General features: G+C 47.2%; 219 protein-coding genes and 7 tRNA genes (2 of these 226 only partly in view). 130 read left to right on the plus strand and 96 right to left on the minus strand.

The genetic code is table 11. The annotated features are described in order from the left end of the window. Together ppnN and queF are read right to left on the minus strand one after the other, a co-directional pair. Window positions 1–324 carry the start of a nucleotide 5'-monophosphate nucleosidase PpnN gene (ppnN, locus tag BM334_RS04490; RefSeq protein ID WP_055438076.1) on the minus strand. It extends 1,032 nt beyond the left edge of the window, so only the first 324 of its 1,356 coding nucleotides appear in the window; the start codon lies at window positions 322–324; the stop codon falls past the left edge of the window. Window positions 325–343: 19 nt separating this feature from the next. Continuing rightward, window positions 344–1,174 carry an NADPH-dependent 7-cyano-7-deazaguanine reductase QueF gene (gene queF / locus BM334_RS04495; protein ID WP_055438075.1) on the minus strand — a complete coding sequence of 277 codons (831 nt, stop codon included), beginning with the start codon at window positions 1,172–1,174 and terminating at the stop codon, window positions 344–346. Between the two features lie 94 nt (window positions 1,175–1,268). On the opposite strand from queF, the gene syd reads away from it, so the two are divergent. Genes syd through BM334_RS04510 form a run of 3 tightly spaced genes read left to right on the plus strand, consistent with a single transcriptional unit; the run spans window position 1,269 to window position 2,852 of the window. Then, the gene (gene syd, locus BM334_RS04500; protein WP_157981857.1) at window positions 1,269–1,817 is read left to right on the plus strand and encodes a SecY-interacting protein; all 549 of its coding nucleotides are present in this window, start codon (window positions 1,269–1,271) and stop codon (window positions 1,815–1,817) included. A 53-nt stretch (window positions 1,818–1,870) separates the two neighbouring features. Beyond that, window positions 1,871–2,533, plus strand: coding sequence for a GNAT family N-acetyltransferase (locus tag BM334_RS04505; protein ID WP_092838422.1), 663 nt, complete (start codon window positions 1,871–1,873; stop codon window positions 2,531–2,533). After that, complete coding sequence (locus tag BM334_RS04510) at window positions 2,523–2,852, plus strand: Mpo1-like protein (protein ID WP_092838425.1); 330 nt, start codon at window positions 2,523–2,525, stop codon at window positions 2,850–2,852. Before BM334_RS04505 ends, BM334_RS04510 begins: the two co-directional genes overlap by 11 nt. Window positions 2,853–2,868: 16 nt before the next feature. On the opposite strand, the gene BM334_RS04515 is transcribed toward BM334_RS04510, so the two are convergent. Both BM334_RS04515 and BM334_RS04520 read right to left on the minus strand, forming a co-directional pair. Next, the gene (locus BM334_RS04515; RefSeq protein WP_126801823.1) at window positions 2,869–3,207 is read right to left on the minus strand and encodes a DUF3301 domain-containing protein; all 339 of its coding nucleotides are present in this window, start codon (window positions 3,205–3,207) and stop codon (window positions 2,869–2,871) included. Further along, a complete protein-coding gene (locus BM334_RS04520; RefSeq protein ID WP_092838431.1) occupies window positions 3,177–4,196 on the minus strand; it encodes a DUF3549 family protein in 1,020 nt (339 codons plus the stop codon). The genes BM334_RS04515 and BM334_RS04520 overlap by 31 nt, the downstream gene beginning before the upstream one ends. 72 nt (window positions 4,197–4,268) lie before the next feature. Here BM334_RS04520 and BM334_RS04525 point away from each other — a divergent pair, with 72 nt between their 5' ends. Both BM334_RS04525 and truC read left to right on the plus strand, forming a co-directional pair. Continuing rightward, complete coding sequence (locus BM334_RS04525; RefSeq protein ID WP_055438069.1) at window positions 4,269–4,613, plus strand: YqcC family protein; 345 nt, start codon at window positions 4,269–4,271, stop codon at window positions 4,611–4,613. Then, window positions 4,606–5,325, plus strand: a complete 720-nt coding sequence (truC, locus tag BM334_RS04530) for a tRNA pseudouridine(65) synthase TruC (RefSeq protein ID WP_092838434.1) — start codon at window positions 4,606–4,608, stop codon at window positions 5,323–5,325. Before BM334_RS04525 ends, truC begins: the two co-directional genes overlap by 8 nt. Before the next feature lies 1 nt (window position 5,326). Here truC and dapD read toward each other — a convergent pair whose 3' ends face one another. Genes dapD through map form a run of 3 tightly spaced genes read right to left on the minus strand, consistent with a single transcriptional unit; the run spans window position 5,327 to window position 9,589 of the window. Further along, a complete protein-coding gene (dapD, locus tag BM334_RS04535; protein ID WP_055438067.1) occupies window positions 5,327–6,151 on the minus strand; it encodes a 2,3,4,5-tetrahydropyridine-2,6-dicarboxylate N-succinyltransferase in 825 nt (274 codons plus the stop codon). Window positions 6,152–6,186: 35 nt separating this feature from the next. After that, window positions 6,187–8,796, minus strand: a complete 2,610-nt coding sequence (gene glnD, locus BM334_RS04540) for a [protein-PII] uridylyltransferase (RefSeq protein ID WP_092838437.1) — start codon at window positions 8,794–8,796, stop codon at window positions 6,187–6,189. A 4-nt stretch (window positions 8,797–8,800) separates the two neighbouring features. Continuing rightward, on the minus strand, window positions 8,801–9,589 hold the full coding sequence (gene map / locus BM334_RS04545) for a type I methionyl aminopeptidase (protein WP_092838440.1): 789 nt from the start codon (window positions 9,587–9,589) through the stop codon (window positions 8,801–8,803). A 294-nt stretch (window positions 9,590–9,883) separates the two neighbouring features. On the opposite strand from map, the gene rpsB reads away from it, so the two are divergent. From rpsB to BM334_RS04630, 17 genes are all read left to right on the plus strand, one after another. Continuing rightward, a complete protein-coding gene (gene rpsB / locus BM334_RS04550; protein ID WP_092838443.1) occupies window positions 9,884–10,615 on the plus strand; it encodes a 30S ribosomal protein S2 in 732 nt (243 codons plus the stop codon). A gap of 25 nt (window positions 10,616–10,640) precedes the next feature. Next, on the plus strand, window positions 10,641–11,519 hold the full coding sequence (gene tsf / locus BM334_RS04555; protein WP_092838446.1) for a translation elongation factor Ts: 879 nt from the start codon (window positions 10,641–10,643) through the stop codon (window positions 11,517–11,519). A 117-nt stretch (window positions 11,520–11,636) separates the two neighbouring features. Continuing rightward, window positions 11,637–12,380, plus strand: coding sequence for a UMP kinase (gene pyrH / locus BM334_RS04560; RefSeq protein WP_092838450.1), 744 nt, complete (start codon window positions 11,637–11,639; stop codon window positions 12,378–12,380). Window positions 12,381–12,428: 48 nt separating this feature from the next. After that, a complete protein-coding gene (gene frr, locus BM334_RS04565; RefSeq protein WP_417664168.1) occupies window positions 12,429–12,950 on the plus strand; it encodes a ribosome recycling factor in 522 nt (173 codons plus the stop codon). A 74-nt stretch (window positions 12,951–13,024) separates the two neighbouring features. Next, the gene (uppS, locus tag BM334_RS04570) at window positions 13,025–13,804 is read left to right on the plus strand and encodes a polyprenyl diphosphate synthase (RefSeq protein ID WP_092838456.1); all 780 of its coding nucleotides are present in this window, start codon (window positions 13,025–13,027) and stop codon (window positions 13,802–13,804) included. 1 nt (window position 13,805) lies between these two features. Continuing rightward, window positions 13,806–14,669, plus strand: a complete 864-nt coding sequence (locus BM334_RS04575; protein WP_092838459.1) for a phosphatidate cytidylyltransferase — start codon at window positions 13,806–13,808, stop codon at window positions 14,667–14,669. Between the two features lies 1 nt (window position 14,670). Next, window positions 14,671–15,867, plus strand: coding sequence for a 1-deoxy-D-xylulose-5-phosphate reductoisomerase (ispC, locus tag BM334_RS04580; RefSeq protein WP_092838462.1), 1,197 nt, complete (start codon window positions 14,671–14,673; stop codon window positions 15,865–15,867). Continuing rightward, window positions 15,867–17,222, plus strand: a complete 1,356-nt coding sequence (rseP, locus tag BM334_RS04585) for a sigma E protease regulator RseP (RefSeq protein ID WP_092838465.1) — start codon at window positions 15,867–15,869, stop codon at window positions 17,220–17,222. The genes ispC and rseP overlap by 1 nt, the downstream gene beginning before the upstream one ends. A 36-nt stretch (window positions 17,223–17,258) precedes the next feature. Continuing rightward, window positions 17,259–19,778 (plus strand): outer membrane protein assembly factor BamA, encoded by a 2,520-nt coding sequence (gene bamA / locus BM334_RS04590; protein WP_092838468.1) that lies wholly within the window; start codon window positions 17,259–17,261, stop codon window positions 19,776–19,778. A 32-nt stretch (window positions 19,779–19,810) separates the two neighbouring features. After that, the gene (locus tag BM334_RS04595; RefSeq protein ID WP_241970918.1) at window positions 19,811–20,317 is read left to right on the plus strand and encodes an OmpH/Skp family outer membrane protein; all 507 of its coding nucleotides are present in this window, start codon (window positions 19,811–19,813) and stop codon (window positions 20,315–20,317) included. A gap of 4 nt (window positions 20,318–20,321) precedes the next feature. Next, window positions 20,322–21,347, plus strand: coding sequence for a UDP-3-O-(3-hydroxymyristoyl)glucosamine N-acyltransferase (gene lpxD / locus BM334_RS04600; RefSeq protein ID WP_092838475.1), 1,026 nt, complete (start codon window positions 20,322–20,324; stop codon window positions 21,345–21,347). Between the two features lie 17 nt (window positions 21,348–21,364). After that, window positions 21,365–21,817, plus strand: coding sequence for a 3-hydroxyacyl-ACP dehydratase FabZ (fabZ, locus tag BM334_RS04605; RefSeq protein ID WP_092838478.1), 453 nt, complete (start codon window positions 21,365–21,367; stop codon window positions 21,815–21,817). Then, a complete protein-coding gene (gene lpxA / locus BM334_RS04610; protein ID WP_092838481.1) occupies window positions 21,818–22,585 on the plus strand; it encodes an acyl-ACP--UDP-N-acetylglucosamine O-acyltransferase in 768 nt (255 codons plus the stop codon). It abuts the gene before it with no gap. Window positions 22,586–22,598: 13 nt separating this feature from the next. Next, a complete protein-coding gene (lpxB, locus tag BM334_RS04615) occupies window positions 22,599–23,741 on the plus strand; it encodes a lipid-A-disaccharide synthase (protein ID WP_092838484.1) in 1,143 nt (380 codons plus the stop codon). A gap of 104 nt (window positions 23,742–23,845) precedes the next feature. Further along, complete coding sequence (locus BM334_RS04620; protein WP_092838487.1) at window positions 23,846–24,802, plus strand: glutathione S-transferase family protein; 957 nt, start codon at window positions 23,846–23,848, stop codon at window positions 24,800–24,802. Further along, complete coding sequence (locus BM334_RS04625) at window positions 24,799–25,626, plus strand: pirin family protein (RefSeq protein WP_092838490.1); 828 nt, start codon at window positions 24,799–24,801, stop codon at window positions 25,624–25,626. Before BM334_RS04620 ends, BM334_RS04625 begins: the two co-directional genes overlap by 4 nt. 22 nt (window positions 25,627–25,648) lie before the next feature. Beyond that, on the plus strand, window positions 25,649–26,620 hold the full coding sequence (locus tag BM334_RS04630; RefSeq protein ID WP_241970901.1) for an NAD(P)H-quinone oxidoreductase: 972 nt from the start codon (window positions 25,649–25,651) through the stop codon (window positions 26,618–26,620). An 18-nt stretch (window positions 26,621–26,638) separates the two neighbouring features. Here the strand turns inward: BM334_RS04630 and BM334_RS04635 are convergent. Next, window positions 26,639–26,723: transfer RNA gene (locus tag BM334_RS04635), tRNA-Tyr, on the minus strand. 85 nt (window positions 26,724–26,808) lie between these two features. Here BM334_RS04635 and xerD point away from each other — a divergent pair. The 5 genes from xerD to lysS all read left to right on the plus strand — a co-directional run bounded on the left by xerD (window position 26,809) and on the right by lysS (window position 32,869). Beyond that, window positions 26,809–27,717 carry a site-specific tyrosine recombinase XerD gene (xerD, locus tag BM334_RS04640; RefSeq protein ID WP_092838493.1) on the plus strand — a complete coding sequence of 303 codons (909 nt, stop codon included), beginning with the start codon at window positions 26,809–26,811 and terminating at the stop codon, window positions 27,715–27,717. 37 nt (window positions 27,718–27,754) lie between these two features. Then, on the plus strand, window positions 27,755–28,498 hold the full coding sequence (dsbC, locus tag BM334_RS04645) for a bifunctional protein-disulfide isomerase/oxidoreductase DsbC (protein ID WP_092838497.1): 744 nt from the start codon (window positions 27,755–27,757) through the stop codon (window positions 28,496–28,498). Further along, window positions 28,495–30,204, plus strand: a complete 1,710-nt coding sequence (recJ, locus tag BM334_RS04650) for a single-stranded-DNA-specific exonuclease RecJ (RefSeq protein ID WP_092838500.1) — start codon at window positions 28,495–28,497, stop codon at window positions 30,202–30,204. The genes dsbC and recJ overlap by 4 nt, the downstream gene beginning before the upstream one ends. Before the next feature lie 47 nt (window positions 30,205–30,251). After that, window positions 30,252–31,350 (plus strand): peptide chain release factor 2 gene (gene prfB / locus BM334_RS04655; RefSeq protein WP_126801824.1). Its coding sequence is split into 2 segments (ribosomal slippage): window positions 30,252–30,326 and window positions 30,328–31,350, totalling 1,098 coding nucleotides; the frame shifts between segments, so codons are not numbered across the junction. A gap of 10 nt (window positions 31,351–31,360) precedes the next feature. Continuing rightward, window positions 31,361–32,869, plus strand: coding sequence for a lysine--tRNA ligase (gene lysS / locus BM334_RS04660; RefSeq protein ID WP_092838506.1), 1,509 nt, complete (start codon window positions 31,361–31,363; stop codon window positions 32,867–32,869). 124 nt (window positions 32,870–32,993) lie between these two features. Here lysS and BM334_RS04665 read toward each other — a convergent pair whose 3' ends face one another. The 3 genes from BM334_RS04665 to ygfZ all read right to left on the minus strand — a co-directional run bounded on the left by BM334_RS04665 (window position 32,994) and on the right by ygfZ (window position 35,707). Next, window positions 32,994–34,142 carry a trans-sulfuration enzyme family protein gene (locus BM334_RS04665; RefSeq protein WP_092838509.1) on the minus strand — a complete coding sequence of 383 codons (1,149 nt, stop codon included), beginning with the start codon at window positions 34,140–34,142 and terminating at the stop codon, window positions 32,994–32,996. 135 nt (window positions 34,143–34,277) lie between these two features. Continuing rightward, the gene (locus BM334_RS04670; RefSeq protein ID WP_092838512.1) at window positions 34,278–34,766 is read right to left on the minus strand and encodes an FKBP-type peptidyl-prolyl cis-trans isomerase; all 489 of its coding nucleotides are present in this window, start codon (window positions 34,764–34,766) and stop codon (window positions 34,278–34,280) included. Continuing rightward, entirely contained in the window at window positions 34,763–35,707 is a 945-nt protein-coding gene (gene ygfZ, locus BM334_RS04675) for a tRNA-modifying protein YgfZ (protein WP_241970902.1), read from the minus strand. The genes BM334_RS04670 and ygfZ overlap by 4 nt, the downstream gene beginning before the upstream one ends. A 77-nt stretch (window positions 35,708–35,784) precedes the next feature. On the opposite strand from ygfZ, the gene BM334_RS04680 reads away from it, so the two are divergent. Both BM334_RS04680 and BM334_RS04685 read left to right on the plus strand, forming a co-directional pair. Next, window positions 35,785–36,057 (plus strand): FAD assembly factor SdhE, encoded by a 273-nt coding sequence (locus BM334_RS04680; RefSeq protein ID WP_055438044.1) that lies wholly within the window; start codon window positions 35,785–35,787, stop codon window positions 36,055–36,057. Between the two features lies 1 nt (window position 36,058). Further along, a complete protein-coding gene (locus tag BM334_RS04685; RefSeq protein WP_092838515.1) occupies window positions 36,059–36,343 on the plus strand; it encodes a hypothetical protein in 285 nt (94 codons plus the stop codon). On the opposite strand, the gene nadB is transcribed toward BM334_RS04685, so the two are convergent. Then, on the minus strand, window positions 36,302–37,906 hold the full coding sequence (gene nadB / locus BM334_RS04690) for an L-aspartate oxidase (RefSeq protein ID WP_092838518.1): 1,605 nt from the start codon (window positions 37,904–37,906) through the stop codon (window positions 36,302–36,304). The two genes, BM334_RS04685 and nadB, sit on opposite strands and share 42 nt — an antisense overlap. Before the next feature lie 140 nt (window positions 37,907–38,046). Between nadB and rpoE the strand changes: the two genes are divergently transcribed. The 16 genes from rpoE to BM334_RS04770 all read left to right on the plus strand — a co-directional run bounded on the left by rpoE (window position 38,047) and on the right by BM334_RS04770 (window position 54,768). Then, window positions 38,047–38,625: an RNA polymerase sigma factor RpoE gene (gene rpoE / locus BM334_RS04695; protein WP_055438041.1), complete on the plus strand. Its 579-nt coding sequence runs from the start codon at window positions 38,047–38,049 to the stop codon at window positions 38,623–38,625. 20 nt (window positions 38,626–38,645) lie between these two features. After that, the gene (locus BM334_RS04700) at window positions 38,646–39,308 is read left to right on the plus strand and encodes a sigma-E factor negative regulatory protein (RefSeq protein WP_092838521.1); all 663 of its coding nucleotides are present in this window, start codon (window positions 38,646–38,648) and stop codon (window positions 39,306–39,308) included. After that, on the plus strand, window positions 39,301–40,299 hold the full coding sequence (locus BM334_RS04705; RefSeq protein WP_092838524.1) for a MucB/RseB C-terminal domain-containing protein: 999 nt from the start codon (window positions 39,301–39,303) through the stop codon (window positions 40,297–40,299). Before BM334_RS04700 ends, BM334_RS04705 begins: the two co-directional genes overlap by 8 nt. Next, entirely contained in the window at window positions 40,296–40,730 is a 435-nt protein-coding gene (locus tag BM334_RS04710; RefSeq protein WP_092838527.1) for a SoxR reducing system RseC family protein, read from the plus strand. Before BM334_RS04705 ends, BM334_RS04710 begins: the two co-directional genes overlap by 4 nt. A gap of 88 nt (window positions 40,731–40,818) precedes the next feature. Beyond that, window positions 40,819–42,630: a translation elongation factor 4 gene (gene lepA / locus BM334_RS04715; RefSeq protein ID WP_092838530.1), complete on the plus strand. Its 1,812-nt coding sequence runs from the start codon at window positions 40,819–40,821 to the stop codon at window positions 42,628–42,630. 30 nt (window positions 42,631–42,660) lie between these two features. Further along, window positions 42,661–43,584 (plus strand): signal peptidase I, encoded by a 924-nt coding sequence (gene lepB / locus BM334_RS04720; RefSeq protein WP_092838533.1) that lies wholly within the window; start codon window positions 42,661–42,663, stop codon window positions 43,582–43,584. Window positions 43,585–43,587: 3 nt separating this feature from the next. Next, on the plus strand, window positions 43,588–44,286 hold the full coding sequence (gene rnc / locus BM334_RS04725; RefSeq protein WP_092838537.1) for a ribonuclease III: 699 nt from the start codon (window positions 43,588–43,590) through the stop codon (window positions 44,284–44,286). Then, window positions 44,283–45,203 (plus strand): GTPase Era, encoded by a 921-nt coding sequence (era, locus tag BM334_RS04730; RefSeq protein ID WP_092838540.1) that lies wholly within the window; start codon window positions 44,283–44,285, stop codon window positions 45,201–45,203. Before rnc ends, era begins: the two co-directional genes overlap by 4 nt. Before the next feature lie 3 nt (window positions 45,204–45,206). Next, the gene (recO, locus tag BM334_RS04735) at window positions 45,207–45,947 is read left to right on the plus strand and encodes a DNA repair protein RecO (protein WP_092838543.1); all 741 of its coding nucleotides are present in this window, start codon (window positions 45,207–45,209) and stop codon (window positions 45,945–45,947) included. A gap of 14 nt (window positions 45,948–45,961) precedes the next feature. Beyond that, window positions 45,962–46,714 (plus strand): pyridoxine 5'-phosphate synthase, encoded by a 753-nt coding sequence (gene pdxJ / locus BM334_RS04740; protein ID WP_092839310.1) that lies wholly within the window; start codon window positions 45,962–45,964, stop codon window positions 46,712–46,714. Window positions 46,715–46,717: 3 nt separating this feature from the next. Continuing rightward, entirely contained in the window at window positions 46,718–48,028 is a 1,311-nt protein-coding gene (locus tag BM334_RS04745) for a methyltransferase domain-containing protein (RefSeq protein WP_092838546.1), read from the plus strand. A gap of 4 nt (window positions 48,029–48,032) precedes the next feature. Next, the gene (gene relA, locus BM334_RS04750) at window positions 48,033–50,228 is read left to right on the plus strand and encodes a GTP diphosphokinase (protein WP_092838549.1); all 2,196 of its coding nucleotides are present in this window, start codon (window positions 48,033–48,035) and stop codon (window positions 50,226–50,228) included. Next, window positions 50,225–51,025 carry a nucleoside triphosphate pyrophosphohydrolase gene (gene mazG, locus BM334_RS04755; protein ID WP_092838553.1) on the plus strand — a complete coding sequence of 267 codons (801 nt, stop codon included), beginning with the start codon at window positions 50,225–50,227 and terminating at the stop codon, window positions 51,023–51,025. Before relA ends, mazG begins: the two co-directional genes overlap by 4 nt. A 111-nt stretch (window positions 51,026–51,136) precedes the next feature. Beyond that, window positions 51,137–52,774 (plus strand): CTP synthase, encoded by a 1,638-nt coding sequence (pyrG, locus tag BM334_RS04760; RefSeq protein ID WP_092838556.1) that lies wholly within the window; start codon window positions 51,137–51,139, stop codon window positions 52,772–52,774. 34 nt (window positions 52,775–52,808) lie between these two features. Further along, complete coding sequence (eno, locus tag BM334_RS04765; protein ID WP_092838559.1) at window positions 52,809–54,101, plus strand: phosphopyruvate hydratase; 1,293 nt, start codon at window positions 52,809–52,811, stop codon at window positions 54,099–54,101. 25 nt (window positions 54,102–54,126) lie between these two features. Then, window positions 54,127–54,768, plus strand: coding sequence for a hypothetical protein (locus BM334_RS04770; protein ID WP_092838563.1), 642 nt, complete (start codon window positions 54,127–54,129; stop codon window positions 54,766–54,768). 2 nt (window positions 54,769–54,770) lie between these two features. Here BM334_RS04770 and BM334_RS04775 read toward each other — a convergent pair whose 3' ends face one another. Beyond that, entirely contained in the window at window positions 54,771–55,490 is a 720-nt protein-coding gene (locus BM334_RS04775) for a sulfite exporter TauE/SafE family protein (protein ID WP_092838566.1), read from the minus strand. Between the two features lie 116 nt (window positions 55,491–55,606). On the opposite strand from BM334_RS04775, the gene ftsB reads away from it, so the two are divergent. From ftsB to rpoS, 9 genes are read left to right on the plus strand one after another with little or no spacing between them, the layout of a single operon-like run. Further along, window positions 55,607–55,897: a cell division protein FtsB gene (ftsB, locus tag BM334_RS04780; protein WP_092838569.1), complete on the plus strand. Its 291-nt coding sequence runs from the start codon at window positions 55,607–55,609 to the stop codon at window positions 55,895–55,897. Between the two features lie 5 nt (window positions 55,898–55,902). Next, window positions 55,903–56,598, plus strand: coding sequence for a 2-C-methyl-D-erythritol 4-phosphate cytidylyltransferase (gene ispD / locus BM334_RS04785; protein ID WP_092838573.1), 696 nt, complete (start codon window positions 55,903–55,905; stop codon window positions 56,596–56,598). Next, on the plus strand, window positions 56,598–57,074 hold the full coding sequence (gene ispF / locus BM334_RS04790; RefSeq protein WP_092838576.1) for a 2-C-methyl-D-erythritol 2,4-cyclodiphosphate synthase: 477 nt from the start codon (window positions 56,598–56,600) through the stop codon (window positions 57,072–57,074). Before ispD ends, ispF begins: the two co-directional genes overlap by 1 nt. Beyond that, window positions 57,067–58,101, plus strand: coding sequence for a tRNA pseudouridine(13) synthase TruD (gene truD, locus BM334_RS04795; protein ID WP_177215001.1), 1,035 nt, complete (start codon window positions 57,067–57,069; stop codon window positions 58,099–58,101). Before ispF ends, truD begins: the two co-directional genes overlap by 8 nt. A gap of 34 nt (window positions 58,102–58,135) precedes the next feature. Beyond that, window positions 58,136–58,891, plus strand: coding sequence for a 5'/3'-nucleotidase SurE (surE, locus tag BM334_RS04800; protein ID WP_092838582.1), 756 nt, complete (start codon window positions 58,136–58,138; stop codon window positions 58,889–58,891). Next, window positions 58,888–59,523, plus strand: a complete 636-nt coding sequence (locus BM334_RS04805) for a protein-L-isoaspartate(D-aspartate) O-methyltransferase (protein WP_092838585.1) — start codon at window positions 58,888–58,890, stop codon at window positions 59,521–59,523. Before surE ends, BM334_RS04805 begins: the two co-directional genes overlap by 4 nt. After that, the gene (locus BM334_RS04810; RefSeq protein WP_092838589.1) at window positions 59,520–60,098 is read left to right on the plus strand and encodes a YqaA family protein; all 579 of its coding nucleotides are present in this window, start codon (window positions 59,520–59,522) and stop codon (window positions 60,096–60,098) included. The genes BM334_RS04805 and BM334_RS04810 overlap by 4 nt, the downstream gene beginning before the upstream one ends. Next, complete coding sequence (locus tag BM334_RS04815) at window positions 60,082–60,930, plus strand: peptidoglycan DD-metalloendopeptidase family protein (protein ID WP_092838592.1); 849 nt, start codon at window positions 60,082–60,084, stop codon at window positions 60,928–60,930. Before BM334_RS04810 ends, BM334_RS04815 begins: the two co-directional genes overlap by 17 nt. Further along, window positions 60,927–61,895: an RNA polymerase sigma factor RpoS gene (gene rpoS / locus BM334_RS04820; RefSeq protein WP_092838595.1), complete on the plus strand. Its 969-nt coding sequence runs from the start codon at window positions 60,927–60,929 to the stop codon at window positions 61,893–61,895. The genes BM334_RS04815 and rpoS overlap by 4 nt, the downstream gene beginning before the upstream one ends. A gap of 6 nt (window positions 61,896–61,901) precedes the next feature. On the opposite strand, the gene mutS is transcribed toward rpoS, so the two are convergent. Continuing rightward, window positions 61,902–64,472: a DNA mismatch repair protein MutS gene (mutS, locus tag BM334_RS04825; protein WP_092838598.1), complete on the minus strand. Its 2,571-nt coding sequence runs from the start codon at window positions 64,470–64,472 to the stop codon at window positions 61,902–61,904. A 52-nt stretch (window positions 64,473–64,524) separates the two neighbouring features. Here mutS and BM334_RS04830 point away from each other — a divergent pair, with 52 nt between their 5' ends. From BM334_RS04830 to BM334_RS04840, 3 genes are read left to right on the plus strand one after another with little or no spacing between them, the layout of a single operon-like run. Next, complete coding sequence (locus BM334_RS04830) at window positions 64,525–65,007, plus strand: CinA family protein (RefSeq protein ID WP_092838601.1); 483 nt, start codon at window positions 64,525–64,527, stop codon at window positions 65,005–65,007. Between the two features lie 60 nt (window positions 65,008–65,067). Further along, window positions 65,068–66,135 carry a recombinase RecA gene (gene recA / locus BM334_RS04835; protein ID WP_092838604.1) on the plus strand — a complete coding sequence of 356 codons (1,068 nt, stop codon included), beginning with the start codon at window positions 65,068–65,070 and terminating at the stop codon, window positions 66,133–66,135. Between the two features lie 21 nt (window positions 66,136–66,156). Then, window positions 66,157–67,176, plus strand: coding sequence for a patatin-like phospholipase family protein (locus BM334_RS04840; protein ID WP_092838607.1), 1,020 nt, complete (start codon window positions 66,157–66,159; stop codon window positions 67,174–67,176). Window positions 67,177–67,347: 171 nt separating this feature from the next. On the opposite strand, the gene putP is transcribed toward BM334_RS04840, so the two are convergent. Genes putP through pspF form a run of 7 tightly spaced genes read right to left on the minus strand, consistent with a single transcriptional unit; the run spans window position 67,348 to window position 75,283 of the window. Beyond that, entirely contained in the window at window positions 67,348–68,862 is a 1,515-nt protein-coding gene (gene putP / locus BM334_RS04845) for a sodium/proline symporter PutP (RefSeq protein WP_092838611.1), read from the minus strand. A 4-nt stretch (window positions 68,863–68,866) separates the two neighbouring features. Further along, on the minus strand, window positions 68,867–69,667 hold the full coding sequence (locus tag BM334_RS04850; RefSeq protein WP_092838614.1) for an ATP-binding cassette domain-containing protein: 801 nt from the start codon (window positions 69,665–69,667) through the stop codon (window positions 68,867–68,869). Further along, complete coding sequence (locus tag BM334_RS04855) at window positions 69,660–70,658, minus strand: oligopeptide/dipeptide ABC transporter ATP-binding protein (RefSeq protein WP_092838617.1); 999 nt, start codon at window positions 70,656–70,658, stop codon at window positions 69,660–69,662. Before BM334_RS04855 ends, BM334_RS04850 begins: the two co-directional genes overlap by 8 nt. Beyond that, window positions 70,655–71,551, minus strand: a complete 897-nt coding sequence (locus tag BM334_RS04860) for an ABC transporter permease subunit (protein ID WP_092838620.1) — start codon at window positions 71,549–71,551, stop codon at window positions 70,655–70,657. Before BM334_RS04860 ends, BM334_RS04855 begins: the two co-directional genes overlap by 4 nt. Further along, the gene (locus BM334_RS04865; RefSeq protein WP_092838623.1) at window positions 71,541–72,569 is read right to left on the minus strand and encodes an ABC transporter permease; all 1,029 of its coding nucleotides are present in this window, start codon (window positions 72,567–72,569) and stop codon (window positions 71,541–71,543) included. Before BM334_RS04865 ends, BM334_RS04860 begins: the two co-directional genes overlap by 11 nt. Then, window positions 72,556–74,178: an ABC transporter substrate-binding protein gene (locus BM334_RS04870; RefSeq protein ID WP_092838625.1), complete on the minus strand. Its 1,623-nt coding sequence runs from the start codon at window positions 74,176–74,178 to the stop codon at window positions 72,556–72,558. Before BM334_RS04870 ends, BM334_RS04865 begins: the two co-directional genes overlap by 14 nt. Window positions 74,179–74,185: 7 nt before the next feature. Beyond that, window positions 74,186–75,283, minus strand: coding sequence for a phage shock protein operon transcriptional activator (gene pspF, locus BM334_RS04875; protein WP_092838628.1), 1,098 nt, complete (start codon window positions 75,281–75,283; stop codon window positions 74,186–74,188). Window positions 75,284–75,497: 214 nt separating this feature from the next. Between pspF and pspA the strand changes: the two genes are divergently transcribed. From pspA to BM334_RS04935, 12 genes are all read left to right on the plus strand, one after another. After that, a complete protein-coding gene (gene pspA / locus BM334_RS04880; RefSeq protein ID WP_092838631.1) occupies window positions 75,498–76,175 on the plus strand; it encodes a phage shock protein PspA in 678 nt (225 codons plus the stop codon). An 84-nt stretch (window positions 76,176–76,259) separates the two neighbouring features. After that, window positions 76,260–76,496 carry an envelope stress response membrane protein PspB gene (gene pspB / locus BM334_RS04885; protein WP_055438004.1) on the plus strand — a complete coding sequence of 79 codons (237 nt, stop codon included), beginning with the start codon at window positions 76,260–76,262 and terminating at the stop codon, window positions 76,494–76,496. Next, complete coding sequence (gene pspC / locus BM334_RS04890) at window positions 76,493–76,888, plus strand: envelope stress response membrane protein PspC (protein ID WP_092838634.1); 396 nt, start codon at window positions 76,493–76,495, stop codon at window positions 76,886–76,888. The genes pspB and pspC overlap by 4 nt, the downstream gene beginning before the upstream one ends. 200 nt (window positions 76,889–77,088) lie before the next feature. Then, window positions 77,089–78,330, plus strand: a complete 1,242-nt coding sequence (gene megL / locus BM334_RS04895; protein ID WP_092838637.1) for a methionine gamma-lyase — start codon at window positions 77,089–77,091, stop codon at window positions 78,328–78,330. After that, the gene (gene phhA, locus BM334_RS04900) at window positions 78,323–79,126 is read left to right on the plus strand and encodes a phenylalanine 4-monooxygenase (RefSeq protein ID WP_092838640.1); all 804 of its coding nucleotides are present in this window, start codon (window positions 78,323–78,325) and stop codon (window positions 79,124–79,126) included. Before megL ends, phhA begins: the two co-directional genes overlap by 8 nt. Before the next feature lie 42 nt (window positions 79,127–79,168). Then, window positions 79,169–79,510 carry a 4a-hydroxytetrahydrobiopterin dehydratase gene (locus BM334_RS04905; RefSeq protein ID WP_092838643.1) on the plus strand — a complete coding sequence of 114 codons (342 nt, stop codon included), beginning with the start codon at window positions 79,169–79,171 and terminating at the stop codon, window positions 79,508–79,510. A 114-nt stretch (window positions 79,511–79,624) separates the two neighbouring features. Further along, a complete protein-coding gene (gene tyrR, locus BM334_RS04910; RefSeq protein WP_092838646.1) occupies window positions 79,625–81,172 on the plus strand; it encodes a transcriptional regulator TyrR in 1,548 nt (515 codons plus the stop codon). 311 nt (window positions 81,173–81,483) lie between these two features. Continuing rightward, complete coding sequence (gene hppD / locus BM334_RS04915; protein WP_092838649.1) at window positions 81,484–82,548, plus strand: 4-hydroxyphenylpyruvate dioxygenase; 1,065 nt, start codon at window positions 81,484–81,486, stop codon at window positions 82,546–82,548. Further along, window positions 82,541–83,686: a homogentisate 1,2-dioxygenase gene (locus BM334_RS04920; protein ID WP_092838652.1), complete on the plus strand. Its 1,146-nt coding sequence runs from the start codon at window positions 82,541–82,543 to the stop codon at window positions 83,684–83,686. Before hppD ends, BM334_RS04920 begins: the two co-directional genes overlap by 8 nt. Window positions 83,687–83,691: 5 nt before the next feature. Next, window positions 83,692–84,717, plus strand: coding sequence for a fumarylacetoacetate hydrolase family protein (locus BM334_RS04925; RefSeq protein WP_092838655.1), 1,026 nt, complete (start codon window positions 83,692–83,694; stop codon window positions 84,715–84,717). Between the two features lie 13 nt (window positions 84,718–84,730). Further along, the gene (gene maiA, locus BM334_RS04930) at window positions 84,731–85,372 is read left to right on the plus strand and encodes a maleylacetoacetate isomerase (RefSeq protein WP_092838658.1); all 642 of its coding nucleotides are present in this window, start codon (window positions 84,731–84,733) and stop codon (window positions 85,370–85,372) included. Window positions 85,373–85,477: 105 nt separating this feature from the next. Continuing rightward, window positions 85,478–87,952, plus strand: a complete 2,475-nt coding sequence (locus BM334_RS04935; RefSeq protein WP_092838661.1) for a S9 family peptidase — start codon at window positions 85,478–85,480, stop codon at window positions 87,950–87,952. 167 nt (window positions 87,953–88,119) lie between these two features. On the opposite strand, the gene rne is transcribed toward BM334_RS04935, so the two are convergent. After that, on the minus strand, window positions 88,120–91,038 hold the full coding sequence (rne, locus tag BM334_RS04940) for a ribonuclease E (protein WP_092838664.1): 2,919 nt from the start codon (window positions 91,036–91,038) through the stop codon (window positions 88,120–88,122). Window positions 91,039–91,575: 537 nt separating this feature from the next. On the opposite strand from rne, the gene rluC reads away from it, so the two are divergent. The 16 genes from rluC (at window position 91,576) to BM334_RS05020 (ending at window position 103,191) form a co-directional block, all read left to right on the plus strand. Continuing rightward, window positions 91,576–92,541, plus strand: coding sequence for a 23S rRNA pseudouridine(955/2504/2580) synthase RluC (gene rluC / locus BM334_RS04945; protein WP_092838667.1), 966 nt, complete (start codon window positions 91,576–91,578; stop codon window positions 92,539–92,541). Continuing rightward, window positions 92,538–93,179: an HAD-IA family hydrolase gene (locus BM334_RS04950; protein ID WP_092838670.1), complete on the plus strand. Its 642-nt coding sequence runs from the start codon at window positions 92,538–92,540 to the stop codon at window positions 93,177–93,179. Before rluC ends, BM334_RS04950 begins: the two co-directional genes overlap by 4 nt. Before the next feature lie 35 nt (window positions 93,180–93,214). Next, window positions 93,215–93,808, plus strand: coding sequence for a Maf family protein (locus tag BM334_RS04955; RefSeq protein ID WP_092838673.1), 594 nt, complete (start codon window positions 93,215–93,217; stop codon window positions 93,806–93,808). Window positions 93,809–93,851: 43 nt separating this feature from the next. Then, window positions 93,852–94,376 (plus strand): 23S rRNA accumulation protein YceD, encoded by a 525-nt coding sequence (gene yceD, locus BM334_RS04960; RefSeq protein ID WP_092838676.1) that lies wholly within the window; start codon window positions 93,852–93,854, stop codon window positions 94,374–94,376. A gap of 19 nt (window positions 94,377–94,395) precedes the next feature. After that, window positions 94,396–94,566 (plus strand): 50S ribosomal protein L32, encoded by a 171-nt coding sequence (gene rpmF / locus BM334_RS04965; protein WP_034729259.1) that lies wholly within the window; start codon window positions 94,396–94,398, stop codon window positions 94,564–94,566. A gap of 21 nt (window positions 94,567–94,587) precedes the next feature. Next, on the plus strand, window positions 94,588–95,613 hold the full coding sequence (gene plsX, locus BM334_RS04970) for a phosphate acyltransferase PlsX (RefSeq protein WP_092838679.1): 1,026 nt from the start codon (window positions 94,588–94,590) through the stop codon (window positions 95,611–95,613). 8 nt (window positions 95,614–95,621) lie between these two features. Beyond that, window positions 95,622–96,581: a beta-ketoacyl-ACP synthase III gene (locus BM334_RS04975; protein WP_092838683.1), complete on the plus strand. Its 960-nt coding sequence runs from the start codon at window positions 95,622–95,624 to the stop codon at window positions 96,579–96,581. A gap of 14 nt (window positions 96,582–96,595) precedes the next feature. Next, complete coding sequence (gene fabD / locus BM334_RS04980) at window positions 96,596–97,513, plus strand: ACP S-malonyltransferase (RefSeq protein ID WP_092838687.1); 918 nt, start codon at window positions 96,596–96,598, stop codon at window positions 97,511–97,513. Between the two features lies 1 nt (window position 97,514). Next, window positions 97,515–98,261: a 3-oxoacyl-ACP reductase FabG gene (gene fabG / locus BM334_RS04985; protein ID WP_092838690.1), complete on the plus strand. Its 747-nt coding sequence runs from the start codon at window positions 97,515–97,517 to the stop codon at window positions 98,259–98,261. Window positions 98,262–98,379: 118 nt separating this feature from the next. Beyond that, complete coding sequence (gene acpP, locus BM334_RS04990; protein WP_055437985.1) at window positions 98,380–98,619, plus strand: acyl carrier protein; 240 nt, start codon at window positions 98,380–98,382, stop codon at window positions 98,617–98,619. A gap of 45 nt (window positions 98,620–98,664) precedes the next feature. Next, a complete protein-coding gene (pabC, locus tag BM334_RS04995; protein WP_092838693.1) occupies window positions 98,665–99,471 on the plus strand; it encodes an aminodeoxychorismate lyase in 807 nt (268 codons plus the stop codon). After that, window positions 99,426–100,445 carry an endolytic transglycosylase MltG gene (gene mltG / locus BM334_RS05000; protein ID WP_157981858.1) on the plus strand — a complete coding sequence of 340 codons (1,020 nt, stop codon included), beginning with the start codon at window positions 99,426–99,428 and terminating at the stop codon, window positions 100,443–100,445. Before pabC ends, mltG begins: the two co-directional genes overlap by 46 nt. Next, the gene (tmk, locus tag BM334_RS05005; RefSeq protein ID WP_092838699.1) at window positions 100,445–101,083 is read left to right on the plus strand and encodes a dTMP kinase; all 639 of its coding nucleotides are present in this window, start codon (window positions 100,445–100,447) and stop codon (window positions 101,081–101,083) included. The genes mltG and tmk overlap by 1 nt, the downstream gene beginning before the upstream one ends. Continuing rightward, on the plus strand, window positions 101,080–102,045 hold the full coding sequence (locus tag BM334_RS05010; RefSeq protein WP_092838702.1) for a DNA polymerase III delta subunit-related protein: 966 nt from the start codon (window positions 101,080–101,082) through the stop codon (window positions 102,043–102,045). Before tmk ends, BM334_RS05010 begins: the two co-directional genes overlap by 4 nt. Further along, the gene (locus tag BM334_RS05015) at window positions 102,027–102,389 is read left to right on the plus strand and encodes a PilZ domain-containing protein (protein WP_055437980.1); all 363 of its coding nucleotides are present in this window, start codon (window positions 102,027–102,029) and stop codon (window positions 102,387–102,389) included. The genes BM334_RS05010 and BM334_RS05015 overlap by 19 nt, the downstream gene beginning before the upstream one ends. Window positions 102,390–102,411: 22 nt before the next feature. Next, window positions 102,412–103,191 (plus strand): TatD family hydrolase, encoded by a 780-nt coding sequence (locus tag BM334_RS05020; protein WP_092838705.1) that lies wholly within the window; start codon window positions 102,412–102,414, stop codon window positions 103,189–103,191. 175 nt (window positions 103,192–103,366) lie between these two features. Here the strand turns inward: BM334_RS05020 and ansA are convergent, their stop codons facing one another. Then, window positions 103,367–104,377 (minus strand): asparaginase, encoded by a 1,011-nt coding sequence (ansA, locus tag BM334_RS05025; protein ID WP_092838708.1) that lies wholly within the window; start codon window positions 104,375–104,377, stop codon window positions 103,367–103,369. Between the two features lie 3 nt (window positions 104,378–104,380). Further along, entirely contained in the window at window positions 104,381–106,234 is a 1,854-nt protein-coding gene (sppA, locus tag BM334_RS05030; RefSeq protein WP_177215003.1) for a signal peptide peptidase SppA, read from the minus strand. A 163-nt stretch (window positions 106,235–106,397) separates the two neighbouring features. Here sppA and BM334_RS05035 point away from each other — a divergent pair, with 163 nt between their 5' ends. Further along, window positions 106,398–106,946, plus strand: coding sequence for a nitroreductase family protein (locus BM334_RS05035; RefSeq protein ID WP_092838711.1), 549 nt, complete (start codon window positions 106,398–106,400; stop codon window positions 106,944–106,946). A 58-nt stretch (window positions 106,947–107,004) separates the two neighbouring features. Here BM334_RS05035 and asnS read toward each other — a convergent pair whose 3' ends face one another. Beyond that, the gene (gene asnS / locus BM334_RS05040; protein ID WP_092838714.1) at window positions 107,005–108,405 is read right to left on the minus strand and encodes an asparagine--tRNA ligase; all 1,401 of its coding nucleotides are present in this window, start codon (window positions 108,403–108,405) and stop codon (window positions 107,005–107,007) included. A gap of 84 nt (window positions 108,406–108,489) precedes the next feature. Beyond that, window positions 108,490–109,773, minus strand: a complete 1,284-nt coding sequence (bioA, locus tag BM334_RS05045) for an adenosylmethionine--8-amino-7-oxononanoate transaminase (RefSeq protein ID WP_198677338.1) — start codon at window positions 109,771–109,773, stop codon at window positions 108,490–108,492. Between the two features lie 136 nt (window positions 109,774–109,909). Here bioA and bioB point away from each other — a divergent pair, with 136 nt between their 5' ends. From bioB to bioD, 4 genes are read left to right on the plus strand one after another with little or no spacing between them, the layout of a single operon-like run. Continuing rightward, complete coding sequence (bioB, locus tag BM334_RS05050) at window positions 109,910–110,959, plus strand: biotin synthase BioB (protein WP_092838717.1); 1,050 nt, start codon at window positions 109,910–109,912, stop codon at window positions 110,957–110,959. Window positions 110,960–110,980: 21 nt separating this feature from the next. After that, window positions 110,981–112,150, plus strand: a complete 1,170-nt coding sequence (locus BM334_RS05055; RefSeq protein ID WP_092838720.1) for an aminotransferase class I/II-fold pyridoxal phosphate-dependent enzyme — start codon at window positions 110,981–110,983, stop codon at window positions 112,148–112,150. 6 nt (window positions 112,151–112,156) lie between these two features. Continuing rightward, a complete protein-coding gene (locus tag BM334_RS05060) occupies window positions 112,157–112,948 on the plus strand; it encodes a methyltransferase domain-containing protein (protein WP_092838723.1) in 792 nt (263 codons plus the stop codon). Between the two features lie 33 nt (window positions 112,949–112,981). Then, window positions 112,982–113,689: a dethiobiotin synthase gene (gene bioD / locus BM334_RS05065; protein ID WP_092838726.1), complete on the plus strand. Its 708-nt coding sequence runs from the start codon at window positions 112,982–112,984 to the stop codon at window positions 113,687–113,689. Here bioD and pepE read toward each other — a convergent pair. Next, entirely contained in the window at window positions 113,686–114,423 is a 738-nt protein-coding gene (gene pepE, locus BM334_RS05070; protein WP_092838729.1) for a dipeptidase PepE, read from the minus strand. The two genes, bioD and pepE, sit on opposite strands and share 4 nt — an antisense overlap. Before the next feature lie 141 nt (window positions 114,424–114,564). Here pepE and htpX point away from each other — a divergent pair, with 141 nt between their 5' ends. From htpX to BM334_RS05085, 3 genes are read left to right on the plus strand one after another with little or no spacing between them, the layout of a single operon-like run. After that, complete coding sequence (gene htpX / locus BM334_RS05075; RefSeq protein WP_092838732.1) at window positions 114,565–115,437, plus strand: protease HtpX; 873 nt, start codon at window positions 114,565–114,567, stop codon at window positions 115,435–115,437. A 15-nt stretch (window positions 115,438–115,452) separates the two neighbouring features. Beyond that, window positions 115,453–116,811: a class II 3-deoxy-7-phosphoheptulonate synthase gene (locus BM334_RS05080; protein WP_092838736.1), complete on the plus strand. Its 1,359-nt coding sequence runs from the start codon at window positions 115,453–115,455 to the stop codon at window positions 116,809–116,811. A gap of 36 nt (window positions 116,812–116,847) precedes the next feature. Next, window positions 116,848–117,678, plus strand: coding sequence for a DUF1338 domain-containing protein (locus BM334_RS05085; RefSeq protein WP_092838738.1), 831 nt, complete (start codon window positions 116,848–116,850; stop codon window positions 117,676–117,678). Here the strand turns inward: BM334_RS05085 and ppsR are convergent. Next, window positions 117,675–118,502, minus strand: a complete 828-nt coding sequence (ppsR, locus tag BM334_RS05090; protein ID WP_055437967.1) for a posphoenolpyruvate synthetase regulatory kinase/phosphorylase PpsR — start codon at window positions 118,500–118,502, stop codon at window positions 117,675–117,677. The two genes, BM334_RS05085 and ppsR, sit on opposite strands and share 4 nt — an antisense overlap. 132 nt (window positions 118,503–118,634) lie before the next feature. Here ppsR and ppsA point away from each other — a divergent pair, with 132 nt between their 5' ends. Both ppsA and ydiJ read left to right on the plus strand, forming a co-directional pair. After that, a complete protein-coding gene (gene ppsA / locus BM334_RS05095; RefSeq protein WP_256209383.1) occupies window positions 118,635–121,016 on the plus strand; it encodes a phosphoenolpyruvate synthase in 2,382 nt (793 codons plus the stop codon). Window positions 121,017–121,034: 18 nt separating this feature from the next. Then, window positions 121,035–124,097: a D-2-hydroxyglutarate dehydrogenase YdiJ gene (gene ydiJ, locus BM334_RS05100; protein WP_092838741.1), complete on the plus strand. Its 3,063-nt coding sequence runs from the start codon at window positions 121,035–121,037 to the stop codon at window positions 124,095–124,097. Here ydiJ and BM334_RS05105 read toward each other — a convergent pair. Next, window positions 124,094–125,137 (minus strand): Glu/Leu/Phe/Val dehydrogenase dimerization domain-containing protein, encoded by a 1,044-nt coding sequence (locus tag BM334_RS05105; RefSeq protein WP_092838744.1) that lies wholly within the window; start codon window positions 125,135–125,137, stop codon window positions 124,094–124,096. The two genes, ydiJ and BM334_RS05105, sit on opposite strands and share 4 nt — an antisense overlap. A gap of 234 nt (window positions 125,138–125,371) precedes the next feature. Between BM334_RS05105 and BM334_RS05110 the strand changes: the two genes are divergently transcribed. Next, a complete protein-coding gene (locus BM334_RS05110) occupies window positions 125,372–125,791 on the plus strand; it encodes a DUF4826 family protein (RefSeq protein ID WP_055437964.1) in 420 nt (139 codons plus the stop codon). Here BM334_RS05110 and BM334_RS05115 read toward each other — a convergent pair. The 5 genes from BM334_RS05115 to BM334_RS05135 form a co-directional block, all read right to left on the minus strand. Beyond that, complete coding sequence (locus BM334_RS05115) at window positions 125,788–126,933, minus strand: cupin domain-containing protein (protein WP_092838747.1); 1,146 nt, start codon at window positions 126,931–126,933, stop codon at window positions 125,788–125,790. The two genes, BM334_RS05110 and BM334_RS05115, sit on opposite strands and share 4 nt — an antisense overlap. Beyond that, window positions 126,930–128,303: an adenylosuccinate lyase gene (gene purB, locus BM334_RS05120; protein WP_092839322.1), complete on the minus strand. Its 1,374-nt coding sequence runs from the start codon at window positions 128,301–128,303 to the stop codon at window positions 126,930–126,932. Before purB ends, BM334_RS05115 begins: the two co-directional genes overlap by 4 nt. Continuing rightward, complete coding sequence (gene hflD, locus BM334_RS05125) at window positions 128,303–128,962, minus strand: high frequency lysogenization protein HflD (protein WP_092838750.1); 660 nt, start codon at window positions 128,960–128,962, stop codon at window positions 128,303–128,305. The genes purB and hflD overlap by 1 nt, the downstream gene beginning before the upstream one ends. Beyond that, the gene (gene mnmA / locus BM334_RS05130) at window positions 128,959–130,089 is read right to left on the minus strand and encodes a tRNA 2-thiouridine(34) synthase MnmA (RefSeq protein ID WP_092838753.1); all 1,131 of its coding nucleotides are present in this window, start codon (window positions 130,087–130,089) and stop codon (window positions 128,959–128,961) included. Before mnmA ends, hflD begins: the two co-directional genes overlap by 4 nt. Before the next feature lie 76 nt (window positions 130,090–130,165). After that, entirely contained in the window at window positions 130,166–130,783 is a 618-nt protein-coding gene (locus BM334_RS05135) for a pseudouridine synthase (protein ID WP_241970903.1), read from the minus strand. A gap of 137 nt (window positions 130,784–130,920) precedes the next feature. Here BM334_RS05135 and BM334_RS05140 point away from each other — a divergent pair, with 137 nt between their 5' ends. Next, window positions 130,921–131,712, plus strand: coding sequence for a DUF2189 domain-containing protein (locus BM334_RS05140; RefSeq protein WP_126801826.1), 792 nt, complete (start codon window positions 130,921–130,923; stop codon window positions 131,710–131,712). 12 nt (window positions 131,713–131,724) lie between these two features. Then, window positions 131,725–132,558: a glucosaminidase domain-containing protein gene (locus BM334_RS05145; RefSeq protein WP_092838762.1), complete on the plus strand. Its 834-nt coding sequence runs from the start codon at window positions 131,725–131,727 to the stop codon at window positions 132,556–132,558. Here the strand turns inward: BM334_RS05145 and ttcA are convergent. The 10 genes from ttcA to ccoN form a co-directional block, all read right to left on the minus strand. After that, the gene (ttcA, locus tag BM334_RS05150) at window positions 132,533–133,492 is read right to left on the minus strand and encodes a tRNA 2-thiocytidine(32) synthetase TtcA (protein ID WP_092838764.1); all 960 of its coding nucleotides are present in this window, start codon (window positions 133,490–133,492) and stop codon (window positions 132,533–132,535) included. The genes BM334_RS05145 and ttcA overlap by 26 nt on opposite strands. A 45-nt stretch (window positions 133,493–133,537) precedes the next feature. Beyond that, a complete protein-coding gene (uspE, locus tag BM334_RS05155) occupies window positions 133,538–134,467 on the minus strand; it encodes a universal stress protein UspE (RefSeq protein ID WP_092838767.1) in 930 nt (309 codons plus the stop codon). 73 nt (window positions 134,468–134,540) lie between these two features. Beyond that, window positions 134,541–135,200, minus strand: coding sequence for a sulfite exporter TauE/SafE family protein (locus BM334_RS05160; protein ID WP_092838772.1), 660 nt, complete (start codon window positions 135,198–135,200; stop codon window positions 134,541–134,543). Then, window positions 135,190–135,378: a cbb3-type cytochrome oxidase assembly protein CcoS gene (gene ccoS / locus BM334_RS05165; RefSeq protein ID WP_092838775.1), complete on the minus strand. Its 189-nt coding sequence runs from the start codon at window positions 135,376–135,378 to the stop codon at window positions 135,190–135,192. The genes BM334_RS05160 and ccoS overlap by 11 nt, the downstream gene beginning before the upstream one ends. Continuing rightward, entirely contained in the window at window positions 135,378–137,804 is a 2,427-nt protein-coding gene (locus tag BM334_RS05170) for a heavy metal translocating P-type ATPase (protein ID WP_092838778.1), read from the minus strand. Before BM334_RS05170 ends, ccoS begins: the two co-directional genes overlap by 1 nt. A gap of 3 nt (window positions 137,805–137,807) precedes the next feature. Then, on the minus strand, window positions 137,808–138,305 hold the full coding sequence (locus BM334_RS05175; protein ID WP_092838781.1) for a FixH family protein: 498 nt from the start codon (window positions 138,303–138,305) through the stop codon (window positions 137,808–137,810). Between the two features lie 72 nt (window positions 138,306–138,377). Next, window positions 138,378–139,325, minus strand: coding sequence for a cytochrome-c oxidase, cbb3-type subunit III (gene ccoP, locus BM334_RS05180; RefSeq protein ID WP_092838784.1), 948 nt, complete (start codon window positions 139,323–139,325; stop codon window positions 138,378–138,380). After that, window positions 139,318–139,506: a cbb3-type cytochrome oxidase subunit 3 gene (locus BM334_RS05185; protein WP_092838788.1), complete on the minus strand. Its 189-nt coding sequence runs from the start codon at window positions 139,504–139,506 to the stop codon at window positions 139,318–139,320. Before BM334_RS05185 ends, ccoP begins: the two co-directional genes overlap by 8 nt. A gap of 1 nt (window position 139,507) precedes the next feature. Continuing rightward, window positions 139,508–140,128, minus strand: coding sequence for a cytochrome-c oxidase, cbb3-type subunit II (gene ccoO, locus BM334_RS05190; RefSeq protein ID WP_055437949.1), 621 nt, complete (start codon window positions 140,126–140,128; stop codon window positions 139,508–139,510). A gap of 12 nt (window positions 140,129–140,140) precedes the next feature. Continuing rightward, the gene (gene ccoN / locus BM334_RS05195; protein ID WP_092838791.1) at window positions 140,141–141,610 is read right to left on the minus strand and encodes a cytochrome-c oxidase, cbb3-type subunit I; all 1,470 of its coding nucleotides are present in this window, start codon (window positions 141,608–141,610) and stop codon (window positions 140,141–140,143) included. Between the two features lie 45 nt (window positions 141,611–141,655). Here ccoN and BM334_RS05200 point away from each other — a divergent pair, with 45 nt between their 5' ends. The 10 genes from BM334_RS05200 to fabA all read left to right on the plus strand — a co-directional run bounded on the left by BM334_RS05200 (window position 141,656) and on the right by fabA (window position 153,374). Further along, entirely contained in the window at window positions 141,656–142,243 is a 588-nt protein-coding gene (locus BM334_RS05200; RefSeq protein WP_092838794.1) for a hypothetical protein, read from the plus strand. 74 nt (window positions 142,244–142,317) lie between these two features. Continuing rightward, window positions 142,318–142,776 (plus strand): NfeD family protein, encoded by a 459-nt coding sequence (locus BM334_RS05205; RefSeq protein ID WP_092838797.1) that lies wholly within the window; start codon window positions 142,318–142,320, stop codon window positions 142,774–142,776. A gap of 18 nt (window positions 142,777–142,794) precedes the next feature. Then, window positions 142,795–143,724, plus strand: coding sequence for an SPFH domain-containing protein (locus BM334_RS05210; RefSeq protein WP_092838799.1), 930 nt, complete (start codon window positions 142,795–142,797; stop codon window positions 143,722–143,724). A gap of 121 nt (window positions 143,725–143,845) precedes the next feature. Beyond that, a complete protein-coding gene (locus BM334_RS05215) occupies window positions 143,846–144,892 on the plus strand; it encodes an efflux RND transporter periplasmic adaptor subunit (protein ID WP_092838802.1) in 1,047 nt (348 codons plus the stop codon). Beyond that, window positions 144,889–147,978: an efflux RND transporter permease subunit gene (locus BM334_RS05220; RefSeq protein ID WP_092838805.1), complete on the plus strand. Its 3,090-nt coding sequence runs from the start codon at window positions 144,889–144,891 to the stop codon at window positions 147,976–147,978. The genes BM334_RS05215 and BM334_RS05220 overlap by 4 nt, the downstream gene beginning before the upstream one ends. Continuing rightward, window positions 147,978–148,451: an SRPBCC family protein gene (locus BM334_RS05225; protein ID WP_092838808.1), complete on the plus strand. Its 474-nt coding sequence runs from the start codon at window positions 147,978–147,980 to the stop codon at window positions 148,449–148,451. Before BM334_RS05220 ends, BM334_RS05225 begins: the two co-directional genes overlap by 1 nt. A 163-nt stretch (window positions 148,452–148,614) precedes the next feature. Next, window positions 148,615–149,637 carry a CFI-box-CTERM domain-containing protein gene (locus BM334_RS05230; protein WP_092838811.1) on the plus strand — a complete coding sequence of 341 codons (1,023 nt, stop codon included), beginning with the start codon at window positions 148,615–148,617 and terminating at the stop codon, window positions 149,635–149,637. 272 nt (window positions 149,638–149,909) lie between these two features. Then, window positions 149,910–150,797, plus strand: a complete 888-nt coding sequence (locus tag BM334_RS05235) for a TraB/GumN family protein (RefSeq protein WP_092838814.1) — start codon at window positions 149,910–149,912, stop codon at window positions 150,795–150,797. 43 nt (window positions 150,798–150,840) lie between these two features. Continuing rightward, the gene (locus tag BM334_RS05240; protein ID WP_092838817.1) at window positions 150,841–152,754 is read left to right on the plus strand and encodes an AAA family ATPase; all 1,914 of its coding nucleotides are present in this window, start codon (window positions 150,841–150,843) and stop codon (window positions 152,752–152,754) included. Between the two features lie 107 nt (window positions 152,755–152,861). Beyond that, window positions 152,862–153,374 carry a 3-hydroxyacyl-[acyl-carrier-protein] dehydratase FabA gene (gene fabA / locus BM334_RS05245; RefSeq protein WP_092838820.1) on the plus strand — a complete coding sequence of 171 codons (513 nt, stop codon included), beginning with the start codon at window positions 152,862–152,864 and terminating at the stop codon, window positions 153,372–153,374. A 95-nt stretch (window positions 153,375–153,469) separates the two neighbouring features. Here fabA and rmf read toward each other — a convergent pair whose 3' ends face one another. The 5 genes from rmf to rlmKL all read right to left on the minus strand — a co-directional run bounded on the left by rmf (window position 153,470) and on the right by rlmKL (window position 159,859). Further along, window positions 153,470–153,646 (minus strand): ribosome modulation factor, encoded by a 177-nt coding sequence (rmf, locus tag BM334_RS05250; RefSeq protein WP_055437937.1) that lies wholly within the window; start codon window positions 153,644–153,646, stop codon window positions 153,470–153,472. Between the two features lie 194 nt (window positions 153,647–153,840). Continuing rightward, window positions 153,841–155,571 (minus strand): DUF3466 family protein, encoded by a 1,731-nt coding sequence (locus BM334_RS05255; RefSeq protein WP_092838823.1) that lies wholly within the window; start codon window positions 155,569–155,571, stop codon window positions 153,841–153,843. Between the two features lie 7 nt (window positions 155,572–155,578). After that, window positions 155,579–157,486, minus strand: a complete 1,908-nt coding sequence (gene uup, locus BM334_RS05260; protein WP_092838826.1) for an ATP-binding cassette ATPase Uup — start codon at window positions 157,484–157,486, stop codon at window positions 155,579–155,581. Next, window positions 157,483–157,719 (minus strand): glutaredoxin family protein, encoded by a 237-nt coding sequence (locus BM334_RS05265; protein WP_092838829.1) that lies wholly within the window; start codon window positions 157,717–157,719, stop codon window positions 157,483–157,485. The genes uup and BM334_RS05265 overlap by 4 nt, the downstream gene beginning before the upstream one ends. Next, the gene (gene rlmKL / locus BM334_RS05270) at window positions 157,712–159,859 is read right to left on the minus strand and encodes a bifunctional 23S rRNA (guanine(2069)-N(7))-methyltransferase RlmK/23S rRNA (guanine(2445)-N(2))-methyltransferase RlmL (RefSeq protein ID WP_241970904.1); all 2,148 of its coding nucleotides are present in this window, start codon (window positions 159,857–159,859) and stop codon (window positions 157,712–157,714) included. Before rlmKL ends, BM334_RS05265 begins: the two co-directional genes overlap by 8 nt. 174 nt (window positions 159,860–160,033) lie before the next feature. On the opposite strand from rlmKL, the gene BM334_RS05275 reads away from it, so the two are divergent. Continuing rightward, window positions 160,034–160,110: transfer RNA gene (locus BM334_RS05275), tRNA-Met, on the plus strand. A 7-nt stretch (window positions 160,111–160,117) separates the two neighbouring features. Here the strand turns inward: BM334_RS05275 and BM334_RS05280 are convergent. From BM334_RS05280 to BM334_RS05350, 15 genes are all read right to left on the minus strand, one after another. Then, window positions 160,118–161,827, minus strand: coding sequence for a 5'-nucleotidase C-terminal domain-containing protein (locus BM334_RS05280; RefSeq protein ID WP_177215005.1), 1,710 nt, complete (start codon window positions 161,825–161,827; stop codon window positions 160,118–160,120). Between the two features lie 63 nt (window positions 161,828–161,890). Beyond that, entirely contained in the window at window positions 161,891–162,439 is a 549-nt protein-coding gene (locus tag BM334_RS05285) for a cell division protein ZapC domain-containing protein (protein ID WP_157981859.1), read from the minus strand. 55 nt (window positions 162,440–162,494) lie between these two features. Next, a complete protein-coding gene (pyrD, locus tag BM334_RS05290; protein ID WP_092838838.1) occupies window positions 162,495–163,502 on the minus strand; it encodes a quinone-dependent dihydroorotate dehydrogenase in 1,008 nt (335 codons plus the stop codon). Between the two features lie 3 nt (window positions 163,503–163,505). Continuing rightward, window positions 163,506–168,350 (minus strand): NAD-glutamate dehydrogenase, encoded by a 4,845-nt coding sequence (locus BM334_RS05295; protein ID WP_092838841.1) that lies wholly within the window; start codon window positions 168,348–168,350, stop codon window positions 163,506–163,508. Between the two features lie 194 nt (window positions 168,351–168,544). Beyond that, complete coding sequence (gene pepN / locus BM334_RS05300) at window positions 168,545–171,196, minus strand: aminopeptidase N (RefSeq protein WP_092838844.1); 2,652 nt, start codon at window positions 171,194–171,196, stop codon at window positions 168,545–168,547. A gap of 13 nt (window positions 171,197–171,209) precedes the next feature. After that, entirely contained in the window at window positions 171,210–172,670 is a 1,461-nt protein-coding gene (nhaC, locus tag BM334_RS05305) for a Na+/H+ antiporter NhaC (RefSeq protein WP_092838847.1), read from the minus strand. Between the two features lie 98 nt (window positions 172,671–172,768). Further along, window positions 172,769–174,826: a carboxy terminal-processing peptidase gene (gene prc / locus BM334_RS05310; RefSeq protein WP_092838850.1), complete on the minus strand. Its 2,058-nt coding sequence runs from the start codon at window positions 174,824–174,826 to the stop codon at window positions 172,769–172,771. A gap of 12 nt (window positions 174,827–174,838) precedes the next feature. Beyond that, entirely contained in the window at window positions 174,839–175,516 is a 678-nt protein-coding gene (gene proQ, locus BM334_RS05315) for an RNA chaperone ProQ (protein WP_092838853.1), read from the minus strand. Further along, window positions 175,506–175,799 (minus strand): hypothetical protein, encoded by a 294-nt coding sequence (locus BM334_RS05320; protein WP_092838856.1) that lies wholly within the window; start codon window positions 175,797–175,799, stop codon window positions 175,506–175,508. The genes proQ and BM334_RS05320 overlap by 11 nt, the downstream gene beginning before the upstream one ends. A gap of 14 nt (window positions 175,800–175,813) precedes the next feature. Further along, window positions 175,814–176,278 (minus strand): free L-methionine (R)-S-oxide reductase MsrC, encoded by a 465-nt coding sequence (gene msrC, locus BM334_RS05325; RefSeq protein ID WP_092838859.1) that lies wholly within the window; start codon window positions 176,276–176,278, stop codon window positions 175,814–175,816. Window positions 176,279–176,284: 6 nt separating this feature from the next. Beyond that, window positions 176,285–176,581, minus strand: a complete 297-nt coding sequence (locus BM334_RS05330) for a YeaC family protein (RefSeq protein WP_092838862.1) — start codon at window positions 176,579–176,581, stop codon at window positions 176,285–176,287. Continuing rightward, a complete protein-coding gene (locus BM334_RS05335; protein ID WP_092838865.1) occupies window positions 176,582–176,911 on the minus strand; it encodes a hypothetical protein in 330 nt (109 codons plus the stop codon). A 124-nt stretch (window positions 176,912–177,035) separates the two neighbouring features. After that, window positions 177,036–178,721 carry an alanine/glycine:cation symporter family protein gene (locus BM334_RS05340; protein ID WP_092838869.1) on the minus strand — a complete coding sequence of 562 codons (1,686 nt, stop codon included), beginning with the start codon at window positions 178,719–178,721 and terminating at the stop codon, window positions 177,036–177,038. A 59-nt stretch (window positions 178,722–178,780) separates the two neighbouring features. Further along, window positions 178,781–179,911: a M14 family metallopeptidase gene (locus BM334_RS05345; protein ID WP_092838872.1), complete on the minus strand. Its 1,131-nt coding sequence runs from the start codon at window positions 179,909–179,911 to the stop codon at window positions 178,781–178,783. 77 nt (window positions 179,912–179,988) lie between these two features. Then, complete coding sequence (locus BM334_RS05350; RefSeq protein WP_055437920.1) at window positions 179,989–181,434, minus strand: glyceraldehyde-3-phosphate dehydrogenase; 1,446 nt, start codon at window positions 181,432–181,434, stop codon at window positions 179,989–179,991. A 145-nt stretch (window positions 181,435–181,579) separates the two neighbouring features. Between BM334_RS05350 and pyk the strand changes: the two genes are divergently transcribed. Next, on the plus strand, window positions 181,580–183,016 hold the full coding sequence (pyk, locus tag BM334_RS05355; protein ID WP_092838875.1) for a pyruvate kinase: 1,437 nt from the start codon (window positions 181,580–181,582) through the stop codon (window positions 183,014–183,016). Between the two features lie 37 nt (window positions 183,017–183,053). On the opposite strand, the gene BM334_RS05360 is transcribed toward pyk, so the two are convergent. The 3 genes from BM334_RS05360 to BM334_RS05370 are packed head-to-tail and all read right to left on the minus strand — an operon-like array spanning window position 183,054 to window position 185,877. Then, a complete protein-coding gene (locus tag BM334_RS05360) occupies window positions 183,054–183,923 on the minus strand; it encodes a DUF6279 family lipoprotein (RefSeq protein ID WP_126801827.1) in 870 nt (289 codons plus the stop codon). A gap of 24 nt (window positions 183,924–183,947) precedes the next feature. Further along, entirely contained in the window at window positions 183,948–184,775 is an 828-nt protein-coding gene (locus tag BM334_RS05365; RefSeq protein WP_092838881.1) for a LytR/AlgR family response regulator transcription factor, read from the minus strand. Between the two features lie 4 nt (window positions 184,776–184,779). After that, a complete protein-coding gene (locus tag BM334_RS05370; RefSeq protein ID WP_092838884.1) occupies window positions 184,780–185,877 on the minus strand; it encodes a sensor histidine kinase in 1,098 nt (365 codons plus the stop codon). A gap of 162 nt (window positions 185,878–186,039) precedes the next feature. Here BM334_RS05370 and BM334_RS05375 point away from each other — a divergent pair, with 162 nt between their 5' ends. Then, a complete protein-coding gene (locus tag BM334_RS05375; RefSeq protein WP_092838887.1) occupies window positions 186,040–187,821 on the plus strand; it encodes a M61 family metallopeptidase in 1,782 nt (593 codons plus the stop codon). Here the strand turns inward: BM334_RS05375 and BM334_RS05380 are convergent. The 3 genes from BM334_RS05380 to BM334_RS05390 all read right to left on the minus strand — a co-directional run bounded on the left by BM334_RS05380 (window position 187,766) and on the right by BM334_RS05390 (window position 190,272). After that, window positions 187,766–188,602: a M23 family metallopeptidase gene (locus BM334_RS05380; protein WP_417664173.1), complete on the minus strand. Its 837-nt coding sequence runs from the start codon at window positions 188,600–188,602 to the stop codon at window positions 187,766–187,768. The genes BM334_RS05375 and BM334_RS05380 overlap by 56 nt on opposite strands. Before the next feature lie 37 nt (window positions 188,603–188,639). Beyond that, window positions 188,640–189,533, minus strand: coding sequence for a 6-carboxytetrahydropterin synthase (locus tag BM334_RS05385; protein WP_092838891.1), 894 nt, complete (start codon window positions 189,531–189,533; stop codon window positions 188,640–188,642). Window positions 189,534–189,597: 64 nt separating this feature from the next. After that, window positions 189,598–190,272 (minus strand): LysE family translocator, encoded by a 675-nt coding sequence (locus tag BM334_RS05390; RefSeq protein WP_092838894.1) that lies wholly within the window; start codon window positions 190,270–190,272, stop codon window positions 189,598–189,600. A gap of 64 nt (window positions 190,273–190,336) precedes the next feature. On the opposite strand from BM334_RS05390, the gene BM334_RS05395 reads away from it, so the two are divergent. After that, window positions 190,337–191,254 carry a LysR family transcriptional regulator gene (locus BM334_RS05395; protein WP_177215008.1) on the plus strand — a complete coding sequence of 306 codons (918 nt, stop codon included), beginning with the start codon at window positions 190,337–190,339 and terminating at the stop codon, window positions 191,252–191,254. On the opposite strand, the gene BM334_RS05400 is transcribed toward BM334_RS05395, so the two are convergent. From BM334_RS05400 to BM334_RS05440, 9 genes are all read right to left on the minus strand, one after another. Next, window positions 191,217–192,716: an FMN-binding glutamate synthase family protein gene (locus tag BM334_RS05400; RefSeq protein WP_092838900.1), complete on the minus strand. Its 1,500-nt coding sequence runs from the start codon at window positions 192,714–192,716 to the stop codon at window positions 191,217–191,219. The two genes, BM334_RS05395 and BM334_RS05400, sit on opposite strands and share 38 nt — an antisense overlap. 185 nt (window positions 192,717–192,901) lie before the next feature. Beyond that, a tRNA-Leu gene (locus BM334_RS05405) sits at window positions 192,902–192,988 on the minus strand. Between the two features lie 40 nt (window positions 192,989–193,028). After that, a tRNA-Cys gene (locus BM334_RS05410) sits at window positions 193,029–193,102 on the minus strand. Between the two features lie 8 nt (window positions 193,103–193,110). Beyond that, window positions 193,111–193,185, minus strand: a tRNA-Gly gene (locus tag BM334_RS05415). A 79-nt stretch (window positions 193,186–193,264) separates the two neighbouring features. Continuing rightward, window positions 193,265–193,813 carry a CDP-diacylglycerol--glycerol-3-phosphate 3-phosphatidyltransferase gene (gene pgsA, locus BM334_RS05420; RefSeq protein WP_092838903.1) on the minus strand — a complete coding sequence of 183 codons (549 nt, stop codon included), beginning with the start codon at window positions 193,811–193,813 and terminating at the stop codon, window positions 193,265–193,267. Window positions 193,814–193,828: 15 nt separating this feature from the next. Beyond that, window positions 193,829–195,694, minus strand: coding sequence for an excinuclease ABC subunit UvrC (gene uvrC, locus BM334_RS05425; protein WP_055437908.1), 1,866 nt, complete (start codon window positions 195,692–195,694; stop codon window positions 193,829–193,831). Next, the gene (locus BM334_RS05430; RefSeq protein ID WP_092838906.1) at window positions 195,687–196,346 is read right to left on the minus strand and encodes a LuxR C-terminal-related transcriptional regulator; all 660 of its coding nucleotides are present in this window, start codon (window positions 196,344–196,346) and stop codon (window positions 195,687–195,689) included. The genes uvrC and BM334_RS05430 overlap by 8 nt, the downstream gene beginning before the upstream one ends. Before the next feature lie 141 nt (window positions 196,347–196,487). Beyond that, entirely contained in the window at window positions 196,488–197,279 is a 792-nt protein-coding gene (locus BM334_RS05435) for an acyl-CoA thioesterase (protein WP_092838909.1), read from the minus strand. Between the two features lie 313 nt (window positions 197,280–197,592). Then, window positions 197,593–197,684 (minus strand) — tRNA-Ser (locus BM334_RS05440). Window positions 197,685–197,905: 221 nt separating this feature from the next. Here BM334_RS05440 and BM334_RS05445 point away from each other — a divergent pair. The 5 genes from BM334_RS05445 to BM334_RS05465 are packed head-to-tail and all read left to right on the plus strand — an operon-like array spanning window position 197,906 to window position 199,982. Then, a complete protein-coding gene (locus BM334_RS05445; RefSeq protein ID WP_092838912.1) occupies window positions 197,906–198,583 on the plus strand; it encodes a Bax inhibitor-1/YccA family protein in 678 nt (225 codons plus the stop codon). A gap of 25 nt (window positions 198,584–198,608) precedes the next feature. Next, window positions 198,609–198,965, plus strand: a complete 357-nt coding sequence (locus tag BM334_RS05450; protein ID WP_157981860.1) for a DsrE family protein — start codon at window positions 198,609–198,611, stop codon at window positions 198,963–198,965. Continuing rightward, a complete protein-coding gene (locus tag BM334_RS05455; protein ID WP_092838918.1) occupies window positions 198,962–199,309 on the plus strand; it encodes a DsrE family protein in 348 nt (115 codons plus the stop codon). The genes BM334_RS05450 and BM334_RS05455 overlap by 4 nt, the downstream gene beginning before the upstream one ends. 9 nt (window positions 199,310–199,318) lie before the next feature. Then, on the plus strand, window positions 199,319–199,660 hold the full coding sequence (locus tag BM334_RS05460) for a hypothetical protein (RefSeq protein WP_092838921.1): 342 nt from the start codon (window positions 199,319–199,321) through the stop codon (window positions 199,658–199,660). Next, entirely contained in the window at window positions 199,653–199,982 is a 330-nt protein-coding gene (locus tag BM334_RS05465) for a TusE/DsrC/DsvC family sulfur relay protein (protein WP_092838924.1), read from the plus strand. Before BM334_RS05460 ends, BM334_RS05465 begins: the two co-directional genes overlap by 8 nt. An 11-nt stretch (window positions 199,983–199,993) precedes the next feature. Here BM334_RS05465 and serS read toward each other — a convergent pair whose 3' ends face one another. From serS to lrp, 6 genes are all read right to left on the minus strand, one after another. Next, window positions 199,994–201,286 (minus strand): serine--tRNA ligase, encoded by a 1,293-nt coding sequence (gene serS, locus BM334_RS05470; RefSeq protein WP_092838927.1) that lies wholly within the window; start codon window positions 201,284–201,286, stop codon window positions 199,994–199,996. 19 nt (window positions 201,287–201,305) lie between these two features. Then, window positions 201,306–201,671 carry a fluoride efflux transporter CrcB gene (gene crcB, locus BM334_RS05475; protein ID WP_092838929.1) on the minus strand — a complete coding sequence of 122 codons (366 nt, stop codon included), beginning with the start codon at window positions 201,669–201,671 and terminating at the stop codon, window positions 201,306–201,308. Beyond that, complete coding sequence (locus BM334_RS05480; protein WP_092838932.1) at window positions 201,664–203,004, minus strand: replication-associated recombination protein A; 1,341 nt, start codon at window positions 203,002–203,004, stop codon at window positions 201,664–201,666. The genes crcB and BM334_RS05480 overlap by 8 nt, the downstream gene beginning before the upstream one ends. Further along, window positions 202,991–203,629: an outer membrane lipoprotein periplasmic chaperone LolA gene (lolA, locus tag BM334_RS05485; RefSeq protein WP_092838935.1), complete on the minus strand. Its 639-nt coding sequence runs from the start codon at window positions 203,627–203,629 to the stop codon at window positions 202,991–202,993. The genes BM334_RS05480 and lolA overlap by 14 nt, the downstream gene beginning before the upstream one ends. A gap of 25 nt (window positions 203,630–203,654) precedes the next feature. Further along, on the minus strand, window positions 203,655–206,084 hold the full coding sequence (locus tag BM334_RS05490; RefSeq protein ID WP_092838938.1) for a DNA translocase FtsK: 2,430 nt from the start codon (window positions 206,082–206,084) through the stop codon (window positions 203,655–203,657). Between the two features lie 126 nt (window positions 206,085–206,210). Further along, entirely contained in the window at window positions 206,211–206,702 is a 492-nt protein-coding gene (lrp, locus tag BM334_RS05495) for a leucine-responsive transcriptional regulator Lrp (protein ID WP_055437895.1), read from the minus strand. 169 nt (window positions 206,703–206,871) lie between these two features. Here lrp and ald point away from each other — a divergent pair, with 169 nt between their 5' ends. The 4 genes from ald (at window position 206,872) to infA (ending at window position 210,160) form a co-directional block, all read left to right on the plus strand. Then, on the plus strand, window positions 206,872–207,999 hold the full coding sequence (gene ald, locus BM334_RS05500) for an alanine dehydrogenase (RefSeq protein WP_092838941.1): 1,128 nt from the start codon (window positions 206,872–206,874) through the stop codon (window positions 207,997–207,999). A 161-nt stretch (window positions 208,000–208,160) separates the two neighbouring features. After that, on the plus strand, window positions 208,161–209,120 hold the full coding sequence (trxB, locus tag BM334_RS05505; RefSeq protein ID WP_092838944.1) for a thioredoxin-disulfide reductase: 960 nt from the start codon (window positions 208,161–208,163) through the stop codon (window positions 209,118–209,120). 32 nt (window positions 209,121–209,152) lie between these two features. Continuing rightward, window positions 209,153–209,884 carry a leucyl/phenylalanyl-tRNA--protein transferase gene (gene aat, locus BM334_RS05510; protein WP_092838947.1) on the plus strand — a complete coding sequence of 244 codons (732 nt, stop codon included), beginning with the start codon at window positions 209,153–209,155 and terminating at the stop codon, window positions 209,882–209,884. Window positions 209,885–209,941: 57 nt separating this feature from the next. Further along, window positions 209,942–210,160 carry a translation initiation factor IF-1 gene (gene infA, locus BM334_RS05515; RefSeq protein ID WP_008489926.1) on the plus strand — a complete coding sequence of 73 codons (219 nt, stop codon included), beginning with the start codon at window positions 209,942–209,944 and terminating at the stop codon, window positions 210,158–210,160. A 26-nt stretch (window positions 210,161–210,186) separates the two neighbouring features. On the opposite strand, the gene clpA is transcribed toward infA, so the two are convergent. Both clpA and clpS read right to left on the minus strand, forming a co-directional pair. After that, window positions 210,187–212,460: an ATP-dependent Clp protease ATP-binding subunit ClpA gene (clpA, locus tag BM334_RS05520; protein WP_092838950.1), complete on the minus strand. Its 2,274-nt coding sequence runs from the start codon at window positions 212,458–212,460 to the stop codon at window positions 210,187–210,189. A 42-nt stretch (window positions 212,461–212,502) separates the two neighbouring features. Further along, on the minus strand, window positions 212,503–212,811 hold the full coding sequence (gene clpS, locus BM334_RS05525; protein WP_055438494.1) for an ATP-dependent Clp protease adapter ClpS: 309 nt from the start codon (window positions 212,809–212,811) through the stop codon (window positions 212,503–212,505). Between the two features lie 248 nt (window positions 212,812–213,059). Here clpS and cspD point away from each other — a divergent pair, with 248 nt between their 5' ends. After that, on the plus strand, window positions 213,060–213,272 hold the full coding sequence (cspD, locus tag BM334_RS05530; protein ID WP_055437890.1) for a cold shock domain-containing protein CspD: 213 nt from the start codon (window positions 213,060–213,062) through the stop codon (window positions 213,270–213,272). Between the two features lie 62 nt (window positions 213,273–213,334). On the opposite strand, the gene yejK is transcribed toward cspD, so the two are convergent. Further along, window positions 213,335–214,378, minus strand: a complete 1,044-nt coding sequence (yejK, locus tag BM334_RS05535; protein WP_092838953.1) for a nucleoid-associated protein YejK — start codon at window positions 214,376–214,378, stop codon at window positions 213,335–213,337. Between the two features lie 71 nt (window positions 214,379–214,449). Here yejK and BM334_RS05540 point away from each other — a divergent pair, with 71 nt between their 5' ends. From BM334_RS05540 to BM334_RS05550, 3 genes are all read left to right on the plus strand, one after another. Then, window positions 214,450–214,671: a DUF1414 domain-containing protein gene (locus BM334_RS05540; RefSeq protein WP_055437888.1), complete on the plus strand. Its 222-nt coding sequence runs from the start codon at window positions 214,450–214,452 to the stop codon at window positions 214,669–214,671. A gap of 15 nt (window positions 214,672–214,686) precedes the next feature. Beyond that, window positions 214,687–216,318, plus strand: a complete 1,632-nt coding sequence (locus BM334_RS05545) for a DUF3413 domain-containing protein (RefSeq protein ID WP_092838956.1) — start codon at window positions 214,687–214,689, stop codon at window positions 216,316–216,318. Between the two features lie 62 nt (window positions 216,319–216,380). After that, window positions 216,381–216,457: transfer RNA gene (locus BM334_RS05550), tRNA-Pro, on the plus strand. A gap of 15 nt (window positions 216,458–216,472) precedes the next feature. Here the strand turns inward: BM334_RS05550 and BM334_RS05555 are convergent. From BM334_RS05555 to BM334_RS05575, 5 genes are all read right to left on the minus strand, one after another. After that, complete coding sequence (locus BM334_RS05555; protein WP_092838959.1) at window positions 216,473–218,389, minus strand: sensor domain-containing diguanylate cyclase; 1,917 nt, start codon at window positions 218,387–218,389, stop codon at window positions 216,473–216,475. A gap of 103 nt (window positions 218,390–218,492) precedes the next feature. Further along, complete coding sequence (locus tag BM334_RS05560; RefSeq protein ID WP_092838963.1) at window positions 218,493–219,890, minus strand: GTPase/DUF3482 domain-containing protein; 1,398 nt, start codon at window positions 219,888–219,890, stop codon at window positions 218,493–218,495. Next, window positions 219,881–221,155: a DUF2868 domain-containing protein gene (locus BM334_RS05565; RefSeq protein WP_157981862.1), complete on the minus strand. Its 1,275-nt coding sequence runs from the start codon at window positions 221,153–221,155 to the stop codon at window positions 219,881–219,883. Before BM334_RS05565 ends, BM334_RS05560 begins: the two co-directional genes overlap by 10 nt. Window positions 221,156–221,288: 133 nt before the next feature. Next, on the minus strand, window positions 221,289–221,525 hold the full coding sequence (locus tag BM334_RS05570) for a hypothetical protein (protein WP_055437883.1): 237 nt from the start codon (window positions 221,523–221,525) through the stop codon (window positions 221,289–221,291). Between the two features lie 186 nt (window positions 221,526–221,711). Then, window positions 221,712–223,538, minus strand: coding sequence for an ABC transporter ATP-binding protein (locus BM334_RS05575; RefSeq protein WP_092838970.1), 1,827 nt, complete (start codon window positions 223,536–223,538; stop codon window positions 221,712–221,714). Between the two features lie 129 nt (window positions 223,539–223,667). On the opposite strand from BM334_RS05575, the gene BM334_RS05580 reads away from it, so the two are divergent. Genes BM334_RS05580 through BM334_RS05590 form a run of 3 tightly spaced genes read left to right on the plus strand, consistent with a single transcriptional unit; the run spans window position 223,668 to window position 226,634 of the window. Further along, a complete protein-coding gene (locus tag BM334_RS05580) occupies window positions 223,668–225,347 on the plus strand; it encodes a carbon starvation CstA family protein (RefSeq protein WP_092838973.1) in 1,680 nt (559 codons plus the stop codon). A 2-nt stretch (window positions 225,348–225,349) separates the two neighbouring features. Further along, entirely contained in the window at window positions 225,350–225,622 is a 273-nt protein-coding gene (locus tag BM334_RS05585) for a cory-CC-star protein (protein ID WP_055437880.1), read from the plus strand. A gap of 16 nt (window positions 225,623–225,638) precedes the next feature. Continuing rightward, window positions 225,639–226,634, plus strand: a complete 996-nt coding sequence (locus tag BM334_RS05590) for an ArsA family ATPase (RefSeq protein WP_092838976.1) — start codon at window positions 225,639–225,641, stop codon at window positions 226,632–226,634. Between the two features lie 19 nt (window positions 226,635–226,653). Here BM334_RS05590 and BM334_RS05595 read toward each other — a convergent pair whose 3' ends face one another. Both BM334_RS05595 and BM334_RS05600 read right to left on the minus strand, forming a co-directional pair. Next, window positions 226,654–227,244, minus strand: coding sequence for a YqaA family protein (locus BM334_RS05595; protein ID WP_241970905.1), 591 nt, complete (start codon window positions 227,242–227,244; stop codon window positions 226,654–226,656). A 23-nt stretch (window positions 227,245–227,267) separates the two neighbouring features. Beyond that, complete coding sequence (locus BM334_RS05600; RefSeq protein WP_241970920.1) at window positions 227,268–228,596, minus strand: M28 family metallopeptidase; 1,329 nt, start codon at window positions 228,594–228,596, stop codon at window positions 227,268–227,270. 125 nt (window positions 228,597–228,721) lie between these two features. Between BM334_RS05600 and BM334_RS05605 the strand changes: the two genes are divergently transcribed. Continuing rightward, a complete protein-coding gene (locus BM334_RS05605; RefSeq protein ID WP_092838984.1) occupies window positions 228,722–229,744 on the plus strand; it encodes a zinc-binding alcohol dehydrogenase family protein in 1,023 nt (340 codons plus the stop codon). Between the two features lie 34 nt (window positions 229,745–229,778). On the opposite strand, the gene BM334_RS05610 is transcribed toward BM334_RS05605, so the two are convergent. Then, a complete protein-coding gene (locus BM334_RS05610; RefSeq protein ID WP_092838987.1) occupies window positions 229,779–230,222 on the minus strand; it encodes a hypothetical protein in 444 nt (147 codons plus the stop codon). Window positions 230,223–230,359: 137 nt separating this feature from the next. Here BM334_RS05610 and BM334_RS05615 point away from each other — a divergent pair, with 137 nt between their 5' ends. Beyond that, on the plus strand, window positions 230,360–230,686 hold the beginning of the coding sequence (locus BM334_RS05615) for an efflux RND transporter periplasmic adaptor subunit (protein ID WP_092838990.1). It continues 822 nt past the right edge of the window; the window shows 327 of its 1,149 coding nt (coding positions 1–327); the start codon lies at window positions 230,360–230,362; its stop codon lies beyond the right edge, outside the window.

The raw sequence follows: 230,686 nt of genomic DNA on the forward strand, positions 1-230,686 counted from the left end.
GCCCGTGAACAGAATGTCACGTAGCACAGCTTCTACGAGCTCTTGCATACCGGCAATAAGCTTGCCGTCAACAAAGGCTTCTGCTGGCGGGTTTACCAGTTCTAATTGAACACCGCGTTCACATTTAATGACGTTCACGTCAAAATCTTTATATTTATCGAAAATCTCTTCACTGCTGTCGGTGTTACTACCGGCGTTTAATACCGCTAAACAACAATTACGGAATAATTTATAAAGTTGCTCGTCGCTGCTTTGTTGTAAGCGATTAATTTCTAGTTGCGACAGTAAGCTCATGCTGCCGCGAGGTGATATTTTAAAACGCATTTAGTTTCCTTATTTTTTGTTATTGGCGACTTAACCGAACAGATTCGGGTGTGGGCTCGAAGTCGGAACGAAATGGATTGATATCCAAGCCCCCGCGGCGCGTATAGCGCGCGTACACCGTTAATTGTTCAGGTTGAAGACGCTCTTTAATATCCATATAAAGCCGTTCTACGCACTGTTCATGGAACTCGTTATGGTGCCTAAATGACACGATATAACGCAGAAGAGCTGCATGGTCAACGGCTGGGCCTCGATAGCGAATAAGTACCGAACCCCAGTCTGGTTGATTGGTGATTAAACAGTTCGATTTTAATAAATGACTGTGGAGTGTTTCTTCCACAATATCATGGCTGCTTAGTTTCAGTAATTCAGGACTGTACTCGTAGCTTGTTATTTCAATAGGCTGGTCGTCAATGCAGTGACCTGGCAAGTCGCCAAACGCTTTACGTTGGGCTTGTTGCACGGTACTTAGTTGTACCCCAACAGGGGCACCGGCGCATTGGCTTAAATCGATACTAAGCTGTTCAGACACAGCATGCCATGACGGCCAACGGCTATCATTGAAGCTATTGAGGTATAGTTTAAACGACTTTGATTCAATTAAGTTTGTTGAGGTTGCAGGCACCCGAAACTCGGCAACGGCCACTTGCGGTAGCCCATTACTATTTAGCCAAGATAATTCATAGCCATGCCAAATATCGTCACCATGAAATGGCAACGGTTGGCCTTCGGCTAAACCAATTGGGGTACGATTTAACTGGCGCGGTACGCCTTGCAATAAACTGGCGTCGTACTGTGTTGGATACGCTGTGGGTTGTCCCAAGTTCAAATGGGCTAACGACTCATTCATCAAATTCAATTACCTGTTACACTACTGTTTTTTATGCAGTCGGCCATTGTAGCGCCGCTGCGCGATAGTTGCTAGTTAATTTAGGATGCTAAATATGTCAGTAGAAAGCGCACTTGACCAACTTATTGAACGTTACCAGCAGGCTTATCAGCAAGCGGGTGTGACACTTGTCACCGAAGCACACGACGAGTGGCAAGCCCCGATATACGGCGAACGCGTTGATGACGACATGGTTGAGTGGCTACCTGTGCGTCAGTCTAGCGCATTGCAGTTTACTGATTTAGCGAACGCTTTAGAGCAGCCTTTTCACACTAGCCTTGAAGCTTTGTACGGGCGTTGGTTCGCGGCAGATCTCAATGTTAGCTTTGCTAATCATCCTTTAGTTTTGTTACAGCTTCATGGACCTGAAGATGGTGAGCGTTTACAGGCGAATTTGGCAGGGCACGTATTGATGAAACGGCGTTTACGTCAACCCATCACATTGTTTATTGGGTTAGCGGAAGAGTCTGATGACTTGTTGATTACCTTGAACAATGAAACGGGCCAAGTAGGCCTAGAGTTTGTGGGGCGCGAGCAACATGAAATATTGGCCGAAACATTAGAAGAGTTTTTGCAACAATTGCAGCCTCGTGTGGTGGAATAATTGATTCAGATCAAGTAATTTGGTTGGGTAAATATTCAACAATAGGTGGGACAATGACAACAATAAACCCAGCGCAGTTACAAGAAGGCCAGCTGACTTACTTGGTGGCAGAAGATTTAAAAATGGCAGCATCATTGCTGTTTCAAGCGTACCAAGATGACGCCTTACTGAAAGATATTTTTCAGGCTGACAAAGCAGACTACGAGCAGCGTTTGCGTGCTGCAATTCGAGAAGAGTTGGCAGCATTTTGGGAAGCCAAGCAACCTATGTTGGGCGTGTTCGACGGTGAATCGCTGATTGGCGTAGTTTGTCTAACCCAACCCGGGAAAAGTTTTGGGCCTGGCAAATACTGGCACTGGCGCCTAAAAATGCTGCTAACGGCTGGGTATGTGAGCACCATGCAACTGCTTGAAAAAGAACGCTTAATTCAAGAGGCAGTGCACGGTGATGACTACCATATGTTGGCTTTTATTGCGGTAAGCCCGCGCTATCAGCAACAAGGGTGGGGTGACTTATTGGTTCGTGCAGCGCATGCGGCGTTAGATGAAGAGCCACAGTCTCGTGGAATTGCAGTGTATGTAACCCAACCCGAGCATTTGAAGTTATTTGAACAGCACGGGTACCAACATGTTCAAACATTAAAAGTAGGCCAAGTTAGCGGTGAGCTATTATTCCAGCCACGCCAGCAATTGGTTGAGGTGAGCCATGCAGTTTAAGTCGTTTCGTGAGTTTTACCCTTATTATTTAGCTGAGCACGCCGATGCGCGTTGTCGTGCCATGCACTACGTGGGCAGTACGTTGGTGTTGCTGGTTTTGGCATATGCCATTTTCACTCAGCAGTGGCTGTGGCTTATTGCCATACCCTTTATCGGCTACGGTTTTGCTTGGTTGGGGCATTTTGGCTTTGAAAAAAATAAGCCGGCTACCTTTAAGTATCCGGCGTATTCACTGTTAGGTGACTGGGTTATGTACGGTGAGTTTTTATTGTCGCTGGTCGGTGTTAAACCGAAACGACCACCGAGCGCGCCACAGTAGGTTACGCTTTTTAATGTTATTCTTGCGGTAATCGATACGGCGGCGTGGTGATGTCAACCAGCCGCATGTTTAATAGCGTTGCGCACCCAGTGTAACGGCTTTCTCCGTCACTACTAAAGTCAAACTCATATCGGCTCAACCAGCCGATATGGCGTTTAATTTTGGCAATTTTTCCGCTTTTCCATGCCATGTCGATAAATTGCAATTGTTGCTGCTGACAATAGCGCTCAACGTAATTGCGTGCTTGTTCGGCCTGGCGGCGGCCTTGCCAAAACAGCATAAATGCGAAGCCAATGCCAATGAGTAGTAACGCGTCGGCGAGTATCATGCAGTTTTGCCCATAAATTGTTGCCACGCTTGATACAACGCCACGGGTAAGTCATTACGCTGTACCAAACCAAGTGCATGAATACGGGTGTCGGGAACCCGCAAAATATCGCGTACCACACCGGCAAAAAGTGCTGGGTTGTCTAGTTCTGCAACGCGCAGCAAATACGGCAACATTAACTGCCCCTGCAATGCCGGCCATAAGCGAGCCGTTATGATCACTAACTCGTCCATGTTGGCGCTTGGTAACAATACACGTAGCTGTTCTTCAACGGCGGGGTCTGAGGCAAAGCCAGCCAGTGCTCGCAATGCATTTACGCGAGTAGCTGCATGCTCACTGGTTAATGCACTAAGCAGCGGTTGCATGAGTTCGCTTGGTGGTGTGGTATGTTCGAGCGCTTCCGCCAACGCATTCTGTAGGCTTTCGGGGTAGCTGGTGAAGTGCTGCGCAATTGCTTGTGTTGTTTTTGGGTTGGCGGCTAAACGCACGGCAACATCGTGAATGCCTTGGATGCCGAGTTGCTGCCAGCCATCGTTGGTTGGCGAATGCAGTTCCTGTTGTGCTGCGGCGAAATAACGTGAAGGTGCTTTCTGCCACTGTTGAGTCAGCTGTGCATGCAATGCCGCTCGCTTGGCCTCTGAAGGGGTAAACAAATATGCCGATTGTTGCAGTTGCTGTTCTTGCTCTGCATTCAATGCGCCGGTAATTTGCTGGCCTAATAATGCAATCACGTGCGTCATAAAGTCTTGCTGGGCGGCCTGGTTTAGCAAACCACGCTCGTCTAATGGTATTTTTAAAAACCACAAAAAGGGTTCAGGTTGTTCAGCCTTCAACTGCGGCCAAAACACCACGGCAAACCAGGCGTGATCTTGCAGTGGGTAGGGGTAGGGGCGTTGTTGCGCGCAAATTGCCTTAAACGTATCGGCCTGAATGGCTTGTACACGGCGGCCTAAATCGTAAATAACGTAGTCACTATGGCTTTCGCTGAGCAGCTCAGCTAGGTTTGTTATGGTCATGAAACTTGCATCATTGTCATTTTTGCTTAAAGATGTCGCCCATTATAACTAAAATAAGTCGTGGAGGTAGTCATGGACCAACGACAACGAGCTGCTCGTTTACTTGAACGAATAGAAGCCGAACTAAATTGTTTGGGCTTATGGCAAAGTCATTATCCGTCATCGCAGGCTTTAGCTAGCACCGAGCCATTTGCGATGGATACTCTTGATTTTCATCAATGGTTGCAATTTATTATGTTGCCGCGCATGTGGGCGATGCTTGATGGTGAGCATCCGTTACCGCAAAACATTGCGGTTAGCCCTATGGCAACGCATGTGTATCGCGAAGAACTTGAGCATCATGAAGGCTTAATCGCTTCGCTACGTGAGTTTGATATTTTACTCAGTGGGGCCGACCCCTTGGCTGACGATGTCTGATTTGCCCGACGCGCTTTCGGTTTTATACCATGATGATGTGTTAGTGGCGGTGGATAAGCCTAGTGGCTTATTGGTTCATCGTAGCTGGATAGCGCGCGAGGCGACCGAGTTCGCCCTGCAGCGAGTGCGCGACCAAATTGGTCAGCGCGTGTATCCTGTGCATCGTCTTGATCGACCTACTTCAGGCATTTTACTCTTTGCTAAAGACCCAGACACCGCGCGCCTGATGACCGAGCAATTTGCCGAGCGCCAGGTGCTCAAGATTTATCATGCGGTGGTGCGTGGTTATTTAACCGATGGGGTAGTTGATTACCCACTAAAAGAAGAGCTGGATAAAATAGCTGACAAGCTAGCCGATCAAAACAAAGAAGCGCAGTCAGCGGTCACCGAGTACCGTTGCCTACAGCAAATTGAATTACCTTTCGCGGTCAGCAAAAAGCACGCAACGTCGCGTTATTCGTTAATGGAATTAACCCCCAAAACTGGGCGCAAACATCAGTTGCGCCGGCATATGTCGCACTTGCGCCACCCAATAATTGGTGACAGTAACCATGGTGATGGCCGCCACAACCGGTTTTTCAGAGAGCATTTTGGTCTTCAACGACTCATGTTGGCGGCTACTACTTTAGCGTTTGAACACCCGCACACAAAAAAGGCAGTTCGTATTGAACTGCCTATTCCCAATGAGTTATTAAAGCCGTTTGCCGAATAGTTTATTCGGCTGCGCGTAAAAGCTCATTAATACCGACTTTGGCGCGTGTTTTGGCGTCAACTTTTTTCACAATAATTGCAGCATATAAGCTGTGTGAACCGTCTTTAGCTGGCAGGGAGCCTGGTACCACCACGGCGCCTGCCGGTACGCGGCCATAATGAATCTCACCGGTTTCACGGTCATAAATTCGTGTACTTTGGCCAATGTAAACGCCCATCGAAATAACCGCGCCTTCTTCCACAATTACGCCTTCGACAATTTCTGAGCGGGCCCCAATAAAGCAGTTATCTTCAATAATGGTCGGTGCGGCTTGCAACGGTTCAAGTACACCGCCAATACCAACACCACCTGACAAATGCACGTTTTTACCAATTTGCGCACATGAGCCAACGGTTGCCCAGGTATCAACCATGGTGCCTTCGCCCACATAGGCGCCGATATTCACGTAAGACGGCATTAACACCACGTTGCGACCAATAAATGCGCCTTTGCGCACCATGGCTGGCGGTACGACGCGCATGCCTTCAGCACGGAAGCGGGCGTCGTCATAACCAATGAATTTGCTATCGACCTTGTCAAAAAAACGGGTTTCGCCGCCGTTCATCACGTGGTTGTCTTGCGTGCGAAACGACAGTAATACTGCTTTTTTAAGCCACTCGTTAACCACCCATTGGCCGTCAATTTTTTCGGCGACGCGATATTCGCCTTGGTCAATTTTTTGAATCACTTCGGTTAAGTCGCGTTGTAATTCAGCCGGTACACGGCTTGGAGAAATGTCCGCGCGCTGTTCAAATGCGGCTTCAATGCGTGCTTGTATACTGCTCATAGCGGTTCCTATTTTCTTGATGATTTGTCACCGTATTAGCGGTTTAACGCGGCAACGATTTGTTTCTTTAACTGTTGCTTTTGTTCATCGCTAAGTGCCTCGTTACGGCGAGTGGTAACAATGAATAAATCTTCGGCTTGCTCGCCAACCGTGGTGATTTTAGCGGTTAGTATATTTAAGTCCAGTTGTTGTAGCACTTTTGCTACCCGAGCAACTAAGCCAGGGCGATCTAACGCGGTTAACTCAAATGCGGTTCGCCGAGGGTTACGTTCACTGACAAACTCCACCTTGGTGGTTACGGTAAAGTTACGTAATTGCCGTGGTAGACGACGGTGAGCACTCGGCGCTGGCTGACGTTGCCGTAATACATCGTGCAACTGCTGTTTTAGCGACTCTATTCGACGCACATCGGTTAATGGCTCGCCATCGTCTTGTAACACAACGAAGGTATCCATCACGTAGCCGTCACGCGTAGCAAGAATTTGTGCATCGTGAATACTCAAGGCTTGGCTGTCGAGCACAGCAGCCACTGCAGCAAATAGGTTTTCATGTTCCAAGTGGTACACAAATAGCTCGGTTGTGCCTTGGTTTGACTCGTCACCAACTAGTATGAGAGGCAACTGTTCATCGTCTTGCAGGGGCAAAATATATTGTGAGTGCCAAGCTATTTGCTCTGGCTGGTGCCGCAAAAAATAATCGGCGGTAAAGCGGCTCCATAATTCGTTTATGGATTGTGCGCTAAAACCCAAGCTCAATAGTAACCCCATGGCATGGGCTTGATGCTGGTGCACTCGCTGACGCATTTCATTAGCCGCAGAAGTTTTGCTGGTGGCTAAAAATTGGGTGGTTGCTTGGTATAGGTTTTCTAGTAAAGAGGCTTTCCAATTATTCCACAAGCTGCTGTTTGTGGCACGAATATCGGCCACAGTTAAGCAATATAAATAATCAAGCCGCCGCTGGGTTTTCACTGTGGCGGCAAAATCACGTACAACCTCGGGGTCGTGAATATCGCGTTTTTGTGCGGTTACAGACATGATTAAGTGGTGACGAACCAACCAAGCAATCAGTTCGCCATCGGCGTCTGGTAGTTCATGTTGGCGCGCGAAATTTAAAGCGTCAACTTCGCCAAGCTCGGAGTGGTCACCGCCGCGGCCTTTAGCAATATCATGAAAAATACCCGCTAAAAATAGAAGTTCGGGCTTGTCCATACGTTTGACAATGGCCGCACATAATGGAAATTCTTGCTCAGCGTCTTCATTTTGGTAGCGGTATAAGTTGCGTACTAACCGGAATGTGTGTTCATCGACAGTGTAAGCATGGAATAAGTCAAACTGCATTTGCCCGACAATTTGTTGCCACTGGGGCAAGTAATTCGCCAGCAACTGGTGTTTATGCATAAGCCGAAAAGCCGCGCCACAGCCTTGTGGGTGCCTTAATAGCTGCATGAAAAGTTGGCGACATTCAGGATCTGAGTTGAGAGGCTGGCGTAGTTGTCGCCGCGCTTCACGTAGTAAACGAATGGTGTGTGCTTGCAAATGTTTAATGTGCGGGTTTTGAGCCACCAACAACATGCAATGAAGCAGGTTTTGTCGGTTTTCAAACACGCTGTCGTGGCGAGCTGCAATTAAACTGCCAATGGCTTCGAAGTGCTCATTGAGGGGGCGCGGTTTAGGTTCGGTGCTACGGCCTAAAATGGTTTGCTCAAAAAATTGTAGCAACATGTCGTTTAGTTCAGTCACCCCGACGACGGCATTAAAATAGTCTTTCATCATGGCTTCAACCGCACGTTTTCCGGGCTGGCCATAACCTAACCGAGCCGCGACGCCCGGTTGATAGTCAAACAATAAGCGATCTTCTTTTTTGTTTGCTTCTAAGTGCAGTGCAAAGCGAATACGGCCCAGCAATTGCTGGTATTCGCGCAGCTCAAGCAGCTCTTCGGCACTGATATAGCCATGTTGCACGAGGCTTTCGTCACTTTGTGTATGAAAATGGCGTTTAGCTATCCAACCAATGGTTTGAATGTCGCGCAGCCCACCTGGGTTGCTTTTCACGTTCGGTTCAAGGTTATACGAGGTACCGTGATAACGTTGATGCCGCTGTTGTTGTTCTTCGTATTTTGCTTGGTAGAAAGCGCGACTTGTCCATGGAAACTCGCGTTGCATTTGCCATAAAAAACGCTCGGCAAGGACATTGTCGCCGCATATGTAGCGTTGCTCCAACAGGCTCGTGGCAACTGTCACGTCAGTTGCTGCCTGCTCCAAACATTGACTTGGGGTGCGTACACTGTGGCCAACGTCTAGGCGTAAGTCCCAAAGCATTTGCACAAACTGACTAATTATTTGTTCTTGTTCAGCCGAGAGTGGCTGCTGATGTAAAAATAGCAAGTCAATGTCAGATTGCGGATGCAAGGTGCCGCGACCATAGCCTCCCACAGCAATAAGGCTTATCGCCGAATCAGGTAGTTCAGACTGCACCCAAAGCTGTGTTAACAACTGATCAATAAATTTGCTGCGGTGGGCCAGAAGATAATCGATATCAGCGGCGATAAAGGCTTCGGCGGACCATGCTTGATAAGCTTCAAGGCATTCGCGCCCCGTGGCTAATGTGACCGTGATTGGCCAGTTAGGTGGAGCGCTATGAGACATGGGCTTAGTTGGTGTGGCGAATAATACGCGGCAGGTCTTCGTCGCTGCGTAAAGTTAAGACTTCAACACCATCTTCGGTCACCAGCAAGGTGTGCTCCCACTGCGCGCTTAAACTACGGTCTTTGGTTAACACCGTCCAACCGTCGCGCATGAGTTTTGTATGGCGTTTGCCGGCATTGACCATAGGTTCAATGGTAAAACACATGCCCGGTTTTAATAAGTCGCCTGTACCCGCGGTACCGTAGTGCAAAATTTGTGGCTCTTCATGAAACACTGCACCAATGCCGTGACCGCAATATTCACGCACAATAGAATACCCATGTTGTTCGGCATGCTTTTGAATAACGGCTGCGAAATCGCCCGTTCGCATACCCGGCTTAACCATTTTTATGGCCATGTACAGTGACTCTTGGGTAACCCGAATAAGGCGTTCTGCTAAAATACTTGGCTTACCAACGACAAACATTTTTGATGTATCGCCATGATAACCATTTAGCTTTACGGTCACATCAAGGTTCAGAATGTCGCCTTCTTTGAGTGGCTTTTCGTTCGGTATGCCGTGACACACCACATGATTTAACGAGGTACAAACCGATTTTGGAAACCCGTGGTAATTCAGTGGCGCAGGAATAGCACCGTGATCGACGATATAATCGTGACAAATTTGATTAATTTCGTCGGTGGTGACACCGGCTTTAATATATGGGCCAATCATTTCTAAAACGTCGGCTGCCAACTTACCTGCAGCACGCATTTTTTCGATTTCTTCAGGCGTTTTTATGGTAATGCTCATGAGGTGTTAATAATCCCTACGCAGTTTCGGTGCTTCAATGTGAAGCCAAGCCGTAAAATATTGCGCTAGTTTACCAATAAAGAGGGTGGTCGTGAAGCGCTGAAAAACTTGATTTATAGGCTTTGTTTATGGTATAAAGCGCCCGCAATTTTTAATTGCAAAAACTAACTTAAACACACACATACATCGACACATAGGTCGGGGTGCCCAAAATCTAGCGGCTAACATGGTTGCAGAGTATGGGTCGAACTATGGGATGTATGGAGGCATAACCCCTTAAAAAGGAAAAAGATCATGGCAAACGTGTCAATGCGTGACATGCTGAAAGCTGGTGTACATTTTGGTCACCAAACCCGTTTCTGGAACCCAAAAATGAAGCCGTTCATTTTTGGCGCGCGTAACAAGATTCATATCATCAACCTTGAGAAAACTGTGCCGATGTTCAACGACGCGTTGAACTTCTTGCAACACGTTGCTGCAAACAAAGGTAAAATTTTGTTTGTTGGTACTAAGCGTGCGGCATCTCAGCCAGTTCAAGAAGCTGCAGTGAGCTGTAACCAGTTCTTTGTTAACCATCGTTGGTTAGGTGGTATGTTGACTAACTGGAAAACAGTTCGTCAGTCAATCAAGCGCTTAAAAGAACTTGAAACCATGAGCCAAGACGGTACTTTCGAAAAGCTGACCAAGAAAGAAGCGTTGGTTAACACCCGCGAAATGGAAAAGCTTGAGAAGAGCCTTGGCGGTATTAAAGATATGGCTGGCTTGCCAGACGTATTGTTTGTAATTGATGCTGATCACGAGCACATTGCAATTAAAGAAGCGAATAACTTGGGTATTCCAGTTATCTCGGTTGTTGATACCAACTCAAACCCTGATGGCGTTGATTACGTAATTCCTGGTAACGACGATGCGATTCGTGCGGTACAGTTGTACCTGAACGCTGCAGCTGCTGCTATTAACGACGCGCGTGGCGCCGTTGTTGAAGGCAAAGCTGACGATTTCGTTGAAGCTGAAGAAACTGAATAAAGTCATCTGATTAGAGGACAAATACATGGCTATTACAGCAGCTCTGGTTAAAGAACTGCGCGAGCGCACTGGCGCTGGCATGATGGATTGCAAAAAAGCATTGGAAGAGACCGGCGGCGATATCGACGCGGCGATCGAAAACATGCGTAAAAGTGGTCAAGCGAAAGCAGCTAAGAAAGCTGGTCGCGTAGCTGCTGAAGGTGTAATCCTGACTAAAACCGAAGGTAACGTAGGTACTTTGGTTGAATTGAACTGTGAAACTGACTTCGTTGCACGTGACGAAAGCTTCTTAGCTTTCGGTGACAAAGTAATCAACGCTGCATTTAACAGCAAGCACTCTGATGTTGAAGCGCTTAAAGCGACTAACATTGGTGACGGCACTGTTGAAGAAGTTCGTGAAGCTTTGGTTGCGAAAATCGGTGAGAACATGAACGTTCGCCGCGTTATCACTCTTGAAGGTGGTGACTTGGTAGAAGCTTATGTTCACGGCGGTCGTATTGGCGTGTTGGTTGCTATTACTGGCGGTGACGCTGACTTAGCAAAAGACATCGCAATGCACGTAGCTGCAAGTGCTCCACAGTTTGTGAAGCCAGAAGACGTCTCTGCAGAAGTTGTTGAAAAAGAACGCGCAATTCAACTTGATATCGCAATGCAAAGTGGCAAGCCACAAGACATCGCAGAAAAAATGGTTGAAGGCCGTATGCGTAAATTCACTGGCGAGATCAGCTTAACTGGTCAAGCGTTTGTGAAAGATCCGTCAATAACTGTTGCTGACTTGCTGAAGCAAAAAGGCGCTGACGTTCTTACTTTTGTTCGCTTTGAAGTGGGCGAAGGTATTGAGAAGAAGTCAGAAGACTTTGCTGCTGAAGTTCAAGCACAAATGGCTGCAGCGAAAAAGGCTTAATGCCAATGACGCTAGCCACGACGAGCTACAGTCGATAATAGAAACCGCATCTTGCTCGGCAGGATGCGGTTTTTTTTAGGGTAAAACCCAATAAAAACCTGAACATGGAGCGAACTGATGACACCAACCAAACCTGCATACCGTCGCGTGCTACTGAAATTAAGTGGCGAAGCGTTAATGGGCGATGAGCCTTTTGGCATTGATGCAAAAGTTCTGGACCGAATGGCTCAGGAAATTAAAGAACTTGTTGAACTAGGCGTTCAAGTAGGCCTGGTTATTGGTGGCGGTAATTTGTTCCGCGGTGAAGGCTTAGCGAAAGCGGGTATGAACCGTGTTGTTGGTGACCACATGGGTATGCTAGCAACGGTAATGAACGGCTTGGCCATGCGCGACGCATTGCACCGTGCATTTGTGAACGCACGCTTGATGTCAGCCATTGAACTAAACGGTGTGTGTGACAGTTATAACTGGGCCGACGCAATTAGCTTGTTAAAGTCAGGGCGAGTCGTCATTTTTTCTGCGGGCACCGGCAATCCGTTCTTTACCACAGACTCAGCCGCGTGCTTACGCGGTATTGAAATTGAAGCCGATTTAGTTCTCAAAGGCACCAAAGTTGATGGCGTTTATTCAGCCGACCCAGTGAAAGATCCAAATGCGCAACTTTACAGTCAAATCAGTTATACTGAGGTACTGCAAAAGCAGTTAAAAGTAATGGATTTAGCCGCGTTTACCTTAGCGCGCGACCATAATCTACCGATTCGGGTATTTAACATGAATAAACCTGGCGCCTTGCGCGCGGTGATTATGGGTGAAGAAGAAGGTACACTCATTGCAAATGAAAGCGTGATTGAGCAAGCATAAAGGAAATAAAACGTGATTAACGAGATTAAACAAGACGCTAAACAGCGTATGGAAAAGAGCGTAGAAGCGCTGCGTTCACAAATTTCTAAGGTGCGCACCGGGCGTGCTCACCCAAGTATTCTAGATGGCGTTATGGTGCCATATTATGGGGCTGATACGCCGCTGAAGCAGTTGGCCAATATTACGGTTGAAGATTCACGCACGTTAGCTTTGACGGTTTTTGACAAATCATCAGCTGGTGCGGTTGAAAAAGCCATTATGACTTCTGACCTGGGGCTAAACCCAGCTTCAGCTGGCACGGTGATTCGCGTGCCGTTACCGCCGTTAACCGAAGAGCGTCGCCGCGACTTGGTAAAAGTTGTGCGCAATGAAGCAGAGCAAGGGCGTGTAGCGGTGCGTAATATTCGTCGTGATGCGAACAGTGACTTAAAAGAGTTATTAAAAGAGAAAGAGATCACAGAAGACGAAGAACGCAAAGGTACGGAAGAAATTCAAAAGCTTACAGATACTTACATTGCGAAAATTGACGAGCTTCTGGCAGAAAAAGAAAAAGATTTGATGGAAGTTTAAGCAGTTGCTCTGAAACCACGTTGGTGGATAGCGCCGTGTCAGGTATACTCGCACGGCGTTTTTTCTTGTATGGCATGACTATGACAGCAGCGGAAGTCTCAACAATTAAAATGCCGCGACATGTGGCAATTATCATGGATGGTAATGGGCGCTGGGCCAAATTGCGCGGCAAACGTCGAACCTTCGGGCACAAAGCCGGAGCTGAGGCGGTGCGCGCGGCGGTGCAGTTTGCGCGTAAAAAAGGCATTGAGTCACTCACGTTATTTGCGTTTAGTAGCGAAAACTGGAAGCGCCCAGAGCAAGAAGTTTCAGTATTAATGGAGCTTTTTATGACGGTGCTCAAGCGCGAAGTGAAGAAGCTACATAAGCACAACGTGCGGTTACGAATTGTTGGTGACAAGTCTGCGTTTAGCGCTCGGCTGCAAAAGCAGATGCTCGAGGCTGAAACTTTAACGGCGGAAAATACTGCGTTAAATTTAAATATAGCGGCAAATTACGGTGGGCGTTGGGATATCGTTCAAGCAACGCAAAAGCTGGCAACCGAAGTAAAAGCAGGGCGGTTAGAGCCAACTGCAATTACTGAGACCATGTTAGCTGAACAACTTGAACTAGCTGACCAACCCATTCCTGATTTGTTAATAAGAACAGGTGGCGAACACCGAATTAGTAATTTTCTGTTATGGCAACTGGCCTATGCAGAGTTCTATTTTAGTAAGGTACTATGGCCAGACTTTGATGACCGTGAATTTGCCGCGGCCATTGCTGATTTTAGCTGTCGCGAACGCCGTTTTGGGTTAACCAGCGAACAGTTACAACAAGCCATTTTAGATACCGATGTGACAACCGGGGAATAATTTGCTGAAACAACGTTTAATCACTGCGCTTATTTTAATTCCGCTAGCCCTTTATGCGGTTTTTGCTTTGCCGTTGTTTTGGTTTGCAGCCGCAGTGCTGCTGCTAATGACAGCTGGCGCATGGGAATGGGCACCACTGATGAACGTAACGCGTCGTAGTGGTCGCATTGCCTATACGGTATTTATTGCGGCGGTTTTAGCGTTGCTTATGTGGGTGGTGCCATTACACAAAGTTTGGCAGGATGGCGAATTAGCCCCTGTTATTCATTGGCTTATTGTTGCTGGCTGCGTTTGGTGGTTAGTCGCTATTGTGCTGGTTATTAATTACCCTCGTAGCCGTCGAGTTTGGTCGCGTACGCGCTCTATTGTTGGCGTGTTTGGTATCTTAACGCTAGTGCCTGCCTGGGCCGGATTAATTGCTGTGCGCTCGTTAAACTATGCCGAGCAGCCCTTATTTGGCGGCTTTGCGGTGCTCTTTGTGTTGCTACTAGTATGGGCCGCCGACGTTGGCGCCTATTTTGCTGGAGTTAAATACGGCCGCAATAAATTAATGCCGGCGGTTAGCCCAGGTAAAACTATGGAAGGCCTGTGTGGCGGTATTACCCTAGCTTTTGTGGTGATGATGGTACTAGCGCACTGGTTAAAAATTCCTGCAGAGCAGTTTTCTGGCTATTACATCACCGGTTTAGTCACTGTTATTGCCTCGGTGTTTGGCGATTTAAATGAAAGTATGTTTAAGCGATGTGCAGGGGTTAAAGACAGTGGTTCATTGCTCCCAGGGCATGGTGGCATACTTGATCGTATCGACAGTTTAACCGCAGCGCTGCCTATTTTTACCCTGTCTTATTTGTGGTTTTTAGCCTGATATGAAGCAACGCATTACCTTACTCGGCGCAACCGGCTCTATTGGCCAGAATACCCTAGCAGTAATGGCTAACCAGCCTGAACGGTTTGAGCTGTTTGCAGCAACTGCGAATGGTAATGTCGATGCGATGGCGATTATATGCGAGCAACACCAGCCACAGTATGCGGTCATGGCTGATGAAAGCGCTGCCGCAGCGCTGCGTGAGCGAATTTCTTCACTATCAACAAAAACAGAAGTGCTGAGTGGGCCCCAAGCACTAGCTGAAGTGGCAAGGGCTGCCGAAGTTGACACGGTGATGGCTGCCATTGTTGGGGCCGCGGGCTTGCTACCGACCATGGCTGCTGTGCAAGCTGGCAAGCGTGTGTTACTTGCCAACAAAGAAGCCTTAGTTATGTCTGGCCAGTTGTTTATGGACGCGGTTGCCCATTATAGTGCCGAGTTACTCCCCATCGACAGTGAACATAACGCCATTTATCAATGTTTGCCGGCCGAAGTGCAGCAGCCGCTTGGCCATGCTGACTTAGCGAGCGCAGGTATTCACCAAATCTTACTCACTGGTTCGGGCGGGCCATTTCGCCAGCTACCTATTGCTGAGCTGGCTTTACAGACTCCGGCAGCAGCTTGTAATCATCCGAATTGGTCCATGGGCCAGAAAATTTCCGTTGACTCAGCAACGATGCTCAATAAGGGCTTAGAGTATATTGAGGCACGCTGGTTATTTAATTGCCGACGTGAACAGCTGCAAGTTGTGGTGCATCCGCAGAGCGTTATTCACTCGATGGTTAGTTACATTGACGGCTCTGTACTCGCGCAATTGGGCCAGCCTGATATGCGCACGCCAATTGCCTACGGTTTAGGTTACCCTGAGCGTATTCACAGTGGCGTGCAGCCGCTCGACTTTATGCAAATAGCCGAGTTAACCTTTATGCCTGCCGAGCCACAGCGATACCCGTGTTTGCAGTTGGCTATTGATGCGTGTTGGGAAGGGCAGTGGGCCACCACCACATTAAACGCAGCCAACGAAATTGCTGTGGCAGCTTTCTTAGCAGAACGTATTCCGTTCACCGCTATTGCTCAGGTTTGTGATAGGGTGTTACAACAAATAACTGCTGGGCACTTGGATGGCATAGAGGCATTGATAAGCCTTGATCAGCAAGCGCGCCAGCTGGCGCAGCAACACGTAGAGCGAATGCAGTAATGGGTAGTATTATTTGGTCATTAGGGGCCTTTGTGGTCACACTCGGTATTTTAGTGACCTTTCATGAATTTGGTCACTTTTGGGTGGCGCGCCGCTGTGGCGTCAAAGTTCTGACATTCTCCGTGGGTTTTGGTAAACCGATTTGGCAGCGCCAAGGTCGCGATGGCACCGTGTATCAAGTGGGTGTTATTCCGCTAGGTGGTTATGTTCGAATGTTGGATGAGCGCGTTGATAGCGTCAGTGAAAACGAACGTCAGGTTACATTCAATTCAAAAACGGTTTGGCAACGAGCAGCGATTATCGCCGCCGGGCCTATTGCTAATTTTGTCTTGGCCATTGCGGTATTATGGTTGATGTTTGTTATTGGCGTGCCTTCGGTAAAACCAATTGTCGGCACTGTTCAAGAAAATTCAATTGCAGCGCAAGCGGGTATTCAAACGCCCGCAGAAATTATCGCCATAGACGGTGTTGAAACAGCTGATTGGCAGCAGGTGAACTTGCGCTTTGCGGCAGCCCTTGGCAATGATTTGGTTGAAGTGAAAACCATTGATGATGGTAATCGAGAACGCACTTATCAACTGCAGATTGGCGCATGGCGTTTACAAGATAATAAGCAACCAACTTATGCTGCGTTAGGGTTGCAACCTTTTCGACCTGAAGTGTCATTAGTGTTAAGTTATATCGCACCGGACTCACCGGCTGCGGCAGCAAATTTGCAGGTTGGCGATAAAATAATTGCGTTTGATGGAACTCCTGTAGTTGATTGGCCTCAAACGAGAGACTTGATTATGCAAGCCGCTGGCCAAGAAGTAAGGGTAACGCTTGAGCGCAACGGGCAAACAGTTACTCAACAGGTGCAATTAGGAAGCCGTGAGGCAAACGGTCAGCGTTACGGGTTTCTTGGGGTTGAGCCAACCGTTGCAGCTTACCCAGAACAGTACCGGTTTACCCAGCAATACGGTATTGTCGATGGATTACTTCAAGGCGCAGAACGCACTTGGGAGCTGATGGCGCTCAGTGTAAACATGCTTGGCAAGTTATTGGTTGGCACCGTGTCTGTCAGTAATTTGAGTGGGCCGGTTGCAATTGCCGAAGGGGCAGGCGCGACGGCCAGTTACGGTTTAGTTTATTTTTTAGGGTTTCTGGCTCTTATTAGTGTCAACTTAGGGATAATTAATCTGGTACCCTTGCCGGTTTTAGACGGTGGTCACCTTGCCTTTTTAGCCATTGAAGGTGTGCGAGGTAAACCGGTATCAGAGCGTGTCCAAGAAGTTTGTTACCGCATTGGCGGGATACTAATTTTTGCATTAATGGCAATTGCAATCAGTAACGATATTTTGCGATTGTCGCAATGAAACAACATGTACAACATAACAATTAAGTAGCACAGAATGACGTTGAAACAGCTGTTTTTAAGCGCCCTAGTAGCGGCGGCTTCGCTTCCTATGCAAAGTTTTGCTGGGGGCGCCGATGAAGAATCACAAGTATTACAAGAATCATTCGTGGTTGAAGATGTACGTGTACGCGGCTTACAACGCGTAGCACTGGGTGCCGCACTTACTTACATTCCTATTCGGGTAGGTGATGAAGTGGATGCAAGCACAATTCGAAACAGTATTCGCAGCCTGCATTCATCAGCAAACTTTGAAAATATCGTGGTAAAACGCGATGGTGGAACACTCATTTTTGAAGTTACTGAGCGTCCGACAATTACTGGTATCGACTTTGAAGGTAATAAAGATATAGAGACGGCCCAGCTTGAGGACAGCTTGAAAGACAGTGGCATTGTGGTAGGTGAGCAACTTGACCGCACAGTTATTTCAGGCATTGAAACGGCATTAAAAGACTTTTTTCATGGGGTTGGCAAATACAACGCCAAGGTTAACGTCAACGTTATTGAGTTGCCGCGTAATCGCGTTCGCTTGAAGTTAGTTTTTCAAGAGGGTGAGTCAGCTGAAATACAGCAAATTAATGTGGTTGGCAACGCCAGTTTCAGCGATGAAGAATTGACTCTCGATTTTGAATTAAAAGATAAACTTCCGTGGTGGAACTTTATTGGTGAGCGACGTTATCAAAAGCAACAGTTAAGTGGTGATTTAGAAAAGCTAGAGAGCTTTTATCGCAATCGCGGCTACTTGAATATGCAAATTGAGTCAATTCAAGTGAGTATGACTCCTGATCGTAAAGGCGTGTACATTACAATTAATGTGAACGAAGGTGAAATTTACAACATTCGTAATGTGAACGTTATTGGTGATTTAAAAGGTCGCGAAGAGCTCATTAATAAAATAGTTAATATTGAGCCGGGCACCCGTTATAACGCCGCTGAAATGACCTTTTTAGAAGAAACAATTGCAATGACCTATGGTCGTTTCGGGTACGCTTATCCAGAGGTTCGTGCAATTCCTGATATTGAAGAAGACAGTAACGAAGTCGATATCACGTTTTCTATTAACCCAGGTAAACGTATCTATGTAAACCGCATTAATTTTGTCGGTAATACCACTACCGCAGATGAGGTTCTACGACGTGAAATGCGCCAATTAGAAGGCGCGCCTTTGAATGAAGATCAAATTGAGCAAAGTAAAGTTCGACTTGAACGTTTGGGCTTTTTTGAAACGGTTGAAACCGAAACCAAACCAGCCGATGGCTATGACGACCGTGTCGATGTCGATATTTCGGTAAAAGAACAGCCTTCAGGTAGCTTCAACTTTACTATTGGTTATGGTGATTACTCAGGCTTCCAACTTGGCGCTGGTATTTCACAAGAAAACTTTTTAGGGACAGGTAACCGCGCTGCGATTAACATCAACACTAACCGTTTTAGTCGAAGTGCCGCTGTTTCGTACACCGACCGCTATTTCACCAAAGATGGTGTGAATTTATCGGGTCAAATGTACATGAGCGAATTTGAAGCCGGTAACCTTGATAACTTTATTCGCTATAACAAAAAGCAATATGGTGTGGGTGGTTCGTTAAGTTTCCCTGTCAATGAGGTGACTAGCCTTAACTTGGGTATGACTTATCGTAATGAAGAAATCAACGATGTAGAAGGCTATGATCAGGTTACTCGGTTTTATCGTCCATACGTTAACCAGCAAGATCCCAATTCAGGTGTCGCATTTGATATTTTTGAATTGTCGACGGGTATTAGTCGCGTCACCTTAAACCGTGGGGTTTACCCAACGGCAGGTACGCAAAACTCGTTGCAACTTGAGGCTTCTACACCAAATAGCGATATCAATTATTTCCGTGTGAATTATCAATTCCGTCAATATGTACCTATAACTGATAATCATGACTGGGTATTTATGACGCGTTTCAAATTTGGCTACGGAAACGGTTATGGTCAAGATGAGAACAACAACGATTACTTGTTCCCGTTCTATGAAAACTTCCGCATAGGTGGGCAGGATAATTTACGTGGTTTCGAAGCTAATACCGTGGGGCCGAGAGCCGTCTACCGTTATCCGACAGTAGTTCCGGGCCCTGGTGGTTATTTCGGTGTGCCTACCGAGTTCCCAGCTGGTGCTGGCTCCGATATGCTGTCAGTAAGTCAATACTCGGTGGGTGGTAACGCCATGTTTGTTGCTGGTGTAGAGCTTATTGTGCCAACACCGTTTATTTCTGAAGAAAATAGAAACACAATACGTACCAGTGTTTACGTTGATGTCGGGAACGTTTGGGACACAGAGTTCAATTATGACGAATATAGCCGGTTGCAATTAACGCCACAGTCGTATGCACTGGATGATTACAGCGATCCATCACGTTATCGCGTTTCTGCGGGCATTTCGGTACAGTGGTTATCGCCGATGGGGCCATTGACAGTATCATTGGGCCGACCACTGAAAACAGAAGAGGGCGATCGTACGCAAACGTTCTCATTTAATATTGGAACAACATTCTAAAATAATAGTTCGAGGAGTTAATCGTGAATAAAATGGTAAAAACTAGTATTGCTGCAGCGCTGTTATCAACAGCTTTATTTGCTAACGCAGCTGAAGCACAACAAAAAATCGGTTACGTAAATATGCAGCAAGTTCTCATTAACTTGCCGCAGGCGCGTAATCTTGAACAACAAGTTCAAGAAGAATTTAAAGGTCGCATTTCAGAAATCGAAGAAATTGAAGGCAAAATGCAAGCCTTGCAAGAGAAAGCCGAACGTGACTCTAAAATTATGTCGCAACGCGAAATGCAAGACATGAGCCGCGAACTTGAGTTACTTGATGCAACACGCCAAGTGAAAACCAAAGGCTTACGCGAAGATATGCAACGCCGCGGTAACGAGTTGCGTGATCAATTAATGGCGGGTGTTATGCGTAATGCTCAAGCATTAGCGAGTGAGCAACAGTATGACGTTGTGCTGAGTTCAAATTCGTTAGTTTATGCAAACGAGAACTTCGATTTGACCGACGACGTTTTGAAAAAAATGACAGGTGGAAACTAAGTTAATGCAAACACTGACATTGCAGCAGCTTGCTGAAGCAATAGGGGCAGAGGTGCACGGCGATGCTTCTTTGCCTATCAAAGGTGTCGCAACGCTTGCCTCGGCTCAGCCGGGGCATATTGCGTTTTTAGCCAATGCAAAATATCGCAGTCAATTAGACACAACTCAGGCAAGTGCGGTTATTTGCGCGCCGGATGTTGAGTTACCGTCAGATATTACTGGTTTACGCATGCGTAACCCGTACGCGGGTTTTGCCAAAGCTGCGCAATTACTGGATACCACTCCTTCAGCAGCGGCTGCAGGTGTGCATCCGTCAGCACAGGTGCATACCTCAGTAAAAGTTGGGCAAAATGTTGCGATCGGCGCCAACAGTGTGATTGCTGAAGGTGTCGAGCTTGGCGATAATGTCACCATTGGAGTTGGCTGTTATGTTGGGCCGCAAACGAAAATCGGTGCACATACACAGTTGTGGCAGCATGTGGTTATTTATCACAACTGCGTTATTGGTGAGCATTGCTTAATTCATGCCGGTACTGTAATTGGCGCAGATGGCTTTGGCTGGGCGAATGAAGGCGGTAAGTGGATAAAAATTCCACAGCTGGGGCGCGTGGTTATTGGCGACCGTGTTGATATTGGTGCGAGCACTACAATTGACCGCGGCGCTCTTGATGATACGGTTATTAGCAATGGTGTAATCATTGATAATCAGTGTCAAATTGCGCATAACGCATTTATTGACGAAGACACGGCCATTGCTGGATGCACGGTTTTAGCAGGGAGTAGCCGAATTGGTAAACGTTGCTTAATTGGCGGCGCAAGTGCCATTAACGGCCACATTTCTATTTGCGACGACGTGCAAATAAGTGGTTTTTCTATGGTTATTAAAGAAATTACCGAGCCGGGCGCATATGCGTCAGGTATTCCGGCTGCACCACAACGTGAATGGCGTCGTAATGGCGCACGTTATCGTCAATTAGATGACCTGTTTCAGCGCGTGAAGAAAATTGAAAAACAACTTGAACAAGAATAACTAACGAGGATGACGCTTTGTCTGATAACGGCGCATTTGATATTAAAGAAATACTGAGTTTATTGCCGCATCGATATCCCTTTTTGCTGGTCGATAAGGTTGTGGCTTGTGATCACAAGACAAGTATTCACGCAGTAAAAAACGTATCGGTCAACGAACCTATTTTTACCGGCCACTTTCCAGAAAATCCAATTTTCCCTGGTGTGCTCATTCTAGAAGCGTTAGCACAGGCGGCAGGGCTACTCGGGTTTAAGATCACGTCGAGCAAGCCGGGCTCAAATGACCTATACTTGTTTGCGGGCATTGACAATGCACGTTTCAAACGCCAAGTGTTGCCGGGTGACACGCTTAATTTGCATGTCACCTTTGAGAAAGAGCGCCGTGGAATTTGGGTGTTTAAGGGAACCGCGGTCGTTGACGGTGAACTGGCGTGTAGCTGCGATATTATTTGCGCAAGAAGGGAAGTGTAAGTGATTCATCCAACCGCGATTATTGATTCATCAGCACGTATTGGCAAAAACGTTGAAATTGGTCCTTACACTATTGTTGGAGCCGATGTTGAAGTTGGTGACAACTGCGTTATTGGGCCGCATGTAGTATTGCGTGGGCCGACGGTGTTAGGCAAAAACAACCGAATTTTCCAATTCGCGTCGGTTGGTGAAGATTGCCAAGACAAAAAATACAATGGTGAACCAACGCGTTTGGTTATTGGCGACAATAATATTATTCGTGAATGTGTAACCATTCATCGTGGCACCGTGCAAGACCAAGGTTTAACCCAAATTGGTAGCGATAACCTGCTGATGGCATATGTGCATGTTGCGCACGACTGCATGGTTGGTGACAACGTTATTTTAGCCAATAACACCACGTTGGCAGGCCATGTGCATGTTGGCGACTGGGCGATTTTGGGTGGTTTTACTGGGGTGCATCAGTTTTGCCATATTGGCGCGCATGCCTTTACTGCAGTAAATTCTGTGGTGGTGCAGGATATACCACCCTACATTATGGCGCAGGGCCATAATGCCGCACCGCGAACCATTAATGCTGAAGGTTTGAAACGTCGTGGTTTTCAGCCGAATCAAATTCTCAATATTAAACGCGCGTTTAAGCTGCTCTATCGCCAAGGTTTAACCGTTGAAGAAGCGGTACAAAAAATGCGCGAGCTTGATGCCGATACTGAATTAACCCCCTTGATTCAGTTTGTGTTGAGCAGCCAGCGCGGCATTATTCGATAACCTTCTGAATATCATGTCAAAATATGCGCCTTTAATTGCCGTTATCGCCGGGGAACACTCCGGCGATTTACTTGGTTCTGGCATGCTTCGTGAATTGCGGCAGCGGTACCCCAACGCCGAATTTATTGGTGTGGGTGGGCCGTTAATGCAAGCGGAAGGGCTTACCAGCTTGGTACCAATGGACGACTTGGCGGTGATGGGTATTGCTGAAGTACTCGGTAGCTTGTTTAAGCTACTTCGGCACAGAAGGTTTTTGGTCAATACCTTTTTGGAACGCCGGCCTGATATTTTTATAGGTATTGATGCACCAGATTTTAATCTACCTATTGCAAAAAAGGTTAAAGCAGCCGGCATAACTACCGTTCATTATGTGAGCCCCTCGGTATGGGCGTGGCGCCAGGGCCGTATACACGGCATTAAGCAATCGGTTGATCATGTTTTTTGTTTATTGCCTTTTGAAAAAGCCTTTTATGATCAACATAACCTACCAGCAACTTTTGTGGGGCACCCTTTAGCCGATAGCATTCCAGCAGTGTGGGATAAGCGACAGGCTCGCGCAGAGGTTGATCTTGATGCCGACGCAACTTGGGTGGGCATTTTACCCGGTAGCCGTAAGGGCGAAATTGCGCGCATGGCGCCGTTATTTTTACAGGTGGCGCAGCAATTACTGCAGCGTCAGCCTCATCTTCGTTTTGTCACCCCCATGATAAGCTCGGCAAGAGCGGCACAGTTTCGTGCCTTACAGCAGCAATTTGCACCGCAGTTACCATTGACCATTATTGATGGCGCGTCACGTACCACCATGGCGGCCTGTGACGCACTATTGCTCACCTCGGGTACGGTCACCTTAGAAGCCATGTTAATTAAACGCCCCATGGTTGTGGCCTATAAGTTTAATTGGTTGAGTTATCAGCTGATTAAACGCTTATTCAAAGCGGCGTTTTTCAGCCTTCCGAATCTACTTGCTGGCAAGCGTTTAGTTCCTGAGTTTGCTCAGCACGAAGCGACGGTTGAAAACTTAACAGAAGCATTAGCAACGCAGTTAACACCTGCAGCACAAGAAACCCTGGCAACTTTCGCTGATTTGCACCAACAATTACGGCGTAACGCCGATGTGTTGAGTGCAGATGTGGTGCAACAACTGATCAATCGCTAACACCGCTATATATTCGATAAAATCGAACGCAAAGCCATTTATTTTCAATAATCAATCGAAAGATTAGAGTCTATACTGTCGTTATATGCTTATTAGGAGGCGACATGGGCTTATTAGTAGATGGACAATGGCAAGATAAATGGTATGACACGGACAGCACAGGCGGTAAGTTTGAACGCAGTGCTGCACAGTTTCGTAACTGGTTAGAAGCTGACCCTTCGGCTAGGTTTCCAGCTGAAAGCGGCCGCTATCATTTGTACGTGAGTTATGCGTGTCCGTGGGCTCATCGAACGTTGATTTTCCGAAAGTTAAAAGGGCTTGAGAAACACATTAGCGTTTCAGTGGTGCACCCGTTGATGCTTGAGAATGGTTGGGAGTTTGCGGCGTCACCGCTAAACGACGACTTATATCAATTAGACTTCTTGTACCAACTGTATTTAAAAGCAGACCCAAATTACAGTGGTCGAGTGACTGTGCCTGTATTGTGGGATAAAAAGCGTCAAACTATTGTCAGCAACGAGTCAGCGGACATTATTCGGATGTTTAATTCGGCGTTTAATGACATCACCGGCAACAGGCTCGATTTTTATCCTGAAGCGTTACAAGCGGATATTGATCGCATTAATGCCGATGTATATGACCAGGTTAATAATGGCGTATACAAATGCGGCTTTGCGACCAAACAAGCCGCTTATGAAGAAGCTTATCAGGCCCTTTTTGCGCAGCTTGATACATTAGAGGCCTTATTAGGGCAACAAAAGTTCTTAGTCGGAGACACCGTCACCGAGGCCGATTGGCGTTTGTTTACGACGTTGGTTCGCTTTGATGCGGTTTATTTTGGCCACTTTAAAACCAATAAAAAGCGTATTGTTGATTACCCAAATTTGTGGGCGTATGTGCGCGCGCTGTATCAAGTTGAGGGGATAGCTGAAACCACCGTCATGGATCATATTCAACAACATTACTATGGTAGTCACAAAACGATTAACCCAACTGGCATTGTGCCGGTAGGGCCAGACATTGATTTTATGGCACCACATCATCGCGGAGAAGTGTTATGAGTGTTATTTTAAGCCGCCATCGCGGCATGCCGGCACAAGACGGGGCGGGCGTGAAACTGACCCGAATTGTGAATCAACCAAGCTTGCGTTATCAAGATCCATTTTTGATGTTGGATGAGTTTCGCTCGGACAACCCGAACGATTACATTGCAGGGTTTCCTCCGCACCCGCATCGTGGTTTTGTCACCCTGACTTATATGCTGGCAGGGCGTATGGAACACAAAGACTCAAATGGCAATACCGGTGTGGTGGAAGCTGGCGGCGCGCAGTGGATGAAAGCCGCACGCGGTATTATTCATGCCGAAATGCCAAAACAAGAAGATGGATTAATGTGGGGCTTTCAATTATGGATAAACCTACCGGCGAAACGCAAATTAGAAGCTGCCGACTGGGCCGATCATCCGCAAGGAAAATTACCAGTTATTCAATTTGAACAAGCTGAAATACGCTTAGTGGCTGGTGAGTTATCCGGCCAGAAGGGCCCGATTGAGCAAGCCGAGCAAAAGTTTTTCATGGCTGATTTGCGGCTGCAACCCACAGCAACATTGGAGCTAGCTTCACAACAGCAAGAAACGCGTTTAGCCTATGTTTATCAAGGCGAGGTGAGTATTAATGGCCAGTTGGTACCACGCGGTGAACTGGTGCGCCTTAATGCGCTGGACGATCTCACATTCGTTAGCAGTAGCAGCGAGTCGGGTGTTATTGTTTTAGCAGGAAACCCAATTGGTGAACCGATTGCGCAATATGGCCCCTTTGTGATGAATACCCAAGCGGAAATAGAACAAGCCATACGCGATTATCAAGCCGGCAAATTAGCCAGTTAACTAACGTTGAAGGAATACTATAATGACCACCCACATGCGAACCATTGTTGCCAGTTCTGACGCTCAGCCGCAGTGGGAGCACCGTGAACAGCCGCAGCCTGGCCCTGATGAGGTGCTCATAAAAGTAGCCTACAGTGGCATGAATCGCGCTGATTTAATGCAACTAGCAGGGCACTATCCGCCACCGCCGGGGGCTTCGGATATTTTGGGCCTAGAGGTTAGCGGTACTGTGGTCGCGCTTGGCAGTACAGAGCATCAACTGCAATTAGGTGACAAGGTTTGCGCACTGTTAGATTCCGGCGGTTATGCTGAGTATGTCGCGGTGCCGGTGAATCAAGTGTTGCCGATACCCCAAGGCGTTGATTTATCGGCTGCTGCGGGTATTTGTGAGGTGTTTGCTACCGCTTGGTACAATATTTACGATATTGCGGCAACGCAACCCGGTGAACGCATACTCATACACGCGGCGGCGAGTGGTGTTGGTCAGGCCGTATTGCAGTTGGCGAAGCAGCGGGGCAACCCCACTTTCGCCACTGCCGGAAGTGACGATAAATTAGCTTTAGCCATGGCGTTAGGCGCGGAACAAACGTGGAACCGCCAACAGGGCTCTTTTGTTGAAGCCGTGACCAGTTGGGGCGGCGCAGATGTCATTTTAGATCCTGTGGCAGGAGAGTACATTGCGTGGAACCAGCAAGTTTTGAGGCAAGACGGCCGATTGGTAGTGATTGGGCTAATGGGCGGTCGTGCAGCAGAATTAGACGCAGGGCGATTGTTAATCAAGCGCCAGCGTATAATCGGCAGTACCTTACGTAGTCAGCCAAATACTATCAAGGCACGAATTATGGCTGATTTGTATACCCATGTATGGCCGCTATTTGAACAACAAAAGATAACCCCAAACATTGACGATGTGCTGCCAGTGACAGACGTTGCAGAGGCTTTTGAGCGACTGCGCAATAATGCCAATGCGGGCAAGTTAGTATTGGTGTGGTAACGGGGGCGTAAGAAAAAGTGGTGGAGGGGGCAGGATTCGAACCTGCGAAGGCTGAGCCGTCAGATTTACAGTCTGATCCCTTTGACCGCTCGGGAACCCCTCCACACGAGGCGGGCATAATAGCAGATTGAGAGTCGCTGTAAACCGGTTTATGATGTCTGTCGTTATGTCACTGAAACAAAGTTGTTATGAGCCAAAGTATACCCGCGCACGTTGATGAAGAAATCACTCGGTTTATTGAGCGCCTTTGGCTTAAACAAGGCGTTAGTAAACATACCAGTTCTGCCTATCAAACCGATTTACGAAGTTTTCAGAAGTTTCTTACCGCAGAGCAAAAAACGACTCTATTAAATGTCGAGCCACATGATCTTGAGCGCTATCTATTGTGGCGTCGTCAACAAGGTTTGTCACCGCGGAGTACTTCGCGGGCATTAAGTGCGCTTAAAAAGTTTTATCAATATGCCATGGCAGAGCGCTTGATCACTCATGATCCAACAGCGCGGCTAGCACGACCGAAGCAACCGCAGGCAATTCCACATAGCTTGTCTGAAGCTGAAGTTGAAGCGCTATTGAATGCCCCGCAACTTGATGACCCTGTACAATTGCGCGATAGAGCGATGCTTGAAGTTCTCTACGCGACTGGGTTGCGAGTGACAGAGTTAGTGAGTTTAACGGTTGACCAAATTCATTTGCAGCAAGAGCTGGTGCGCGTTATTGGTAAGGGCAATAAAGAACGACTGGTGCCACTTGGCGAGGAAGCGTTAGACTGGCTGCAAAAATACTTTGCTGAGGCGCGCGAAACCCTCTATGCCAAACCCGGCAATTGGGTATTTGTTACGCGCCGTGGTGGGCCGCTAACGCGACAGGCATTTTGGCACCGAATTCGTTATTATGCGCAACAAGCTGATATTCGTTCACATTTGTCGCCACATACCTTGCGCCACGCTTTTGCAACACATTTGCTGAACCATGGCGCAGATTTAAGGGTGTTGCAGATGCTTTTAGGGCATAGTGACTTGTCAACCACACAAATTTATACGCACGTGGCTCGTGAACGCTTGCAACAATTACATGCAACGCATCACCCGCGCGCTTAATAACGTAATTTTACATGATTTATAAAAGGGTAACTGCATGAAGTACTTGGGAGTTTTAGCTTTAAGTTTGGTCGTAGCTAGTTGTAGCCCGAATAACCCAAACGACACCGAACAATCCGTTCAGGCCGCTGCGGTGACAGGCGATTTTAATACAAGCCATATGGCCAACATGGGCTTCAAGGTTGAATCGGCCACCCCATCAGAAATTGCTGGTTTGTACCAAGTTCTTACTGATCAAGGGCTTGTTTATGCAAGTGCTGATGGCCAGTTTATTGTCAGTGGTAGAATTTTTGATATTACTGGGGAAGCGCCAGTTAATGTTAGTGACGAAATTTTAAATGCCATGCGTATTAGTGACTTGGCTAATTATGCGGATACCGTAATTGAATTCAAAGCAGACAATGAACAACATGTGATTCATGTGTTTACCGACTCAACCTGTGGTTACTGCCGCCAGTTGCATGAGCGCATGGATGGTTACTTAGACAAAGGCATTACCGTACGTTATCTCGCTTGGCCACGTTCGGGCATGCAAGGGCGTGCGGCCATGGAGCTGCAGTCGGTTTGGTGCGCTGAAGACCCAAAAGCGGCTTTAACAGCCGTTAAAAATGATCAAGCGCTGCCGCCGGCAAACTGCGAGAACCCAGTTGCGGAACATTTGGCGCTTGGTCATAAGTTTGGTGTACGCGGCACACCAGCTATCGTGCTGGAGTCGGGGCGCATGTTGCCTGGCTATTTACCACCAGAACCATTGTTAGCTAAAATTGAAAATGACCAATGAGTTTGTTAACGATTAAACGCCGCCCGCAAGCGCAATTAGGTGAGTGGGCAGCGCAATTGCCACCGGTTATTGCCCAAGTACTTGCTAGTCGGGGTATTGTTGATGCACAGCAACTTGACCTCGGATTGCGCCATTTGCCGCATTTTAACCAACTTAAAGGCGCCATTGAGGCTGCAGAGCGGCTTGCTCAAGCTATTCAAGCGGACCATGCCATTTGTATTTGTGGTGATTTTGACGCCGACGGGGCTACCTCAACGGCGTTAATGATGTCGGTGTTGCAAGCCATGGGTGCCAAGCGAATAAGCTATATTGTCCCGAACCGGTTTGCTGATGGTTACGGCTTGTCACCGGCGGTGGTGGCGCAGGCGCAGCAACAGGGTGCTGAATTAATTGTCACGGTGGATAGCGGTATTTCATGTCATGCTGGGGTTCAGGCTGCAAAAGCAGCGGGTATTGATGTGATTGTTACTGATCACCATTTACCGCCTAATGAATTGCCACCAGCAAATATCATTGTGAACCCAAACCTTGCGGATTGTCCGTTTCCTAGCCCAAATATTGCTGGGGTGGGCGTCGCTTTTTATGTATTGCTGGCACTACGACATGTGCTGCGCGAGCAAGGTCAGGAAGTACCTAATTTAGCCCAGTGGTTAGATTTAGTGGCCTTAGGCACCGTGGCTGATGTGGTGAAACTTGATGGGGTAAACCGCATTTTAGTGCAGCAAGGGTTGCAACGTATTCGGGCGGGGCATTGTCGACCGGGTATTGCAGCGCTGTTGCAGGTAGCCAACCGCGACCCACAACAGTTACAAGCCGCCGATTTAGGTTTTGCCCTTGGCCCGCGTATTAATGCGGCGGGGCGCTTAGATGACATGGCTGCAGGTATTGAATGTTTGCTTGCCAATAACTTAACCACGGCCCAGCAACTTGCCGCACAACTTGATCAGCTGAATCAGGCGCGCCGTAGCATTGAAACCGAAATGCGTGAAGAAGCTGAAGCTTATGTGGCGCAGTTAAACACCACCGAGCATTTACCGGCGGCCATGGTGTTGTATCAACCTGGTTGGCACCAAGGTGTTGTGGGCATTGTCGCTGGGCGGGTCAAAGACCAATACCATCGGCCTGTTATTGCCTTTGCCGATAGTGATGACGGCCTATTAAAAGGCTCCGCACGTTCTATCCCAGGCTTGCATATTCGCGACGTACTTGAGCGTGTGCACAGCCAACATCCGCAGCTTATTGAACGTTTTGGTGGGCATGCCATGGCGGCTGGTTTAAGCCTAGCGGCTGACAATTTAGAGGCATTTCGCGAGGCTTTTGTAACACAAGTTGACGAATGGGTTGATGAAAGTACCTTAACCCAAACCATTTGGTCAGACGGCGAGCTTGACGGTAGCTGCTTGCAGGAGCCTTTTGTACGCCAGTTAGAAGCCTATGGGCCTTGGGGGCAGGGCTTTCCTGAGCCACTGTTTGACGGCGAATTTCGTATTGTTCAGCAACGTCTTGTGGGTGAGCGCCATTTAAAGCTGGTGCTAGAAAGCGCCGATCGCACGGTGGTTGACGCGATTGCCTTTAATGTGGATTTGACGGTTTGGCCTGACGCGTCGGTGAGAACGATTCATGCGGCCTATAAAGTACAATTAAATCATTTTCGTGGACGCACTTCTGTGCAGCTACAACTAGAGCATTTTAATGCTTTGCGGTAGAATACCCGCCCTTTACTTACAATCACTGTTATTGAGATTCCAAAACTATGTTCGAAACTAACGCCACTTATGTTGCGATAAAAGAAATGCGCAAGCGCAGCGAATTGCTTCGGGGGTATCTTTGACTACGCTCAGAAAGTAGAGCGTCTAGAAGAAGTGACGCGCGAGTTAGAAGACCCAACGGTGTGGAATGATCAAGAGCGTGCACAAGCGCTAGGTAAAGAGCGCGCAAGTTTAGAACAAGTGGTTGAAACATTAAATAATTTGGCGCAAGGGCTGGAAGACGTTGAAGGTCTTGTTGAGCTGGCTGTTGAAGCCGATGACGAAGAAACCTTTAACGATGCTGTAAGCGAGCTAGACGGCTTAGAGCAGCAATTGGCAACTTTAGAGTTTCGTCGAATGTTTTCGGGTGAACAAGACGCTTCAGACTGCTATTTGGATATTCAGGCCGGCTCTGGTGGTACTGAAGCCCAAGACTGGGCCAATATGCTCTTACGTATGTATTTGCGCTGGGCCGAATCACACGACTTTAAAGCCGAGATTACCGAGCTTTCTGAAGGTGAAGTGGCAGGTATTAAATCGGTGACTGTGCGCATTCAAGGTGAGTATGCCTACGGTTGGTTGCGCACTGAAACAGGAGTACACCGCTTAGTACGCAAATCGCCGTTTGACTCGGGTAATCGTCGCCATACGTCGTTCGCGTCGGTGTTTGTCTATCCGGAAATTGACGACTCTATCGAAATTGAAATTAACCCAGCTGATTTACGTGTAGACACCTATCGAGCGTCAGGTGCTGGTGGTCAGCACGTTAACCGAACCGACTCGGCGATTCGTATTACGCACGAACCAACGGGCGTGGTTGTGCAGTGTCAAAGTGACCGTTCACAGCATAAAAACCGCGACGCGGCGATGAAGCAATTACGCGCTAAATTGTATGAGTTAGAATTGCAGAAACAATTGGCTGAAAAGCAAGCGCTTGAAGACACCAAGTCGGACATTGGTTGGGGTAGCCAAATTCGCTCGTATGTATTAGACGATGCGCGTATTAAAGATTTACGCACCGGCGTTGAAAACCGCAATACCCAAGCGGTGCTAGACGGTGCACTCGACCCATTTATTGAAGCAAGTTTGAAATCAGGTTTATAAGGAAACGTACATGAACGATAAAACGCAAGCCCCTGAGTTGGACGTAAACGAACAAATCGCCCAGCGCAAGGCTAAGCTTGCTGCGTTGCGCGAGCGAGGCGTAGCATTCCCGAATGATTTTCGTCGTGACAGCTTAGCGGCTGAGTTACACGCGCAGTATGACGGCTTTGAAAAAGAAGAGCTGGCGGCGAAAGGTGTGCGGGTTGCTGTTGCAGGTCGTATGATGACGCGTCGGATCATGGGTAAAGCGAGCTTTGCCACCATTCAAGATATGTCAGGGCAAATACAGCTCTACGTTGCGCGTGATAACTTGCCTGAAGGTTATTACAACGAAGAGTTCAAAAAATGGGACCTAGGTGACATTGTTGGTGCAACCGGTACCTTGTTTATCACCGGCACTGGCGAATTGAGTGTGCAAGTTGACGATGTACGTTTGTTAACCAAAGCACTGCGCCCATTACCTGACAAGTTTCATGGTTTGTCTGACCAAGAAATGCGCTATCGTCAGCGTTATCTTGATCTGATTACCAACGAAGAGTCGCGTAACACCTTTATTGTGCGTTCAAAAGTGGTTGATTACATTCGTCGCTACTTCATCGCCAAGCAGTTCTTAGAAGTTGAAACGCCAATGATGCAAACCATTCCAGGCGGTGCCACAGCACGCCCGTTTATGACGCATCACAACGCGTTAGACATGCAGTTATATCTACGCATAGCGCCAGAATTGTACTTAAAACGCCTAGTTGTTGGTGGTTTTGAGAAAGTATTTGAAATTAACCGTAATTTCCGTAACGAAGGGCTGTCAACACGGCATAACCCTGAGTTTACCATGCTTGAGTTTTACTGGGCTTACGCTGATTACAATGACCTGATGGACCTCACCGAAGACATGCTTCGCGGCATGACTACAGAAATTTTGGGTTCAGCGCAGTTTGAAAGTGAAGGCGTACAGTACGACTTCAGCAAGCCATTTGCGCGCATGACGGTTAAAGAAGCTATTTTAGAGCATTTGCCAACGGCAACCGACGACCAGTTAAATAGCCTTGAGCGCGCCACTGAGTTGGCGGAGTCTTTGGGGATTAAAGTGAAGTCGAATTGGGGCTTAGGCAAAGTTCAAATTGAAATATTTGAAGAAGTGGCTGAACATAAGCTTATTCAACCCACGTTTATTACTGCGTACCCAGCTGAAGTATCACCACTGGCGCGGCGTAACGACAATGACCCGTTTATTACCGACCGCTTTGAGTTCTTTGTGGGTGGCCGTGAATTAGCCAACGGGTTCTCGGAGCTAAACGACGCCGAAGACCAAGCCGAGCGCTTCCGTGAGCAGGTCCAGCAAAAAGAAGCTGGCGATGACGAAGCGATGTTCTTTGATGACGACTATGTCACTGCGCTTGAGCATGGTTTGCCGCCAACCGCAGGCGAAGGTATTGGGATTGATCGGTTGGTGATGTTGTTGACGGATTCGCCTTCAATTCGTGATGTGTTGTTATTCCCACACATGCGTCCGAAGAAATAAAAGGCGTTATTCGTTATTCGTCCGTTCGCTTCGCTCACTGTTGGTCCGCGCTTCGCGCTGTTCGACGAATAGTGAGGCCTCGCCGAACGGACGAACAGCGAAGCGCACGAAAAACGAAAAACGGTCATTTCGGTAGGGCTTGAAGAATATCGGCAAGCAATTCGTCTTTGTCTTCAATGCCAGCCGACAAGCGCAGTAAATCTGGCGGGCAGGGCGTTCCGGCACCTTCAACGCTGGCGCGATGTTCAATGAGGCTTTCCACGCCGCCGAGTGATGTCGCCCGTTTCCATAGCTTGGTATTGGCAGCCAAGTGCACTGCTGCTTGTTCGCCGCCTTGTACACGAATCGAAAGCATGCCACCGTAGCCGCCATGCATTTGCTTGCTGGCCACATCATGGCCGCTAAAACTTGGTAAACCAGGGTAGAGCACTTCGATTATTTGCGGGTGTTGTTCAAGTTGTTGGGCTAAAAACATGGCGTTAGTGCAGCTTTCGCGTACGCGTAAATGCATGGTCCGCATGCCGCGTAATAGCTGTGTGGCATCATGTGGGCTTGGCACGGCGCCGCCTTGAGCACGTACGGCCCGAATGCGTTGCCAATAATCGTTGTCGTGCTTGGTAATGAGTGCGCCGGCAATCACGTCCGAGTGCCCGTTTAAGTATTTGGTGGCAGAGTGCATAACAATATCGGCACCAATCGTTAACGGTTGCGTGAGTAACGGGCTGGCACAGGTAGAATCGACCGCTACAAATGCACCGGCGCCTTTCGCTAACGCACTAATTTCGGCAATGTCGCTAATGGTCCACATTGGGTTGCCGGGCGTTTCTAGCCAGACAAGCTTGGTTTTTCCCGGCTGTAATGCCTTGCTTACTTCGCTTAACTGGGTCATGTCGATAAATTCAATGACTAGCCCCCAATCGGTAGCAAAGTTCAGCAGCCAGTTGCGCAGCGCCCAATACATAACTTTTGGCGCTAACACGTGGTCGCCAGGGCGTAACCCTTGAAAAACTGCTGTGGCGGCCGCCATGCCCGAACCAAATAAAAGTGCCTGGTGGCCTTGTTCGAGTTGGCATAAAAGCTCTTCGACCGGCTTGTAGGTTGGGTTATCGGCCCTTGAATAGACATTACCGGTTGGGTAGCTGTTGTCTTTACCGCGAATATAGGTGGTTGCGACATGTATTGGGAGCACCACACCTTGGCTTTCTTGATCGATTTTTCCGAGGGCTTGGGCGAGGGCGGTTGCCGGTGTGTAAGGATAGGTTTTGCTGCTCATGCTAGGCTCTAAATTAGTAACAATTGCATTAGTATACGCTTATTTTCAGGTAAGAAAATGGCCATAAAAAAACGCACCCAAAGGTGCGCTTTTTCAGTATTCGTCGTTATCTTCGTCGTAAGATAACTCGAGCGATTAACCGTGGTTGTGGTTACCGTCAGCGTGCACATGGCCGTGGTCCAATTCACTTGGATCAGCGTCACGTACTTCAACAACTTCTACGTCAAAGTTCAGAGCGGTACCGGCTAGTGGGTGGTTACCGTCAACAGTGACTTCGTCGTCGTTCACATCAACGATCATCACAGATTGCTCACCTGCGTCAGTGCTGGCGCGGAACTGCATGCCAACAGCAACTTCGTTATCACCGAACAAGCTGCGTGGTACGGTTTGAATTAAACCTTCATGACGCTCGCCGTACGCGTCAGCTGGTTGAATTTCAGCTTCAAATTTGTCGCCAGTGGCTTTACCGTCAAGTGCATTTTCAAGACCTTTGATCAACATGCCGCGACCAAAGATAAACTGCAGCGGCTGACCTTCTTTTGATTGATCCAGAACTTGGCCTTCAGCAGTTTTCACGGTGTAGTGAATTCCTACAACTTTGTCCTGGCTAATAGTTTGACTCATGATTCATCCAATTTATAAGGCAGTGGGTAAATTTCCAAAAGACTCGCGTCATCATCTTTCACACGAAGTTTTGTGTCTGCTTCAATATCGTTCGGCAGCACCACTAACATGCTCAGTTGATTGTCAGCACGGCTCACTGCGTTAATTACCGTGCCGGCTCGTCGCCAGTTTTCGCCAAGCTGTTGTTCAACGGTAGCGCCCGCTACAACAGGTTTACCTTGGCCCACTAAACGAAACATAGCCCGCTTCTGCTTGCCCAGATATTTCATCCGAGCGATGGTCTCTTGGCCGATATAACACCCCTTGGTAAAACTAATGCCATTTAACGCCTGAACGTTCAGCATTTGGGGTACATACTCTAATAGTGTACCTGAAAGTAGGGTGGGTCGACCACGCTCAATTTCAAGTGCATGCCAGAGTGTTTGTTCTGAGTTGGTTGGAAAGCTATCGCGCTCGGTAACCAACAAGTATTGATCGGGGTGAACGCCCAAGGTTAACACGACGCCGTCTGCAAGCGCTGTAACAGCCTGCTGTGGCTCCGTGGTTAAAGGTTGTTCACACCATTGCGCCATACGTTCTGGCGCTGCTGTGCCAAACACCCCATACAAATGGTATTTGTCACTGGCGTCGATGATGTCGGTTTTGCTAAATACCCCGAACTTCTGCAGCTGCGCCAAACTTGCGGCAATGGCGTCTTTATGTGACAGCAAAAGCACACTGTCACCGCAGCGACTGACAAATAATGTACTCATGGCTTTACCTTTGTTGTCGCAGTGTGCTGCGAACAACCAGTGGTTAGCGCCGAGTTGTTTCATGTCACAGGTAAGCTGCCCCTGCAAAAATTCATCGGTTTGTGGGCCGGTTAGCTCAATAACACCGTAATCTGTTAAGGAAACGGTTACGTATTCTGGCTGAGCTTTGGTAAACTCTGTATCTAGCACAATGAACCTCGCTTTTTCACCGATACTCACCTAGATGGGGATGAAAAAGCATTATACAAGCCGTTTTAAGGACTCGCATGGAAAAGTTGCAACAAAATGCCGAATTGCTGACCAATAAAAACCGTCTGCGCTGGGCTTGCCGCCGCGGCATGCTTGAGCTTGATGTTTTATTCATGCCATTTGTAGAAGAAGCTTATGACGACCTAAATGCGCAGCAACAAGAAGCATTTCGGCGTTTATTAACCTGTGATGACCCGGATTTGTTTGCTTGGTTTATGGGCCACCAAAAGTGCCAAGACCCAGAGCTAGCCGGCATGGTTGACTACATTTTAAGCCGCGTGAAGGTTTAATATGTTGCTGCACATTAGTGTGCAGCCTTGGCGCTGGTTACGAGGCCCGGCCTCGGTGTGGGGCATTAATTGCCGCACCGGCGAATGGTTAGAATTAACCGCCGCAGAACCATACCCCTGGCAGCAACAACCGTTAAGTTGGGTCACTGCGTGGGGGGCTTTAGTTATTTTGTACGCGCCTCAGCAACCACGGCGGTGGGTGTGGTTGCCGAAAAGCTGGCTTGGGGATGTAAATTATCGTCGGTTAGCCCGATTTTTGTTGCGTTGGCGTCAAAATGCTCGGTAACGCTTCGGGTAATAACTCTGGGTAATCTAAATTATAATGCAACCCCCGGCTTTCGTGACGGGTCATGGCGCTGCGAACAATAAGCTCAGCCACTTGCACGAGGTTACGTAGCTCAAGCAAGTTATTGCTAACTTTGAAGTTACTGTAATACTCGTGAATTTCTTGCTGCAGCAGCTCGATGCGGCGCAATGCTCGTTGTAACCGCTTATCTGTACGCACAATTCCGACGTAGTCCCACATAAATAAGCGCAGCTCATGCCAGTTGTGCTGAATAATAACCTCTTCATCTGAGTTGCTGACTTGGCTTTCATCCCAGGCTGGAAGCTCTGTAGGCGCCGGACAGCTCGCCACTTTGGCGATGATATCTTGCGCCGCTGAACGGGCAAAAACTAAGCATTCAAGCAGTGAGTTACTTGCCATGCGATTGGCGCCATGCAAACCGGTGTAGGCAACTTCACCAATGGCGTACAAATTGGTGACGTCAGTGCGCGCGTGCAAATCAGTTTTCACACCGCCGCAGGTATAGTGCGCTGCAGGTACAACCGGCATGGGTTGTTGACTGATATCAATGCCTAAGCTGAGGCATTTTTCATAAATATTCGGAAAGTGTTCTTGAATGAACGACTTTGGCTTATGCGAAATATCCAAATACATGCAGTCAGCGCCAAGTCGCTTCATTTCGAAGTCAATGGCTCGTGCCACCACGTCGCGTGGCGCTAATTCTGCGCTAGGGTGAAAGTCTGGCATAAAACGCGAGCCATCAGGGCGGCGCAAAACTGCACCTTCACCACGTAATGCTTCGGTTAACAAAAATGACTGAGCATTGGGGTGAAACAAACAAGTCGGGTGAAACTGATTGAATTCCATATTGGCAACCCGGCAGCCCGCGCGCCAAGCCATTGCAATGCCATCGCCGCTAGCAACGTCGGGGTTACTGGTGTACTGGTAGACTTTGCTAGCGCCGCCGGTACATAGCGCAACAAATTTTGCCGCCACAGTTTCGACACGTTGTGTTACGCGGTTGAGTATATAGGCGCCAAAACATTGCGGTGAGTCACCGCCTAGATGTTTATGGGTAATTAAATCGATAGCGTTCACACGCTCAACAATAGTGATGTTCGGATGCAGCCGTGCTTGTTCAACCAAGGTTGTTTGCACCGCACGGCCGGTTGCATCTGCCGCATGCAGAATGCGGCGATGGCTGTGCCCACCTTCTTGATTGAGGTGAAATTGGCCGTCATCGACACGGTCAAACCCAACGCCTATATCAATAAGCCACTGTAAGCTTTCTTTGGCATGACGTGTGGTAAACTCCACGGCTTGTTGCTCACACAGCCCAGCCCCTGCGATCAAGGTGTCTTCAATGTGGCTTTCAATGCTATCATTCTCGTCGAAAACGGCAGCGATACCGCCTTGTGCGTAATAAGTTGAGCCTTCTGTGAGAGGGCCTTTAGAGAGTACAATGACGTTAGCATGGTCAGCCAACTGCAAAGCTAAGGTTAAACCGGCAGCGCCGCTACCGATAATAAGTACATCACATTGATAATGAGCCATTTGTTCCATACATTATGTGGAAGTCATACAACGATTTTACTGATTTGAATTTTTTTTGCGAACTTTTTACTACAACGTCGGTCATACTTTGCAGTTGCACAGCGGGCCTGAAATCTGACGTAGCTAGGGGTTGAGGAGAATAGGCTCGGATGAGCGAACAAGAAACAGATAAAGCCCTGGTAGAACGAGTTCAACAGGGAGACCAGCGCGCCTTTGATTTGTTGGTAAAAAAGTATCAACACAAGGTCATGAGTTTGATCTCGCGTTATGTCAAACAACAGGCTGATGTGCCTGACGTGGCGCAAGAAACCTTTGTGAAAGCCTATCGTGCGTTGGCAAATTTTAGAGGCGATAGTGCCTTTTATACGTGGCTCTATAGAATAGCCGTGAACACAGCAAAGAATTATTTAGTTGCACAAGGCCGCAAGCCACCAGCTAATGATGTTGATGCTGAAGAAGCGGAGTATTATGAGGGCAGTGGGGCACTGAAAGACAGTGCTTCGCCGGAAAGTTTATTGTTAACCGATGAAATTCGTAACGTCGTTATGAAAACCATCGAGGCATTACCGGAAGATTTACGACGTGCTATTACGCTGCGTGAAATTGACGGATTAGGCTATGAAGAAATAGCCATAGAAATGGATTGTCCTATTGGTACTGTACGATCGCGAATTTTCCGCGCTCGTGAAGCTATAGACCAGCAGTTACGACCGTTATTAGAGCGCTAAACTGAGATTGAGGATGCGATATGTCTGATCGTTTTAAAGAACAAGCTTCGGCGTTGTTAGACAACCACTTTAGGGATTCTGACGTCGATGCGGAAGGTCCATTTAATGCTGACTTATCAGCATTGTTGGATGATCAACATGCCCGAGCAGCTTGGTCTCGTTATGCGTTAGTGGGACATATCTTGCGCGGTGATGCACAGACTAATCAGCAGCTAGATATTAGCGTTGCGGTTAGTGCGCAAATACAGCAACAGGCGCCGCTAACTAGCGCTACCTCAAACACCAATGTAGTGCAGCCTAGTGCATCACAAGGCGGCGCCCAAGCGCGTGCAGCGTCTCGTTGGTTGAAACCAGCTGGTAGTGTTGCCATTGCAGCTAGTGTTGCGTTAGTAGCGGTGTTGTCAATTCAGCAGCCAGTATTAGACGACACCCAGCCAGCAGTTGAAGCTCAGGTCACTCCAGCTATAGTGACAAACCCATTCGGTGGTCGTAATCCAGTGAGTTATAACACGGTTATTGATCAGCAAGCTCCGACTGAGGCTGAATTGGCTCAGCAGCGTCAGCTACTGCAGACTTATATGATTGATCATCAACGGCAAATTCAGTTGTCGATGCAGGCGAACGAGCAAGTAACGGACCCCAATGTAGAAACAGTAAAAGAGCCACCCAAGCAGAATGACTAAATATGTAGCCGCGATTGCCTTGTGGTTTGCTGCAGTTGCGTCTTTTGCTGTACCGGCGCAAACCGATGAGCGTGCTGAAATTGCCGCGAATTTGGGCCAGCAATGGTTTAATCGCATGGCCGATGCACTGCGCCACCTAGATTTCGAAGCCACGTTAGTACAAGCCCAAGGCCAACGAGTGCAGCCTTTGGTATGGTTTCACGGTAGCTATGATCATGATACCGACCTTGAATTACTTATTTATTTGAATGGCGCCGATATGCGTGTTTTGCGTATAGGCGAGCAGAGTTACTATTATTCTGCTGGGGGAGCGCATGCTTACACCTTGCAGTCGAATGTAACCTTTGGACTGATTCCTCCTGCGTTTTACAACAGTTTTTCAAACATTTCACAGCACTACCAAGTGATAGCTAGCGGCGGAATGCGGGTAACCGGCCGTAACGCACAATATTTGCGCTTAATTAGCCGCGACAATCATCGTTACCACTATGACTTATGGGTTGATCGTGAAACCGGCATGTTACTGAAGATGCAAATGATGACACCTCAAGGTGAAGTGCTGGAGCAGCTGCAATTAACTTCGTTTTCGGTGACTAACGAGTTACCCGAACCTCTCATTGACTTAGGCCAATTTCAACAACCGCCGCGTATGTACGGCAACGACGACTCGACGCCGGTAAAGTTTGCGTTGCAACCGGACTGGTTACCCGATGGTTTCAAGCAGCGCATTGCTAGCCACCGAGAAGTTCACGATACGCGGTTGCCGACAGATTATTATTTGTTTAGTGATGGCCTAACCGAAATTTCGGTTTACATTACTGAATCGCAGTTACAAAACTTACCCTCGTTAGCTTTGCAAGGGCCAGACTCTATGGTGAATTTGCGGGTGAACGGCTTCGCTGTGACGGTAGTTGGCAAGGTGCCAGCTGAAACGTTGCACATGATAGCTGAGCGTACAGCTTTAAAATCGACAATGGAAAGTGAAGAATGATTCGTGAGCTCGCTGAAATCGTGGCAGTTTATGACGATAGTCTTCAGGTTTCGACCGAACTAAAAACAGGTTGTGGTAGCTGTGCACAGCAATCAACTTGTGGTGCGGGGATTATCTCAAAAGCATTTTCTGATCGGCGCGCCGAGTTTTTAGTTCGAAAACCCGAAGGTCAATTCCAAGTAGGCCAAATGATAGAACTGTTGTTGCCAGAACAGGCGCTGACGCAATTATCCCTGATGCTGTATGGACTTCCGTTGCTGGCCCTAATGCTAACCGCGGTTGGCTTGGGTGAACTGGCTGGAGTTAGTGAGGGCTGGGTGATTATTAGTGCCTTTGCTAGCTTTGGTTTGAGCTTCTATGGGTTGAAACGTTGGTTACATCACCGTGATGTACAGGTTAGTCAATTGTTGAGTGTGCAACAAATCGACTAATTTTGCCCGAAATTCTTTGTTCCTTTCCCCATAAATCAGTATGATCAGCGGTTAATTCTCTATTCCATTTGTTTTTGCGGGGGCATTAATGCCAGAAAAGGCGTTTAAGCAAACAAATATTCGCAATTTTTCAGTAATTGCGCACATCGATCACGGTAAATCGACCTTATCCGATCGTCTTATTCAACATTGCGGCGGCTTAACTGATCGCGAAATGGCTGAGCAAGTGCTCGATTCCATGGACCTTGAACGTGAGCGCGGTATTACCATTAAAGCGCAGAGCGTAACATTGCATTACACCGCGAAAGACGGTGAAACTTATCAGTTAAACTTCATTGATACGCCGGGCCATGTGGACTTCTCCTATGAAGTATCGCGCAGCTTAGCCGGTTGTGAAGGGGCGTTATTGGTTGTTGATGCGGCTCAGGGCGTTGAAGCGCAAACCTTGGCCAACTGCTATACAGCCATTGAAATGGACCTAGAAGTGGTGCCGGTGTTAAATAAAATCGACTTGCCACAGGCCGACCCAATGCGCGTTGCTGAAGAAATTGAAGACATTGTTGGTATTGAAGCCATTGATGCGGTTCAGTGTTCAGCTAAAACCGGTATTGGTATTGATGAAGTACTTGAGCGCATTGTCCGGCAAATTCCACCACCACAAGGTGATCCTGAAGCGCCATTGCAAGCACTGATTATTGACTCTTGGTTTGATAATTATCAAGGCGTTGTGAGCTTGGTACGCGTAAAAAATGGCATTTTGCGCGCTGGCGACAAAATGAAAGTGATGTCGACGGGTCAAACTTACCAAATTGATAAAGTGGGCTTTTTCTCGCCAAAACCCACGGAAACCGGCATTTTACGTTGCGGCGAAGTAGGTTTCGTGATTGCAGGTATTAAAGAGATTCTCGGTGCACCAGTAGGCGATACCTTAACCTTGGCGAAGCAGGCCGCGCCGGCAGCCTTACCGGGCTTTAAACGCGTGAAGCCTCAAGTTTACGCGGGTATGTTCCCCATTTCGTCAGACGATTATGAGAACTTTCGTGATGCGCTAGCAAAGTTATCGCTCAATGACGCGTCGTTATTTTATGAGCCTGAAAACTCTGCTGCCTTGGGCTTTGGTTTCCGTGTTGGCTTTTTGGGCATGCTGCATATGGAAATCATTCAAGAACGGCTTGAGCGCGAATATGACATAGACCTGATTACCACAGCGCCAACGGTGGTGTACAAGGTGGTAACCAAAGACGGCAAAGAGCACAAAGTCGATAATCCAGCGAATTTGCCGGCGGTAAACGATATTGAAACTATTTATGAGCCTATTGTGGAAGCCAACATATTGGTGCCGCAGGAATATTTAGGCAACGTGATCACGCTGTGTGTGGACAAGCGTGGTGTGCAAACCAAAATGGCTTATCACGGTAATCAGGTGGCGGTGACCTACGAGTTACCAATGGCTGAGGTGGTGATGGACTTCTTCGACCGCTTGAAGTCAACCAGTCGTGGCTATGCGAGCTTGGATTATAACTTTAAGCGTTTCCAAGAGGCAGACATGGTGCGGGTTGACGTGTTGATCAATGGCGACAAGGTAGACGCATTGGCATTGATTACTCACCGCGATAACGCACAAGGCCGAGGCCGTGATTTAGTGGACAAAATGCGCGAGTTAATTCCGCGTCAGATGTTCGATATCGCCATTCAGGCCACTATTGGTACCCACGTTATTGCCCGTTCAACGGTGAAACAATTACGTAAAAACGTAACCGCAAAATGTTACGGTGGTGACGTAAGCCGCAAGAAAAAACTATTGCAGAAACAAAAAGAAGGTAAGAAGCGCATGAAGCAATTAGGGAACGTTGAAGTTCCTCAAGAAGCGTTTCTTGCGGTACTTAAAGTTGGTAAATAAAGAATACGTGCGCAAGGGAATAGACCGATAATGGCAAATTTTTATTCAATACTGTTAACGCTAGTGACGCTGGCGGCGGGTTTGATTTGGTTGTATGACGCAAAATTCAAAAAGCCGCTTCGCAAAGCTAAAATTGCTGACGAAGAGCAGCGTTTGCAGCAACAACTTGATGATGAGGCGCGTGAGCGACTTGCTCCTCAGGGGCGAATAGCTGAATTTGCGCAGTCGGTTTTCCCAATTCTATTTATCATTTTGATTGTGCGCTCGTTCTTTTATGAACCGTTTCGCATTCCGTCGGCATCAATGATGCCGACCATGTTGGCGGGCGACTTTATCTTGGTGCAGAAGTACAGTTATAGCGTGCGTGATCCGCTATTTCGACACGAGTTGGTGCGGACAGGTACACCTGAACGTGGTGATATCGCGGTATTTAAATACCCTTTGCAGCCAAATGTCGACTACATTAAGCGTATTATTGGCACCCCGGGTGATCGCATCATCTACCGTAACAAAACCTTGTACCTAGAGCCTGCTTGCGTTGCAAGTAGCGCAGAATGTCCAAAAATGCAGGTTATCGCGCGCGAGGTGAAGCAGCAAGATGAAGTTTACTTTAGCCGTTCAACGCCGTTAGTTCGCTATACTGAGCAAATTGGCGACGTGACCCATGATATTTTAGTAGACCCAACCGTAGCTCCGCGCACCGCTTATTTTTACCAACAGCCAGGCACCGCACCTGACGAATGGATAGTGCCAGAAGGGCAGTATTTTTTCATGGGCGATAACCGCGATAATTCCGAAGACAGTCGTTATTGGGGGTTTGTACCGCATGACAATTTGGTTGGGCGAGCGACCTTTATTTGGATGAGTTTCGAAATGGATCGTGATGCCAATAGTTTGTTGCCACAATGGGTACCAACCGGCATACGTTGGCACCGTTTGGGCAGCGTGGAGTAAATTGTGAGCTTACCCAAACCGCCAGCGCAAAAACTGGAAAAAGCTTTTGGTTATACGTTTAGTAACCGAGATTTGTTGCAACAGGCTTTAACGCATCGCAGCGCAGCAGCACTGCATAACGAGCGCTTGGAGTTTCTCGGCGACTCGGTGCTCGGTATTATTATTAGTGAAGCCCTGTTTGAGAAATTCCCAAATATTGACGAAGGCGATTTAAGCCGTATGCGTGCTACTTTGGTGTGCGGCAAAAGCTTGGCAAAGCTAGCGCAGAAATTTGAGCTTGGAAAATTTTTAGTGTTAGGGCCAGGTGAAATGAAAAGTGGCGGCCATCGCCGCGAGTCCATTCTGGCTGATGCGGTAGAAGCATTGCTCGGCGCAATGTACTTAGAAAGTGATTTAGTAACCTGTCGTCAGGTAGTTTTAGCTTGGTATGCGAAGCAACTGGATAGTATTAAGCCAGGGGCAAGCCACAAAGACCCTAAAACGCGGCTGCAAGAATATTTACAGGGTCGCCAATGTGCACTTCCAGTGTACGAAGTGGTGGCCACGCAAGGCCAAGCACACAATCAACAATTTACGGTAAGTTGCCAAGTAGAAGGTATTGCAGAACCTATTCGCGGTACCGGTACCAGTCGACGCAAAGCCGAACAAAAAGCGGCAACCGATGCACTGGCGCAGCTTCTCGAACAGGATAAAACCTCATGACCGATTTCAATATCGATGAAAATATAAGTTCAGCGTCAGCCTTTGTGGCGATAGTTGGGCGACCAAATGTGGGTAAATCAACCTTGTTGAACCGCATTTTGGGGCAAAAAATTAGTATTACCTCAAGTAAACCGCAAACCACCCGACACCGTATTCTTGGCATTGAAACCGAAGGCGACCGCCAAATTGTCTACGTTGATACGCCGGGCCTACATAAAGACGAAAAGCGGGCTATTAACCGCTTGATGAATAGAGCGGCGTCAAGTTCACTGAGCGGTGTTGAAGTGATTTTGTTTGTGGTTGAAGCCGGCAAGTGGTCAAGCGATGACGATATGGTATTGGCTAAGCTGAAGAAAATGAGCAGCCCAGTGATTCTGGTGGTGAACAAAATTGATCAGTTTAAAGATAAAACCGAATTGTTACCGTATTTACAAAAATTATCAGAAAAACATACGTTTGCTGAGATAATTCCATTGTCTGCAGAAACTGGGGCTCAAGTTGAAGCCTTGCGTACCTTAGTGCATAGCCACGCGAAACCAGGTGTGCACCATTTTCCAGAAGACTATGTGACGGATCGTTCGCTGCGTTTTATGACCGCAGAAATTATTCGTGAAAAGCTCATGCGTTTTACCGGTGACGAGCTACCTTACAGCACCACAGTGGAAATTGAGCAGTTTAAGACGGCAGAGTCGGGTACAACCCATATTCACGCACTTATTTTGGTTGAGCGAGACGGGCAAAAGCGCATGGTTATTGGTGCTGGTGGCAGCAAACTAAAAACCATTGGCACTGAAGCGCGACGAGACATTGAGCCGCTCGTAGGCGGCAAAGTGCATTTGCAACTCTGGGTGAAAGTGAAGTCGGGCTGGGCTGACGATGAACGCGCATTGCGCAGCTTAGGTTACGGCGAGGATTAAGCCATGGAACCGGCGTTTGTACTGCATCGCTGGCCCTACCAAGATAGCAGCTTGCTGGTGGAATTACTGAGCGCACAGCAAGGGCGTTTTCGGGTTATTGCCAAAGGGGCCAAACGCCCGAAAAGTAAGTGGCGTAGTATTTTGCAGCCATTTACGCCGCTCTTGGTGCAGGCCAAAGGGCGCGGCGAATTACTAACGTTGAGCGCCGCTGAAGCTAGCGATCAAGCTATGAACCTGCAAGGCCACGCGTTATATAGTGGTTTTTACGTAAATGAGCTGATACAACGCCTTACCACCCCCCATCAAGCCATAGACGAACTGTTTCATGACTACCATGAAACGCTGAACATGTTGGCGCAAACCAGCCACGTTGAGCCGGTGCTTCGGCGTTTTGAGTGGCAACTGTTGTGTCATTTAGGGCATGGGTTTGATTGGCATGCAGATGACCAGCAACAACCTTTTTTAGCGCAACAGACGTATCAGTTTAGGCCAGAACGGGGGTTCTTTATCGCAACCCCCAATGCGTTAGAAAATAGGGCGGCTGAAACACCGTTAAACCCGTATTCGGCTGCTGAATTTTTAATGACAGGCGCTGACATTACGCGCATTGCAGCGTTTGAGCAGCTTGATCAGCGCCTGCTAAACTTACTTAAACGTATTATGCGATCTGCGCTGCAGCCTTATTTAGGTGATAAACCGCTGCGTAGTCGCCAACTCTTTACCCAATTTAAGGACAAATCATGACGCATTCTGCAGATATTGGCCCCATTTTATTAGGTGTAAACATTGATCATGTGGCAACCGTGCGCAATGCCCGTGGGGTGAGCTATCCAGACCCAGTGACAGCGGCTGCAATTGCTGAACAAGCTGGTGCAGACGGCATTACTGTGCATTTGCGTGAAGACCGTCGTCACATTGTTGACCGCGACGTTGAAATTTTGGCGCAAACATTGCAAACCCGAATGAATTTAGAAATGGCGGTTACCGACGAGATGCTGGCCATTGCTAGCCGCATTAAACCGGCCTATTGCTGTTTGGTACCAGAAAAGCGCGAAGAGCTAACCACTGAAGGTGGTCTTGATGTTGCTGGGCAGCAAGACAAAATTAAAGCAGCGGTAAGCCAGTTAGCCGAACATGATATAGCGACCAGTTTGTTTATTGATGCCGATAAGCGCCAAATTGACGCCGCAGTTGCCTGTGGTGCACCAATTATTGAGCTGCACACCGGGCATTATGCTGAGCAAACCAATGAACAACAGCAACAGCTGGCCTTGGCGCAGTTACGCGATGCGGCTGAATATGCTCAAGCTGCCGGCTTACAAGTTAACGCCGGGCATGGTTTGCATTACTTTAATACCGCCGCTATTGCTGCCATTCCACAGTTGGTTGAATTGAATATTGGCCACGCAATTATTGCCCGTGCTGTATTAGTCGGCCTTGAGCAAGCCGTTCGCGACATGAAAGCCATTATGCAGCAAGCGCGCTTACAAGTGCAGCAGCAAGGTCGCTAAGCCATGGCGCAAATTTACAAACCACGGCCGCACCAGGCTAAAAATAAGCCTTTATTGGCGCAAACTGTGGTTGGGCTTGATCATCAAGGGCGTGGCATTATACGTACTCCGAAAGGGGTGCGGTTTGTGGCCAATACGTTACCCGGTGAAACCGTTGACGTGGTCGTCGATGGCAAGTACACAGCGACTCTGCTCAAAGTTACAAAACCAAGTGCGCAACGCCTAAAACCACCGTGTGACTATTATGACAGCTGTGGCGGTTGTGACTTTCAGCATGTTGACCTCGCGGCACAGGTGGCTCACAAGCAACAAACCGTGCAAGAAATGCTAAGTAAGTTTGCCGGTATAGAAGCGCAGGCTTGGTTAGCACCGTTACAGGCCGACGCTTGGCATTATCGCCGCCGCGCCCGTTTAGCGGTTCACTATGATAGGAAGCGTCAGCAGCTTACCCTCGGTTTTCGGGCGGCGCAAAGCAAGCGAATTGTAGCTATCGATAGCTGTTTAACACTGGCGCAGCCTTTAAATAAACTTTTAAAGCCATTACGAGATGCACTCGCAAAATTGGCATTGGCCAAGCATTTAGGCCATGTTGAACTGATTGAGTTTGCCCAACAGCCGGCAGTATTACTGCGTGTAGCAACCCGCTTAGAAGATACAGATAAAAGCCAGTTAGAGGCTTTTGCACAGGCGCATAACGTTGCCGTATGGTTGGCATATGAGCATACAGTGGAGCCATTGATGGCAACTCAGGCGTTGCCGCAATATGGCACTGTTGGTGCTTTGCTAAGCTGCCAACCGACAGACTTTATTCAAAGCCATCGGCAGCTTAGTCAAACCATGGTTGCCCAAGCACTCGCGTGGCTAGACATTCAAGCCGACGAAAGGGTGCTTGAGTTGTTTGCTGGCAGCGGTCATTTCACGATTCCACTGGCCCAGGCCGGTGCCAAGGTCACAGCCATTGAGGGGGTTACCTCCATGGTTGAGCAGTTGCAGCAAAACGCAACGGTCAATGGCGTTGAGGTTGACGCGTTTTGTGCCAATTTAGAGCAGCCATGGCCGCAACAAAGTTGGGGCGCTACTAATTACAGCAAAGCCTTGTTAGACCCCGCGCGAGCCGGCGCTGCTAACGCGGTTCAAGAAATCGTGAAACGTGATATTCAACGAGTTGTTTATGTTTCGTGTGCACCGGACACCCTTGCTCGTGACGCAGCAACCCATAAAGCACATGGATATGTATTAAAACGGGCTCAAGTTATTGACATGTTTCCGCAGACCCATCACATTGAGGTAATCACACTTTTCGAACGGGAGTAATACAGTGGTTTGGGTGCGAAGTACGCATGTTGATAAACCGCATCAACAAGGCGATTGGCTAGCGGAATTAAGCTCAGAAAAGCGACGCGAGCAATTGCGTGAGCATGCCCAACGCCTAAAAGCGTTATGTGACAATGCCCATAAACCACAGCTATTGGTTAAAGGCGAAGAAATGGTCGAAATTCTTATCGGCCTAAACCTTGACCAAGAGTCGTTGGTTGCTGCTTTATATAGTCCAGCTTACGAGGCTGCACTTCTCGATAGTGAACAAGCATTAGCCTGGGGCGGGAAAAGCCTACCGATTTTATTAGAAGCTGTGCAAAATATGCAGACCATTAGCGCGCTGCAGCACTTTCAACACGGCAAACCAAGCTTAGTCCAAATTGACAATGTACGGCGCATGTTGCTGGCCATGGTGACTGATGTGCGTGCCGTATTAGTGAAGCTTGCTGAGCGCATTTGTTTTTTACGTGAGGTAAAAACCCTCGACGAAGAAACACGGGTTTTAGCTGCCAAAGAATGTAATGAAATTTACGCTCCACTAGCGAACCGTCTTGGTATTGGTCAGCTTAAGTGGGAATTGGAAGATCTTGCCTTTCGCTATTTACACCCAACCACCTATAAAGCTATTGCCAGCCAACTGCACGAGCGTCGTATTGACCGCGAAAATTATATTCAGAATTTTGTCAGTGGCCTGCAACAAGCGCTATATGCAGAAGGGGTGAAAGCGACCGTTTATGGGCGCCCCAAGCATATTTACTCAATTTGGCGCAAAATGCAGAAGAAGCATTTAAGCTTTGAACAATTATTTGATATTCGCGCGGTGCGCATTATTACGGAGTCACTCAAAGACTGTTACGGCGCTTTAGGTGTGGTGCACAGCTTATGGCGACATATTGCGTCGGAGTTTGATGACTACATTGCCACGCCCAAAGCCAACGGCTATCAGTCAATACATACGGTTGTGTTGGGTCCCGAAGAAAAGCATGTGGAAATACAAATTCGCACCCAAGCCATGCATAACGATGCCGAGCTGGGTGTGGCCGCGCATTGGATGTACAAAGAGGGCAGTGCGACTGGCAAGGGCTCAGGGTTTGAAGAAAAAATTGCGTGGTTGCGTAAGCTTCTGGCCTGGCATGATGATATGGCCGGCAATGATGGTTTGGTTGAGGAAATTCGCTCACAGGTATTTGAAGACCGCGTGTATGTGTTTACCCCTAAAGGCGAAGTAATCGACCTGCCGAGCGGCGCCACCCCGTTAGACTTTGCTTATTACATTCATTCACAGGTTGGGCATCGTTGTGTGGGCGCTAAAGTGGATGGTCATATTGTGCCATTTACCTACACGCTTAAAAACGGTGAGCGGGTTGAAATTTTAACTCAAAAGAACGTGCAGCCGCGTCGTGACTGGTTGAATCCGGCCAATGGCTATCTGCAAACGTCGCGAGCGCGAAGTAAAGTGGTCGCCTATTTTAAGAAACTTGATCGCGAGAAAAACGCCAAAGCTGGGCGTGAGTTATTAGAAGCCGAGCTGAGTAAAATTAATGTGCCATTAAGTCAGACTGAGACGGTACTTGAGCGTTTTAATATGGTGCATTTAGATGATTTGTTGGCGGCAATAGGGGCGGGTGACGTCCGCTTGCATCAGGTTGTTAATCAGCTGAAGCCCACCGAAGACAATGCCGCTGAACGAATTGAGCGGTTAACTGCCAAAGCGCCCAAAGCAAACAAAAGTCGCAGTGGTAAACAAAGCGACGTGACTGTCGAGGGAATTGGTAACTTACTGGTGCAGTTCGCCAAGTGTTGCCAACCCGTGCCCGGTGATGCAATTCTTGGGTTTGTCACTCAAGGCCGCGGCGTATCTGTACATCGGCGCGACTGCGAACAGTTAGTACACTTATTAGAGCAGCACCCAGAACGTGCTTTGGCGGTGAGCTGGAGCCAACAAAAACGCGGTAACTATCGCGTGAATTTACGCATAGACGCCGATGATCGTCATGGTTTGTTGCACGACATAACCAGTGTACTGGCGAACGAAAAAGTCAATGTGGCGCAGCTTGATTCACATTCGGATGCAGCCACGCGGCAAGCGCGACTAGCGGTGGGTATTGTGGTTGCTGACACGGAAAATTTACAACGTTTGTTGAATCGTCTTGGACAAGTGAAAGGCGTTCACAAAGTCGAGAGAGTAACGCAATGAGCACTAGCAATTTCAGTGGTACCCACGCCTTACTTAAGGTTATGGAGCGTTTGCGTGATCCCAACGGCGGTTGCCCGTGGGACCTGAAGCAAACCATGGCCAGCTTAATTCCATATACCATTGAAGAAGCCTATGAAGTGGCGGCGGCGATTACCGAAGGTAAGCCTGATGAGATTAAGGATGAGTTAGGCGATTTGCTCTTTCAGGTGGTGTTTTACGGACAGTTGGCGGCCGAACAGCAACAGTTTACCTTTGATCAGATTGCGCAACATACAGCCGACAAGCTTATTCGGCGCCACCCGCATGTGTTTGGTAGCAGCACGACGCAAACCGATGAAGAGATAAAAGCCCAGTGGGAGCAGATAAAAGCCGAGGAAAGAGCGGAGAAAGATGCTTCTGATAGTGTTTTTCACGGCATCCCGAATAGCCTGCCGAGTATTTTAATGGCGCAAAAGTTACAAAAACGCGCCGCCAACGTTGGCTTTGATTGGCCAAATATAGCCCCAGTAATCGCAAAGATTCATGAAGAAATCGCAGAGGTTGAAGAAGAACTGGCGAAATCGGAACGTGACCAAGCAGCCTTAGAAGCCGAAATTGGCGATGTACTGTTTGCGGTGGTGAACTTAGCGCGCCATGCGCAGGTAAACCCTGAACATGCATTGCGCCGCACTAATGTGAAGTTTAAACAACGTTTTCAAGCCATCGAAAAACGCCTTGCAGAAAACGACCAGCAACCAGAGCAATTATCACTAGATGAGTTAGAGGCCCATTGGCAAGCCGTAAAAGTTGAGGATTAACGAAAATCATACGGCTTTATGTGATTTTAAATTGTCGGATTGCAGTGCTTCGGGTATACTGTTTTCCCGTCTTGAAGCAAATCCCTTTTAACCTGACGACTTAGGTTTCGCATGACAACTAATTATATTTTCGTCACCGGCGGTGTTGTATCTTCGCTGGGCAAAGGCATTGCTGCAGCTTCTTTGGCGGCAATTCTTGAAGCTCGTGGCCTTAAGGTTACGATTCTTAAACTCGACCCTTACATTAACGTCGACCCCGGCACCATGAGCCCCATTCAGCACGGTGAAGTATTCGTGACTGAAGACGGCGCTGAAACCGACCTTGATTTAGGTCATTACGAGCGTTTTATTCGCACCCGGATGACCAAAAAGAACAACTTTACTGCCGGCCGTGTGTACGAAGATATTATTCGTCGCGAGCGCCGTGGTGAATTTCTTGGCGCAACCATTCAGGTTATTCCGCACATTACCAACGAAATTAAACGCCGTATTGTTGACGGCGGTGAAGGCTACGATATTGCCATTATCGAAATTGGCGGTACCGTGGGCGATATTGAGTCGCAGCCATTCCTAGAAGCTATTCGTCAGTTGGGCACCGAAGTCGGGCGCGATCGTACCTTGTTCATGCACCTCACCTTGGTGCCATTCTTAGGTGCGGCAGGCGAAGTAAAAACCAAGCCAACGCAGCATTCAGTGAAAGAGCTGCGTTCAATTGGTATTCAGCCGGATATTTTGGTGTGCCGCTCTGACCGCGCACTACCGGCCAATGAACGGTCGAAAATTGCGTTATTTACCAACGTCGAAGAAAAAGCCGTTATTGGCTTGAAAGACGTTGATAGCATTTACAAAATTCCAGCTATTTTGAAGTCACAAGGCCTTGATGAAATTGTGGTACATCGCTTCCGTATGGACTGCCCAGAAGCCGACTTGTCAGAATGGGAACAAGTGTTGTATCAAGAATCAAACCCAAGCGGCGAAGTGACCATTGGATTTGTCGGTAAATACATTGAATTACCAGACGCATACAAGTCAGTTAACGAATCACTAGCGCATGCTGGCTTAAAAAATCGCTTAACCGTGAACATTCGCTATATTGATGCACAAGACGTTGAAACCAAAGGCGTTGCTAAGTTGGCCGATGTGGACGCAATTATTGTGCCTGGTGGCTTCGGTGAGCGTGGTATTCAAGGTAAAATCATGGCCGCCCAATATGCCCGCGAAAACAATATCCCATACTTGGGAATATGCTTAGGCATGCAAATTGCGTTGATTGAATATGCCCGTAACGTGGCTGGCTTAGCCGGTGCCAATAGTACCGAGTTTAACGACAAAGCTGAGCACCCTGTGGTGGGTTTGATCACTGAGTGGATGGACGCGAAAGGCCAAAAAGAAATGCGTGACCAAAGTTCTGACCTTGGCGGTACCATGCGTTTAGGCGCACAGCCATGTAACTTGGTTAAAGGCACCAAAGCGCGTGCGCTATATGGCAAAGATGTGATTCAAGAACGTCATCGTCACCGTTACGAAGTGAATGGTCATTATGTTGAGCAGCTTGAGCAAGCCGGCTTGAAAATCTCAGGTTGGTCACATGACAATCGCTTAGTCGAAATTATTGAAATTCCGAATCATCCTTGGTTTGTTGCGGCGCAATTCCACCCGGAGTTCACCTCAACCCCGCGTGATGGTCATCCGTTATTCCGTGGCTTTATTGAAGCCGCAGGTGTTTATCAGAAGCAGCGTCGCGCCTAAGCGCCGCGTGTATTAACAGGAGTATTTTAGTCTCATGGCAGCAATTAAGAACATTGTAGCTCGTGAAATCATGGACTCACGTGGCAACCCAACTGTTGAAGCCGATGTGTTTTTGGATAATGGCCATTGGGGCCGTGCGGCGGCACCGAGTGGCGCATCAACCGGTTCACGCGAAGCCCTTGAATTGCGTGACGGTGATAAATCACGTTATTTAGGCAAAGGCGTTGAGAAAGCGGTGGCGAATATTCACGACAGCATTGCACCGGCATTAACAGGTGTGGACGCAACTGATCAAGCTCGCGTTGACCAAGTGATGCTAGAGCTTGATGGCACTGAAAACAAAGAAAAGCTTGGTGCGAACGCTATCTTAGCGGTGTCACTAGCCGTCGCCAAGGCAGCGGCAAGCAGCAAAGGCATGCCGTTATACGCACACATTTCCGAATTAAATGGCACCGCCGGCCAGTTCAGTATGCCATTACCTATGATGAACATTCTTAACGGCGGTGAGCATGCAGATAATAATGTTGATATTCAAGAGTTTATGATTCAGCCTGTTGGCGCGCCGAACTTCCGTGAAGCGTTACGTATGGGCGCAGAAGTATTTCACGCCCTGAAAAAAGTATTGCAAGCCCGCGGCCTTAGTACTGCCGTTGGCGACGAGGGCGGTTTTGCGCCGAACTTGGCGAGTAACGAAGAAGCCTTGGCGGTTATTGTGGAAGCGGTAGAAAAAGCCGGTTACCGCATGGGTGACGACATTACCTTAGCGCTTGACTGTGCCGCTTCTGAGTTTTATCGTGACGGTAAATACAACTTAAGCGGCGAAGGCAAATCATTTGACGCCGCAGGTTTCGCTGAGTACCTCGATGGCTTGTGCCAACGCTACCCAATTATCTCTATTGAAGACGGTTTAGATGAAAGCGATTGGGATGGCTGGAAAGTTCTAACCGACCGTTTAGGTGACCGCGTTCAGTTGGTCGGTGACGACTTGTTTGTCACCAATACCAAAATTTTGAAACGTGGTATTGAGCAGGGGATCGGCAACTCAATTTTGATCAAGTTTAACCAAATCGGTAGCTTGTCAGAAACCCTAGCGGCTATTCGCATGGCTCGCGAAGCTGGCTTTACCGCGGTTATTTCGCACCGCTCTGGTGAAACCGAAGACGCCACCATTGCCGACTTGGCGGTGGGTACCGCAGCGGGCCAAATTAAAACGGGTTCTCTGTGTCGTTCAGACCGTGTTGCTAAGTATAACCAGTTATTGCGTATTGAAGCCGAATTAAACGGCGAAGCGCCATATCGTGGTCGTGCTGAAGTAAATGCGAAGTAAACACCGCGCGAACTAGGTCGCCACCATGACACAGCAAGGCGATATTTTTCAGCAGCTCACGTCTACCACTAGTGTAGGCGTGAGCTCTGCTGCATTTGCGGAGCTGTGTACCGCGCTTTATGAGCGTGAGTTAAATTTGCTGGCACACCAACCCCAAGTGTCGACAGGCCTTTTGCAGCGTCGGTTACAAAGTTTGCCGTACCATGTCAAAAATGCCGCACGCGGTATGCTTGAAAGCGATGCGCCCTACACACTGGATATTCAAAATGCCAGTTGGCAGGCGCCGCAAAAACGTCAATTAACGGTGAGTGCAACACAAGGCGCAAAATTACAGAAATGGTTGTTACGGCAAGCTCGGCTGGGCGACACCGTCGCGATTTTTGATTGCCGAGGGCCTATTCAGTTAGCGCGTTTAGATTCGATTGATCGCATTGATAAAGAAAACCAGCGCGTACATTGCAACATGCACGGTTGGTTCGACTTTACCGGTCGCTGCCAAGACACCGGTATTGATTCATCGCAACAAGCGCAACTTGCGCTACTTAAACCCGATGCGAGTAATTTGGCCCCCGCTTTTTGTGGTCATCAGTGGAACCATAAGGGCAAGGTTGATCCGCGAACCTTAACCTTGCGCGAAGTGTTGTTAGCAACAACAGTCGATTTTTGAGCCTATAAGGCCCCCCAAAAGGCAATAATACTCGCCGCCATAACTAATAACAGACTGATTTTACGAAACAAACGCTCAGATAAATAGCCACTGACATTGTGTCCTACCCATGCACCAGCAATAGCCCCAATCAACAAGCTAATTAAGGTTGCCACAAAGTCAATTTGATATAGCCCTTGAGCGCTGAATGACACAATATTGGTTAGTGCCAATACCCAAAAGAATACCGTTAATGTGGCACGAAAGGCCAAACGGTCAAGGTTATTCCCGGTAAGAAATAACACCACTGGCGGGCCGCCCAAAGTAAGCGCTCCGTTGCTAAAGCCGGCGAGTAACCCTGTGAGTGATTGCAAGCGTTGACCACTTTGGTGGCGCCATTGCAGCCCAAACCAAAACAGTATCGCCACCATAAAAATCATCACGGCCATGGCCATTTGCAACCAGTCTAGGCGCATATAAGCCAGTAAATAATTGCCGAGCAGGGTGCCGATAATGCCGCTCAGCAATAGCGCTCGCCATTGTTGTAGCCGAACATGATGACGCAAGGCCCAAGCTAGGTAGGTTGCCATGACAAAATTAACCACCGATAAGGTTGGCGTAATAACGGTTAGCGGCAATAACAGGGTTAACAGTGGCACCGCAATAAGGCCCGAACCAAAACCGGTAATGCCTTGCAAACAGGCACCGAGAAACATAATGGCAATAATTATTAGGTATTCCATAACCGCTCGTGTTATTTGTCGTTGGGCTTTGTGGCAAAGGTCGATATACTAGCAGAATCGTCGCGCCAATTTATAATAATCAACGACGGTCTCTGAGAAAAGCTACGGGAATGCCTATGCGACTTCTAAAAGTACTGTTTATTGTTGCTTTAGTTGCACTGCAGTATCGGCTTTGGTTTGGTAAAAATAGCTTACCGGACTATTGGGCACTGCAGTCAGATGTGCAACGTCAGGCCGAAACAAATCAGCGCCTTGAACAACGAAACCAAGTTTTAAAAGCTGATATTACCGATTTGCGCGACGGCCAAGTTGCCCTTGAAGAGCGGGCACGTAATGAGCTTGGGCTGATAAAAGAAGACGAAACGTTTTTTCGGCTGGTTCCCATTAAACAATCAACAAATGAATAAACTCCATGGATAAGCATCCCTCATTGGCTGCCGTCATCCCTGCTGCGGGCGTTGGTAGCCGAATGAAGTTAGCCACACCGAAACAATATCTGACTATTGCGGGGCAAACCGTACTGCAACATAGCGTTGCCGCACTAGCGCAAGACCCCCGAATTCAACGAATTTTTATTGCCATTGCTACCACAGACACCTACGCGCAACAACTTCAGTTTACTGTAGATGTACCCATTACCTGGGTTGTGGGTGGTGCGACGCGCGCCGCCTCGGTAGCGGCCGGTGTGCAGGCGGCTAAGCAACAGGGCTACGCCTTCATTGCGGTACATGATGCTGCGCGCCCTTGTTTGCAAGCCGATGAACTAGCCGCAGTGATCAGCGCCGGCATGCAGCATAGCGATGGTGCGCTGCTAGCCATTCCGGTGGCTGACACCTTAAAACGAGCTGACGGGAAGGTTGTACGTGAAACCATAGCGCGCAAGCACTTATGGCGGGCACAAACGCCGCAGGTGTTTGCCAGCGATAAACTATTGCAAGCCCTTACCAAAGTTGGGGTTGAGAATGGCGACATTACTGACGAAGCCTCAGCCATTGAATTGCAAGGTGGCCAACCACAGCTGGTAGAGGGGCGCGCCACCAACATTAAAATTACCCAACCAGGCGACGAAGCCTTGGCAACAATGTATTTAAACAACAGGAATTTATAATGCGAATTGGTCATGGTTACGATGTCCATAAGTTTGGTGGCGATGGGCCACTGACACTTGGCGGCATTCAAGTGTCTTATGCAGAAGGTTTAATTGCTCACTCTGACGGCGATGTGATTTTGCATGCTGTTGCTGATGCTTTGTTAGGCGCAGTAGCCCTAGGTGACATTGGCCAGCACTTTCCGGACACCGACGATACTTATGCCGGGGCCGATAGCGGCAAACTACTGCAGCACGTGTACAGTTTAGTGCTTAACAAAGGCTTTGTTTTGGGCAACCTTGACGTGACCGTGGTTGCGCAAGCCCCCAAACTAGCTGAGTACATTCCGGCTATGCGCCAACGCATTGCACAGTTGCTTAATGCGAATGACGACCTGGTTAACGTCAAAGCAACCACCACCGAAAAGCTCGGGTTTGTCGGGCGCAAAGAGGGCATTGGTTGCCATGCTGTGGTACTGGTGGTGCCGCGTGACTGAAGCTTATTTGCACGGCAAACCAAGTTGCCAAGGCGTATTTAAAGCCAGCCCTGAAGACTTTCAAGTCACAGAAATACTTGAATTACCGGTGACCGAGCCAAGCGAACAAGCTGGTGAGCACCAATGGCTTTGGGTAGAGAAAAAAGGCGCCAATACCGCGTTTGTGGCTTCGCAAATAGCCGAGTTTGCAGGGGTTAAAGAACGCGATGTGAGTTATTCGGGGTTAAAAGATCGTCACGCGCTTACCTATCAATGGTTTTCGGTGCAGCTGCCGGGGCAGGCGTTACTAGATTGGGCTCGGCTAGAACACCCTGAGTTTAAAGTTCTAACAGCGGCATTGCAGCCACGTAAGTTGAAAACCGGCACCCATAAAGGCAACCATTTTGTGCTCAGAATTCGCCAAATTGATCAGCCCGAAGTCTTTGCGCAGCGTTGGCAAGCGATTGTTGAAAAAGGCGTGCCTAATTACTTTGGGGCACAGCGCTTTGGCCACAATGGACAAAATATTGAACAAGCAAAACGTTGGTTTAAAGGCGAGTTAAAACGCCGACCAAGCCGTCATCAAAGTGGTTTGTATTTGTCAGCAGCGCGTTCCTTTTTGTTTAATCAGGTGGTACACGAGCGGCTGAGTGCAAATCGATTGCAGCCAGAAGTAGGCGATGCGATGATGTTACAAGGTAGCCAATCGTTTTTCGTTGTCGACAGTATTGATGACGCGCTTAAAGCGCGCTTTGCCAGTGGCGATATTCAACTGACAGCACCATTGCCAGGTAGCGGGCGCCAGCTGACTCAAGCCAATATTGCTGAGTTAGAAGCCGGAGTGTATGTGCGTTACCCTGACTTGTATCAAGGGCTGCGCAAGCAACGTATTGATGAGGGGCGTCGCGCGCTATTGTTGCAGTTGCAAGAGCCGCAAATGCGTTGGCTTACCGATGATTGCGCCGAGCTTGAATTTACGCTTGGGCGTGGTGCTTTTGCCACCAGCGTATTGCGTGAATTAATCGACGATGTGCCGCACGAAAAATAACGAGAGAGTCATTTAATACAAGGTAATCAAACTCATGATGAAGTTACTAGTCAGTAATGACGATGGTGTTCATGCGCCAGGCATTGAAGCACTTTATTTACGACTAAAAGAAATTGCCCAGGTAAGGGTTATCGCACCAGACCGAAACTGTAGCGGAGCAAGCAACTCACTAACGCTGCATAATCCGCTGCGCATGCAAAAATTGCCTAATGGTTTTTATTCGCTCAATGGTACGCCAACTGACTGTGTGCATTTAGGTACGAACTCACCGCTGGCCGATGATGTGGATTTAGTGGTTTCGGGTATTAATGATGGCCCCAATATGGGTGATGATGTGCTGTACTCCGGCACGGTCGCTGCGGCTATGGAAGGGCGTTTTATGGGCTTGCCGGCCATTGCTGTATCGATGGGCTCGCACAACGATGAATTTTACGATACGGCAGCGCGTGTTGTAGCCGATGTAGTGAATCGCATGGCTGACCAGCCGTTACGCCTAGACACGATATTGAACATTAATGTACCCGCTATACCTTATGAGCAGCTAAAAGGTTTTAAGGTGACGCGCTTAGGCCGTCGCCACCGAGCAGAGCGAATGGTGCAAAGCAAAGACCCATTTGGCCGTGATATTTTCTGGTACGGGCCTATTGGCGGGCATCAAGATGATGCCGAGGGCACAGACTTTCACGCGGTGCGCGAGGGTTATGTATCGATCACTCCTATCAGTTTGGATATGACCGCGCGTAGCCATCAAGATACTTTATCTACTTGGTTGGCTAGCACGACGTCATGATTCAAAATTTTCAAGGAATGGCACGTAAGCTGACCGCAAAACTGCGTGCCGAAGGAATTTCTAATCCAGCGGTGCTGGCTGTTATTGAGTCAACACCAAGGCATTTATTTATGCCCGAGTCGTTAGCTCATAAAGCGTACGAAAACACCGCGTTGCCTATTGGGCAGGGGCAAACCATTAGCCAACCATTAATGGTTGCGTCTATGACCCAATTACTGATGCAGCATGATTGCCATAAAGTGTTAGAAATTGGTACAGGTAGTGGTTATCAAACAGCTATTTTGGCACAGTTAGTTGACCAAGTGTTTTCGGTTGAGCGCATTGCTGAATTGCAATATCAAGCCAAGCGGCGCCTGAAAAAACTGGATTTACATAATGTGTCAATGCGCCATGGTGACGGTTGGCAAGGATGGAAATCAAAAGGGCCTTTTGACGGCATTATTGTGACCGCTGCGGCGAGTGAAGTACCGCCTGCGTTGCTCCAACAACTAACCGATGGCGGAGTTATGGTGATTCCGGTTGGAACCGTTACGCAGCGCCTTATTGTGGTGCGTCGTTTTGGCGATGAGTTTGAACAAAAGGAGTTGGGCCAAGTGAAATTTGTGCCATTAGTGCCAGGTGCTACCGTATGAAAATTTTTGGTTGGCTTTATGACAAAGTACTGAGCTGGTCACAACATCGCAATGCACCGACTATTTTAGCAGGGTTAAGCTTTTCTGAGTCGGTGATATTTCCTATTCCACCGGATGTGATGTTAGCTCCCATGGCCATGACGCAACCAGAAAAAGCCTGGCGTTTTGCGCTGATCACAACGATTGCTTCAGTGCTAGGTGGCATTGCCGGCTATTGGCTTGGTTATTTCCTATTTGAGCCTGTGGTGTTGCCGTTGGTTGAGTGGGCCGGTTATCAAGAAAAATTAGCGCGTGTAACTAATTGGTTTCAGCTTTATGGTTTTTGGATTATTTTCATTGCTGGGTTCTCACCGTTGCCCTATAAGTTATTCACTGTAACAGGTGGTATGTTGAGCGTTGCTTTTATCCCGTTTGTGTTGGGCTCGCTAATTAGTCGTGGGTTACGGTTCTTCTTGGTAGCGTGGCTGCTGAAAACAGGCGGCCCGAAAATGGCCCTGAAATTACGCACCTATGTTGATCGTATTGGTTGGGGGGTGGTGATACTTGCCATCGTAGCCTATGTTTGGACGCGTTGATTTTTACCTAGTTTTTACACTGTTGATGGCCCTTGTGTTATCGGGGTGCGCGCAACCGAGTGAACCCGCACCCGTTACACGATTATACAAAGGCAAGTCAATTCATGACTTTGAACGGGCAAGTTTGGCCAGCCCGCAGTATGAGGTTTCACAAGGCGATACGCTTTATTCTATCGCCTTTCGTGCCAATGTGGATGTGCGTGATGTTGCAAAATGGAACCAAATTCCAGCGCCTTATATCATTGTTCCTGGGCAGAAAATTAGCTTACAAGCACCGACTCCGGCTCGCACACAAAGCATTGCGTCACAGCCGAAGAAAGGGTATGTTGATAAACAAAATAAAAGCAAAGCTGTAACAGTAAAGCAACAGGCGCAGCCTGCACGGGCTGTAACTTCTGTAGGTAAGCCGGCGGTGTTAAGTAGTAACAGTGAGCCTGCATTGCCAGCAAGTAAAGATATACGCTGGCAGTGGCCGACACCAGCTAAGGTAACGCGCGAGTTCTCAACCGCTGAAGCAGGAAATAAAGGCATCGATTTTGCCGGAAGCGAAGGAGATCCCGTTTTTGCAGCAGCGAGCGGGAAAGTAGTTTACGCCGGCAATGCACTAAAAGGTTATGGTCAATTAATTATTTTGAAACATAACGATGATTACATTACAGCGTATGCACATAATCAAAAGTTGTTGGTCAAAGAGCAACAGTGGGTAAACAAAGGCGAAGAAATTGCCACAATGGGGGACACTGATGCAGAACGCGTTAAATTGCATTTTCAGGTGCGATTTCGTGGCAAGTCAGTGAATCCTCGGCATTATTTGCCTCGGGGGACGCAATGAGTCGAGATCAAGAAGAGATTGAAGAGATTGATGAGCAAGAACTGCTCTCAATGGAACAATCCACAGTAGAAGATAGTGACGAAGCGTTTGAAGAAATACTGGCAAATCGCGTCAACTATCAGAAGAAAATGGATGCCACCCAGCTGTACTTAAGTGAGATTGGTTATTCACCATTATTAACCGCTGAAGAAGAAGTGCACTTTTCACGTTTAGCGCTTAAAGGTGATGGCAAAGCACGTGCACGGATGATCGAAAGTAACTTGCGCTTAGTGGTTAAAATAGCGCGCCGTTACACCAATCGAGGCTTAGCGTTATTAGACTTAGTGGAAGAAGGTAACCTGGGTTTAATTCGTGCGGTAGAAAAGTTTGACCCTGAGCGCGGCTTTCGTTTTTCAACCTATGCCACTTGGTGGATTCGCCAAACCATTGAACGCGCAATTATGAATCAGACGCGTACAATTCGCTTACCAATTCACGTTGTAAAAGAACTGAATAGTTATTTACGCGCAGCCCGCGAATTAGCCCACACATTGGATCATGAGCCAACGGCAGAGGATATTGCCGAAAAACTTGATGTTTCGGTCGCTGATGTAACCCGCATGTTGCGATTGAACGAACGAGTGACTTCGGTTGATACGCCAATGGGCGGTAGTGATAACGACAAAGCCTTGGTCGATATGCTGACCGACGATAACGACTATGGTCCTGAAGGCGAAATGCAAGAAAACGATGTGCGCGAGCACATTATGGCGTGGCTAGAAAATCTGAACGAGAAACAGCGCGAAGTGCTGGCACGGCGTTTTGGCCTGCTTGGTTATGAGCCAGCTACGTTGGAAGACGTGGGTCGGGAAATTGGCCTCACGCGTGAGCGGGTAAGACAAATTCAAGTGGAAGCATTGCGCCGTTTACGCGACATGCTAAGGCAACAAGGGCTTAGCCTTGATGCCTTATTTCATCGCGATTAAGCTGCATTACTTAAGGCGCCGCTGCCAAGTTGCCAACCAGGTTAAGGCTTCCAGCGGCGTGAGTTCATTAATATTCAAATCATTCAACGCCTGTTCAAATTCGCTTGGTTCTATAGCGGGTGGGGTTGAATCCACCGCAGTAAATAAGTCCGCTTGATCGGCGGCAACTTCATGTTTATGTGCTTGTTCAAGCTGCACTAAGTGACGTTTGGCCTGTGCCAGTACCGGCGCCGGTAAGCCCGCCAATTGTGCTACTTGCACCCCAAAGCTACGGCTTGCAGCACCGTCTTTGACTTTGTGTTGGAAGGCAATAGTGTCGCCGTGCTCAGTGGCTTCTACATGCACATTAACGGCACCTTGATGTTGGCCAATGGTTTGGGTTAATTCAAAATAGTGCGTGGCAAATAGTGTTAGCGCGCGGCTGTTATCAAGTAAGGCTTCGGCACACGCCCAGGCTAACGCTAAGCCGTCATAAGTGGAGGTACCGCGGCCAATCTCATCCATAAGCACCAAACTTTGTGCGGTTGCATTGTGCAAAATGTTGGCGGCTTCGGTCATTTCAACCATAAACGTTGAGCGGCCTGAGGCTAAATCGTCTGATGCACCAATGCGCGTAAAAATACGATCAACCGGGCCAAAAACAGCCTGTTTGGCAGGCACAAAGGAACCGCAGTGCGCCATAATTGTTAACAGCGCAGTTTGGCGCATGTAGGTTGATTTACCCCCCATGTTTGGGCCGGTAATTAACAGCAAACGTCGTGCTGGATTCAGTGCCACGTCATTGGCTATGAATGGCGTGGTTTGCAATCGTTCAATAACCGGATGCCGAGCGTCGTGAAGTTGAATTTGCACGTCAGAGCTTAATTGCGGCCGCGTGTAGTGATGTTCGTTCGCATGCGCTGCAAAACAGCGAAGCACATCAATTTCAGCCAAAGCCTTTGCGGTAGTTTGCAGGGGAACTAAGTGTTCAGCAATTTGCTCAATCAAATTCTCATAAAGCCATTTCTCACGAGCGAGAGCGCGACTTTGGCTTTGTAGAACCTTGTCTTCATAGGTTTTTAGTTCGGGAATAATATAACGTTCGGCATTTTTTAACGTTTGACGACGTTGGTAGTCCGCCGGAATTTGGTTGCTTGCTGCTCGGCTTGCTTCCAAGTAATAGCCATGCACTTTGTTGTAGCCAATTTTTAAGGTGCTGATACCGGTACGTTGGCGTTCGCGCGTTTCAATTTGTTGCAAGAAGTCGGTCGCGCCAGCGGCAAGCTGTCGTTGCTCATCAAGTTCCTCATCAAAGCCGTCGCGAATCACACCACCATCGCGAATCAACACTGGCGGTTGCTCCATCAGCGCGGTATCGAGTAAGTCTGCAAGCTCTGGAAACAATTGAATGCTTTCGGCCCAAGGTTTAAGCGCCTTTGCCTGTAATAATTGGTGTAAATGCGGCAGCGCGTGGAAAGCACTGCGTAAGCGGGCCAAATCGCGCGGACGCGCAGATCGTAAGCCGATGCGGGTTAGAATGCGTTCCACATCACCAACTTCACGCAAATAGTCGTGAATGCCATGGTAGTCTGACTGTTGCAGCGCGGCGACGGCATCGTAGCGCTGTTCAAGTATTTGGTGATGTCGCAACGGGCGCTGTAACCAGCGTTGCAATAAGCGGCTTCCCATTGCGGTGCTGGTGTTATCGAGCACGTTAAAAAGCGCTGTTTTTTGGCCACTTAATGAACGGACAATTTCTAGGTTACGGCGAGATACGGCGTCGAGCACGATAGCGTCATCATAACGCTCCGCGACAATAGACGTAATGTGCGGTAAGGCTGCTCGCTGCGTTGCGCGAACGTAATTTAACACTGCACCGGCGGCGCCAATGGCTTGCGGAAGATGGCTGATACCAAAGCCATCAAGGTGGGCCACTTGAAACTGGCGCAAGAGCATTTCATGGGCGCTGCTGCGATCAAATTCCCACTCAGGGCGGCGGCGACAGCAACTACAGTTGAGTTCGCGCTCGGAAAATTCCCAAGTTTCTGGGTATAACACTTCTGCGGGCTGTAGGCGTTCTAACTCGGCCCGTAATTGTTCACGCCCGGTGACTTCAAGCACGCTAAAGCGACCGCTAGCCATATCCAAACAAGCCAAGCCGAAGCTGTCACCGGGAGCTATGGCGACTAGTAAGTTCTCTTGCTCGGCGCTTAGCAATGCTTCATCAGTTAAGGTGCCAGGGGTAAGCACCCGAACAACTTGGCGCTCTACAGGCCCTTTACTGGTTGCGGGGTCGCCAATTTGCTCACAAATGGCGACCGATTCGCCGAGCTCAAGTAAGCGTGCCAAATAATTCTCGGCGGCATGGTAGGGAACACCAGCCATAGGAATTGGCTGGCCATTGCTGGCACCGCGCGCGGTTAATGATATATCTAACAGCTCAGCTGCGCGTTTGGCGTCGTCATAGAACAACTCGTAAAAGTCACCCATGCGATAGAATAAGAGCGTGTCAGCATGCTCTGCTTTTATGCGCAGATATTGCTGCATCATGGGCGTATGAGTTGCTAAAGATTGTATGTTATTTTGTGCGTTCGACATGCCTGTTATTATCCGTATAGAGTCGATATACCGCTGATCAAGGAATAGCGAAATGGTATCACAAACACGTCAGGATTTAGCAGCCGTTTTCGGTAAATGGCTGCAACAAAAACAGTGGCAAATGGTTACCGCTGAGTCATGCACCGGCGGCGGAATCGGTTATGCTATGAGCGCAGTGCCAGGAAGTTCGGCGTGGTTTGCTGGTGGCTTTATCACCTATAGCAATGACATGAAGCATCACTTATTGCATGTGCCAACTTTCACTTTAGCAAAACACGGTGCTGTATCGGCGGAAACAGCTGAGTCTATGGCGCGTGGTGCATTAGCCAATAGCGGTGCTGATTTGGCCATTGCGGTTACTGGTATTGCAGGGCCTGATGGCGGCACTAAAGACAAGCCCGTGGGGTTGGTGTGGTTTGGTTTAGCCTGGGGTAACCACTGTATAACCTGGTCAAAAAACTTTGAGGGAAGTCGAACCCAGGTACGCAAAGCCACAATTGACGAGGCTTTGCGAAGTTTTGAAAAAATAACTTGATACTGTATAAATTTACAGTACACTTACTAACAACATGAATAACTAAAGACGGACACTATCATGAGCAACGATAAGCAAAAAGCACTTGATGCAGCGTTAGGCCAAATTGAGCGTCAATTTGGTAAAGGTTCAATTATGCGCTTGGGCGACAACCAAGCTATGGATATCGAATCGGTATCAACGGGGTCATTAACATTAGATATCGCATTAGGTATTGGCGGCCTGCCATTTGGTCGTGTTGTTGAAATTTATGGTCCAGAATCAAGTGGTAAAACAACCTTAACGTTGCAAGTTATTGCCGAAGCACAGAAAAAAGGCAAAACCTGTGCGTTTGTTGACGCTGAGCATGCATTAGACCCTATTTACGCAGAAAAGCTTGGTGTGAACGTTGATGAGCTATTGGTTTCTCAGCCAGACACCGGTGAGCAAGCTCTTGAAATTTGTGACATGCTCGTGCGTTCAGGTGCTGTTGATGTGGTTGTGGTTGACTCTGTCGCCGCGTTAACGCCGCGTGCTGAAATTGAAGGTGAAATGGGCGACAGTCATGTTGGTTTGCAAGCACGTTTAATGTCGCAAGCGTTGCGTAAGCTGACAGCGAATATTAAAAAATCAAACAGCATGTGTATTTTCATCAACCAAATTCGGATGAAAATTGGTGTGATGTTTGGTAACCCAGAAACCACCACAGGTGGTAACGCACTGAAGTTTTATTCTTCTGTTCGCCTTGATATTCGTCGCACCGGCGCGGTGAAAGAGGGGGATGAAGTTGTGGGTAACGAAACGCGCGTGAAAGTTGTGAAGAACAAGGTGGCGCCACCGTTTAAACAAGCGGAATTCCAAATCATGTATGGTGCTGGCATATCGAAAGAAGGTGAGTTAATTGATCTTGGTGTGAAACAGAAGATCGTCGACAAAGCCGGCGCCTGGTATAGCTACAAAGGTGACAAAATTGGCCAAGGTAAAGCGAATGCCATGAAGTATATGATTGAGAATCCGAAAGTGGCAGCTGACATTGAGCAACAGATTCGCGAACAGTTATTAGCGAAGCCAGTAAAAGCACCGAAAGGCGGCGCTGCAAATGTTGCTGATAAAAATGCCGATGTTATGATGGATGACGATCTTATTTAATCATTCAGGACGAACGTTAGCATGAGTTATGTTCAAGTAGCATTAGCCCTAGGTTCAGGGGCTGCTCGAGGCTGGTCACACATTGGTGTTATTAAAGCCTTAAAAGAAATGGGCATCGAAGTTAACATGGTCGCAGGCACTTCAATCGGCTCCCTTGTGGGGGCCGGTTTTGCTTCTGGCCGGCTCGATGAGCTAGAAGAGTGGGTGCGAGACATGGGCCGCTGGCAGGTGTTTAACCTGCTCGATTTTGGTTTTAGTCACGGTGGCTTGGTGCAGGGTGAAAAAGTGTTTAATCACGCCCGCGAGCGTTTCGGCGCAATTAATATTGAAGACATGCAAGTTACTTATGGTGCTGTAGCCACCGATTTATTTACTGGCCGTGAAGTTTGGTTGCGTAAAGGCGATGTGTATGACGCCTCACGTGCATCATGCTCAATGCCTGGCCTGCTGGCACCAACAGGCATTAATGGGCGCTGGTTAGTCGATGGTGGTTTAGTGAATCCAGTCCCGGTGTCGTTATGTCGCGCGTTAGGTGCAGATTTCGTTATTGCGGTGAACTTGAACTCACAGCTCACCACGACAGCGGTTGAGGCACGTAACAAATACCTAGCACCAGGTAAAGATCATCAAGAACGTGAGCCCCAAGCTGACGTACATGGGCACAATACACCAACGACCACACAGCCAGCAGAAGGCAATAAGCCGAGTGATGAAGCCGAAGAAGGGTTCTTCAAGAGCTTTCTATCAACCAGCCAAAGCTACTGGGATGGCATGAAAGAGAAGTTCAATGGCCCATCGTACAAAGCGCCGGGCATGTTGGGCGTCATGGCAGGCTCTATTGATATTATGCAAGAGCGTATTAACAAGGCACGCTTAGCGGGCGATCCACCCGATATTCTTATTCAGCCGAAGCTTGGACATATTAGTCTGATGGAATTTGAGCGCGGCAATGAGGCCATTGATGTGGGTTATGAAACCACAATGCGTATGAAAGACTTCATTCTCTCTGAGCTACAGCTCTACTCCGAACGTCGTGGCTGAGAAGAGCAAAAGCGATATTAGCTATTGGATATTAGATATCAGCTAACAACTAACAAAAAAGGCGCCACATGAGGCGCCTTTTTCCTTTCTGATATCCGATATCCAATAGCTGCTATCGTACTTGCCTTTCTTCTGATATCTAATATCTACTAGCTAATATTGCAGTTGCCCTTAATGGTGCAACTGCTGTTCCATTTTATCGAACGTTGATTGCAACTGTGCATCGGGCTCAGCCGTTAAATGGCTAACCACAAGAACGGCAATGGTGCTAAGAATAAAGCCTGGAATAATAGCATACACGTCGGAGTCTTTTAATGTTGCACCGTCAGCCAACACTGGCGCGTATATCCAGAACAATACGGTAGCGGCACCCACAACCATACCGGCTAAAGCACCGTGACGATTCATACGCTTCCAGAACAAGCTAAGAATAATCACTGGACCAAATGCCGCACCGAAACCAGCCCAAGCATTCGCGACTAAGCCTAAAATGGTATTTTCTGGGTCCCAAGCTAGTGCAATTGCGACTAATGACACCAGCAATACCGAAATACGGCCGACAGTCACTAATTCTCTGTCGCTTGCGTCGCGGCGTAAAAAGGCTTTGTAGAAGTCTTCGGTTAATGAGCTTGAGGTAACCAATAGCTGAGATGAGATGGTACTCATAATCGCGGCTAAAATAGCGGCTAACAAGAAGCCTGAAATAAGCGGGTGGAATAGAACCTGCGAGAAAATAATGAAAATAGTCTCAGCATCATTCATATCGATGGGTTTTTCAGCGATATAAGCAATACCCACGAAACCGGTTAACATGGCACCTATAATGGAAACAAACATCCACGAGATACCAATGCGACGTGCCGCTGGTACGTCTTTAACCGAGCGAATCGCCATAAAACGTACAATAATGTGCGGCTGGCCGAAATAACCTAAGCCCCAAGCTAGCAGCGAAATGATGCCGAGAGTTGTTAATGCTTCGCCTTTTTTGACATCCCATAGAAAATCTAAAAAGTTGGGGTTCATTACTTCAACCGTGTTGGTCACTTGGCCAACACCACCTAAGTCAAAAACGGCGACAATAGGCACCAGCACAAGCGCTACAAACATGATGCAGCCTTGCACAAAGTCGGTCATAGAAACCGCTAAAAAACCACCAAATAACGTGTATGCACAAACGACACCAGCGGTTACCCAAAGACCCAGGCTGTAATCTAAACCGAAGGCTGAGCTAGCAAAAAGCTTACCACCGGCCACCAAACTCGCTGAGGTATACAAGGTAAAGAAGATAATAATGACGACTGATGAAAATACGCGTAGTACGCGAGTTTTGTCGTCAAAGCGATTGGCAAAGTAGTCAGGAATGGTTATTGAGTCGTTTGCAACTTCGGTGTAAGTGCGTAAACGCGGCGCTACAATGATGTAGTTTAGGTATGCACCAATTAATAGACCGACAGCAATCCATAACTGTGATACACCGGAGACATAAATAGCGCCGGGTAACCCCATAAGCATCCATCCACTCATGTCTGATGCGCCGGCAGATAAGGCGGTAACGCCAGGGCCTAACTTTCGACCGCCAAGCATGTAGCCTGAAACATCGTCTGTGGATTTTTTATATGCGTATAGGCCAATGCCAAGCATAACGATAAAATAGAGAGCTAATGAAACGAGTGTACCTGTTTCCAAAGCCTTACTCCTGTGTTGTTGTGTGTTTAAGCGCTTTATTCAATTGTTCCGATTGCAGCAAATTTTTACTTATCTGCTCTTTCGGATTTGTTAGTAGCGCCTGTGTAGAATCAAACTCAATCATTTTACCACGATGCATTATTAAGATCTTGTCAGCAACGTGTTTCACGATCTCCGGCGAATGTGAGGCGAAAATAAAGGAAATACCCATATCTTCCTGAAGATCGAGAATTAAATTAATGATTTGAGCTCTAATCGATGGGTCTAATGAGGCGAATGCCTCATCAGCCACGATAATTTGCGGTTCAAGAATAATTGCGCGGGCAATACATACCCTTTGTTGCTGGCCACTAGACAACATGTGTGGGTAAAAATGGAAGTGGTCGGGCAATAACCCCACTTTTTGCAAGATTACATAAACCCTTTCAAGTTGTTCAGCATGGGTACAACCGGAATTAAACTTAAGTGGCTCGAGTAATTGGCGGCCAATGGTTAGCTGGGAATTTAGTGAACTCAGACTGTCTTGAAATATCATGCGAATTTCGCGACAGCGAGTTTGGTAGTCATGTGGATTCAGCAATTCTCCATTGAGATAAATTTCACCACTGCTTGGTGTTTCCGCACCTGCGATAAGCCGCGCGATGGTTGATTTACCCGAGCCTGTTTCACCCATGATTGCAATGGTTTCGCCTCGTTGAATACTGAAGCTTAAGGGTTGCAATGCACATATACGACGTTGTTTTAACCAACCATTTTTGGCGCGATAATATTTACTGATGTTCTTAACTTCTAGCAAGTTAGTCATGGCTTTTCACCTCTCGAATAGGGAAGTGACAGGCAAATTCGCGTTGCTTGAATTTGGTTAAGCGTGGTTGGTGTATACAGTCGCGGCGAGCGTTGGGGCAACGTGGCCCTAGGCGACAACCAATTGGCATGTGTTGTAACGTCGGTATGGCTCCAGTTAGGGTGGGCAACCTTGTTTTCGGGGCGATGCCTTGATCAAAAAAGCTCATTTGCAGCATGGCTTGCGTATACGGATGCATTGGCGTTGATAGTATCTGTTCAGTGGCGCCAGACTCCATGAGTTGCCCACAATATACCAAGCTCATGCGCTGGCTTTCCGGCACAATGGAGGTTAAGTCTTGTGTAACCATTAAAATGCTCATGCCTTGGCCGGCACTTAACTTAGCCAATAGCCGATAAATTTGGTTGCGCGTATTGGGCTCCATGGCCGTTGTTGGCTCGTCGGCAATGAGTAATTTGGGATTGTGCGCAATGGCCATGGCAATACTGACTTTCTGCGCCACACCTTCGGAAAGTTGATACGGGTAGCTTTCCATTACTTTTTGGTGATCTTTGATGCCTACGCGATGCAGTAAACGCTCGGCGCGCACCGTGCGAGATGCTTTGCGGCGCAAGTAAATACCCTTGAGGTCTGCTTTCGGTATGGTTTCGCGAATTTGGTCGCCAATTTTGGTATTCGGGTCGAGGTAACTGCCAGGGTTTTGGAAAATCATGGCCATATCTCGCCCAGTAACAAGACGACGTTGCGCTGGATTTAGGCTCAGCAAATCATAATGACGCCACCAAAGCCGGTCAGCGGTAATTTTCCATCGTGGGTTAATAAACCCCATAATAGCTTTTGCCAGCAAACTTTTGCCCGAACCTGACTCACCCACGAGGGTGTGAATTTCGCCTTCAGCAAGTTGCAGGCTTACCTTGTCTAACACTTTGACGGTGCCAGCACTGGTTTCTAACTCGATGGTTAAGTTGCGAATATCTAAAATAGTACTCATGTGCCACGAACTCGCTCTTGAATGGCTGCACGTAGACTATCGCCAAGAACATTAATTGACAACACGGTTAAAAATAACGCGACTCCGGGCAAAATCATGGTCCAAGGAGCTAAATAAACTTGGTCTAAACTGCGGGCGAGCATGGTGCCCCATTCGGGTGCTGGGGCCTGTACCCCAAGCCCCAAAAAGCCTAACGCGGCAATATCTAAAATGGCAGTGGATAACGCGAATGTCACTTGCATAACCACTACGGTCGTAATGTTTGGGAAAATAACCCGCGTGAGAATATACCAACGGCTGCAACCATTTAAGCGTGAGGCGGCAACATAATCCTTATTGCGTTCTTCATAGAAAGCGTTATGCACGCTATGAATAAATTGTGGAATCAATACCAAGGTTATGGCAATCATGACATTGTGCAGGGCAGGGCCAAGAATCGCGATAATAACGAGTGCCAGCAGCAATGAGGGTATAGAAAGCACCACATCTAATAAATGGTTCAACGTTGACGACTGTACCCCGTGGCTCATGCCGGCCCATGCGCCAATACTAATGCCGATGAGCGCGGCTACCGCGGTTGCTAATAATGGGTAGCCTAGGCTGTAGACCGAACCAGCCAGCACTCGTGACAACAAGTCGCGACCTAAGTCATCGGTACCAAACAGAAACTGTATTTGCCCTAACTCATGCCATGCTGGTGGTTGTGAGATAGCACCAGAAAACTGTGCATCTGGGCTATAGGGGGCAATCACTGGTGACAGCACCATGAGTAATATTAAAAAACTAAATATATACAGAGCCACCACAGCAAATGGATTAGCGTTCATGTGTAACCAAAGCAGCCGCAGCGGTGACGGCTCTCGATACTGGTAATAAATACTGTTACTCGGCATCGATTTCTTTCCTTATTTGCGGATAGCGCCACGCATGAATTACGTCAACAAACACATTGACCAACAATATGAGCGAGGCCAAAACTAATAAGCCGGCTTGAATGACAGGGAAATCACGTTCATAGATACTTTTAACGAGCCAACTACCCACGCCTGGCCAGTTAAAAATCACCTCGGTAATAATTATGTTTGTCATTAACACACTAAATTGCAGGCCTAATTGCCGCACAATGGGTTGTAAGGCGTTTGGTAAGGTATGGCGAAACATAATGTGGCGGTCGTTTAAGCCACGTGCGCGAGCGGCTTTGATGTAATTTTGCTGAAGCACGTCTAGTACTGAGTTGCGCATAATTCGAATGAGCATGGTTAGTGGCATAATAGCTAATACCACCACAGGCACCCATAAGTGATGCAGGGCATTGTAAAATGCCGCTGTTTTATATGGCGAGTCACTCATGAGAATATCGACAAGTACCGATCCGGTTTGCACGTCAATGGCGTACAGCGGATTAATTTGACCAGAAATCGGACTCCAATTAAGTTTGAGAGCAAACAGCAAAATAAATAGCTGGGCTAGCCAAAATACCGGAATGGAATAAGCACTCAGGCTTAAGCCCATGATGATACGGTCAAGCAAACCACGTTGTTGAATTGCGGCGTAAACACCTAAAGGAATTCCAAGGAATAGGGCCAAAGCCATGGCTAATAACCCCAGTTCAAGAGTGGCGCCTAAGAGCGGCTTTATTTCATCAAACACGGGCTGTTCGGTGACCAAAGAAATACCCCAGTCGCCATTGATTAAATGCTGCAAAAATTTTAGATATTGACTCAGAAGCCCCTGATCAAAACCGCGGGCCAACTCGGCCTGCTGATAAGCGATAAGGTTATCAGCGGTGATTCCACTCATATTGGTCAGCGGGTTACCCGGGTACCAATAATTTAGGCTAAATAACAAAAGGGTTAATAACCACAAGGTAATGATTAACAAAACTACTCGGCGTAGGCTATAACGAATCATCGTTTACCCTCCGCGCGTAGCGAAAATTAATACCGCCATAGGGGGGTAATTCCACCCCTTCAATATCACTTCGGTGTGCCTGATAACGCAACGAATTAGCAATAGGAACTAAAGGCGCCTGCTGCTTAACCATGTCTTCTATAAACTGATAGAGATGTTTACGTTGGTCTACATCGCTTTCACTGATGGCCGCCACTAGTAATTTATCGAACTCGGGATTACACCACATGGCTCGGTTATTACCGCTGCGGGCGGCAGCACAGCTTAAAACAGGGCGAAAGAAATTGTCTGGGTCAGCGTTATCCGCCACCCAACCAATGAGTACACTGTCATGTTGACCGTCTACCAGCCGTTGGCGGAACGTATTCCACTCGTAACTGACGATTGTTGCGTCAACGCCAATGCGGGCGAGGTCGGCTTGCATTAATTCGGCCATGCGGTGCGCATTTGGATTGTAGGCACGTTGCACTGGCATAGCCCAAATAGTCATGCTGAAACCATTTGGGTATCCCGCTTCAGCCAACAATTTTCGTGCTTTGCCCGGGTTGTAGGGGTAGGTTTGCTCGGCATCACTGTATGCCCAGGATGTTTCGGGCAGCATACCAGTGGCGAGACGAGCATTACCATCATAAATTGTTTGCACAATTGCGGGGCGATTCACTGCATGCGCCAAAGCGCGCCGTACCAGCACGTTATCAAACGGAGGGCGTTGGGTATTAAAGGCCCAAAATGACACGTTAGGACTAACCGATGAACCCACTTCAATTTCAGCGTTTTGGTCAAGCTTTGATAATTCATTGACCAGAGGGTAAGGGATGACGTCACACTCGCCGGTAAGCAATTTCAACATACGCTTATTTGCATTAGGTGTTATGACATAAACCAAGCGTTTAATTTCAGGTTTCTCACGCCAATAGCCTTCATGGCGCTGATAGCGAATAATAAAGTCTTTGCGGAATAGTTCGAATTGAAAGGGCCCCGTACCTATTGGCAAACGATCAATTTGCTCGGGTTGGTGGCTGCTTAATAGCTGCTGAGCGTACTCTTCGGACAAAATAACTGCGAAATCGGTCGCTAAGTTTGCCAAAAAAGAGCTGTCTGGCTGGTTCAGTGTAATATCTACCGTGTACTCATCAATACGTTCAATGGAATGAATTAGTCGTATAAGACCACTTGAACGGAAAAACGGATAACGCCCGCCATTGACGTGATGATATGAATGCTGTGGGCTCAACCAGCGGTTAAAGCTAAATACCACATCATCCGCATTAAAAGGTCGAGAGGGTTCAAACCAGTCGGTGTTATGAAAGGACACCCCTTTGCGTAAATTGAAACGATAGCGTGTGCCATCGTCTAATGCTTGCCAACCACTAGCTAGGGCGGGCACAAACTGTTGGCGTTTATCATCGTAATCTAATAAACGGTCGTAAATTTGGGCTGAAGTCGCGTCTACCGTCGTGCCCGAGGTGCCTAATTGCGGGTTAAAGCCCTCGGGGTTACCCTCCGAGCAATAAACTAAACCGTCTTGCTCAACTTGAGCGTGCTCTGACACCGGCCCACATGCAGCGAGAACCGCGGCGCTACAAATGATGGCAATACGTTGCAGCATAGTTGGCTTACCCTTCAAGTAATTGATACTTTTTCAAATAACCACGCAATTGATGATAGGTTAAACCTAGCAGCTCTGCTGTTTTCTTTTGGTTAAATTGTGCGTGCTGAAGTGCGCGTTGAATCACATCAATTTCAAATTCGGCGGTAACTTCTTTGAAGTCGATATTGCCTTGCTCAAAATCAACACAAAAGCCCACCGCCATAGGTAAGCTTTGTGTCTCGTTATGGCCTTCGCTGTGTGACTTGCTGTTGTTTGCGTCTTCGGCAAGCGGGGAGCTGTTACTTGAACCGTTAGCTCGATGTGCCGCTGCCGCCGGACGATAAGGGCTAGCGAATGGGTCTAAAATAATTTCATGCACAGGCACTTGGCCACTACCAATGCGATAAACCGAGCGTTCAACCACATTTTTTAGTTCCCGCACGTTACCTGGCCAATGGTAGTCGAGCAATGTTTTGCGGGCTGACTCGGTAAATCCACTGAAAAGTTCGTAGTCAAGTTCGCGCGCCATTTGAATTGCAAATTGTTCAGCCAATAACATGATATCTTCTCGCCGCTCGCGCAGTGGCGGTAGGGTAATGACATCAAATGCTAAACGATCGAGCAAATCGGCACGAAAGTCGCCAGCGTCGGCTAAGCGAGGTAAGTCTTCATTGGTGGCGGCAATTAAGCGGGTATCTACCCGTACTGTTTTAGTTCCGCCAACGCGTTCAAATTCACCATACTCAATAACGCGTAGAATTTTTTCTTGCACTAAAGCTGAGGTATTCGCTAATTCATCAAGAAATAAGCTGCCACCATCGGCACGTTCAAAACGGCCCTCGTGTCGTTTTTGTGCGCCGGTAAAGGCTCCCGCTTCATGCCCAAATAATTCACTTTCTAATAAGCTTTCACTCAGTGCGGCGCAGTTTAGCTTGACATAGTTTTGCTCCCACCGCTTTGAAAGAAAATGTAATCGTGCGGCAATGAGCTCTTTACCGGTACCACGTTCACCAATGATCAATACGGGTTTATCAAGCGGAGCAATTTGCGAAACTTGTTCAAGAACTGAAAGAAAACTATTAGCTTGCCCGATTAAATTATCGGCTTCGCGAAAGCGACTCATGGTTGCACCACGCTGTTATTATCGTTATTGGTGAATTTGACTAATAATTAGTGTATTTCATAACCGTGAAGCGTCAAATGTTTTTTAGCTCGAATAGCAAAAAAGCTTGCAAATAAACGGCTTGCGAACTTTTTGAAAAGTTGGCACGGTACATGCAAGACATTTCAGCGAACGTAATTAAAATTTCAATTTGACGCTTTATGAGGAAATGAACATGGGTATCTTCACACGTTTTACAGATATCGTAAATTCAAACATCAACGCATTATTGGATAAAGCGGAAGATCCAGAAAAAATGGTTCGCTTAATTATTCAAGAAATGGAAGACACTTTGGTTGAGGTGCGCTCAACATCTGCGCGCTTAATTGCCGAGAAAAAAGACACTGAGCGCCAATTGAGCCGCTTCGACAAAGAAGTTGCTGAGTGGGAAAACAAGGCTGAACTTGCGCTGAGCAAAGATCGCGAAGACTTGGCTCGGCTGGCGTTAATTGAGAAGCAAAAAGCAGCGGCGGATGCAGCGAGTTTACAAGCTGACGTTGCACGCATCGATGAACATTTAACGCGGTTAAATGAAGAAGTAGGCCAGCTGCAAGAGAAGTTGGCAGATGCCAAAGCCCGTCAAAAGACCATTATTATGCGCCAACGCGCTGCAAGCAGCCGACTGGAAGTTAAAAAACGCATCGATAGCGGCAAAATTGATGATGCTATGTTGCGCTTTGAACGCTTCGAGTCAAAAATTGATGATTTAGAATCACAAGTTGAAGCATATGACATGGGTAAGAAAACCTTACGCGATGAATTTGCTGAGCTTGAAACAGACGACAAAATCAGTGACGAGTTAGCCGCATTAAAAGCGCGTGTTAATAAAGACAAAACGAATGACAAAGCATAATTCTCGCTAAATAGTTATTCGCAAAAAAGGTGGTGTGGTGTCTGCGGACACCCCCCTATATTTGAACGACGAGAGACGAGACACATGGATATATTAGTCCCAATAGTTGGCGCCCCAATTATATTGTTTATGATTTTTGTCGCGCCAATTTGGATCATTATGCATTACCGCAGTAAGCGCAAAATTGGTCAGGGTTTAAACCAAGACGAATTGCTGCAACTGCAGGAGCTTGCGCACCAGGCCGAACGTATGCGCGAGCGCATTAAAACCCTCGAGTCAATTTTAGACGCCGAGTCACCGAAATGGAGGGAACGCGCATGAGTATTGAAAGTCGCTCCCGTCGCACCTTAATGCGCGACAAAGCCAACGGAAAAATCGCCGGTGTTTGTGCAGGATTAGCTGAGTACTTTAACATTGAAGTGTGGCTAGTACGTATTATTGCAGTGACAGCCTTAATTTTTAGCTCAAGCTTTGTTTTCGTCATCTATGTTGCTATGTGGTTTATTCTTGACGAAAAAAAGCCCGATCCGGTGAGCCATTCCCAGCATACCGTTGGCGTTAAAACCAAAGTATGGCAAGCCGGTGAGCCACCGCAACGTGCATTTCATGATATTGCACGCGAATTTCAGGACATGGAACAGTCGTTACAGAAAATGGAACGTTATGTGACATCGAACGCTTACAAGCTTGATCGTGAATTAGATCGCTTGTAAAACGGCACGAGGCCCTGGTGAAAGAGCACCGTGAATAGCCCGCTGTTAGGCATGTCCTGCAGCGGGTTTTTTTATGTTTGCTGGCCGTTATAGTGGAAAAAAATCGTTACAGTAAAAACTGATCAGCATCAAAGTATCCCGTTGCTTTCGACGCTTACGGCATGCAATCTGTTGCGCGACAACAAGGAGAATTTCTGCCAATGCGCACTAAAGACAACAACAAACCGCAATGGCAGCCAGCGACGATAACAATTCATGGTGGGAAAACCCGCGATGAACACGGCGCTTTGGTTGCACCTTTATATCAAACTGCGACGTTCTCATTTGAGAATACGGCGCAAGGTTCTGCACGTTTTGCTGGCGAGGAAGCCGGCTACATTTATAGCCGTTTGGGTAACCCAACAGTCACCGAGCTTGAGCAGCGTGTTGCTGCGTTAGAAGGCTACCCAGCCGCAGCCGCTGCAGCCACCGGTATGGGTGCTGTTTCAGCAAGTATGATGGCGTTTTTGGCACATGGCGATCATGTCTTGGTGTCTGATGCTATTTATGGCTGTAGTTTTGCTTTGTTTTCGCATTTATTCACGCGTTTTGGTATTCAGGTTGACTTTGTCGACATGAGCGACCTAGAGAAAACCGCGAGTGCTATGCGTGACAACACCAAATTGGTGTTTTTAGAAAGCCCAGTTAACCCGCATTTAAAAGTAATTGATATTGCAGCTGTGGCCAAAATAGCGCATACCAAAGGTGCGCGCTTGGTGGTAGACAACACTTTTATGACGCCATTGTTGCAGCAACCGAAATTACAAGGTGCTGATTTGGTTCTACACAGTGCCACCAAATATTTAAATGGGCATGGTGACGTGGTCGCCGGTATTGTCTGTGGTAGCCAAGAAGACATTGAGCTAATAAAACTCACCACGTTAAAAGATATGGGGGCAACCATGAGCCCGCATGACGCTTGGTTAATACTACGTGGTTTGAAAACCTTAGACGTGCGTATGGAACGTCACTGTACAAATGCCGTCCAAGTAGCTGAGTATTTGCGCGAACAACCCTTGGTAAAAACGATATTTTTCCCAGGGTTCGCTGATCATCCTGCGCAGCAATTAATGGGCACGCAAATGCATGGGGCAGGGGCGGTTATTGCGTTTGAATTGCATGGTGACTTAAATACCGCGCGTTTATTATTAGATAGCCTGCAGCTAATCACCATTGCGGTAAGCTTAGGCGATGCCGAGACGCTTATTCAGCATCCAGCGTCAATGACGCACTCACCCTATTCGCCAGAAGCCCGCGCTGCGGCAGGTATTAGTGATACGCTGATTCGTATTTCCGTTGGTTTAGAGGCGGTGAGTGACATTATCGCTGATCTTGAACAAGCATTCGCTGCTTGTACCAACAGCAACACACAGAACAACGAGGAACAAGTTAAATATGGGTAAGCAAAGTAACTATGTTTCGCGACAGCCAGACGCCAATGGCATTATTGCTTGGAGCGACGAAGAGAATGCCATTTGGAGCGAGCTTGTTGCACGGCAACTGAAGCACATTCCTGGCAAAGCCTGTGACGAATACATGCACGGCTTGGATTTGCTCAAGCTGCCGCAGGATCGTATACCGCAGCTACATGAAATTAATGAAGTTTTACAGGCGACAACCGGTTGGCAAGTGGCGCAAGTGCCGGCACTGATTCCGTTTGATGAATTCTTTCGCTTGTTAGCGAACAAGCAGTTTCCGGTGGCGACCTTTATTCGTACTCGTGAAGAGTTTGATTACCTGCAAGAACCTGATATTTTCCACGAGATTTTTGGTCATTGCCCCTTGTTAACCAACCCGGCGTTTGCGCACTTTACCCATCAGTACGGTAAACTAGGCTTGGCAGCAAGCCCGAAGGAACGTGTGTATTTAGCACGATTATATTGGTTCACGGTGGAGTTTGGTTTGTTAGAAACCGACGATGGCTTGCGTATTTATGGCGGTGGTATTTTGTCGTCACCCGGTGAAACCGAATATGCTATTCATAGCGATAAGCCAGAGCGTAAGCCGTTAGTACCACTTGATGCTCTGCGCACACCATATCGCATTGATATTATGCAACCTATTTACTACACCATTAGCAAAACCGATGAATTATTCGAGATTGCTGATTTAGATATCATGGCGTTGGTGCGTGAAGCGATGGAACTTGGGCTGTTTGAGCCGAAGTTTCCACCCAAAGACAAAACCAACGCTGCGTAAAATGAATACTTTTAGCTTTTAGACGAATGACAGAGGACGACAATGTCAGATTTGAAACAACAAAAATGTGAAGCCTGTAACGCCAATGCCCCGCAAGTCACCGACGCCGAGCTGGCTGAGTTAGTTCGCGAAATTCCAGAATGGACGCCGGTAGTGCGTGATGGGGTAATGCAACTTGAGCGTGAGTTTAAGTTCAAGAACTTCAAACAAGCGTTGGCTTTTACCAATCGCGTGGGCGAAATTGCTGAAGAAGAGTTTCATCATCCAACCCTAACGACGGAATGGGGTAAAGTCACGGTTACTTGGTGGACCCACGCCATTAATGGCTTGCACAAGAATGACTTCATTATGGCAGCCCGCACGGATGGCGTTTTAGACGCGTAATTCTCAGCTGCTCCGACGACTTTAAAAAAGCCCCTCTGGATGCTTATCCGAGGGGCTTTTTCTGTGTATACTTATGTTTACAAATAAACCCTTCGATAACGGCGTTACACAGCTATGCGTTTGGAAATTACCTGCGATGATCGGCTTGGCATTGCCCAAGACGTGCTACAAATTTTGCGCGATTATGAGATTGATTTGCGTGGTATTGAAGTTGATCCTAAGGGTAAGATCTTTCTTAATTTTCCAGAGCTTGAGTTTGAAGACTTTCAGCATTTAATGCCAGAAATTCGCCGTATTGCCAACGTTAAAGACGTAAAAACCGTCGCTTACATGCCCTCTGAGCGAGAGCACTTTGAATTCAAATTATTACTGAATAAATTGCCAGATCCGGTATTGTCGGTTGATAGCAAAGGTTTTATTGATATTGCTAACGACGCTGCTCAGCAGGTACTCACCGATAACCGTAGCGAGCTCAATGGCACTGCCATTAGTCACTGGTTAAGCGGCTTTGCGGTTCAGCGCTGGTTGGATAAACAGCCAACCGAACCCACCACACAACAGGTAAGCGCGAGTGGCGCTAAATATTTCGCCGATTTAATGCCTGTTTGGGTGGACGATGGAAATGGTCATAATAGCTTTGCTGGCTGTGTGATCACCTGCAAACCGCAACCTTTGGTTAGCCAATGGCAACGCGGGAATCAACAAGAAGTATTCGGCCAAATTCTCGGTGAACACGCCAGCATGAAGCGGCTATTAAAAGAAGCCGCGCGGATGGCGCAGCTCAATGTGCCGTTACTCATACATGGCGAAACCGGTGTAGGTAAAGAGCTATTGGCGCGCGCTTGCCATCAGGCAAGTAGCCGTGCCGAACAACCTTTTCTGGCAATTAACTGTGCGGCGTTGCCCGACAACGTAGCGGAAAGTGAATTATTTGGCCATGGTAAGGGTAGCTTAGGGCCTTACACCGAAGCGAAAAAGGGCATTTTTGAACAAGCTAACGGCGGTACCGTGTTGCTTGATGCGGTTGGCGAAATGTCGAATGGTTTACAAGCTAAGTTATTGCGCTTTATTCAAGACGGCCGTTTTCGTCGCATCGGCGAAGAGCAAGAAGTTACAGTAGACGTGCGGGTTATTTGCTCGTCGCACGATGATTTAAGTGAGCGCGTCGAAGCTGGTAAGTTTCGTGAAGATTTGTTCTATCGGCTGAACGTACTGAGTTTACACGTGCCACCGTTGCGCGAGCGCAAGTCAGACATTCCTTTGTTGGCTGAGCACTTTACCGTGCAAGCCTGCCAGCGCCTTGGCCGCAGCTTGGTGGTGTTAACCCGCGCAGGGCGGGAGCTATTGCAGCGCTATCAATGGCCAGGCAATGTTCGTCAACTTGAAAATGTGCTGTTTCGCTCAATTTCAATGGCAGAAAGCGACACTCTTGATGTACGTGATATTCACCTGCCTGACGTTGATAGTTTGCCGGAAAACCTGCCGGTTGACCTTGAAGACGGCACCTTGGATGACGCCGTTAAAAAGTTCGAAGCGACCATTTTACGGCGCTTGTATCCAAGCTATCCAAGTACCCGCCAGCTAGCGAAAAAGCTCGGTCTATCGCACACGGCTGTCGCCAATAAATTACGTGACTACGGTATCGGAAAGCGTAAACGCTAGCTGTCTGTAATGATTTCTTTACAGCCTGACTGGTGGTTGTAATCTTTTCGTGACATCACAGGGCGGTTCAAGGCCTTGATTTTGATCTGTATCAATTTGTTTACACTTTGTTTATTTTATCGGCGGGGCACTATTGTCGCTGCTGCGCTGGCTTCTCCCCAATTTCTCTCCCAATATGTAGAAAAGCAAGAGCGATATTAGATATTAGAGCAAACGCGATATTAGATATTAGATATTGGGGAGGTGTCGTTGATATCTGCTGATATCTAATAGCTGATGGCTTATTTCAAATAACGAACAACGAGGATTTTATGACGGATATTAATTACAACCCATTACAAACTGACGGCTTTGAGTTCGTTGAATACACAGCACCAAATGCTCAAGGTATTGCCGACTTAAAAGACTTATTTACTAAGCTTGGCTTTACCGAAGTCGCTAAGCATAAAACCAAGGAAGCTTGGTTGTTCAAGCAAAATGACATTAATTTTATTATTAATGCTGAAGCTGGTGGCCAAGCAGAAGAGTTTGCGAAGGCTCATGGTGCTAGCGTGTGCGGTATGGCGTGGCGGGTAAAAGACGCGAAGCATGCGGTTGAGCACGCGGTGGCGAATGGCGCGAAGCCGTTCCAACGTAATACAGCGGCAGGTGAAGCCGAATTTCCTGCGGTTTACGGCATTGGTGAGAGCGTGCTGTACTTTGTCGATAGTGATATTTACGCAGCTGATTTCAACTTCTATGACAACTGGGAAGCGAAGATGAAAGATCACGCTGCCGGCTTATATGAAGTTGACCATTTAACGCATAATGTATTCCGCGGCAACATGGACACTTGGGCAGGGTTCTATGAGCGCATTGGTAACTTCCGTGAGATTCGCTATTTTGACATTGAAGGTAAGTTAACCGGATTGTTAAGCCGTGCTATGACAGCACCTTGTGGCAAAATTCGTATTCCAATTAACGAATCGCACGACGACAAGTCGCAAATTGAAGAGTACTTGCGCGAATATAACGGCGAAGGTATTCAGCACATTGCGTTAACCTCTGACGACATTTACAAGACTGTGCGCGATTTGCGTGCCATTGGTATGGACTTTATGCCAACGCCAGATACCTACTATGCGAAGATTGATGAGCGTGTTGAAGGCCACGAAGAGAATGTGGACGAGCTGCGCGAGCTGCAAATTTTGATTGACGGCGCGCCAATGAAAGACGGTATTTTGCTGCAAATATTTACCCAAACAGTTATCGGCCCTGTGTTCTTTGAAATTATTCAGCGCAAAGGCAACGAAGGTTTTGGTGAAGGTAACTTTAAAGCGTTGTTTGAGTCTATTGAAGAAGACCAAATTCGCCGTGGAGTATTAAGCGATGCGTAAATGGATTAGCTTTCCGAAACAAGTTGGCGTGGCCTCGAAGCAGGCTCACGCTGATTTTCCGGAGCAAGCGATCTATGAACGCGAAGTAGGGCGTAGCGGCTTTTTTGGGCCGGCTACGCACTTTCATCATCGCCATGCTCCAACCGGTTGGAGTGAGTGGGAAGGCGACTTACGCCCACGCAATTTTGACTTTAATAAACTGGACAACGTTGCCACGGAATCACCATGGCAAGTGCCAATGTTATTGCACAATGCCCAGTGTAAATTCCGTATTTGGCACTGTAATAAGAATATGGATTTCTTGGTGCGCAACTCGGATGGCGACGAACTGTTGTTTATTCATGAAGGGCGCGGCGAGTTGTTTTGTGACTATGGCCATATCACCTTAGAAAAAGGCGACTATTTTGCCATACCGCGGGCCACGTCATGGCGCATTGAGCCACTTGAGCCCATGCACATTGTGATGATTGAGGCGACCAACAGCGCGTACCAGCTGCCTGACAAAGGCCTGGTGGGTAATCATGCAATTTTTGACCCCGCGTGCTTGGACACGCCCGATATCGACGACGCGTTTAAGGCCCAATACAGCGAAGATAGCTGGCAGGTTCAGGTAAAACGGCATGGCAAGGTTTCGATGATCACCTATCCGTTTAACCCGTTAGATGCAATTGGCTGGCATGGCGATTTAGCCCCAGTGCGCATAAACTGGCGCGATATTCGCCCATTAATGAGCCACCGTTACCACTTACCACCATCGGCACACACTACTTTTGTTGCTGATGGCTTTGTGGTTTGTACCTTTGTACCACGGCCCATCGAGTCCGATCCTGGTGCACTAAAAGTGCCGTTTTATCATAACAATGACGATTACGATGAAGTATTGTTCTACCACGAAGGTGACTTCTTCAGCCGTGATAACATTGATAAAGGGATGGTAACCTTCCATCCAGCTGGCTTTACCCATGGGCCACACCCAAAAGCCTTTCAGGCTGGGTTAGAGTTTCGGAAGAAGTTCACCGACGAAGTGGCGGTGATGCTTGATACCCGTAACGCACTAGAAATGGGCGAGGCGTGTGCCGGGGTCGAAAACCCGGACTACGTAAATAGCTGGAAAGCGAAAGACGACAACAAGGCATAAATTTTATGAAGTTTGCGACCTATCGAAATGGAACCCGCGACGGCCAGTTGATGGTGGTTAGTCGAGATTTAACCAAAGCTGTTAAGGTGCCAGCGCTAGCTGCAACCTTGCAGGAAGTTTTAGACGATTGGGACGGCGTAGCTCCAGAGCTAGAAAAAGTATATCAGGCATTGAACAATGGCGAATTGGCCGACGCCGAAGCGTTTGATGAGCGCCTTTGTGAATCGCCATTACCACGTGCCTATCAGTGGGCTGACGGCAGCGCTTATGTGAATCACGTTGAGCTAGTTCGTAAAGCGCGAAACGCTGAAATGCCACCTAGCTTTTGGACAGATCCATTGATGTATCAAGGCGGATCTGACGACTTTTTAGGCCCGAAAGATGATATCGAAATGGCTGACACAGCCTGGGGTATCGACTTTGAAGGTGAAATTGCGGTGATTACTGACGATGTACCGATGGGCACTGAGCCGACGCAAGCCGGCGAATACATTCGGTTATTAATGTTAGTGAATGACGTGTCGTTACGCGGCTTAATTCCTAACGAATTGGGTAAAGGATTTGGCTTCTTCCAGTCCAAGCCTTCGTCAGCATTTTCGCCAGTTGCCGTAACTCCTGATGAGTTGGGCGCAAATTGGCGTGACAACAAGGTACATTTGCCATTATTGAGCTACTATAACGGTAAGCCATTTGGTAAACCCAATGCCGGAGAAGACATGACGTTTGATTTTGCGCAGCTTGTTGCACATGCGGCGAAAACACGTCACTTAGGGGCCGGCGCAATTATCGGTTCAGGTACAGTGTCAAATAAGCAAGGCACTGATCATGGCAGCGCCATCGCCGAAGGCGGCGTGGGATATAGCTGTATTGCCGAAGTACGAATGATTGAAACCATTCGCGACGGTAAACCTGCAACTGGGTTTATGCAATTTGGTGACACCATAAAAATTGAGATGACCGACGAAAACGGCCACAGTATTTTTGGTGCGATAGACCAAAAAGTGGTGCAGTATTCGCCGAATGACGAATAATTGCGGAGTAAGCATGGAACTCTACGGCTACTGGCGCTCAAGCGCCAGTTACCGGGCGCGAATTGCGCTCAATTATAAGCAACTAGACTATAATTATATTCCTGTTCACTTAATCAAAGAGGGCGGGGAGCAGCACAAGCAAGCTTATCGCCAACTGAACCCGAATGGCTTAGTGCCAACCCTTGTGGATGGACCGGTTATTCTGCATCAGTCGTTGGCGATTATTGAGTACCTAGAAGAAAGCCATCCAAAACCTTCGTTGTTGCCTGGTAACGCGCAGAAGCGCGGTGCTATTCGTGCCATTGCGTTAGATATTGCCAGTGAATTACAGCCGTTAATTAATTTACGCGTTCAGCAATATTTAGTGCGTGAATTAGACGCGGATGATCACGCGAAACAAGCTTGGCTTGCGCATTGGTTTAAGCAGAGCTTTACGGCGCTTGAACGAAACCTTGAAGAAGTTTCTGGGCAATACTGCGTGGGCGATGATTTCTCGTTGGCTGATGTATGCTTAGTGCCGCAGGTGTACAGCGCTGAGCGGTTTGGCATTGCCCTAGACGATTACCCATTAATTCGGGCTATTTATCAACGCCTGTTGGAATTGCCTTGGGTTGCGGCTGCGCATCCAAGCAAACAGCCTGACGCTGAAAGCTAACCCAAGAACCGCGAATTTCATCGCATTCCGACTATGCCCAGCTCGTATATTGCTGGGCATTTTGGTTTAATGAGCCGGTACAAATAGGCTAACAAGGATCTAAAAATGAAAACAAAATTAGCAATAGCCATTGCAGCCGCGCTCATGAGTGCGTCTTGTGCTATCACTGAGCCGACGAATACCAATACAGCAGCCGTAACACCGCCGACGATGTTGACGACAGCTGCGAACGCACAAGCAACAGCGGACCAAGCGTTGACCATAAAACAAATTATGGCAGACCAAGACTGGGTTGCACGTTCACCAGAAAATGCCTACTGGATGCTAGACGGTAGTGGGGTGCTGTACCAACAAAAACGCGAAGGTTCAATTTTACGTGACTGGTATCATCAACCGCTGGATAAAGGGGCGCATGAAGTACCGGTAGAAAAACTACATAATTACGCGTACAACAACGGCGTTTACAATGCTGACAGCTCGCTTTTAGCCTACACCTTTGAGGGTAATATTTTTGTACGCGATCTCGCTAAGGGCGAAACCAAGCAGCTAACCCGTGATGAAGCCCGCCAAAGTCAGCTTCTATTTTTAACGAACGGACAGTTGGCGTACCGCCAAAACAACGATTTTTTTGTGGTTGACCCGGCTTCTGGCTTAACGCAACAAATTGCTGCGCTAGAAACCAAAGATGCGCCAAAAGCCAATACTGAGGCAAAGGACTTTGTTGCGCGCGAACAACAAGAACTGATTAAGTTTGTACAAGTAGAGCGTAAAAATAAAGCTGACCGTTTTGCCCAGCAGCAACAATTGCAGCAAAGCAACAGCTCGCTTGCACCTCAACCATTTTACTTGGGCCAAGGCAAGCAAGTTGTCGCGGCAAGCTTATCACCGGCTGGCGATAAACTGATTGTCGCAATTAGTGACCCGCAAAAGTGGCGTGCGGAAGGCGATATTATGCCGAACTATGTCACCGAAGACGGCCGTGTTGCAGCAGAGTCAGTGCGCGCCCGTGTAGCAGATGCTAAGCCCGTTGAGCATCAGGTAATGGTGCTAGATTTAGCTTCTGGTGAGCAAACCCAGCTAACCTACAATACCTTACCTGGCTGGAATGATGACGTGTTGGCAGAGGTGCGCAAAGAAAACTATGCCGCTCAAGGCAAGACTTATACATCTGAAGAAAAACCACGCCCAATTACTTTAATGCAGGACTGGGGTTGGCAAAGTGGTGCTATTCGTTGGTCTGACGACGGCAGTGCAGCGGCGCTTATGCTTGAAGCCTGGGACAATAAAGACCGCTGGATAGCAAGTGTCGACTTTGATGGGAAGCGTTTCGTGAATCAAGAGCGTTTGCACGATGAAGCTTGGATTAACTACACCCACAATGAGTTTGGATTTTTACCGAACAGCAAAACCCTGTGGTTCCAGTCGGAAGCCGATGGCTATGCACATCTTTATGTGAAACCGTTAAACGGTAAAATTAAACAACTAACGCAAGGCAACTTTGTCACTGAAGACCCGACTGTTAGCGCCAACGGCGAATACATTTATTTTAGTGGCAATAAAACGCACCCAGGCAACTACGAAGTTTACCGTGTGCACACACAGTCTGCGCAGCTTGAACAGCTGACTAAGCTTGGCGGCATTAATAATTATGAATTAAGCCCGCAAGAAGACAAACTGTTGGTGAAGCACTCTGAAGCATTGCAACCAGAAGAGCTGTATGTGCAAACCATTGGTGAGGACATCGCCAAGCGTTTGACGCAAACTGTGACGGACCAATTCATGGCGTTTGATTGGGTTGCTCCAGAAATTGTGCCTGTTCCTTCAAGCCATGTTGACCACCCAATTTATACGCGGGTTTATTACCCGAAAGATTACGACCCGAATCGTGCAGAAAAATACCCAGCTGTGGTATTTATTCACGGCGCAGGCTATTTGCAAAATGCGCATGCCGGTTGGTCTGGCTACCAACGTGAATTCATGTTCCATACGTTTTTAACCCAGCAAGGTTACGTGGTGTTAGACCTGGATTACCGTGGTTCAAAAGGCTATGGCCGCGATTGGCGTACGGCAATTTATCGACAAATGGGTACACCAGAGGTTGAAGATTTAGTCGATGTTGTTAAGTGGGCGGGTGAGAACACCAACGTAGATACCAATCGTATGGGTACATACGGTGGTTCTTATGGCGGTTTCCTAACCTTTATGGCGTTGTTTAAAGAGCCAGGCTTGTTTAAAGCGGGCTCGGCATTACGCCCTGTAAGCGACTGGGCACACTACAACACGGGCTACACGTCGAATATTTTGAACTTGCCTGACGATGACCCTATTGCGTACCGTCGCAGCTCGCCAATTTACTTCACCGAAGGTTTAGAAGATGCGCTGTTGATCAATTCGCCAATGGTTGACGATAACGTGTTCTTCCAAGACAGCGTGCGTTTAGTTCAGCGCTTGATTGAACATGAAAAAGAAGATTTCGAAACGGCAATCTTCCCAGTTGAACCACATGGCTTCCGTCAGCCATCAAGCTGGCTGGATGAATACCGCCGTATTTTCAAACTGTTTGAAGAAAACCTCAAGTAATAGCGTCTAAGCAGAAGGGTCTAACACGAAAGTCTGACGGTTTTATAAAGAGAGAGTTCGCTCTCTCTTTATCATTTAAAAGCCGTAGATTAAGACCATAAAAAAAGCCAAGTTGAACTTCAACTTGGCTTTTTATTTGTTTGAGTTTCTAGCTTCAAACGTTTGCGCTACTGCGTTTTACTCATTTCAGCAACGGTGACTGAACGCGCTTCTTTAAAGCTTGCCGTGCGGGCATCTTTATTAAATGGCAAACGTACGTCATTTTGCGCAACAGCCAACGGCTGGAATGCGTCAGTGCGTGCAACGGCACTGGCTTTAGCCATTGGTGCTGAGGTAACGAAACCTTTTACTGCGTTTTTCTTCGCAGCTGATTTAGCTTTCACTTTAGGCTCAGCTTTTACTTCTGGCTCAGCTTTCACTTCTGGCTCAGCTTTCACTTCTGGCTCAGCTTTCGCTTCTGGCTCAGCTTTCGCTTCTGGTTCAGCTTTCACTTCTGGTTCAGCTTTCGCTTCCGGCTCAGCTTTCACTTCCGGCTCAGCTTTCACTTCCGGCTCAGCTTTCGCTTCCGGCTCAGCTTTCGCTTCTGGCTCAGCTTTCGCTTCTGGCTCAGCTTTCGCTTCCGGCTCAGCTTTCGCTTCCGGGTCAGCTTTCGCTTCTGGTTCAGCCTTGGCTTCTGGCTGAGCCTTGGCTTCCGGCTCAGCTTGGTTTGCTGACTGCGTTGCTTCAACTTCGTTGTCTTCGGCTACTTCTTGTTCGGCAGCTTTACGACGTTGCCCGGCAGCGCGTTGATGACGAGGTGAGCGGCGGCTGCGATTGCGGTTGCGATCTACATTGTCACCGGTACCTTCAGCTTGGCCTTCGGTGGTTGTTTCGCCGGCAGTTTCTGCAACTTGCAGCGCGTCATCGGCTTTTACGTCTGGCTTCGCTTCTGTTGCAGCAGGTTTCGCTTCTGTTGTTGGCTGTGCCTGTGCGCCAATTTCACCATCTGCGGCTACACGAACCGACTGATCAAGCTTACGACGCTGACGGCGCGGCTTCGGTGCGCTTGGCTGACGCTCTTGACTCGCATCGTCGGTTGCTTTGTCTTGTGCCTTCGCTGGGGTGCTTTGTACGTCTTGTTGCTCAGCATTTGGCTTATTACGGCCACGACCACCACGTCCGCGGCGACCGCCACGTTCATTGCGCTCTTTTGCTGAATCATCTTTGCTGGTTTTGTTATCAACCGCTTTATCATTGTCTACTACCGCTTTATCGCCTTCGGCATCGCGTGGACGACGGTTGTTGTTATTGCGACGACGGTTATTACCCCCACGGGTGTTACGGCGCTGATTATTTCCACGACGTTGTTGATTCGATTTATTGTTTTTGGTTGATTTGCTTTGCTCTTCTTCTTCGCTGGCAAACAACCCAGCAAGCCATTTGCCTAAACGCGACAATAAACCTGGCTTAGCAGCTTCTGCAGTGGCAGCTTTCGCTACTGGAGCTGGTGCTGCTGGTGCTTGCAAACCTTTTAATGCTGGTTCTTCAAAGCTTGGTTTGTCTTTGTTGAGAACAATTTCGGTGCTGGTATCTTCAGGTTTCTCAATCAAAGTGAAGCTATTTGCTTCGTCAACTTCGTCATTGCGAAGACGTTTCACGTCGAAATGCGGGGTTTCTAAGTGTGGGTTAGGGATAACCAAAACCGAAACGCCATGGCGTTTTTCAATGTCAAAAATTGACTGACGCTTTTCATTCAGCAAGTAGGTAGCGACTGTAACAGGAACCTGGGCCTGAACCTGAATGGTGTTGTCTTTAAGCGCTTCTTCTTCAATAAGACGCAAAATTGACAGCGCCAATGACTCAGCTGAACGAATAGTGCCGTGGCCGCTGCACCGTGGACAAACGTGATTGGATGCTTCACCAAGTGAAGGGCGCAAACGTTGACGCGACATTTCTAACAAACCAAAGCGCGAAATGCGGGTGACCTGAATACGTGCGCGATCTTGTTTTAAGCTGTCACGCAAACGGTTTTCAACTTCACGCTGATGGCGGGCCGGGGTCATATCGATAAAGTCGATAACCACCAAGCCGCCGACGTCACGCAAGCGCAGTTGGCGCGCAATTTCTTCGGCTGCTTCTAGGTTGGTCTGAAATGCAGTTTCTTCAATATCGCCGCCTTTGGTAGCGCGTGCAGAGTTGATATCAATAGAGGTTAGCGCTTCGGTTGGGTCAATAACAATGGAACCACCTGAAGGCAAACGGACTTCACGTTGGAATGCAGATTCAATCTGGCTTTCCACTTGGTAATGATTAAACAGCGGTACGTCGCCTTGATAAATCTTAACGCGATTCACGAAGTCAGGACGAATTAACGTGACGTGGTCACGAACCTGATCGAAAACCTTTTGGTTGTCGATAAGCACTTCGCCAATATCACGACGCAAGTAATCACGAATTGCGCGAAATACCACGTTGCTTTCTTGATGAATTAAAAATGGAGCAGGGCGCGAATTAGCGGCTTTTTCAATGGCTTCCCAATGGTGCAACAGAACGTTTAAGTCCCATTCAAGCTCTTCTTGTGACTTGCCAACACCGGCGGTGCGCACAATAAGGCCCATGCTGTCAGGCAAGTTTAAAGCATCTAAAGTTGCTTTCAGCTCGCTGCGCTCTTCGCCTTCAATACGACGAGAAATACCGCCTGCACGCGGGTTGTTTGGCATTAAAACTAAATAACTTCCGGCAAGAGAAATAAAGGTGGTTAATGCAGCACCTTTCTGACCACGTTCTTCTTTGTCGATTTGAACAATAACTTCTTGGCCTTCGGAAATAACATCTTTAATGTTAGGGCGGCCCGAAAATGAATAGCCGTTAGGAAAGTAAGTTTTAGCAATTTCTTTTAACGGAAGGAAGCCATGACGCTCAGCACCGTAATCAACAAATGCGGCCTCTAAACTTGGCTCGATGCGGGTGATTTTACCCTTGTAAATATTTGATTTCTTTTGTTCATGACCTGGGCTTTCAATATCCAGATCATAAAGGCGCTGGCCGTCAACCAGCGCAACGCGCAATTCTTCTTGCTGCGTTGCATTAATTAGCATTCTTTTCATTGTTTGTGACTCGTTCTTACGGGCCACAACACAGTACGACAGGCGTTCGCCATCGCTATTTCGAGATTGAATTGTTTTAGCCAAGGGCTAATAAATTAGCACCTAACACCCCCCGTTTTAACAACTTAAGCTTAAACGTGAGGTCGCAATTTGTTACCAAGCCGAAATGCGCTTGTAAAGGCCATACTGCGTTGCAGCACTGGTTCTTTGAATAGGTTTGATTTAAGGGCGGCGCGTTTAGTCAATCTTCATAACTTGGTGTGAAGATGAGCCAATGTTATTCCGTGCCATCAACTTCTCGATGCGTTTGCGAATCGTAAGCTGAGGTGGACGTATTGGCAGAGACGCTTTCCGCTCAAACCACGCGTTAAATTTTTTACTCTGTTCTTGCACTTTGGCAACGTACTTTTCGGTTGCGCAAAAGTGTACCGCTCTCTGTCAACCGGTGCGGATTTTTCCGGCAGCTGATTATCACATGAAAAACGTTGTAAATACAAGATGAACATTGTCAAGAGCTCGTGCTAAAATCAGCGCCCTATGAGCGAACAAACCACACCATCACAAGGCGTACGCTTTCAGACAGTCGAAGCGGGCTATCAAGAACAGCGTATTGACAACTATTTAATGGCGCAATTGAAGGGCGTACCCAAGTCATTGGTGTACCGAATTTTGCGCAAGGGAGAGGTGCGCGTAAATAAAAAGCGCGTTAAACCCGAATATAAATTGCAAGTGGGCGACATTATTCGTATTCCACCTGTGCGAGTGGCTGAAGCAAATCCGTTGCCGTCAGCTAAACTAGACCAAGTGCAAGCCCTGCAAGCTCACATTCTTTACGAAGACGATGTGTTAATGGTGATGAATAAACCAGCGGGGTTAGCGGTGCATGGCGGGTCAGGGCTGCAATTTGGCCTCATTGAAAGTTTACGAGCCCTAAGACCGGACGCCAAACAAATGGAGTTAGTGCATCGTTTAGACCGTGAAACCAGCGGCTGCATATTAATAGCCAAACGCCGTTCGGCACTGCGTAGTTTGCATGAGCAACTGCGCAATAAGACCATGGATAAACAGTATTTAGCGTTGGTTCGAGGGCAGTGGCAGAAGCACGTCAAGCTAATTGCTGCGCCGTTGTTAAAGAACACATTAAAGTCAGGCGAACGTGTTGTCCGTGTGGATGCCGAAGGGAAACCTTCTGAAACGCGCTTTCGCATCGTTGAAAAATATGCGCAGTGTACTTTAGTTGAAGCCTCGCCAATTACTGGGCGTACTCATCAAATTCGAGTGCATGCTTTACATGCTGGACACCCGATAGCCTGCGACCCTAAATATGGCGATGCAGAGTTTGACCAAAGCATGCAGACACTGGGCTTGAGTCGACTGTTCTTGCACGCGCATCAGTTAACTTTCAGTCATCCACAAACGGGCAAGGCCGTTACGGTGAATGCGCCATTAGATGACATATTAATGAATACCTTAAAACAACTCGGCAGCCGAAAATATTCATGAAGTTTCCGCTCGTTATATTTGACTGGGATGGCACCCTGATGGACTCAGTGGGGCGAATTGTTTCATCGATGCAACGTACCGCTGCTCAGCTTCGCCTCGAGCATCCGTCTGAAACTGCGGTCCGAGACATTATTGGTATAAGTTTAGAGCCGGCCATTGAAAAACTATTTGGCCGATTAAGTCGTGCTGATATGGCGGCATTTATTGAGGTGTACCGGCAGCAATATGTGTATGATGACATCACACCGTCGCCGTTATTTCCTGGAGCCCGAGAGTTGCTTGAAGACCTGCGGGCGCGTGGTTACACCCTCGCGGTGGCGACTGGTAAAGCGCGTCATGGGCTTGAACGGGTGTGGCAAGAGGCCGGCATTCGCCATTTATTTCATGCTTCTCGCTGCGCTGATGAAACTGCGTCTAAACCCAATCCACTGATGCTACGCGAGTTACTTAATGAAACCGGGCATGGTGTTGAACAGGCGATTATGGTTGGTGACTCAACCCACGATATGCTCATGGCTGAACATGCCGGAATGGCGCGAATTGCGGTGCGCTTTGGCGCCCACAGCACAGACCAACTTGCTCCGCATCAACCATTAGCGATTCTCGACGAATTAACCGCCTTAACACAGTATGTATAGGCGCCCACAGATTGAAGTATCTAGAGGACAAAAATATGAATTTGGTCTTGGCCTCAACATCACCTTTTCGACGCGAGTTACTGGCAAAAGTTATTCGACATTTCGACGTGGCAGCCCCTGAGGTTGACGAAACGCCATTGTCTCATGAAGCACCGTGGCGACTCGTCGAACGCTTAGCGCAAGCAAAAGCCAAAGCCTTAGCAGCACGATTCCCTCAACACATTCTTATTGGTTCTGATCAAGTTGCGGTCAGTGACGGCAAAATTTTAGGTAAACCAGGCAGCAAAGCGAACGCGATTGCGCAGCTGCAGTCCATGCGTGGTAAACAGGTCACGTTTTTAACTGGTTTAGCGATTTATGATAGCCAGCAACAACGCATGCAGTCGTGTGTTGAACCCTTTGATGTTTTCTTTCGGGATTTAACCGATACTGAAATTGAAGCCTACGTTGCCCGCGAGCAACCGTTAAACTGTGCTGGTAGCTTTAAAAGTGAAGCCTTAGGCATTAGCTTGTTCTCGTCATTGCGCGGCGATGACCCGAATGCGCTTATCGGTCTGCCGCTAATACGTTTATTAGCCATGCTTCGCGAATGGGGAATTAATCCGCTACTGGATGAAAATAGCCATTAAAATGCTTGTGTTCAGGCGCTGATTCCTTTAACATTCGCGCCCTATGCAGAAGGTTCGAATACCCATTACGGTAGATCCGGTAAAAAGCGCCGGCAAACAGTTGACTTATATCGGGCTTGTTCCTGGACAGTCGCTTGCTCGTTTGCAGGAGTTGCTCGCTGATCCATGTCCTGACGTTGATGTGTCGTTATCATTTGACGCGGATGAACAGGGTATGAAACGCATTCAAGGCGAAGCACAGGTTACTGTGGTTGCCGATTGTGAGCGTTGTGGTGATGCAATGACTGTGCCGTTATCGTGTTCATTTATTTATGCACCGGTAACGAAGCGGCAGAAGGCCACCGATATGCCTGAGGAATATGAGCCTGTTGAACTTGACGAGCTAGGTGAAGTGAATCTGCATGCATTGGTTGAAGATGAATTGATATTGGCGATGCCTGTTGTGGTCAAACATGACGAACGCGAATGTCGAGTAGATAGTAATGCAATGCAATGGGGGGAAATTGATGACTCCCCAGAAGCAAAAGATAACCCTTTTGCGGTATTGCAAGAATTAAAGCGTAAATAAACTTAGGAGATAGCGTAAAATGGCTGTACAACAGAATCGGAAAAGTCGTTCGAAGCGCGACATGCGTCGTTCTCACGATGCACTGAGCGGCCCTACACTGTCGGTTGACTCTACCTCTGGTGAAACGCATCGTCGTCACCACGTAACAGCTGATGGTTTTTATAAAGGCCGTAAAGTAGTTAACAAGTAACCAGAACTGAGAAGTGAGGCTATGGCCGCACTGACACTGGCACTTGATGCAATGGGGGGCGATCTTGGCCCCTCAGTTGTTATAAACGCCCTTGAACGGGCGTTAGAATCTTTTCCTCAAGTTCACTTTATTGTCGTTGGCGATGAAGAAGAGCTCACTCCTTTATTGCAGCAAGCAAAATTAAATCAACATCCGCGTATTGCGATAAAACACGCAAGCCAAACGGTTACGATGACCGATAAGCCAGGTTATTCTTTACGGGCAAAACCCGATTCATCAATGCGGGTGGCACTTGAACTGGTTGCCGCGGAAGAAGCTGTGGCGTGCATTAGCGCAGGTAATACCGGTGCATTAATGACCAAAGCTTATTTCACGCTTAAAACCTTACCTGGCGTGTTACGTCCTGCACTCATGTCAGCTATTCCGCAGCAAAACGGCGGTTCGGCATTTGTGCTGGATCTTGGTGCCAACCCAGTTTGTGATTCTGACACCTTATTTCAGTTTGGTGTGATGGGCTCAGTGGCGGCACAAGAAGTGCTCGGTATTTCAAAACCGCGTGTAGCGTTGCTGAACATGGGCGAAGAAGAAATCAAAGGCAATGATGTGGTAAAAGCCACTGCTGCGTTACTGCAACAGTCACAACATATTAATTACATTGGTTTTATTGAAGGCGATGACTTGTTTTCGGGCAAAGCAGATGTGATCGTTTGTGATGGTTTTGTCGGTAATATTGCTCTAAAAAGCTGCGAAGGTTTAGCAGACTTACTGCTGAACAATATCAAATCAAATATTCACGCGCACTGGCTAACGCGCTGGTTCGTGAAACTCTTCTATCAACGTTTACAACGCTCGTGGGATTGGCTGAAGCCCGACCACTATAATGGCGCTAGTTTGATAGGATTACGGGGTGTGGTGATAAAAAGCCACGGCGATGCCAATGCACGCGCGTTTTATAGCGCCATTGAGCAAGCGGTTGAAGAAACCCAACGTGATCTGCCGACGCGAATTCGCGATCGGGTTGAACAAGTACTGTTAGAGCAGGAATAAACGTTATTATGCAATCAGAAATTGCAGGAACTGGCCATTATTTACCGGGTCAGCGCCTAACCAATGCCATGCTTGAACAGCGGGTAGAAACAAGCCATGACTGGATTGTGGAACGTACCGGCATTCATGAACGACGCATAGCTCAGGCCGGCGAAAACGCCGCTTCAATGGGCATGGCCGCAGCGCGTGAAGCGCTTCAAGTAGCAAATTTGCAGGCCGACGACATTGACTTGATCGTTGTCGCGACAACATCTGGCGAGCGAGCGTTTCCCAGTGTGGCGTGCGAAATTCAAGCGGCCTTAACTGAGAACAATATTCCCGCCTTTGACGTCGCAGCGGCCTGTTCTGGTTTTATCTTTGCTTTAAGCGTTGCCGACCAATATATACGCAGTGGTACTTACCAACGGGTGTTGGTGATTGGAACCGACGTGTTATCGCGTTTATGTCATCCGGATGATCGCAATACCTTAGTATTGTTTGGAGACGGTGCGGGAGCTGCCGTGCTGCAGGCTTCCAACAAGCCAGGAATTATTTCCACGCATTTAAATAGTGCCGGAGAGTTTGCCGACTTACTTGGCGTGAACCACGTATCACGCACGTCGCCCGAAGAGCTCAGTGAAGCTTGGATGTACATGAAGGGCAATGAAGTTTTTAAAGTGGCCGTGAGTAAACTTAGCGAACTTGTGGTGGATACCCTTGCTGAAAATGGCCTGGTGGCAAGCGACTTAGACTGGTTGGTACCACATCAAGCCAACATGCGAATTATCAAGGCTACTGCAAAAAAGCTAAAAATGCCTATGGAACAAGTGGTTACCACGTTAGAATACACAGGTAACACATCGGCAGCTTCAGTACCTATTGCATTAGATGTTGCCATTCGCGATGGCCGTATTCAACGGGGTCAAAAATTATTATTAGAAGCCTTTGGCGGTGGTTTTGCCTGGGGCTCAGCACTTATTGAGTATTAACTAAGGAACAATTCATGCGAGCTTATGTTTTTCCGGGTCAAGGATCGCAAACCGTAGGAATGCTGGCCGATGTGGCAGCAGAATATCCAGTGGTTGAAGAAACCTTTGCCCAAGCAAGTGACGTACTTGGCTACGATTTATGGGCTTTAGTACAAAACGGCCCAGCTGAGCAACTGAATGAAACACAACGTACCCAGCCGGCTTTATTGACCGCCAGTGTGGCGCTGTATCGTGTGTTAGAGCAGGCTGGCGTAGAGGCGCCAGAGTGGATGGCAGGTCATAGCTTGGGCGAGTATTCGGCATTAGTGTGCGCCGGCGCCTTAGACTTTCAAGATGCCGTAAAGCTGGTCGCTATGCGTGGTGAGTTTATGCAAACTGCCGTGCCGACTGGTATTGGTGCCATGTCGGCGATTATTGGCTTAGACGACGAGCTGGTTGAAAAAGCCTGTGCTGAAGCGGCACAAAATGAGGTGGTGTCAGCGGTGAACTATAACTCGCCAGGGCAGGTGGTTATTGCCGGGCATAAAGCCGCGGTTGAACGTGCGGGTAAGGCTTGTTTAGAAGCCGGTGCTAAGCGTGCACTCCCATTACCAGTTAGCGTACCATCGCACTGCGCTTTAATGCAGAGCGCGGCTGAACAGTTAGCCGTTGAGTTGGGTAAGTTAACCTTTAACACGCCGCAGGTGCCGGTTGTGAATAACGTTGACGTTGAAGCGCCACGCGAAGCTGATCAGATTCGGGACGCCTTGGTTCGCCAGCTGTATTCACCGGTGCGTTGGACCGAAACGGTACGTCATTTGGTGGCACAAGGGGTTACCGAAATTTATGAAATTGGCCCAGGCAAGGTATTAACCGGGCTCAATAAACGCATTGATAAAGCAATTAGCGGCGATGCGGTAAACACCGTCGATGCTATTGCAGCAAGGAAATAATATGACAGATTTAATGAATTTAAATGGCCAAGTTGCATTAGTCACTGGTGCGAGCCGAGGTATTGGCAAAGCCATTGCGCAACAACTAGTAGCACGCGGTGTAAAAGTTATTGGCACGGCAACCACAGAAAATGGTGCGGCGGCTATTAGTGATTATTTAGGTGAGCACGGTGAGGGCTTGGCGCTGAATGTGACTGATGAAACTAGCATTGCAAGCGTATTGAAGCATATTGATGACACTTATGGTCAACTTGATATTTTGGTCAATAATGCCGGCATTACCCGTGATAACTTATTGATGCGTATGAAAGATGACGAGTGGGATAGTGTCATGGACACCAACCTTAAGTCTGTTTATCGCTTATGCAAAGGCGTTATGCGCGGTATGATGAAGCGTCGCAATGGCCGCATCATTAATATTTCGTCAGTGGTTGGTACCACAGGCAACCCAGGGCAAACCAACTATTGTGCAGCAAAAGCAGGTTTGGCTGGGTTTACTAAGTCATTAGCTCAAGAAATTGCATCGCGCGGAATTACCGTTAATTGCGTTGCGCCAGGTTTTATTGATACGGACATGACCAAAGCGTTGACAGACGATCAAAAACAGGCCATTTTCAGCAATATTCCTGCCGCACGACTTGGGCAGCCAGATGAAATTGCTGCAGCCGTGGTGTTTTTAGCTTCACCAGGTGCTGCATATATTACGGGTGAAACCATTCATGTGAACGGTGGTATGGCAATGATATAAAGCCAAAGGGGTACGACCTGTTAGGGTTGAGCCATTTTTTGCTTTATTATTGCGGCTGCATTCACTACACTAAGCCCAATTTTGAACACGTTACCTAAAATCAAGGGACATATATAAAATGAGTACTATTGAAGAACGCGTTAAAAAAATCATCGTTGAACAGTTAGGCGTTAAAGAAGAAGAAGTAAAACCAGAAGCTTCTTTTGAAAACGACCTTGGTGCTGACTCACTTGATATCGTTGAATTAGTGATGGCTCTTGAAGAAGAGTTTGAAACTGAAATTCCTGACGAAGAAGCTGAGAAAATCAGAACTGTTGAAGCAGCTATCGATTACGTGAAAAATCACGCAAACGACTAAGCTAAGAAGTACGGAAGGGCGGAATGAGAATTCCGCCTTTTTTGTATGTGGTTCAACGGCCAACCCCTCGCATCGAATTCACTTGACCGTGGCCTACAGTTTGGCGACGGACACTTCACCACACTTGTTATTCGACATGGCCACGTTGAGTTTTGGCAGCGCCATTGGCAGCGCTTACAGCAGGCTAGTTCTCGGCTAGCCATGGGCCTACCGGCGCAACAAGACGTTACGCGTGTGCTTGATGACATAGCCCAACAGCATCCCAATGCGGTCGCGAAAATTATGATTACCCGCGGTAATAGTCAACGTGGCTATGCACCAGACGCGGCTACGCCAATCAATTGGTATGTTACCGTCAACCCGCTTCCCAGTTGGTCAGCGCAAGGTATTGCCGTAGCGCAAGCCAATATGCAATTGGCGCAACAGGCTGCCTTAGCTGGCTTAAAAACGCTAAACCGCTTAGAACAGGTGTTGTTGAGTCAAGAACGCCAGCAACGGCAGGTTGATGATTTAATTGTTTGTGATACATCGGGTAACGTGATTGAAGCTGTGAGTAGTAACCTGTTTTGGTTTGATGGTCACAAATGGCGTACCCCACGGCTAACGCTTGCCGGTGTTGACGGTGTGATGAAGCAAGAGATTTGTGCGCACGTGTTACCCGCAACAGTGTCTTCCCTAGCAACCTTTACAGAATTTGCCTCTGCCGAACAGGCGTTTTTATGCAATACTGTGTTGGGTCCGCGGCCAATAACTCATATTAATCAACGGCCGTTAGCAAAATCGGTATTACCAGAGGTTGTATATACGTGGTATTCAAACGTGTTGTCCAATTCTTCATCGTCTTTCTCGTAATTACTAGCGTAGCGCTCGGCGCAGGCTTTTGGTATGCGCAACAGCGTTTGCAGCAATCGTTGCAGCTAGCGCAGCCACTGTTATTTGAAGTAAAACGAGGTATGCACGCGCGCACTGTGTTGCAACAGCTGCAGCGTCAAGGCGCAGATATTCATGTTTCTGAGGCCTATATTGTGAGCCGGCTGCTTGATGATCCGAGTCGTTTGCAAGCAGGCGTGTATCAGCTTTCAACAACCGACTCTTTACAAAGCTTATGGCGCAAGCTTCGACTCGGGGAGCAACACCTTTTTCAAGTGGCATTAATTGAAGGCCGCACGCTTCATGAGTGGTTACAAGTGTTGTCCAAGGCCGAGCATATTGAAGAGCCGCTGCAGTTCACTCACAAACATGAAGCTGCAGAGCGCGTAGCAGAATTGCTCGGTATGGACTCGACATCAGCCGAAGGATGGTTATTTCCAGATACTTATAGTTACCGAGCGGGCACTTCGGTATTGGATATACTGCGCGAGGCGCATTTACGCATGCAGGCAGAATTATCTGAAACCTGGCAAACAAGAGCCAATGATTTACCGTACGAAAACGCTTATGAACTCCTTATCATGGCATCAATTATTGAGAAAGAAACGGGTTTAAAAGGCGAGCGAAAACGTGTAAGTTCGGTATTTATTAACCGCATAAACAAAGGCATGCGTTTGCAGTCTGATCCCACCACAATTTATGGCATTGAGCCATTTGATGGGAATATAACGCGAGCTCATTTACGCGAAGAAACTGCGTATAATACGTATCGTATTTCTGGCTTGCCGCCTAGCCCAATTGCCATGCCAAGTAAGGCGAGCCTTGAGGCTGCAGCGCACCCAGAACACAGCGATTATTTTTATTTTGTAGCGGATGGTTCAGGTGGTCATGTATTTTCAAAGACTTTGGCTGAACACAATAAAGCCGTGAATAGATACCAAAGGAATCAACGCTAATGCCAGTAGGCAAGTTTATTGTCATTGAAGGGTTGGAAGGTGCAGGGAAAAGCTCCGCCATAGCCAGTGTTGTTAATCATTTGCACGCCAAAGGCATAGCTACGCAAACAGTGCGTGAGCCAGGCGGTACGCCGTTGGCCGAAGCCATACGTGAGCTTGTGAAACAAGACTGGGAAGAGCAACTGACGGCTGAAACCGAATTGCTTTTAATGTATGCAAGCCGCTCGCAATTGGTTGAGAACATTATTAAACCGGCGTTAGCACGAGGTGTTTGGGTTATTGCAGATCGTCATGATTTATCGTCTCGTGCTTACCAAGGTGGTGGGCGTCAATTAGGCGATGAAAAATTGCTGACATTGCGTAACTTGGTGCTTGATAATTTTGTTCCAGACCTGACCTTGTTACTTGATGTTGATCCGAAAAAGGGGCTAGAACGCGCACGTGAGCGCGGTGAGCTAGACCGCATTGAACAAGAAGACATCGCTTTTTTTCAACGCACCCGCGACCGTTATTTAGAAATTGCAGCGTCAGACCCAGCTATTTGTGTAGTGAATAGTAATCAATCAATGGAACAGGTGCATCGTGATTTGCTGCAGCAACTCGAAGTTAAGCTTTTTCATGAAATGGGTAGCCTATGAGTTTGCCTTGGTTGCGTGAACCGTGGTTACAAGTTGTTAGCGACATTCAAAGCCAGCGATTTGGCCACGCCCATTGTGTTCCTGCTCGAGCGGACCTGGGTGCCGATTCTTTCTGTCAGGCCTTAGTTGATTATTTATTTTGCTTGAAACCACAAGCAAAAGCCTGCGGCGCGTGCAAAAGTTGTTTGTTACAACAAGCGGGAACGCACCCTGATTATTACGAAGTAAGTAGCGAAGACGATAAAGCTATCGGGGTTGGTAAAATTCGTGAATTAACGCAACGTCTGCAAGAAACGGCGAATCAGCACGGTGCTAAGATCGCATGGATAAAAGATGCTGAGCGAATGACCGTTGAAGCCGCCAATGCGTTACTAAAAACACTCGAAGAACCCACTGAAAATACGTATATTCTTTTAACACCCGTTAAAACGAATGCGTTGTTACCGACGCTGCGAAGCCGCATGCGGTTGCATAAATTCAATGAACCATCATGGCCTGAAACAGAGGCCTGGTTAATGCAAAAATTAGGGCGTTCGCTGTCAGGTGAAGAACAACTGCAATGTCGTCACCTTGCCGGCTCACCTTTAACAGCACTAAGCTTACTTGAAGGTAAGCATGTTGACGAAACAGACCATGTAGCACAATTGGCGCAGGCGATGTGCCGTTCAGGAACCTGGCCGCAACCATCGAAGCAAGATTGGAGCTCTTGGTTAAATGCTTCTGAAGCATGGCTGCAAGAGCTGATTCGGCTGCGCCAACGGGTGGCTGCGGAACGCTTACGTTTTCCGCATTTAAGCGACTTGGCTCATGATTGGTTACAACGGCAACAAATAACCGTGAGTGAATTAAATGCTTGGCTAGCTTTATGTTATAATTTGCGCAAATTAACAAGCGAGCAGTCGGGCTTAAACGCCCCATTACTATTACAACAACAGTGGTTACAATGGAAACACAAACCGTAGCAAACGCTGAAGCAGCAATGCCAAAAAAACGAATAGTGTTGGGCACCGAAGCTCAGCTGCGTCGCTATTATATGCCATTCATAAAAGGGGGCGGGCTATTCCTAACGACTGACGAACCACTGAAAATAGGCGATCACTTTTTATTAGAAGTGCGTTTATTTGGTGAGCAAAGCTCAGTATTGGTGAAATGCAAAGTTATCTGGTTAGCGCCATCGAAACCAGGGCGGCCAGAACAGCAGGGCGTTGGCGTGCAATTTATTGATGATAAAGCCATGCTTAAAAACATGATTGAATCTAAATTAGCTGCTATTGGTAACACTGCAACCCCCACGGCAACCATGTAAATTTATCGCGATAGGAGTTGTTGTGTTTGTCGATTCCCATTGTCACCTCGACAAAATAAATCTTGAACCATTTAACGGTAAACTCAGTGGCGTTATAGATGCTGCGCGCGCTGCCAAAGTTCAACACATGCTATGTATTGGCGTGACATTGGATGATTTTCCGAGCATGCGCGAGCAAGTTGCTGAATTTCCAGATGTGAGTATTTCTTGCGGTGTTCATCCGCTGTATGTTGCTAAACACCCTTTAAATCGTGAGCAACTTGCGCAATGGGCAGCTTTACCTGAAGTGGTGGCCATTGGTGAAACAGGCTTAGATTACTATTATGATCCTGAAAGTAGACCGGTGCAGCAAGAAAGCTTTCAATACCATATTGAGTTAGCCAATGAGCTTGATAAGCCATTGATCATTCACACTCGTGACGCACGCGAAGATACCATTGCGATGTTGCGTGAAGGGCAGGCTGAGCGTTGTGGCGGGGTGTTACATTGCTTTACCGAGTCGTTAGAGATGGCCCAGCAAGCGATAGAGCATCTTGATTTTTACATTTCTATTTCTGGTATTGCGTCGTTTCGAAATGCCACTGAGCTGCGCGACGTGGTAAAAGCCTTGCCACTTGAGCGTTTGCTGATTGAAACCGATAGCCCTTGGTTAGCTCCTGTACCGCACCGTGGTAAAGAAAACCAGCCAGCCTATGTCAGCGAGGTTGCAAAATGTGTGGCCGATGTGAAAGGGCTCACGTTAGCTGAGGTGGCGGAAACAACTTCAGAAAACTTTTATAACCTGTTTAAGCGCGTGCGCTAAAAATTAGTACGTTTTTTACACAAAAAATTCGCATTTCTAAAAATTGCGTCTAAACTAATTTTTACCCTCGACATTTATCGAGTTAGCGCACGGCTCAATCCCTTGAGCCATTCCCCTGAGCTCGGGACAACTTGGATTGGTCCCGAGCCTTTTTTTATCTGTCGTAAAGTGCTGATTAGGCAGTTAATTCGCCGCGCAGATTGGTTTCTAGCTGAGAATTAATTTGTGCTTGGCTTAAACCTTTTGAGAGCAGATAGTGCAGCTTAGTTAACGCTGCTTCTATGGTCATATCATGGCCACTCACCACACCCACTTGGGCGAGCGCGTTACCCGTTGCATAGCCGCCCATGTTTACTTTGCCTTTGAAGCATTGGGTGCAATTGAGTACGACGGTACCGGAGGCTATCGCACGCTCTAGGCTTGCTAATAATTGTTTGTCTTGTGGCGCATTACCAACCCCATAGCTTTGCATAATGAGGGCCTTCACAGGCTGTTGCAGCATGTTGTCAAAAATAGCCGCTGACACGCCAGGGTATAGGGTGATCACCCCAATGGCTTGTGGCGTTACCGCCGACACTTGCAAGGGTGCGTTACCGATTGGCTTAACTTCGCCAGCATCAACACTTATTTGAATACCTGCTTGCAACAGTGGCGAGAAATTCGGTGAGTCAAACGCGTTAAAACCGTTGGCATCGGCTTTCGTGGCGCGGTTACCGCGGTACAAGGTATTGTTAAAAAACAATCCAACTTCGTGAATCGGGTAGTTGGCCGCAATATAGAGGGCGTTTAACAAATTTGTTTGGCCGTCGGAACGCAATGCGGCGAGCGGAATTTGCGAGCCGGTAATGATGACGGGCTTCGCCAAATTTTCAAACATAAACGACAAGGCCGAGGCCGTGTAAGCCATGGTGTCAGTACCATGTAAGATCACGAAGCCATCGTAGTCGTCATAGTTGTGTTGAATATCTTCAGCAATATGTTGCCAGTCAGTTGGCGACATATCAGAAGAGTCCATCAGCGGGGTGTACTCGTGAATGGTGAATTCAGGCATTTCGTCCCGATAGAACTCGGGCATGCGCTGAACGCACTCGGTGAGAAAACCCGGCACAGGAATGTAACCCTGTGCCGATTTTTGCATACCAATGGTGCCGCCGGTATAAGCGACGTAGATGCGTTTTTTAGTCATGTCTTATTGCAACGGACAAAGTTCACACAGTGCATAAACACCGTTAGGGTCGTTAAATTTGTCGAGTAATTTAACTTCCTTCCACACGCCTTGCAATTGCATTTCAATCGGCGAACCAAGTTTTTGGGTCGGTTTAACAGGCAATAAGATACTTGCTTGCCCGAAAAATTCGCGCATGAATTGATCGCGTGGCGACAGCTCAGGTTCTATAAGTTTAACGTCATATTCGGTTAAGTCTGCGTATTGTGCTGCAGCACGGATAGCGTCATTGAGCTCGCCAAGTTGGTCAACTAGGCCGTGCTCAAGTGCTTGTGAACCGGTCCAAACGCGACCTTGCGCCACTGCGTGTACTTCTTCGTAAGACATGTCGCGGCTCTCGGCCACCATAGATACGAAGTCTTTGTAAAACTTCTCAATGCTCAGCTGTACAACACGCTTGGCGTTGTCGTCTAAGCCTTTGGTAATATCCAATACCGGCAGGTTGGTGGTGTGGTAGCCGTCATTGTATACGCCAATTTCAGCAAGTGAATTTTCAAAGGTGAAGAACATACCAAACACACCGATAGAGCCGGTAATGGTTGATGGCGCAGCCCAAATTTCATCAGCACTGGCAGCAATCCAGTACCCGCCTGAGGCGGCAACGCTACTCATTGAGGCAATCACTGGTTTGCCGGCTTTTTGCAACTCAAGTACTTCTTGGCGAATAATTTCAGAAGCGAAACCGCTGCCGCCTGGGCTATCAATGCGCAAAACAACGGCTTTTACGTCATCATCTAAACGCGCCTGGCGCAATAGCTCGGCAGTACTGTCACCACCTATCATGCCGGCTTTTTGGCTGCCATCGACAATAACACCGCGAGCCACAACTATTGCGATGTTCTTACGCTTTTTGTCGTTTTCTACAAAGGCTTCACCGTTCAGAGATTTTAGATATTGATGATGTGAAATTTGACGCCATGACTTTTCATCTTTGTCGAGACCGGTTAACGAAATCATTTCTTGGCGGAATTGTTCGCGCGAATATAATTCGTCAACTAAGCCGGATGATTTAGCAAGTAGGGCAAAGTCATTATTTTGCTCAGCAAGCACCGTATTAAAATCATTGATGTCGCCCGATAAAATGCGAGCATCGATATCGCGCAAGTTTGCTAAATCGCTGATATAAGCCTGCCAAAGTTCATCATAAAGCACTTGATTGGCTTCACGTGCTTGGTCAGACATGTCGTTACGTGTGTAAGGCTCTACCGCTGATTTGTATGCGCCCACTTTGAATACGTGCGTTGATACTTTGAGTTTTTCTAGCAGCTCTTTGAAATATAAGCGATACGAACCAAAACCCTCAAACATCATCATGCCTAGCGGGTTCATGTACAGGTTGTCAGCGTGCGCTGCTAGGTAATACTGATTTTGACCGTATGAGTCGGCGTAGGTAATCACCGGCTTACCAGTTTCACGAAATTGCTGTAAGGCTAAACCAACTTGTTTAAGTTTATTAAAGCCGCCGCCCATGAAATTGGTTAAGTTAAGCTGAATACCGCTGATGCGCTCGTCACTAGCGGCATTTTCAATAGCGATTAGCAGGTCGGCCAGCAAAATTTCCGGCGGCTCACCACCGCCACCAAAGGCCTCATTGAAAAACTGATCAACCGGATCAACCCAGGTTTCTTCTTCAACCAAAAAGCCGTTTAATTCGAGTACTAACACACCATTTTCAGGCACCACAATGGGCTCTTCTTCGGCCGCGAATATGCCGATAACTAAAATTAGTACGATAAAGAAAACAATATTCACAATAATTTTGCGAATGGCGTTGACCAAACCGAATAACTTTTTAAACACTGAAGCAATCCCGCTCATACGGTTTATTCCTAATTTGACAGATACATGGACAGCAGATTACCGCAGAAAAAACAGATAAACCAGTAAGACAATGTAACAGAGCGTGATCATTTGTTAAGCTATGCAGATAAATCATAATGGCGCTAATGCGCCTTGCAAACGAGGTGAAATTTTGGTGACTATGGATGCCATTGAACTGCTAACCACGCGCTCATCGATGCCGCGTTTAATTGAGCCAGGCCCGTCAAATGAGCAATTTGATTTATTGTTGAAGGCCGCAGGGCGGGCGCCCGATCATATGGCGTTAATGCCTTATGAGTTTATCGTTTTTAGCGAAAATAAACGCCAGCAGTTGGGGGAGATTTTCAGCCAAGCTGCGCAGCACAAAGGTTTAGAGGCGACACAAGTGACGCAAGCAAACCAACTACCGCTGCGAGCCCCCATGGTGATTGTGGTTGCCATGAAATATCAGCAACATGAGAAGGTACCGCGAGACGAACAACTGTCGTGTGCTGCGTGTGCGGCTTTGTTGATTCAACAAGCCGCTTTTGCGCAAGGGTTAGGAGCCATTTGGCGTACGGGTTGGTTTGCTGAAGATGAAACTGTCAAAGCGGGCTTAGGGCTTCGACCTGAGGACGCCATTGTGGGCTTTCTTTACGTAGGTACGCCAGCGGTGCCAACCCCGATAAAGCCCCACAAAGATATAATGAGCAAAGTGCGTATGGCATAAAAAAACCAGCCGAAAGGCTGGTTTTTTCATCAACACATGCGACTAAACTCGCTTAGAATTAAAAATCAGCGGTTTTTGGCGCACGAGGGAATGGAATCACATCACGAATGTTGCCCATGCCGGTTACGTAGGTAACTAAACGCTCGAAGCCAAGCCCGAAACCTGCATGAGGTACGGTGCCATAACGGCGCAAATCGCGGTACCAGCTGTAATCTTCGGTTGGCAGGCCAAGCTCGTGCATACGCGCATCAAGGCGCTCAAGGCGCTCTTCACGTGCACTACCACCAATGATTTCTCCAATACCTGGTGCTAATACATCCATGGCAGCAACTGTTTTGCCGTCGTCGTTTTGACGCATGTAAAATGCTTTGATGTCTTTCGGGTAGTTCTTCAAAACAATAGGCGCACCAACGTGCTCTTCCGCAAGGTAGCGCTCGTGTTCTGACTGTAGGTCCATGCCCCATTCAACTGGGTATTCAAATTTCTTGCCGCAGTTTTGCAAAATTTCGACAGCGTCGGTGTAGTCCATGTGCACAAACTTGTTGCTCACCACATGCTGTAACCGATCCAAAACGCCTTTGTCGACCCGTTGCTGGAAGAAGGCCATGTCATCGGCTCGTTCAGTGAGTACGGCATTAATACAGTACTTCAGCATGTCTTCAGCTAAGTAAGCGATATCGTTTAAATCGGCAAACGCAACTTCAGGCTCAACCATCCAGAATTCTGCCAAATGGCGACTGGTGTTTGAGTTTTCAGCGCGGAATGTCGGGCCAAAGGTATAGATTTTTGACAGGGCGCAGGCGTAGGTTTCGCCGTTTAATTGGCCAGAAACTGTTAAAAAGGCTTCTTTACCGAAAAAATCTTTGCTGAAATCTACGTCACCTTGTTCGGTGCGCGGCAAGTTTAATAAATCAAGCGTAGATACGCGGAACATTTCGCCTGCGCCTTCCGCGTCTGACGCAGTAATAATTGGCGTAGCCACCCACAAGTAGCCGCGTTCGTGAAAGAAGCGATGCAGCGCTTGCGATAAACAGTTGCGTACACGCATAACAGCGCCGGTAATATTGGTGCGTGGGCGTAAGTGCGCAAACTCGCGTAAGTATTCCATCGAATGGGGTTTTGGCGACATTGGGTAGGTGTCTGGGTCTTCAACAAAACCATAAACCTGCAACGCGGTTGCCTGTATTTCAAACGACTGGCCTTTACCGGCCGATTCAGCCACGGTACCCGTTACTGCAACGCTGCAGCCTGTAGTCAGCTTGAGAACTTCGCTGTCATAATTGTCGAGATTATTCGGTACGACCGCCTGAATAGGATCAAAACACGAACCGTCATGCACGTTAATAAATGAAATACCTGCTTTTGAGTCACGACGGGTGCGCACCCAGCCGCGTACAGTTACTTCATCACCAACGGCAACTTTTCCCGATAGAACATCGACAATTGTAGCGAAGGACATAAGCCTACAAACTCCGTAAGTTAAGGGTATAAAGATAAAATAGGCTGATATGTTACCTTGCTTTACGCCAGACTCAAGCGAAAATCACGCTTGTTGCGCAAGTTGCTTCATGGTTTGAGTTATTTTGCTCAGTTGCGCGCTTGAAATTATAAACGGTGGCATGACGTAAATAAGCTTTCCAAAGGGCCGTATCCACACGCCGTTTTCAACACAAACTCGCTGCGCTGCAGCAACATCAACTGGTTCGCGCATTTCAATAACACCAATAGCACCGAAGCAACGAACATCGGCAACCCCCTTAAACTGGCGAGCTTCTGCAAGCGCTTCGGTTAGTTGCGCATGAATGCTTGCAACACGTTGCTGCCAAGGGCTTTTTAGCAACAACTCAAGGCTTGCAACCGCCACCGCGCAAGCCAACGGATTGCCCATAAAGGTGGGGCCATGCATAAAGGTACCGCCAGCCGGCCCATGACTAATGGTGTTGGCGACTTCGTCTGAGGTTAAAACCGCGGCCTGCGTCATGTAGCCACCCGTTAAGGCTTTACCTAAACATATAATATCTGGCGTTACATCAGCATGCTCGCAAGCAAAGAGTTTACCCGTGCGACCAAAGCCCGTGGCTATCTCATCGGCAATGAGCAATACCTGGTATTTATCGCACAGTTGCCGTGCGCCGCGCAGGTACTCAGGGTGATAAAAGCGCATACCCCCAGCCCCTTGTACTATGGGCTCAAGAATAAGTGCAGCTAGTTCGTGATGATGGTTTTTGAGTAGGTTCGCGAGCGGCTCTAACGCCTCTGGCTGCCACGCGTCTTCTGGACTAAGGTTTGGAATCGGGGCAAACAATTGTTCACGCAAGCTGCCTTTAAACAGGCTGTGCATACCGTTAACAGGGTCGCACACTGACATAGCAGCAAAAGTATCACCGTGATACCCGCCACGAATGGTTGCTAGGCGATTTTTGGCTGACAGGTTGCGGCTAAACCAATACTGCACCGCCATTTTTATCGCAACCTCAACCGCGACAGAGCCAGAGTCGGCCAAGAACACTTTAGTCAGCCCGTTCGGAACAATATCAAGTAGGGCGCGGCTTAACTGAATGGCCGGTTGGTGCGTTATGCCACCAAACATAACATGACTCATACGTTGAAGTTGCTGCGTTACAGCGTCGTTCAGCTGCGGATGGTTATAACCGTGAATAGCAGCCCACCAGGACGACATGCCGTCGACTAAGCGGGTACCGTCCTCTAAGATCAGCTCACAGCCCTCGGCCCTAGCCACAGGGTAAACCGGTAAAGGGTTGGCAAAAGATGTATAAGGGTGCCAAATGTGCTGACGGTCAAACGCTAAGTCATTCTTTGTTATCATTGGTTAAAATCTGTTCGCTTGTAATATAAAAATAGCTTATTAAGTTGACAGTTTAGAGAATCTCCGTACCCTACACAACAACCAACATCGAATAACGAATAACGAATAACGAACAACGAACATAAGGACTGGCCGTATGTCTGCCTCCACAACGTCATTACGTCATGACTGGCAAGTCGCCGAAATTGAAGCGCTGTTTGCACTGCCATTCAATGAATTGCTATTTCAAGCGCAGTTAATCCACCGCGAAAACTTTAATCCCAATGAAGTACAGGTAAGCACCTTGCTGTCGATTAAAACCGGGGCTTGCCCGGAAGACTGTAAGTATTGCCCGCAAAGCGCGCACTACACCACAGACGTTGATCGTGAACGGTTAATGGCAGTCGAAAAGGTATTAAAAGAAGCTGAGGCTGCCAAACAGCAGGGCGCTAGCCGGTTTTGTATGGGCGCCGCATGGCGCAACCCGAAAGATCGCGACATGCCTTATGTGATTGAAATGATCAAAGGGGTGAAAGAGCTTGGCTTAGAAACCTGTATGACATTAGGAATGTTGAGCCCGCAGCAAGCGCAGGCTCTGAAAGAAGCTGGACTCGACTATTACAATCATAACCTGGACACATCGCCGGAGTTTTATGGCGAAATTATTACCACACGTACTTATAAAGATCGCCTAACCACCTTACAGAACGTCCGTGACGCCGGGATGAAGGTGTGCGCTGGCGGTATTGTGGGTATGGGCGAAAGCCGTCGCGATCGAGCTGGGCTGTTAGTTCAACTAGCGAATTTACCGCAGCACCCTGAAAGTGTTCCAGTGAACATGTTGGTTAAAGTAAAAGGCACGCCATTTGCCGAGTTGGACGATTTAGACCCATTTGAATTTGTTCGCACTATTGCGGTAGCTCGCATTTTAATGCCGCAGTCATTTGTGCGTTTATCTGCTGGCCGAGAAACCATGTCAGATGAATTGCAAGCCTTGTGCTTTATGGCTGGTGCCAACTCAATTTTCTACGGTGAACGGCTGCTAACCACACCAAACCCAGAAACCAATCGCGATTTGCAGTTGTTCGAGCGTTTAGGCCTACAACCTATGGCGCATGCAGATTATAGCGATGACGTGCATGAAGCGGTTATTACGGATGCGGTGAATGAACAGCAGCAACCTGCGCGTTTTTACGAAGCTCGCTAGGGCCAACAAAAGCAGCCAATCATGCACATTGCAACCGAACTCAGTGCGCAACTAAACCAACTGCAACAGCAGAATTTATTGCGTAAGCGTCGGGTTTTCCAGCCGGGCGCGCAGCAATATTCATTTGCTGGCAACGATTATTTAGGGCTGAGTCAACATCCGCTGGTGTTAAAAGCATATGCTGATGGGCTGCAACTATGGGGCGCTGGTAGCGGTGCCTCGCCGGCAGTGAGTGGCTTTCAACCACCACATGCATACTTGTGTCGACAACTTGCCGAGTGGTTGGGGCGCGATGATGCGTTGTTATTTAGCAGCGGATTTTCGGCGAACCACTGCACCATGCGAAGTTTGGCGCCGATGTATTCGCGCGTGGTGGTGGACAAGCTCAGCCATGCATCGCTGCTTGATGGGATGACCGATGCAACCAGCAGCTGGAAACGATTTCGCCACAATAACGTGCAACACGCGCAACAACTGTTGCCTGCTAAAGGCACAAGTTTATTGGTAAGCGAAAGCGTTTTTAGTATGGATGGCGATCAAGCACCGCTTGCGGCGCTTGCTGATTTAGCGGCGCAGGCGACAGCTGATTTGTGGATAGATGATGCCCATGGCTTAGGTGTGCTTGGCGCTGAAGGCTGCAGTGCTGCGGGGCTGTTCACGCAGCGCCAGTTGCCAGTTATTACGGCAACCTTTGGTAAAGGCCTTGGCGTGATGGGCGCAGCGATAGTTGGGTCTAGCGACTTAATCGCCTATTTACATACCCGTGGGCGCGAATACATCTATTCAACGGCCTTCAGTGGCGCGCAAGCGGCAGCCGTTAGTGCCGCTATTGGGCTAGCCCAAGGTCATGAGGGGCAGTATCTGCGCGCGCGCCTGGCCGAAAATATTGATTACTTTCGTAGCACCTGTGCGCAAAACAATATTGCGCTGGCGCCAAGTGACCATGCTATTCAAATTGTGCCCATAGGTAGCGAACAAGCGGCTTTGACTATTGGTCATCTGTTGGCAGAGCAGGGCATTGTGGTGGGGGTTATCCGCCCACCGACGGTTGCAAAAGGCAGCGCACGCTTACGGATAACCTTAAGTGCTCAGCATGCCAAAGCGGATATTCAGCGACTCATTCAAGGGCTTAATCAAGCGCTTTCCCAAGCAGTTGCTCAAGAAAAATCCGAAGAAAAAGCATGCAGGTAAATAACGATGCCAGAGCACCATAAAGCACGGATAGCAGAAAGCTTCGGTAAAGCAGCTCGTCGCTATGCGCAGCACAACCGTTTGCAACAACAGTGCGCGGCAATGTTACTTCATCGCTTACCGAAGCGATTAGGGGTGGTGTTAGACGCTGGTTGTGGGCCAGGGGTCAATACGCACGCATTGAGCGTTCGAGCAGCGACCTATTACGGGTTTGATTTGTCAGCTGGCATGCTAGCGCAAGCACAAGAACAATTTCCTCAATACAACTGGTTACAGGGTGACCTAGAACAATTACCCTTTGCACCTGAAAGTTTTGACCACATTTATGTGAATTTGGCACTGCAATGGACCAATAGCCTAGCTGACGTATTGCAACAGCTGCTTCGATGTTTAAAACCGGGTGGGACCCTGGCCTTTAGCACCGTGCTTGAAGGCTCAATGGCACCTTTAGGGCGACTATTTCTGCGGGTAACGGGGCACAGCCATCATAATCGGTTTTTACGCAGGTCAGAGCTGCTTACATACGTGCAACAGGTGATAGCACAAACAGGGGTTTTTGCGGCTTGTTCACCTAAGTTTGATACCGAGTATATTGGCATTCCTTATATGAATATGCGTGACATGTTGTATGACCTTAAAGGTATTGGTGCGAATTATCAGCCTGCGGGCAGGGCGCGCCTAACGCGCAAGCAATTACGCCAAGTTGAAGAAGACTTAGAATGCTACCGCGAAACCGATGGACTGCTTTATCTGAATTGGCATATCGGTTTTGTGAGTATAACTAAAGCGATTGCGTAATCGTTAACCAGAATAAACAAAAGGTAATTTAATATGCGCCCTGTTTTTGTCACAGGTACCGACACCGATGCCGGCAAAACCTTTTGCTCGGAGGCATTAATACACGCCTTGCAGAGTCTCCAACAAAGCTGTCGAGTCCTCAAACCGGTGGCCGCTGGCGCTGCGCCTGTCGCGCTCAATAATGAACAATCACAACTGCGTAATGACGATGCCCTGCGTTTGTTAGCAGCAACGGGGGCAGCCATTTCGCCATTAACTTACCAGCAAGCGAATCCGTTTTGTTTTGCCCCTGCCATTGCGCCACATATAGCTGCGCAGCAAGTGCACCAACGAGTCAGTGTTGAAGCGTTGCTAAGGCATTACAACGAGTTACCGCATGACGCCGATTGGTGTATTGTTGAGGGCGCTGGAGGTTGGCTAGTGCCACTGAATGAGAATCAGTCGTTAGCTGATTTCGTACAAGCGCTGGGCGCTCCAGTGGTGCTCGTGGTGGGAATGAAATTGGGGTGTTTAAATCACGCATTGTTAACGGTGGCAGATATTGAACGCCGGGGTTTGCAGTTATCAGGGTGGATTGCGAACACCACACAAGCGGTAGCCATGTCAAATTATGCTGAAAATCTCGCGACCTTGCAGCAACGTATTGCTGCGCCGTTATTAGCGGAAGTGCCGTTTCATTCACAAGCAAACCCCGCCGCGGTGGCAGCGAGGTTTGACCTAAGCTCATGGGTGAATAGCTAGCGTGACAACCACTGGCTGCAATCGGTGCCGGGGCTGATGGCTTGTTTATGTCCGCCCAAGAACAGGTAGCCTGGGCTGTTTTGACTAAATGCAGTGGTTTGGTAGGTTAAACGGCCATTTTCCAACTGCAATGCGGTACCTTCAGGAATGCCGATTACAGGTGTTTGAGGGGCAATCGCCATAAACTCACCAAGCCGCTGATCGCGCGTTTCACCATGAAAGCCCGGAGGCTGATAATCGCTATAGTGCGGGTTGAGTTGAAACGGCACTAATTGCAGAGCTGCAAATGATGGTGGTTCAATAATGGGCATGTCATTGGTGGTTCGAATACTTAAACCAGCAACATTTGAACCGGCACTCCAGCCTACGTAAGGAATACCGCTGTTTACCGCGTTTTGAATAGGCGCGATTAACTGGTGCTGATACAACTGGTGCAATAAGTGAAAGGTATTGCCGCCTCCGACCATGATTGCTTGCGCGTCGGCCACCGCTTGGCGCGGGTCATTAAAGCTTTCAATACCAACCACGTCGATACCAGCTGGCGCTAAGGCCTGTTGCACTTTAGCCGTGTAGTCACTGTAAGGCATGCCAACGCCGGCATAAGGTATAAATAGAATTCGGCGTGTATCACAATGCTGCACAATAGCGTCAATGCAGGGAGCTAAATAGGCACTGTCGCCTGCTTTTGAGCTGCTTAGCAGCAATAATTTGGCGGTTTTAGGTGATACAGACATGGGGTCTCCGACGTAATAACAATTGATTGGAGTATAGGGTAACAAAAATAACTCGAAATAACAGGCTAAAAGCCTTGTAATTAAAGGCTATCGCCCTTATAAAACAGGGTGTCCGTTGAAGTCATGATGAGGTTATAAAGTATGTTGCGGATTGGTCTATTTTTAGCAACCAACTTGGCTATTTTAATGGTGCTGGGTATTGTGATGAATATTGTACTGCCAGCATTTGGCGTGCAACCTTCGCAATATCAAAGTTTATTCATTTTTGCCGCTGTATTTGGTTTTGGTGGTGCGTTTATTTCATTGGCTTTGTCAAAATGGCTAGCGAAACGATCTGTTGGTGCGCAAACCATCACGCAGCCGCGTAATAGCACCGAACAATGGTTATTAAATACCGTGGGGTCGCAAGCCCAAAAAGCAGGTATTCCGATGCCTGAAGTTGCTATTTATGACTCGCCTGAGCCGAACGCATTTGCTACCGGTGCGAGCAAGAAGAGCTCTTTGGTGGCGGTAAGCACCGGCTTGCTACGCAACATGACACAAGACGAAGTTGAGGCTGTGCTAGCCCACGAAGTGAGCCATATTGCCAATGGCGATATGGTGACACTGACACTCATTCAAGGCGTAGTGAACACTTTTGTAATGTTTTTTGCCCGAGTTATCGCCACGGTTATTGATAATGCAACGCGCAGCAACTCGCAAAATGGCGGGGGCTTAGGTACGTTTGCTTATTTTGGCATTGTGATGGTGCTGGAATTAGTTTTTGGCATATTAGCCAGTATGATTGTGATGTGGTTTTCACGGCAACGTGAGTTCCGAGCCGATGCGGGTGCTGCCGCACTGGTTGGCAAGCATAAAATGATCGCCGCGCTGCGGCGTTTGCAAGGCGCACAAGAGTCGACCTTAGACGGTTCGATGATGGCGTTCGGTATTCAAAGTAAACGTGCGTTTAGCGAATTATTTTTGAGCCATCCGCCACTCACAAAACGCATTCATGCGCTTGAGCGTTTATAAAAAATAAGGAATAACATGACCAATTGGAGTGCCCGAAGCTGGCGGGATAAGCCAATCCAGCAACAGCCGCAGTACGCATCGCTCAATGAGTTACAGATGGTCGAACAGCAGCTGAAAAAATTCCCACCGTTGGTATTCGCCGAAGAAATTCGGGCGTTGCGTTCGCAGTTGGGGCGGGTTAGCCAAGGCCATGGGTTCTTATTGCAGGGCGGCGATTGCGCCGAGTCGTTTAGCGATTTTACCGCGCCGAAAATTCGCGACACCTTCAAGGTTATTCTACAAATGGCCGTGGTCATGACGTTTGCAGGTTCGTGCCCAGTGACGAAAGTTGCGCGTATGGCGGGGCAGTATGCAAAGCCGCGTTCTAGCGACTTTGAATCGATTGATGGTATGTCTTTACCAAGTTATCGTGGTGATATTATCAACGGTGCGGACTTTACCGAGCAAGCGCGCCAGCCCGATCCAAACCGGATGATTAACGCGTATCATCATTCCGCCGCCACGTTGAACTTGCTGCGCGCTTTTGCCCAAGGTGGTTTAGCCGATCTGCATAAAGTACACAAATGGAACATGAGCTTTGTTGAAGCGAATCCATTGAAAGAAAAGTACATGCAGGTAGCTGAGCAAATTCAATCGGCGCTGAAATTCATGGAAGTGCTGGGTATTAACGCCCAGAGCAATGCGACGATTCATGAAACCCAGTTGTTTACCTCGCACGAGGCGTTATTGCTGTCCTATGAGGAAGCGTTAACCCGTACCGATACCTTAACCGGGCTGCCCTATGATTGTTCGGCGCACATGGTGTGGATTGGCGAGCGGACACGACAAATTGACCATGCGCACGTTGAGTTTATGCGTGGCATTCATAACCCACTCGGTGTTAAAATAGGGCCGACGACGAAGCCGGACGACGTTATTCAATTGCTTGACGTGCTAAACCCACAAAACGAGCCAGGGCGCATGACGTTAATTACACGCATGGGTGCGGACAACTTAGGGGATGCCTTACCAAGCATTGTACGACGAGTGAAAGCCGAAGGCCGTCATGTGGTGTGGTCGAGCGATCCAATGCATGGCAATACCGTTAAAGCTGAAAATGGCTTAAAAACGCGTAATTTTGACGCCATTCACCGCGAGTTACGTCAATTCTTTGCTGTACACCAAGCCGAGGGAACTTACCCAGGTGGTGTTCACTTAGAAATGACCGGTGAAGATGTGACGGAGTGCACTGGTGGTGCTTATCAAATTAGTGAGCATGACCTCACGCAACGTTACCGCACCCAGTGTGATCCGCGGCTAAACGCCGATCAAGTTTTAGAATTGGCCTTTTTGGTGGCTGATTCATTAAAAGAAGCGCGACAAGGTCGCGGTTAATCTTATTTCACGACATTTTCGAGGTTTAAGTAGTATATGTCACAGTCTGTCGAGCAGTTTTTTGACAACCTATGGAACGATTACATTCAGTTAGCCCCATCGGCGGCAAAAGTTCATGAAGTGCTCGGTCAAGGCCGTACCATTATTAATGATCATGTTGCTTTTCGCACCTTTAACATTGCCCCTGTGCGCCTGCAAGCACTTGCAGCACACTTTGAGGCGATGGGCTATAAAGCCTGTGGTGATTACCAATTTGAAGCCAAAAAATTGGTGGCGAAGCACTATGAACATAGCGATCCGAAATTGCCGAAAATCTTTATTTCAGAGCTGTTAGTTGAAGAGTTTTCACCGAAACTACAGCAAATTGTGCAAGCATTGGTCGCGCAAATTAACCCTGCAGAGGTTGCGAACCCAGAATTTTTATATTCAGGTGCGCACTGGCAGATCAGCAGTGCCGATTACGAGCAGCTGCTGGAAGAAAGTGAGTATGCAGCTTGGATGGTCGCCTTTGGTTTCCGCGCGAATCATTTCACGGTGAATGTGAATGAACTGCCAGACTATGAGTCGCTAGAGCAAGTGAACCAGACCCTTAAAGAAGCAGGGTTTAGGCTGAATACGTCGGGTGGCGAAATTAAAGGCTCAAGTGACGTATTTCTTGAGCAGTCGTCCACCATGGCCGATCATACAGCCGTGCGTTTTAGCGATATGGAAAAAGTGATTCCCAGCTGTTTCTATGAGTTTGCGAAGCGCTATGAAATTGCACCCAATCAGTTGTATACCGGGTTTGTGGCAGCGTCGGCGGACAAAATATTTGAAAGCACCAACGCGCGTGCAGAGACCGCTGCAGAGCAGGGCGACAACGCTTAAAAGCGATGCCGCTCGAGATTGGTTTCGGCCAAAATTTTAGCGGCAATTTCTTCCACTGAAAAACGCGTCGAGTCGAGAAATGGTATCGCTTCGCGGCGGTACAGTTTCTCGACTTCTTGCAATTCGTAACGACATTGCTGCATGGATGCGTACTGGCTGCCTTCGCGGCGTTTGCTACGTATTTCATGCAAGCGCTGGGGGTCTAAGGTTAAGCCATAAATTTTGTGACGAAACGGCTTGAGCACCTTAGGTAGCTGTAAATTCTCCATGTTATCGTCTTCTGTTAGCGGGTAATTGGCCGCTTTAATGCCGTAATGCAAGGCTAAGTACAAGCTGGTTGGGGTTTTCCCCGTACGTGAAACACCCAGCAAGATAATATCTGCCTCATCATAGTTCGACACATTGCTGCCATCGTCGTTCGCCAGCGTATAGTTCACCGCATCAATACGAAAATCATAGTTTTCGCGTACATCATTATTCTCTTGTATGCCGTGGGTACGGTGGGTTTTCGGTTGGGCCGGCATGTTTAACTCTTTACTTAACGGCGCCACGAAATAATCTAAGAAGTCATAGCAGCTCCCGCGGCTAGAGGTAATGACGCGTTTAATATCAATGCTGACAAAAGTATGAAAAATGACTGGGCGTTCGCCTGACTCTTCAAACGCTTGATTAATGCGATTGACCGCAATTTCAGCTTTTTCTGGTGTATCAATAAAAGCGAGCGTTTTGTGAATAACTTTTAATGGGAACATCGACAGCATCGCTTTACCAAAAGCTTCGGCCGTAAGGGCAGTTCCGTCTGAAATGTAAAAAATTGTGCGCATTGTGGCGATATTCCTAGCAGATAAAAGTGCATAAGATGTTAACTTGTGAGGTGGCAGTGTGTAAAATACAATGCCATTCGGGCAGTTAAATAGTTTAACTGTGTCACGCCTAAACTCCACGAGGAACTCAACGTGCAGAATAACGTACAAGACTATGTGCTTTGGTATGATCAATTAGGGATGAACGATGTTGGCCGGGTGGGTGGTAAAAACGCATCGCTTGGCGAAATGATTAGCCACCTGGCAGGCGCCGGTGTGGATGTGCCAAATGGATTTGCAACCACAGCAGAAGCTTTTAATGAGTTTCTTGAACAAAGCGGCGTGAATGAACGAATTCACGAAATTTTGGACGATTTAGACACCGACGACGTAAAAGCGCTTGCGGAAGCCGGTAAGCAAATTCGCCAATGGGTGATTGATACCCCATTTCAACCTGAGCTAGACCAAGCCATTCGTGCGGCTTATGAGCAGCTTAGCGGCGGCAACGATGAAGTGAGCTTTGCCGTACGCAGCTCCGCCACCGCCGAAGACATGCCAGATGCATCCTTTGCTGGCCAACAAGAAACCTTTCTGAACGTGCGTGGCATCGATGCCATCATGGAAGCCATTAAACATGTATTTGCTTCGTTGTTTAATGACCGAGCCATTTCGTACCGTGTGCACCAAGGTTACGATCACCGCGGTGTCGCACTGTCGGCGGGTATTCAGCGCATGGTTCGCAGTGACATTGCAGCGTCAGGTGTCATGTTCTCCATTGACACAGAATCTGGTTTTGACCAAGTGGTATTCATTACATCGTCGTTTGGTTTAGGCGAAATGGTGGTGCAGGGGGCGGTTAACCCTGACGAGTTTTACGTTCATAAACCAACCTTAAAAGCCAATCGCCCTGCGGTATTACGCCGTAATTTGGGCAGTAAAAAAGTACAAATGGTGTACTCAGATGCGGTTGACCATGGCAAACAAACCTCGATTATCGATATTCCGGCCGATATGTCGTCGCGTTTTTCAATTACCGACGACGAAGTAGAGGCGTTAGCACGCCAGGCTGTGATCATTGAGCAGCACTATGGTCGCCCGATGGACATTGAGTGGGCCAAAGACGGTATTGACGGCAAGTTATACATTGTTCAAGCTCGCCCTGAAACCGTGCAGTCCAACAAAACTGGCCAAGCCTTAGAGCGCTACACGCTGCAATCGAAAAGCCAGGTTGTGGCTGAAGGCCGCGCAATTGGGCAAAAAATTGGTGCCGGTGTTGCCCGTGTTCTAAACGATATTTCTGAAATGGACAAAGTACAGCCTGGTGACGTGCTGGTGACCGACATGACCGACCCAGACTGGGAACCGATCATGAAGCGTGCGTCGGCCATCGTGACCAATCGTGGTGGGCGTACCTGCCATGCGGCAATTATCGCTCGCGAGTTGGGCATTCCAGCGGTTGTTGGGTGTGGCGATGCGACTGATCGTATTGCTGCCGGTGCCGCAGTCACTGTTTCTTGTGCCGAAGGCGACACGGGGTACATTTACGAAGGCGAACTGCAGTTTGATGTGACCACTTCTGATGTTGGCGATATGCCTGCGTTGCCATTAAAAATCATGATGAACGTAGGTAACCCAGACCGCGCATTTGATTTCGCTTCGTTGCCACACGCAGGTGTTGGCTTGGCGCGCCTTGAATTTATTATCAACCGCATGATTGGTGTGCACCCGAAAGCCTTGTTAAACTTTGATAAGCAAAGTGCTGAATTACAACAACAAATTCGTGGCTACATGGCGGGTTATGATAGCCCACGCGAATATTACGTCGGTAAGCTGACGGAAGGTATTGCAACCCTAGCGGCAGCATTTTCACCAGAGCGCGTTATTGTGCGTATGTCTGACTTTAAGTCGAATGAATATGCCAACTTAGTGGGCGGGCGCCAATACGAGCCACATGAAGAAAACCCAATGTTAGGTTTCCGTGGTGCTTCGCGTTATATTTCAGAAGAGTTCCGCGACTGTTTTGCTATGGAGTGCGAAGCCATCAAACGTGTTCGTAACGACATGGGCTTAACCAATGTCGAGGTGATGATTCCGTTTGTGCGCACCTTGGAAGAAGGCCGTAAGGTCATTGAGTTATTAGCTGAGCAAGACTTACGCCAAGGCGAAAATGGCCTGCGCGTTATTATGATGTGTGAATTACCTTCAAACGCGCTGTTAGCAGAACAGTTCCTGGATATTTTTGACGGCTTCTCAATAGGTTCAAACGACTTAACTCAGCTAACCTTGGGTTTAGATCGCGACTCAGGCGTTATCGCGCATTTATTTGATGAACGTAACGAAGCCGTGAAAGCCATGTTAGCCATGGCCATTCAAGCTGCCAAGAAAAAAGGTAAGTACGTGGGTATTTGTGGCCAAGGCCCATCTGATCACGCTGACTTTGCCGCTTGGTTGGTTGAACAGGGTATTGATTCGGTTTCATTAAACCCAGATACGGTGGTTGAAACTTGGTTATATTTGGCTAAGCACCACGGTTAAGGGTATTGAGCGCGTTTTATGACTAAATCGGAGCAAGTATTACCGGCATATACCGCATTTGAGCGGCGTGAAACGCGCATTGAATCAGTGTATCAGGGCTACCTGTTAGCCCTTGAACAAGCGGGTTTTGATGGTGATATAGACGGTTCGTACAGTGGCCGTTTAATGGCTGCAACCGACAATAGTGTGTATCAGCAGCTACCCCAAGCGGTGCTGTATCCGCGCACCACAGCTGCGGTGCAGCAAGCTTTTGCGTTAGCGCAATACGACCAATTTCGTTCAGTAAAATTCTCACCGCGCGGCGGTGGTACAGGCACCAATGGCCAGTCGCTTAGTGCTGGTATTGTGGTGGACTTAAGCCGCTATTTTCATCAGGTTGCGGAAGTGAATGCTGATGAGGGTTGGGTTCGTTGTCAAACCGGAGTTGTTAAAGACGCACTTAATGACGCAGTGCGTGAATTCGGGTTGTTTTTCTCGCCTGATTTATCCACCAGTAACCGCGCCACCATTGGTGGCATGATTAATACCGATGCCTCGGGGCAAGGTTCATTGGTGTACGGAAAAACCAGTGACCATGTGCTGGAGCTAAAAGCAGTTCTGCTTAATGGTGAGTGCATTACCACAGCCCCCAAGTCGCTTGAGCAAGCGCAACAAATAGCCGCCACCGAAACACTTGAAGGCGCTATTTACCGGCAGGTGTTAGCAACCTGTGTCGATTTGCGCGACGCCATAGAGGCGAAGTTTCCGCCGTTGAATCGCTTTTTAACGGGTTATGATCTTAAGCATTGCTATGACCCTGAACGTCAACTTATTGATGTTTCTAGGCTGCTAGCGGGCTCAGAAGGCACGTTAGCGTGCATTGTCGAAGCCAAGCTAAATTTGACGCCAATACCACGCCATAAAGTACTGGTAAACGTAAAGTACAGTGACTTTCAGTCGGCTTTGCGCAACGCTCCGTTTTTAGTCAAAGCCCGCGCAACATCGGTTGAAACTATCGACAGTAATGTGCTTAATTTAGCCCGCCAAGATATTATTTGGCACCAAGTTGCGGCACAGCTGCAAGAGGTTGAAGGGCAAGCGATGCACGGCATTAATATGGTGGAATTCACCGCAGTGGATGACGCTGAAATTAATGAAAAAGTGGACAGCTTAACCGCAGCACTTGACGACCTGATTAATTCACAACCCGAACTAGGTGTTATAGGTTATCAAGTTTGTCGCGACGCCAGCAGTATACAAACCATTTATGCCATGCGGAAAAAAGCCGTTGGGCTGCTGGGGGCAACCAGAGGGCGCCGCAAGCCCGTTGCTTTTGCTGAAGACACGGCCGTGCCGCCCGAAAATTTGGCTGATTTCATTGCTGAGTTTCGCGCCATTCTAAACAGTTACGAATTGCACTACGGCATGTTTGGGCACGTTGATGCGGGGGTATTACATGTACGCCCAGCGCTTGATATGACCGACCCAGAAGACGAAGTATTACTGCGTCAAATAAGTGATCGGGTGGCGGCGTTAACCGCAAAGTATGGCGGCTTAATGTGGGGTGAGCATGGTAAAGGTTACCGTTCCGAGTACGCACCAAGCTTCTTCGGCGATGAGCTATATGGTGAATTACAAAAAATAAAAGCGGTGTTTGATCCGGATAACCGCTTGAATCCCGGGAAAATATGTACGCCGTTTGGCACCACTGCCAAGTTAGTGTCCGTGGATGCTACCAAACGTGGCTATTTTGATCGGCAAATTCCAATTGAAGTGCGCGACGACTATGCCGCAGCGATGAATTGTAACGGCAATGGTTTGTGTTTTAACTATGCCGCAGACTCAGCGATGTGTCCTTCGTTTAAAGCCACTGGCGATAGACGCAATTCACCGAAAGGGCGAGCAACACTGATACGTGAGTGGTTACGTTTAAATGCCGAGCATAAATTTGACGCCACGGGTTTTCCTCAGCAAGGTCGTTTTGAATTATTCAAGCAGATTCCAAGCGCTGAGAAATTTGACTTCAATCATGAAGTTAAGGCCGCGATGGAAAGTTGTTTGGCGTGCAAGGCCTGCGCTAGCCAATGCCCAGTAAAGGTTGACGTGCCAAGCTTTCGCGCTAAATTTTTGGCCTGGTATTACGAATTATACCGACGCCCAGTCAAAGATTATTTGGTTAAAAATGTTGAGCCATTAGCACAAGCTATGGCCAAGTGGCCACGACTGGGTAACTTGCTGAGCCATAACCCATTTAGCTTATGGGTTACCCGTAAGTTATTTGGTTATATTGACGCACCTAAATTATCAGTACCGTCGGCAGCGTCGCGCTGGAAAAGCCGACAGTGGTTGCATCTCAGTGAACATGAATTAGCAGCGATGCCAAAGCGAGAGTTACAGCAGTGCGTTGTTATTGTCCAAGACCCGTTTACCAGTTTTTATGAAGCTGAACTGTTAGAAGCATTTGCTCAACTCGCGTTAAAAATCGGCTTTAAGCCAGTATTGCTGGCGTTTAAGGGCAACGGCAAGGCCCAGCACGTTAAAGGTTTTTTGAAGAGCTTCAAACAAACCGCAGACAAGGTTGCCTCGCAATTAAATGCTGTTGCTAAGTTAAAAGTACCGATGATTGGGCTTGATGCTTCTACAGTGCTTTGCCTGCATGATGAATACGCACAGTACACCAAGCACCCCATAAACTATCAGGTGCAATTGGTACAAGAGTGGCTAGTTGATGTTCTACCAGAACGCGCTTCAGCGATAGCAATGAAAACCCCAACGCAATCATTGCAGCTGTTTACGCACTGTACTGAACAAACGGCGATGCCGAAGGCTGCCCAGCATTGGCAGAAAATTTTCAGTACATGGCGTATACCTTTGCAGGTGCAGGCTAGTGGCTGTTGCGGTATGGCCGGAACCTTTGGCCATGAAGTAGAAAACCAAGCGGTTAGCCAAAAGCTCTATAATTTAAGTTGGCGTGAAAAGGTTGAGCAGGAGGCGGTAATTACGCTTGCAACTGGCTTTTCATGTCGCTCGCAGGTTGAGCGAATGAGCACAAAAAAGCGGGCATTACACCCGCTTCAATGGCTTGCTGAAAACTGCGCTTAACGCGCAGCTTTCGCATTGGCAATAACTTCACGCGCCATTTGGTCAGCAATTTCACCAGTAGGGCGTTGCTCTGCGCTAGAACGAGCAAAGATTTTATCTAAGGTGTCGTAAATATCACGAACACGCTTATCCGTTTCTTCACGGCTCATGTTTGCCGCTTCGCTACATACGTGAATAACGCCGCCAGCATTAATTACGTAGTCAGGGGCGTATAAGATGCCCATGTCCATGACAATTTTGTCATGTGCTGGTGTGGCCAACTGGTTGTTCGCGCTACCTGCAATAACTTTCGCTTTAATTTGCTTTAAAGTTTCGTCGTTAATGGTTGCGCCTAACGCGCAAGGGGCATACACGTCTACGTCTAAACCGTAAATATCATCTAAGCCAACGACTGTTGCGTTTAATTCAGCAGCAGCCTTGTTGCAGGCATCTTCGTTAATATCTGTGACAAATAACTGTGCGCCTTCTTTGGCGCAGTATTCAGCAAAGTCATAACCTACAGCGCCAAGACCCTGTACGGCAATTTTCAAGCCGTTCAAATTGTCATTGCCAAATTTATGTTTGGCCGCTGCTTTCAGGCCTAAGTAAGTACCTAATGCGGTGTGTGGCGATGGGTCACCGGCCTTTTCGGCAGTACCAGCCACAAACGCTGTTTCTTCAGCCACATGAGCAATGTCACTGGTACGAATGTTAACGTCTTCAGCGGTAATGTAACGGCCACTTAACGAGTTAACGAAACGGCCATAGGCACGCATGAGCTCAGGGGTTTTAATTGTTTTTGCATCGCCAATAATAACTGCTTTGCCGCCACCAAGCGGAAGGCCGGCCAATGCACTTTTATAGGTCATACCGCGTGATAACCGCAGTACATCAGTTAACGCTTCGGCAGACGACGCGTAGTTCCACATGCGTGTACCGCCAAGCGACGGACCGAGGGTGGTATCGTGGATGGCAATAATTGCTTTTAAACCTGTTTCTTTGTCATGACAAAACACGACTTGTTCGTGTTGGTCGAACTCTTTGTGTTCGAATAAAGACATTCTAGGTATTCCTCGTTCATCCCAAAAATTGCGCGAACATTATCATTTTGACGGTCATTTCGCTAGTGAATTTCTGAAATAAACTATTAACGTTTACGTAAACTGTTGCAAGCTTTCTTTACAGTTCCAAAAAGCATTGCGTTTGCAGTAAATAGCGGTAGTATTGACGGGTCATTACACATCTAAGGCATCAATAAGCCTGAGTTAAAATAAAGTAGTAGGAAGAGACATCACATGGCCGACAATCAGCCGAAATACACCGAAGAACAACTTCAAGCTTGGGTTCGCACGAAGTTTCAAGAAGCCAATAAGTTTCTTGCGGAACAAGGCATTATATCTGACCAAATCTTATCAAAAGACAGTCGCTATTTAGCGCCATTGGTTGCCGTTTGGAAATTTTCGACCACCGATAAACACAAAATCTGGGTCATCAATGGCGATGTGCCAACCGATATGGTGACCGAAAAAGTAGCGCAATCGGCGCGTGAGGCGGTTCGCCATTTCGCCTTGAACTGGCAATTGAAAGCGGACGCTATTTTGCACAGCGAACAGCCGTCGCAAGAACAGCGTAATTACGCTAACTACTTGATTAATCGTGCAGAAAATCTATATCAACTCGGTGAACAAGAAGCCCTGTGGGAGCAGCAAGCTTAAGCTTGCTGCACCACAACATCCAGTACACTCGCATTGACTAAATCACAGCACAACAGCATACTTTCTTGGCTCTGTAGCAACGGGGCGAGGGCGGTCAACGGCTGATCCTCCCAAAGCTGCGCGATAGCTTCAGCAAAAGCCTGAGTATTGCTTGTTAATGGCCATGCTTCGCCATTCGCATAAAGCACGTTATTAGGGCCTATTAAAATACGAGCTCCAGGCGTGCGAACTAGTAACATCGTGGGTTCTTCAACAATATACTGAGCTAACTCTTCGGCTTGTAGCAGACCTTCAGCTTGGGGCAGTGGCCGTTTACTTTGTGACATGACCAGCAGCATGGCGTGATTAAGATCGGTTTGCGCTAAGCTACTGAGTAAAAATTCACGCACATGGTCGAGTTGCGCAGCACTTACCGCAAAAGGTTTACCATAGCTTGTTGCTTCTGCATCACGATAACGTTGCAACGGTACTTCTAGTTGACTCAAGGAGTCGGCCACGGCTGCTGCTAACTCGGCAGTGTTTGGGGCTCGAAATCCGACGGAATAATTTAAGCTTGGCTCCAAAGCAACCCCGTTGTGGGGGCAACCAGCCGGAATATAGAGCATATCGCCTGGTTGTAGAACTGCATCAATAATTGGTTCAAAACTATCTTTAAGCTGTTTTAAATCTGGGTGAGGGCAGAATTCTGTCGCATTGTTTATGCGTTCACCAACTTGCCAGTGGCGCGTGCCGCCACCCTGGATGATAAACACATCATATTGATCAAGATGTGGACCAACACCACCGTTTTCGGTAGCAAAACTAATCATCACATCATCAATACGCCAATCAGGCAGAAAGCGAAAAGGTGCAATTAATTGTTGAACCTCAGGAATCCACTCGTTAACCGACTGCACCAGTAAAGTCCAGCCATGCTCACCAAATTCTTCATACGACTCGAATGGCCCATGACTAACATGCCACTTGCCATCGTCGTTCTGAATGACACGTGAGTCAACGCCTTCTTCGAGTGCAAGCCCGGCAAGAATTTCAGGTTCAACTAAGTCTTTGAATTGAGTGAAAGCGCCTCGAATTAGGCGCGGCTGGCGTTGCCAGGCTTCACTCAGAAACTTTTGTATATCTAGGTTTAACTTCAGGCTCATGCGTCAAGCTCATCAACGAAGGTGATAGCACGTCCTATATAAGTTGCTGGAGTGAGTGCTTTAAGCTCGGTTTTGGCAACCTCTGGCATGTCTAAACCATCAATGAAGGTGGCCATCGCAGCTTGGTTGACACGTTTTCCGCGGGTGAGTTCTTTAAGTTTTTCGTAGGGTTTTTCAATACCATAACGACGCATGACTGTTTGAATTGGCTCAGCGAGCAATTCCCAGTTTTGATCAAGTTCACGCAGCAAGTTCTCTGCATTGACTTCTAATTTGCTAATACCCTTTAAGGTAGCTTGGTAGGCAATCAATGCGTACGCGAAACCGACGCCTAAATTGCGTAACACAGTAGAGTCTGTTAAGTCACGTTGCCAGCGACTTACAGGTAGTTTTTGGGCCAGGTGCGCCATAATGGCATTCGCTAACCCCAGATTGCCTTCAGAGTTTTCAAAATCTATTGGATTAACCTTGTGCGGCATGGTTGATGAGCCAACTTCACCGGCTACCGTGCGTTGCTTAAAATGATTAAGCGCAATATAGCCCCAAACATCTCGGTTAAAATCAATAACAATGGTGTTGAAGCGAGCTACCGCGTCAAACAATTCAGCGATATAGTCATGAGGTTCTATCTGCGTTGTGTACGCATTCCATGTAAGCCCTAGCGAGGAAACAAACTGCTGCGAAATGGTATGCCAATCGACATTTGGATAAGCAGCTAAATGCGCATTGTAATTACCAACAGCGCCGTTAATTTTGCCTAGCAAAGGCACGGCTTGTAATTGGTCTAATTGACGCTGTAAACGCATGAACACGTTAGCCATTTCTTTACCCATCGTGCTTGGGGTAGCAGGCTGGCCATGTGTACGTGCCATCATAGGTACAGCTTTGTGCTCAATGGCTAGGCTTTTTATAGCGCCTGTAAGCTCATGCATAGCTGGCAACATGACATCATTTAAGGCCTCGCGCAGCATGAGCGCATGCGACAGGTTGTTAATATCTTCAGAAGTGCAAGCAAAGTGGATAAACTCACTGGCTGCGTTTAGCTCAGCGTGTTCCGCTACGCGCTCTTTTAAGAAATACTCGACCGCTTTAACGTCGTGGTTCGTGGTACGCTCAATATCTTTAACGCGTTGCGCATCGGCTTCGCTAAACTCATTGATAATTGCTTCTAAAAACGCATCTGCGCTGTCAGAAAAGGCTGGAACCTCAGCAATGGCTTCTACTTCGGCAAGCTTTTGTAGCCACCGAATTTCAACAATAACGCGATTACGAATCAGGCCGTATTCGCTAAACATAGGGCGTAATGCCGCAGCTTTGCTGCCGTAGCGACCGTCAACTGGAGATAACGCAGTTAATGCAGAAAGGTTCATCATGATAAAGGCTCCGAGTGTTCTCGTAATTCGCGTAAGATAGATTGAGCAGCGCGTACCATGCGCTGCCGAGAAAAGATAAAGTGCCGACGCTTGCCACCTAGTTGTCGCCACAGAACGGCATTACGCACCGCGGCAAGAAGTAGGGCGCGAATAAGATGTTGATTACTTACTTGCTGTAAATGCTCTTGTTTGCCGTTTATTTTTAAAGGTTGGCCAAGGGGCGAAATCAAGTCACTGTAGGTGCTGCCCATACTTGCAACAACGGTGTCCTCGGCAAACTGAAAGTCATGTTGTTGACGGTGGATTTTCGCCAAACGCTGACCTAATTTATCAAGTGCTTCAGGGTTTCGTGTTAACCGCCGTTCAAGCGCTAACACGCCAACAACATAACGTGTCACTTCAACGTCTTTATCACGCGTAGCGCCAATTTGTTGCAGTAAGCTTTCTAATCCTAAACGCAACTCTGACAGTTTGGGATAGAGCTCCGAAATACTGCCAGGTGATTGGTTCAAAACACTTTCTAAAAGAACTTTTGTGGTTGCGTCATGACGCACACTGCCAAAGCGTGCAACTTGCTTCACCGCTGCTGCAGCTTGCGCTAATGCAGCTAGAGCGATAACCCGCTCAAACCAAATGTCTTGGGTTTGCTTGCTCACAAGAAAACCTCATGGTCGGCAATGCGATGCTCGATAATTCCACCACCTAAACAAACATCGTCTTGGTAGAACACCGCAGATTGACCGGGTGTTACCGCAGCTACCGGGGCATCAAATTCAACCTGAACCCGGCCATCTGCAAGCGGAGTTACCGTGCAAGGAATGTCTTGTTGGCGATATCGCGTTTTAACCTGGCATTCAAAAGCGACCTCAGGGTGTGTACGGTCAACCCAATGTAATTGAGCTGCAACAAGCCCTTTTGAGAACAGTCGTGGATGGTTCTTACCTTGTGCCACAATAAGCACATTGCGGGTCACATCTTTGTCTACCACATACCAAGGCTCATCTCCGGCCTCGGCTAAACCGCCGATATGTAGTCCTTTGCGTTGTCCCAATGTGTGGTACATCAAGCCTTCATGTTGGCCAAGTACAGCGCCATCGACACTTTCAATAGCCCCCGGCTGGGCTGGTAAATACTGTTGTAAGAAGTCTTTGAATTTACGTTCGCCAATAAAACAGATGCCTGTTGAGTCTTTTTTATCAGCAGTCACTAAGCCTTGCTCTTCGGCTATACGACGTACTTCTGGCTTTTCTAGTTCACCAACAGGGAACAAGGTTTGTGCTACATGGGTATGGGCCAACGTATACAAGAAGTAGCTTTGATCTTTGTTGGCGTCAAGCCCGCGTAATAGCTGGTATTTACCATTGTGTTCACGGCGGCGAACGTAGTGCCCCGTCGCTATGTAATCAGCTCCAAGCGCGCCAGCGGCAAATTCAAGAAACGCTTTAAACTTTATTTCTTTGTTGCACATTATGTCAGGGTTGGGTGTACGCCCCGCACGATACTCTTCTAAAAAGTATTCAAAGACGTTGTCCCAGTACTCTGCAGCGAAATTGACCGTGTGCAGTTCAATACCTAATTTCTGGCAAACCGCTTCTGCGTCCGCTAAGTCAGTTGCGGCGGCACAATATTCATCGGTGTCGTCTTCTTCCCAATTCTTCATGAACAGGCCTTCTACTTGATAACCTTGTTGCATGAGAAGATAAGCAGACACAGATGAGTCTACACCGCCAGACATACCGACGATGACTTTTTTAGAGGCATTTTCGCTTTGCTTTACAGACATTTTGCTCTTCAGTTATGGCGCTAAAACCTGCGATCAACACATGGATGTCAATCGCGCTACGTAATGGGCGCGAATTTTACCACACTGGGGGTTCTTCGCGCCACTCACCCGGTTGCAAACTGCGTAATAGCCATGGTCCGATGCCGGCGCGTATTAATCGCAAGGTAGGGTAGCCAATAGCTGCTGTCATGCGGCGCACTTGGCGATTTCGGCCTTCCGATATTTTGATGCAAACCCAACAATCGGGTACGGATTTACGCTCTCGTACAGGGGGCGTGCGTGGCCACAAGTTGATTGGCTCTTCCATTAAAAAAGCTTCAGCAGGCAACGTTATTCCGTCATTTAATTCGACCCCGTCACGCAGTTGCTGTAATTCGCTCTCAGTCGGAACGCCCTCAACTTGCACCCAATAGGTTTTCGGCATTTTGTGTTTAGGATGACTAATTTTATGCTGTAGATTGCCATCATTGGTTAACAATAATAAGCCTTCAGAGTCTTTATCTAAACGCCCTGCAGGGTAGACGTCATTATGCGGAATTAAACCTTTTAAGGTTTGCTCGCCGTCACTACCAGAAAATTGACTGAGAACACCAAAAGGCTTGTTCAAAAGAATGAGCTTAGGGTTTGCTGGGCGTGGTCGAGATGTGTTGGCACGGCGTTTCGAAAAGCGGCGCTTGGGTGCTTGAGCTTTCACCTTAAACTCCTTGTTAAATGACGATATTGCCATGGTTTCAAGGCGCTATTATCCCACAAATCAGGCGGATTGGCATTGGTATCGCGACATTCTATGACGTATAATCCGCGGAACTAAACAACATGGAGAAACCTCGCGTGTCTGATAATTCAAATAATACGACACCCGTCATTGCTCGTGGCGACTTTGCTCAAGCGTTACGTGGCGAGATTAAACTTAGCGTCGGCCCAATGTTGCAGCGTGCTTGGGAAATTACATTACGTTCATTACCATGGATGCTTGGTATTTTTCTCGTATTGCTGCTGATTAATTTATTAGTGTCTAACGTACTTGGCATGTTCTTTCCATTTGACGAAGAGGCATTAGCAACGCAAGCAACGATAGATCTGGAGCAGTTACCAGTTGGCAATATTATAGCCAGCAGCCTGCTGCAAGAAATTCTCATGGCGCCATTTTCGGCGTTGTTAATTTACGTGGGCTTGGTTAATGCTGCCGAACGTAAGCCTAGCTTCGAGGGATTGCGCGGCACACTGCAACATGCTCCGCAGATTATGCTTGTGGCGTTGTTCAAAATTATACTTACTGCAATTTTGGCAGCCGTACTGATAGGGCTTGGTAGTCTAATTAGTGGTGGCTTTGCGCTGATATTGACTGTTTTAGTGGTTATTTACCTTCAATTAAGTCTAATGCTTGCGGTACCTTTTGTTATTGACCGCGAGCTTAATGCTTTCCGAGCGCTTATCGCTTCATTTTTGGTGATCAATAAGACGATGTTTCCCGTACTAGGACTGATGGCATTAATGGGGATTATTTTATTGATCAGTGCAATTCCATTATTGCTCGGTTTAATTTTCACCTTACCAATGGCGTTTAACGCCGTGGGTGTGGTTTATCACAGCCTTATTGGGGTTGATGAAGAAACGGTTTAAAACGGAGATTTTATGCGTATTTTAGGCTGGTTACTTGCGGTTGTTTTAGTGGCCATTGCAGTTTGGTTACCTACGCAGCTACACCTTCAATCTGAAGCAGAAATGAGCGCCGACAAAAGTGCACCTCACATTGTTGCCGTTGGGCGCATTACTGAGGTGCCGGATTTTACAGTTTATAGCGATGTTCGTGACAAAAAACAGGCGTTTTTTAGCTTTTTAGCACCCATAGTACAAGCAGAAAACGCTGTTATTGAACGCGCACGCGAACAATTGTTGGCGTTAGCTCAAACACACAAGCGCCAAGGCAGCTTAAATAAAAAGCAGCTCAAGCAGCTGGAGCAAATTGCCAGCGATTACAATGTGACCATTGAAAGTGAAAACCTTGCTGCTACGTTTGGCGTGTTACTGCGTCGTGTGGATGTAGTGCCTGAAGCGTTGGCGCTAGTGCAAGCTGCAAATGAGTCTGCATGGGGAACCTCTCGCTTCGCGCTTGATGGCTTAAATTTCTTTGGTCAGTGGTGTTTTCGTAAAGGCTGCGGATTAGTCCCAGATGCCCGTAGTGAAAATATGACCCATGAAGTGCGCAAGTTTGCTTCAGTCAATGCTTCTGTGCGAAGTTACCTGCGTAACATTAACACGCATCCCGCGTACTTTGAGTTACGCCGCCTGCGGGCTGAAAAGCGTCAATCAGGCGCTGATATTCGCGCGCTAGACTTAACGGAAGGGTTAATGAGCTACTCTGAAAGGGGCGAAGATTACATACATGAGTTAAACTCTATGATTCGTGTTAATCGCCCCATTATTATTGACGTTCTTGAGCCTAGTTCAGATTCAGCACCCGAATAACACCGCTGCTGTCGGCTTGTTCTGAGCCGGCAGCATCATCATCATCTTCTTCATCGCGATAATTCAGAAAGTCAGTTGGTGTCGAATGATCAAAGGCCGTATCGCCATTGGCATTTTCCATGCCGTCAGCCGCAATTGATTTGAAATCAAATAAACTGGCGTCTGCTAAATGCGAAGGTACGATGTTTTGTAGGGCAGAAAACATGCTTTCAATACGCCCTGGAAATTGGCGGTCCCATTGTTTTAGCATGTCTTTGATGACTTTCCGTTGTAAATTCTCTTGTGAGCCACACAAATTACAAGGAATAATCGGAAAATCCATGTGATCAGAATATTTCACGATATCTTTTTCGCGCGTATAAGCAAGCGGGCGAATAATCACATGTTTGCCATTGTCGCTAACTAATTTAGGCGGCATGGATTTCATTTTTCCGCCATAAAACATGTTAAGCATAAGGGTTTCAACCATATCATCGCGGTGATGTCCCAAGGCAATTTTGGTTGCCCCTAGTTCACTCGCCACGCGATATAAAATACCGCGGCGCAAGCGTGAGCATAACGAGCAGGTTGTTTTACCCGCAGGAATTTTTTCGCGCACAATGCTGTAGGTATCTTCTTCGATGATACGGAAGTCAACGCCTTCACGGGTTAAATATTCAGGTAAGATATGCTCCGGAAACCCTGGCTGTTTTTGATCAAGGTTTACCGCAATGATGTCAAATTTTACCGGTGCAATGCGCTGCAAAAAGCGCAGTACATCGAGTAGGGTGTAGCTGTCTTTACCGCCGGATAGACAGACCATAATACGGTCGCCGTCTTCAATCATATTGAAGTCTTGTATGGCTTGGCCGACCGTGCGTCGAATACGCTTTTGTAACTTGTTAAAGCTATACTGCTGCTTTTTGGCTTCAGCTGTCTTAGTTGCTGCGCTCATAACCACCCTAAACCGATTTTAGTACCAATGAAAAATTGGCGCGGATTATAACTTAATTGGCGACACAAATCCTTCAGGTTTTAATGCTAATAAATCACAATTTATATTGCTAATAACATGTTCAGCTGTATTACCTAACAGTGCAGCGCTGAAGCCGGTACGGCCAATGGTACCAAGCACCACAAGTTCGGCATCAAGCTCTTCTGCTAATGCAGGGATAACTTGTTCTGGAAGACCTTCGCGCACGTGCTGGTGCTCTGCAGGTATATGGAACGGCATCGCATGCTCAGCTAAAGCAATTTTATGATTGTCGGCAATGGTTTCTGCATAACTACTGGTGTCAAATTCGGGAATTTCAGCGGCAATTGTAATTGGCGCGCCAGGATAGGCATTCACCAAGTGAACTTCACTGTGTAAACAATTGGCGAACTTCAATGCCGCTTCCGTGATGCAAGTGTTTAACGAACGATGATGTTGATGTTCTCCAGTGGTATGAATGCCAGCTAGAATTTTTCCATGTTCGGGCCATTCGTGCTCTTTTACTAGCAATACTTGGCAGGGAGCTTTTCGCAGTAGATGCCAGTCTGTGGGCGTAAATAATAAAGCAGCGAGCCCATCTTGTTGGTGGGTTGCCTTGACGATAATGTCGTAATTACCTTCTATGGCGGTTTCAATAATGGCTTCGAAAGGGCGGTTGTGCCAAAGCACCTGCACATCATAGTTGATGTCGCGGGTGTTGTAATCCTCGAGTAAATCTTTTATCCAAGCTTGGCGATCACTGATTAAACTGTCGCGCATTACATTGCGCTCATCGGCAGCAAGCATTGTTGTCATTTCATATGAAAAGTCATAAATAGACAGCATGAAGGTTAGTTGCGCACCACTTATACGTGCTAAATGTAGCGCGCGATTCATCGCTTTTTGTTGCTGTTTGTCGGCATCAAGTACAGCAAGAATTTTGGTTACACAGCTCATGGAACACCTCAAAATTATTAACCACAACTTTGAGTTTAGCCAACAAAGACAACATCAGCCACTATCCGTTAACCTATTGAAGCACTTGCAATTGACGCAACGCAATAATCAGTGTCCATAAACCGTAAATAATCATTGCAGCCCCCATAAGTTGTCGAAAACCGAGCGACTGCAGTAGCTGCTGTAATTGCCGACTTAACCAGCCGAAAGCAAACATGCTCGGTAATGTGCCGAGGCCAAAGCCAAACATGAGTAAGGCGCCTTGCTGCGCAGAACCGCTTACTGCTGACCAGCTTAGCGCGCTGTACACTAAACCACAGGGTAACCACCCCCAAAGCATACCGGCCGCAAAGAGGGCGGAATAACTTCGTTGTCGGCGAAATTTTGCGGCAAGCGGCTGTAGACGCCGCCATAAAGGTTGACCAATTCGTTCGATGTAACGCAGGCCGTACCACCACTGACCCAAATACAAACCAAAACTAACCATGATCAAAGCAGCTATAATGCGGAGGCTTATGAGGCCTTGGTCGGTTAAACTCGCGACACCAGCAAAAGTACCTCCAACAATAGCCCCAGCAACAACATAAGAACTGATGCGACCAAGGTTATAGGTTAGCAATTGCCGTTTATTCACTCGTCCAGCAAAAGCGCCGGCTATACCGCCACACATCATCATGCAATGGCCGCTGCCGGCTAGAGCCATTAAAAGCGCTGCGAAAATATCAATCGTCATTAGAAGTCGGGGGCTTTGCGTTGGTTTTATGCTCGGTGGGTTTATCGTCAAGCAGAACATTCATGCCTTGGCGCTCTAAATCTTCAAATTGATCACTACGCACGGCCCAAAGAAAAACGCCTACAGCGATAATGACAAATAAAATTGCAATCGGGATCAAAACGTAAAGACTGTCCATTATCGGTATAACCTTAGTGAGTTAAGTAGCACAATGAGTGAGCTAGCAGACATACCAATTGCGGCAATATAAGGTGTTACAAACCCAGCCATTGCTACTGGGAGAATGCCAATATTGTATACTAATGCCCAGGTAATATTCTGTCGCAATATTCGCCGAGCCAGTTGCGTGATGGCGCGAAATTGAGTGATGGCACTGAATTGATTACGCAGCAAAATAACGTCTGCAGCGGTTCGTGCCAAGTCTGCCGCATGACCAAATGTAATTGAAACATCGGCTTGCGCTAATACAGGGCCGTCATTCAACCCATCACCAATCATTGCCACAGGGGCTTTTTCCTGCGCTGCCTGCAGTATAGCGAGCTTATCGGCAGGCAAGCAATTGGCGTGAACTTCACGGATACCTAATTGCGCTGCAACGCGTTGCGCAAATTCAAGGTTATCGCCGGTTAACATAACAATGTTTAAGCCAGCTTGTTGCAGCGTGGCAATGGTTTCTTGGGTGTCCGATCGCAGTGCATCGCCAACTGCATACTCGGCCAATACGACTTGTTCAGAAGCGAGAAACACTTGGGCTTCAGCTAGCACTGGCTGATAATTTGGATGCCATTGTTGTATGTAACGCAGGCTACCTAATCTAACTTCGGCTGTGTGTTCGTCGGTTGCTTGCCAACACCCAGACAACCCCATGCCTGCTTCAGAGCGTATGTGTGTAATATCTTCTACGTGTTTGGTTAACTGCTGCAGTGGTAGCGCAAGTGGGTGATTAGAGCTGCGCTCTAGTGCTTGCGTTACAGCATCAATACGTGGCTGCAGTTCCGGCTGGGCGTAATGCGCTTGCTGCAGAACAAATTCGCCGGTGGTAAGGGTACCGGTTTTATCTACAAAAATAGTTTTAACTTCGGGCAGTATTTGCAATACATCAGCATTACGCAGTAACACGCCTGTTTTATTTAGTTTGTGAATAGCACCAGTGACTGCGGTTGGGGCCGCTAAGGCCAACGCACAAGGGCAGGTGGCTACTAACACCGACAATGTGACCCAGAAAGCTTCAGCGGGGTCAATAACTGTCCAAATAAGAAATGTCGCTGCCGCGAGCATTAAAATACGTACGACAAATTTGCTTGCCATACGCTCTGCTACGCGCGCTAACTTAGGCTTGCGCGATAGCGCGAGGTCTTGCAGTTCAATAATACTAGCCAATACGGTTTGCTGTGCTGTGGCCGTAACGCGAATACGAATAGGCTGGGTTTTGTTGAGACTGCCGGCAAGAACCAATTCGTTTTGGTGTTTGGCAACCAAACGACTTTCACCGGTTAAAATACTCTCATTAACAGCGGTTGCTTCACTAAGTAATTCACCATCTACAGGAATTGTCGCACCAGGTAGTACCTGTACAATATCGCCTGGTTTCAGTTGGCTGACAGCCACAGACTGCAGGTGGCCAGTGCTTGTTTCTTGGTGCGCTACAGCTGGAATTAATTTGACCAAGTTGGCTGCAGCACTAACGGCTTTTTGCCTGGCTAATAGCTCGAAATAGCGGCCCACCAACAAAAAGAAAGTGAACATGGCGACCGACTCAAAGTAAACCTCACCTTCATTGATTATGGTGGCGTAGGCGCTCGCGCCATAAGCACTTAATAAAGCCACAGTAACAGGGACGTCCATATTCGGTCGACCGGCTTGAATACTCCGAATGGCACTGACGTAAAATGGTTGTGCACTGTAAAGCAGCACTGGCGTTGCCATAAACAAGCTAATCCACCACATGAATTGTCGTAGCTGTGGGTCAAGATCGCTGACCACGCCAAAATAGAGTCCAATAGCAAGCATCATCACCTGCATAGTCGCCAAACCGGCTATACCGAGCCGGGTGACAAAATAACGGCGGCGTTTTTTAAATTCTTGTTCTTGAGTTACCGATTGAAAAGGCAAGGCACGGTAACCTAACTCAGCAATGGCTTTTAATATGTCGCTAAGTTGTAATAATTGCGGGTTCCATTCCACTTGCACGCGTTCAGTCGTTGCATTTACTTGCACTTGGGTTAGACCAGGTAAACGCTTTGTATGCTGTTCAATTAACCAAGCGCAGGCGGAGCAGGTCATACCTTCTATGGAAAGCGAAATACTGCGCAAGCCGTCATTTTGGCGCGTGAACTGTTGCTGAAGGTTTTCGTCGTCATACGCTTCTAATTGCTGCAACTCTTCAGGCACTAGAGGCACTTGTAAAGGATTGCTGGTGTCACGGTATTGATAAAAATGCAGTAGGTTTTGCTGATTGATGGTTTCGGCTACGGCTTGGCAGCCGAAGCAGCACACTGAATAGTCTGCACCAGCAAGATTTACCGTATAACCGCCGTCACTAGGTAATGGTTGCAAGCAATGAAAACATAGACCATGCGGCGGCTGCGGAAGGCTTTGACTCATGCTCTAAACGCCATAAGTTAACGGCTTTATGGCCAATTTTCGATACGCAGGTAATTGAATTTGTTGTGTAACACGCCAACGGTTGTCAAATGGCGTAATCGTGATGGTCCATTTGCCTTTTTCACCATATTTAAGCGTACCACGATAGACCCCTTGCGCGTCCGCGGTGAGGGTTTCACTAAAATCTTTTTCGGCTTGAGTGCTGTGATAAAAGTTTACCTTTAAAGCACTTAACTGCTCAGGAGCGCCACTGGCATAGCTTAACGTGAAAGTTTGCTCGTTTTGCTCAAATGAAAATTCAATATTTAGCTCTTGCGCGGCTTTCACTTTTTCAACTTGTGCGTTAATACCGCGGCCTTTTTTGTAATAGTCATCAACAACCATCGGATTGTCACCCTGCTGGCTGGCGATTGTGAGGGTGATGATCATGGCGATGATCACCGAAAAAGGCAGGAGCATGAGGAACCACGGCCAAAACTGCTTATACCAAGGTTTTTCCATTCGAAGCACACCTTACATTCTTATAAATTTAATAACCTAAAGAAAAAACCCCGCAGCAGCGGGGTTTCTCGTTTATTCCTGCGATAGCCCGTAGACGTATGAGCTGATGACATGAATTTTATCCTCACCGAGGATATCTTTCCATGCCGGCATCACACCATTACGACCGTTACGGAGGGTTTCTTCGATGGCCTCTTGCGAACTACCATAAAGCCAGATGTTATCGGTAAGGTTAGGCGCACCTAACGCTTGGTTACCTTTGGCATCTTGACCATGGCAAGCAGTACACACCATGAAGTTTGCCTTACCTGCTTTCGCAAGTTCAGGGTCGACTTTGCGGCCACTTAAACTCATCACATAGGTTGCAAGTTCAGTAATTTGCTGGTCGTTAAACTGCGACTGTGCTGGCATGACACCATTGCGACCTTCCATTAATGAGTGTTTAATTGCGGCAGGGCTGCCGCCATACAACCAATCGTTATCGGTTAGGTTAGGGAAGCCTTTACCACCCATAGCGTTTGAGCCATGGCATTGAGCACAGTTTTGCAAGAACAAGCGCTGACCAATTTTTACAGCTTCTTCGTCTTGTGCCAACTCTTCAATTGGACGTTCAGAAAGCGCTGCAAACACAGGGCCAAATTTTTCTTCAGCTTGGTCGACTTGACGATCGTACTCAACAATCAAACCAGCTTCACGAGCTGCTGCAGTTGCTTGTTGCGACTCTTCAAGTGAGCGTACGTCTTGATTTGAACTGCTCCAACCTAGCAAGCCGGCAAAGTTACCTAAACCTGGATACAGGGCCAGATACACGAAGCCCCACACAATAGTTATCCAGAACAAAATCATCCACCAACGCGGCAACGGGTTATTAATTTCCACGATTCCATCGAATTCGTGGTCCATTAATTCACCTTCTTTGATGCCGGTGTAGTTACTCATGTTCCAGCGTAATAGCCAGATAATACCGACCAAAAAGGCCAACGTTAGCACGATTATCCATGCACTCCAGAAGCTACTCATTATTCTTCGACTCCTGTTTGGTACTGTCGTTTACGTTTGATTTTTTGTCTTCATCAAAAATGGAATTGGCGGCTTCATCGAAACGCTTCTTCGAGCCCTTGCTAAAAGCCCACCAAACCACACCGATAAACAGTACGAAAACTAAAACGGTGTAAAAACTACGCCAAGTGATGTAATCCATCTTACTCAGCCTGTGTTAAGCCAGTTCCCAGCACTTGCAAGTATGCAATTAAGGCTTCCATTTCGGTTTTACCTTTAACTGCAGCTTGCGCGCCGGCAATGTCTTCATCGGTATATGGCACGCCAAACGAGCGGAATACCTCAAGCTTCTTCGCAGTCAACTCACCATCAAGTTTGTTTTCTGCAAGCCATGGGAATGCCGGCATGTTGGAGTCTTCCACCACATCACGAGGATTCATTAAGTGCACGTAGTGCCATTCATCACTGTAACGACCGCCAACGCGAGCTAAGTCTGGACCGGTACGTTTAGAACCCCATAAGAATGGCCGCTCCCAAACGTGTTCACCAGCTAACGAGTAATGACCGTAGCGCTCAGTTTCTGCACGAAATGGACGAATCATTTGGCTGTGACAGTTACTACAACCTTCGCGAATATAAATATCACGACCTTCCATTTCTAACGCTGTGTAAGGCTTAAGGCCAACTACAGGCTCGTTGGTTTGCTTTTGGAATAACAATGGGGTTATTTCAACCAAACCACCAATTGAAATAGCAATCGTCATTAATACCGCTAACCAACCAACGCGCTTTTCAACGAAATCGTGTTTTACGTTTTTGCTCATCGAATCGACTCCTTACGCTGACTGAGTAGCTGTTGGTGCAGGGCTGCTGTGCTCAACTGCGTCTTCAACGTATTCAACAGTTGGCTTGCCTGCACGAATAGTACGGTAAACGTTTACCGCCATAAGAATCATACCTGCGACGATAAACAAACCGCCGACAAAACGGATGAACCAGAACGGATAAGACGCCACCACACTTTCTACAAAGCTGTAGGTGAGGGTACCGTCAGTTGCGTTAACTGCGCGCCACATAAGCCCCTGCATAACACCTGAAATCCACAGCGCAACAATGTATAAAACCACGCCAATGGTGTGCAACCAGAAGTGGGTGTTTATCCATTTAATGCTGTGCATTTGGGTTTGGCTCCACAAGCGTGGAATTAAGTAGTACAGCGAGCCAATTGTTATCATTGCAACCCAACCCAAAGCACCTGAGTGAACGTGACCTACGGTCCAGTCAGTGTAGTGGGATAGTGCGTTAACCGACTTGATAGCCATCATTGGGCCTTCGAAAGTTGACATACCATAGAATGACAACGAAACGATCAAGAAACGCAGAATAGGGTCGGTTTTTAGTTTATGCCATGCACCTGAAAGGGTCATGATACCGTTGATCATGCCGCCCCATGAAGGTACGAATAAAATCACTGACATAACCATACCTAGTGACTGTGCCCAGTCTGGCAAAGCGGTGTAGTGTAGGTGGTGAGGGCCGGCCCAAATATACAACGAGATGAGAGCCCAAAAGTGAACAACCGACAAACGATATGAGTAAACAGGGCGTTCCGCTTGTTTGGGTACGAAGTAGTACATCATACCTAAGAAGCCAGCCGTGAGTAGGAAGCCTACCGCATTATGCCCATACCACCACTGCACCATGGCGTCGACAGCACCAGCGTACAAGCTGTACGACTTGGTAAATGACACTGGAATAGCCATGCTATTAACAATATGCAGCACTGCGATCGTGACAATAAAGCCACCGTAGAACCAGTTTGCTACATAAATGTGAGAGGTGTTTCGTTTTACCAAAGTACCAAAGAAAACAATGATATATGCTACCCAAGATAGCGTAATCAAAATATCAATTGGCCACTCAAGTTCAGCATATTCTTTGGTTGAACTTAAGCCCATTGGTAACGTAATAACCGCTAACACAATAACGGTTTGCCATGACCAAAACACAAAACTGGCAAGCTTGTCGGAGAACAAAGCTGTTTTACAGGTTTTTTGAACAATGTAAAACGACGTACCAATTAGTGCTGAAGTACCGAACGCAAAAATAACCGCGTTGGTGTGCAGAGGGCGTAACCGAGAATAGGTTAGCCACGGGGTATCAAAATTCAATTCTGGCCAAATCAACTGCGCAGCAATAAACACGCCCAGTGACATGCCAATAATCCCCCAAATAACGGTTACTACGGCAAACTGCCGAACAACCTTTAGGTTATACTCAATTTGTTGTGGATTTGTTTGGCTCATTTTTGGTTTCCGCGTTGATGCTCTGAAAAATCGAGACAGAGTAACGTGACAAATGTAATAAAGTTGCCTGTCGGTAACCTTATCGGTAGTTTGACAAACAGCCGTATTTTACGGTTTATAACGCCAAATGAACAGGCAAAAAAACAGGAAAAATCGATACCTGATAGACGCTTGGCTGATTTTTGCACACAATTAGTAATTCCCTATAAAATGGTGAAATATACCCACATGAAACTTAAGGTCTTTATCTGTGCCGCATTGAGCGTGATCGTGTTAATAGGATGTAACCCAAACAGCCCTTCGACAACGCTTGTGACAAAGCATAGTTCAAATGAAAAAATCTTCCATAAAATTGATCCTGATCAACCTCAGGTTGAGCAGCAGATATCTGTTTTAATTCAAGCTCCTGACGACATTCAATTTACTCTAGGTAAAGTTGAGGGGATAAACATGAATATGGGGTATATGCCAGTCAATTTAGTGCGCGAAAGCGCTAATGAATGGCGTGCTAATTTATATCTCGGGGCCTGTACTGAACCAAGAATGCAGTGGCGAGTAAGTCTACCTTGGTTTTCGTCAACGGCTGAGCAAAATGGGGTATATCAATTTGATTTTTATACCGAAACTAATTGAAACAATTATGCGAAGTGTTAAAGCTTTTATGGTGTTATAGTTAAATTCTCAACATAAATAACAAAGGGCGCAACATGTCTATTGCATTAATATGGATTGTTATTGGCGTATTACTCATTGTTTCTGAACTGCTGTTAACCAGCGTCGTTGCTGTGTTTTTGGGTATTGGTGCCATTGTAACAGGGCTGTTACTACATTGGGGTTTAATTGACGATATTGCAATTCAGTTTGCGGTATTCGGAACCGTAAGCTTGGTGTCTTTGCTGCTAGCACGCGGTCGTATCAAGCAATGGTTCACCGGTTACACCGCAGATAATGACGAAACCAAACCTAATTTCCAACGCGACATAGGTGCGCGAGTTACCGTTGTGAAAACCTTCAAACACGGCGCTGGCCGCGTATTATTAAATGGTGTGCAATGGGATGCGTTTTCAGAAGATGAGCTGCATCAAGGTGATACCGCATGGGTGGTTGCCAATGAAGGTATTCAATTAACGGTACAAAAACAACGTGTTTCGCGTGAGCAGAAATAAAACAAGGACAATCACATTATGAATTTCTCGTTAACCCCTGAAAGCGTCTTAGCTATTGGTTTTGCTGTTGCCGTCGTTATTGTTGTGCTTAAGTCGGCACGAATCGTACCTCAGCGTTCAAACTATGTCATTGAGCGTTTAGGTAAATATAATCGTACGCTTGATTCAGGCTTTCATTTTTTAATTCCTTTTATTGATAAGGTTGCCTATCAGCACACGTTAAAAGAAGAAGTGATAGATGTTGAACGCCAAGCCTGTGTCACCCGTGACAATATTCAAGTAGGCATCAACGGTGTGCTTTACATTCAAGTGGTTGATGCGCATAAAGCGAGCTATGGCATTAATGATTATCGCTATGCCGCGTCGCAATTAGCACAAACGACAATGCGCTCGGTTATTGGCCAGACGGATTTGGATAAAACCTTTGAAGAACGCGCGCAAATTAATGAAGTTGTTGTACAGGCACTAGACGAAGCGGCGGCGCCGTGGGGCATTAAAGTGTTGCGCTATGAGATATCTGACATTGAATTACCAATGAGTATTAAAGACGCACTAGAGCAACAAATGCGAGCGGAACGCGAACGCCGCGCAGCAATTGCTAAATCTGAAGGTGAACGGCAGGCCATGATCAATGTTTCGGAAGGCCACAAACAAGAAGTGATAAACCTTTCAGAAGCGGAAAAACAAAAGCAAATTAACGAAGCCGAAGGGCGCGCCCGCGAAATTGAACTGATTGCTGAAGCGACAGCCGAAGGTTTAGGTAAGATCGCTCAGGTTATTCAACAACCGGGTGGTCAAGACGCAGTGAGCTTGCGCGTTGCTGAACAGTACGTGAAAGAATTTGGAAACTTAGCTAAAGAAACGAACACTCTCATTTTACCAGCACAATTGGCCGATATTGGAAGCGCTGTTGCTGGCTTGACTGAAATCATTAAGAAGAAAAGTTAACTCGCTATAATCTAATTAGCTTAAATAAAAGGTCGTTCATCGAAGATGCGCGACCTTTTGTGATCAAATTTGAGAAAATTTGTCTACTTACTCACAGTCAATTAAGAACAGGGAATAATTCATGCAGTGGTTTAATCGGTTTCTCATCATCGGGACCATTCTTGTTTGCTCTGGCGCTTCAGTAGCCTACACGCAACAATGGGGTGGTGGCGATCGTGCAGCGTTGGTGGTGACGCAACCGGTTGGTTTTGAGCGTGTACAACGTTTCGTTGAAGCTGTTGGCTATGCCGAGGCGAAGCGCTCGGTTGCATTGTACCCAGCGGTGGGTGATTTGGTTCTTGAAGTTAACTTTAAACCAGGCCAACGCGTCAAACAGGGCGATGTGCTGGTACGTTTAGATGACCGCCAGCAACAAGTGGATTTACAACGAGCTCGTATACAATTAAAAGACGCTGAACGTACGGTTAAACGCTTAACCACAAGTCGTCAACAAGGTGCTATTGCGCAAAGCGAACTTGATGTTGCGAATACGGCTAGAGACTTGTTAGAAGTTGCTGTGCGCGAAGCCGAAGTTGCCTATGAAGACCGTCAAATTAGAGCACCTTTTGACGGTGTTGTCGGAATGACTGATGTTGAACCAGGTGACCGAATAACAACCCAAACCCTAGTCACAACAATAGACCAGCGCGAGCAGTTGTATGTTGATTTTAATGCGCCGGAAGCTGCCATTGAATTATTGCAAGACGGGGCTGAACTTGTCGTTCGACCGTGGGCGAGCCGCAACACAGAAATCCCTGCAGAAATCATCGAAATTGATTCGCGGATAGACGTTAGTAATCGAACGATTCGTGTTCGCGCGGCCATCGATAATAAATCTGACCTTTATCGGCCGGGCATGAGCTTTCGTGTAGCCTTGGCATATCGCGGCGACAGTTATGCTGTGGTGCCTGAAGCTGCATTAATGTGGAGTGCTGACGGCGCGTACGTTTGGATAGAAAAAGAAGGTACCGCACAGCGCGTTGATGTAAACATTCAACAGCGTTTAGAAGGAAGAATTCTCGTTTCTGGCGCGCTGCAACTCGGCGACAACTTAATTGTTGAAGGCGTGCAAACTCTACGCAGTGGGCAGTCTGTTCGTGAAGTGGCGGCGGCGGAGGAACAACTATGAAGTTTTCAGCACAACTCAACGATTTACCGTCGCTTTCTATACGTCGACCTATCTTAATTGTTGTTCTGAATTTACTGATTATTATTGCAGGTTATGCCGCCATTAATGGCGTTGAAGTGCGTGAGCTACCCGATGTAGACCGTCCTATCGTGACAGTTTCCGCCAGTTTCCCTGGCGCTGCACCAGAAACTGTTGATACAGAAGTTACCAGTATTCTTGAGGGTGCCGCAGCGCGGGTCAGTGGTGTCAAACAAATTAGAGCCTCAAGTGAGGAAGGAAGCTCACGCATTGTTGTTGAGTTTCGTCCAGGTATTGATCTGGATAGTGCCGCTAATGAAATGCGTGAAACTGTTAGTCAGGTGCAACGCCGATTACCCGAAGAAGTAGAAAACGTCGCTATTATTAAAGCTGATAACGATGCTCAAGCGGTCGTGTCGTTGGCCGTGTCGAGCAGTACACTGGATCTTGAAACATTAACGGAGCGGGTTGAAACCGATTTGGCTCCGAATTTTTTAAGTGTTCCAGGTGTTGCTGATGTTCGTCTGAATGGTGACCGTCAACGGGTGCTGCGTGTTATTTTAGACCCATTGCAGTTGGCAAGTTTTCAGCTTACCGTCACGGATGTTGCGAATGTATTGCGCCAGGCGCCTTTCGACGTTCCAGCTGGCAGTTTAAAATCGACCGATCAGCAAATAATAGTTCGTGCTGACGCGAGTTCAGTAACGGTCGATGATGTGGAAAATATTGTTATTCGTGGCACCACACGCATTGGCGATGTTGCAACAGTATTCTTTGCGCCGGCCGATGCCAGCAGCATGGTGCGCCTTGATGGCAAACCAGTTATTGGATTAGGTGTTATTCGCCAAGCTCGTTCAAATACCATTGAAATTTCAGATGAGGTATTGGAATTAGTAGAGCGTTTAAAAATTCAATATCCAGAACTTGAAATACAAGTCACTTCAGATGACGCGAAGTTTATTCGTAGTTCAGTTGAGGAAGTATTTATTTCTCTTGCACTGACTATTGCTTTGGTTGTCGCCACGTTATGGGTATTTATAGGGTCGGGAAGGGCAACAATTATTCCTGCCTTGGCTATTCCCGTTGCTCTAATTGGCTCTATTGCAGTAATTTGGCTGCTTGGTTTTTCGGTAAATATTCTAACGTTGCTTGCTTTAGTTTTAGCAACCGGCCTGATTGTTGATGACGCCATTGTCGTTTCAGAAAATATTCAACGTCGACGTAGTTTAGGTCTTGGTGCTAGAGCTGCGGCGGTAGTTGGTACGCGTGAAGTTTTCTTTGCTGTGGTTGCAACAACAGCCGTATTAGTTGCTGTATTTGTTCCTATTGCCTTTTTACCAAGTACCGCAGGGCGGTTATTTCGCGAATTCGGCGGGGTATTAGCGGCTGCAGTTATCATTTCTTCATTTGTGGCACTGTCACTCGTGCCAGCCTTAACGGCACGGCTGCCACTCAAAGAGTCCAAGAACGAAAACCTTTTACAACGGTTTGGCAGCAAGCTGCGTGACAGCTATCGCAAAACACTGCACTTTGCGCTTGATAAGGCGATTTGGGTGTTTGCCGCGAGTAGTTTAATTGCCGGTGCGGCGAGTTACTTGTATTTTCAGGTAGACAACGAACTAATGCCGAATGAAGACCGCGGGACCATTCGTATTTTTGCGCGAGGACCTGACGGGGTCGGTATTGATTTTATGGACCGCCAAGCGCAAAAAATGGAAGCCATTTTGCTTCCGTATGTTAATGGTGGCGCGGTGGATAGTATAAATACCGTTGTTGGCCAATGGGATCCTAACTTGGTATTTATAACGGTTCGGTTGACAGACTGGGAACAACGCGAGCAAAGCCAACAAGACATCATTAATGAAATAAGCGGCCCGTTAGGTGAAATTCCTGGAGCTCCAGCCCGAGCCTTTGGCTCCAATAGTCTCAACTTACGTGGTCAAGGCGGTGGCTTAGAATTTGCGTTAACGGGTGAAGAATATGCCGATATTTTCCGAGCTGCGCAGAAGTTTACGGCGCGCGTGCAACAGGAAATGCCTGAAGTTGGGTATCCACGCATTGGCTATCAACCAACACAGCCGCAACTACGAGTTAATATTGATCGTAAACGCGCTGAAGAACTTGGGGTACCGCTAAGCGATATATCGACCACCTTGCGTGCTGCAATTAACGGGCTTGATGTGACCGATTTGAACATTGGCGATCAGGCCGTACCGATTATGCTGCAAGCACAACGAGACTTAATTCGTGACCCGACCGATATTATGAACCTTTATGTTGGTTCTCAAGCAACAGGTCTTGTGCCGCTATCCAGTTTAACAACGCTGACAGAAGAGGGCGTTCCAGCTGAATTAGAGCGACGTTCACAGCGCCGAGCTATTCAAGTAGATATGCAACTGCCTACTTCTATCCCATTAGAGCAAGTTGTCGAGCGGTTACGTGAGTTGGCAGCTGAAGAACTGCCTAACGGAGTTGGTCTAGTACTCCTTGGTGAAGCAGAAGCCTATGAAGAAACCTCTCGCGAGGTGGCGCTAACTTATATTTTGGCATTTTTGATTGTATTTTTAGTTTTGGCTGCGCAGTTTGAAAGTGTGAACTCAGCAGTTGTGGTTATGGCAACGGTACCATTTGGTATCGCGGCTGCGTTTTTCGCTCTGTATATTACTGGCACCTCGATTAATATCTTTTCACAAATAGGGTTAGTGATGCTGATTGGTCTGATCGCGAAAAACTCGATTTTATTAGTTGAATTTGCCGATCAGCTACGTGATCAGGGCGAGTCAGTTCGCCAAGCAATTGAAAATGCAGCTGAAATTCGACTTCGTCCGATCATGATGACACTTGTATCAACGTTATTAGGTGCGCTACCGCTTATTTTATCTATAGGGGCTGGTGCTGAATCTCGTAACGCCATTGGTTGGGTCGTGTTTGGTGGGTTAGCATTTGCGGTTCTATTTACACTCTACTTGACGCCGGTTCTATACTTAGCCATTGCGCGGTTTACCAAGCCTCGTGCTGATGAAACAAACCGACTTGAAAGCGAAATGAAACGAGCAGGGGAATTGTAATGAGAAGCCTAGCGAGCACATTATTTTATGGAGCGTTAGCGCTAACAAGTGCGAGCCTCAGCCTCGGCGTAGCTGCCGAGGTTGTAGATAGCTCAACGCAGGGTTTTACCATTGAATTTAAACAGGTCATCAATGCATCCCCCGCTGATGTGTACGACGGTTTGACGGATAACGTTGGACAATGGTGGCTGGATGACCATACTTGGTTTGGTAACGGCAAGAACATGCAGCTTGATGCGCGAGCCGGTGGTTGTTTTTGTGAGATTTTGGGTAGTTCACAGACGCAGCATTTACAGGTTGCCATGGTTATTCCTAATCAGTTTGTGCGCTTGCTCGGTGGATTAGGACCATTGCAAGGTGAGGGTGTCAGTGGCGTTATGGAATGGCGTGTAAATAAGCTCGAAGAAACGTCAACGGAGCTTACGGTGTTTTATCGCGTTGGCGGTTATACACCAAATGACTTGAGTCAATGAGCCCCAGCAGTCGAGAGCGTTCTGCAGCAGCAAATGGCAGCCATGAAAACCTTTGTTGAAAATGAATTGGGAACTCGCTAATTTAGCCAAACAGGTTTGATTATTTGGTTTTTTTTCAAATATTGCGTAAGGTTAAAGAATCTTTAAGTAGCCGAGCGCAATTATGTTTTTACAAAAATTTCCCCGATTAACAGCTGCTCTTGCGTTGTGCGGTATTGGCGTAGCTCATGCGCAAGCAGCCGACGACAGCAAAACACTACCTATCTGTAAAGCTGAAGCTAGCTTGTCGCCGTTTTCTCTAAATACAACACTGGTCGAAGATGATATGGGAAGTGTTTATCTTTCTGTTGATGGTCGGCGTGTATTATCGCAAGACATCAAGATCATGACTTCTGATGACCAGAATTTGGAATTTATTAAGAAGTTTGTTGGCCAGTCATCCTTTAACTTTCAAATGTATATTAGTGAAAACGAGGAGGGCGAGCGGACTTATCGTTTTGAGTCAGCAAATTTTTTATTGCCGAGCTATTCCAATACAAATGCAGAGGGAAAAACAATTCAGCAGTTTGCGAAGGTCCATCAAATTGCGCTCGGAGATAAACAGTATGTTTATCAAGTTGAACCCAAATTACCCTACAATAATTTTTATGAATACCCAGTCATTGCAGGTTTCGCTAGCGCATCTTCAGGCTCGTGGCTTCGGGGCGAACCGACAAGCATTTCGCTACAATTAACTGACGAAGCATATGTAACCGAAATTGTGCTGTTGCCTTCTAAGTGGGCAAAGTTTGCAGAGATTATCGATCGCGATGCCTCATCGTTATTTGAAAAATATAGCTCAGGGCAGTGCCAAGCCGATTATGCCTGCTTTTTTACGACAGCCGCTGTACATACGATTGGATTAGCTGATAACTGCTGGGAATTAACGCAATTAAGGTCGTTTCGTGATGAGGTCATGAAGAAAACCATTATCGGTAGCAAATTAGTCGAGCAGTATTACGCGCAAGCGCCAAATATCGTGCGGCGTATTAACACATTGAGTCAAGCGAAACGAATTTGGCTTAAAACGTATTGGTTCGATATTTTACCCAATGCGCTACTGGCAAAAGTGGGACTAAACGTACTTGCACAGAAACGATATATTAAATTGTTTAAGCGATTACAACAGCTTGCCCTAAGCGCATAACTTCATCCATTTCTAGAATCGTTCGCTACGTGAAATCTGAAAGAGTTTACGTGGTGAGCTGCCTAATTTTTTAAATAACGCCGGATATTGCAATAATATGTAAGTCATCACATCGTTCTAATTGCTTTTATATTAGATGATTTAACATAATATACATTATACGAAATCGATTATCATGCAATTTCAACTGAAGCGTATTGATACCAACCGCTGCATCATTGTTACGGCGTGGTATATTGACAACAGATTTTGTTACGAAGGATTCGTTGGCCATGAGGTTTCTATTTTTACTGCGGGTTTTACTGTGCATTTGTTTTGGTTTGCTGTCGTTCAGCACAGCGGCAAATGTATTTTTTAAAGTGACTCATGAACAGCGTGATCAAACCGCTTATGTGTTAGGCACCATGCATTTGTTATGCAAAGATAGCTTTGTAATGCCCGACACGGTTTACCAAGCGTTAGCGAATTCTGAGCAGCTTATTGTTGAGGTCAATCTGACCGATGACGCGGAATTAGAAGCGGCCCAAAGTGCCATGTTTCAGCAGCCCCGAAATTACCTTCAGCGGTATTTAAACAGCGAGCAATACAGCCAGCTCGAACACCAGACACAACGACAACTAGGCCGGCCGTTAAGTAGCCTTGCCCCGCTTCGCCCATTGATTATTAGCTCGTTATTTTTGGCTGATTATTTGCCGTGTGAAAGCGAAACCTTTTCAGTTGATGAAGCAATTATTGAGCATGCAGTTAGTAAAGACACGTTGGTCATTGGTTTGGAATCGGCTAAGTGGCAACTCGAGTTATTTGATCAAGTCGATTTGTCCGAACAAGTCTCTGCGCTGTATGAATTGGTCACAGAAAAAGAAGTTGCACAACATGAACTGATTAGTATGGCTGACACCTACTTAAGTGGAAATGGCAAAAAGCTGCATGAAGTCATGCTGGCACAAGACGATTTTATAGGGGCTTCAGCGCTATTTTTAGACCAACGCAATCAGACTTGGGTGCAAAAATTACCTCAGCTTTTTGTTGGCAAACGAAGTTTTGTTGCCGTAGGCGCTGGCCACTTATATGGTGATCAAGGCTTATTATCGCTGCTCATCGCCCAGGGCTATGAAATAACCCCTATTCCAGTAAGCTTTGGTGCTGTTGAGTCACACTGACAGTGATATGATAGCGAACTTCATCAAGGGAGAATTAAACACCATGCGCATAGCTGCAGATGCACTACAACCTCAAATATTTGAATGGGCTAAGCAACGACCAAAACACGCTAATGCCAATGCATTAGTTGGTCAGCAACGGGCGTTAAACGCCCTGCAGCAAGCACTGAGCATTGGTGGTAGGTACGCTCACGGATTTGTCGTTACGCCTGCAGGCATGCGCACCTCCGATGTGTTGCAGCAAGTACAAAACCAACAACAATGGGTTCACGCTGATAAATTTGATTGGGTGTATGTGGCCAACCCCGAAAGTGCTTCTCAACCGCTGTGTGTCAATGTGCCCTGCAGCAAGGCCAACGATTTTCTGATTAAATTATGGGAAGTGCTTCAAGCCGACGTTGCGGTACGTAAGCCATTAATTGATTTTATTAAAGAAGCTTACCCAAGTGAACGTGTAGCACGTTATCTTGAATTAATTGCAGATAAAACATTTGATGACTTACCAGGTACCGAATTAGCGACGGTCATTGTCACGCATGATGAACATGAACCCTTTATGATGTGTGACCGTGTCACCGAAGCTAGTTTATTCGGTAGCATTAGATTGCAAAGTGTGGAAGGAACCATTTCATCAGATTTACACTTAATTGAGGCTGGCGCTATTTTAAAAGCAAATGGCGGCGTGCTTGCTATCGATGCCGAAGAATTACTGTTACAGCCAGGTTTGTGGCGCAAACTGAAATACATTTTAAAAACCAGTGAGTTTGATTGGCCGCAACCGGGCGATTCCAATGTAGCTGCTTATTATCAACCCCAAGCAATTCCAGTGCACCTTAAAGTACTATTGTTGGGCGAGCGCGATATTTACGCACAGTTACGTGAACTTGATCGCGACTTTGATAACTTGTTCCCATATCTTGCTGACTTTTCGTCGCATTACTCGATTAGTCAAGAACCGCTACAAGCGTATTTTGATTATTTAGCCTATGTAGAGCGCGAGGCCGCGGTATTGCCTTTAGCTAGTGATGCGTACCCTGCTCTGTTTAAATTTGTAACGCGAATTACCGATTTCCAAACCGAATTATCGCTCGACACAATTGCCATCATGCAATTGTTACGGGAAGCATGCGCAATAGCTCGTGAGCGAAATGCAACGGCAATTGCTGCAGACGATATTAGTTCAGCCTTAAAACAACGCGAGTCGCGCGAAGGTTATATAGCCGAGCTAAGCCGCCGCGCTATTTTAGAAGGCCAAGTTTATATAGAAACTGAAGGCGAAGTCATTGGCCAAATTAATGGCCTGACGGTGATTACCGCTGGCGGTCATGAGTTTGGTGAGCCGACACGTATTACTGCGACGGTGCACTATGGTGATGGCGATATTATTGATATTGATCGCAAGTCAGAGTTAAGTGGCAGTATTCATACTAAGGGCGTGATGATTCTAAGCGCCTATATTGCCAATGTGTTTGCTCGCAATGAAGCAATGGCACTGTCTGCGACCATTGTTTTTGAGCAGTCATACCACGAAGTTGATGGCGATAGCGCATCATTGGCTGAATTGTGTTGTTTACTCTCAGCTTTAGCTGAGGCTCCAATTCAGCAAGGTTTGGCGATTACCGGAGCGGTTGATCAATTTGGTCGTGTCCAGGCAATTGGTGCGGTCAATGAAAAAATAGAGGGTTATTTCGAGCTGTGCCGAACGCGAGGCTTAACTGGGCATCAAGGCGTTATAATTCCTGCGGCAAACTTGAGTCAGCTCAACTTAGCAGACGATGTCATTGCCGCTGTCAAAGCAGATAAATTTCATGTTTTTGCTATTGAACATGTGGGGGAAGCATTGGAATTACTGACACAAAGCGAGCAAAAACAACTATATGCAAAAATTGAGCAACGCCTAAATGAACTACAACAAATTGAACGAGAAGTGTCATGGTGGCGCCGTTGGTTCAATTAAAATACTAGTCGGACTTGTTTAGCGTACACGTGTTCGCTAATCTACGCGAGTTAGCCCAAAACAAGCTCGCGTAGACACGTGAATTTACGTAGCAAAACAAGGTATTTATGAAACAAAATAATTACACACGCGAAGAGCTACTCGCCTGCTCTCGTGGCGAAATGTTTGGTCCAGGTAATAGCCAGCTTCCAGCTCCTAATATGCTCATGATGGACCGCGTGGTCGAGATAACCGAAGACGGCGGCGCTTATGGCAAAGGTTTTATTCATGCTGAGCTAGATATTAATCCTGACCTTTGGTTTTTTGATTGTCACTTCATCGGTGATCCAGTGATGCCTGGTTGTTTAGGGCTTGATGCCATGTGGCAGTTAACAGGCTTTTTCTTAGCGTGTTTAGGCGGCCCAGGGCGTGGACGAGCGCTGGGTGTTGGTGAAGTGAAATTTACCGGTCAAATTTTACCGACAGCCAAGAAAGTGAGTTATTTTATTGATATGAAGCGTGTTCTTAAACGCTCTTTGTATATGGGTATTGCTGATGGTCGGGTTGAAGTTGACGGCAAAACTATTTATACCGCCAAAGACTTAAAAGTTGGATTGTTTACTGACACGTCAACCTTCTAAACATCAATACGATTGAACTCAGTCCCCCTGTAAAAAGCCCGCTTTCTTGGCGGGCTTTGTCGTTCTATATGTCGTTGTTTTGTGACCTAACGTTTTTAATGGCGGAACAAGCCACCACCGCGGGCCTCCATGGCATCGCGCCAACCACCTAACCACTGAGAACGTACATCTTGATTCTGGTACGGGCATAGTTCTTTCGAACGACCTGATACTCCAGCTTTGAAACCTTGTGCGTGAGCACGTTCTAGGCGATCGCGTTTTTGTCGTTTCATGATTACACTTCCTCGTCCGGTTTTTTATACGATTCATTTTTTAACAGAGTCACTTTTTTCTGTGCTCTCAATAAATAGATAGCAATTTTGACGAGGAGTTCAAACGAAAAAAACGACGCTTTTTGTCCTGACTTGATAAGTCAATGAAAAAGCGTCGTTTATTTGAAGGTGTTTTCTTAGAACAAGTTAACTAGTTAAGCCCCGAATTTGCGGCGCACTGTAATAAGACCACCAATCAATAACATAGCTAGCAATGACAACAGAGATGTTGCGGCCCCTTGGCGTTCAATCGTCTCGCTATCATTTGAGCACCCTAACCCATTGTCATCGCCGGTTGGTGTTAACAATAAAGAAAACAGTTGGTCTTCTTCATAGGTGCTACCGTCTACATCAACGCGCTCGACTTTACGAATAGCGGTAGCGACAATTTCATTGTTTTCGTTAATGTCATCCGCAGCGACAATAAAATAGTCGGTGGCCGAGCAACCCACAAGATCATTGAGGTTTTGCAGGCCTTTTTCTGGCGCTGACGGGTCATATACAAAGCCGGCCTGGCGCCGAATGGAATCTAGTGAATAATCGATTTCGCCACGACCAACAATAAAGCCATTGTCGTTAATAGCTGCAGGGAATGTTGAAGAGCTGGCGAAGAACTGTGGAAGTAACTCGAATTCATTGGTATTTACATTAAATGTAAATGGTAGTGAACGACCATAACCCTGAATGGTTTTATACACAAAACCAACAGCGATATCTTCATTGTTGATATCCGTCGCTGAGCCCCAGGTATATTGATTATCCGTTGTTACTGGACGTGTTTCGCCATTGACAAAGATGGCCGGCATTTTGGTGCGGAAGAAAAAGTCGACGTTGTCACCCAGATAAGTCCAACTTTGGCCTACCGCAATATCATTATTGTTAATGGCATAAGCATACGTAGACATAGCCTCTTCGTCATCTTCACGACGCGGACTAAGGGGTTCGTAAGACTCAAAACTCACAACTTCACCTTGTGCGTCAAGCTGCCAAATAGTCGCATGCATATCGTAAATCGAGAGATTTTGTCGCATTGATCCCACGGTACTACTTTGTGCATTAAACCAACCCAGCCAAACGCAGTTATATAGCGAGGTGTTGGCGTTTTCCTCTTCTGCATATTCCTGACACCCGGTCACTCGGTCAGCCCCTTGCGGTGTCAGAGAAACGCTCATATAACCAGCAGCCACGTTGTGTTCATTAATATCAAACAGGGCTGACTCACCGCCCAACACTTCTTGTTCTGTCGGTGTAATTAATTTTAATTGGCTACCATCATACCAAATACCGCGACTGGTAAAGTCACGCTGAGCGAAGTTCTTCGTGATTGGCGTTGGCTCTTCGTCGCCACTAGCTGGCGGCGTATAAGTAAATTCAGTGCGATAATATGGCGCAGAAGCTATACCCACCTGAATATTGTTTTGATTAAGACCTAGAAACTGGCTGTCAGAGGAATTCTCAGTGCTTGATGCGCCGTTACCCGCAGTATTCAGCAATGCCGGTAACTCAACCGTTTGACCGTTATAGACTGCACCGAAAGTTGTCGCAATTCGTTGCGCCTCAGTGAGTTGATTTTGTTTGTCTGCTAGCAGCAAAATTAATCGATCATATTGCTGTAAAGTTAACGTGTCTTCTTCAGGGTCGAAATCTAGCGGAATGCCACTGTTGGCTAAAAGACTCGGTAGAATTAGGTCAAAATCTAGTTCGGCATTCAGCGGCGCATGGGCTGTCAAATTAACGAGCCCTTGGTCATTAATTTTGCTACCCAGTAAATTCTTGACCGAATTTGGGGTTTCTAAAATTTTTACATTGTACGACTGTGCGACTGCACCAGCAGATGCAAGGGCTGCAACAGATGCAGCAAGCAAGCAGGTTTTAAATAATTTCATAAATGACTTAACGACTCTCTTGTTGTAAGTTTTCTAATTCGGTCCAGCGTTCTAGTGCCGTCATGAGCTCTTCTTCTATCGCACCTAAACGCTCTAACACAGGCCCAGTTTCACTGTGGTCACGCTGATAAAAATCAGCTGCACTGGTCTGTTGTTCTAATTTTTCTTGCTCTTCTTCTAACGCGGCAATCTTCTCAGGCAGCATATCTAATTCGCGCTGCAGTTTGTAGGATAACTTTTTCTTTGGCGTAGCAGAAGTCTGCACTTTTTTATCAGCACTTTGTGACTGCGGTTTAACCGATTTAGTTCCCTGTAACTGACTTAAGTAATGGTTTATTTCAGTAAAACCACCCACAATTTCAGTAATTCGCCCCTGCCCTTCAAACAACAACACGCTGGTCGCTGTGTTATCGACAAATTCACGGTCGTGGCTCACCAAAATAACGGTGCCCTGATACTCGGCAATAATTTGTTCCAGTAGCTCTAGGGTATCAATGTCGAGATCATTGGTTGGTTCATCAAGAATTAAAAAGTTACTTGGCTGCAGAAACAGTTTGGCCAACAGCGCACGATTTCGTTCCCCACCAGACAAAGCTTTCACTGGTGTTCGTGCTTGCTTGGGGCTGAACAAAAAGTCTTGCAGGTAGCTGAGAATATGGCGTGTACGGCCATTATAGGTCACATCTTGCTTCCCATCGCCAATGTTTTCCGCCACCGATAATTCAGGATCTAACTGGGCGCGATGCTGATCAAAATAGGCGACTTCCAAATTAGTACCTAACTTAATATGCCCGTTATCCACGCCCTGCTGCCCAAGTAACACGCGAATTAAGGTACTTTTGCCGCAGCCATTCGGCCCAACCAAAGCGACTTTGTCGCCGCGTTGCAGGTTTAAGCTAAAGTCTTGCAAGATGGTTTTGTCGCCGAAGGTTAAATTTAAATGTTCACCTTCAAAAACTAATTTTCCAGAACGGTTTGCCTCTTGTACCGCAAGTTTGGCTGAGCCTTGTTGTTCACGGCGCGCCTGACGTTGGCGTCTGAGATCTTGCAAGGCCCGAACTCGGCCTTCGTTTCGAGTGCGGCGTGCTTTAACACCCTGTCTTATCCATGCTTCTTCTTGTGCAAGCTTTTTGTCGAATTCGGCATTTTGTGCTTCTTCAACCTCAAGCTGCTCTTGTTTTAAAGTTAAATACTGGTCGTAGTTGCCAGGAAAACTGGTTAAATGACCGCGATCCAGATCAACAATACGGGTTGCCAAGTTACGAATAAACGCCCGATCGTGACTAATAAATAGTACCGCCCCACGAAATTCTTTTACTTTATTTTCAAGCCAAGTCACCATCTCAACATCAAGGTGGTTGGTGGGCTCGTCGAGTAACAATAAGTCGGGGTCAACGACCAAAGCACGAGCTAGTGCAACACGCCGCAGCCAGCCGCCGGATAACGAGCTCATGGTGGCGTCTTCGGGTAACTCTAGCTGCGTTAAGGTACTTTCAATACGCGATTGAATTTGCCAGCCATTGGCCGCTTCAATGGCGGTTTGCAAAGTGGCCATGCGATTCATCAATGTTTGGCTTGTTGGCTGCGTATTAAGCTCTTGCACAACATGATGATATTGCTGCAATAATTGACCAAGCTCGGCTAACCCTTCGGCCACAAAGTCATACACGGACTGATCGGAGTTTGCTGGAGGGTCTTGCGGCAATCGGGCGACCACAGTGTCACCCACAACTTGAACATCGCCATCATCGAGTAACACTTCGCCGGCTATTATTTTCAACAAGGTTGATTTACCAGCACCGTTGCGTCCCACAATACAAACACGCTCACCTGACTCAATCACTAAATCGGCATGGTCTAAAATGGGGTGATTACCAAAGGCCAGTTGAGCCTGATGTAAACGGACTAAATTCATGCGTTCAAAAATTCCTCAATAGTCGTTGGAAACGGCCAACGCAGTTCAGCATCGTCATGTGCTCTAACCAGCACCGGAACAAGCCAACCATACTCGTCCTGTAGCTCTGGCTGAGTTGAAATATCAACCACATGCAGCCGAATTGGCGACTCCGGAGTCGCTTGATGAAGCCTGCGTAAGGCTTCATCACATAATGAGCAGTTAGGTTTAGTGAGCAGATAAAACTCAGTCACTTTGGCGTACCTTAAACAGGTGGTGAATGCCTTTGTGACGCGCAAAGTCTGGTGAAATTGAGCGCTGAGTTAGATCTTGCGCGACTAAAAATGCCTCAGCGAGACCTTCTTCATCAAGCTTGAAACGTCGTTTATTATTGGAGAACAAAATAACACCGCCGTCTTTTAGCAAGCGCGCTGCAAGTTTCAGTAGTTGTACGTGATCACGTTGAATATCTAACACGTCGTCCATTTTCTTAGAGTTTGAAAACGTCGGCGGATCAAGAAAAATAACGTCATACCGTTGTTGTGGCCGTTGTTCGCGCAGCCATTGCACGCAATCAGCCTGAACAAACTGGTACTGCCGCCCGTACAACTTGTTTAAGGTGAAGTTGCGTTGGCCCCAGGCCAAGTAGGTTTTCGACAAATCAACCGAGGTTATATCACTAGCCCCACCTAACGCGGCATGCACCGACGCTGTGCAGGTATAAGCAAATAGATTCAGTACGCTTTTACCTTCACTGAGTTTTCCAAGCTCGCGCCGCGCCCAACGGTGGTCTAGGAACAAGCCCGTGTCGAGATAGTCGCTTAGGTTGACCTCAAATTGTGCATCGTATTCGTGCACAACACGTACCAAGCCACGCGGTTCTTGTTTTTGATATTGCTGTTTGCCCGATTGGCGCTGACGCACCTTAAGCGTAATATTTTCCGCCGAATAAGGCAGGGCTTGGGCTACGGTATCAATTAAAAACCACAGTCTGTCTTTTGCTACCGCTTCTGGAATGTCTTTCGGGGCAGCATACTCTTGAATAACAACGCAGTCGTCATAAATATCAATTGCCGCATTGTATTCAGGTAGGTCTGCGTCATACAGGCGCCACGCGTTAACCCCTTCTTTTGCGGCCCATTTTTCAAACTTCTGGTAGTTTTTATTGAGCCGATTCGCTAAATCATTTGATTGCGACTGGGTAAACTCTGGTTGCTCTTGGGTTAAGTCATAAAGCGCTAATGTTGTTTCTAAAGCGCCGTTAAACAGTTTGTATTTGCGCTGACTACGCAGTTTCATGCGCTTTAACAAGGTGTCGTCACCCGCTAATACCGCAACCTGCCAACCGTTAAAATGTTCACGCAACTGGGCGCCAAATCGACGATAAAGCAACAGTGTTTGTATTTCTTCGCCGAGGCGCTCCCCATACGGCGGGTTACAGACCAGCAAAGGTGTTTGTTCTTGGCTGATAGACACCGCCGGTGCACTCACCTGTTCGGCGTTAGCTACCTGCCAAGTACAAAATTCATTTAAGCCAAGGCGAATGGCATTTTGCTCCGCTATGGCGAGCACTTTGGGATCATGATCAAAGCCAATAAATTGTGCTTGGCGCTCAGCTTTGGCTGTTGCGAAGCGTTGCTGCGCTTGTTCAAGCTCAGTAGCCCAAATAGATTGGTCATGCCCACTCCAGCGCTGAAAACCCCAGTCGGTACGAGCTAAGCCTGGAGCGCGCTCAAATCGTATCATCGCGGCTTCAAGTAACAATGTGCCCGAGCCACAGAATGGGTCAAACATAACGCCCTGCTCGCTCGTCATGCCGCTACGAATAACCACGGCTGCAGCCAAGGTTTCTCGCAATGGTGCTGCGCCTTGCTGTTGCCGGTAGCCACGTTTATGCAGGCTATCGCCAGCTAAATCGAGGTACCAGGTTAATTTTTCTTTTTGAATATGCGCGTTAATACGAAGATCGGGCTCTTCTTTTGAAACATTTGGACGCTCTAAGCCTTGCGCTCTGAATCGGTCGACAATGCCATCTTTAATAAGCTGAGCGCCAAATTGGGTATGGCGTATTTCATGGTTGCGACCACTAAAGTCGATCAAGAATGTTTGTTGTGGCGATTGAAATACAGTTTCCCAAGGCGTTTCTGCTACGGCGACAGGAATATCTTGCGCAGTTTTGACAAAGCTTTCGCCCAGCATGAGTAATACGCGGTTGGCGAGTCGCGTCCATAAACAAACCCGATAAGCACAGGCTAAATCGCCCTCGAACCAACAACCACCTGCGGTTTGCCGCACATTTGTGGCACCGAGTTGCTGTAGTTCGTCAAATAATAAAGGTTCAAGCCCTTTGGCGCAGGTTGCAAACAAGCGCATCGCTGAAGACGTGTTAGTCATTAAGATATCTTTGTTAGTGGTCATAGTCGCTATTATAGCGAAGTCGCGGCGCTGTGTATCGCGACAATTGTGCGTTTATTGCGCGGTTGAACGCGAATCGACTATTAAATAGGCGAACGGTGAAATAAGCTATTGCGTTATGTGTTGTGGGGCAGTAACATGCGCAGCATCGGACGCGGGGTGGAGCAGTCTGGTAGCTCGTCGGGCTCATAACCCGAAGGTCGTAGGTTCAAATCCTGCCCCCGCAACCAATTCCTTTCAAAGTAATTTCCAATTTCTAATCAGTTCGTCTTGATATCCAGGTTTTCCCAAGTGTTCCAAGTAATTCACCAGAATATGTTGAATTTGATCCGGAGAGCTAAACACAACTTGCGAACCATCTAAACCAGCAAAGCCACCTCCCCCCTGGGCACGGTAGTTATTGGTGGCCACATAGTAGGTTTCGCTTTGCGCAAAAGAAATTGAGGCTGAAACGCGCTCTCCTACCGGCTTGCTCACGTCAATTTGGTATTCAAACCCAACAAAGGTATCAAATTGGTACGACGGTATATCTTGAACGATGTGGCCCCACGGTGAGCTGTTGGTGCTTGGCTGCAATGCTGCAGCCGATTGCTCAAGCCAACGCTTAAGTTGTACACCTGTTACTTCAACCACTTCCAGCGTATTTGGGTAACGATAGAGGTCGCCAATATGGCCTAAGGTCAACACCCCACTGGGAATAAATGTAAACTGGTTGTCATGGTACATCTGCTCATTGAGCGCAGCGTTAAACGGCGCAACAGCACTAAATAAAGGACGTTGCGGTAATTTGTTACCCACCTCGCTATTGGCAAAAGCACGCTCAACGTACCAGCGCTGAGCGGAGTGAATGAACTGTAACGCGTGGGTGGGCTCAACCCGCGCCTTCGCTAAACTGAAGTCATGGTCGCTATGACCTATAGCCTGCTTCATGTAAGTTTCAGTTGCGCTGTGACTACTCGCTAAATGCTTGAGCACAGTGGGATCTGGATATTCCGCAGCGGCAATGACCTGGCTGTTAGACGCGATAATTTGCCAGCCAGCGTTGCTAAACGTCAGCGACAAATCAATAACCCCTAGATACTTACCTTGCGTACCCGGCTGCACACTTGGCTTGCCGAATAGAGTTCCTTGTTGGCTATTTACATGCGCTAGCTGGTCATAAACTTTGCTACCCGGGAACACTTCATGTTGATGACCAAAAATAATGGCATCAACAGCTGGTATTTGTGCGAGCTGCCACACCCCTTGTTCGCTATCAACACCATCATCGCTGTTCTTTGGCATGCCAGAGTGTGCCGCTAATACAATAATATCGGCCCCAGCACTTTGTGCTTCTGCGACGGCTTGAGTCGCCGCTGGAAACATGTCTGTTACCGCAACGTGGTCACGCAAATGGTGTGCGTCCCACTGCATGATTTGCGGCGGCAAAACGCCGACAACGGCAACCTTTAAAGGTTGTTGCCGGCCGTTGACGACGGGGCTTAATGAAAACATATGAAAGGCTTTGTGCCGCAGCGAACGACTCGCTAGCGTCGATGTGGCGGTTAAGTTGGCACCAAGCAGCGGTAACGTGTGCTTGGTACCGCCATAAGCATGCTGCAAATAGGCTAACCCGTAGTTGAACTCATGATTGCCTAAATTTGCGGCGTCATAGCCCATCAATGCAAGCAGGCTGGCAATCGACGGTAGGCTTTGTAATGAGTCAGGCGCTTGATAGTTTGCAACCAGCATATCGGTAACCGGTGACCCTTGAATCAAGTCGCCATTATCAATTAGTAGCGATATATCAGCCAATTGCCGTTGCTGTTGAATAATTGGCATTAAATGCGCAAGCCCAAATGGCTCCGCCTTTTTGCTGAAATAGCTATAGCCCGAGAAGTGGCCATGCACGTCGCTGGTAGCAAGCAGCTTTAGCTTGATCGGCTGGTTAGCATAACTGTTTGACATAAGAAGTACTATTGAGGGAAGCAGAAACAAAAACCAAGCAAGTTTACGTGTTGCCATGGTGATTCAAGCTTGCTTTAAATGGCTATCAGTACTGTTTTCGTGACTTTCATGTAATGCTTGTAACCGATTCGGCATTACTTTAATGACATCGAATTGGCGCAGGGTTTTAATGTCTGACAGCGGAAAGTCGCCACCTAACACCATACACTCAACAAACTCTCCGTCGGTTGAAGTGATTGCACAAATCGACTCGGCCATACCTGAGTTAAGACTGACCAACTGCCCTACTTCTAGGCTGCTTGGGGCATGTTCTGCGGTTTGAAAATACCAGCTTTGCGGCATTTGTGGCCGCCCATATCGCGAAAAGATAAGGTAGTTTAAAGACGCTTCTAGGATTGTTTGTGCAGCAACAATTCCGGAACTTTCTATAGCGTCGTAAAAGCTTTGAAATTGTTCGGCATCGTCTGTTGAAAAGGCGGCGCGCATGGCGTGCAACGGCACCAACCGAGAGCTTTTATAAGGCGCCGGATGAAACATGCCTTGCTCGAGCTCAATCTGCAGCTGCTGTTGATCAGGGTCATAAACCCAATGCCATTGTGCTATTTCGTGCACGGTAATTTCCTAAATGTTAGTCAGTTGTTTATAAATTAACGAACTACACGGTGTTTTACAAGGCATTCACCACATTGCGAACTAATTTAGGGCCATGGTAAATAAACCCTGTGTATATTTGCACAAGGCTAGCCCCAGCGGCTAGCTTCGCTTGTGCAGCCTCGGCGCTGTCAATACCACCCACGGCAATGATCGGAAGTTTACCTTGTGCCCGCTCAGCAATGGTTTTTACTACGTTGGTGCTGGCTTCAAACAGTACTTTACCACTTAAGCCACCAGCTTCTTCAGCATGGGGTAAACCAGCAACAGCATCGCGACTAAGTGTGGTATTCGTTGCAATAACCGCATCCATTTGATGGGCAACTAAAGCGTCCGTAATGGCTTGAATGCCCTCTTGCGTTAAATCTGGGGCAATTTTAACGGCTATTGGAACGTAACGGTTATGATGTTCGGCTAAGCTCGCTTGCTCTGCTTTTAAAGCACTCAGCAGCTCATGCAATGCGCTACCGTGTTGAAACTCCCGCAAACCGGGCGTGTTCGGTGACGAAATATTTACTGTAATATAGGCCGCGTATGGATAAACCTTTTGCATGCAGTGAATATAGTCTTGCACTGCTTCTGCCTCAGGTGTGTCTTTGTTTTTACCAATGTTAATACCAAGCACACCTTTGAAACGGCTTTTCTTAACTTGTTCAATAAGATAATCCACGCCAAGGTTATTAAACCCCATACGGTTAATAATGGCTTCTTTTTCGACAATTCTAAACAACCGCGGTTTTGGGTTACCTGGTTGTGGGCGCGGCGTTACCGTACCCACTTCAATAAAGCCAAACCCCATTTGCGCAAACGCATCAATACATTCGGCGTTTTTGTCTAACCCAGCCGCTAGGCCTACCGCATTTGGAAACTCTATGCCCATAACGGTCACGGGCTTGTGCGCCACTTGTTGGCGCCAAGCCAATGCTAGTGGCGTATGCGCAAAGCGTTTCAGCAGCTTTAAGGTTAAATCATGTGACTGTTCAGCGTCCTTACTGAACAGCCATTTTCGGGCAAGTGAATACATGAATTAATTCACCGACGACGTACAGTTGTGGTTAAGTAGCATCAGCTCACGTAAAGCAACCGAGAATTTCGCAAATTCATGAGTTTTCGTTGTACGGAAGTCAGATAGCATGACTAACCAGCGATCGACATATACTTTGTTGTCCGCTAACCAAGTCTCTAGCACAGCTAAGCCGTCTTGCTTCGCATCGCCTGACTTGAGCATGCTCATAGTTAGTGAGCGCTGTTGCCAATCGAGCTCTTCACGGAAGGCTGCTCGTGCTAACGCCTGCCAATGGTTATCAACCGGTTGGCTGTTAATTTGGTCAAGGAACCAATGTAACGACACACGAGAACCTAAGTTAAAGTATGCTTGTGCGACGGTGCTGACTTTGCGCCCTGTTTCATGCGTAATATCGGCGATATCAAGCGCTGAGAACAAGGTGGTTAAAATGCCAATGTTATGGGCTAGTTTTGCCGGCACACCTTGTGCTTGAAGTTTGTCAATTTGCTTTTCAATCTGTACACGTTCGTCTTCAACCAAATAGTTAAGAACGTTCTTGCGCAAATCGTCAAAGCTCGCTTTGTAAAAATCAATACGCTCTTGAATGGTATTCAAACTTGGGTTGCGATGACGCAAGAACCAACGGGTTGAACGACGCACCACACGGCGTAGCTGGAACAACATATTGTTTTGTACATCAGCTGGTATTTTGTTGTTGCCTGCTTCAATTTCTTCCATCAACCCACGCAAGTTAAAGCACTCGCGTGCAACCACGTAAGCCGAAGCCACTTCAGCAACCGTAGAGCCCGTTGCGTCAACCTTCCGGTAGACAAAATTAGGGCCCATGTCGTTAACAATGTTATTGGCTAAGCGAGTTGCAATAATCTGCGCGCGTAACGGATGATTTTCCATCGCTTCGGCATACTTCTCTTGCAACGGTACCGGGAATGCATTGATTAACGAGCGCGCATGGAACGGATCAGCCATGATTTCGTCGTCCAGCAATTGCTCTTTAAGCACCATTTTGCCGTACGCAGTAATTACCGCTAACTCAGGACGTGTTAACCCTTTGCCTTGGGCCTGACGCTCTGCTAATTCGTCGTCATCAGGTAAAAACTCAATAGCACGGTTAAGTTGCCCTTCACGCTCAAGGTGGTGAATAAAGCGTTGTAGTTCTTTAACCTGGTCAGCACCACGAATAGCAGTTACGGAAATAGACTGCGACTGACGGAAACAGTCTTTGATAACAATTTGCGCCACTTCGTCGGTCATGTCGTACAACAATTGATCGCGCTGTTTCAGCGTCAAGTCACCGTTGTCCACCAAACCGTTCAGTAATATTTTGATATTTACTTCGTTGTCCGAGCAGTCAACGCCACCGACGTTATCAACGGCGTCAGTGTTAATGCGACCACCGTTGCGAGCATATTCAATTCGGCCTAACTGGGTAAAACCAAGGTTGCCGCCCTCGCCTACAATTTTTGCGCGCAGCTCTTTACCATTAACGCGCAATGCGTCGTTGGCGCGGTCACCAACATCACTGTCGCTTTCGATTGACGACTTCACATAAGTGCCGATGCCGCCGTTCCAGAACAAGTCTACGTTTAAGGTCAAAATTGCTTTGATCAATTCATTTGGCGTAAACGACTTTTTCTGGGTGTTGAACAGTTTTTTCATTTCTGGCGACAGTTCAATCGCTTTTGCACTGCGCAAGAAAATACCGCCGCCTTCAGAAATCAGTGACTTGTCGAAGTCTTCCCAAGAAGAGCGTGGCAACTTAAACATACGCTCGCGCTCTATATAGGTTTTCGCAGCATTTGGATTCGGGTCGACAAATATATGCATGTGGTTAAATGCCGCAACCAAGCGGGTATGTTTTGACAGCAACATGCCGTTACCGAATACGTCACCGGCCATATCGCCCACGCCGACCGCTGTGAAGTCTGTGGTTTGACAGTCGATACCTAGCTCACGGAAATGACGTTTCACAGACTCCCACGCACCACGCGCAGTAATACCCATTTTCTTATGGTCATAACCCACTGAGCCACCAGAAGCGAATGCGTCTCGCAGCCAGAAGTTATATTCTGCAGAAATACCGTTAGCTATATCTGAGAATGTCGCGGTGCCTTTATCGGCAGCTACAACCAGGTAGGTGTCATCTTCATCATGACGAACAACGTCTTTCGGTGGCACAACTTCGCCATTGACGATGTTGTCAGTAATGTCTAACAACGCACGAATAAAGGTACGGTAGCATGCTTTACCTTCTTCAAAGAAGGCTTCACGTTCTTCAGGTAAATGCTTACAGAAGAAACCACCTTTTGCGCCTACTGGAACAATGACAGTGTTCTTCACTTGTTGCGCTTTTACCAAGCCCAACACTTCGGTACGGAAGTCTTCACGACGGTCGGACCAACGTAAACCACCTCGGGCAACCTTACCACCACGCAAATGAACGCCCTCAACGCGCGGCGAATACACGAAAATTTCATATTTCGGCAGTGGCAGCGGCATTTCAGGAATCATTTCTGGCATAAACTTCACAGAAATATATGGTTTTTCGTTGCCAGCTTGGTCTTGTTGGAAGAAGTTGGTACGTAAAGCCGCCAAAATCAACTCAACATAACGACGAATAATGCGGTCGTCATCAAGGTTCGCAACGTTCTCAAGTTCTGAGTTAATGCGTACTTCAAGTGCTTCAATTTTCTTCTCACGACTCTTTTCTTTCGGGTCGAATTTTGAGTAGAACAATTTTACAATCAGTTTGGCAATTAACGGATACTTGCTAAACGTACTTTCAATGTATGCCTGGCTAAAGGTGGTGCCAATTTGACGCATGTATTTTGCAAACATACGTAAAATAATCACTTGGCGGCCGGTTAAACCAGCGCTTAAGACTAAGCGGTTGAAGCCGTCGTCTTCGTAATGGCCGTCCCATACCTTCGCAAACGCGTTTTGGAACACATCACGGCTAGCTTCCAAGTCTAGCTTGACGTTGCTATGCAGCATTTGGAAATCAAGGATCCAGAATAGATCGCCGTCTGTTGTTTTGATTTGGTATGGGCTCTCACCAATAATACGCAAACCAAAGTTTTCCAACATCGGTAACACGTCAGACAAATGAATCGGTTCGTCTTTGTGGAATAATTTCAGACGAATTTTCTTACTCGTTTCATTTTCTTCACGCGAACGGTAGAACAACATGCCAAGCTTGTGTTCATCGTCAAGCGCTTCAATTTGTTGAATATCAGCAATGGCAACTGACGGAAGAATTTCTTCTTTATAAGCGCGCGGGAACGCGTTCGAGTAACGCTTATTTAAAGCATTAGCTTTGGCTTCGCCAAAAGTGCTACTTAGAATACGTTCAAAGTTATCTTCCCAAGTGCGGGCTGCTTCAATGAGGTTTTGCTCTAATTCTTTCACGTCAATGTCCTGTACGTGTTCGCCAATGCGCACGGTGTAATGGGTGCGAGCTAGCGACGACTCTGAAAAATAGGTGGTGAAGTCTACGTCTTCTTTGCTATGCAGCGTGTTCGCCAATATTTGCTGGGTACGTTGACGCAGCAAGGTGTTATAGCGCTCTTTAGGTACGTACACCATGCACGACGCAAAACGGCCAAATATGTCGCGGCGAACGAATACACGCGTCATATCGCGCTCTTGCATTTGCAACACGCCTAAACCAACTTCAAGCAAGTCATCTTCGTTTGCCTGAACAATTTCATCGCGCGGATATGTCTCTAAGATGTTCAGCAATGCTTTCGCAGCATGCGAATTTGAGGCAAAACCTGAAGCCTCCATAACACGCTTAATTTTGTCACCAACTAATGGCACGTCACGCGCACTATTGTTATAGAAGCTACTTGAATACAAACCAATAAAGCGATCTTCACCAATCACTTTACCGTTTTTATCAAAGCGCTTAATACCAATGTAGTCGCAGTAGGCTGGCCGGTGAACACGTGACTTCGTGTTGGTTTTGGTTAACAACAATAAGCTATCGTCGAAGGTTAAGTCGCGTGCGACTTCGGGTAGCGACGACACTAAGCGTTCTTTGTTGTTGGCACTTTTGCGCATCAACCCTAAGCTTGAATCTGTTACTTGACGAATAACGTAGTCGCCTTCAACAGGTTTTAAGTCATAACGACGGTAACCCATTAAGGTAAAGTTATCTTGAGCTAACCAACTTAAGAAACGTTGAGCTTCCTTCAACGATTTCTTGTCACCTGGATAATTGATGTCGTTAAGTTCGTTGGCAATAGCGCTAAGACGCTCACGCATGGGTAACCAGTCAGAAACAGACAGATTGATTTCGTCCATGACTGAAGCAAGCTCTTTTTTTAGCGTCGCAATCGCTTCTTTGGTGGTTTGCCGATCGACCTCAATCAGAAACACTGTATCGACTTCATTGTCTTCCTTGCGCGTGCCTGCTTTCAACAACTCTGAAATTTGGTTGCTCTCATCACGTTTGTGACTAATGGGTAGGTGCAGTAATAAATGCGAAGTAATTCCAAGGCGTGAAAGCGCCATTCGAATTGAGTCCACCATAAAAGGACTATCCGATTGGATAATTTCGATAATGGTATGTGCAGATTCCCAACCGTGACGCGCCACTTCAGGGTTGTAGATTTTGATCAGTGCTTTTTCGCCTGGCTTATAGTCATTAAAACTATGCCATAGCCCCATCACCGCACCGTACATATCGCTGTCGTTTCGCAAAGCCAGATCATCCGGTGAGATGTTGCGAAATAGCCTCATCGCAAAGTCTTTGATTAAATCGGCACGATCGGTGGCTCGTTGCTGAATCAGATCGGCCACCTTTTGCAATACAACTGGAATCTGGCCTTCGCCAAACGCATTCATGATGGTGTCCTTTTTACGTGATAGATATTACGAAGCGGCAAGCTGGCGCGATACCAACATCACCCTACGAAATAATTGCTATTATTGTCGGACATTTAGGTAGGTTATTCAATGCTTATTATCATGAAAAACACAGTGTTCAGACCACGAAATTCGTGGCCTGAACATGTTTATGAGAAAGCTTTGCATGATTATTACAAAGGCGACAAACTTTGACTGATTTTTTCGTCTAAATCAGGGGCTAAATTTGGCAGTTTTTGCAGCTGACGCAACTGCGCTTCAAGCAAAGATTGACGCTTAGCATCAAAGCGGCGCCATTGCGTCAACGGCGTTACTAAACGTGCTGCAACCTGTGGGTTTTTGTCGTTTAGATAGGAAACCATCTCCGCCATTAACGCATACCCTGCCCCATCTTCACGATGAAACTGGGTTACATTTCGCCCGAAAGTTGCCCATAACGCATACACGCGATTCGGGTTGTCACGATTAAAACGCGAATGGTTATGCAATTGCTTGACTATTTCAACAACATCAGTGTGCGGCGCACTAGCTTGAATAGCAAACCACTTATCTAACACTAATGGGGTGTCGTACCACTGGCGTTCGAACGCCCGAAGTAACTGTTCCTGACACGGTAATCGCAAATGCACCGCCGTTTGCAAAGCCGATTGTTGAGCCGTCATGTTGTCGGCTGCGGCATAGTACTTTGCAACAACATCGCTATATTTATCAGGCATATGCAGTGCCAAATAATAAAGTATTGTATGCTGCAAACTGCGCTGCGCAATAGCGCTTCCGGTTAAGGTATAAGGTGTTTCAGCACTAGTCTCGTAGCCTTGCCAAAGGCTCTCAAACTCAGCAAACAGGTGTTCCGCCAATTGTTGCCGTAACTGATGAACCGCTGTAGCAATATGAGCTAGCGGTATGTCGCGCGGATAATACTCCGCAATTTCTTCAACGGTTGGAGGTGTTAGTACTTGAGCCTTCAGGGCACTGTCCATAGTGCTGGCGACAAATTGTTGCAGCGCCTGCGCAACTTTTGGGGGTAATACCAAGGCCTGTTGAGAAGCCACTGCGCTACGAATAAGTTGCGTGAAAATTTGCTGTGCAGCCTCCCAACGCGTGACTTCTTGCTCTGCAGAAGCGAGCAGTACCACTTGATCACTGAAACTTTGGGAAAAATTAAGCTTAATCGGCGCGCCAAAGTTTTCATTCAACGCCACGACGGGTTCGGCGGTGATATTATCAAAAATCAATTGGCCCGAGTCAGTCGTAAATTCAAAAAGTAAACTACCAGACTCATGGGCCCGAACCGCGTCAGTTGGTTGCCGGTCAGTACTGGCTGAAGTCACTGAAAGACGTTGCCCATTTTTACCGTATAAACTCAGTAACATGGGAATGTAAACGGCCTGTTTCTCCGTCTGACCTGCGGTTTCTGGGGTGTATTGGGAAAAACTAAGGGTTAAGCGCTGCTGATTCGCATCATAATGTTGCGTCACCTCGACAATGGGCGTGCCAGCCTGGCTGTACCAGCGCTTAAACACCGATAAATCAGCTTGATTTGCCTCCGCCATAGCCGCGACAAAATCATCGCAGGTTACGGCCTGGCCATCGTGACGTTCAATATACAGCCGCATACCGGCTTGAAAGCCCTGCTCGCCGAGTATGGTATGCAACATGCGAATGACTTCCGCACCTTTGTTGTATACCGTCACCGTATAGAAGTTATTCATTTCGACCACTTTGTCGGGTCGTATCGGGTGCGCCATGGGGCTAGCATCTTCATTGAATTGATGCGTGCGTATAATACGAATTGCATCAATGCGGTTCACCGCACGAGAACCTAAGTCAGAGCTAAACTCTTGATCGCGAAATACCGTTAAACCTTCTTTCAAACTCAGCTGGAACCAATCACGACAAGTAATGCGATTGCCTGTCCAGTTATGAAAGTATTCGTGGCCTATTACTGACTCAACGTTTAGAAAATCTTGGTCGGTTGCGGTTTTAGCGTCGGCCAACACATAACGCGAATTAAAAACATTCAGGCCCTTGTTTTCCATGGCGCCCATGTTGAAGAAATCAACCGCCACAACCATATAAATATCTAAGTCGTACTCAAGACCAAAACGCTCTTCATCCCAGCGCATGGAGTTCTTGAGCGATGTCATGGCAAATTCAGCACGGCTTAAATTGCCTTTATCGACAAATAACTGTAATTGCACCGCGCGGCCGCTACAGGTAACGAATTCGTCGTTAAGCACGTCGAAGTCGCCGGCAACGAGCGCAAAAAGATATGCAGGTTTTGGGTGTGGGTCATGCCATGTCACCCAATGGGTACCGTCACTATTGTTTCCTCGGGCGACGGCGTTGCCGTTACTCAACAAATAGGGAAACCGCACTGCATCACCAACCACGGTCGTGGTAAATTGAGCCAAAATATCCGGCCGATCTAAGTAATAGGTAATGCGCCGAAATCCTTCAGCTTCGCATTGCGTACAAAACGCCCCGCCTGACTTGTAAAGCCCTTCAAGTGCCTGATTAGCCGCTGGGTTGATCTGGGTTTCTATGGTTAGTTCAAAAGGCTCGTTCGGCACGGTTAATTGCAGTGACTTTTCATCAATGTGAACATCATCACGTGCAACCTGCTCGCCATTTAAAGCAATTTGAATAAGCTCGAGGTTTTCCCCGTGAAGCACCAAGCTATTGGAACTCCCTACAGGGGTGATCTGCATGGTGTTGTGCACACGTGTTGCGGTTTCATGAAGGTGAAAAGTTAAATCGACGGTTTTGATGAGGAATTCCGGAGCGCGATAGTCGCTCCGGAAAGTTGCTGATTTTACTGACATATTACCCTATAGATTATGCTTGTTGACGCTCTGGTAAGCGTAGAATACGTATGCCGGTGTAGGCGTAAAAAAGTGCCATTAACGGTGTGATCCAGTTAAAGAAAGCAAATGGCGCATATATCCAAGGGCTAACGCCTAACGCGCCCATCATAAATGCACCACATGTATTCCAAGGAATTAATGCTGAAGTTAAGGTTGCGCTGTCTTCTAACGTACGCGAAAGTAATCGAGGGTCTAAGCCGCGGCGCTCAAATTCTTCACGATACATGCGCCCTGGCAATACAATTGCCATGTATTGGTCTGCGGTTAATACGTTGGCGCCAAAACAGGTAAATAAGGTCGCAGCAATTAAGCTGCCTAAAGACTTTACATACCCAAGAATACCGGTAATTAAGCGCTGTAGCAGGCCTAACTTTTCCATAATTGCGCCAAATGTCATGGCACTTAAAATAAGCCACACGGTGTTGAGCATACTAGACATGCCACCGCCACTTAACAGGTCATCTAGGTCTGCTGAACCTGTTTCAATTGCCACACCGTCAGTAAGTGCCCCCCACACTACTTTTAGGGTACCGATTGCGGTTGTGTCCCCGCCGGCTAGTTTGTTAATCATATCGGGTTGGAAAATAACCGCCCAAACACCGCCTAACAACGCGCCAAAAAATACGGTAGGTAACGCTGGTTTTCTGGTTGCTGCTAAATACAGTAGCACCAACAAAGGCACTAACATAAGCCAGCCAATATTAAAGGTGTTGCGCAGTTCAAGCTGCATTTTTTCGAGTTGCAATACACTGACTGTACCGTCGGCGTTAAAACCTAAAATAACAAATATAATCAGCGTGATAACAAACGCGGGTACCGCGGTATATGCCATATAGCGAATATGCGAAAACAGTTCAGAGCCGGCTACGGCTGGTGCCAAGTTTGTGGTATCGCTTAATGGCGACATTTTGTCACCAAAATAGGCGCCAGAAACAACGGCGCCGGCGGTAATTGCTGGTGATAAATCCATACCTACAGCAACGCCCATAAGTGCCACACCAATTGTCGCTGCAGTAGTCCACGAGCTGCCAATAGCTAAAGAAATGATGGCACAGATAAGCGCTGTTGCTGCGTAAAACCAACTTGGATTAAGTAGCTCTAAACCGAAATAGATCATGCTCGGCACCGTACCTGCTAATAACCAAGTACCAATCAGCGACCCGACAGCAAGAATAATTAACAAAGCCCCGAGTGCAACCGAGATGCCTTCTTTAATGCCGTCTTCAATTTGTTCCCAACTAAACCGGTTGTAAAAGCCAATGGCTATTGCTACCCCTGCCGCTATCCATAGCGCAATCTGATTTGGCCCATATGACGAGTCTTCACCAAATAAATAAACCGATAGCGCTAACATTGCGATGAGCGCTAATAAAGGTAGCGATGCTTGTAAAATGCTGGGGCTGCGTTGTTGGACAGCTTTATTATTTTGCATAAATAGTCTCTAACCAAAAAATAAAATCTAATTTTTATAATTATTTTAACGATAAAAAAGCCGCTTAAAGCGGCTTTTTCGTCACAGTGTGTCGCAGTTTAATTCATTGCAAGCTTCTGCGCATCAATCATCGCAAAGCTTAAGGCCATGGTCTCTGTCAAATAAGGATCCGCAAGCTCTATATCTTCCGGAATATCCTCTGCAGCTTCCACTGGCTCCAACCCTAACCGCTTTAATCGCTCATTTGCACGGGCCAGTTTTTTCGCTTCTTCTTCAGCCTGTTCAGCTTCACGCTCAGCAAGCACTAAACTGACCCAAGTGCGATCTTTCTGCGCTTGATAGTCGGCAATATCCTCAAACACGTACTGAAATTCCGGGTTGTCTTGAATACGTTTATTGAGAGTTTCTTGCCACTTTGTAAAACTATCGACGGCAACAGTGCTTGTTGTCTCGTAATTCGCTGCAGGTAATTGATCCCATGGTAACGCGTTGTCTTGGCTGCTTTCACCAAACTCTTCAGCATCAATAACCGAAGGCATGATTAAATCAGGACTCACACCTCGTAACTGTGTGCTACCGCCGTTAATACGATAGAACTTGGCAATGGTAAATTGAACGCTACCTAGCTCATTGTCGTAGTTATCAAAAGGATACATCTGCAAAGCGCGATGATGCTGAACCGTGCCCTTACCATAGGTATTTTCGCCGACAACTATTGCACGTTGATAGTCTTGCAAAGCTGCAGCGAAAATTTCTGAAGCTGAAGCACTGTAACGATCGACCATGACGACTAACGGCCCGTCATAATAAACTTTGCCATCACGGTCGCCATTGATATCGCGGCGTTTGCGGTGATCTAAAATTTGAACCACCGGACCTTTATCAATAAATAAACCGGTTAAAGAAATAGCTTCAGACAGCGAACCCCCTCCGTTACCGCGTAGGTCAATGACAATGCCCTCCACGTCAGCTTGTTTGGCTTCGTCGATAAGCTTTTTGGTATCGTCGGTAAGACCGTTGTAAAAACCTGGAATATTAATCACGCCAAGTTTACGCCCCGCATAATCGCCCGTTTCGGGTGACTCGATTTCTAATTTAGCCGCGCGGTCTTCAAGTTTGACCTTGTCGCGAACAATCGCAATTTCTTTCGGTGCTGTACCGGCACTTTGATTTGCTTTCAAAACCTGTAACCGAACAGTTGAGCCTTTCGGCCCTTTAATAAGCTCTACAACCTCGTCTAAGCGCCAACCCACAATATCAACAAAATCATCGTCACCCTGCGCGACGCCAACAATTTTATCATCGACTGCAAGGTTGCCATTTTTATCCGCAGGGCCACCAGGTACAAGGCTACGTATCACGGTATAATCGTAATCGGCTTGCAGCACGGCACCAATTCCCTCGAGTGATAAGTTCATGTTCTGCTGAAACCGTTCAGCGTTGGCTGGCGACAAATAACTTGTGTGCGCTTCAACACTGCGCGCAAATGCGTTCATGACGGTCTGGAACACATCTTCACTGTTGGTTTGCGTTAATCTTTTTAGAGCACTGTTGTAACGCTTACCTAAAGTTTCAACCACTTCAGGCCAGCTTTTGCCTGTCATCGATAAATTCAAAGCATCGTATTTTACCCGTTGACGCCAAAGCTCATCGAGTTCCGCTTGGTTTTGCGCCCATGGCGCATCTTCGCGTTGGAAGTAATATTTGTCATCGGCTTTGGTAAAGTCGAATGGTTGCTCCGCATCAAGCAGTGACAATGCGTAGGTATAACGCTCAAATCGACGTTGCAGTGATTTGTCATACACGGAATATGCAGCATTTAGCTTACCGGTTAAAATCATATCGTCGAATAAATCGCGATATTCGCCTGCTTGATCTACATCTTTTTGCAACAAGAACATCTTATTGTAATCAAGCATATCTAAATAACGGTCTAGAATTTGCGCCGATAATGCATTGTCGAGTTGCATTTGCTTGAAATGATCGCGGGTGAAGAACCGAGCGACGCGGCCGCTTGCAACGCCATGCTGCTCTTCAGGTTGCAACTGTGGGAGCTCTTCAGGCGTGTGTGCTGGAGGAATTGCGATAGCTGTAGCACTGAATCCAACAGCTACACTAATCGCTAACGCAAATTTAGACATCGCTCGCTTCGTCATACTTCACTACTCCTATTTCGTGACAAAAACTGCGCTTACCTTCACTTTGACCGTTAAACCATTTTGAAGTTGCACATGAATATCGTCACGATCAATTTCGGTAACTTGACCGGCTACTGGCACTTTGCCTGCTTTCACTTGAACTTGCTGCCCTATCTGTAATTGGTCGTGCTGAGCTGCGGTTAAATTAACAGACGGCTTTGTTGCCTTAGCCGTACCTGTTGAATGGCGTTTAGCTGGGCTTTTCGCTCGTGCTTTGCGCGCCGCAGAAACATTCGCTTTTGGCTTGGCGTTATTATCACTGGCAGGCTTAGCGGCCGCCTGCTGTGCCTTTCGCTTTGTTGCTGCGCGCTCTGCGGCAGCAGCTTTCGACTCAGCCAACGCTTGCTCAGCATGTTGTTGATGATCGCCTTCAATAATACCGGCTTCAGCACCATCAAGATCAACACGCACGGCACCAACTTTCACTGCTCGTAGGTAACGCCAGCTATTGGTGTAGTGTCTCAATGCAGTACGAATACGGGTTTTACTTACTGTTTCGTCGTCTTTTAAACGCTCAGCTAACTCTTCAAAAATTCCAATTTTTAGCGGCTTCGCTTCACCTTCAAGCGAAAAGCACTCAGGGAATTTTTCAGCTAAATAAGCTATAACATCTTTGGTATTCGTTAACTTTTTAACGTCAGTCGTCATCGTCATTAAATTCCTGCTGACGTACGTCAGCTAGTTGATCCATTATGTAGGCTTGCATTTCATCGCTATCAAGAGCTAATAACTCTGGATTTTCTATCCACTCAAATAGCGTCCGTCTTACTACTTCTTCTAATTGTTCCATTGTATCGTCAGGGTCACTGTAATCGACAATATAATGCAACATTTCATTCATTTGGTCGGTTGCGGCCTCTTCGTCACCTTCAAAAAAAGCCATATCGCCATAGCTGACCAGGTAAGCATAAATATCGAAATCACTGTACATGTGTGATATCTACCCTATGCTGGCCAGTTTAAGGTTTCAATAAAGCGACCTATTTGACTTAACCCCGCCGCATCTTCTTCGCTGAACCGCCCTACCGTTGGGCTGTCGAGGTCAAATACCCCAACCACAACGTCATTCACGATTAACGGCACAACCACCTCAGAGTTTGAGGCTGAGTCGCACGCAATGTGCCCCGCAAAATCATGCACATCAATAACGCGTTGCGTAGTGCGCGTTGCCGCTGCGGTACCGCAAACGCCTTTACCGAAGGCAATACGTAAGCAGGCTACTTTCCCTTGAAAAGGCCCTAAAACAAGAGTGTCAGGCTCACGAGTTAAGTAAAACCCCACCCAGTTCACATCTGCTAATGTGTCGTAAACTAATGCTGATAAATTGCTTAAATTAGCAATGAGATCAGGCTCGCCAGCTGTAATAGCCTTGGCTTGTTCGAGTAGCAAATTATAATCAGTGTTATTCATAAACAGCTACGAGCTCGCTTCTTGATTATTGTTTAAAGGAAAGCTTGCGATTGTTTGTTCGCCTTTTATGTCAGCTTTCATTGCGCGTTTTGTGCGGGTTACCAGCTGGCCGTCAGATCCAATACGGAAAGCTTCTTCAGAGGGGCGGTATTTTGCTTGATACGCCATAACTAACTGAATGCAGTGTTCGCGTTGTTGCTCAGTTAACTTTGCCCCATCAGGCCACTTACCTAATTCAACCGCCTGAATAAGCCGTTCAAAGGTTTCTGGACTAATGGATGACACCAAATCATTAAACTGCATTTATCGCGGCTTCCTTTTAATCAAGACTAATCTGACGCGATTGACAATAAACCAAACCACGCCAACTATCATCAAGCCGTAAGCCGAGTTAGCTTGCCAACTACCCGGTAACGGCTGTTGAATAAAATAATAAGTAAACGCTGCAATAGCGATAAGCAAGGCGAGCATAGACTGACCAATAACTTTTTCGCGCTTGGCCATCATGACACGATGCCACTCGCGATCACGTTCTTCAGGCGTCAAACCAGTTAATTTAAAGTCACAATGTGGGCAGTTGGTTGCTTTGTCAGACACCCGCTTAGAGCACGAAGGGCATTGAATAAGCGCCATGTAAACCTCGGTTACGTCACAGTAGAATAGGCAATATAAGGGATCTGGCCGGAAATTCAAGCTGTGTAAGGGTTTTAAAAAAAAACAAACCCGCCGAAGCGGGCTTGTTCGATGAGGTATTCGCTTAATCTTTCGCGCTTTTTTCTTTATGCTCAGCGTCAAAATCTTGCCAATAAGCTTTGACCGTATCTTTCATTTCGCGCCGCAATAACACAATACCTAGCAAGTTCGGTAGTGTCATCAGCACAATGGCGACATAAGACAACGTCCATACTAGCGTGGTGTCTGCAAACGAAGCCACAAAGAAGCCAGCAACGTAAATAATTCGATACGGCATGACCCCACGTTGGCCAACTAAATAAACCACGGCACGGTCGCCATAATAGGACCAAGCAATTGCCGTTGAGAAGGCAAATAACAGTAAGCTAATTGGAATAATGTATTCACCTGGCTGGCCTAAGAAGCCCATACTAAAAGCTTTAGCGGTTAATGCCGCAGAATGTAGCAAGGAATCCCCGACAATAACGATATCTTCTTTCTTGAGCTGCCCATTTTCGATGCGTAGCACACCTGTGTATGGGTCTTCGCCAGCAACAATAAAGCGCACGTTTTCGGCAACAGAACGCGCGTGCAATAAGGTGTAGCCATTACTCACCGCTTTACCGTCGCGCACTGTAATACTGCCTGTGAATTTTTCGATGGTATTCTGCTCGGTACCATTTAAGTAATGATAGAGCGCCTCGCGGTCTACTTCATTCGCATCAGAATAGTTACCAGCCACAATTTCTAGATCAGTACGCGAAAAGGTGTTTTCGTGTTTCTGTGACCAAACCCCAGAGGACAGGATAACCAAGCCGGTTAAGGTACAGATAATAATGGTGTCGATGAATGGCTCAAGAATTGACACCATACCTTCAGACACTGGCTCATCTGCGCGTGCCGAGGCATGAGCAATGGGCGCTGAACCCTGCCCAGCTTCGTTTGAGAACAAGCCACGGTTAACGCCACGGTTAAACGCATACGCAAAGGTTGCACCTAAGAAACCACCTGTGGCTGCAGAACCAGTGAATGCATCGGTGAAAATAGCGGCAAATGATGGCCCGATTTGGTCAAGGTTATACAAAATAACACTCAGCGAGCCAAGCACGTACAGCACACCCATAATAGGTACAATTTTTGACGTTACCGCGGCAATACGCGTAATACCGCCAATAATGACCAAGGCTAACAAGATAGACAGCACACCACCGACAACCATGGGCTCGAAGCCAAAGCTCATTTCCATGCTCTGTGCAATGTTGTTAATTTGCGGCATATTACCGGTGCCAAACGAGCTAATAATCGTGGCAATGGCAAAAATCACCGCCAACCACTTCATGTTTAAGCGGCGGTCCATGTAATACATGGGGCCACCGGCCATGGTACCGTCTTCGGTTTGTACGCGATATTTATGCGACAAGGTCACTTCAACAAACTTGGTCGTCATACCCAAGAATGCGGTAATCCACATCCAGAATAGAGCCGCTGGGCCACCAAGGAATATCGCTAACGCAACGCCACCAATGTTACCCGTACCGACGGTACCAGAAAGCGCGGTTGATAACGCTTGAAAATGGCTGGTATCGCCTTGCGCGCCCTTTTTGGTGAACTTGCCAGTAACGACTTTCCAGGCATGACTGAAAAATCGAATTTGCGGAAAGCCTAGGTAGAGTGTGAAAAATAAACCTACCCCCAAAAGAATATACGGGAAGTAAGCTGCTGAACCTAAGTAGCTGTCAAGCAGCAATAAAAAGTTGTTAATCGCTTCCAAGGTGTCCCCCTTGTGGAATTATTATTGTTGTTGTTCGCATTTAACCTAGCTTGCGCAGCTTAACTGCGCAAGCTATTTGCGATACCGTATATTGCGCTCAATACATCAGCACCGAATTGTTGACTACGGTTTGCCGACCAACCAAAGTCGACATCAGGCAAGTTCGCATTATCTTTGAATGGCATTTCCAAAGTAAATGCTAAACAGTTAAAGCGCTCGCTGACTGCGTTGCTTGCCACGGTTAAATTAGCTTCGCCTGGCTTATCAACTTCGTACCCGTGCTCGACTTGGAACTCTGGTGTAATCGATAAAAGAATTTGTTTAAACTTCTCACCCACTTGGTGCATTTCATCTGTGTAACTAGGCACCCCTTCGCAACCGGCTAAGAAGTTGTAAGGCAAGGCTTCGTCGCCATGTACATCTAGATAAAAATCGACGCCAGTTTCTTGCATTGCTTGCAGCACATAATAAACTTCTGGGCTTTTTTCTAAAGTCGGTTCAGCCCATTCGCGATTTAAGTTCACACCCACCGCATTGGTGCGTAAATGGCCGCGAACACTGCCGTCTGGGTTCATGTTTGGAACCACATAAAATACGTTACTTTCTAGCAGCTTGCGCGCGGTTCCGTCTTCGTCATCTAATAATCGACTGAGCAAGCCCTCAATAAACCACTCCGCCATTGACTCACCTGGATGTTGTCGCGCGGTTATCCAAATTTTCTTCTTCTGGTCATCGGGTTCGCCAATAACCAATAAATTCATGTCGCGACCATCTAAAGTTGGCCCCAATAATACGTGTTGGCATTCAATGGATTGCTGCGCCCATTGAATTAAGTCTTGATGACGCTCATACGAGTATGGCGTGAAGTACGCGTAATAAACGCTTTCTTGATCAGGAGAGTGACGAATGATCAGTTCTTTACCATTGAATTCAGTCGGTACACGAAACCAGTTTTCGCGGTCGTACGAAGCTAGCGCGGCATATTCTTTCCAGCCGTCTGGGTATGCTGATTGGCCGGCGTTGTTTATGTGCATAACATGTTCAACGCCCGGTTCGCCATATAGTTTGAAATGAAACCATTGGTAAAAATCTGATTGATTATCTTTGCGAATAGCTAATTGAATATTGTCGGGTGTATTGGCTTCAATGACTTCAATGTTACCGCTGTCAAATTGGGCAGTAATAAACATGAAAGCTCCTTGTTGTTTTGTTTTTATAAAATACGGGAAAAACAAAAGCGCCTAATTAGGCGCTTTTGTGAAAGGAATTACTTAGGCAGGTTCAACAATTGCTGACCAGCCATTTGTTCAGCAACACGAATAACCTGGCAGCTATAACCAAATTCATTGTCGTACCAAACATAAAGCACAGCGCGGTCTTCATCAACAATGGTTGCTTGTGAATCAACAACGCCGGCATAACGTGAACCAACTAAGTCAGTTGAAACAATTTCAGTTGACGCTGTGAAGTCGATTTGAGCCTGTAACTCCGAGTGCAAAGCACGATCTTTCAAAAAGTCGTTTAAGCCTTCTTTGCTCGTCGCTTTGTTCAAGTTCAAGTTCATAATTGCCATAGAAACGTTCGGCGTCGGAACACGAATTGCGTTACCCGTTAGTTTGCCAGCTAGCTCAGGTAATGCTTTCGCTACCGCTTTTGCTGCGCCTGTTGAGGTCAGTACCATGTTTAATGGCGCTGAACGGCCACGACGTTCGGCTTTATGGTAGTTGTCGATTAAGTTTTGATCGTTAGTGTATGAGTGTACGGTTTCAACGTGACCATTACGAATGCCGTACTCGTCATTGATCACTTTCAATACTGGAGTAATTGCATTGGTGGTGCAGCTAGCCGCACTTACAATTAAGTCTTCCGGCAAAATATCCGTGTGATTCACACCGTAAACAATATTCTTAATGTCACCTTTTGATGGTGCAGTTAACAATACTTTCTTCACACCTTTAGATTTTAGGTGCAAACCTAAGCCTGCTTCGTCTTTCCAAATACCGGTGTTGTCGATAACGATGGCATCGTTAATGCCGTATTGCGTGTAATCAACTTGGTCTGGGCCATCGGAGTAAATAACTTTAATACTGGTACCGTTGGCTTTAATTGCTGAGTTTTCATGGTCAATAGTAATAGAACCATTGAACGGCCCATGAATTGAGTCACGACGCAATAAGCTGGCACGCTTTTCAAGGTCGCCATCACGCCCGCCACGGACAACTATGGCGCGTAAACGCATTTTGTTGTTGCTACCATTACGCTCAATAAGCAAGCGCGCCAATAAGCGGCCAATACGCCCAAAACCATAAAGAACGATATCTTGTGGAGCAATTTCATCGGCTTTGTCGACAATATCAACTAATTCGCGCTGCAAGTAGGCTTCAATGCTATCGCCCTTGCCTGCGTCTTTGTGCAAGTAATTAAAGGCTAGTTTACCAAGGTCAACGCGCGCCGGCGCTAGTTTCATTTTGCTCAGTGCTTCAATAAATGGGAAGCTTTCGCGCAAGCGTAATTTTACACCTTCATGGCGACGAATCAGGCGGTGTGCCTTGATGATATTAATGGTATCGACATTCAACAGAGAGCGTCCGTAAACCAAAATTTCTACACCATAGTTGCGATACAGACGACCAATGATTGGCTGCATCATCTCGGCATATTCTTGGCGCTCCTGCCAACTCGCTAAGGTTATATCCTGTTGCTGATCACTCATGAGGTTACCTTTATGTTACGTAAATTTAACGGTTGCATGAAAATTGGCGGCTATTGTACTTAATTACGTCGCCAAGCGCTAGATTGACTGTAACTGTGCTGACTGCATGGTATAATTTGGACACACAAAACTGAGGAGTAAAATCATGTTACGGCGCACAAAAATTGTTACCACACTTGGCCCAGCTACTGATGATCCGAAAGTGCTTGAGGCACTAATTCAAGCCGGTGCTAATGTGGTGCGATTAAACTTTTCCCACGGCACTGCTGATGATCACAAACAGCGAGCTGCCAATGTGCGCGACATTGCTTCTCGTTTAGGCATACATGTTGCCATACTCGGCGACTTACAAGGTCCAAAAATTCGCGTCGCCAAGTTTGAAATTGGCTCTATTATGTTAGATGTCGGCGACGTTTTTGTTCTTGATGCTGAATTAGACAAACATGCTGGAAATCAGCAGCGCGTTGGTATCGACTACAAGGAGCTACCGCAGGATGTCAGCGAAGGCGATATTTTATTGCTCGACGATGGGCGGGTACGCTTAAAAGTAGAAGATGTTTCAGGTTCGCAAGTCACCACAACAGTAACGGTTGGCGGTCGGTTATCAAATAATAAAGGCATCAACCGACTTGGTGGCGGGCTATCAGCCGCTGCACTAACTGAAAAAGACTACCAAGATATCGTCACTGCGGCAGAAATTGGCGTCGACTATTTAGCGGTAAGCTTTCCACGCAGTGGTACCGATATTCACGAAGCTCGCCGTTTATTGCGCGAAGCTGGCGGTCGTGGTTCGCTGTGTGCAAAAATTGAGCGAGCCGAGGCCGTTGCTACCGATGCAGCACTTGACGACATTATTCGCGCCTCAGATGCCGTTATGGTGGCGCGCGGAGACCTCGGGGTAGAAATTGGTGACGCACAACTAGTTGGTAAACAAAAACGTATTATTGAGCGCGCCCGGCAATGCAACAAAGTAGTGATCACGGCAACGCAAATGATGGAATCCATGATTGAAAGCCCTATGCCGACTCGGGCTGAAGTGATGGACGTTGCCAACGCCGTGCTTGATGGCACCGATGCGGTCATGTTGTCAGCGGAAACTGCTGCCGGTAAGTACCCTGTGGCGACTGTGAAGGCCATGGCCGAAATTTGTCTTGGTGCTGAAACGCACCCAAGCGTGACCATTGATAAACATGACCTTGATGAAACCTTCACATCAATTCAAGAGGCAACGGCTATCACCGCAATGTACGCAGCGACCCACCTAGCTGGTGTAAAAGCCATCATTGCACTGACCGAGTCAGGCTCTACGGCGAAGTTAATGTCACGCATTAACACTATTTTGCCAATATTCTCATTATCACGTCATCCTGAAAGCCGCGCTCGTTGTGCGCTTTATCGTGGCGTGTACCCTATTGCCTTCGACTCCACCAAAAGCGAGCCACATCAACTGGTGTTTGATGCGATTGAAGAGATTAAACTGCGTGGCCATGTAGTACCCGGCGACTTAGTGATTCTTACTCATGGCGATGTCATGGAGACTGTGGGTTCAACCAATACTTGCAAAATCATTGAAGTAAAATAATACCGAGCTGATTACAAGAGTATTCCGCGGACTTGTGTTAATCAAGTCCGCGTTCTTCGAAGAACAAAGCCAGCTCGTTACAATCTTCAATATACTCGTCTAGCTTAGCGACAATTCGTTGACGTTGTTTGTTGGTTAAGGATTGATAAAGGTCGTGCATAAGCGCCATAGTTAATTCGCGGTTATGCGCAACCCGTTCAGCCAGCTCAGCCGAATAAAGCGTATCTGAATTAAATAACAACTGATTGAGTAGGGTCGGAAATTGCTTTAAATTTCGACGTTCATTGAGTGCCTGCAAGAAACCACCATGCCATTGAGCCGTATAAGCAAGCCAAAGTTCTCGCGTTGGCAAACGCTCATCGCTCCACTGATTCAACAAACGCTCCTGCACCGGTGTTACGCGTCGCAACCAATTTTGCGCGTTTTTTCTTGCCCGTTTTCGAAGTTGCGCTTGACGCTCATCGGACGCTACCGCCTCGGCTAGCTCCTCACGTTCTTCAGCTAAACGTTTTGCCAACTCAACTTCTATTTGAGCAAGTTGGGCATCGGTTAAATTCGGCAACAACGTCAATGCATAGGGTTCTATGCCAGTTAACATTCGCTGCCATGCCATAATAGCGATGTCGTAGGTTTCGGCAATATCGGCTTCAGTTAAGCTTTGGGTCGCAATTTTATCGCGCAAAATTTGCAGCTGTTCAGCATAAAAAGGAAGTTCGTTAGTGGCGTGCCAGTGGTGTAATTCGGTAATTGCAATATCAACTTGTTGCTTTTGAGCATCATTCAGGTCAACAAATTTGTTAAGCTCCCACTCAACGAACGTATCTGCGAAACGATAACCGATTTGAGTTGAGCACGCTGTTAAAAACAGCGCAATGCTCGCTACAAAGAGCATCCTGGCATAACGCATAACCTTCCTTCCCTATTATTCGAACTACGAATTTAGAATAAGTTTCTTAATGCGATCTTTGTAACTGCGGCTGACTTTGAGTTCTTTACCATTGCGCAGAATTAAATGATACTCACCATTTTGGCGGCTACAGAGTTTTTCAACGTGCTCCATATTCACAATGGCAGAGCGGTGTATACGTTGAAACCGCTGTGGGTTGAGTTCTTCTTCAAGCTCTTTCATTGTCCGCCGCAAAATATGCGTTTCATTGCTTGCGTGAATACACATGTAATCGCCAGCTGCGTCTACCCACTCAATTGAATTGATAGCCACCCGAGTAATTTCGCCGCTTTCTTTTATCGCAATGTGCTCAGGATAACGAGCAACACCGACATCATCACCGCTAGCTAAACGCTTCAATATGTCCTCGCAGTCTTCACCAGTCGCATCTGCTAATAGATTTAATATACGCTGCTGCTGAACTTTCTGTTCACGTGCCGCTAAACTTTTTTCAATTCGTTGAATACTTTGGCTTAAGCGCTCGTTATCTACGGGCTTTAATAAATAATCAATAGCGCGTACTTCAAATGCTTTGATAGCGTATTGATCATAAGCTGTCACGAAAACAATCAAAGGCATCTTGTAGCCATGTGATTGCACTTCGCGTAGTAGTTCAAACCCATTCATACCAGGCATTTGAATATCAAGAAAAACGAGATCGGGTTGCTCACTACCAATTAACTCAAGTGCTTGGCGCGCACTTTGGCACTCTTGCAGCACTTCTATTTGCTGAAATTCTTGTAAGCGAACGACTAATCCGCGTCGAGCAAGTGACTCGTCATCGACAACTAAGGTTCGAATTTTCTGGCTCATATATTTATTCAACCTGCTCTAACGGAATGCGAATTTCAATGCGTAATCCACGCGGTTCGTTGTCTGTTAATGTAAATGAGTAATTCTTTCCATACAAGGCTTGTAATCGTTCGCGAGTGTTTGCTAAGCCAACCCCACCTTTTGACGATAGCGAGTCAAGTGGCTTTGAGCAGCCTGGACCATTATCGCTAACGCTTATCAACAAATCTTCACCAAAACGGCGAGCGGAAATGATAATTTCGCCACCCTCTTCTACTTTTGCAATGGCATATTTGATTGAGTTTTCTATCAGCGGCTGTAGAAATAAACTAGGAACCAAGGCTTGTTTTACATCATCGGCCACATCAATCGTCACCTTTAAGCGTTCGTCAAATCGTACTTTCTCAATATCCAAATACAATAGTAAAGCTTCAAGCTCGCGCTCTAACGGTATTTTCTTAATCGGTTCGTTATCTAAACTAAAACGCAAAAACAAACTTAGTTTCGACATCATGCGATTGGCTAACTCGTTCTCTTTCACCAAAATCAAGGTCGAAATTGCATTTAAAGTGTTAAACAAAAAGTGTGGATTAAGTTGATAGCGCAGCATTTTTAGTTGCGCTTGGTGGGCCATTGACGTCGCCATCAAGGCTTTTTGTTTTTCGTCTTGTAGCATCTGATAATACTTAATACCGAAATACAAGCCGCTCCAACTTAACAAAATGTAAAATTTCGCGATAGTATTTTTAAAGTAGAACCAGTGACTGTCTGGGCTAAAACCAAATTTATAGATTTCCCAATAAGTGGCGTTATCGACGACCGCCCACAAAGCTGCGGCGACATAACTAGCCGCTAACACCACCACAATTAATAACCACGGACTAGCATCCCATATACGACGGTACAAATACCGTAGCGGAACGGTTAATAAGAACCCTGCGTATGCGCCAAGAAGCAAAATCAACGCATAAATGTCGCGCATTTCATGCATCAACGAGCCGATATAATGCACGAGGGCATAACCGCTCCAACCGGCTACCTGAAGTACCCAGAAAAAACGATTGCGGTCGTCAAGCAGGCCTTGCCAATGTGATAGCAAATTTTCGCGCCAAGTTTTCTGCATAAACGGCAAATAGCCTCTCATATCAGTAGAAATATTATGAGTTATTATACCGATAAGCGCTCACTAAATAACACGCTTCATCGCAATGCAAGCGCTATATAGCGCGCTGAAGTCATGCTAAGCTATTTAACAAACGCTATTGTTGTATTCACGGGGACGTATATGTTGCATTATCGAATTTGCGTGCATGACGCGAAGGCTCATGTGTTTGCAGTCACCATCGAAGTACCAATCACTCAAGCAGAACAACCGTTAACACTTAGCTTGCCAGCATGGATACCCGGCAGCTATATGATTCGTGACTTTGCGAAAAACATTACGGCACTGCGCGCCGAAATGGACAACGCCCCTATTTCAATACAACACCAAGACAAACAAACTTGGTCGCTGGTTCCACCGCGCCGAGGCATGCTGTATGTCAGCTATGAGGTTTATGCTTTTGATCTGAGCGTTCGCAGCGCTTATTTAGATCAATTTTGGGGCTTCTTCAATCACTCAAGTTTATGTTTGCAGGTACAGCAGCTAGCGCAAGAGTCATGTCGTGTAAGCATAGCAAGCCATCTTCAGTGGCAAGTTGCAACAGGTATGAAACGCCTGCAAGGTAAGCACTTTGGGCCCGGTGAGTTTGAAGCTGACAATTACGAAGCCCTCATTGATTATCCAGTATTAATGGGTAATTTAGACATTCACGAGTTTATTGCTGGCGGCGTAAAACACGCATTAGTTTTTGCCGGCCGGCACTATGGTGACGTTGACAGAATTTGTAGTGATTTAGCCACTATTTGCGAACGCCAAATAGAAATATTTGGTCACCAGCCGCCGTTTTCTGAATACTTATTTCTGACCATGGTCGTGGGTAAAGGTTTTGGCGGGCTCGAGCACCGTAACTCCACCGCGCTAGTTTGCAGTCGTAAAGACCTTATCCTGCCAGGTAAGCGCTTGATTGATAACGATTACCGCACGTTTTTAAGCTTATGCAGCCATGAATACTTCCATAGTTGGAATATCAAAACTCTTAAGCCTAAAACCTTTATCCCTTATCGATTAGATCAAGAGCACTACACTGAGCAATTGTGGTTTTACGAAGGCGTTACATCATATTTTGATGACTATGTATTGCATCAAACCGGTTTAATTGATGCGAATACCTACTTAGCCTTAATTGGTGAAACCTTGGCCCGGGTGCAACGTGGCGTAGGCACTGACCGACAAACAGTAACCGAGTCTAGTTTTCATGCATGGACCAAGTTTTACAAACAAGATGAGAATTCACCAAATACAATCGTGAGTTACTATGCAAAAGGTGCGCTTATTGCGTTATGTCTGGATTTAACCTTACGTATCCGATCAACGCATCAGGTTACATTAGCAACGCTGATGCACGACTTATGGATGCGCTACGGTAAAACTCTTGAAGGCACTGACGATGACAGCGTGATTGCGTTTGCGCGGGAAACCTATCAAATTGATTTAGAGCCTTTTTTACATCAAGCGCTTTATACCACCGCCCCATTGCCTACGGCTGAATTGTTAGAGCAATTTGGCGTAACAATTAAGCGTGACGCGCCCAGTGACGATAATAGCTTTGGCGGCAAGGTAGCTCCAAGCAAGCAACCTGTTGCACTAGGTGCGAAGTACAAAGGCAGTGCACAAGGTTTAGAGTTACAAGTCGTGTACGCCGACGAAGCCGCACATTTGGCTGGTTTGAGTGCGAATGACCGTATTATTGCAATTGACCACTTACAGGTTACTGATGCCAACGTACGAGAATTATTTGAGCGCTATATTCCAGGCGATACAGTGACCGTACATGCGTTTCGACGCGATGAATTAATGACATTATCGCTGACTTGGCAACAGCCAAAACTAAATAACCATATTCTGACAGTTAGCGATCCGCAGCTGGCACAGGGTTGGTTGCAGCTTCCGAAAAAAACTCAATAGCTAAAGCTGGGTCAAGACGTTCATGGCGCCAATTGATGCGCCAATCGAGGTGTGGCCCAGTGACACGCCCTGTCGCTCCTATTTCCGCAATACGATCACCCTGTTGTATTTCGTCACCAACCTGAACGTGCAATTTATGCAAATGAATATAGGTGGTGGTGACGCCATAACCGTGTTCAATAATTAGTGTACCACCAGAATAAAACAAGTCGTTTTCGGCAAGGACTACCTTTCCTGCCCACGGAGCAAATACAGGGGTGCCGGTCGGCGCCGCAATATCTAAACCAAAATGGGGGTTGCGTGGTGTGCCATTAAAAATACGCTGACTTCCATATACGCCACTAATACGGCCCGCCGCTGGCATTTTTATCGGCGCTAAAAAGTCTGCACGTTGACTATTTGCATTATTACGGGCAGCCCAGACCTTGGCCGCTTCTTTTCGGGCTCTGGCCTGCTGTTCAGGGTCAGGAGTCACAGTTTTCTGTGGCACACCATCAACCCGATCAATGTTGTATTTGCGCGGCTTTATGTCAATAACTTGCGTTAACGTTTGGCCATTACGGCCAGTAATAACTAATGATTGTGGGCCGCTTACGTCGCGGCCAAAACCAAACACAACGTGGCCAGAGTCGGTTATTGGCAACGGGTTACCATTAAGCTCAACAGCAGCAGCATGTTCTAATTCGCCAATAAGTAAACCGCCCGATACATGGGCCCCAGTTAACGTTATTGTGGGGGCTTCCGAGCTTACGGGTGCAGCAGCAAGCGTAAAACTAGCCATGGCCACCGTCAGCACACCAAACATGCGTATAACTTGGTTAAGCATAACCAATTGCTCCCTTCCCTACGCCTTCAAAGCCAGTAACCTGCACAGCATCATTGGGGTGTTCTTGTTTAATACTTTGCGCTAAGTAACTGGCAATACATTCCACGGTTGAATCGGTTGGAATGGTATAATTCTCCGCCACTGGCACTAAAATTTCAAATAGCCCCTGATCGGCCGTATAGCTATATGCCATGTGGGTTTGCGTTGTCACCATAAGGTTCTTCTGAGCAAATACTGGTGACAGCTGCAGTTGTTCTATCACCGCGAGATCTTCTTCTGAACCCAAATAAATATCTTGCCAAGTTTGCGCCCACTGCTGCTCTAAATCGGCGTTGCGTTCACCGTTTAAGGCAACATATAACCGTGAACGATGGCCGTGGGCAATACGTTGACAATTACCATCATGTTTTTTTAAGCCGTGAGTATAGTGATAAAACGCGCCAGGAATTTCTTCGGCACGTAGTTCTAAGGTAAGCCCCTGCACGTTCTCAGGCAGTTCACGTTTTATAACTGCACGCAAATAGTCGGTAACGCTTTGCATCGTTACTTGCTGGGCATCTATAAACGCAAAGGCGTCCGCCGGACAAAACAGATGTATTGAACGTTGATTCGGGCGCAAAAAGTCGACCCAGTGGCTATTTCCATCGTCGTGATGGGTCACGTTGGTGTAAGGATGCTCAGCGGGTACCGCAAGCTTATGGTCAACTGCGTCGTCAATAATGCGCTTGATTTGCTTTTTAACACGCCCAAAATCGAGCACCATGGATTGTTCGTTTAACGAGCCGTCTAAAATGATATCAACGATCCAACTTTCGCCAACCATGCCGCGTTCAGGGCAAAGATAAGAAAAATCGATAACGGTTAAATCGTTTACAAATAACTGCATTGGCGTCTCTGAAAAATTAAATAATTAGCAATAAAATTAACGGCAAGTATACCACTACCGCGCGCTAGACGATAATTTTGATTAGCACCAGCCAGTCATAAATTAGTTTCAAGGCTAAACCTAAAAGCGCAACGCCCATGGCCCGATCAATCCAATGGCTAATTGCCCATAAACGATTTAAAAATGGCGGCCAAGTGATCAATGTTGCTAACAGCAAAAACCAAGCTGCTGTTGCAATCGCCATATAGACGCCGTAGCCCACTTTAATCAAAGTTGGTGTGCTTGGGGCGATAACGGTACTAAACAACGCCAGAAAAAATAGCGTGGCTTTGACATTCAACCCATTGGTTAAGAAACCGATACGAAAAGCTTTGCTGGCTGGCAGGCTAAGGTTTTCAGCTTGGCGAGCGCCGGCGCCTTGGTTTGCTGGTGCTGCGTGTGGTTGCGCTTGAATAGCTTGCCACCCTAGCCAACCTAAATAACCTGCACCAAGCAATAGTAAACTGCCGTAAACCCACTGATAGCGATGAATAACCAAAGCGACACCAAGCACCGAATACGCCACGTGTAAGAAAATACCGGTACCAATTCCCAGCGCGACCCAGCGCCCGGTATGACGGCCATAGCTAATACTGTAACGCGTGGTTACCGCAAAATCGGGGCCGGGGCTTGCCACAGCAAGAAAGTGTAATGTAGCTATGGTCAAAAACTCACCCAAATAAATTGATAAATTTTCCATTCTGATTTACTTTTAGTTAACTGTTAGGCGGTTAAAAATTAAAAATAACAATGAGATGAAGCCCATGGCACAAGATAAAAGCCCTTCCCTAAATGCATTACGTGTGTTCGCCGTAGCGGCTCATGCTGACTCTTTTAAACAAGCGGCTCAGCAACTTGGTGTGTCACAGTCGAATATTACGCGACAAATACAAGCACTTGAAGAACAATTAGGTACACGATTGTTTCAACGTGATAATCGCGTTCACGCGCTCAGCGCTGCCGGTGAAGTTCTTGCCCCTGACCTATTACGTATTTTTCGGGAGCTTGATCGGGTTGTTGATCGCGCTCGCTCGGTGGGTGACAGTGAACTAACAACCTTGCGCATAGCGGTCCCCGAAAGCTTTCTACGTTGGTGGCTAAGCCGACGCTTGGCGGAATTTTACGCTTTATACCCGCATATTCAGGTGCAATTTCAAACCGTTGAATTATTTCCGCAAAGCCATGGCCAAGCGACCTTGTGCCAACAATTAGCCCATGAAGAAATCGATTTAGCCATTCACTACGGTGCCCTACGCGATAAGGCATTGCACAGTTCTGTACTGTATACCCCAACCTATATTCCGGTGGCGCAAGCGAGCAGTGAAAAGGCCTTGGCTTCACGTTTATGGTGGGTTGACAGCCACGCACCGTATTGGCGTCAATTTAAAAAGGCCCAGGCCCATTTAGCTCGTCAATTAACCTTACGTCACGTTAGCAGTTGCAACATCGCGATTGATTTAACCCATGGAACCGATCATCTCACCTTAATTGATCAGTTGTTTCTTATGCATCCACAGTTACAAGGTTATGTGAAGCATACCGAGTATCAAGTAAGCCTACCCGAAGCTATGGTGGCAAGCTACAAGCAACGAGCGCGCCAACCATTGGCACTGGTCGCCTTTCATAAGTGGCTTGATGCGCGCCTTACGAGTTCTTTGGCGGGTAACGCTCAGCCAAACTAATACTGTCGCCGGTATGGGTAACGACCCGCGCGTGACGTCGGTTTAATTGGCGTGGGTCTGATACGCCGCACGAATGCGCAATAATATTCACCCCATACTCTAAAAATTTATGGTAGTTGGCCACTCGAACACTTTTATCAGTCGGGTCTAAACCGCGCTGCAGGTCTCTGTCATGTGTAGTGATACCTGTTGGGCAGGTGTTTTTGTTGCACTGCATGGCCTGAATACAACCTAGTGAAAACATGAAGCCGCGCGCAGAAACGACAAAATCAGCACCAATTGCGATAGCCCATGCAACGTCTGCGGGGGTGATCATTTTCCCTGACGCAATCACGCGAATACGTTCTTTTAGGCCAGCCGCCGAGAGTTTATCAACCAAAATAGGCAAACTTTCTGAAAGCTTAAGCCCAACATAGTCCATTAACGGTTGCGGAGCCGAGCCTGTGCCACCATCCGCACTGTCAAGGGTAATAAAGTCAGGTGCACAGTGGTGCCCTCGCTCGTTGATAGCCGAAACTAATTCATCTATCCAATTAGGCTCACCCATCACAAACTTAATGCCCGTTGGTTTGCCAGTGATACCGCGCACACGCTCAACAAAATCAAGTAATTCATGGTTGTTACTTATTTCAGGGTGCCGATTCGGTGATATTGAGTCTTCCCCCACCGGAATACCGCGAATTTCTGCAATCTCTTGGTTTACCTTTACACCTGGCAATATTCCGCCTTTACCCGGTTTAGCGCCTTGGCTAAGTTTAATTTCAAACATCTTTACTTCACGTTTACTGGCAATATCACGCAGTTTACCCTCGTGTAACTCGCCTGATGAGGTGCGTACGCCATACTTCGCTGTGCCTATTTGAAAAACAACATCGCAGCCACCAGCAAGATGATAAGGGCTAAGACCACCCTCGCCTGTATTCAACCAACAATTTGCAAGTTTTGCGCCTTTTGACAACGCAGTAACGGCGACGGGTGAAAGTGCGCCATAGCTCATGCCAGAAATATGAAAATAACTGGTGGGAGAATACGGCTGTTCACAGTGAGGCCCAATGGTGACCGGTTCTGGTTGGGTTTTCTCCTCTTCTTGATGCGGGTATGCACTATTGGCAAAAATAATGGTGCCATTCTTAGTTAAATCGCGCGTTGAACCAAAAGCCAGCGTACGGTCAGCATTTTTAGCTGCCCGATACACCCAGCTTCGCTGCGCACGATTAAAAGGCATCTCCTCTCGGTCCATCGCATAGAAATATTGCCGAAAAAACTCACCGAGGTGCTCAAACAGGTACCGAAAACGGCCAATGACTGGGAAGTTTCGGCGTATGGTATGCCGAGTTTGGTGTTTATCCACCACATACATCACGCCAATAGCAACAACGCCAATAATGAGCGCCAAAATAAACAAGGCAACCAACCATTGTGCAATCGTCAATAATGTCGACATCCAACCATTCACTTCCATGACTTGTTCCTTTTGCAGTGAAGAGAAACCTATATGTGCTTAAGTGTAGATACAACATATAAAAATCCTTCGCCAAGTGCGAGGGTTTTCGTCAGTATAAGGAATTGTTCTGCGCACGAAGAGGCGCACGTTGCTAGCTAAAACAAATGTTGCTTGAAAATATACTTGAAGGTAATTCGAGGAAGTGGTGCCCGGGGCCGGACTTGAACCGGCACGCTGTTACCAGCGAGGGATTTTAAATCCCTTGTGTCTACCAATTTCACCACCCGGGCACTTCTATAACAAGGCTCAGACTTTCGACTTCATTCTCAATGGAGGCGGGTCCCGGAGTCGAACCGAGATCCACGGATTTGCAATCCGCTGCATAGCCATTCTGCCAACCCGCCATTGAGTTTGGAGCGGGAAACGAGATTCGAACTCGCGACCCCAACCTTGGCAAGGTTGTGCTCTACCACTGAGCTATTCCCGCGTCCAGTGCTTGCGCATTCTACTGTCTATTTCGGCAAGGTCAACGACTTTTTTAACTGAAAGCGTTTGTTTGGCTATTTTTAATCCACTTGGCTTAAATCTGACCAAGCAGCGCGCAAATATTCAACCATCGACCAAACCGTTAGAACAAAGGCAATATACAATATTATTGTAGCTGTGACGACAATAAATGTATTTGCTTCCCAAATTAACCCGCCAATGGCCACCATTTGTGCAATGGTTTTGTATTTGCCAATGTTAGACACTTTTACTTGTTCTTGTCGGCCAATTTGCGCCATCCATTCGCGCAAGGCGGAAATAACAAGCTCGCGACTAATAATGACCAACCCTGGAATACTAATCCACCAGCTTGCGTAGTCTTCAACAATGACGACCAAAGAAGCCGCAACCATTACTTTATCGGCCACTGGGTCTAAAAACGCCCCGAACTTGGTAAATTGGTTAAATTTCCGCGCCACCCAACCATCTAAAGCATCTGTGAGGCCAGCGATTAAATACACAAAGGCCGCCCAAAAGTGCGCATCGGGCCATGGCTGATAATAAATGATTAGAAAAACCGGAATTAACGCAATTCGAAAGATCGTTAAAATGTTTGGCACATTCCACATCAGGTCTATTTTCCTCTATTCGTCGCGAAATGCGTGATAAATAGTTTCCGCAAGTTCACGACTAATTCCTGGTACGGCGGTAAGTTGGTCAATACTAGCTTGTTTTACCTCCTGTAATCCACCGAGATTTTGCAATAATTTCTGCCGCCGCTTCGCCCCAATGCCTGGAATATCTTCCAAACGTGATGAACGACGCACTTTTGCGCGACGTTGCCGGTGCCCAGTAATGGCAAAGCGGTGCGACTCATCGCGAATATGTTGCACCAAGTGCAAGGCTGCGGCGTCGGCGGCCAACGGAACCGTTTGATGACTACCGGCTAAAATGAGAGTTTCTAAGCCTGGCTTACGCGACTCGCCTTTTGCTACGCCTATAAGTAGTGGCGCACGAACGCCCTGCTCATCGCCCCAGTCATTGAAGTAGGCCTCGGCTTGCGCCAATTGGCCCTTACCCCCGTCAATAAACAAGATATCGGGTATGGCGGCTTTTCCTTCGGCGCTTAATAAAGCAGCGTCAAACCTGCGTTGCAGTGCTTGTGCCATAGCAGCATAATCATCGCCCGGAGTAATGCCCTTAATATTAAACCGGCGATAATCTGACTTTTTCGGCCCTTGGCGGTCAAACACCACACATGAGGCCACAGTTTCTTGCCCCATGGTGTGACTAATATCAAAGCATTCCATACGCTGTACGGGTTTTTCTAGGTCGAGTACTTGTTCCAGCTCGCTCAAGCGCAACAGCATGGTATTCTCTTGGTTCAGTTTGCTTTCTAAAGCATTCAGCGCATTTTTTTGGGCCAGCGTTTGGTATTGCTTTCGTTCACCGCGTACGTTGTGAGTCATTCGTACCTTTTGCGCTAACGCTTGCTCAAGTACTTGCAAATCGTGTTCAGGGTCAAGTAGCTGCGCGGCATTGGATTCGGGCAATATAATTTCACGCGGTAGCGAGCGCCCTACTTTATCGTTCAAATAAAATTGCAGCATAAATGCCAATAAAACTTCGCTGTCTTCGGTATTTGCGGGTACTTTCGGAAAATAGCTGCGGCTACCTTGAATGGCTCCTTCACGAATAAATAGCATATGCACTGCGGCAATACCGCCGCGCCGCGCAAAACCGATGACATCCAGTTCTTGCTGATTACCAGTGACGGCATTGCGTTCCTGCACTTTACGCATGGCAGCTATTTGGTCACGAAAGCGTGCAGCACGCTCAAAGTCCAACGCCGTGCTGGCTTGTTCCATACGCGTCACTAATTGATCAATAACCTGCTGATTTTTGCCCTGTAAAAAAGCCTTGGCTAACTCCACTTGTTCTTGATATTCCGCATCGGTGCAATAACCTTCTACACATGGCGCGAGGCAGCGTTTTAGCTGGTACTGCAAACAAGGTCGGCTACGTGCTCGATAATAGGCATCTTCGCATTGTCGAACCGGAAATATTTTTTGTAACAAGCGTAGGCTTTCTCGCACGGCCACCCCACTTGGAAACGGACCAAAATAATCGCCCTTTTCACGCCGGGTTCCGCGATGAAAAGCCAACCGTGGATGTTGATGGCCGCTGACAAAAATAAACGGGTATGACTTGTCGTCACGCAATAAAACGTTATAGCGCGGCCGGTATTTTTTTATGAAGTTATTTTCAAGAATAAGCGCTTCAGCTTCGGTATTGGTGACCGTTACGTCCATCTGCGCAATTTGTTTGACCAGGGTTTGGGTTTTCGGAACATCTATGTTGCTGCGAAAATAGCTACTTACACGCTTTTTTAGATCTTTTGCTTTGCCTACATAGATAACAACACCGTCAGCATCATACATGCGGTATACGCCAGGCTGATGCGTCAGGTGTTTTAAAAACTCTTTTGCGTTAAATCCCGTATCAGTCATATCCCTGCGGTATTTCAATTTCAACAAGCCCTGATTGTATCGCAAGATGCGTTAATTCAACATCTCCAAGTACCCCCAGTTTTTGAAAAATTCGATACCGAAAGGTATTTACGGTTTTACTACTAATATTTAAGTGTTTAGCAATATCCACCACACGAATACCGCGCCCTAGCATTTGGGTCACTTGCAGTTCGCGCTCACTCAATGATTTCATCATACGGCGATAATCATGCGTGCGTGGGTTCTTTGCTAAATACTCTGCAACAGCACTGGCCACATACATCTGTCCTTTACTGACATTTATGCAAGCGGTTTCAAATTCCGCGTAACTTGCATTGGACAACAAAAATGCGTCTACCGTGTGCGTATTACACTGAAAATCTAATACATCTTGAAAATTTTCAGCCCATAAAATGATCTGAAGATCATTAAACCTGCGGTGTAGTCTCCGCCAACTTTCTATGGTTCCATCACCTGCAAGTCGACTCGACAAAATGACGGTTGCGAACGGATGAGTTTTCACCTCGTCACGCAATTCGTTAAATGTCGAAACGCTTGCGACCACGCGATACTTTTTACTGCTAGAGCTTAATGTTGTGTACATACCTGAACGCAACAAGTCGCCCGGAATAGCTATAATAAAGTCGGTCATGACGACACGTTCCTTGTGAGGTTATTCTTGATAAAGGAGTTATCAAGTGAGTTAAGATATGACTCATTCATGAGCTTTTTTCAACAACTTTTTTCAGCATTTACAGCAAGATACAGAAATATCTTACAAGTTGATCGTATTTCACCCAAACACGGTCACGGTTTGTCGGCTTATGGCGACTAATTCTCCAGCCTGATCCCAAATGTGTGCATGGGTGTGACCATAGCCATGTGCTGCATAATCAATGTGCGCCACATATTGCCACCAATCACTGCTTTGCCGTTGCGGATTCAGCGGCTCTGGGAACTCAATGGTCCAAGTTAATGAGCTGGCAGGCGCTGGTTGGCTCAAGTGAGGTAGCAGCGCTGGCGGCCAAGCGTCCACTAAGCCAAGTAAATAACCGATGTTCATTGGGTTACTCTCGGTGCAAAAGCGCATCCACCCCCCAAATTCGCGTGACTTATTGCCTGTAAAGGGTAAGCCCCCGACAGTTACGGCATAATCGAAATGGTGGGTAAACTCTGGCATTAACGCGACCTTGGGAAATGGTAAGCCCTGCTCCCTTGGCGGCACGTGCGCTACCGGCGTGTCGGTAACCGTCACGGCCGACTCACGCGTACGGCCGTAACTAGCAAGCACAGAAAGCACCACGTTATCGCCTTGAATAATTTCTGCAGCAATTTGAGTGACATTTTTACCTTCGCGCAATAACCGCCGCCGCAAAATGGCTTGGCCAGGCTGCACAGGTGCAACAAAGGACACCGTAAACGAACGCAAATCCTGCTCATCTGAGGCTCCATAATGAATGTGCTGCCAGGCAATGGCCGCGGTTAAACCACCAAAGAGTGCACGGCCTTGACCCCACCCCTCGGGCAGTGAAATGGTTTGTTCGGCGGCGGGTGTGATTTGTGTGAGAATTTCAGAAAACAGCATAAGCCCCTCAAAAAGTCAAAAGCGATATTAGCTATTGGATATCAGATATTAGAAGATCGTTTTTTATAGATTAAGGGATACCATAGCACTGGTCTGATGAGTAGCCAATATTTAGAACTGCGAAAACGATATTAGCCGTTAGATATTGGATATTAGAAGATCGAGAGCGATATTGCCTATTAAATAGCTGATATTGGAAAGGATGTATCGGGTATTTGTTTTTTGCTGATATCTAATATCCAATAGCTGATATCTTATTTCGCACTACGCAGAACGAGAAAAGCCCGCTCAAATGAGCGGGCTTTTGGAAAAATGGCGGAGAGAGAGGGATTCGAACCCCCGGTGGGCGCGAGCCCACGCCTGATTTCAAGTCAGGTGCATTCAACCGAACTCTGCCATCTCTCCGCAGTCATTAAAGCTTGTTGCCTCAAGACGAAGCGAATGATAAAGAGCTAAAACTCCGTTGTAAAGTAAAAATTTAAACCATTTGGTTCGTTTGCTGTCATTTTATACAATCAGGGCAATAATTCGCTTGAAAGCATTGCCTTGAGTACCCATTTATAGGGTACACTCTCGGTACACGACTTGTCGTTAGATAGGTTTTTGAGAACAACACGGAGAACTACATGAGTAACCAAGCTCACATTTCGACCACTCAACGTGGTGAGTCAGTATTACAAACCAATAAAGTATTGCGTAATACATACATGTTATTGGGTCTTACGCTAGCGTTCAGCGCCTTGACAGCGTTTTTGTCAGCAAGCATGGGGTTACCTCACCCTGGCTTTATTATTACGTTAGTCGGTTTCTACGGTTTGTTGTTCTTGGTTCATAAAACGGCAAACAGCGCGATGGGCTTAGTCTCTGTATTCGCGTTAACTGGTTTTATGGGCTACACCCTAGGCCCTATTCTTGGCATGATTAGCGCTATTGGGCCAGCTGGTGACCAAATCATCATGACCGCTTTAGGCGGCACCGCGCTTATTTTCTTTGCCTTGTCAGCTTATGTATTAACCACCAAAAAGGACATGTCGTTTTTGGGTGGCATGATGATGGCGTTATTTGTGGTGTTAATTGTTGCCTTCATTGCCAATATCTTCCTTAATATGCCAGCTTTACAGCTAACTCTGTCTGCTTTGTTTATTTTATTCTCAGCGGGTGCCATTTTAATGCAAACCAGCTCGATTATTCATGGCGGCGAGCGTAACTATGTATTGGCGACAGTGACTTTATATGTCTCTATCTACAATATTTTTATTAGCTTAATTCAAATTCTATTGGCTTTTGCTGGTGGTGATGAATAACAGCCAACCTATGTAAGGAATACGCGTGGCGCGACTTGTTTTAGCTTTACACGCTGCTCCGGCAGCACCCGCCCCCGCACAAAACCGCAGCCTGTTAGCGTTTAAATATGCACAGGCTGCGCTTGTTTCTGGGCACCAAATAGACATGGTTTTCTTTTATGCGGACGCCGTTTTGCATGCCTTTACTAGCAATGAAACTGCACTGGTTGACGACTGGGTGCAGCTATCACAGCAGCATGATATTCCCTTGGTTATTTGTAATACGGTGGCTGAACAACGCTATTCAATGGCAACAGACGCGCTTATACCGCCGTTTCAAAATGGCGGACTGACCGAGTTCGCCATGGCTGCTGCGGCGGCTGATCGGGTGGTTCAGTTATGAGTATGGCAATCATACAAACTACCGATGCAAGCTCGCCACAAGCAAAGCTTGGCCAAGACATGTTGTTAGCCCTGGCGAGTTTAGATTTAAACCCACAATTGGTGCTCAGTGGTGATGGTTTGCGCTTATGGCTACGCAGCGAAGCAAACAGCAGCGACGTTCAATCATTGCATAAACGCTATGCCATGCTTGAGCTATTTGACTGCCCTGCGCCATGGGTGAATGCCGACGAATTAGCAGCACACGGCTGGCAATCGGGCGATTTTATTGCTCACGTTGAGGTACTTGATGCTGACCGTTGGCGTGACAAAATCCACAGCCTGAGCAACACGTTGGTTTACTAAGGAATACGCATGATAAATGTTGAATTAGATGCGGCACACATACCTGAGCCTCAGCCAATCGAGCAAACCAATAGCGTTTATTTAGTGCGTAATTGGCCTTCCAAAGAATGGTTGACACGGTGGCTCCATGCCGGTGTTACCTTTATCGTTAGCGAACAAGCGTTGCTTCAGCTCGTTGCAAACCCAGAACTCATAGACACATTGCCTGTTTATCCGTATGCATTGCACTCAGAAATTGTATTAAATAACTTACAAGATCAACTTCCACCTTCGATTATCCAGTTGGGTGATGCGCGCTGGGTAGAGTTAACTATTGAAGCTGACCAATATATGGTGTGGGACAATGTTTGAGTTCAACGGGCGCACTTACGCGACCGATAAACATGAATACTTGGCGAACTTTGATGAATGGTCGCCCGAGCTGGCGCAATATATCGCAACGCTCGAAAATATCACGCTCACGGAAGCGCACTGGGAAGTTGTTAACTTTGTACGAGATTTCTATCAAACTTATGATACCAGCCCGGCTATGCGGGTCTTGGTAAAAGCGATCGGTAAAAGTTTGGGTGCCGACAAGGCCAATAGCATGTATTTATATAAGCTATTTCCCAAGGGGCCGGCCAAGCAAGCAACGCGCATTGCGGGCTTACCCAAGCCCGCAAAGTGCATTTAAACACGCCCTATTTAGCCAATTTTTTCAACCCCACCCATATAGGGTTGTAACGCTTTTGGAATAGTTACTGAGCCGTCGGTTTGTTGATTATTTTCAAGCAGCGCAACCAAGGTGCGGCCAACCGCTAGGCCAGAACCATTTAAGGTATGCATTAATTCTGGTTTTTTCGCCCCTTTCCGACGGAAGCGAGCTTGCATGCGGCGGGCTTGGAAATCCCACATGTTTGAACATGAGCTAATTTCACGATACTTCTGTTGCGACGGTACCCACACTTCAAGGTCATAGGTTTTGGCAGCGCCAAAGCCCATATCTCCGGTACATAACAACATCTTGCGATACGGCAACTCTAATAGCTGCAGAACTTTCTCGGCGTGGCCTGTCAGCTTTTCAAGGGTGTCCATTGACGCTTCTGGCTGCACTAACCACACCAACTCAACCTTATCAAATTGGTGTTGGCGAATTAAACCACGGGTGTCGCGACCATGAGAACCAGCCTCGCTGCGGAAACATGGCGTATGCGCAACATATTGAATGGGCAACTGACTTTCGTCGGCAATTTCGTCACGCCACAAGTTGGTCAATGGCACTTCAGCGGTTGGAATTAATGACAATGGCACTTGGTTTTCAGTCGCGCCTTTGACATGAAATAAATCTTCACCAAATTTTGGTAACTGCCCCGTGCCAAATAAGGTTTCCTGATTGACCAAATACGGTACATAGGCTTCTTCGTAACCGTGTTCAGTGGTGTGTAGATCAATCATGAATTGCGCTAATGCTCGGTGTAAACGCGCAATTTGCCCTTTTAATACCACAAAGCGTGCACCGGCTAATTTCGAACCAAGCTCAAAGTCCATGCCTTTTAAAATGTTAGCGGCAACATCAACATGATCTTTGGGTTCAAACTCAAATTCACGCGGCGTACCCCAGCGGCTAACTTCTTGATTGTCATCTTCGTCAGCACCAACAGGCACACTTTCATCGGGTAAGTTTGGCACGCCGGCAATAATAGCCTGCAACTGCTCTTGAACATCATTCAACTCAGCTTTCGCGGCTTCAAGTTGCGCACCAAGGTCATCAACGGCGGCTAATAACGGCGCAATATCTTCGCCTTTAGCTTTGGCTTGGCCAATTGACTTTGATCGGGCATTACGCTCCGCTTGTAGCGACTCAGTGCGCACCTGTAAGTCTTTGCGTTGTTGCTCAAGCGCTTCTAAACGCTCAACATCTAACGAAAAATTACGAGCTACTTTAAGGCGCTCTGCGGTTTGTGCGAGTTCACTACGAAATAACTTAGCGTCTAACATGTGGTTCCCAATCGTTGGTTTAAATCTTTATCCATAACGCCAACAGCACAGCACCAAGGCAGCCGAAGACGTTGAGCAATGCGTATAATGTGGCTTTCAACCAGTCGCCGTGTTGTAACAACAAAACCAAATCTAACGAAAATGTAGAAAACGTGGTAAATGCACCGAGTACGCCCACACCTAAAAATAGCCAAAGTTGCTGCTCTGCCGCGGGCGCAGCGTACTGTACTGCGAAAAGCCAAGCCAATAAAAATGAGCCTGCTATGTTAACGATTAGTGTTGCGAAAGGAAATAAATTACTAAAATTTATTAGCAATAAGCCCACACCATAACGCGCGCTTGCGCCTAATGCTCCGCCGAGTGCTACCCAAAGAAAATTAGTCATGGTTATCTCGTTGCCAGGGGCTTTTTTGGTTGTATTGTTGTAACCAATTTAATTTGTCCAGCAACTGCTTTTCAAGGCCTCTATCGCTGGGCTGGTACAGCTGAATGTCTTTTAATTCATACGGCACATAGCGTTCGCCGGCAACAAACGCGTGCGGGTAGTCATGGGCATAGCGATAATCTACACCATAGCCTTCGGCTTTATGCAGCTTGGTTGGCGCATTGGTTAGGTGCTTAGGCACCGGTAAATCAGGATATTCTTCGGCCAGCTGTTTGGCTTGATTAAAGGCCCGATACACAGCGTTGCTTTTCGGTGCCATGGCACAAAAGATCAACGCTTGGGCTATCGCCCGCTCGCCTTCAGCCGGACCAACGCGCGTGAAAGTGTCCCAGGCATTTAATGCTAATTGCATGGCCCGTGGGTCTGCGTTGCCTATGTCTTCTGAGGCAATTGCTAAAACACGGCGCGCAACAATTAGTGGATCGCCACCGCCATGCAAAATACGTGCGTACCAATACAGGGCTGCGTCGGGCGACGACCCACGGACTGATTTGTGGAGCGCCGATAGTAATTCATAATACGCATCGCCTTGCTTATCAAACGCCGCTTGGCGTTTGCCTACGGCTTCTTGCACCAACTTCACATCAATGCTGTTATCAGTGGCCGCATCGGCACAAATCTCTAAAAAGTTAAGCGCCTTGCGGGCATCACCAGCGGCACTATGAATGAGAAAATCGCGTGCTTCAGGGCTTAGCGATAACTGACGCGCACCTAACCCTCGCTCTTGGTCAGTTAAAGCTTGGGTAATCACCTGGTTAACTTCATCGTCGGCCAGCAGCTGTAATCGATACACGCGCGTACGTGACAGTAACGCGTTATTTAATTCAAACGCCGGGTTTTCGGTGGTTGCCCCAACAAAAATAATGGTGCCATCTTCAATATGCGGCAAAAATGCGTCTTGTTGGCTTTTGTTGAAGCGGTGCACTTCATCAACAAACAAAACCGTACGTTTTTGCTGCACGGATGCTCGCTGCTTCGCCGTTTCAATAGCCGCTCGAATGTCTTTCACACCAGCCGTGACGGCACTAATACGGTCAAGTTCGGCCGAACCACTTAACGCTACTAACTCGGCCAACGTAGTTTTACCGGTGCCGGGCGGGCCCCATAGAATCATGGAATGCAAAAGCCCCCGGTTTATTGCCTCATACAAGGGTTTTCCAGGGGCTAAAATGTGTTGCTGGCCAATATACTCAGACAACTGCCGTGGCCGCATTTTGGCCGCCAGTGGCCTGAAGTCTGGCGCGAACGCTAATTCGCCATTAGCGTTGGTCATCCACATCAACTCCGTCTGGTAATTCAAACTGGAACAAAGATTCGCTGAGCGCTTGGTTTAACACCACATTCTCTAAATTAATGGTGCTAATTTGCCCTTGCCCATCGTCAAGAATAATACGCGTTATGGCTGCGTCAGCGCCGTTTTCGGCAAAAACCAGTTGCAAGCTTTGCGAGCTCTCTGCATCGGGCTTCGGCTGCAAAGCAAAACTGTTACCCTCTGCTTTTACGTCATACTGGTGCCAAGCCCCGCTCTCGCCGTCTAAGAGCAAGAGTAATGGGCTTTGCGAAACGGCATTGGTTTGATCATACACCGTAACTTGCTCTACAAATGGGTTGTAATACCACAAATTTTGGCCGTCAGCGATCATGACCGTTTCGTCCGGTGCATCGGTCTGCCAATGCAATAAATTCGGGCGCGATAACGCCATATTGCCATGTAATTGTTGCACTAATTCGCCGTTTATGTCGGTTACCTGTTGGCTAAAGTCGGCACTTAAAGTCGTGAGGTTATGCAGCCGTTTCAACAAGGCTTGACGATCCGCTTCAGTCGCGCCAACCGGCGTATTGACTAAATAAATAGTTGTGCAAGCTGCCGTGGCAGCAATGTATTTCAATAGCTTCATGATGATTTATCCATTACAACTTAGGTTAATCACGCGGTGCGCGCGGCGCTAAAACTTCCCGCTGACCATTATTGCCTGCACTACTAACGACACCGCTCGCTTCCATTTGTTCCACAATGCGGGCCGCGCGGTTATAACCAATTCTAAATTTGCGCTGTACACTCGACACCGAAACACGGCGCGTTTCTGTTACAAACGCAACGGCCTCGTCATACAAGGGGTCGCTTTCTTCATCGCCTAGGTCCAGTTGCTCACCAGGCAACAAGTTGTCTTCGTCTAGGCTGCCGTTGAGTATTTCGTCCAAATAGTTAGGTTTGCCACGCTTCTTCCAATCAGCTACCACCGCGTGAACTTCGTGATCGTCCACAAAGGCACCATGCACACGCGTTGGTACACCACTGCCTGGCGGCAAATAAAGCATGTCACCCTGCCCCAACAATTGATCGGCTCCGGGTTGGTCTAAAATAGTGCGTGAGTCAATTTTAGACTGCACTTGGAAGGCTATTCGCGTTGGAATATTCGCTTTTATTAATCCGGTAATAACGTCTACCGACGGGCGTTGTGTCGCCAAAATTAAATGAATACCAGCGGCACGTGCTTTTTGCGCAATGCGGGCAATAAGTTCTTCAACTTTTTTACCGACAATCATCATCATGTCGGCAAATTCGTCGATAACCACCACAATACTTGGCAGTTTTTCTAAATAAGGTGGCAACTCGTCCATCGAGTCACCTGGCTTCCAAATTGGGTCACGTAGCGGCTCGCCAGCTTCAATGGCGTCCAATACTTTTTGGTTATAGCCTTTAAGGTTACGTACCCCAAGCGCTGACATCAGCTTGTACCGGCGCTCCATTTCACCCACGCACCAACGCAATGCATTGGCGGCATCTTTCATGTCGGTAACGACTTCGGTAAGCAAATGCGGAATGCCTTCATACACCGAAAGCTCGAGCATTTTTGGATCGATCATAATGAGTCGAACGTCTTCCGGAGAACTCTTATAGAGCAAGCTCAAAATCATGACGTTCACGCCAACCGATTTACCTGAACCCGTGGTACCGGCCACCAACAAGTGTGGCATTTTGGCCAAGTCTACAACCACAGGCGCGCCAGAAATGCCTTTACCGAGCACCATGGTTAGTGGTGCAGGACTTTGCTGGAAAGCATCACAGGCTATCACTTCGCTAAAGAATACCGTTTCGCGGCTTTTATTAGGAAGCTCTAAGCCTACGTATGATTTACCAGGAATAACTTCCACAACACGAACTGAAATAGCGCTTAATGAACGTGCGATATCTTTATCTAAATTTGAAATTTTTGATACTTTTACGCCGGGCGCTAAATCAAGCTCAAAACGTGTAATAACAGGGCCTGGCTGTACGTTCGCCACTTTGACTTCAACGCCAAAGTCTTGCAATACAGCTTCCACGGTTTGACTAACCTGCGCCAGTTCTTCCGGAGTTAACGGGTTGCCGGTTTTGCTCGGTTTATCAAGCAACTCAATTGACGGTAGCGGGTCAACACTTAGCGGATTGCTGCTGACGTTTTCTTCAGCACTGGCTGCAGCACTCTTTATAGTCGTGTCGTCATCATCACCTTCTGTACCAGCCGCGTCGGTATTTTTGCTAGAAGCCTTGGTCATGGCTGATTTTCGAGCTGGTTTAGGTGCAAAACGCGCCTGCTCTTCCGGTATGTCATCAGGATCTACATCGTCATCGTCCACCGCGCTAATTGCCAGGTCGAGATCAAGCTCTGGTTCTTGACGAATTTGCGTCGCAGGTAACGTTTTCTGGCTAGGTGCTAACGCAGGCTTCTTATCTTCTTTTGCGGCTTTTGGAACGCGTTCTTTGCGCGGACGATCTTTTATCCAATGAACCAAGCGCTGACTATTTTTAATCAGGCCTAAAGTACCGGCAATTGTTATCTCACCTAACTTATCGGCGAGCCAAATCCAAGAAATACCGGTAACTAGAGTAAGCCCCGTGCATAAAAAGGTTAGCAACAACAAGGTGGTGCCAATAACATTAAAATACGGTAATAACGATAGACTAATCACGTCGCCCACTACCCCACCGGCAGAAAACGAGTAAATATTGCTAAAGTTCAAAGAAGCTAATGCGGAAGCGCCTATCAGCGTAAGCACCAAACCTATTAGGCGCAAACCAACGGCTAAATAGTCTAATTCAAGTAACCGATGTGGTTGGCGAAACATCACGTAACCTAGCGCTGCGAGGCCGAAAGGTAGTAAATAAGCAACAAAACCAAACGCAAACAACAAGGCATCAGCAAACCACGCGCCAATGGCACCGGCGGCATTATGAATAGTGCCCTCGTAGCCAGTCTGGGACCAACTAGGATCGGCAGGGTTGAAACTGGCGAGCGCTAAAAACAAGAAAATCGCGAAGGCGCCGCAGAGTATTAGGCCAACCTCAAGTACGCGTTGGACACCGCTCATGCATTGCTCCATTGACGTTGATGATGTGCCATGGTTGTTTTATTCCCTTTTGTCGTTCTTATGTTCTATTTTTAGTTATTGTAGCGCGCTTGCATGGCTTATTCAGCTATTTATACCATGCTTTTCTTAACCTTTAATCAATACTTTATTGTCGTCCTTAATTTCTTCCATCACCACATAGGTGCGTGACTCATTAACGCCCGGCATGGTTAAGATAGTTTCGCCTAACAACTTGCGATACGAGGGCATATCTGGCACACGGGCCTTGATAAGAAAGTCAAAATCACCGGCCACCAAATGGCACTCAAGAATTTCAGGGGTTTCACGCACGGCATCACTAAACTCGGCAAAGGCGTCGGGCGATGTGCGCGTTAGCGTGATCTCAACGAAAACCATTAAGTTCGCCCCCAATTTAGCGGGGTTAATTCGAGCGTGGTAGCCATCAAGTACACCTTCCCGCTCAAGCTTACGCACCCTTTCATTACATGCCGTTGGGCTCAATCCCACACGTTGTGCGAGGTTAACGTTACTTATACGGCCATCGTCTTGCAAAATTCGTAAGATTTTTCGGTCAAGGCGGTCAATAGTTATTTCCACCGGTTCTTCAGGCTCAAACATGTGTTTTCTCTGTTTTGCTATTCATAAACCTATTTATACGCTAAAAAAAGGCTAAAAAAAAGCACGAAACACACCATGGTTATAATCTATAATGCCGCCGTTTATTTCAGACAAGGAATGCATACCAGTCATTCCCTAACGACAAATACAGAATTGGAGAAGCACAACCATGCTGATTGGTGTACCTAAAGAAATCAAAAACCATGAGTACCGCATTGGTCTTACCCCTGCCGCAGTGCGTGAATATGTCGCACATGGTCATCAGGTAATGGTTGAACAAAATGGTGGCTTAGCCATTGGCTTCACCAATGAAGATTACGAGCAAGCAGGCGCAACCATTATTGCTGACGCCAAAGAAATCTTCGCTAAAGCAGAAATGATCATCAAAGTAAAAGAGCCTCAGCCACACGAGTGCGAGCAGCTACGTGAAGGTCAAATTCTTTATACGTATTTACACCTAGCCCCAGACCCAGTGCAAACCGAGTTGTTAGCGAAAGCTGGTGTTACCGCGATTGCCTACGAAACAGTCACTGATCGTAACGGTGGTTTACCATTGTTGGCGCCAATGAGCGAAGTTGCTGGCCGTATGTCTATTCAAGCCGGTGCGCACCATTTAGAAAAAGCTAACGGTGGTAGCGGGACATTGTTAGGCGGCGTACCTGGCGTTGCACCAGCTAAAGTATTGGTTATCGGTGGCGGTGTTGTGGGTACTCAAGCAGCAAAAATGGCTGTTGGCATGGGCGCTGACGTGACTATCCTAGACCGTTCTTTACCGCGCTTGCGTCAACTCGATGATATTTTTGCGGGCCGTGTAAAAACTATCTACTCAACTGTCGACGCCATTGATGTGTTCTCACGCGAAGCTGATTTAGTGATTGGCGCGGTACTTATTCCAGGTGCAGCAGCGCCGAAATTGCTCACTCGTGAACATTTACAAAACATGAAGCCAGGTTCAGTGGTTGTTGACGTTGCCATTGACCAAGGTGGCTGCTTCGAAACCTCGAAGGCGACCACCCATCAAGACCCAACCTATGTGGTTGAAGACGTTATTCACTATTGTGTTGCGAACATGCCTGGTGGTGTTGCGCGCACCTCAACGATTGCACTGAACAACGCCACCCTGCCATTTGGTTTGGCGCTAGCAAACAAAGGCTTAAAAGCCATGGCTGACGATCCACACCTACTGAATGGCTTGAACATGCACAAAGGTAAAATTACCTACAAAGCAGTTCATGACGACTTAGGCGCGCAGTTAGGCCTTGAATATTTAGACCCTAGCGAAGCCGTTAAAGCGTAATCGCGCTTATACCTCGCTTGCAGTCCAACTAGACTGGTAGGCAAGCTTGACAAGACCCGCGTCGGATTTCCTGCGCGGGTCTCTTGTTTCAGAGGCTTGGAATCCCTACAATCGACCCCATGCTAGTAATAACAAATTAAAATATACGGAGTACCTTTCTTATGGCAGACGCCAAACATTGCCGACTACTTATTCTTGGGTCAGGCCCAGCTGGTTATACCGCTGCAGTTTACGCCGCTCGCGCGAACTTAAACCCTGTGTTAGTAACCGGTATGCAGCAAGGTGGACAATTAACCACAACCACGGAAGTTGAAAATTGGCCAGGCGATCCAGAAGGCTTAACCGGTCCAGACTTGATGGTTCGCATGCAACAACATGCTGAAAAATTTAATACCGAAATGGTGTTTGATCACATCAACCGTGTGGATTTCAGCGCGAAGCCATTAAAACTATTTGGCGACTCTGGCGAATACACTGCAGACGCCGTTGTTATTGCCACGGGCGCATCAGCCAAATATTTAGGCTTAGACTCAGAACAAGCGTTTATGGGCCGTGGTGTGTCAGCTTGTGCAACTTGTGATGGTTTCTTCTATCGCAATCAAAAAGTTGCCGTTGTTGGTGGTGGAAATACTGCGGTTGAAGAAGCGCTCTACTTAGCCAATATCGCCAGTGAAGTTCACGTTATTCATCGTCGCGATACCTTCCGCGCAGAAAAAATCTTGGTCGACCGTTTAATGGACAAGGCCGCTAATGGCAACGTAACTTTGCACCTCAATAAAACGCTTGATGAAGTGCTTGGCGACGACTCAGGCGTAACCGGTGTACGGATGAAAGACACCCAAGACGGCAGCCTTGCTGATCTTGACGTTATGGGTTGTTTTATTGCGATTGGTCACCAGCCAAACACTGGAATTTTTGCCGACCAACTCGAAATGCACGACGGCTACATTGTGGTGAAATCAGGTTTGCACGGCAATGCGACAGCGACCAGCGTACCTGGCGTATTTGCTGCCGGCGACGTGATGGACCATATTTACCGCCAAGCAATTACCTCTGCTGGCACCGGTTGTATGGCTGCCTTAGACGCTGAACGCTACTTAGACGGCTTAACCAAAGCCTAAACGTCAATTTAGCCACGTTTTAACAGGAGGAACTGGTGTTTCAGCTAAGTACTGCCACACATCAGTTCCCTTCTGTTCAGCTAGCCCTTAACGAACCGAATGGCTTGTTGGCTTTTGGTGGCGACTTAAGCGTCGCTCGCCTTATTGCCGCATACGAACATGGCATTTTCCCTTGGTATGCCGAACACGATCCTATTTTGTGGTGGAGCCCAAATCCACGCACCATCATAACCCCACAAAGCTTACATGTGAGTCGCTCGATGCGGCGCCTACTGCGTAAAAACAACGTTGAAGTGACGCTGAATCATGCATTTAGCGATGTCATACATGCCTGTGCAGACGTACACGAAGCGGCCGGTCGTGGCGTATGGATTCATCCAGAAATGAATTCCGCATATTCACAGTTGCATGCGCACGGCCGAGCGCATTCTGTTGAGGTTTGGCAAGAAAGTAAACTAGTCGGCGGTTTGTACGGCGTTAGTGTGGGTGATGTGTTTTGCGCAGAAAGCATGTTTCATCAGGTATCCAACGCTAGCAAAATCGCTCTGATCACGTTCGCCCAGCATTTTTTCGCTGCTGGAGGCCAATGCATTGACGTACAAATGAGTAATTCCCACACCGAAACTTTAGGAGCTCACAACGTAGCTCGCGAGCACTATATGCGCTTTTTGAAACCGTCGTCTTCCGCGTTTTGTTCAGAATTTTGGACAGTTCGCTCGTTAAAAGCCCCGATTAAAGAATGTATCAGTGGCATTTGTCGGTAAAAACCGCTAAAATTCTGGCCACTTTTCGTAGCATCACATGAATTATCGAGGATTTGAATGGCAAAAGAAGACAGCATTGAAATGCAAGGTACGGTTTTAGATACCTTACCAAACACAATGTTTCGCGTTGAACTAGAAAACGGTCACGTTGTGACTGCACACATTTCTGGCAAAATGCGCAAACACTACATTCGCATTTTAACCGGCGACACCGTCACGGTTCAGCTTACCCCATACGACCTAACTAAAGGCCGTATCGTCTTCCGCGCTCGTTAATACGTGTTCGCTTGCAGTTCAACAGCCTAGTCGGCTGTTGAACCGCGTGTTTCACGCTCTTCAATCGCTAAGTTGAGTTCCCCTTTAGCAACACTCACGCGTACCGCACCGCCCTGGGCAAGTTTCCCGAACAGAATTTCGTTGGCTAACGGCTTTTTCAGGTGCTCTTGAATGACCCGCGCCATGGGGCGAGCGCCCATGGTTTTGTCGTAGCCTTTTTCTGCCAACCAGCGTACGGCAGCAGGCTCAAGTTCTAGTGACACGTGCTTCTTATCCAACTGCGCTTGCAGCTCGCATACAAATTTATCAACCACTTGTTCTATCACATCTTGGTTTAAGTGATTAAACCAGACAATGCTATCAAGCCGGTTTCTAAACTCAGGCGAGAAAGTTCGGTTAATTTCAACCATCGCGTCTGGCGCGTGGTCTTGTTGCTGAAAGCCAATTGACTGGCGCACGGTTTCTTGCACCCCAGCATTGGTCGTCATTACCAAAATAACATTGCGAAAATCAGCTTTGCGGCCGTTGTTGTCGGTTAACGTGCCGTGGTCCATAACCTGCAGCAAAATGTTGTAAATATCGCTATGCGCTTTTTCTATTTCATCAAGCAGCAATACACAGTGTGGATGCTTAATAATGGCATCGGTTAATAAACCGCCCTGGTCAAAACCAACATAACCTGGCGGCGCACCAATTAAACGGCTCACCGCATGGCGTTCCATATATTCCGACATGTCGAAACGTTGAAACTCAATACCGAGCGCTTTTGCCAACTGTTGGGTAATTTCAGTTTTACCGACCCCGGTTGGGCCGGCAAAAAGAAACGAGCCGATGGGCTTTTGCTCAGCCCCTAAACCAGAGCGCGATAACCGAATTGCAGAGGTGAGCTGCTCAATCGCTTGATCTTGCCCGAACACCACTAACTTCAAGTTGCGATCAAGGTTCTTCAGCAGCTGTTGATCGGTCCGCGATACCGACTGCTCCGGAATGCGGGCCATTTTGGCGATAATACTTTCAATATCTTGCACGCCAATGGTTTTCTTACGCCGTGACGGCGGCAGCAGGCGTTGGCTAGCACCGGCTTCGTCAAGCACATCAATCGCTTTGTCAGGTAAATGGCGCTCATTAATGTAACGCGCTGATAGTTCTGCCGCCGCACGAATTGCCGGTTGCGTGTAACGAATACCGTGATGCGATTCATAACGCTCTTTCAAGCCTTGCAAAATTCGAGTTGTATCATCTACGGACGGCTCTAATACATCAATTTTTTGAAAACGTCGCACTAAGGCGCGATCTTTTTCAAAAATGTTTTTAAATTCGGTATACGTGGTCGAGCCAATACACTTAAGTTCACCGCTACTTAACAAGGGTTTAAGTAGGTTAGAAGCGTCTAACACCCCACCACTCGCTGCGCCGGCGCCAATAATCGTATGAATTTCGTCAATAAATAAAATAGCGTCTGGCTGATCAGCGAGTTCTTTTAACAGTTGCTTAAAGCGTTTTTCAAAGTCACCGCGATATTTGGTGCCGGCTAACAAACCGCCCATGTCTAACGAATAAATCACGGCGTTGGCGATAACCTCAGGCACCTCGTCGTTGACAATGCGATAAGCCAACCCTTCAGCAATGGCGGTTTTACCAACCCCAGCTTCACCCACCAATAACGGGTTGTTTTTGCGTCGGCGGCACAGCACTTGAATACAACGCTCAAGCTCGTCGTCACGGCCAATGAGAGGATCAATACGTCCGTCACGTGCACGTGCATTTAAGTTGGTACAAAAACGCTTTAGAAAGCTTTGCTGATCTTCAGCCTGGCTTTCCATCGTGTCGGTGTCAGTAGACTCTTGCTGCGTGCTTTCATCATCTATTTTGGATAGCCCGTGCGACAAATAATGCACCACATCAAGACGTGTAATATCGTGCTTATTCAACAAATACACCGCATGCGATTCTTGCTCGCCAAAAATAGCAACCAACACATTGGCACCAGTCACCTCGCTGTTACCAGAAGACTGCACATGGAATACAGCGCGTTGCAACACACGCTGAAAACCTAAGGTAGGCTGCGTGTCGGTATCGGTACTTTCATCGTCGAAACTAGGGGTGCTGCGCTCAACATAGCTGAGAAGCTCTTGTTTTAAGTGAGTAAACTCAAGCCCACACGCCCGCAGCGCTTGTGACGCTTCTGGGTTATCTAATAACGCTAAGAGCAGATGCTCAACCGTCATCAATTCATGACGGCGATCGCGGGCAATGCGAAAAGCATCATTTAACGAAATTTCTAGCGCTTTATTTAACATGAGTTACTCCTTTTAGGCCAACCAGCGTACCGCGCACAAGCATTAAGCTTTTTCCATGGAACATAACAGCGGATGTTGATGCTCCCGTGCATACTGATTCACTTGCACTACTTTGGTTTCTGCTATTTCCGCAGAGTAAACGCCACAAATTGCGCGCCCTTTATAATGAATGGTGAGCATGGTGTCCGTTGCCCGCTCTTGGTCCATTCGGAAAAACTTGATAAGCACTTCCACCACAAAATCCATTGGCGTGTAGTCATCATTATTCAAGATCACCTTGTACATGGGGGGTGGCTGTAACTTACTTTTGTCGGCCACCTGTTCATCATGAACTTGGTGATGGCGTGTCATACCCATGACGCCCCTTAACTTATATATAGTCGGTTATTAAACAATTGGCTTAATAAAATTTTAAGATTAATGCAAAAGTTCAGACTAAATAATCAATTTGTTCAGAAATCACACAAAAAACGCCTTGACTATCACTCAAACTCACCTAGAGTAAAACATGGTGTTAACAAAGCACTTTTTCAACGCTTATGTTGGCAACCATTCTAACAATAACTAAATTTTAAATGCAGAATAAAGGAAGTAGAAGTATGGCAACCGGTAAAGTGAAATGGTTCAATAACTCAAAAGGTTTTGGCTTTATCGAGGCAGAAGATCGCGAAGGCGATATTTTTGCACACTACTCAACTATTGAAATGGAAGGCTATCGTACCTTGAAAGCTGGACAAGACGTTGAGTTTCAACTCGAAGAAGGTCCTAAAGGGTTGCACGCAACCAACATTACTCCGGTGCAAGGTAAATAAATACCCCATCGCACCAAATTAACGAAAACGCCGGCTTGCCGGCGTTTTTTGTTTGAGTTCTCTTAGCTATCAATTCCAAAATAACGGCGCAGTTGCTCGCGTAAATTCGGAGGAGTGCCGTGAATGGTTAGTTTATCGGTATTTGGGTCATAGTCCACACGGCTACCTAGAAGCTCTTGGTCAAAGCCTAGGCTTAAACCACCGCCCTGCCCCTGAAACTTCACCAACTTACGTAAAGTCGTTCTGTCGGCACGAATTTCTTCCGGTAGGGGCTTTTCTTGGCTCGCTGTAAAATCAGCAAAACTACGTTCTGTTGGCACTGATTCACGAAGTTGTTCTGACAAGTCTTTCACGCGCACCGGTTCGTTGTTTTGCCACGACGTGTCGCAAATGTCGTACACCGATTTACGTAATGCATTAGCTTGTTCGGTCGGAAGCTCTGCGTCTTTCACATAGTTATGTAAACTTTCAACCAATTGCTGAGATTGTTTCTTGGCATTTAGTCCTTCAGCACACCCGAGAAAATCTAAAAAGAAATCTGAAACCTTACGGCCAACACGGCCCTTAATAAATGAAATATAAGTTGCCGACTCAGGTTCTTCTTGCCATTCAGTCAAATTAATCGTGGCTGCCAATTGTACTTTATTAATATCTAACTGCGAAGAACGGTCGACTGACAGGTCCGGCGCAATGGTTACACCGTCTTTGCTCGGTAAGAACGCCACCACCAAAAAGTCTTGGCCTCGCTCGGTATAGCTTGCGATGACTAAAAATCCAGGTTCCAAAATTCCATAGTGTTGCAGTTGTTGGTGCAGAATTTTTGCGGCTTGCTGTGAAAACCCAACAAACTCTTCCTGCCCTGCCCGCCAAGCTTCTAATCGCCCGGGAAATTCGCTCACTTGATGTTGCTCGGCATCATCAACCTCAGCATCAATAAAACGCGCATAACCTTTACTTGGTTTGGCGTTATAAACCTCGGTCAATTCATTCAATAACAAGCTTACTTCATCGTTTATTGCTAAAGTTTCTGGCGCAACGCGTAAGCCAATCTGCCCGTCGTTGGTATAAAACTGATGGATAATGCTATGTTTCACATCGGCTTGCATGGTATCTCGGTGTCCTTGTTTATTCCCTGTGGTACTATAGCGCCAAGTTTAACATGTTGAGAGTAAAAACGATGCCGATAGTTTCTAAGTACGACGTTGAAACACAACAGCAATTATTAGAAGCTGTACTGAATGTATTAGAAGAACACCAAACACCAGCCGATTTAGCACTAATGACCTTGGGCAACGCAGTGTCGAACGTCATTTCAGCACGTTATAAACCAGAAGATGCATACAAGGTCGCTGAACAATTTGGTAAAGTGCTGCTACAATCGATGGCAAAACAAGCATAAAGGTAATTCTGGCCCATGAATAAACGTAAACAGCGCCGCGATAAAATAGCCCGCCTTATTAGTTGGGGGCATTGGTTTACGTTTTTTAATATTCTGCTTGTGCTGATTATTGGCACACTTTATATAGAAGCCAGTGAAATGCCTGAAACAGCTTTGGGTGTGTTGTATTTGATTGTTAACTGGCTTGGGCACTTCGCCTTTTTGCCCTTTATTACCTTCATTATTCTGCTCTTCCCTTTCTGTTTGCTTATTCCTTATGCACGAATTCTGCGAGGTATTGCTACTTTAGTCGCCTCTTTTGGCTTAATTGCCTTAGTTGCCGACGCGTTGTTTTATCGTAATTACGGCTACCATTTAAACACCTATTCGTTATCGCAATTAGCTACCGATGCAGAGTCTATTTTCGCCGGTGCAAGCTTTCTTATTTTATTAGGTATGCTGCTCATTTTCGTGGTGCTGCTGGTATTTGAACTGGCGCTCGCAAATATTGCCTGGAAGCGCCTTGATAAATTGCGCGAAAAACATTGGGGTGCGTCATTTGGCGCGGTTTTCGTGTTGTGTTTTTTAAGCAGTCACAGCATTCATGTATGGGCTGATGCGGTGTTCTACACGCCAATAACCAAACAAGATGATATGTTTCCGCTAAGTTACCCAACCACGGCAAAAACCTTGATGAGTAAACATGGCTTGCTGGTTGAACAACGCACGGAAGCAACAGAACAACTTATTCGTCGCGGCACTTCAATTGAACTAAGGTACCCAACGCGAGAATTGCAATGCGCTCGTGTACCTGAAGCGCCGAACACGTTAATCGTTGCAGTTCAATCTATGGATGCAAACGCCATAACGGAGCTACAAGCACAGGTGCCCGGCTTGGTGCGGTATACCTCAACAGTTATCGGGCACCCGCATACATCAAGTGGCCTGTTTGAGCTCATTTATGCATTGCCAGACTTATATGAAACGCCAATTAACCATGCCAATAAACTACCGGTTTATTTGTCGACACTACTTGATTATCGGGTTGATGTGACGATAAATAACTTGTCAAAATCGTTGGCGTTACCTAGTGCATTAGAAGAATTTTCTGGCTTCAATTTAACCAGCCCAAATGCAATTATGGGAATTGCAATAACAGACCAGATCAATCGCGATATCAAGGCTGTTATCAACAATCATTTAAAAGATAACGCGCAGGTTGTTGTTGTCGGCATTTCCCCAACAGTTGCAGCAGCGCAAGAGCCATTTGCTCCGCAAGCCATGCAGGTAAATCTATTGCACTCTCCTAATTTGCAGTTGCAGCCTCAACCCTTGGTTATGTTAACGGATATAATGCCAACGGTGCTTAGTGGTTACATGAATTGTGTCGATGACGCCAAAGCTTATGCGATAGGTCTAAATTTAATTGACGAGCAACAAAAATTGCCATTACTTACCAGTTTTGGTCAGAAATTGGTGGTGTACGATGAAGATATGACATCAATCATTAACTCTGATGCGAGCATTCGTACATTTAATAATAGCGATTTAAAATTACTACCCGGCGTTTCACCGGCCACTCCGGTGTTAGTTGATGGTATTCGTAAGTTGAAGCGTTTCAGCGGTGACGAAAGCGCGCGTTACTCAGCTGATGATATGTCTAATTAATCAGCAGTTAAACCGCCAACCCTTGCCTATTTACAATTATTCAGTAATATAGCCACCTCGGTCGGCGTGTAGCGCAGCTTGGTAGCGCACTGTCATGGGGTGTCAGGGGTCGCTGGTTCAAATCCAGTCACGCCGACCAATTTTCTCTCTTCCTCTAGCTTTCTTGGGCAATGTGAAAACGCTGTCTACCCGCCTGCTTCGCCACATACATGGCATTATCTGCGGCATCTAACAGGGCTTCGGCAGTAGTTCCATGAGACGGGTAAAAAGCAATACCAACCGAGGCACCAACTTGCACGGACAGCTCCCCAATTCTGAATGGCTTTTTCAGCGCGTTTAACAATTTCTCGGCAATATGGCGTACGTCATCACGTTGCTGTACTTGTTGAATCAACACCACAAATTCATCGCCACCTAGCCGACCAATAACGTCGTTTGCGCGCAGTGCCTCTTTCATGCGTGGTCCAATAGCCTGCAACAATGCGTCGCCTACCGCATGCCCATAAGTGTCATTCACTGGTTTAAATTTATCCAAGTCAATAAACAACAAGGCAAAGTCATTCATGTGATCAGTGTCTGCTTTCGCAATGGCTTGGTTAAGCACATGTTCAATGGCAAAGCGATTTGGTAAATGCGTTAACGCATCTGTCATCGCTAAGGTTTCAATACGTTTCTGGGCTGTTTTCTCAGATGATATGTCATTAAAAATATGAATCAGCTGGGTTGCTACGCCTCCGCTATTCCCAACCGGCGAAATCGTTTGCAGGGCCGGGAATTTTGAGCCTGTTGGACGTACATACCACACTTCGCCCTGCCAGCTTTCGAGCTGTCGAATATGTCGTGTAACATCTTCACGCATGGCATCAGTCACTTTTTCGTGATCGACAAAATCAAGCAAACTCTTATTTTTTAAGTTTGTAACATCGGTATCAAACAGTCGCGCCACAGCACTATTAGCACGAATAATGGTTAGCTTAGCGTCAGTAATTACAATTGCTTCATGAGTTTTCTCGAACACAGTATTGGCAAGTTTCAATTTTTTGTTTGAGTCTTTAAGCTGCCTGGTACGTTCTACTTGCGCTTTAATAATTGGCTGTAACCATTGCCGAATTAAATACGCGCCGACAAGCGCGTAGAATAAAATTCCGCCTAAAATCCACAGCAAGCCTGACTGTAAACCCTGGGCTAATGTTTTATTTGGCGTTGTAGCGATTAGGCCCCATTGTGAATCCTGAAATGGAACAAAATAGTGACTCAGCCGTTTGCCTGACTCCGATTGTTCGTGGAAAACAAATGCCTGATCACCGTAACCAGCCATCGCAAGCATCTGCGGTTCGGTTAAACGGTTATGTTCAAGTGCTTGTGTCTGAGGATTAAACTTTAAGTAAACACGATCACGGGTATTCACCAGCTGAAATTCTGTTTGCGGCCCAAACTGATTCAAATTGCCAAGAATTCCCTGTATCGCAAAGCTGCTAAACAGCAAAATATCTACACCAATTATAGCTTGGTGTTCATCATCATAAACCGGTGACGTTGCAGAAATATAAATTGCGGTTTTGGAACTAGCATTGAATTCATTGCCCATTGTATGAGCGACATAGTAGAGCGGTTTCCCAGCTAGTTCTGCAAACGAGATGTCCGCGGGAAGCTCGCTATATTCTGCAGGGCCAGGATATTCAGAAATTAACCGCAACTGACTATCTAAACGATATCCCATAATAAGTTCTGGAATAAGTCTTGCCGCATCTTCTAAACGCGACTGCGAGTCACTAATTAACTGCGATTTGGTTATATTACCCAGATAGTACTGATAAAGTAGCTGACGAATATGTGAGCGACTCGAAAACTGCGCTGCAATTGAAGAATAATGCTCAAGTTGTTGCTGTACAGCCACAGCTTGAGCGTTGGCATAAGCTAAAGCTAGATCATCTGTTGATTTTTCAACATAAAAATAAAGAGGCACCAAAGTACTTAAACTAGCAATGCCCCCAGTCAACAAGATACCGATAACAACGCGGCGAGTCAGTTGCTTAAATGAACGCGGTATTTTAACCAGTCCTTCTGCCATGACTTGGCATCCTTGTAGTCATCACCTACTGTGACATTTTTATTATAACGTTAGTTCCTGAATGTAAGAACGCTTCTTTGTGGGTACTGCCAAATCCCCTTTGTTAACTCTGTTGCCAAAAGCCTCGACAAAGTTCGGTAATATCATGAACGCATAACTGGCGGTCATTATCGCGTATGAAGCTGCGCTGGCTCAAGCTCGACCATTGTGGGTTGCGTCGTGCGACTTTCAAGCGAGTTGATAACGCACGTAAGAACTGATCGCGCAATTTGGTCGATTGCGTTACTAACAGCAACTGCTGAGAACCGTGGCCTCGGGTTGCCAGTTGTTGCAGCAAATTCAATTGCCGCAGGGTTAGTAACTTAATGATTTCATCATCAACAATTAACTCGCGCTCTCCACGCATGTGGCTCAGTACTTTTTTACCATAATGGGTCCAACCTTGCCACAAGCCGCCAATCACTGCGCCAAGTGCGGTACCAGCCCCTAAACTTGCGCCGCCAACCATTAAATCAAGGCCTGCACCTACAGCAGCTCCGCTGCCTACACCTACACTGGTTTTAATACCAAAATTCTTTAACGTTTCGCTATCGAACAAATCGTCCTTGTAATCACCGTCGCTTAAGCGCAACTGTTGTAAGCGCACATGTTCAATGCGAAACGCATAAAGCGCGAGCATTTCAGTAACGCAATTGCGTTCACGCCGCTTCACTAACTGCTGCATGTTATCAATCAACACCCGCAATGGTTTTTCAGTTATTTGTGCCGGAACACTTTCTGAATAGGCAGCAACGTCAACTAATAATTCGGCAATTTGGGTTAAACCGGTATTTAAGCGATGTTCACGTTGCTGTTGCCGATAGTCTGCAAGTTGCTGTAACTGCTCATGAAAGCCAGGAACAATAGCGCCAAGCCGACTAAATAATATCGACTCACCGCCCTCTGGTGGGCTTACCGCATCATATTCAATGTACGCGTGCAAATTCACTTTGGTGAGCGCCAGTTTCCACTGGTTCATGTTGTTTGGCTTTTGCCCGGTAAAGTTAAGCACAGGCAAAATTGGCTTGCCACAACGGGCTAATACGCTCAGTTCATCTTGATATTTCGGAAGTACCGGATCGCGTACGTCAATCACATAGAGCGCAGCATGACACTTCAATAGTTGGCGCAGTACTTTGGATTCTTGCTCAAACTCGCTCGCGGCAATTTTTGTATTTAAAAAGTGGCGTACTTGCGCCGGGCCGTCATGACGAAAGCTTGATTCGCTGTGTACTAAGTGATCATATAAATCAGAGCCGGCTTCTAAGCCTGGGGTGTCAAACAACCGCATTAATACTTGGCCGTTGGCATCCACATCAATGCTTGTCACTTCGCGTGTTGTGCTTGGTCGTGAGTCTACTTCACCAAATTGACTGTCGTGCAATAAGGTGCGCATTAACGAGGTTTTGCCGGTGTTTGTATGCCCAACAACTGCGAGCATTAACGCATTATTTAAGTCCATGCGATGCCCTCCTCGGTTAAGCCTTGCTGCCAATGCCCAATGCGCTCATCGTCGGGGTTGTCACCAACGACTAACTGTGCTTCGACATGAGTACAATACTGTTGTAACCGCTGTAAAAAACGCAGTGCCGCACGGTCAGGCGTTAACTGAGTATTTATACGCACTATTAAGTTGGCAACTGGGGCGTCATCAAGGCGCTGCAGTATGCGCTGGCGGTCATCACTACGTGCAATAACGCCCCCATACCAGGCTTCATGCTGATGTTGCTGCAACCACGATTGATCATGCTCGTGGTCTAGGCTTATCACCAACTCTCCATGCCCAGGTTTTGGTTCGCGAATTTGCCAGTCGTCCATACCTGCTACGTCACTGTCAGCGTCCACTAATTCCGTCGCCGCAGAGGTGGTCAGTCTGCGTATTACCGGGGCATAGCCAGGTAAGGTTAAATCAATTTTCATTGCTGCCACACGACGCAGCACTACAATTAATGAGCCTACTAATGCTGATGCCCGCCAAACCACACCATATACAATAATGCACGTTAGTAGCCAACGCCCTGCATTCAATTGTTCGCCGGCGGCTGGGTTATCCCACATAGCAGCCACAGACGGGGCGTCAACGCCAAACATTGAAGGAATAAAGTTAAGCACAGCCACCCAAGTTTGAAGACTTTCAGCTGGCCAAATTGTGGTTGCCCAGGTAAAGGTATACGCACTTGTACTTAAATGAAAAAACAGCACAAACCAAACCATCAACATGAACAATGTCCAATAGCCGTGCGTTAGCACAGCGCCTGCAGGCTTGGTTAATCGATATTGATTCGCAATGGTAAGTAAGGTGTTGTTGAATTGCTGATTATATTGGCGTTGCCCAATATGCTCTAATAGCCACAAGGAAATTCGACCAATCCAACCAAAACTGTCTTTGAGTAACAGTGACACACACCAAAGAACGAATAAGATAACGTGCAGCCCTAGCAGCATCATTAACGCATAACTTATTGATATGGGTTGGGTGACAGATAAGGTGCCACGAACCAATGCAACGGCGCCGAGCACAGCAAAAACAGACAATAAAATAGCGATAAGACGACGGAAGTGATCCCATAGATGAAGTTGGTGAACTAAGCCTAGCCGAGCCGCAAGTAACTCTGCACGCTTAAATACGCGCTGCTCCATAGTTGGCAGTTGGCGCGCTTGATGGTCGATTGCGTCGGCCCGTTGAAAACCATTTTGCAGTTCATAACGGCGAACAAGTTCCGCCATCCAAATGGAACGAAATCGGGAGAATAATTTGAACATAATACCGCTGTCTACTTCGCTAATTGGGGTACCACTAGGGCACCGTTTATTATAATTGTTATTTAACCCGAGAAGCGACGCTATTACAACGGCGGAATTACAGTTGTGTGCGTTGGCGGCAACTAGCCTCTGACAAATCGTGATTAACACTCACATAATGATCGTTCGGACAAACTAGCTTCACATTTTTTCGCTTCGAAGACGGTGCTATTTCACTGAGTTTTACCGCCCAATCAGACAGGCTTACCTCTGGCGTAATATCAATTTGCTGGTCTTGGTTATAATATTTAAACGCAGCGCCCGCGAATATAAGTAGCAATAATAATTTGCGCATAGCCACTTCCACCTTGTCGAAGCAATCGACTGTTAGACAAAATACAGATCTAGTCTAAGTAAAACTTGTTACTTGCACCGTAAGTTTCAGGTAAATTCAATGTAAATATTCGTTTTGATTATCGGCCGTATTTCTTTTCACTTAATAGCAGACTGGCATTTACTACTATTGACGAACTCCATCACGTTACTCAGGCAAAAACCCACCCGATTGTCGCGCCCATAATTGCGCGTAAATGCCACCGCTCGCAAGTAACTCTTCATGGCTACCCTGCTCAACAATCTGCCCTTCGTCCATAACAATCAGGCGATCCATAGCGGCAATGGTCGATAATCTATGAGCAATCGCAATCACGGTTTTGCCTTCCATTAAGCGGTATAAATTCTCCTGAATGGCAGCTTCAACTTCAGAGTCAAGTGCTGAGGTTGCTTCATCTAGAATAAGAATAGGCGCATCTTTTAACATCACCCGCGCAATGGCGATGCGCTGACGTTGGCCACCCGATAATTTGACGCCGCGCTCACCCACGTGCGCATCATAACCACGGCGCCCTTGCGCATCTTCTAAATCTGCGATGAATAGATCAGCTTCGGCTTTGTGTGCTGCTTGCTCAATCATGGCTTCGGTGGCATCAGGGCGGCCGTAAGCAATGTTGCCTCGTACTGAACGGTGCAACAATGACGTATCTTGGGTCACCATACCAATATGTTGGCGCAGGCTTTCTTGCGTCACGTTTGAAATATCTTGCCCGTCAATAGTGATCGCCCCTTGGTTCACTTCAAAAAAGCGTAGTAATAAATTGACCAAGGTTGATTTACCTGCACCTGAACGCCCAACCAAGCCAATTTTCTCACCCGCTTTAATGGTTAAATTCAACTGTTTTAATACTGGCTTATCCGCACTGTAATGAAACTCAACTTGGTCGAATTTAATTTCGCCTTGCGTTACAGCCAGCGGGGCAGCATTGACACGGTCTTGAATATCTTGCGGAACCGACACGGTTTTAATGCCGTCTTGAACAGTTCCTATATTTTCGAACAGCGAGGATATTTCCCACATAATCCATTGGCTCATACCCCATAAACGCAATACCAAACTCAACGCAACAGCAATGGCGCCCACGCTAATTAGCGCATCAACCCAAAGTTGAATAGCTAAGAAACCGACTGAAAACAATAACAACGAGTTTAAAATATATAAACAGGTGTAGAGCTTGGTCACCAGGCGCATTTGCTTATGCACTGTGCCCAAAAAGTCGCTCATGCCCTCTTTCGCGTACGTCAATTCACGTTGCGCATGGGAAAACAATTTAACGGTTTGAATATTGGTGTAGCTGTCAACAATACGGCCGGTCATAATTGAGCGGGCATCGGCCTGAGCGGCAGCTACCTTACCCAAACGCGGCACAAAATAGCGCAGCAGCACAATATAAAACCCGAGCCAAGCGATCAGCGGCAGTGCTAATCGCCAATCGGCACTCGCCACAATGGCCACGGTGCCAATAAAGTACACGGTGACATAGTTCAATACATCAAACAGCTTGATCACGCACTCACGCACGGCCAAGGCCGTTTGCATCAGCTTGGTGGCTATACGCCCGGCAAATTCATCCTGGTAGAAAGTAATGGACTGGTTGAGCAAGTACTTATGCACCAACCAACGAATTCGCATGGGGTAATTACCGAGCAGTGACTGGTAGGTAATTAATGAATGCAGCACCACTAACAAGGGTAAACCTATGAGCACCACAGCCGCCATGCCCGTTAGGCTCCAAAACTGCTCACTCACAAAGGTTTGGCGATTCTGAGAGGCTAGCCAGTCAACAATATTACCGATAAAACTAAACAGCCAAACTTCAGTAATGGCTATTAGCATCATCAGCGCGCCAGCCGCAAAAATATAGGGCCAAGCCCCTTTACTGTAATAAATACAAAACGCCACTAAACCTTTTGGCGGCTGTTCAGGCTGCCCTTCTGGAAATGGCGGTAAACGTTGTTCAAACCAGCGAAACATTGCGGATCCTTCAGCAGGTGAATTGCGTAGAAATAAGCTAGACTTTGGTCGAATGTCCGTCTTAACTAGGTATGAAGTACCATAACGCAGTTATTGTCGTCCTAATAATAAACCAAAAAAGGTAATACCATGAACGCAATTTTGCTGATGTTACTCGGTTTAGGTGCGATGTTTCTTGGCTATGTCATTTATTCTAAGTTTATTGCCGAGAAAATATTCAAACTCGATCCTAACTTTCGAACCCCCGCTCACGAATTTGAAGACGGTGTCGACTTTGTTCCGACCAACAAATACGTGCTTTGGGGCCACCACTTCACCTCAGTTGCAGGTGCGGCCCCTATTATCGGCCCCGCTATTGCCGTTATTTGGGGTTGGGTTCCAGCTTTTCTTTGGGTTGTTTTCGGTACCATTTTCTTTGCCGGTGTACATGACGCCGGTGCCATTTGGGCCTCCAACCGCAATAAAGCGCGATCTATTGGTGCATTAACGGGTGATGTGGTCGGCAAGCGTTCACAAAGCTTGTTCATGATCGTTATCTTTTTAGTTCTTCTTATGGTAAACGCGGTATTTGCCACCGCCATTTCAGGGCTACTGATTAATTTCCCAAGTTCTGTTGTCCCTGTGTGGGGAGCCATTTTTGTGGCGTTAATTATCGGCCAGGTCATTTTCCGCAAATGGATGAACCTAGGTACGGTATCTATTCTTGGCGTTGTTGCTCTGTATGCACTTATCTACGCAGGCCCTAGCTTCCCTATCGAGCTGCCAGAAACGGTGTTTGGCGTGTCAGACAATGCGCAGTGGATTCTTGTGCTATTTGCCTATGCGGCGATCGCTTCGCTGTTACCCGTATGGATGCTATTACAACCGCGCGACTACATTAACGGCTTGCAGTTGTTCATCGGTTTGTTCTTGGTGTACGGTGCGGTGTTGATTAGCGGACCCGAGCTGGTCGCTCCTGCGTTTAATACTAATGTCCCCGAGGGCACGCCAAGCCTCGTTCCACTGCTCTTTGTGACCATCGCCTGTGGGGCAATTTCTGGCTTCCATGGTTTAGTTGCATCGGGCACTACCTCCAAGCAATTAGACAAAGAAACCGACCTGCGCTTTGTTGGCTATTTTGGCGCTATTGGTGAAGGTTCGCTGTCGCTAGCAACCATTATTGCGGTCACGGCTGGTTTTGCCACCCTGGCCGACTGGCAAGCGGTGTACCACAGCTTTGGTCAAGGCGGAGTGACGGCATTTGTGCAAGGCGGCGCCAATATTCTACAAAATGGCTTGGGCCTTGATGTCGACTTAGCACAAACCTTGCTTACGGTTATGGCGGTATTGTTTGCCGGCACCACCATGGATACCGGCTTACGTTTACAGCGCTATATTTTCCAAGAGTGGGGCAACATCTACAACATTAAATGGATGGAAAAAGCCGCGCCTGCAACACTGTTAGCGGTGGGTACCTGTTTGTTACTCGCCTTTGGCGCCGGCGGTGCTGATGGTTCTGGTGGGTTATTAATTTGGCCGTTATTTGGTACCACCAACCAGTTGCTAGCAGGCTTAACGTTGCTGGTTATTACCACCATGCTAGTGAAATTAGGGCGGCCTATGTACGTAACCCTAATTCCGTTGCTGTTCTTGTTAGTCATGACTATTTACGCCCTACTTATTCAATTAATGGGCTTTTATCATAAGTCAGACTGGTTCTTGTTTAGCCTAGACCTCGTTGTCCTTATTGCGGCCATTTGGATTGCCCTTGAGTCAGCAAGTGTATTGACGCGTTTAGTGCGCGAAAATAAAGCAGCTAAGGCTAGTTAAACATGAAAATACGTGCCATTGTCGACTGGGTAAAAAATGCCAACGCCTATGCAACTGAGGTGTATAACGCGCCCTACCGGTCGGCAATTGCACGCGCAAAACGGGACGAAGACGATTTATTCATGATGTTGGTATTTTCTGAACTCATGGGCGTTCCGAATCCCGCCTCTTATTACACGCTTGAGCTACAACCATTATTGCTTGAGCGTTTTCACCAGTGGCACCTGCGAATGGGCATGGAGCACTCCCCGCTTGATGGTTTTCGTTGTTGCTAAGCGCTAAGGTGCGTGAATGTTCTGTATAGATAACAAACAAATTGTTTTTGTTGGCGGCAAAGGTGGCGTGGGGAAAACCACCATTTCATCGGCTCTTGCGCTGCAGCAAGCGAAACGTGGCCGCAACGTTTTACTAGTTTCTACCGACCCAGCGCACAGTCTCGCCGACGCTTTTGACAACCCCATTGGCGACACCATTACCTCAATGACAGAGCGTGTTGATGCACTAGAGATTGACCCTGACGCCGAAGTTGAAGCACACATTGCCCGTGTGATGAAAACCATGAAGCGCTTTAGTAAGCCTGACATGTACCCAGAAATAGAACGGCAAATGCGCTTAACGCAACAATCACCTGGTGCACAAGAAGCCGCCCTTCTAGAACGCATTGCCCGGCTTATTGATGAAAAACCTGCCGATTATGATCTGATCATTTTCGACACGGCCCCTACTGGGCACACGCTGCGCTTATTGACGTTACCAGAAGCTATGGCCGCTTGGACGCAAGGCTTATTAAAACAAACTGAACGCAGTAAAAAGCTTGAAGGTGTGCTAGAACACTTAAGCCCTAAAGCCGGCAAAGACATCGCCAACCCGATGGCCGACCCTAAACAACATGAGTCTGCCGAGCTTGATGACCGTACCGCCGAAATTAGTGAAACATTACTGCGCCGCCAACGGCTCTTTCATCGCACGCGGCATGTGATAACCGACCCGAGCAAAACGGCGCTGATTTTTGTACTCACACCAGAGAAATTACCCATTTTGGAGACCAGCCGCGCGGTTACAGCCTTGCGACAAGAAAAGCTTCCCATTGCTGGGTTAGTGATTAATCGGAACTTGCCTGAACACGCAGACGGTGAGTTTTTTGCCAAACGGCGCGCGCAAGAAGCTGTATACCGTGAGGACATCGAGCAAGAATTTCATGATCTACAACGGGTTTACTTACCGCTATTTCCCACTGATTTACATGGCCTTGAAGCGCTGAGGGGCATTGCAGAGCAACTGCCTTAGCGCTAAGCATGCAGTTAGGTTAAATAAGCAAATACACGAAGTAGACCGACAGCGCAGCAACTAGCACAACCCAACCGGCTTTGCGGTTGTATTGTTGCCACCAGCGCAGCACAGCTTCACCGAACCAATAAACCAACAACGCCAGCCCGTAGTAACGAATACCGCGGGCAATAATAGCCGCCAGCATAAATAATCCATACGGGTATTCGGCACTGCCAGCGCTGAGCATTCCTACTTGAAACGGTATGGGTGAAATTCCAACCAGCAACAGTGTGGCAAAGCCATGCTCTGCAAAGCGTGCAGTAAAGTCTTCAAAAGCGTCATGATAACCAAGCCACGTGAGTACCGCGTCACCAACGTCATCAAAAAACCACAAGCCAACACCATAGCCGACACTGGCCCCAAGCAGGCAGCCCAACAAGGTTACCGTGGCAATAGACCAAAGCCGATCACGTTGGTGCATGAGCAAGGGTATTAGAATAAGCTCTAGGGGGATAGGAACGATCAGCGACTCTAAAAATGACGCGATAAAAATAGCGAGCAATACATAATTTGAGTCGGCAAAACGCGCTAACCAGCGGTCAGCGCGTTTATTGTTAGTTTGCTGCACAGGCGTTATTCCACGGGCAACGGTTATTCACCGAAAGCACCAGCGGCGCCAGGGAACACCACCGGGCTTTCATAACCGTCTTTGCTAACGCTTGCCACGCCAAAAAAGTAATTATCTATGACCACATTTTTGAGCGTAAACTCATTCACATTGCCAACGTACTGGCTAAATTCCCAGTTCGGTGCGTCGGTGTGGCGCCAATAAATACGATAGCCTTTGATATGTTCTTTTTCAGCCGCACTCGCCGGCGCCCAGCTGAGCGTGGTGTCGGCACTTACGGCTCCAGCAATTTTTACCTGTGCCGGTGGGCTTGGTGCCCAGGCCATACTGGCTAAGCTAACGGCGTTCAGTGCAGTAAGTTTAGCCGCATAATCAAAGTCAACACCGTCAATGGTGTCACCATAAACAATACCGTTCTCGGTGCGCAGATCTTGATGTTGACGGTTGTAATTTTCGTTGGTTTCCATAATACGAACGCCCGGATACCCCAAGTCGTTAAATGGACGGTGGTGTCCACCGCGGCCAAAGCGATCTAAACGGTATATGACCATGGTATCTAAGTTCGGAATGTAGCGGTCAGCCATCCAGTCAATGTAGCGCGCGACGTTACGGCTTGGCGAGTCAACTTCACCGCCGGTAAAGCGTCGACGACGAGTATCCGCCTCGGTTTCATCTTGACGCGTGCCTTCTGCGAAAATGCGCGCGGTGGTGTTATTAATAACGCCATTAATGCCCTCAATGTTGCCGATCATGTCGTTATTTAACACCGCTTTAATACGCCAGCCGTCTTTTTGTGCTTGTTCGGCCATAATGCGGCCACCAAAAAGCCCCTGCTCTTCGCCTGCTAGCGCGGCATACACAATGCTACCGGCGAACTTATATTGGCTAAGTACCCGTGCCGCTTCTAAGGTACCGGCGACACCCGAAGCGTTGTCATTAGCGCCTGGTGCATCGGACGTATAGTCCATGACGTCAGAAACCCGTGAATCAATATCGCCCGACATAATGACATAGCGGTTCGGGTCGACTGTACCGCGCTGCACCGCGATAACACTGACAACTTCAACCGGATCAGGAATACGGACTTCCCCCTCAATCACTCGTGATTGGTAGTACACGTCAAGGCAGTCACCACAAGCCGCTGATATTTTGTCAAACTCGGCCTTTATCCACCGCCGAGCAGCGCCAATACCGCGCGTGTCTGACTCGGTTTCTGATAAGGTATGGCGGGTACCAAAACTCACTAACTTATTAATGTCAGCTTCAATACGCGCAGCCGATACCTGTGCCTGTATATCATGCAACGCTTGTTGGTCGACATATTCCACATCAGCGCTGGCCGTACTGATCATCAATGCTGAACAAAGCCCGGCTAAACTCGCCTTTGGGTAAAAATTCATGGAAAGTTCCTCTGGTTGATTGGGCAACAGTGTCTTAGTATTGATGTTATACGTGAACCGGCTATGAGGAAGCAACCATGAAAGCTGTTGGTTATCGGGAATGCGGCTCTATTGACCGCAACGATGCATTATTGGACATAACCCTTGCAGAGCCTGAGATAGGTCCTAACGATTTACTTGTTGCGGTATATGGCATTGGTGTGAACCCTGTCGATACTAAAATTCGTACCCGCCGAGGCCCGCTTGAAGACGAATTCGCCGTAATTGGCTGGGACGCAGCAGGCGTGGTATTGAGTGTTGGCGAAAACGTCCACGACTTTAAAGAAGGTGATGAAGTTTGGTATGCCGGTGAGCTCAATCGCCACGGCTGCAACGCACAGTACCAAGCAGTTGATGCGCGCATTGTGAGTCGTAAACCACGGTCATTAAGCTTTGCCGACGCGGCGGCAATGCCATTGACCTTCTTAACGGCTTGGGAGCTATTCTTTGAAAGGTTACAGTTAAGCCGAGACGATCAGGCAACATTGTTAATTACAGGGGCTGCAGGTGGCGTAGGCTCGGCCCTATTACAACTGGCTAAACTGTGCCCCAAGGTAAAAACCATTGCGACGGCATCACGCCCAGAAACTCAGCGTTGGGTAAAACAAATGGGCGCCGACATCGTTATCAATCACCACGAACCCTTGGCCCCCCAATTAGCTAAGCACAACATAAAGCAGGTTAGCCATGTTGCTAGCCTTACACACACCGACCAACATTTTGAAGCGTTAGTTGAGCTGCTTGCACCGTTTGGGCACTTTGCGCTTATTGATGACCCACAGCGAGCACTCGATATCAAATTGTTAAAACAAAAAAGTATCGCACTGGTATGGGAGTTTATGTTTACCCATAGCCTATTTAAAACAGCAGATATGCACCGACAAGGGCAAATTTTGCGTGAAATAGCCGAGCTAACCGACGCAGGCAAATTAGCCTCGACCCGTGTCGCCCACTTTGGCGAACTAAATGCCGAAAACTTAAAACGTGCGCATCAGCTGCTCGAGTCGAGCCAGAGTATCGGCAAAATTGTACTTGATGGATATAACGTGCCGCTTGGTTAACCAAGCGGCCGTAACGGCTAGATAGCAGAAGCCATTAAGGTTGACAGTCGGTCGGCTCAAAACGCAATTCAAACAGGGTCGCTTCGTTTTGGTCTAAGTAACGAATGACTAGAAAGTCAGCCTGTTCACGGTAGAAGGCTAATGAGTCTGCGCGACAAAAAGCGTCACGCATTGCTGGTTGCAACTGTGCTTTTATCGCCTCCTCATCATGCTGGTATTTATCGACGCCAACCAGCGTATAAATAAAACGCATGCCATAGTTAAGTACTTCAGCCCGCTCGAAACGTGTTTGGCTGTCGAGTAGCTTCGGTAAGTCACGATTTAGCTTTCCAGAGCGTTCTAACAGCTGTTGATACAGATGGTTACGATTTTTTGTGTCACTCTGTAACCCAAGACTGCGATACGCCCAAATTAATAGCAGCCCGGTAACCAGTACCCCAACGGCCACCATTAACTGGCGTTTAAAGTCATTTGTCATATTATTTACCTACGTGTTTGCACTTATTTTATCGATAGCACGTATCGAAATTATCGTGATATCCCACTTACAAACATACATGAATGTATGTATAATTATCGGGTTAAAAAATCACACACTTAGTATGAGGTACATACATGCAACAACGTCTACGTAAACCGTTGTTTGTTTCAGTTTTAGCAAGTTCATTAATGCTTGCTGCTTGCGGTGACGCACAACAACAAAATGGCCAAACCGGGCAACAACAACAGCAAATGACTGTCGGTGTGGTGACGGTTGAAAGCCGTAATGTTGATTTAACCACAACCCTACCTGGTCGTGCGAGCGCTTTTCGGGTGGCTGAAGTACGTCCGCAGGTGAATGGCATTTTGCAGTCGCGTTTATTTGAAGAAGGGTCAATGGTCGAAGCAGGCCAACAGCTCTACCAAATTAATGCAGACATGTATGAAGCAGAGTTAGCAAGT

The sequence above is a fragment of the Pseudidiomarina donghaiensis genome (genome assembly GCF_900116895.1).
GTDB classification, from domain to species: domain Bacteria; phylum Pseudomonadota; class Gammaproteobacteria; order Enterobacterales; family Alteromonadaceae; genus Pseudidiomarina; species Pseudidiomarina donghaiensis.

Excerpts from the sequence above, each read along its gene's own strand:
- queF (WP_055438075.1), bottom strand. The coding sequence starts at position 1,174 with ATGAATGAGTCGTTAGCCCATTTGAACTTGGGACAACCCACAGCGTAT.
- syd (WP_157981857.1), top strand. The coding sequence starts at position 1,269 with ATGTCAGTAGAAAGCGCACTTGACCAACTTATTGAACGTTACCAGCAG.
- BM334_RS04505 (WP_092838422.1), top strand. The coding sequence starts at position 1,871 with ATGACAACAATAAACCCAGCGCAGTTACAAGAAGGCCAGCTGACTTAC.
- BM334_RS04510 (WP_092838425.1), top strand. The coding sequence starts at position 2,523 with ATGCAGTTTAAGTCGTTTCGTGAGTTTTACCCTTATTATTTAGCTGAG.
- BM334_RS04520 (WP_092838431.1), bottom strand. The coding sequence starts at position 4,196 with ATGACCATAACAAACCTAGCTGAGCTGCTCAGCGAAAGCCATAGTGAC.
- BM334_RS04525 (WP_055438069.1), top strand. The coding sequence starts at position 4,269 with ATGGACCAACGACAACGAGCTGCTCGTTTACTTGAACGAATAGAAGCC.
- truC (WP_092838434.1), top strand. The coding sequence starts at position 4,606 with ATGTCTGATTTGCCCGACGCGCTTTCGGTTTTATACCATGATGATGTG.
- dapD (WP_055438067.1), bottom strand. The coding sequence starts at position 6,151 with ATGAGCAGTATACAAGCACGCATTGAAGCCGCATTTGAACAGCGCGCG.
- glnD (WP_092838437.1), bottom strand. The coding sequence starts at position 8,796 with ATGTCTCATAGCGCTCCACCTAACTGGCCAATCACGGTCACATTAGCC.
- map (WP_092838440.1), bottom strand. The coding sequence starts at position 9,589 with ATGAGCATTACCATAAAAACGCCTGAAGAAATCGAAAAAATGCGTGCT.
- rpsB (WP_092838443.1), top strand. The coding sequence starts at position 9,884 with ATGGCAAACGTGTCAATGCGTGACATGCTGAAAGCTGGTGTACATTTT.
- tsf (WP_092838446.1), top strand. The coding sequence starts at position 10,641 with ATGGCTATTACAGCAGCTCTGGTTAAAGAACTGCGCGAGCGCACTGGC.
- pyrH (WP_092838450.1), top strand. The coding sequence starts at position 11,637 with ATGACACCAACCAAACCTGCATACCGTCGCGTGCTACTGAAATTAAGT.
- frr (WP_417664168.1), top strand. The coding sequence starts at position 12,429 with ATGGAAAAGAGCGTAGAAGCGCTGCGTTCACAAATTTCTAAGGTGCGC.
- uppS (WP_092838456.1), top strand. The coding sequence starts at position 13,025 with ATGACTATGACAGCAGCGGAAGTCTCAACAATTAAAATGCCGCGACAT.
- ispC (WP_092838462.1), top strand. The coding sequence starts at position 14,671 with ATGAAGCAACGCATTACCTTACTCGGCGCAACCGGCTCTATTGGCCAG.
- rseP (WP_092838465.1), top strand. The coding sequence starts at position 15,867 with ATGGGTAGTATTATTTGGTCATTAGGGGCCTTTGTGGTCACACTCGGT.
- bamA (WP_092838468.1), top strand. The coding sequence starts at position 17,259 with ATGACGTTGAAACAGCTGTTTTTAAGCGCCCTAGTAGCGGCGGCTTCG.
- BM334_RS04595 (WP_241970918.1), top strand. The coding sequence starts at position 19,811 with ATGGTAAAAACTAGTATTGCTGCAGCGCTGTTATCAACAGCTTTATTT.
- lpxD (WP_092838475.1), top strand. The coding sequence starts at position 20,322 with ATGCAAACACTGACATTGCAGCAGCTTGCTGAAGCAATAGGGGCAGAG.
- lpxB (WP_092838484.1), top strand. The coding sequence starts at position 22,599 with ATGTCAAAATATGCGCCTTTAATTGCCGTTATCGCCGGGGAACACTCC.
- BM334_RS04620 (WP_092838487.1), top strand. The coding sequence starts at position 23,846 with ATGGGCTTATTAGTAGATGGACAATGGCAAGATAAATGGTATGACACG.
- BM334_RS04625 (WP_092838490.1), top strand. The coding sequence starts at position 24,799 with ATGAGTGTTATTTTAAGCCGCCATCGCGGCATGCCGGCACAAGACGGG.
- BM334_RS04630 (WP_241970901.1), top strand. The coding sequence starts at position 25,649 with ATGACCACCCACATGCGAACCATTGTTGCCAGTTCTGACGCTCAGCCG.
- xerD (WP_092838493.1), top strand. The coding sequence starts at position 26,809 with ATGAGCCAAAGTATACCCGCGCACGTTGATGAAGAAATCACTCGGTTT.
- dsbC (WP_092838497.1), top strand. The coding sequence starts at position 27,755 with ATGAAGTACTTGGGAGTTTTAGCTTTAAGTTTGGTCGTAGCTAGTTGT.
- recJ (WP_092838500.1), top strand. The coding sequence starts at position 28,495 with ATGAGTTTGTTAACGATTAAACGCCGCCCGCAAGCGCAATTAGGTGAG.
- lysS (WP_092838506.1), top strand. The coding sequence starts at position 31,361 with ATGAACGATAAAACGCAAGCCCCTGAGTTGGACGTAAACGAACAAATC.
- BM334_RS04665 (WP_092838509.1), bottom strand. The coding sequence starts at position 34,142 with ATGAGCAGCAAAACCTATCCTTACACACCGGCAACCGCCCTCGCCCAA.
- BM334_RS04670 (WP_092838512.1), bottom strand. The coding sequence starts at position 34,766 with ATGAGTCAAACTATTAGCCAGGACAAAGTTGTAGGAATTCACTACACC.
- BM334_RS04680 (WP_055438044.1), top strand. The coding sequence starts at position 35,785 with ATGGAAAAGTTGCAACAAAATGCCGAATTGCTGACCAATAAAAACCGT.
- BM334_RS04685 (WP_092838515.1), top strand. The coding sequence starts at position 36,059 with ATGTTGCTGCACATTAGTGTGCAGCCTTGGCGCTGGTTACGAGGCCCG.
- nadB (WP_092838518.1), bottom strand. The coding sequence starts at position 37,906 with ATGGAACAAATGGCTCATTATCAATGTGATGTACTTATTATCGGTAGC.
- rpoE (WP_055438041.1), top strand. The coding sequence starts at position 38,047 with ATGAGCGAACAAGAAACAGATAAAGCCCTGGTAGAACGAGTTCAACAG.
- BM334_RS04700 (WP_092838521.1), top strand. The coding sequence starts at position 38,646 with ATGTCTGATCGTTTTAAAGAACAAGCTTCGGCGTTGTTAGACAACCAC.
- BM334_RS04705 (WP_092838524.1), top strand. The coding sequence starts at position 39,301 with ATGACTAAATATGTAGCCGCGATTGCCTTGTGGTTTGCTGCAGTTGCG.
- BM334_RS04710 (WP_092838527.1), top strand. The coding sequence starts at position 40,296 with ATGATTCGTGAGCTCGCTGAAATCGTGGCAGTTTATGACGATAGTCTT.
- lepA (WP_092838530.1), top strand. The coding sequence starts at position 40,819 with ATGCCAGAAAAGGCGTTTAAGCAAACAAATATTCGCAATTTTTCAGTA.
- lepB (WP_092838533.1), top strand. The coding sequence starts at position 42,661 with ATGGCAAATTTTTATTCAATACTGTTAACGCTAGTGACGCTGGCGGCG.
- era (WP_092838540.1), top strand. The coding sequence starts at position 44,283 with ATGACCGATTTCAATATCGATGAAAATATAAGTTCAGCGTCAGCCTTT.
- recO (WP_092838543.1), top strand. The coding sequence starts at position 45,207 with ATGGAACCGGCGTTTGTACTGCATCGCTGGCCCTACCAAGATAGCAGC.
- BM334_RS04745 (WP_092838546.1), top strand. The coding sequence starts at position 46,718 with ATGGCGCAAATTTACAAACCACGGCCGCACCAGGCTAAAAATAAGCCT.
- mazG (WP_092838553.1), top strand. The coding sequence starts at position 50,225 with ATGAGCACTAGCAATTTCAGTGGTACCCACGCCTTACTTAAGGTTATG.
- pyrG (WP_092838556.1), top strand. The coding sequence starts at position 51,137 with ATGACAACTAATTATATTTTCGTCACCGGCGGTGTTGTATCTTCGCTG.
- eno (WP_092838559.1), top strand. The coding sequence starts at position 52,809 with ATGGCAGCAATTAAGAACATTGTAGCTCGTGAAATCATGGACTCACGT.
- BM334_RS04770 (WP_092838563.1), top strand. The coding sequence starts at position 54,127 with ATGACACAGCAAGGCGATATTTTTCAGCAGCTCACGTCTACCACTAGT.
- BM334_RS04775 (WP_092838566.1), bottom strand. The coding sequence starts at position 55,490 with ATGGAATACCTAATAATTATTGCCATTATGTTTCTCGGTGCCTGTTTG.
- ftsB (WP_092838569.1), top strand. The coding sequence starts at position 55,607 with ATGCGACTTCTAAAAGTACTGTTTATTGTTGCTTTAGTTGCACTGCAG.
- ispD (WP_092838573.1), top strand. The coding sequence starts at position 55,903 with ATGGATAAGCATCCCTCATTGGCTGCCGTCATCCCTGCTGCGGGCGTT.
- ispF (WP_092838576.1), top strand. The coding sequence starts at position 56,598 with ATGCGAATTGGTCATGGTTACGATGTCCATAAGTTTGGTGGCGATGGG.
- surE (WP_092838582.1), top strand. The coding sequence starts at position 58,136 with ATGATGAAGTTACTAGTCAGTAATGACGATGGTGTTCATGCGCCAGGC.
- BM334_RS04805 (WP_092838585.1), top strand. The coding sequence starts at position 58,888 with ATGATTCAAAATTTTCAAGGAATGGCACGTAAGCTGACCGCAAAACTG.
- BM334_RS04810 (WP_092838589.1), top strand. The coding sequence starts at position 59,520 with ATGAAAATTTTTGGTTGGCTTTATGACAAAGTACTGAGCTGGTCACAA.
- BM334_RS04815 (WP_092838592.1), top strand. The coding sequence starts at position 60,082 with ATGTTTGGACGCGTTGATTTTTACCTAGTTTTTACACTGTTGATGGCC.
- rpoS (WP_092838595.1), top strand. The coding sequence starts at position 60,927 with ATGAGTCGAGATCAAGAAGAGATTGAAGAGATTGATGAGCAAGAACTG.
- mutS (WP_092838598.1), bottom strand. The coding sequence starts at position 64,472 with ATGTCGAACGCACAAAATAACATACAATCTTTAGCAACTCATACGCCC.
- BM334_RS04830 (WP_092838601.1), top strand. The coding sequence starts at position 64,525 with ATGGTATCACAAACACGTCAGGATTTAGCAGCCGTTTTCGGTAAATGG.
- recA (WP_092838604.1), top strand. The coding sequence starts at position 65,068 with ATGAGCAACGATAAGCAAAAAGCACTTGATGCAGCGTTAGGCCAAATT.
- BM334_RS04840 (WP_092838607.1), top strand. The coding sequence starts at position 66,157 with ATGAGTTATGTTCAAGTAGCATTAGCCCTAGGTTCAGGGGCTGCTCGA.
- BM334_RS04850 (WP_092838614.1), bottom strand. The coding sequence starts at position 69,667 with ATGACTAACTTGCTAGAAGTTAAGAACATCAGTAAATATTATCGCGCC.
- BM334_RS04855 (WP_092838617.1), bottom strand. The coding sequence starts at position 70,658 with ATGAGTACTATTTTAGATATTCGCAACTTAACCATCGAGTTAGAAACC.
- BM334_RS04860 (WP_092838620.1), bottom strand. The coding sequence starts at position 71,551 with ATGCCGAGTAACAGTATTTATTACCAGTATCGAGAGCCGTCACCGCTG.
- BM334_RS04865 (WP_092838623.1), bottom strand. The coding sequence starts at position 72,569 with ATGATTCGTTATAGCCTACGCCGAGTAGTTTTGTTAATCATTACCTTG.
- BM334_RS04870 (WP_092838625.1), bottom strand. The coding sequence starts at position 74,178 with ATGCTGCAACGTATTGCCATCATTTGTAGCGCCGCGGTTCTCGCTGCA.
- pspF (WP_092838628.1), bottom strand. The coding sequence starts at position 75,283 with ATGAGTCGCTTTCGCGAAGCCGATAATTTAATCGGGCAAGCTAATAGT.
- pspA (WP_092838631.1), top strand. The coding sequence starts at position 75,498 with ATGGGTATCTTCACACGTTTTACAGATATCGTAAATTCAAACATCAAC.
- pspB (WP_055438004.1), top strand. The coding sequence starts at position 76,260 with ATGGATATATTAGTCCCAATAGTTGGCGCCCCAATTATATTGTTTATG.
- pspC (WP_092838634.1), top strand. The coding sequence starts at position 76,493 with ATGAGTATTGAAAGTCGCTCCCGTCGCACCTTAATGCGCGACAAAGCC.
- megL (WP_092838637.1), top strand. The coding sequence starts at position 77,089 with ATGCGCACTAAAGACAACAACAAACCGCAATGGCAGCCAGCGACGATA.
- phhA (WP_092838640.1), top strand. The coding sequence starts at position 78,323 with ATGGGTAAGCAAAGTAACTATGTTTCGCGACAGCCAGACGCCAATGGC.
- BM334_RS04905 (WP_092838643.1), top strand. The coding sequence starts at position 79,169 with ATGTCAGATTTGAAACAACAAAAATGTGAAGCCTGTAACGCCAATGCC.
- tyrR (WP_092838646.1), top strand. The coding sequence starts at position 79,625 with ATGCGTTTGGAAATTACCTGCGATGATCGGCTTGGCATTGCCCAAGAC.
- hppD (WP_092838649.1), top strand. The coding sequence starts at position 81,484 with ATGACGGATATTAATTACAACCCATTACAAACTGACGGCTTTGAGTTC.
- BM334_RS04920 (WP_092838652.1), top strand. The coding sequence starts at position 82,541 with ATGCGTAAATGGATTAGCTTTCCGAAACAAGTTGGCGTGGCCTCGAAG.
- BM334_RS04925 (WP_092838655.1), top strand. The coding sequence starts at position 83,692 with ATGAAGTTTGCGACCTATCGAAATGGAACCCGCGACGGCCAGTTGATG.
- maiA (WP_092838658.1), top strand. The coding sequence starts at position 84,731 with ATGGAACTCTACGGCTACTGGCGCTCAAGCGCCAGTTACCGGGCGCGA.
- BM334_RS04935 (WP_092838661.1), top strand. The coding sequence starts at position 85,478 with ATGAAAACAAAATTAGCAATAGCCATTGCAGCCGCGCTCATGAGTGCG.
- rne (WP_092838664.1), bottom strand. The coding sequence starts at position 91,038 with ATGAAAAGAATGCTAATTAATGCAACGCAGCAAGAAGAATTGCGCGTT.
- rluC (WP_092838667.1), top strand. The coding sequence starts at position 91,576 with ATGAGCGAACAAACCACACCATCACAAGGCGTACGCTTTCAGACAGTC.
- BM334_RS04950 (WP_092838670.1), top strand. The coding sequence starts at position 92,538 with ATGAAGTTTCCGCTCGTTATATTTGACTGGGATGGCACCCTGATGGAC.
- BM334_RS04955 (WP_092838673.1), top strand. The coding sequence starts at position 93,215 with ATGAATTTGGTCTTGGCCTCAACATCACCTTTTCGACGCGAGTTACTG.
- yceD (WP_092838676.1), top strand. The coding sequence starts at position 93,852 with ATGCAGAAGGTTCGAATACCCATTACGGTAGATCCGGTAAAAAGCGCC.
- rpmF (WP_034729259.1), top strand. The coding sequence starts at position 94,396 with ATGGCTGTACAACAGAATCGGAAAAGTCGTTCGAAGCGCGACATGCGT.
- plsX (WP_092838679.1), top strand. The coding sequence starts at position 94,588 with ATGGCCGCACTGACACTGGCACTTGATGCAATGGGGGGCGATCTTGGC.
- BM334_RS04975 (WP_092838683.1), top strand. The coding sequence starts at position 95,622 with ATGCAATCAGAAATTGCAGGAACTGGCCATTATTTACCGGGTCAGCGC.
- fabD (WP_092838687.1), top strand. The coding sequence starts at position 96,596 with ATGCGAGCTTATGTTTTTCCGGGTCAAGGATCGCAAACCGTAGGAATG.
- fabG (WP_092838690.1), top strand. The coding sequence starts at position 97,515 with ATGACAGATTTAATGAATTTAAATGGCCAAGTTGCATTAGTCACTGGT.
- acpP (WP_055437985.1), top strand. The coding sequence starts at position 98,380 with ATGAGTACTATTGAAGAACGCGTTAAAAAAATCATCGTTGAACAGTTA.
- pabC (WP_092838693.1), top strand. The coding sequence starts at position 98,665 with ATGTGGTTCAACGGCCAACCCCTCGCATCGAATTCACTTGACCGTGGC.
- tmk (WP_092838699.1), top strand. The coding sequence starts at position 100,445 with ATGCCAGTAGGCAAGTTTATTGTCATTGAAGGGTTGGAAGGTGCAGGG.
- BM334_RS05010 (WP_092838702.1), top strand. The coding sequence starts at position 101,080 with ATGAGTTTGCCTTGGTTGCGTGAACCGTGGTTACAAGTTGTTAGCGAC.
- BM334_RS05015 (WP_055437980.1), top strand. The coding sequence starts at position 102,027 with ATGGAAACACAAACCGTAGCAAACGCTGAAGCAGCAATGCCAAAAAAA.
- ansA (WP_092838708.1), bottom strand. The coding sequence starts at position 104,377 with ATGACTAAAAAACGCATCTACGTCGCTTATACCGGCGGCACCATTGGT.
- sppA (WP_177215003.1), bottom strand. The coding sequence starts at position 106,234 with ATGAGCGGGATTGCTTCAGTGTTTAAAAAGTTATTCGGTTTGGTCAAC.
- BM334_RS05035 (WP_092838711.1), top strand. The coding sequence starts at position 106,398 with ATGGATGCCATTGAACTGCTAACCACGCGCTCATCGATGCCGCGTTTA.
- asnS (WP_092838714.1), bottom strand. The coding sequence starts at position 108,405 with ATGTCCTTCGCTACAATTGTCGATGTTCTATCGGGAAAAGTTGCCGTT.
- bioA (WP_198677338.1), bottom strand. The coding sequence starts at position 109,773 with ATGATAACAAAGAATGACTTAGCGTTTGACCGTCAGCACATTTGGCAC.
- bioB (WP_092838717.1), top strand. The coding sequence starts at position 109,910 with ATGTCTGCCTCCACAACGTCATTACGTCATGACTGGCAAGTCGCCGAA.
- BM334_RS05055 (WP_092838720.1), top strand. The coding sequence starts at position 110,981 with ATGCACATTGCAACCGAACTCAGTGCGCAACTAAACCAACTGCAACAG.
- BM334_RS05060 (WP_092838723.1), top strand. The coding sequence starts at position 112,157 with ATGCCAGAGCACCATAAAGCACGGATAGCAGAAAGCTTCGGTAAAGCA.
- bioD (WP_092838726.1), top strand. The coding sequence starts at position 112,982 with ATGCGCCCTGTTTTTGTCACAGGTACCGACACCGATGCCGGCAAAACC.
- pepE (WP_092838729.1), bottom strand. The coding sequence starts at position 114,423 with ATGTCTGTATCACCTAAAACCGCCAAATTATTGCTGCTAAGCAGCTCA.
- htpX (WP_092838732.1), top strand. The coding sequence starts at position 114,565 with ATGTTGCGGATTGGTCTATTTTTAGCAACCAACTTGGCTATTTTAATG.
- BM334_RS05080 (WP_092838736.1), top strand. The coding sequence starts at position 115,453 with ATGACCAATTGGAGTGCCCGAAGCTGGCGGGATAAGCCAATCCAGCAA.
- BM334_RS05085 (WP_092838738.1), top strand. The coding sequence starts at position 116,848 with ATGTCACAGTCTGTCGAGCAGTTTTTTGACAACCTATGGAACGATTAC.
- ppsR (WP_055437967.1), bottom strand. The coding sequence starts at position 118,502 with ATGCGCACAATTTTTTACATTTCAGACGGAACTGCCCTTACGGCCGAA.
- ydiJ (WP_092838741.1), top strand. The coding sequence starts at position 121,035 with ATGACTAAATCGGAGCAAGTATTACCGGCATATACCGCATTTGAGCGG.
- BM334_RS05105 (WP_092838744.1), bottom strand. The coding sequence starts at position 125,137 with ATGTCTTTATTCGAACACAAAGAGTTCGACCAACACGAACAAGTCGTG.
- BM334_RS05110 (WP_055437964.1), top strand. The coding sequence starts at position 125,372 with ATGGCCGACAATCAGCCGAAATACACCGAAGAACAACTTCAAGCTTGG.
- BM334_RS05115 (WP_092838747.1), bottom strand. The coding sequence starts at position 126,933 with ATGAGCCTGAAGTTAAACCTAGATATACAAAAGTTTCTGAGTGAAGCC.
- purB (WP_092839322.1), bottom strand. The coding sequence starts at position 128,303 with ATGAACCTTTCTGCATTAACTGCGTTATCTCCAGTTGACGGTCGCTAC.
- mnmA (WP_092838753.1), bottom strand. The coding sequence starts at position 130,089 with ATGTCTGTAAAGCAAAGCGAAAATGCCTCTAAAAAAGTCATCGTCGGT.
- BM334_RS05145 (WP_092838762.1), top strand. The coding sequence starts at position 131,725 with ATGCGTATTTTAGGCTGGTTACTTGCGGTTGTTTTAGTGGCCATTGCA.
- ttcA (WP_092838764.1), bottom strand. The coding sequence starts at position 133,492 with ATGAGCGCAGCAACTAAGACAGCTGAAGCCAAAAAGCAGCAGTATAGC.
- uspE (WP_092838767.1), bottom strand. The coding sequence starts at position 134,467 with ATGAGCTGTGTAACCAAAATTCTTGCTGTACTTGATGCCGACAAACAG.
- BM334_RS05160 (WP_092838772.1), bottom strand. The coding sequence starts at position 135,200 with ATGACGATTGATATTTTCGCAGCGCTTTTAATGGCTCTAGCCGGCAGC.
- ccoS (WP_092838775.1), bottom strand. The coding sequence starts at position 135,378 with ATGGACAGTCTTTACGTTTTGATCCCGATTGCAATTTTATTTGTCATT.
- BM334_RS05170 (WP_092838778.1), bottom strand. The coding sequence starts at position 137,804 with ATGAGTCAAAGCCTTCCGCAGCCGCCGCATGGTCTATGTTTTCATTGC.
- BM334_RS05175 (WP_092838781.1), bottom strand. The coding sequence starts at position 138,305 with ATGGAAAAACCTTGGTATAAGCAGTTTTGGCCGTGGTTCCTCATGCTC.
- ccoP (WP_092838784.1), bottom strand. The coding sequence starts at position 139,325 with ATGAGTAGCTTCTGGAGTGCATGGATAATCGTGCTAACGTTGGCCTTT.
- BM334_RS05185 (WP_092838788.1), bottom strand. The coding sequence starts at position 139,506 with ATGGATTACATCACTTGGCGTAGTTTTTACACCGTTTTAGTTTTCGTA.
- ccoO (WP_055437949.1), bottom strand. The coding sequence starts at position 140,128 with ATGAGCAAAAACGTAAAACACGATTTCGTTGAAAAGCGCGTTGGTTGG.
- ccoN (WP_092838791.1), bottom strand. The coding sequence starts at position 141,610 with ATGAGCCAAACAAATCCACAACAAATTGAGTATAACCTAAAGGTTGTT.
- BM334_RS05205 (WP_092838797.1), top strand. The coding sequence starts at position 142,318 with ATGTCTATTGCATTAATATGGATTGTTATTGGCGTATTACTCATTGTT.
- BM334_RS05210 (WP_092838799.1), top strand. The coding sequence starts at position 142,795 with ATGAATTTCTCGTTAACCCCTGAAAGCGTCTTAGCTATTGGTTTTGCT.
- BM334_RS05215 (WP_092838802.1), top strand. The coding sequence starts at position 143,846 with ATGCAGTGGTTTAATCGGTTTCTCATCATCGGGACCATTCTTGTTTGC.
- BM334_RS05220 (WP_092838805.1), top strand. The coding sequence starts at position 144,889 with ATGAAGTTTTCAGCACAACTCAACGATTTACCGTCGCTTTCTATACGT.
- BM334_RS05225 (WP_092838808.1), top strand. The coding sequence starts at position 147,978 with ATGAGAAGCCTAGCGAGCACATTATTTTATGGAGCGTTAGCGCTAACA.
- BM334_RS05230 (WP_092838811.1), top strand. The coding sequence starts at position 148,615 with ATGTTTTTACAAAAATTTCCCCGATTAACAGCTGCTCTTGCGTTGTGC.
- BM334_RS05235 (WP_092838814.1), top strand. The coding sequence starts at position 149,910 with ATGAGGTTTCTATTTTTACTGCGGGTTTTACTGTGCATTTGTTTTGGT.
- BM334_RS05240 (WP_092838817.1), top strand. The coding sequence starts at position 150,841 with ATGCGCATAGCTGCAGATGCACTACAACCTCAAATATTTGAATGGGCT.
- fabA (WP_092838820.1), top strand. The coding sequence starts at position 152,862 with ATGAAACAAAATAATTACACACGCGAAGAGCTACTCGCCTGCTCTCGT.
- rmf (WP_055437937.1), bottom strand. The coding sequence starts at position 153,646 with ATGAAACGACAAAAACGCGATCGCCTAGAACGTGCTCACGCACAAGGT.
- BM334_RS05255 (WP_092838823.1), bottom strand. The coding sequence starts at position 155,571 with ATGAAATTATTTAAAACCTGCTTGCTTGCTGCATCTGTTGCAGCCCTT.
- uup (WP_092838826.1), bottom strand. The coding sequence starts at position 157,486 with ATGAATTTAGTCCGTTTACATCAGGCTCAACTGGCCTTTGGTAATCAC.
- rlmKL (WP_241970904.1), bottom strand. The coding sequence starts at position 159,859 with ATGACTAACACGTCTTCAGCGATGCGCTTGTTTGCAACCTGCGCCAAA.
- BM334_RS05280 (WP_177215005.1), bottom strand. The coding sequence starts at position 161,827 with ATGTCAAACAGTTATGCTAACCAGCCGATCAAGCTAAAGCTGCTTGCT.
- pyrD (WP_092838838.1), bottom strand. The coding sequence starts at position 163,502 with ATGTATTCACTTGCCCGAAAATGGCTGTTCAGTAAGGACGCTGAACAG.
- BM334_RS05295 (WP_092838841.1), bottom strand. The coding sequence starts at position 168,350 with ATGAATGCGTTTGGCGAAGGCCAGATTCCAGTTGTATTGCAAAAGGTG.
- pepN (WP_092838844.1), bottom strand. The coding sequence starts at position 171,196 with ATGTCAGTAAAATCAGCAACTTTCCGGAGCGACTATCGCGCTCCGGAA.
- nhaC (WP_092838847.1), bottom strand. The coding sequence starts at position 172,670 with ATGCAAAATAATAAAGCTGTCCAACAACGCAGCCCCAGCATTTTACAA.
- prc (WP_092838850.1), bottom strand. The coding sequence starts at position 174,826 with ATGACGAAGCGAGCGATGTCTAAATTTGCGTTAGCGATTAGTGTAGCT.
- proQ (WP_092838853.1), bottom strand. The coding sequence starts at position 175,516 with ATGACGACTGACGTTAAAAAGTTAACGAATACCAAAGATGTTATAGCT.
- BM334_RS05320 (WP_092838856.1), bottom strand. The coding sequence starts at position 175,799 with ATGTACAGTGATTTCGATATTTATGCTTACCTGGTCAGCTATGGCGAT.
- msrC (WP_092838859.1), bottom strand. The coding sequence starts at position 176,278 with ATGAATAACACTGATTATAATTTGCTACTCGAACAAGCCAAGGCTATT.
- BM334_RS05330 (WP_092838862.1), bottom strand. The coding sequence starts at position 176,581 with ATGCAGTTTAATGATTTGGTGTCATCCATTAGTCCAGAAACCTTTGAA.
- BM334_RS05335 (WP_092838865.1), bottom strand. The coding sequence starts at position 176,911 with ATGGCGCTTATTCAATGCCCTTCGTGCTCTAAGCGGGTGTCTGACAAA.
- BM334_RS05345 (WP_092838872.1), bottom strand. The coding sequence starts at position 179,911 with ATGTTTATTACTGCCCAATTTGACAGCGGTAACATTGAAGTCATTGAA.
- BM334_RS05350 (WP_055437920.1), bottom strand. The coding sequence starts at position 181,434 with ATGAGTGATCAGCAACAGGATATAACCTTAGCGAGTTGGCAGGAGCGC.
- pyk (WP_092838875.1), top strand. The coding sequence starts at position 181,580 with ATGTTACGGCGCACAAAAATTGTTACCACACTTGGCCCAGCTACTGAT.
- BM334_RS05360 (WP_126801827.1), bottom strand. The coding sequence starts at position 183,923 with ATGCGTTATGCCAGGATGCTCTTTGTAGCGAGCATTGCGCTGTTTTTA.
- BM334_RS05365 (WP_092838881.1), bottom strand. The coding sequence starts at position 184,775 with ATGAGCCAGAAAATTCGAACCTTAGTTGTCGATGACGAGTCACTTGCT.
- BM334_RS05370 (WP_092838884.1), bottom strand. The coding sequence starts at position 185,877 with ATGCAGAAAACTTGGCGCGAAAATTTGCTATCACATTGGCAAGGCCTG.
- BM334_RS05375 (WP_092838887.1), top strand. The coding sequence starts at position 186,040 with ATGTTGCATTATCGAATTTGCGTGCATGACGCGAAGGCTCATGTGTTT.
- BM334_RS05380 (WP_417664173.1), bottom strand. The coding sequence starts at position 188,602 with ATGGCTAGTTTTACGCTTGCTGCTGCACCCGTAAGCTCGGAAGCCCCC.
- BM334_RS05385 (WP_092838891.1), bottom strand. The coding sequence starts at position 189,533 with ATGCAGTTATTTGTAAACGATTTAACCGTTATCGATTTTTCTTATCTT.
- BM334_RS05390 (WP_092838894.1), bottom strand. The coding sequence starts at position 190,272 with ATGGAAAATTTATCAATTTATTTGGGTGAGTTTTTGACCATAGCTACA.
- BM334_RS05395 (WP_177215008.1), top strand. The coding sequence starts at position 190,337 with ATGGCACAAGATAAAAGCCCTTCCCTAAATGCATTACGTGTGTTCGCC.
- BM334_RS05400 (WP_092838900.1), bottom strand. The coding sequence starts at position 192,716 with ATGGAAGTGAATGGTTGGATGTCGACATTATTGACGATTGCACAATGG.
- pgsA (WP_092838903.1), bottom strand. The coding sequence starts at position 193,813 with ATGTGGAATGTGCCAAACATTTTAACGATCTTTCGAATTGCGTTAATT.
- uvrC (WP_055437908.1), bottom strand. The coding sequence starts at position 195,694 with ATGACTGATACGGGATTTAACGCAAAAGAGTTTTTAAAACACCTGACG.
- BM334_RS05430 (WP_092838906.1), bottom strand. The coding sequence starts at position 196,346 with ATGACCGACTTTATTATAGCTATTCCGGGCGACTTGTTGCGTTCAGGT.
- BM334_RS05435 (WP_092838909.1), bottom strand. The coding sequence starts at position 197,279 with ATGCTGTTTTCTGAAATTCTCACACAAATCACACCCGCCGCCGAACAA.
- BM334_RS05445 (WP_092838912.1), top strand. The coding sequence starts at position 197,906 with ATGAGTAACCAAGCTCACATTTCGACCACTCAACGTGGTGAGTCAGTA.
- BM334_RS05455 (WP_092838918.1), top strand. The coding sequence starts at position 198,962 with ATGAGTATGGCAATCATACAAACTACCGATGCAAGCTCGCCACAAGCA.
- BM334_RS05460 (WP_092838921.1), top strand. The coding sequence starts at position 199,319 with ATGATAAATGTTGAATTAGATGCGGCACACATACCTGAGCCTCAGCCA.
- BM334_RS05465 (WP_092838924.1), top strand. The coding sequence starts at position 199,653 with ATGTTTGAGTTCAACGGGCGCACTTACGCGACCGATAAACATGAATAC.
- serS (WP_092838927.1), bottom strand. The coding sequence starts at position 201,286 with ATGTTAGACGCTAAGTTATTTCGTAGTGAACTCGCACAAACCGCAGAG.
- crcB (WP_092838929.1), bottom strand. The coding sequence starts at position 201,671 with ATGACTAATTTTCTTTGGGTAGCACTCGGCGGAGCATTAGGCGCAAGC.
- BM334_RS05480 (WP_092838932.1), bottom strand. The coding sequence starts at position 203,004 with ATGACCAACGCTAATGGCGAATTAGCGTTCGCGCCAGACTTCAGGCCA.
- lolA (WP_092838935.1), bottom strand. The coding sequence starts at position 203,629 with ATGAAGCTATTGAAATACATTGCTGCCACGGCAGCTTGCACAACTATT.
- BM334_RS05490 (WP_092838938.1), bottom strand. The coding sequence starts at position 206,084 with ATGAGCGGTGTCCAACGCGTACTTGAGGTTGGCCTAATACTCTGCGGC.
- lrp (WP_055437895.1), bottom strand. The coding sequence starts at position 206,702 with ATGTTTGAGCCTGAAGAACCGGTGGAAATAACTATTGACCGCCTTGAC.
- ald (WP_092838941.1), top strand. The coding sequence starts at position 206,872 with ATGCTGATTGGTGTACCTAAAGAAATCAAAAACCATGAGTACCGCATT.
- trxB (WP_092838944.1), top strand. The coding sequence starts at position 208,161 with ATGGCAGACGCCAAACATTGCCGACTACTTATTCTTGGGTCAGGCCCA.
- infA (WP_008489926.1), top strand. The coding sequence starts at position 209,942 with ATGGCAAAAGAAGACAGCATTGAAATGCAAGGTACGGTTTTAGATACC.
- clpA (WP_092838950.1), bottom strand. The coding sequence starts at position 212,460 with ATGTTAAATAAAGCGCTAGAAATTTCGTTAAATGATGCTTTTCGCATT.
- clpS (WP_055438494.1), bottom strand. The coding sequence starts at position 212,811 with ATGACACGCCATCACCAAGTTCATGATGAACAGGTGGCCGACAAAAGT.
- cspD (WP_055437890.1), top strand. The coding sequence starts at position 213,060 with ATGGCAACCGGTAAAGTGAAATGGTTCAATAACTCAAAAGGTTTTGGC.
- yejK (WP_092838953.1), bottom strand. The coding sequence starts at position 214,378 with ATGCAAGCCGATGTGAAACATAGCATTATCCATCAGTTTTATACCAAC.
- BM334_RS05540 (WP_055437888.1), top strand. The coding sequence starts at position 214,450 with ATGCCGATAGTTTCTAAGTACGACGTTGAAACACAACAGCAATTATTA.
- BM334_RS05545 (WP_092838956.1), top strand. The coding sequence starts at position 214,687 with ATGAATAAACGTAAACAGCGCCGCGATAAAATAGCCCGCCTTATTAGT.
- BM334_RS05555 (WP_092838959.1), bottom strand. The coding sequence starts at position 218,389 with ATGGCAGAAGGACTGGTTAAAATACCGCGTTCATTTAAGCAACTGACT.
- BM334_RS05560 (WP_092838963.1), bottom strand. The coding sequence starts at position 219,890 with ATGGACTTAAATAATGCGTTAATGCTCGCAGTTGTTGGGCATACAAAC.
- BM334_RS05565 (WP_157981862.1), bottom strand. The coding sequence starts at position 221,155 with ATGGCGGAACTTGTTCGCCGTTATGAACTGCAAAATGGTTTTCAACGG.
- BM334_RS05570 (WP_055437883.1), bottom strand. The coding sequence starts at position 221,525 with ATGCGCAAATTATTATTGCTACTTATATTCGCGGGCGCTGCGTTTAAA.
- BM334_RS05575 (WP_092838970.1), bottom strand. The coding sequence starts at position 223,538 with ATGTTTCGCTGGTTTGAACAACGTTTACCGCCATTTCCAGAAGGGCAG.
- BM334_RS05580 (WP_092838973.1), top strand. The coding sequence starts at position 223,668 with ATGAACGCAATTTTGCTGATGTTACTCGGTTTAGGTGCGATGTTTCTT.
- BM334_RS05585 (WP_055437880.1), top strand. The coding sequence starts at position 225,350 with ATGAAAATACGTGCCATTGTCGACTGGGTAAAAAATGCCAACGCCTAT.
- BM334_RS05590 (WP_092838976.1), top strand. The coding sequence starts at position 225,639 with ATGTTCTGTATAGATAACAAACAAATTGTTTTTGTTGGCGGCAAAGGT.
- BM334_RS05600 (WP_241970920.1), bottom strand. The coding sequence starts at position 228,596 with ATGATCAGTACGGCCAGCGCTGATGTGGAATATGTCGACCAACAAGCG.
- BM334_RS05605 (WP_092838984.1), top strand. The coding sequence starts at position 228,722 with ATGAAAGCTGTTGGTTATCGGGAATGCGGCTCTATTGACCGCAACGAT.
- BM334_RS05610 (WP_092838987.1), bottom strand. The coding sequence starts at position 230,222 with ATGACAAATGACTTTAAACGCCAGTTAATGGTGGCCGTTGGGGTACTG.